We start from the raw sequence: 222904 nt of genomic DNA on the forward strand, positions 1-222904 counted from the left end.
ACCAGCGCCTGCGGCCATCCGCCGTGGCACAGCGCGCGAGCATCAGCGTCCCGAGGTCGATGATCACCTCGAGCACGGCGCCTGACCACGGATCCAGCCCGCGGGCGTCGGTCACCGACCATTCGCCGCCCGCCCAGTGCAGCATGCCCACATCGACGGAGCGAGCAGTGCGCAGTGCCAGCAACATGCCCGCTGCCGCCGCAGAAACGATCACCAGCGTTGCAGCATCGAAGGCACCGAAATGCAGACACCAGCCCAAGGCGCCCAGGCCACCTGCGCTGGCAATCCCCAAGTGCAAAGCGGCCGCGCGGCGGGAAGACCCGACCGGAAAACTCACCGCCGGGGCGTGATGCATGGGAGGTTCGGAAAGGCGGGTGGCGAACAGAACAACGGCCGGGAACGCGTCAGAGCCGCTTGAACACCAGCGTGCCGTTGGTGCCGCCGAAGCCGAAGTTGTTCTTCACGGCCACGTCGATCTTCATGTCGCGCGCCGTGTTGGCGCAGTAGTCCAGGTCGCATTCCGGATCCTGGTTGAAGATGTTGATGGTCGGCGGACTCTTCTGAGTGTGTACCGCCAGCACCGTGAACACCGATTCGATGCCGCCAGCGCCCCCGAGAAGGTGGCCCGTCATCGACTTGGTGGAGTTCACCACCATGTCCCGGGCGTGGTCACCGAAGGCCAGCTTGATGGCGTTCGTCTCGTTGAGGTCGCCCAGCGGGGTGGAGGTGCCGTGCGCATTCAGGTAGTCCACCTGATCGGCGTTGATGCCGGCGTTGCGCAGGGCAGCCTGCATGCTGCGGCGAGGACCATCCACGCTGGGCGCGGTCATGTGATACGCATCCGCGCTCATGCCGAAGCCGACGAGCTCGGCGTAGATCCTGGCGCCTCGGGCCTTGGCATGCTCGTATTCCTCGAGCACCAGCACGCCGGCGCCCTCACCCAGCACGAAGCCGTCGCGGTCCTTGTCCCACGGGCGCGAGGCGGTGGCTGGATCGTCGTTGCGCGTGGAAAGCGCCCGTGCTGCGGCGAAACCGCCGATGCCCAGAGGCGAGACGGTCGACTCGGCGCCGCCGGCCACCATTACGTCCGCATCGCCGGCCTGGATCAGGCGCGCCGACAGGCCGATGGCATGCAGGCCGGTGGTACAGGCCGTGACCACTGCGATGTTCGGGCCCGTGAAGCCGTACTTGATCGACAGGTGGCCCGAGATCATGTTGATGATCGAAGCCGGCACGAAGAAGGGCGAGATGCGCCGCGGACCCCGGTTGGTCAGCTCGGCATGCGTCTCTTCGATCATCGGCAGGCCACCGATGCCCGAGCCGATGTTGCAGCCGATGCGCTCAGCCAGTTCGGGCGATAGCGCCTCCCCGGTCGGCAGACCACTGTCTTCCACCGCCTGGATCGAGGCGGCCAGTCCGAGATGGATGAAGCGGTCCATGTGACGCGCTTCCTTCTCGGAGATGTATTGGGTGATGTCGAAGCCCTTGACCTGCCCCGCGAAGCGGCACGCCAGGTTGCTGGCATCAAAGCTGGTGACGGTGCTGATCCCCGACTGGCCCGCCACGAGATTGGCCCAGCTTTCGGCCACAGTGTTTCCGACGGGGGAGATGCAACCGAGCCCGGTGACGACGACGCGGCGTTGAGTCATGCCGGCGAACCTTTCTGCAATGGTGGGTCTCCCAGAGGTGAGGCGTGAGGCGCCTGGTGCGTCGCTGTCAGGACGGTTCCGGGAGGAAGTGAAGCCGAAGGCCCGCGAAACGGGAGAGGAGGGAGCCTCGCAAAGCGCCGGTCGTGCAGCGCAGCGGGCAAACGGCTTGGATCTTGGCCGATCAGGCCTTCTGGTTCTTGACGGCGTAGTCGATGGCGTTCTGCACCGTCGTGATCTTCTCGGCGTCTTCGTCCGGGATCTCGATGCCGAATTCGTCTTCCAGCGCCATCACGAGTTCGACCGTGTCCAGCGAGTCGGCGCCCAGATCGGCCACGAAAGCCTTTTCGTTGGTCACTTGCGACTCTTCCACGCCGAGTTGCTCGGCGATGATTTTCTTGACACGTGCTTCGATATCGCTCATTTAGGTTCCCTCTGAGGGTGGTAAAGAATCAAGGATTTTAGCCGGGCCGCTCCGGGCAAAGTCCCGGCAAGGGCCTACGGCCGCTCGGAGAAGCCACTGTCCAGCCCATCGCGCAGATTTGTCCGACAGGCGGCTGTGCGGCGGCGGGTGGATTACATGTACATGCCGCCGTTGACGTGCAGCTCCTGGCCCGTCACGTAGCCGGCCTGCGGCGACGCGAGATAGGCCACGGCATGGGCCACATCGGCCGGCTTGCCTAAATGGCCCAGCGGAATCTGCGACAGCAGCGCCTGCTGCTGGGCCTCAGGCAGGCTGGCGGTCATGTCGGTCTCGATGAAGCCGGGAGCGACGCAGTTGACCGTGATCGCGCGGCTGCCCAGTTCGCGGGCCAGTGCACGGGTCATGCCTGCCACGCCCGACTTGGCGGCCGCATAGTTGGCCTGTCCGGCGTTGCCGGAGGCGCCCACCACGCTGGTGATGCTGATGATGCGGCCGTAGCGCTGCTTCATCATCGGCCGGATCACTGCACGCGACATCCGGAAGACAGCCTTCAGATTGGTGTCGATGACGGCGTCCCAGTCCTCGTCCTTCAGACGCATGGCGAGCATGTCGCGGGTGATGCCGGCGTTGTTGACGAGCACGTGCAGGCCACCGTGGGCCTTCACGATGGCGTCGATCATGGCTTCCACGGCCGGGCCGTCGGTGACATTCAGCACCTGGCCTTCACCCCCGTGGGGCGACAGCGCTGCGCCGATCTTGGCGGCGCCGTCGGCGCTCGTGCCCGTGCCGATGACCTTGTAGCCGCGCTGGGCGAGTTCCAGCGCGATGGCTGCGCCGATGCCGCGCGTGGCGCCGGTGACGAGGGCCACCTGGCCCTGGATCGCGGGAGTGTTCATGCGTGTTTCCAGAAAAAGGGAGAAACGGCGTCAGGCGACCAGTTGCCGCGCTTCACCCAGCGAAGCCGGATCCTGGATGAAGCCGCTGGCCAGGCCAGGCGCAATGCGCTTGACCATGCCCGACAGGACCTTGCCGGGGCCGCATTCGACGACCGCCTCGACGCTGCGGGCCTGCAGGGCCTGCACGCTCTCGACCCAGCGAACCGGACCTGCCGCCTGGCGCACCAGCGCCTCACGGATGCGAGCCGGATCGGTTTCGACAGCGACGTCGATGTTGTTGAGCACCGGAATCTGCGGCGTCTTCAAATCGACCTCGGCCAGGCGTCGCGCAAGCGCCTCGGCCGCCGGCTTCATCAGGCTGGAGTGGAAGGGCGCCGAAACCGGCAACGGCAGCGCACGCTTGGCGCCCTGGCTCTTGAGCAGTTCGCAAGCGCGCTCGACGGCCGCCTTGCTGCCTGCGATCACCGTCTGCATCGGGTCGTTGAAGTTGACGGCCTCGACCACTTCGCCGGGGGTGCCCATGGCGGCCGTGGCCTCGGCGCAGCCGGCCTTCACCTGCTCTGCGGCCATGCCCAGGATGGCAGCCATGGCGCCCGTACCGACCGGCACGGCTTCCTGCATCGCCTGGGCACGGAATCGCACCAGCGGCGCGGCCTGCGCCAGCGTCAGAACGCCGGCGGCGACCAGCGCGGAGTACTCGCCGAGCGAGTGACCGGCCACCACCGACGGTTGGGCGCCGCCTTCGGCCAGCCAGGCGCGCCAAGCGGCGATGCCAGCCACCAGCATCACCGGCTGGGTGTTGGTGGTGAGGGCCAGGATTTCCTTCGGGCCTTCCTTGATCAGCAGGCCCACGTCCTGACCCAGCGCCTCGGACGCCTCGGCGAGCGTCTCGCGCACGGCAGGATGGTCGCCCCAGGCGTCGAGCATGCCCACGGACTGCGAGCCCTGCCCCGGAAAGACGAATGCGAAGTTCTTCATGGTGGTTGAGTCTCCATCTGCGCGCATCTCGTGATGACACGACGCCAGGCGAATCCCTGAGGAAGGGCGCGCCTTACAGGTTCAGCAGCACGGCGCCCCAGGTGAAGCCGCCGCCCACGCCTTCGAGCATGACCGTGTCGCCAGTGCGCACCTTGCCGTCGCGCACCGCGGAATCGAGCGCCAGCGGGATCGATGCGGCTGACGTGTTGCCGTGCTCGTGCACGGTCACGATCACCTTGTCCAGGCCAAGCTTCAGCTTCTTGGCGGTGCCATGCATGATGCGGATGTTGGCCTGATGCGGGATCAGCCAGTCGATGTCGGCCTCGGTCTTGCCGGCCTTGGCCAGCGTGGCGCGTGCCGCCTCTTCGAGCACGCGCACCGCCAGCTTGAAGACGGCCTGCCCATCCATGTGCAACAGCGGCGTGCCCAGCACCTGACCACCCGACACATGGCCGGGCACGCACAGGATGCCCACATGTGAGCCATCGGCATGCAGATCGCTGGCCAGGATGCCGGGCGTGTCGCTGGCCTCCAGCACCACGGCGCCGGCACCGTCGCCGAACAGCACGCAGGTGGTACGGTCGTTGAAGTCCAGGATGCGCGAGAACACCTCGGCGCCCACCACGAGTGCGCATTTGGCAGCGCCAGTGCGCACCATGGCATCGGCCACCGTCAGCGCATAGACGAAGCCGCTGCACACGGCCTGCACGTCGAAGGCTGGGCAGCCGGCGATGCCGAGCTTGTGCTGGAGGATGGCGGCCGACGAAGGAAACACCATGTCGGGCGTGGATGTGGCCACGATGATCAGGTCCACCTCGGCAGCGCTGCGGCCGGCGGCTTCCAGTGCATGCCGGCAGGCTTCCAGCGCCAGATCGCTGCTGTTGACACCGTCCGCCACGAAATGGCGGGCATGGATGCCGGTGCGCTCGACGATCCATTCGTTGGATGTCTCGATGCCGCGACCAGCCAGTTCCTGCGCCAGTTCGTCGTTGCTGACCCGGCGCGGCGGCAGGTAGCTGCCGGTACCGGTGATGCGGGAATAGAGCGTCATGAGGCTTGGAGTGCCGCGTTGTCGGTGGGCGCCGTCACCTCGGGCCGCGCCAGCAAGGGGGCGGCATGGGCGATGCGGGCGCGGACGCGGTCGAGCAGGTTGTTGCGGGCGGCATCATAAGCGCGATCCAGCGCGTGCCCGAAGGCCAGCTCGTCGGCCGACCCGTGGCTCTTGAACACGAGTCCACGCAGGCCCAGCAGCGCTGCGCCGTTGTAGCGGCGGTGGTCCAGCCGCTTCTTGAGTGCCTTCAGCACCGGGTAGGAGACCAGCGCCGCAACCTTGCTCATCAGGCCGCGCGAGTACTCCTGCTTGAGAAAGTCCACGATCATCGACGCCACGCCCTCGGTGGCCTTCAGCGCCACGTTGCCGACGAAGCCGTCGCACACCACGATGTCGGTGGTGCCCTTGAAGATGTCGTTGCCTTCCACGTTGCCGTGGAAGTTGAGGTCGCGCGACTCGGCCGCCTGGCGCAGCAGCACGCTGGCGCGCTTGATGACCTCGCTGCCCTTGATGACCTCTTCGCCCACGTTGAGCAGGCCCACCGTGGGCGAATCGTCGCCGCTCATCGACGACACCAGCGCCGAGCCCAGCACCGCGAACTGCAGCAGCGTCTCCGCATCGCAGTCCACGTTGGCACCCAGGTCGAGCATGGTGGTCGCCCCGCCCTTCATGTTGGGCAACTGCGTGGCGATGGCCGGCCGGTCGATGCCTTCCAGCGTCTTGAGCACGTAGCGGGCGATGGCCATCAGCGCGCCGGTGTTGCCAGCGGAGACGGCCGCATGCGCAGCGCCGTCCTTGACCTGCTGGATGGCCACGCGCATCGACGAATCCTTCTTGCGGCGCAGTGCCACCTCGACCGGATCGTCCATGCCCACCACCTCGGTGGCGACCACGTGTCGCGCCCGCTCGTGGCTGAAGCCGGCCACGGCCGATTCGACGCCGACCAGTATTAGGCGGGCATCAGGATGGTTGTCGAGAAAACGACGGCAAGCCGCGAGCGTGACGCGGGGGCCATGGTCGCCGCCCATGCAATCGACCGCGAGGGTGATCGCCGTGGCAGCAGGAGCGTGCGGATCGGTGCTGGACATCAAAACAAAGGCCCGACGCTACGGGTTCAGTAGCCTCGGGCCTTGGCCTTGAAGGGGCAATCAGGCTTCGTTTTTGGTCTTCAGGACCTTGCGACCACGGTAGAAGCCGTTGGGGCTGATGTGGTGGCGCAGATGCGTTTCGCCCGTGGTGGGCTCGACGGCGATGCCGGGCACGCCCAGCGCGTTGTGCGAACGGTGCATGCCGCGCTTGGAAGGCGACTTCTTGTTTTGCTGAACGGCCATGGTTGGCTCCTGCGAATCTGTTGGGGTGGCGGAAAGGCGCGAGACCCTGAGGCAGCGGCGCCAGCGGTCGAACCAGCCGGCTAACCGCGCTGCAACCCGCGAGTGCCCTGCCCAGACCAGTCGGAAGCAACCGACCAGAAAAGGCGCAGCACCGGGGGCGGCCCGGACATGCACGAAGCATTCGTGCATCGTCTGACAAGGCCTGCGGCATGCGCGCGAAGCCAGCGAGTATAGCCCAGCTGGACCACCCAGCGCCAGAGGCCGCGATGAACGCAATGTCAGTCCTTGTGAGATCCGGGCTTGCCCTTGCGCAGACCCTCGAGTACTGCGAAAGGATTTGGCTTGTCGGCACCCGCAGTGTCGAAGTCATCATCCACGGCCGAAAGGCGCGGCGGCTGCGGACAGACCTCGTGGCGTGGCGCCACCGGGATGTCCATCAGCAGTTCGTCCTCCACCAGCGCACGCAGGTCGAAGTCGGCCTCGAGGGCCAGCACGTCCTCCTCGGCCTCCTCGTCCTCGGCAGCAGCCGTGGCCTCGTCGGCGACGAAGCGGAACCAGCGGTCTACCGAAAGCGCCGTCGGCACAGGACCCAGGCATCGCTGGCAGACGAGCGGCAGTTCGGTGTCGGCCTCCACATGCAGCCAGGGCACGCCCGGACCGGCGGCGTTGCCGCGCATCTCGCCGTGGGCACGCCAGCGGACCTCAACCGGCGGGGCAACGGGGGTGGCCTGGGCCGCCTCTGCAGTGAGCCGCGGCCACTGCGCCAACGGCGTGGCCTCGGCCAGTGCGGCACCCGCCTGGGCGAAGGCCTTCACATCCAGGCGTGCGACATCGAATTCCTTTTTCATGGGATGAAGTCTACGTCGCACCTGTCCAGTGCACAGGCCATCGGCCGACCTCGGGGGCGCGGCGGCTCGTCGAGAATCTGACCATGCCACCCAACGTGATCCTGGGATCGACCTCCCGCTACCGCCGCGAACTGCTGTCGCGGCTGCACCTCCCCTTCGACGTCCAGGCCCCCGAGGTGGACGAGACCCCGCACCCCGGCGAGGCGCCCGCCGCGCTCGCCGTCCGCCTGGCCCTGGCCAAGGCGCAGGCCGTGGCCGAGCGCTTTCCAGAAGCCATCGTCATCGGATCCGACCAGGTGGCCGATCTGGATGGCGAGCCCTTGGGAAAGCCCGGTGACCATGCCCGGGCCACCGCGCAATTGCGTCGCATGCGTGGGCGCACCCTGATCTTCCAGACCGCTCTGGCGGTGGTGTGCAAGGCCACCGGCTTCGTACAGCAGGACCTGGCACCTGTGCGCGTGGTGTTCCGCAGGCTGGACGACGCGGCCATCGAGCACTACCTGCGCACCGAGCAGCCCTATGACTGCGCCGGAAGCGCCAAGAGCGAAGGTCTGGGCATCGCCCTTCTCGAGTCCATCGACAGCGACGACCCCACGGCACTGATCGGCCTCCCGCTGATCCGCACCTGCCGCCTGCTGCGCGCCGCGGGGGTGGACCTGCTGTGAGCCCCTCGGACATCGCCCCGCCTGTGGCCGGCCCGGGCACGCTCTACCTCGTCCCCGCCCCGCTGGACTTCGGCTGCGACATCCAGGTCCCGGTCGAGGACAGCCTGCCTGCCGCCACCCTTCGCGCCGCCGCGAGCCTTGGCCACTGGGTCTGCGAAAACGCCAAGAGCGCCCGCGCCCTCCTCAAGCGCATCGACGGCATGGTGCCGCTTGCCGTGCCGATCCAGCAGATGTCGATCCGGGAACTGCCCCGTGAAGTGCACAAGAAGGGCGACCATGGCGGCGGCTTCGATGCCCGTGGCCTGCTGGCCGACCTGCAGGCTGGCCATGACGTCGGATTGTTGAGCGAGGCCGGCATGCCGGCGGTCGCCGACCCCGGCTCGTCGGTGGTGCGTACCGCCCACGACCTGGGAGCATCCGTGGTGCCATTGGTGGGGCCCGTGTCTCTGCTGCTCGCGCTGGCGGCCAGCGGCCTGGGCGGCCAGGACTTCGCCTTCACTGGCTACCTGCCGCAGGACGCCGAGGCCCGCCGCCAGCGCATCCGCGATCTGGAAGGCCTGGCCCTCAAGCGCGGGCAGACGCAGATCGTCATCGAGACGCCCTACCGCAACGATGCCGTGCTGCAGGCCCTGGTGCAGACGCTGCAGCCGAATACGCGCCTGGCGGTCGCCTCCGGGCTCACGCTGCCGCAGGCGCAGATCAGCAGCCGCAGCGTGAAGGGCTGGCGCGCGCTGCCCGAGCGTGCCATGGGCAAGCTGCCTGCCGTCTTCGCGTTCGGCCGATGAGTGCGCGCCTGCCAGCCGCCCGCTGGGCCGCGCGCACGCAGTTCTTCTGCTCCGGGTTCATCTTTGCGACCTGGGGTGTGCACATCCCCACCGTCAAGGCGCACTACGGACTCGACGAGGCTGCGCTCGGCCTTGCGATGCTGGCTGCCGGCGTGGGCGCACTTCTGGGCCTGGCACGCGCCGGCCGCTGGATCGGCCGCCTGGGCGCGAATCGCGTCGCCGGTGCAGTGGGCTGCGGCTACGCACTGCTGCTCGTCCTGCTGCTGGCCATGCCGGGCTATGCCACCCTGCTCGCGCTGCTGGCCGTTTTCGGCCTACTCACCAGTGTCTTCGACGTGGCGATCAACACCGAGGCCGCAGCCATCGAGCTGACGGAAGGCGTGCCGCGCATGAGCGGCATGCATGGCATGTTCAGTCTGGGCGGCATGGCCGGTGCCAGCAGTGGCGCGGCGTTGCTGGCTGCAGGCTGGGCGCCCGTCATCCATCTGGGGGTCGTTGCCGCGGCGATGGCGCTCGCCATCGGCATCGCGGCGGCGCGCATGCTCCCGGCATCGCACACGGCCTCCGCGGGCGAGGACGCAGGTGGCGGCCTGCGCAACGCCCGGGGGCCGCTGCTGATCCTCGGGCTTCTGGCGGCCCTGGGCCTCGTGGCCGAAGGCGCGATGTACGACTGGAGCGTGCTGTACCTGCAGCAGGAACTCGGCAGTCCGCAGCAGCAGGCCGCCCTGGCCTACGCCAGCTTCTCGGCCGCCATGGCGGCCGCCCGCTTCGGGGGCGATGCCCTGCGGGCCCGGATTCCCTCGACCTGGCTGCTGGCGGGAAGCGCCCTCCTGGCAGCAGCCTCCATGACCGTCGGCCTGCTCACGCATTCGCCCTCGGTGGCGCTGGCCGCCTTCGCAGGCGTCGGGCTGGGCTTCGCGAACGTGGTGCCGCTGCTGTTTGCCGCGGCGGCGCGCGTGCCTGGCGTGGAGCCGGCACGGGGCATCGCCGCGGTCTCGGCTGCGGCCTATCTCGGCTTCATGGCCGGGCCGCCGGTCATCGGCTTGATCGCCGGCGCCAGCTCACTGACCCATGCCCTGTCGGTGGTTGTGATATTCGCGATGGCGCTGGCGGCCTCGGCGCCGCTGGCCTCACGCGGCAACACGCACTGACGCCTGTCGAGCAGGCCCGGGCGCGCTCAGCGCACCGACGGTGCAGCCCGCATCGTGGCATGCACCGCCACGTCGGCGAAGGCAGCGCCGAACTTCTTGGCCAGGCGCTCGGCCACGTTGTCGCGGCGGGTGTAGTCGACCACGTCCTCCGCCTGGATCACGTCGCGGGCCACGTAGTCGATGCTGCCGAGCTGGTCCGCCAGGCCCAGGTCCACGGCCTCCTGGCCGGTCCAGAACAGGCCGCTGAACAGTCCGGGCGTGTCCTGCTTCAGGCGCTCGCCCCGCCCCTTCTTGACCACGTCGATGAACTGCGCGTGGATCTGGTCGAGCATGCGCTGGGCGTGAGCGCGCTGGGCATCGTTCATCGGGCTGAAGGGATCGAGGAAGCCCTTGTTCTCGCCGGAGGTCAGAAGCCGGCGCTCGACGCCCAGCTTTTCCATCGTCCCGGTGAAGCCGAAGCCGTCCATCAGCACGCCGATGCTGCCGACCAGGCTGGCCTTGTCGACGTAGATCTTGTCGGTGGCGGCAGCGATGTAATAGGCAGCGGAAGCGCAGCTTTCCTCCACCACGGCATAGATCGGCTTGCCGTGCTTGGCCCGTAGGCGCTTGATCTCGTCATGGATGATGCCGGCCTGCACCGGACTGCCACCCGGCGAGTTGATCAGCAGGACGACCCCTTTGGAGCCCGGATCCTCGAGTGCGCTCTTGAGGGAGGCGATGACGAACTCCGCACTCGCGTCGGCACCGTCGGCGATCTCGCCGCGGATGCTCACCACGGCGGTATGCGCCGTGGTGGTGGCCGTGCTGGGCGCGCCGCGGCTCAGTGCCAGCCAGGCCAATGCCACGAAGAACACCAGCCAAGCCAAGCGCACGAAGGTCTTCCATCGCCGTGCGGCGCGCTGCTCCTTCAGCGATGCGAAAGCCAGCTTTTCGAGGGTGGCGCGTTCCCAGCCGGGCGCAGAGGTCGGATCGTTTTTCACGGAGGTGGGTGCAGAGGCTGCGGATTCGTTCAGGGGCGCGGGCGTCGGCTCAAAGGGCTCGAAGCCAGAGGGTTCCAGGCGGTCGGGAGGACTCATGATGCGGAAGGCCGTCGAGCCATGGTGATGCAGGGCGGCTCGGATTCAGAAGGTGAACGGGCGCAGGTTCCAGGCAGTATGCCAGTGCACCACCCCGTCGATTTCGCTGAGCTCGATGCGCACCAGCCCACCTCGGCAGGGCCCGCTGGCACAGGCGCCGGTGTCGGGCGCATACGCTGCGCCATGGGTGGCACACAGGAGCCAGCGGCCGGTGTCATCGAAGAAGCGACCTTCCTGGTAGTCCATTTCCATGGCGACATGGGTGCAACGGTTCAGGTAGGCATGCGGCCGACCTTGCCAGCGAATCGCGAAGGCCCGGCAGGTCTGGCCGCCATAGATGACATCGAATGGAACCGCCAGCCCACCGTCTGACAGGTCGGCGCTGCGGCAAAGGGGGAAAAGGGCGTCATCAGCCACGCGGGCAGCGTACCAAAGAACGCCGTGGCCGCCGTGTCAGGGGTTGCCGCGGCACCACACCGGCACGCGGCTTGCCGGCGACGACGGCGCCGCGAGAGGCAGCTCAACCGCGCTGCAAGAGCCACTCGGCCAGGTCGGGCACGGAATGCGCCACATGCAAAGGCGCCAATGCGTCGAAGCCTTCCGTCGAGTGCGCGCCATAGCCCACGCCCACGCTGGCGCAGCCGGCATTGCGCGCCAGCTGCAGGTCGTGCACCGTGTCCCCGATCATCAGCGTGCGTTCGGGCGTCACATCCAGCGCCTCCATCAGCTCCAGCAGCATGCGCGGATGGGGCTTGCCGAAGGTCTCATCGGCCGTGCGCGAGGCATCGAAGCGATGGCGCAGCGCGACGGAATGAAGTGCCTGGTCCAGTCCGCGCCGAGACTTGCCGGTCGCGACCGCCAACTTGTGGCCGCGCGCAGCCAGCGCGTCCAGCAGCGGTAATACGCCGTCGAAGAGCACCAGATCGTCCTGGTGGCGCAGGTAATGGAAGCGGTAGCGCTCGCCCAGCTCGCGGTACTTCTCAGGCGGCACGTCGGGTGCGGCGCGGGCCAGCGCCTCGGCCAGGCCCAGACCGATGACCCAGGCCGCATCATGGTCGCTGGGGCGACGGCCGCCCACGTCGACCACCGCTTCCTGGATGCAGCGCACGATGACGGCGGTGGAGTCGTACAGCGTGCCGTCCCAGTCGAAGGCAATCAGGTCGAAGCGGCGGCCAGCCGGAGAAGTGTCAATGTTCGTCATGGGAATCGGTGAGGGCGGCAAGCGCCTGCGGCGGCAGCAGTTGCGCCAGTTCGTCGGGAAGCGCCGCCTGCAGCGCCACGGGCGCCTCGGAGACAGGGTGCTGGAAGCGCAGCCGCCAGGCGTGCAGGAACATGCGGCGCAGGCCCAGCCGCGCCAGCGTGCGGCGACGCTCGAAGTCGCCGTACTTGTCGTCGCCAGCGATGGGATGACCTTCATGCGCCAGGTGCACACGGATCTGGTGGGTGCGGCCAGTCTTGATGGTCACGGCCAGCAGGCTCATTGGCGCATCGTCGCCGGGCAGCTGCAGGCGCGCCAGCATGCGCACCAGCGTGAGGGCGCGCATGGCATCGGGATGGTCCTTGCCCACCACCTTCACCCGGCGCTCGCCCTCCGCGGCGCCATCCTTGGGCGGCAGCAGGTAGCGGGCGAGCGACGCATCGAGCACCTTGCGGCGGGCCGGCCATTCGCCCTCGACCAGCGCCAGGTAGGTCTTGCCGGTCTCGCGGGTGCGGAACTGCGCCTGCAGCGCCGTGAGCGCGCTTCGCCGCTTGGCGACGAGCAGGATGCCGGAGGTCTCGCGGTCCAGCCGGTGCACGAGTTCGAGGAAGCGCGCCGTGGGACGGGCGGCGCGCAGCTGCTCGATCACGCCGAAGCTCACCCCGCTGCCGCCATGCACGGCCGTGCCGGCGGGCTTGTTGACGGCCAGCAGCACCTCGTCTTCCATCAACAGGTCGAAGTCGCGGGCAGGCGCTGCCGGGGCGGACGACGCCGCAGCCGCGGCCACCCGGACCGGTGGCAGGCGCACCACGTCGCCCTCTTCGACCCGGGAGTCGGCCTGCGCACGGCCTTTGTTCACCCGCACCTCACCCGCACGGATGATGCGGTAGACGTGGGTCTTGGGAACGCCCTTGAGGTGGCGGAAAAGAAAGTTGTCCAGCCGCTGGCCGGCGGATTCGGCATCGACCGTCACCAACCGGACTTCGGGGGCCGGGGCCCGCGCCGGACGCTCTTTGGGGCCGGGCTTAAGACCTATAATATTTGTCACCAGCGCGGCTCGGTCAGTGCTTATTCGAACGAGAAGTTTAGAGCACCCGCCGGAAGCGCTGGAGGTCGATGCCACTTGCGTGGTCCACCATCGCCGGCCCCAGGCCCACCAGGCCACGGGCGGCGCCGGATGCGCAAGGCGAGCCGACGCTGACGAAACCCCGAGACGGATTCCCCCCTTGCCGGCTGGCGGCCTGTTCTTTCAGAGACGGGCGCCGGACGGCGGATCGATGCGAGACCCCCTTGTGCTGCTGATGTGGCTGCTCCGTATGTGCCTGCGCTGGCTGATGCCGGTGGCAGCGCCCATGCATCCAGCGCCCGCCACCTCGGTGCCTGTCCAGCCACCCGACGTCCCCAAGATGTCCGGCCGGCGGCAGATCGGTCTCGCGCCCATCCTCGCGCCCCCTCCCCTGTCGCGTCCTGCGGGCTGATGCCCGGCCGGCGGCTGTCTGCCGCCTGCAATCGCGGAAAGGAGAACGGCGCTGTCCCGTCGTTTCGCCGCGTCGTCCGCGCATCGTGGGCCCCTTCCGGGCCAGTGAAGACACACACGAACAAGGACACGCACTCCCATGAAACGGATGCTGATCAACGCCACGCAGGCCGAAGAACGCCGCCTGGCGATCGTGGACGGGCAGAAGCTGCTCGACTACGAAATCGAGATCGAAGGGCGCGAACAGCGCAAGGGCAACATCTACAAGGCCGTCGTCACCCGCGTCGAGCCCAGCCTGGAGGCCTGCTTCGTCGACTACGGCGAAGACCGCCACGGCTTCCTGCCCTTCAAGGAAATCTCCAAGCAGTACTTCGCCGAAGGCGTCTCCGCCAGCCAGGCGCGCATCCAGGATGCGATCCGCGAGGGCCAGGAACTGCTGGTCCAGGTCGAGAAGGAAGAGCGCGGCAACAAGGGCGCCGCCCTCACCACCTTCGTCAGCCTGGCCGGCCGCTACGTGGTGCTGATGCCCAACAACCCGCGCGGCGGCGGCGTCAGCCGGCGCATCGAGGGCGAGGACCGGGCCGAGCTCAAGGAGGCGATGGACCAGCTCGAGTACCCCAAGGGCATGTCCATCATCGCGCGCACCGCCGGCATCGGCCGCACCGCGCCCGAGCTGCAGTGGGACCTGAACTACCTGCTCAAGCTGTGGACCGCCATCGACGGCGCCGCCAAGGGCGGCAAGGGCGCCTTCCTGATCTACCAGGAGTCGTCGCTCGTCATCCGCGCCATCCGTGACTACTTCAATCACGACATCGGCGACATCCTCATCGACACCGACGACATCTACGAGCAGGCGCAGCAGTTCATGGCGCACGTCATGCCCGAGCATGCCGCCCGCGTGAAGCGCTACCGCGACGATGCCGCGCTGTTCAGCCGCTTCCAGATCGAGCACCAGATCGAGTCGGCCTACGCCCGCACCGTGCAGCTGCCCTCGGGCGGCGCCATCGTGATCGACCACACCGAGGCGCTGGTGTCCATCGACGTCAACTCGGCCCGCGCCATCAAGGGCGGCGACATCGAGGAGACGGCCACCCGCACCAACCTCGAAGCGGCCGACGAAGTGGCCCGCCAGATGCGCCTGCGCGACCTGGGCGGCCTGATCGTCATCGACTTCATCGACATGGACGAGTCGAAGAACCGCCGCGAGGTCGAGAACCGCCTTCGCGACGCGCTGCGCCAGGACCGCGCCCGCGTGCAGTTCGGCACCATCAGCAAGTTCGGCCTGATGGAGATGAGCCGCCAGCGCCTGAAGCCCGCGCTGTCCGAAGGCTCGTCGATCCCCTGCCCGCGCTGCGGCGGCTCCGGCCACATCCGCGACACCGAGTCGAGCGCGCTGCAGATCCTGCGCATCATTCAGGAAGAGTCCATGAAGGACAACACCGCCGCCGTGCACGTGCAGGTGCCGGTGGAGGTCGCCTCCTTCCTGCTGAACGAGAAGCGCACCGAGATCGCCAAGATCGAGCTCAAGCAGCGCGTGAACGTGCTGATGATCCCGAACAAGACGCTGGAGACGCCCAACTACAAGCTGGAGCGGATGAAGCACGACGACCCGCGCCTGGATCAACTGCGTGCCAGCTACACCATGGCCGACGAGGTCGAGGACCCGACGCGCATCACGCGCCGCTCGCAGGAGCCGACCAACCGCCAGAGCCCCGTCATCAAGGGCGTGCTGCCGGATGCGCCGGCGCCCGTGGTGCCCGCGCGCGAGGAAAAGCCCGCGGCGCCGGCGCCTGTCGCCGCAGCCCCGGTGGTCGCGCCGGCACCGGCTGCGCCCGCACCCGCCGAACGCGGCTTCTTCGGCTGGCTCAAGGGTCTGTTCGGCGCTGCGCCGGCGCCGGCGCCTGTTGCCGCGCCGGTCCCCGCGCCGGCACCGGCTGTGGAAGAAACGGCCCGTCCAGGCGGCGGCAGTCGCCGCGGCGAGCGTGGCGGTCGCAGCGGTCGCGGTGAAGGCCGGGGCGGCGAAGGTCGCGGTGAAGGCCGCAGCAACCGCGAAGGCCGCGGTGACCGGGGCGATCGTGGTGAAGGTCGCGGCGAGCGCCGCGAGGCGCTCAACGGCGAAGGCCGCCGCGAGCCCCGCGAAGGCCGTGAGCCGCGTGAAGCCCGCAACGGCGACAACGCCGGCCGCGAAGGCCGCGCGCCCCGTGAAGGCGGCGAACGCGATCGCCGCAATGGCCGTGGCGAGCGCCGTGAGGCCGCGCCGGTCGAAGCCCTGCAGGCACCGCTCGACGGCGCCCTCGAGGGCGCAGAGGCACCCGCAGAGCGCCGTGAACGTGGCGAGCGTGGAGAGCGCAACGGCCGCCAGGGCGAGCGTCGCGAACGCGGTGAGCGCGGTGAGCGCGGTGAACGTCGTCGCGACGACGGCATGGCGCGCGAAAGCGCCTCTGCCGAGGGCGACGATGCTGTGCGTGGCGGTGAACAGGCGCCGCGCGAAGGCCGCCGCGAGCGTCGCCCGGTCGACGCCCTGCCGGCCGCGGTGACCGAGGCCGAGGCGCTGCACCAGACGCCGGCCGAGGCTGCGGCCGTGGCCGAGGCGGCCGACGCCGCGGTGGGCGACGACCCGGCGCCGCGTCGTGAAGGCGAAGAACGCCGCCGCTCGCGCGACCGCTATGGCCGCGACCGCCGGGACCGTGCTTCGCGCGAGCGTGACGCAGGCGAAGCGGGCCGCGACGAGGCTGTCCAGCCGGTCGACGCGCCGTTGGCACCCGCCAGCGAGCCCGAAGCGGTCGCTCCTGCACCCATGGTCGAACAGGCGACCGAACCGACGGCCTCCCCTGCTCCGGTGGCCGTGGCGCCCGTGCCTGCGCCGGCACCTGCCCCGGCGGCTTCGTCGGGCCGCGGCGCGCTGCCGCGCGTGACAGCGTTCGCACTGCCGGCCGAGGAGTTGGCGGCGGTCGCCCAGGGGGCCGGCCTCGAGTGGGTGAATTCCAACCCCGACCGCATCGCCGAAGTCCGCGCGGCCATCGCCGCCGAGCCGAAGGCGGTCCACGTGCCGCGCGAGCGTCCGCCGGTGGTGGTGCTGGACGAAGGCCCGCTGGTCCTGGTCGAGACCCGTCGCGACCTGAGCGCCATCACGCTGCCTTTCGAGAAGGCGGCAGACCTCGACAGCCAGCCGGCCGCGACCGCGTCCTGATCGAAAGGTCCATGCCGGATTCGCGAAGGCGGGTCCGGCAGCCCCAGCCGCCAGCCTGTCCTGCAGGGTGCGGCCAAGCAAAAAGGCCCGTGGTGCAGACCACGGGCCTTTTTGCTTGGCGCTCATCCGGTCAAGGGCGGGCGCAGGTCGCCCAACGCCGACAAGGCACCGTCAGCGCGCACTAAACCCTGCGCGTCGACACCTCGCGGATTCAACCGCCCTGCGCGGCCCGCTTCCAGGCCATCAGGGCCTGCTGCGCGTCTTCCCGCTGCTCCGCGAGCTGGGCGACGGCCACCCAGGCACGACGGTGCAGTTCCGCATCCTGCTGGGCCAGCCCGGCCTGCGTGAGCAACTGCTGGGCCTTGCCCCACAGCTGACGCTTCATGCAGGCCATGCCGGCCAGGTACTGCAGGTGCGCGTCGCGCGGCTGGGCGCGCTGGGCGCCTTCGATGCGGGCCAGCCATTCGGCGTCGACCGTGTCGAGCCCCGCCTCCAGCGCACGCACGAGCTTGGCACGCTGGCTGTCGCTGAGCGCATCGGGCTGCGCAAGGGAGCGCTCCCACAGCGGCAGCAGCCAGGCGCGCGCCATGGCGAGGTCGCCGCGCAGCACCACCATGCGCTGGGCGGCCTGGATGGCCACTTCAGGGATGGCGCGCTCGGACGGATCCAGCTCGTTCCAGGCACGCATCAGCTGGGCCGGATCGTGCGCCTGGCCAATAAGCTCCAGCGCCAGGCCGCGCAGGATGCTGCGGGCGCCGTCGTCCGAGAAAGCGCGGTGCTTGGCCAGCAGGCGGGCCGTGTCCAGTGCGTCCTGCGTGCGGCCGGAGAGGCGCGTGGCCTTCAGGCGCAGCCGCAGCGCCAGCGTACGGCGCTGCACGCCCTGCGGCAGCTCGGCCAGCCGGTCCAGCGCGGCCGTGGCGTTGCGGTCTTCCAGGGCCCAGCGGGCCGAGCGCAGCTGCACGCCGTCACGTGTCTCGGCAGACATGCCGCCCCGCTCGCGGCCTTCGTTCAACGCATGCTGGAGATGCGCGTCACGGGCCGAGCGATCCTGGAGGGCCTGGGCGCTCTCGGCGGCCATGAGGTGCGCGAGCACGCGCACCTGCTGCGCCTGGGGCAGTTGGGCCTCCAGGCCGGAGAGCACATGCTCCTGGGCCAGCGCGGCGAGTGCCGACTTGCGCGCACGGGTGAAGCGGCCGGCCAGCAACTGCACCACCGAGTCCAGCAGGGCCGCGTGCAGATTGCGCTCCTTCTGCTGCAGGCGCCACTGCCGCGCCTGCACGGGCAGCGAGAAAAGCGCCTGCAGTGCCCGCAGCGCACCGTAGAGCAGCATGAACACCAGGATCAGCAGCAGCAGCGCGAAGTTGAGCGACAGGTCCACTCGCGTCGGCGGCCAGAAGACGGTGACGATGCCCTGGTTGTTGCCCGCGAACAGCGCCACCGCGGCCGCGACCGCGAACAGCACCAGGAGCCAGACGGCCGCGCGCATGGCCTCAGCGCCCCGCGGACACGGCTGCCAGGGCCGTGAGGGTGTCGTCGAGGCGCGCCGGCTCGGCCGCGCGCACCAGCGCCTGCACCTGCTGCAGTTGCGTCGCGGCGGCCTGCACGCGGCGCGAGGCCGGATCGAAATAGCGGTTGAGCGAGGCCGTCACGCCGGCCAGCTCGGCCCGTGCCGGCGCCACCTGGCCAGCCAGCAGCGCGAGCCGGGCGCTCAACAGCTTGAGCTTGAGGTTCTCGCGCAGGAAGTAGGTCTGGTCGGGCGCGAGCAGCACCGACTCGGGTCGGTCGATGCGCGAGACGCGGATCAGCGAGCGCACTTCGTTTCGTACACCCAGCAGGATGCGCTGCCACCAGGGCGCGTCGGCGGGAATCGCCTCGTTCGCCCAGCCGTCGCTGCTGCTGCGGTTGTTGCCCCGCGGCGCCAGCGCATTCATCACAGGCATGTCATCCACGCCCTTGAGCAGGTCGTCCAGTCGCGCCAGTGCCTCGCCCCCGTCGCCGCTCGCGGTGGCGCGGATGCGGTCGGCGTCGCGCTGGATGGCGCGCTGGACCGGCTGCAGCCGAGGCTGCGAAGCGCGGGCGATGCGCTGGTCGCTGGCCTTGAGCGCGGCCAACAGGGGCTGCACATTGCCGGTGGCCTGGGCCTGCTCCAGCGCAAGGCGCAATGCCGCGTCGATGTCCACCAGCAGGCTTTCGTCCCGCGAGCGCGAAAGGCTCTGCAGCGCTTCCTCGACCTGAGCACGCTGCAGACTGACTTCGGCCAGGCGGGTTTCGAGCACCGCCACCCGGGCATCGGCGGAGCGCACGGTCTCCTGCGCCTCACGGGCCAGGGTGCGGGCCTCGGTCGCCTGACGGGTGGCGTCGGCACTCTGGCGCGCCAGCTGCTCCTGCATGCCGCCCACCTTCTGCCAGAGCATGGCGGCCATGACGATGGCGACGAGTGCCGCGAGCGTGATGGTGCCAAAGGCCAGCCGCACCGCCAGCACGGCGCCGGAGGGGGGCACGGGAGAAGGGGGGACGGGGGCCAGGGGTCGCGCGACGGGATCGGTGACGGTGTCGTCGGTCGCGGGGGGTGCGCTCATCGCGGGAATTCTATCGACGCGGCCACGGCGTCCAGGTCAGGCGCGACCACGCGGACCCCACCAAAGCCCGCGCCGCGTGCGGCCTGTGCGATGCGCTCGTGGGTGGCCAGTGCAAAGGCCTGCGACCAGTCGGCACGGGGAGCCAGCGCCAGCAGGTTGGCCACGGCCTCCGAACTGCTGAACAGCCAGGTCGCCCCGCTTGCGATGCCGGCCTGCACGACTCGCGTGCCCTCGACGCCAAGCCTGGGCACCAACCGTCGGTAGACCGGCACCTGCACGGGCACGCCGCCCGAAGCCTCGATCCGGCGGAACAGCCAGTCGCGGCCCGCGGCCCGTCCCTCGGCATCGGCGCCGCGTACCAGCCAGACACAGGCCCCAGGCTCGATCTGGTGATGCACGCGTGCCCATAATGATTCCGAATCGAAGGGCCCTTCGGCCGCTGGCTGGTCGATGCGTGCCGAATCCACGCCGGCCTCGGCCAGCGCGCGCGCCGTGCCGGAGCCCGTGGCCCAGCATCGACAGCCGTTGACGCTGGCCGGCGGGGCGCTGGAAAAGAAATGCCGCACGGCCGACGCGCTCACGAACATCAGGACATGGGGCGACTGCTCGACAGGCCAGGCAACCGCACCGGCGAGTGGCGCGATCTCGATCAACGGCAAGGCCTGGGCCCCAATGCCCCGCGCGCGCAGCGCCTCGGTCCAGCGCGTGGCCTCGGGCTCGGGCCGCGTGACGATCAGGGAAGGCGCCGCAGTCATGGCCGGGGCAGGAAAAAGCTCGGGCAGCGGGCGCAGTCGCTCAGCCGAGCCGGGCACCGCCGGCCTGCAGGCGCCGCGCAGCCTCGGCGCCCAAGGCCTCGGCCGCGGTCAGGTCGACAGCGGTGTCGCTCAGCTCGGCCCTCACCAGCACGCCGGCCTGCTCCGCGTCGCCCCAGGCCGCACGCACATGCAGGCGGCCATCCCCCAGATCCTGCACGAACGCCGCCAACGGCATGGAACAGCTGCCGCCCATGGCCCGGCTCACCGCACGCTCGGCCGCCACGCGGCGCCAGGTGGTCATGTCGACCAGCGGCGCCAGGGCTTCGCGCAGGTCGTGCCGGTCTGCGCGGATCTCGATGCCCAGCGCGCCCTGCCCCGCGGCGGGCAGCATCTGTTCGGGCTCGAAGACGGTGCGGATGCGCGACGCCAGCCCCAGCCGCATCAGCCCGGCGGCGGCCAGCACGATCGCGGCATAGTGCCCTTCGTCCAGCTTGCGCAGCCGGGTGTCGAGGTTGCCGCGCAAGGGCTCGATGCGCAGGTCGGGCCGCAGGGCGCGCAGCAGCACCGTGCGGCGCAGGCTGGAGGTGCCGACGACGGCGCCTTCGGGCAGGTCTTCCAGCCGCGCGTGGTTGGGGGAGACGAAGGCATCGCGCGCGTCCTCGCGCTCGAGCACGGCCGCCAGTTCGAAGCCGTCGGGCAGTTCCATCGGCACGTCCTTGAGCGAATGGACGGCGATGTCGGCGCGGCCTTCTTCGAGCGCCAGTTCCAGTTCCTTGACGAACAGGCCCTTGCCGCCGACCTTGCTGAGCGTGCGGTCCAGGATCTGGTCGCCGCGGGTGGTCATGCCCAGCAGCTCGACCGTGTGGCCCTGTTCTTGCAGCAGGTCTCGCACATGCTCGGCCTGCCAGAGGGCAAGGCGACTTTCGCGGGTGGCGATCACGATGTGGCTCACAGAGCGGTCTCCGCGTGGTGTGCTGGGCCGCGGATGCTAGCATGTTGCGCCGCAGCAACGACTGATGGCAAACACCACAACCACTGCGTAGAGGAGAGTCCTGCATGCCGCCCGCCACCCGGACGAAAAGCACGAAGAAGCCTGGCGAGAACGCCGCCCCGTCACCGCGCAAGGGCACCGACGACGCCCCGCTGATCGAGGACATCCGGCTGCTGGGCCGCATCCTCGGCGACGTCATCCGCGAGCAGGAAGGCAAGGACAGCTTCGATCTGGTCGAGAAGGTGCGCACGTTGTCGGTCGCCTTCCGGCGCGACGCCGACCAGTCGGCCGACCGCGCGCTCAAGCAGTTGCTCAAGGGCCTGTCGGCGGCGCAGACGGTGCAGGTGATCCGCGCCTTCACCTACTTCAGCCACCTGGCCAACCTGGCCGAGGACCGTCACCTCATCCGCCGCCGCACCGAGGCCGAACGCGCGGGCGAGGCCATCGACGGCAGCCTGGATGTGGCCCTGGCCCGCATCCGCAAGGCGGGCGTCTCGGCAGACGACGTGGTGGGGACGCTGGCTCACAGCTACCTGTCGCCGGTGCTCACCGCCCACCCGACCGAGGTGCAGCGCAAGTCCATCCTCGACGCCGAACGCGGCATCGCCCAGCTGCTGACGGCCCGCGACGAGATCCGGCAGCGCCAGACCCTCTTCGCCGCGCAGAAGGACACGCTCACGCCGCGCGAGCTGGAAGAGAACGAAGCCCTGCTACGCACCCGCGTCGTGCAGCTGTGGCAGACGCGGCTGCTGCGCTTCACCAAGCTCACGGTGGCCGACGAGATCGAGAACGCGCTCTCCTACTACGAAGCCACCTTCCTGCGCGAGATCCCTAAGGTCTATGCCACGCTGGAGAAGGCCCTGGGCGCGGAGCACATCGCTTCTTTCTTCCGCATGGGCCAGTGGATCGGCGGCGACCGTGACGGCAATCCCAACGTCACGGCCGAGACGCTCGAGTACGCCCTGCGCCGCCAGTGCGAGCTGGCGCTGCGCCACTACCTGACCGAAGTGCACTACCTGGGCGGCGAGCTGTCGATGTCCGCCACGCTGGTGGACGTGACGGTGGAGATGCAGGCCCTGGCCGAGGCCTCGCCCGATCCCAACGAGCACCGCCACGACGAGCCCTACCGCCGCGCGCTGACCGGCATCTATGCCCGCCTGGCCGCCACGCTGCGCGATCTGACCGGCGGCGTGGCCGCGCGCCATGCGGTGGCACCGCAGAACCCCTACAAGTCGGCCGAGGAGTTCCTGGCCGACCTGCGCACCATCGAGGAATCGCTCATCGACAAGCACGGCGGTGTGCTGCTCGACCAGCGCCTGCGCCCGCTGATGCGCGCAGTGGAAGTCTTCGGCTTCCACCTGGCCACGGTGGACCTGCGCCAGAGTTCCGACAAGCACGAGGCCGTGATCGCCGACCTGCTCAAGGTGGCCCGCATCGAACCGACCTATGCCGAGCTGGCTGAAGAAGACAAGCAGACGCTGCTGCTCAAGCTGCTCAACGACGCGCGGCCGTTGCGCGTGCCCGGCGCCAGCTACCAGCCGCTCACCGTGAGTGAAGTGGCGATCTTCCAGCAGGCGCTGGAGTCGCACCGCCGCTACGGCCGCGCCGCCATCCGCCACTACATCATCAGCCACACCGAGACCGTGAGCGACCTGCTCGAGGCCATGGTGCTGCAGAAGGAAGTGGGCCTGCTGCGCGGCACGCTGCAGGAGGATGCCGTGTGCGACCTGATCGTCGTGCCGCTGTTCGAGACCATCGCCGACCTGCGCAATGCCGCGCCCATCGTGCGGGCCGTCTACGAACTGCCCGGCGTGCGCGCCATGATCCAGCGCTCCGGCGGCGAGCAGGACATCATGCTGGGCTACAGCGACAGCAACAAGGACGGCGGCATCTTCACCAGCAACTGGGAGCTTTACCGCGCCGGCATGGCGCTGGTGAAGCTGTTCGACGAAATGAACGAGGGCCAGAAGGACGGCATCCGCCTGCGCATGTTCCATGGCCGCGGCGGCACCGTCGGCCGCGGCGGCGGCCCCAGCTACCAGGCCATCCTCGCGCAGCCGCCCGGCACCGTGCGCGGCCAGCTGCGGCTTACGGAACAAGGGGAGGTGATCGGCTCCAAGTACGCCAACCGCGAGATCGGCCGGCGCAACCTGGAGACGCTGGTCGCCGCCACGCTGGAAGCCACCTTCCTCGGCTCCACCAGGTCCGCGCCCACCGCCTTCATCAATGCCGCGTCGACCATCTCGCAGGCCAGCATGGACGCCTACCGCGCGCTGGTGTACGAGACGCCCGGCTTCGTCGACTACTTCTTCGGCTCCACGCCCATCCGGGAGATCGCCGAACTCAACATCGGTTCGCGCCCGGCCTCGCGCAATCCCAAACGCAACATCGAGGACCTGCGCGCCGTGCCCTGGAGCTTCAGCTGGGGCCAGTGCCGGCTCACCATCAACGGCTGGTACGGCTTCGGCAGCGCGATCCAGGCCTTCCTGGCCGAGGCCAAGGACGTGGCCGGCCGCAAGGAGCGCGAGGTGCTGCTGCAGAAGATGTACGCCCAGTGGCCCTTCTTCCGCACGCTGCTGTCCAACATGGACATGGTGCTGGCCAAGAGCGATCTGCAGCTGGCCGCGCGCTATGCCGAGCTGGTGGGCGAGCGCAAACTGCGCCAGAAGGTGTTCTCGATGATCGAGGCCGAATGGCGCCGCACCTCCGATGCGCTGACGCTCATCACTGGCGCCAAGCAGCGGCTGGAAGGCAACGCCGAGCTGCAGCGCTCGGTGCGCCACCGCTTCCCCTACATCGACCCGCTGCACCATCTGCAGGTCGAGCTGATGCGGCGCTTCCGCGGCGGCGATGAAAGCGAGCGGCTGCAGCGCGGCGTCCACCTGTCGATCAACGGCGTCGCCGCAGGGCTGCGCAACACGGGATGAGGCTTGTTGCCGCCTGCGGGCGGAACTAATATGGGTGCCCATACCCAACGATATGGGCACCCCTATGAAAACAACGATCGAACTCCCCGACCCGCTCTTCGCGCAGGCGCGGCGCTATGCCGATGCCCACAACATGAGCATGAAGGCCCTGATCGAACAGGGCCTGCGCACCGTCATGGCCGAGAAGAAGGCCGCCAAGCCTTTCAAGCTGTGCGACGGCAGCGTCGACGGCCAAGGCCTGTCGCCCGCCTGGCGCGACGCTGGGTGGGACCAGATGCGAGATGCGCTCTACGGCCCGGACGCAGGGCGGGGCGGATGATCGCCCTGGACACCAACCTGCTGGTGTACGCCCATCGCGTAGACAGCCCATTTCACGCAGCAGCCGCAGCCAAGGTGGCCGAACTGGCCGAAGGCAACGGCGCATGGGCCATCGCCTGGCCGTGCCTGCACGAGTTCTACGGCATCGCCACCCATCCGCGGGTGTATTCGCCGCCCAGCACACCGGCCCAGGCGCTGCGGCAGATCGACCTCTGGCTGGAGTCGCCGACGCTGCATCTGTTGTCCGAATCGCCCGACCATTGGCCGCGGCTGCGCGCACTCATCGCCGATGCGCGGCTACAGGGGCCGATGGTGCACGACGCGCGCATCGCCGCGCTCTGCCTTGCCCATGGCGTGCGCGAGCTGTGGAGCGCCGACCGCGACTTCAGCCGTTTTCCCAACCTGCGCGTGCGCAATCCGTTGATCGGCTGATCGGCCTTCGCGCGGCCCCACTGCTTCGCGCCCTCTCGCGCCATTCGCTGGCGGAATAGCGCTTATCGCCCGCCTGCGTCTTCTGCGTTCGCCCCGCCCTTCCTAGAGTGCGGTCCATCGAACGAGGAGACCACTCATGGCAAGAATGACTGCGGCCCAGGCCGCCGTGCTGGTGATGGAACGCGAGGGCATCACGCAGGCCTTCGGTGTGCCGGGCGCCGCCATCAACCCGCTGTACGCCGCGCTGCGCGCCCATGGCGGCATCGGTCACATCCTGGCGCGGCACGTGGAAGGCGCCTCGCACATGGCCGAGGGCTACACCCGGGCCGTGGCCGGGAACATCGGCGTGTGCATCGGCACCTCGGGCCCGGCGGGCACCGACATGATCACGGGGCTCTATTCGGCATCGGCCGACTCCATCCCCATCCTCTGCATCACGGGCCAGGCGCCACGGGCCCGGCTCTACAAGGAAGACTTCCAGGCCGTGGACATCGAGTCCATCGCCAAGCCCGTCACCAAGTGGGCCGTCACCGTGCGCGAGCCGGCGCAGGTGCCGCAGGTCTTCCAGCAGGCCTTCCACCTGATGCGCTCGGGCCGGCCCGGGCCGGTGCTCATCGACCTGCCCTTCGACGTGCAGATGGCCGAGATCGAATTCGACATCGACACCTATGCACCGCTGCCGGCCTACAAGCCCGCCGCCACGCGGGCGCAGATCGAGAAGGCGCTGGCCATGCTGAATGCGGCCGAGCGGCCGCTGATCGTGGCCGGCGGCGGCGTCATCAACGCCGACGCCAGCGCACTGCTGGTGCGCCTGGCCGAGCTGACCGGCACGCCGGTCATCCCGACGCTGATGGGCTGGGGCAGCATCCCGGACGACCATCCGCTGATGGCCGGCATGTGCGGCCTGCAGACCAGCCACCGCTACGGCAACGCCACGCTGCTGGCCAGTGACTTCGTGCTGGGCATCGGCAACCGCTGGGCCAATCGGCACACGGGCTCGGTCGACGTCTACACGCACGGCCGCACCTTCGTGCATGTGGACATCGAGCCCACGCAGATCGGCCGCGTGTTCATGCCCGACTTCGGCATCGTCTCGGACGCGGGTGCGGCGCTGGCCCTGTTCGTCGAGGTGGCCGAGGCCATGAAGGCCGAGGGCCGCCTGCCCGACCGCAGCACGTGGGCCGCCGAATGCCGCGAACGCAAGCGCACGATGCTGCGCAAGACCGACTTCGCCGACGTGCCGATGAAGCCGCAGCGCGTCTACCAGTGCATGAACCGGCACTTCGACCGCGAGACCTGCTACGTGAGCACCATCGGCCTGTCGCAGATCGCGGCCGCGCAGTTCCTGCATGTCTACCAGCCGCGGCACTGGATCAACTGCGGCCAGGCCGGCCCGCTGGGCTGGACGGTGCCGGCCGCCCTGGGCGTGTGCGCCGCCGACCCGTCGCGCCGCGTGGTGGCGCTGTCGGGCGACTACGACTTCCAGTTCATGGTCGAAGAGCTGGCGGTGGGCGCGCAGTTCAAGCTGCCGTACCTCCACATCGTGGTCAACAACAGCTACCTGGGCCTGATCCGCCAGGCGCAGCGCGGCTTCGACATGGACTACTGCGTGCAACTGGGCTTCGAGAACATCAATGCCGCGCCCGACGCCGGCATCGAGCGCCACTACGGCGTGGACCACAAGAAGGTGGTCGAGGGCCTGGGCTGCAAGGCCATCCGCGTGCAGCGGCCCGAGGAGATGCAACCCGCGCTGGACCAGGCCGAGGCCCTGATGGCCGAGCACCGCGTGCCGGTGGTGATCGAGGTGATGCTGGAGCGGGTGACCAACATCGCCATGGGCACCGAGATCGACGCCATCCGCGAGTTCGAGCCGCTGGCCGATGGCCTGGCCGATGCGCCCACGGCCATCGCTGCCGCCATGCTCGATTGAGAAGAGTGCGAGCGAATCCGCCATGGCCGCTGGGCTACGCCGGATTCATGCACGCCTTTTCTGAGCACCGTCCCATTCCGAAAACAGGAGCCCGCCATGCCCCGCTTCGCCGCCAACCTCACCATGCTGTTCACCGAGCTGCCCTTCCTGCAGCGCTTCGAGGCCGCCGCCCGCGCCGGCTTCGAAGGGGTGGAATACCTCTTCCCCTACGACTTCGAGGCCCGCGAACTGGCCGAGGCCTTGCGCGCACACGGCCTTGTGCAGGTGCTGCACAACCTGCCCGCCGGCGACTGGGCCGCGGGCGAGCGCGGCATTGCCTGCCATCCGGACCGCGTGGCCGAGTTCCGCGACGGCGTGGGCCGCGCCATCGGCTATGCGAAGACGCTGGGCTGCCCGCAACTGAACTGCCTGGTCGGCAAGCTGCCCGAGGGCGCTCTGCTTTCCGACGTGCAGCCGGTGCTGGTGGACAACCTGCGCTTCGCCGCGCGCGCGCTCGATGGCGCCGGGCTGCGGCTGCTGGTCGAGCCCATCAACCACTTCGACATTCCCGGCTTCGCCCTCACCCGCACCGACCAGGCGCTGGCCCTGCTCGACCAGGTGGGCGAGGCAAACCTGCGCATCCAGTACGACATCTATCACGCGCAGCGCATGGAAGGCGAACTGGCGGGCACCCTGAGCCGGCACCTGGCCCGCATCGGCCACATCCAGGTGGCCGACAACCCCGGCCGGGGCGAGCCGGGCACGGGCGAGATCCACTACCGCTGGCTGTTCCAGCACATCGATGCGCTGGGCTACGACGGCTGGATCGGGTGCGAATACAAGCCGCGCGCAAAGACAGAGGAAGGTCTGGGCTGGATGCGCGCCCTGGCCGCCTGAGCCGCACCACCAGCACGACCTTTCAAAGGAGACGACCGCCATGAACACCATCACCAACGACAAGACCGCCGCACCCCGCCGCATCGGCTTCATCGGTCTCGGCATCATGGGCACACCCATGGCCGGCCACCTCGCCGCTGCGGGCCACACGCTCTTCGTCCACACCCGCGGCCAGGTGCCGGCGGCCCTGGCTGGCCGGGCCGAGGTCTGCACCAGCGCCGCCGAGGTGACCCGCCATGCAGAAGTGGTCTTCCTCATGGTGCCGGACACGCCCGACGTCGAGAAGGTTCTGTTCGGCGAGCACGGCGTGGCCGGGGGCCTGGCCGACGCGCATGGCGGGGGCGCCGGCAAGACCGTGGTGGACTGCAGTTCCATCGACCCCATCGCCACGCAGGACTTCGCGCGACGCATCGCGGCCCTGGGCGCCGGCTACGTCGACGCACCCGTCTCCGGCGGCGAGGTCGGTGCCAAGGCCGCCAGCCTCACGATCATGTGCGGCGGCGACGAGGCGGTGTTCGAACGCGTGCGCCCGCTGCTGCACACGATGGGCCAGAACGTCACCCGCGTCGGCGAGGTGGGCGCCGGCCAGATCACCAAGGTCGCCAACCAGATCATCGTGGCGCTCAACATCGCGGCCGTCAGCGAGGCGCTGGTCTTCGCCAGCAAGGCCGGCGCCGACCCGGCCAAGGTGCGACAGGCGCTCATGGGCGGCTTCGCGGCCAGCCGCATCCTCGAAGTGCACGGCGAGCGCATGATCCAACGCAGCTTCGCGCCAGGCTTTCGCATCGCGCTGCACCAGAAGGACCTGAACCTCGCTATGCAGAGCGCCCGCAGCCTGGGCGTGGCCCTGCCGCAGACGGCGGGTGCGGCCCAGTTGATGAATGCCTGCGCGGCGCTGGGTCATGGCCAGTCGGACCATTCCGCGCTGGTGCGGGCGCTGGAGGCGATGGCCGGCCATCCTGTGGCGCCTGGCGGCGACTGACTCGTCGATAACCCCCTGGTCCGACAGCCTCGGACCGCGGCGGCTCATGCCGTTGCGCAAGCAAATCGATCCTTCTCCCCACTGCCCTAGAACGGCTGTCCTCTGCGCCGCGCCTCCCGCACCGGGTCGCGCGGCGCTCTGCATGGCGTGATTTCATGACAGATGGGCAGCCGCATGGCGCCATGCACGATCGGCATAAGGCGCCCGGTGCCAGACGCTCCGGTCATGCGGCCCAGGCACGCCGCGTGCGGTAGCCTCGGTCCCCTTTCCTCGATTCGACCGTTCCCCGTCCCCAAGGAGATTGCATGTCCAAGCCGCTGTCACCCGCAGAAGAAGCCCTGCGCGACGCCGCCCGTGAATACCACCGCGCCGGCGTGCGCGGCAAGATTTCGGTCACGCCCACCAAGCCGCTGGTCAACCAGCGCGACCTGTCGCTGGCCTATTCGCCGGGCGTGGCCTATCCCTGCCTGGACATCCAGGCCGACCCCTCCAAGGCGGCCGAATACACCGCGCGCGGCAATCTGGTGGGCGTGGTCACCAACGGCACCGCGGTGCTGGGCCTGGGCGACATCGGCCCACTGGCCGGCAAGCCGGTGATGGAAGGCAAGGGCTGCCTGTTCAAGAAGTTCGCCGGCATCGACGTGTTCGACATCGAGCTGGCCGAGCGCGACCCCGACAAGCTGGTGGACATCATCGCGGCGCTGGAGCCCACGCTGGGCGGCATCAACCTCGAGGACATCAAGGCGCCCGAGTGCTTCTACATCGAGAAGAAGCTGCGCGAGCGTATGAACATCCCCGTCTTCCACGACGACCAGCACGGCACGGCCATCATCTCGGCCGCCGCCCTGCTCAACGGCCTGGAGCTCGTGGGCAAGAAGATCGGCGACGTGAAGATCGCCGTCTCGGGCGCCGGCGCCGCGGCCATCGCCTGCCTGGACGTGATGGTGGGCCTGGGCGCCAAGACGGCCAACATCTTCGCCTGCGACTCCAAGGGCCTGATCTACACCGGCCGCGCCGGCGGCTTCGACGAGTCGAAGGCCCGCTATGCCCAGCCGGACACCGGCGCCCGCACCCTGGCCGACGTGGTGCAGCAGGCCGACGTGTTCCTGGGCTGCTCGGCTCCCGGCGTGCTGACGGCCGACATGGTCAAGACCATGGCGGACAAGCCCATCATCCTGGCCCTGGCCAATCCCGAGCCCGAGATCCGCCCCGAACTGGCCAAAGCCGTGCGTCCCGAGTGCATCATTGCCACCGGCCGCAGCGACTACCCGAACCAGGTCAACAACGTCCTGTGCTTCCCCTACATCTTCCGCGGCGCGCTGGACTGCGGCGCCACCAAGATCACGGAAGAGATGAAGCTCGCCTGCGTGCGCGAGATCGCCGACCTGACCAAGGCCGACATCAGCGAGGAAGTCGCCACCGCCTATGCGGGCGAGGAGCTGTCCTTCGGCCCCGACTACCTGATCCCCAAGCCCTTCGACTCGCGCCTGATCCTGCGCATCGCGCCGGCCGTGGCCAAGGCCGCCGCCGCGTCGGGCGTCGCCACCCGCCCCATCGAGGACCTGGACGCCTACCGCCAGCAGCTGTCGCGCTTCGTCTACCAGACCGGCATGGTCATGCGCCCCGTCTTCGCCGCCGCCAAGGTGGCCGAGAAGAAGCGTGTGGCCTACGCCGAGGGCGAGGACGAACGCGCCCTGCGCGCCGCCCAGATGGCCGTGGACGAGGGCATCGCCCGTCCGATCCTGATCGGCCGGCCGGACATCATCGCCATGCGCATCAAGAAGGCCGGCCTCAACCTGCGCCCCGGCATCGATGCCGAGGTGGTGGACCCCGAGAACGACCCGCGCTTCCGCCAGTACTGGGAGGCCTACCACCAGCTGATGGGCCGCCGCGGCATCAACCCGGAAGGCTCCAAGGCGATGGTGCGCCGCTCCAACACCACCATCGCCGCGCTGATGGTGCACCTGGGCGACGCCGACGCCATGCTGTGCGGCCTGGTCGGGCGCTTCGACAGCCACCTGAAGATCCTGGGCCAGCTGCTGGGCACCCAGCGCGGCGTGCCGGACTTCGCCACGCTGAACGCGCTGATGCTGGACAAGTACACGCTGTTCATCGCCGACACCAACGTGCACGAGGACCCGACGGCCGAGCAGCTGGCGCAGATCGCGCTGATGGCCGCCGAAGAGGTGCGCCGCTTCGGCCTGCCGCCCAAGGTCGCCTTCCTGTCGCATTCCAACTTCGGCACCTCCGAGCGCGCCTCGGCCCGCAAGATGCGCATCGCCCGCGACCTGTTCGCGCAAATGGCGCCCGACATCGAATGCGACGGCGAGATGCACGGCGACGCCGCGCTGTCGGAATCGGTGCGGCGCGAGTCGCTGCCCGGCTCCTCGCTGACCGGCGAGGCCAACCTGCTGATCTGCCCCAACCTGGACTCGGCCAACATCCTCTTCAACGTGCTGAAGATGACCGGCGCCAACGGCGTGACGGTGGGTCCGATCCTGCTGGGCTCGGCCAAGCCGGCCCATGTGCTCACCGCCAATGCCACCGTGCGCCGCGTCCTGAACATGACCGCACTGGCCGTGGCCAACGCGAACACGGCACGCTGAGCCCCAGCGCCTGACGACGCGCCACATTGGCGCATCGACGCCCCACGTGCGTGCACGCCGTGGGGCGTTTTTCGTTTCTCTCGGGGATGACCCGGGTGCACCGCTTTGGCGCAGGGCTGAGGATCGCACCCCAACGGTGCAGGCACCGTTATTGCTTTTTCCTGCCACAACCCTCAGCGAGAGTCTTCATGAACAAGCGACAAGTCCTGCAGTCCTTCCTGGCCGCCTCGGCCTTCGCCTTCGGCCTGGGCACGGCCCACGCCCAGGCCACCACGCCGATCAAGTTCCAGCTGGACTGGCGCTTCGAAGGCCCCGCCGCCCTGTTCCTGCATCCGGCCGCCAAGGGCTACTTCAAGCAGGCCGGCATCGACGTGACCATCGACGCCGGCAACGGCTCGGGCGGCACCGTCACCCGCGTGGCCTCGGGCGCCTACGACATGGGCTTCGCCGACCTGGCGGCGCTGATGGAGTTCCACGCCAACAACCCCGACAGCCCCAACAAGCCGGTCGCGGTCATGATGGTCTACAACAACACGCCGGCCTCGGCCATGGCGCTCAAGAAGAGCGGCATCACCAAGCCGGCCGACCTGTCGGGCAAGAAGCTGGGCGCCCCGGTGTTCGACGCCGGCCGCCGCGCCTTCCCCATCTTCGCCAAGGCCAACAACATCACCAACGTCACCTGGACGGCGATGGACCCGACGCTGCGCGAGACCATGCTGATGCGCGGCGACATCGACGCCATCACCGGCTTCACCTTCACCTCGCTGCTCAACCTCGAAGCCCGCGGCGCCAAGGCCAGCGACGTGGTGGTGCTGCCCTATCCCGACTACGGCGTGAAGCTCTACGGCAACGCCATCATCGTGTCGCCCAAGCTGCTGGCCGAGAAGCCGCAGGTGGTCAAGGCCTTCCTGTCGGCCTTCGCCAAGGGCGCCAAGGAAGTCATCGCCAGCCCGGCCGTGGCCATCGAGTCGGTCAAGGCACGCGACGGCATCATCGACACCAAGCTCGAGACGCGCCGCCTGCAGCTGGCCATCGACACCGTCATCAACAGCCCCGATGCCCGCGCCGAAGGCTTCGGCAACGTGGTGCCGGCGCGCCTGGCACTGATGGCCTCGCAGGTGTCCGACGCCTACGGCACCAAGACCCGCGTCAAGCCCGAAGCGATCTGGAACGGCACCGTGCTGCCGCCGGCCGCCGAGCTGGCCATCCTCAAGAAGTAAGCGGCGCCCGCGCCTTCTCTCCCTCGGCCTGTGGCCGGCCCGTTGCGGCCGGCGCAGGCCGGTTTCTTGTGCACCGCCCATGGACACGCAAAACGCCCCCCCCTTCGTCGACTTCCAGGACGTCTGGCTCGCCTACAACGAGCAGCTGCTGCGCGAGAACCACTTCGCCGTCGAGGCCATCGACCTCCAGGTGAAGAAGGGCGAGTTCATCGCCATCGTCGGGCCCTCGGGCTGCGGCAAGTCCACCTTCATGAAGCTCACCACCGGGCTGCGCATGCCGTCGATGGGCCGAATCCGCATCGACGGCCAGCCGGTGACCGGGCCGCTCAAGATCTCGGGCATGGCCTTCCAGGCGCCGTCGCTGCTGCCCTGGCGCACCACGGTCGACAACGTGCTGCTGCCGCTGGAGATCGTGGAGCCCTACCGATCCACCTTCAAGGCCAAGAAGAAGGAATACGAGGAGCGCGCCCGTCGCCTGCTGCAGAAGGTGGGCCTGGCCGGCTACGAGGACAAGTTCCCCTGGCAGCTGTCGGGCGGCATGCAGCAGCGCGCCAGCATCTGCCGCGCGCTGATCCACGAGCCCAAGATGCTGCTGCTGGACGAGCCCTTCGGCGCGCTCGATGCCTTCACCCGCGAAGAGCTTTGGTGCATCCTGCGCGACCTGTGGACCGAGCAGCGCTTCAACGTGATCCTGGTGACGCACGACCTGCGCGAGTCGGTCTTCCTGGCCGACACGGTGTACGTGATGAGCAAGTCGCCAGGCCGCTTCGTGGTCAAGCGCGAGATCGAGCTGCCGCGCCCGCGCGAGCTCGAAGTGACCTACACCAAGGAATTCAGCGACATCGTGCACGAGCTGCGCGGCCACATCGGCGCCATCCGCCAGGGCGCCGCCGCCGGTGCGCCCGCCGTGCCGCTGCCGCAGTAACCACGCTCAGGGAACCGTCCGCCCATGAACAACAAATTGCTCGAACGCTGGTCGCCGTGGCTGCTGCTGGTGGCCGTGATCCTGCTGTGGCAGATCATCTGCTCGGCCTTCGCCGTCTCGGAATTCATCTTCCCCAGCCCCTGGCGCATCTGGACCCAGTTCTGGGAATTCAAGGCCATCATCGCCGGCCATGCCTGGCGCACCTTCTGGGTGACGATGGCGGGCTTCGGCCTGGCCATCGTGGTGGGCGTGCTGCTGGGCTTCGTGATCGGCAGCTCGCGCCTGGCCTATGCCGCCATGTATCCGCTGATGACGGCCTTCAACGCCCTGCCCAAGGCGGCCTTCGTGCCCATCCTGGTGGTGTGGTTCGGCATCGGCGTCGGGCCGGCCATCCTCACCGCCTTCCTCATCAGCTTCTTCCCGATCATGGTCAACATCGCCACCGGCCTGGCCACGCTGGAGCCGGAGCTGGAGGACGTGCTGCGGGTGCTGGGCGCCAAGCGCTGGGACGTGCTGATGAAGATCGGCCTGCCGCGCTCCATGCCCTACTTCTATGCCTCGCTCAAGGTGGCGATCACGCTGGCCTTCGTGGGCACCACGGTGTCGGAGATGACCGCCGCCAACGAGGGCATCGGCTACCTGCTGATCTCGGCCGGCTCGGCCATGCAGATGGGCCTGGCCTTCGCCGGCCTGATGGTGGTGGGCGCCATGGCGATGGTCATGTACGAACTCTTCAGCGCGCTGGAAAAGCACACCACGGCCTGGGCGCACCGGGGCACGCAGGGCGGCTGAGCGCCGTCAGGCCCGGCGCGCCGCCCGGCTACTTCTGCCGGACGGCTCGCGGCGCCTTCTTGGCGGGTGCCGCGACAGTGGGGGCCGCGGGCGGCGCCAGAAGCGTGGCGAAGACCATCGCCACGAAGTCGTCGTAGGGCTGGTCGCCTCGCACCACCTTCGCGCGGATCAGCGTGCCCTGCCAGGCATTGAGCACGAAACGGGCGAGCACCGGCGCATCGGTGGCGGCGGCCACCGAGCCGTCGGCCTGGGCCTGACGGATGACCCCGGCGATGGCCACACTCCAATGGTGGAAGAGCCGCCCGAATTCGGCACGCGAAGTCTCGTGGCTGTCGGCGATCTCCGAACTCAGCGCGCCGAGGAAGCAGCCGCTACGGTAGCCGCGGTCCTTCACCGTCTTCCAGTTGGCGCGGAAGTGGCGCCTCAGCCGCTCCAGCGGGGCCAGCTTCTCGTCGTGCAGCACCTCGATGCCGTTGCGGGCGATGTAGGCCTGCAGCGCTTCCAGCGCCAGTTTCTCTTTGCTGTCGAAGTGGTTGTAGAACGAGCCCTTGGGCACCCCGGCCGCATCGGTCAGGTCCTGCACGCTCGCCCCGTTGAAGCCATGCACCTCGAACACATCGAGGGCGGCATCCACGAGCTTGTGCCGGACACTGGGTCTTCCCATGGCTGATCGTCCTTGCGCGGGAGGTTGAACAGGGCCCGCATTGTGCCAGCCGGTCCGCCCGTCCATAATATGACCGGTCGTCTTGAATGCGGTCCGTCCCGACTGTGGGCCAGACGTGACAAGGCCGAATGCCGCCTCGCGCATGCCGGCCCTCGCTTCAAGGAGATCACCGATGAACATTTTCGCTGGCGTGCGCTGGTGGTCGGCGTTGGCGAGCCTCGCGCTGCTGGTCAGCCTGCAGGGCTGCGTGGCGCTGACGCCGTCGCACAACACACCCGTCGCGGCGATGCCCGCGTCGCCGCAGGACTTTCTTTCGCGCGCCGCAGCACAACCCGGATTGGGGCCGCAGGAGTCGGCCTTCCGTCCGCTGGCACTGAGCGCCTATGCCCTCGATGCGCGCCTGGCCCTGATCGCCCGGGCCCAGCGCAGCATCGACGTGCAGTACTACCTTCTCCAGTCCGACGGCGTCGGGCGCCACTTCCTGAGGGCGCTACGCGATGCGGCGCTGCGCGGCGTGCGTGTGCGCGTGTTGGTCGACGACCTCTACACCACGGGCACGCAGGACCTGCTCGCCGACTTCGAAGCCACGCCGAACGTGGAAGTGCGGCTGTTCAATCCCTTCCCCGCGGGGCGGCGGCTCGACGCGACACGATGGGGGCTGGCGCTGTTCGACATCTCGCGCCTCAACCGGCGCATGCACAACAAGCTGCTGGTGGCGGACGGCGTGCTGGCCGTGGTCGGCGGGCGCAACATGGCGGACGAGTATTTCCTGCAGCACGCCAGTGGCAACTTCGCGGACTTCGACCTGTTGGTGACCGGCGCCGCGGTGCCCGCGTTGGCGGTAGGCTTCGACGCCTACTGGAACAGCTCGCGCGTCCATGCCCTGGCCCGCCTGCTGCCCTCCGACGAGCCGCCAGCCCTGCGGCAGGCCCGCTTCGACGCCGCAACCGCCCAGTCGCACGACACGCTGCCGCCGCTGCCTGCGGCCGCGCAGGACCTGCTGGGCTATGGCCCCGTCTCCGCGGCGCTGATGCATCCCCCCATGAAGATGCTGCGCGGCACCGTGCAGGTCCTCGTCGACGACCCCGAGAAGGCCGCCGGCCGGGCCGAGGACGGCGACGACCCGGACACCGTGACCCAGCAGACGCTGGCAGCCATCCTGCGCACGCAGCGTGAACTGCTGCTGGTCTCGCCCTACTTCGTGCCGGGCGAGCGCGGCATGGCCGCAATCCGCGAGGGCCGGCGCAAGGGCGTGGCCATCACGCTGGTGACCAACTCGCTCGCGGCCACCGACGAGTCCTTCGTGAGCGCCGCCTTCGCGCGCTATCGCCCCATGCTGCTGCGCGAAGGCGTGCAGGTGGTGGAGATCAGCCCCAAGGTGCTCGATCGGGAACCCGCCGCGCACCGGCGGGGTGGCTCCAGTGCGGGACGCATGCACGTCAAGGGCTTCGTCATCGATCGCCGCATCACCTTCGTGGGCTCGATGAACATGGACTTCCGCTCATCCCGCCTGAACACCGAGGTCGGCCTGCTGGTGGATTCGCCCGCACTGGCGGAGGACGTGATCCGGCTGATCGACACGCTGAGGCGCCTCGGCAGCTACCAGTTGCGGTTGTCGACCGACGATCAACATGTGCAGTGGGTCGAGACCAGCGATGGCCAGGCCCAGGTCTACGACGACGAACCGGGCGTGGATCTGGCTACCCGCCTGAAGATCTTCTTCTTTTCGCGGCTGATCAGCGAAAAGCTGCTGTAGGAGCAGTCACCGCCCGGCGCCATGTGCCGGACCGAGGCGTTCCGGTACCCAGCGCGGGGTGCCGGAACGCCGCGCTTCAGGCGATCGGGAACATCGCGTTGCCGGTCAGCGTCTGCGCAGCGGGCACCTCTTCCTGGATCACGTCCCAGTGCTCGACGAGTCGCCCGTCCTTCACGCGAAAGATGTCCACGCCGATCATGGTCTTGCCGCTCCAGTTGACGTACCGGCCGTGGATGGACACGAACTCGCCGTCGTCCAGCACCAGGCCGGGCTCGTAGCGGAAGTCCGCCGGCAGGCTGGGAATGACCTGCCGAAAAAAGGCCAGGCCATTGGGCATGCGCGGGTTGTGCTGCACATAGCCAGCGTCCCAGTAGGCGTCGAGGGCGCCAAGATCGCGTTGGCCGAACAGCCGCGTCATGGCGGCGAGGACCAGTTCCTTGTTGTTCATGGAGGCTCCGGATAAGAAGGAGTGGCCGCACAAAAGGCCACGGATACGGGACAGTGGTCGATTCAAGACGACCGGTCATATTCTGCCTGCACGTCCTGGCGGACACAATCGCTGTCTGGATACCACTGTGCTCTTGCGAGATGCCCGGCCAGTCAGCAGCGGCGCCCAACCAGGCCGTGTTGTTGCCCTGCGAGGTCTGCCCGATGCCTTTGGCGCGACCGGACGCGGCTAGCCACCACCTTGCCGGCGTGCGGTCAGCACGGCGCCCGATCCGATTGACATGCAGGCATTCACCTGCATAATCAACACACACCCGCACGAACGAATGGATGAAGACAAGGTTTTCAAGGCTCTGGCCGACCCAACGCGCAGGAAGCTGCTGGACCTGCTGTACGAGAACAACGGGCAGACGCTGGGCGAACTTTGCGAACACCTCGACATGGCGCGCCAGTCGACCACGCAGCACCTCGGCATCCTCGAGGCCGCACAGCTGGTGACGATCGTCTGGCGTGGCCGCGAGAAGCTGCACTTCATCAATCCGGTGCCGCTGCACGAGGTCTACGAGCGCTGGGTGCGGAAGTTCGAGCGCCACCGCCTCGGCCTGCTGCATGACCTGAAGAAGCAACTCGAAGGAGAGTGAGGATGAGCAAGACCTGTTTCGTCTATGTGACGTATATCCGCTCGACGCCGGAGAAGGTGTTCGAAGCGATCACCCGGCCAGAGATCGCACGGCGCTATTGGGGCCACGAGAACGTCTCCGACTGGCAGCCCGGGTCTGCCTGGCAGCACGTGCGCGCCAACGATGCGCGCACCGTCGAACTGGTGGGCGAGGTACTCGAAGTCACGCCGCCGACCCGGCTGGTCATCTCCTGGGCCAACGCCTCGCAGGCCAGCGATCCGGCAAGCCGCAGTCGCGTGAGCTTCGACATCGTCGAGTACCAGGGCATGGTGCGGCTGACCGTGACCCACGACGAGCTGGAGGCCGGCAGCGGCATGGCCAACGGCATCCAGAAGGGCTGGCCGATCGTGCTGTCCAGCCTCAAGTCCCTGCTCGAGACCGGCGAAGGCATCGACGTCTTCGCCCAACCCACGCAGGCCTGAACAGGCGGTCGCCATGAACGAGCCTTACACCAGCGGATGCGCATGCGGCGCGGTGCGTTTCAGCATGCCGCATGCGCCTGTGTTCCAGAACCACTGTCAGTGCCGGGACTGCCAGCGCCGCAGCGGTACAGGCCATGGCTCCTGGCTGACCTTCGCGTCGAGCGCCGAGCTGGCCTTGACCGGCGAAGTGCGGCACTGGGAGACAGTGGGCGACAGTGGAAACACCAAGATCCACGCCTTCTGCCCGGCGTGCGGCACATCGGTGGCCCTGCGCTTCACCGCCATGCCCGATCTGGTCGCCGTGCCTGCCGGCAGCCTGGACGAGCCGGCGCGCTTTGCGCCGCAGGTGGTGACCTACCGCGTGCGCGGCCCGACCTGGGACCGCGTGGATCCGTCGCTCACGGCCTTCGAGCGCATGCCGGGCTAGGGTTGGCGGCGCGATGAATGGGGGCCGCGCTGCTTCGCGACGGGACAGGAGCAGGCGCGGCGCAGCCGAAGGGAAACGGCCCTTTGCCCAAGGTCAGCCGGCCCTAGGCAGCCGAGCCGTCCGCCCAGCCTGTCTCGATCACGGTCTTTACTTCCGTCATGAGCTTGTGCACGGGGCATTTGCCGGCCACGCGCAGCAACTCGTCGCGCTGGGCATCGCTGAGCGCGCCGCCCACCTGCAGTCTGGCGGACAGACGGTAGGTGCCCTGCCGCTCCTGGCTGGCGTCGCGGTCGACGTCGACCTGGATGTCCTCGACCGGGATGTCGCGCCGCTGTGCGTACAGCAGCATCGTGATCGCCTTGCAGGCGGCCAGCGCGGCGTCGTAGAGGTCGTGCGGCTCGGGGCCGGCGTCGGTGCCGCCGCCGGCGATCGAAGCGTCGATGGTGATGGCGTGGCCGCGGATCTGCAGCGTGTGGGCAGTGCCGCTGCTGCCGTTGCGGCGAACGGTGACGGTCATTCGGGGCTCCTGGATTGGACGGAAGGAATGGAAGGGGTCGGCTGGACCGCGTGGGCCTCGGCCGGACTCCGCTGGACGACGACTGAGCACTGTCTTCGAAGTCAATGCTTCGCTCGAGCACGGGCCGATGTCTAGAAGGGACGATACAGGGGAACCAAGCCCCGGCTACGCGTAACGCCGAGGGGCACGTCGCCTGCGCCGCGCGCACCGAGGCATCCCGCATCCCGCATCCCGCATCCCGCATCCCGCGCCCCGCGCCCCGCGCCCCGCGCCCCGCGCCCCGCGCCCCGCGCAGCGTATGCTCGCGCGCCATGTCTCCATCGGCTCTCGCCGCGCCGCGATCCCGCTTGCGCACCTGGGCGCAGCCCTGTCTCGCCGCCGGCCTTGTGCTGATCGCCAGCCTGCCCTGCGCCGCCGCCAGCGACCCGGCAGCGGCATCGTCTCCACCTGAACGCTGCGCGGCCACGAGCGGCCAGCCTTCGCCGCCGCGCGCCCTCGCCATGGCCCGCATCGCGCAGGCCGAGCACGCCGCCTGGGGCGGCGCGGAGTTGGATGCCGAAGGCCGCCTGTTTCGCAGCGGCGCCGCGGAGGCCGAGGAGCGCGGTGCCTTCGCCCGGCCCGCGCCCTGGCAGCGCGTGATGCGCTACTGGTCCGCCGTCGACGACGCCGAACAGGCCCACTGGCCCTCGGCCGTGCGGTTCGGCGCCCTGCGCCCCGCGCAACGCGAACTGCTGGAAGAGGCGCTGCAGATGGCCTCTGCCGACCTGCTGCAGGGCCTGGGCGCCGGGACGGGCGTCGGGCTGCAGAGCGACGAGCGCCGCGCCATCGCCGTGGCGCTGGCGCGCGTGGCCGTCATCGACACGCCCTGGTCCGCCGCCTTCATCAGCTGGGTCGCGCGCGAGGCCGGCCTGCAACCGGGCGAGTTCGTCTTCTCCGAGGCCCATGCCGACTACGCGGCCGATGCCTGGCACACCCGCATGCAGGAAAGCGCCGGTAAGCAGTCAGCCGGTGCCATGCGTGCCTGCGACCTGCGCGCCACCGCGCCGCGCGTGGGCGACCTGGTCTGCCATGCCCGCGCCACCAGCCGCGACCTCGTGACGCTGGACGAGCTGGGCCAAGCGCTGGAGCGCCGCCGCACCACCGGCAGCGGCCTGCCCATGCATTGCGACGTGGTCGTGCAGGTGGACGACAACGGCTTCGACACCGTCGGCGGCAATGTGCTCGACGGCGTCACCGGCCGGCGCCTGGACTTCGCGCCCGGCACCCGACTTCTGGATGCGAGCTACCAGCCCGGCTGCAGCGCTTGCACCGACCGTCACCTGAGCACCGCACCCTGGGTGCTGCTGCTGCAATGGCGCTGATGGCGGCAGGGTCGGCGGTCGATGCGCGCGCGACGGGCTGCGCCAGAATCGCGCCCGTGACGCCCGACAAGCGCCTTTTTCTCTCGGCGATGCTCCTGCAGGGCCTGCTGCTGGCAGGCTGCGGCAGCGCGCCGTCGCGGCCGGATCGGTACCGCTACCCGCCCCTCACGCCCGAACAGGCGAGCGACATCGCCATCCATGCGCTCGGTCTGGTGGGCACGCCCTACCGCTATGGCGGCAACACGCCCGAAGGCGGCTTCGACTGCAGCGGCCTGATTGGCTACGTCTACCGCACCCGCGCCGGCCTCGTGCCGCCGCGCACCGTGGCCCAGCTCGACGAGTTCGGCGAGCCGGTGCGGGTCGATGCCTTGCGCACCGGCGACCTCGTGCTCTTCGGCCGTGGCCGGCCCACGCATGCCGGCATCTATGTGGGCGACGGCCGCTTCGTGCATGCGCCGTCGACCGGCGGCACGGTGCGGCTGGACCAGCTTGCCGGCGTGTACTGGTCGAAGCAGCCGGTGAGCGCGCGGCGGCCCTGACCCGTCGCGACCCACGGCAGCCCGGCCGCGCGCGGCATCGGCCTCAGTCGATGCGCACGCCCCGCGTCTTGATCACCTGGCCGTAGCGGACCTTGTCGGCATCGATCACCTGCTGCAGCTCGGCCGCGGTGCTGCCGCGTGGCGTGGCACCCTGCGCGACCAGCGCCTCCTTCACCTCGGGCATGCGGGCCACCTCCTGCACGGCCGTGGAGAGCCGCTCGACGATGGCCGACGGCGTGCCGGCCGGCGCCATCACCGCCGTCCACGAGCCGGACTCGGCATTCGGCACGCCCAGTTCGGCCAGCGTCGGCACGTCGGGCATGGCGGGCGAGCGCTGCGCGCTGGTCACGGCCAGCGCGCGCAGCTTGCCGGCCTTGACGTAGCCCGAGGTCTCCAGCACCGAGGCGAAGAGCATGTCCACATGGCCGGCGATCAGGTCCGCCATGGCCGGCCCGCCGCCCTTGTAGGGCACGTGCCGCAGCTCGATGCCCGTGGCCTGCTGGAAGATCTCGCCCGTGAGGTGCGGCGATCCGCCGTTGCCCGAACTGGCGAAGGTGTACTTGCCCGGCGCGGCCTTGGCCAGGGCCACCAGCTCCTTCGGCGTGCGCGCGGGCAGCGCGGTGTTGATGACGAAGGCGAAGGGCAGCTCGGCGAACAGCGACACCGGTGCGAAGGCCTTGTCCGGGTCGTAGGGCATCTTGTAGAGCCAGGGGTTGATGGACTGCGTGCCCACGTTGCCGAAGAAGAGCGTGTAGCCGTCGGGCTTGGCCTTGGCGACCAGGTCGGCGCCCACCAGGCCGCCGGCGCCGGCGCGGTTCTCCACCACCACCGACTGGCCCAGCTTGGCACCGAGCCGCGTGGCCAGCAGGCGCGCCGCGATGTCGGTGCCGCCGCCCGGCGAAAAAGGCACGATCAGCGTGACTGGCCGCACCGGCCAGGCTGGCTGCGCCAGCGCGCCCCATGGCATCAATACGGCCATGGCCGTGGCCGCCAGCAGGGCGCCGCGGCGCCGAAGGAAGGGTCTTGTCTCCATGGGATCTGCTCCTCGTTGGTCTGTGGAATCGTCGAAGGCTGCCTGAGTCAGGCCGAGCCCGGCACCGGCACGCGGACCCGGCCGGTGGCGAAGTAGCTGGCCAGGTTGTCCATCACGAGGTCGGCCATGGCCTGGCGGGTCTCGTGCGTGTTGCTGGCCACGTGCGGCAGCAGCACCACGTTGTCCATGGCGAACAGGGCCTCGGGCACCTGGGGCTCCTGCTCGAAGACGTCCAGCCCGGCACCCGCGATGCGGCCCTGCTGCAGGGCCTGCACCAGCGCCGCCTGGTCGACCACGGTGCCGCGCGACACATTGACCAAGAAGCCGTGCGGCCCCAGCGCATCGAGCACCGCGGCCGAGATCAGCCCGCGCGTGGCGGGCCCGCCGGCACTGGCCACGACCAGGAAGTCGGCCCAGCGCGCCAGGCCCTCCAGCGTGGGCTCGTAGCCGTAGGGCACGTCGTCCACCATCTGGCGGTTGTGGTAGCGCACGTCCATGTCGAAGCCGCTGGCCCGCCGCGCGATGACACGGCCGATGCGGCCCAGGCCCACGATGCCCAGGCGCTTGCCGCTGACGCGGTGGCTGAGCGGAAACTGCCCGCGCAGCCAGTCGCCCCGGCGGGTGAAGCGGTCGGCCGCGCTGAAGCGGCGGGCCACGTCCATCACCAGGCCGAAGGCCGTGTCGGCCACGCAGTCGTTGAGCACGTCGGGCGTGTAGCCCACCGCGATGCCGCGCTCGCGGGCCCGCTCGACATCGATGGTCTCGAAGCCCACGCCGAAGTTGGAGATCACGCGCAGCGAGGGCAGCGCGTCGATCAGCGCTCGCGGCGCACCGATGCGCGCCGTGCAGGCGATGCCGTCGAACTGCGCGCCCTCCGCCGCCAGGAAGGCCGCCGGGTCGGGCTGGGCCTGCAGCAGCGTGAGCCGGTAGGTGGCGGCCAGCGCCTGTTCGAGCTGCGGCAGCAGCGGGCCGTTCTGGAGGATGCGGGGTCGGGTGTCGAGGGTCATGGTTCTCGCAAAGTGCGCCCAGGCGACCGCCGCCGGGCTGCGTTCGTCAAGGGCGCGCTGGCGCTCACTCGGGCTGGATGCCGGCCTGACGGGCCACCTGCGCCCACTTGGCCATCTCGCTGGCGATGAAGGCGCCGAACTGCTGCGGCGTGCCGCCGCCAGCCTCCATGCCGGCGTTCTGGAAATGCTGGCGCACCTCGGGCAGCGCCAGGATGCGGTCGACCTCGGTGTTCAGCCGGCCGATGGCCGCCGCCGGCGTGCCGGCCGGCGCGAGCAGGCCGCCCCAGGTGCTGGTCTCGTAGCCGGGCAGGCCCGCCTCGGCCATGGTGGGCACGTCGGGCAGCATGGCCACGCGGCGCGGCGTGGTCACGGCCAGGGCGCGCAGCTTGCCGGCCTTGACCTGGGCATTGACCGCCGCCAGCGTGTCGAACATCAGCGCCACGCGGCCGCTCATCAGGTCGGGATGGGCCAGCGTGCTGCCCTTGTAGGGAATGTGCGTGAGGTCCAGCCCCGCCATGCTCTTGAACAGCTCGCCCGAAAAATGCGGCGCGCCGCCCGAGCCGCTGGAGGCGAAGGCCAGTTGGCCCGGCCGCGCCTTGGCATAGGCGACCAGCTCCTGCACGCTGCGCACCGGCAGGCTGGGCGCCACCACCAGCACCAGCGGCACCACATGGGTGAGCACCACGGGCTCGAAACTGCGCAGCGTGTCGAAGGGCAGCTTGCGCACCATGCTCGGGTTGATGGCATGGCTGCTGGCCACCAGCGCCAGCGTGTGGCCGTCGGGCGGGCTCTTGGCCACGAAGTCGGTGCCGATGATGCCGGTGGCCCCGGCGCGGTTGTCCACCACCACCGGCTGGCCCCAGGCCTCGGAGAGCTTCTGGCCGATCAGTCGGGCGGCCAGGTCGATGGCGCCGCCCGGCGAGGCGGGCACCACGATGGTCAGCGAGCGGCTGGGAAAGGCCGGCTGCGCCGCGGCCGGCAGGGTCCAGGCGGCGGCACTGGCACCCAGGGCGCCGAGCAGGTGTCTGCGTTGCATGGCGCGCGCCCTTTCAGTCGGCGGTCGCGCCGGACTTCTTCACCAGTTCGGCCCAGCGCGGGATCTCCTGCGCCATGAAGTCGCGCAGCTCCTCGGGCGAGCTCGCCACGATCTCCATCGCCAGCTGGCCTTCGAGCTTGTCCTTGACGTCGGGCTGGCGCAGAGCCTTCACGATCTCGGCATTGAGGCGCTGCACGATGGGCTTTGGCGTGCCCTTGGGCGCATACACGGCCTGCCAGGACGACATCTCGAAGCCGGGCAGGCCGGCCTCGATCATGGTGGGCAGTTGCGGCTGCAGCGCGATGCGCTTGGCGGTGGTCACGGCCAGCAGCTTGAGCTTGCCGCTCTGCACCAGCGGCAGGGCCGCCGTCACCTGGTCGAACATGAAGGGCACCAGGCCCGCGGCCACGTCGGTCATGGCCGGCGGCGTGCCCTTGTAGGGCACGTGGGTGAGCTTGACGCCAATGGCGTCCGCGAACATCTCACCCGCCAGGTGCGTGGAGGTGCCCGCGCCGGACGAGGCGAAGTTGCGCTTGGACGGGTCTTTCTTGAGCAGTGCCACCAGCTCGGCCACCGAGTTGACGCCCAGCTGCGTGTTGACGATCAGCACATTGGGCAGGCGGGCCGTGAGGCAGACCGGCTCGAAGTCCTTCACCGGGTCGTAGGGCAGCTTGCGGTACAGGCTGGCGTTGATGGCATGCGTGCTGATGGTGCCGCCGAACAGGGTGTAGCCGTCGGGCGCGGCCTTGGCCACGTAGGCGGCGCCGATGCCGCCGGCCTGCCCGGGGCGGTTGTCCACCACCACGGATTGCTTGAGGCCTTCGCCCAGCTTCTGCGCGAGGGTGCGGCCGACGATGTCGGTGGAGCCGCCCGGCGTGAAGGGCACCACATAGGTGATGGGCTTGGCGGTGGGCCATTCGCCCTGGGCCAGGGCCAGGCTGGGCAAGGTGAGGGCGATGCCGGCCTGCAGGGCCTGGCGGCGGTTGATGGTCATGGTGTGGTCTCCGTTGTTGTTCGATGGGTGCGGGCCTGCGGGGCTCAGCGGCCGCGCTCGGCGCGCCAGGCGGCGAAGTCGCTGCGGCTCTGCTCGTCCGTGGGCGGGTACAGGCCGAGGATGGAGCGGCCCTCCATCACCTTCTCCTGCACGAAGTCCTCGAAGGCCGTCATCTCGGTGGCCTCGGCCGCGATCTCGTCGGCCAGGTGGGCCGGGATGACGACCACGCCCTCGGCATCGCCCACCACCACGTCGCCCGGGAACACCGGGGCGTCGCCGCAGCCGATGGGGCCGTTGATCTCGATGGCCTCGTGCAGCGTCAGGTTGGTCGGGGCGCTGGGCCGCAGGTGGTAGGCCGGCATGTCGTAGCGCGCGATGTCGGGGCTGTCGCGAAAGCCGCCGTCGGTGACCACGCCGGCCACACCGCGCTTCATCAGCCGCGCGGCCAGGATGCCGCCGGCCGAGGCGGCGCGCGCATCCTTGCGGCTGTCGATCACCAGCACGGCGCCGGGCGGGCACTGCTCCACGGCCTGGCGCTGCGGATGGTTGCGGTCGAGGAAGACGTCGATGCGGTTGCGGTCCTCGCGCGCCGGCATGTAGCGCAGCGTGAAGGCCTCGCCCACCATGTTGGGCAGGCCGGGGTTGAGCGGACGCACGTCTTGGATCATCTGGTGGCGCAGCCCGCGCTTGAACAGCGCGGTGCACAGCGTGGCAGTGCTGACCTTCATCAGCAGCGCGCGGGTCTTGTCTTTCACGAAGGGCTCCTGTCGGAAGAAGAGGAAGTCGGTGCGGGTGGCACGGGCGCGCGAGGCGGGCGCGCCCGGCCGGGCTCAGAAGATGTCGGGCTCCGGCACGGGCTGGCCGAAGCTGGTCTCGAGGAAGTCGAAGTCGCAGCCCTCGTGGGCCTGCTTGATGTGGCGGCCGAACATCCAGCCATAGCCGCGCTCGTAGCGCGCCGGCGGCGGGGCCCAGGCGGCGCGGCGGCGGGCGAGTTCCTCATCGTCCACATGCAGGTGGATGCGGCGCGCGGGCACGTCCACGCTGATGCGGTCGCCGGTCTGCACCAGCGCCAGCGGACCACCGACGGCCGCCTCGGGCGAGCAGTGCAGCAGGCAGCCGCCGTAGCTGGTGCCGCTCATGCGCGCATCCGACAGCCGCAGCATGTCGCTCACGCCCTGGCGCAGCAGCTTGGTGGGGATGGGCAGCATGCCCCACTCGGGCATGCCGGCGCCGCGCGGGCCGGCATTGCGCAGCACCAGGATGTCTTCGGCGGTGACGTCCAGCGCCGGGTCTTCCACCGCCTTCTTGAGCGAGGGATAGTCGTCGAACACCAGCGCGCGGCCGGTGTGCTGCAGCAGGTGCGGCGCGCAGGCGCTGGGCTTGATGACCACGCCGTCGGGCGCCAGGTTGCCGCGCAGCACGGCCAGCGCGCCCTCGGCATAGATGGGGTTGTCCAGCGGCCGGATCACGTCCGCGTGGTGCACCTCGGCACCGGCAATGTTCTCGCCCAGCGTGCGGCCGTTGACGGTGAGCGCCTCGGTCTGCAGGTGGCCGCGGATCGCCTCCAGCAGGGCGCGCAGGCCACCGGCGTAATAGAAGTCCTCCATCAGGTAGGCGTCGCCGCTGGGCCGGATGTTGGCGATCACCGGCACACGGCGGCTGGCGGCGTCGAAGTCCTCCAGGCTGACCGGATGGCCGGCGCGGCGCGACATGGCGATCAGATGGATGATGGCGTTGGTCGAGCAGCCCATGGCCATGGCGCAGGCGATGCCGTTCTCGAAGCTGGCGCGGCTGAGCAGGCGCGCGGGCGTGAGGTCGTCCCACACCATCTCGACGATGCGGCGGCCGCAGTCGGCGCTCATGCGGATGTGGTTGGCATCGGCGGCCGGAATGCTGCTCGCGCCCGGCAGCGTGAGGCCCACGGCTTCGGCGATGCCCATCATGGTGGCGGCCGTGCCCATGGTCATGCAGGTGCCGTGGCTGCGGGCGATGCCGGCCTCCATCTCGCGCCAGGCGGTCTCGTCCAGGCGGCCGGCGCGGCGTTCGTCCCAGTACTTGAAGGCGTCGGAGCCGGAGCCCAGTACGCGGCCCTTCCAGTTGCCACGCAGCATGGGGCCGGCGGGCAGGTAGATGAAGGGCAGGCCCATGCTGGTGGCGCCCATCACCAGGCCGGGCGTGGTCTTGTCGCAGCCGCCCATGAGCACGGCGCCGTCCACCGGATGGCTGCGCAGCAGCTCCTCCGTCTCCATCGCCAGGAAGTTGCGGTAGAGCATGGAGGTGGGCTTGACCATGCTCTCCGACAGCGAGATGGCCGGCAGCTCCAAGGGCCAGCCACCGGCCTGCAGGATGCCGCGCTTGACGTCCTCCACCCGCTGCTTGAAGTGGCTGTGGCACTGGTTGGCATCGCTCCATGTGTTGACGATGGCGATGACGGGCTTGCCCATCCAGTCCTCGTAGCCATAGCCCATCTGCAGAACGCGGGAGCGGTGGCCGAAGGAGCGGAAGTCGTCGGGGGCGAACCAGCGCGCGCTGCGCAGGCTCTCGGGGGTGCGGCGGGTCATGAGGGGGCGTGTCTCCGATGCCGCCGGTGGTCGTCGATCCGGCGGTCGACATGCATTGAAACACTAATATATTAGTGCGTCAAATGCCAGAATCCAGGCGCTGATGGCTCCCCTGTCCAAGACCCGACTCGACCGCACGCGCCTGGCCGCGCCGCAGGTGCTCGAAACGCTGCGTAGCGCGATCCTCGCGCTCGACCTTCCCCCCGGCTCGGTGCTCGCGCGCCAGGAACTGGCCGACCATTTCGGCGTGAGCCAGACGCCGGTGCGCGAGGCCCTGCTGCGCCTGGCCGAGGAAGGGCTGGTGGATGTGTTTCCGCAGCACGCCACGCTGGTCAGCCGCATCGACATCGCGGCCGCGCGGCAGGCGCACTTCCTGCGCCGCTCGCTCGAGCTGGAGCTGGTGCACCAGCTGGCGACGAGCGCGCCGCCCGATCTGCTGGCGCGGCTGAAGGCCACGGTGACGCAGCAGTCGGCCCTGGCCAAGGCCCAGCGCTACGGCGACTTCGTGGACGCCGACCGCGACTTCCACCGCCTGATGTACGAGGCCGCCGAGGTGCCCGACCTGTGGACGCTGGTCAACAAGGCCTCGGGCCATGTGGACCGGCTGCGCCGGCTGCACCTGCCCACGGCGGGCAAGACCGAGTCGATCCTGCGCGACCACCGCGCCATCGTGCGCGCCATCGAAGCCGGCGACCCGGCCGCCGCGCAGCAGGCGCTGCGCACGCACCTGTCGGGCACGCTCAGCGCGGTGGACGAAATCTGTCGGCAGTACCCGGACTACGTGCTGGCCTGAGCGCCGTCCGACCTTCAGCCCCTGCCGATCCCTGAGTCAACGACCGTTCGGGCTGAGCTTGTCGAAGCCGGGGCATCGGTCTTCAAGGCCCTTCGACAAGCTCAGGGCGAACGGGTCGACTGACCCGCATCGGGCCCTCAGCCCGCACGGCGAGGCTCAGTACTTCTTGCCGAAGTTCGCCGCAATCCGCTGCTTGAGGTAGTCGCCCGCCGTGATGGACGGGTACTTGCCCGAAGGCGACTCGATCAGCGCGTCGCGGTTGGCCTGGCAGAAGAAGGCGATGCTGTAGCGCGGGCCCATGTACTCGCCCGGCAGCGGGTTGCGCACGCGGTGGAAGTTGCTGGGCAACTGGTCGTCGCTCCAGCGCATGAGCATGTCGCCGATGTTGCAGGTGATGACGTCCTCGTCGGGCGGGATGGAGGTCCACTCCTGCTTCTCGAACTCCTTGCCCGGGCACACCTGCAGGCCGCCCTGGCCCTGGCGCTGGTAGAGGATGGTCAGGCAGTCGAAATCGGTGTGGGCACCGGCGCGCCACAGGTCCAGGTTGGCCTGCGCCTCGGGCGGGATGGCGTAGTAGTGCAGCAGGCGCAGCGTGCTCTGGTACTCGGCGCTGGACTTGTCGTGCGCGCGGGTGAAGAACTCGGTATCGAAGCCCAGCTTGAGCGCGAAGCAGGACAGCACCTTCATGCCGATCTCCCAGCTCTTCTGCTCGAAGGCCAGCATGGCGGCCTTGAAGCCGGGCAGCTCCGCCTCGGTCGGAAAGAGCGGGGCCATCAGCGGCAGCGTGATCTGGTAGCTCTCCTTCTGGTCTGCCGTGCCGGTGGAAGGCCGCACCTGAGCCTTGCTCTCCCAGCCGGCATTGTTGGCCAGCGGGTACTGGGCCTTCACCGCATCGGGCAGCGCGAAGAAGCGCTCGGCCTCGGCGAAGGCGGCACGGATGTCGGCCAGGTCGACGCCATGGTCCACCAGCTGGAAGAAGCCGACGTCGACGGCGGCGTCCCACAACTGGTCGGCGATCTCGGCGCGGCGGGCATCGAAGTCGGCCAGGCTGATGCGGCGCACCTCGCGCGTGTTGGTCTCGGAACCCATCGCGCCCATGCGCGATTCCTTTTCAAGCTCGGCAAGGGCGAAGTCGGGGGCAGTGGTGGCGATGGCGGTCATGGTGGCGCTCTCCGTGAGTGGGTGGAAGGAAAGATGTCCGTCCGTCGGAGACCATGGGGGGCGGGCTTCGGGGCTGCTGTTGCATCCTGATCGCGCCGCGCCACGGTGCACGTGGGCAGGACGTCAAGAGCAATTCCCGGGCCGCTGACACCTGCCGGGACGGCAGGCGGGCGTTGCTGAACGCTTCTACTCTCTGGGCCGCGATTATGGGCGGCGCACCCCGGGACGCGGCAAGCGTTTTGTGCGCTTTCCGAGATCGACCAAGGGTCTCTTGCGCCAAGCCGGGGCGTGACCAACCAGGGCGGTGCGCCCGCCGCCATGGCCGCACCACACGCGAGCGCGGGTGGTGCACAAGCGCAGGCCGCGCGGGCACGCAGGCGTTGCGACGCGCGCGGCATGGATCGTGCTGAAACCCTTGCAGGAGTAGAAGCGTTCAGCGGCCCCGCCCGGAGCCGCCCGGAAATTGCTCTGGCATCCCCGCGCCCGGCCCACGGCCCGCGAGGCTTTCCAACGCATCCTTTCGAAGACCGCACCATGCTGCACCGCCGCTCCCTCCTGGCCGCCTCGGGCGCCGCCACCCTGCTCGCCGCCACGCCCTTCGTGCGGGCCCAGGGTTCCCTGCAGAAGTTCAAATTCAACCTGGGGTGGAAGGTCGAGGCCACCGCCGCCGGCTTCCTGCTGGCGCAGCAGCGCGGCTACTACAAGGATGCCGGGCTGGACGTCGCCATCGACACCGGCAACGGCTCGGCCGCCGCCATCAGCCTGGTGGGCAGCGGCGCCTACGACTGCGCCTCGGCCGACCTGGCCACCATGGTCGAGTTCGATGTCAACAACCCCACGGCCGGCCTCAAGGCCGTGGCCATCCAGTACGACCTCAACCCCAACGCCATCCTGGTGCGCAAGGACGGCCCCATCCAGAAGCCTGCCGACCTGGCGGGCAAGACGCTGCTGGGCCAGCCCTTCAATGCATCGCGCAAGCTGTTCCCGGCCTTCGCCAAGGCCCAGGGCTTCGATCCGGCCAGCGTCAAGTGGGAGAACGTGGCGCCCGACATCGGCGACACCCGCTTCGTCAAGGGCGACTTCGACGGCGCGGGCTACTTCTACTTCACCGGTCTGCTCAACCTCAAGCTGCGCGGCATGGGACCGGAGCAGGTGCGCGTGTTCCGCTTCTCCGACTACGGCATGAAGTCGTACGGCAACGGCCTGGTCGCCAACGCGAAGAGCATGGAGAACGCCGAGGCCATGAAGGCCTTCGTCCGGGCCACCACGCGCGGCTGGATCGAGGCCATGGCCGACACCAAGGCCGGTGCCGCCGCCATCAAGGCCCGCGAGCCGCTGGCCAACGAGGCCATCGAGCAAGAACGGCTGCAGCTGATCGTCGACGGCAGCATGAAGACGCCGGGCACCATGGCCCACGGCTGGGGTGCGGCGACACCCGAGCGCCTGCAGGCCACCATCGACGAAACCGTCGCCGCCTTCGGCCTGAAGAGCTCGCCCACGGTGGCCGACATCTGGAGCGACCGCTTCCTGCCCACGACCGCCGACCGCAAGCTCAAGGCCTGACAAGGCGTGAACGCGTACGAGGCCGCCGTGACCATCCCCGTCATCGACCTGGACGGCGCGCTCGCCCTGGGCGGGCCGCGCAGCGCCGAGGTGGCCGCGCAGATGCGCGCCGCCGCCATGGCCTCGGGCTTCTTCTACGTGCGCCACCATGGCGTGCCGGCCGAACAGGTGGGAGCCCAGTTCGCGCTGGCGCGCCGGCTGCTCGACGTGCCCATGGCCACTCGCGAGGCGCTGGAGATGCACAAGTCGCCCGCGATGCGCGGCTACGAGCTGATGGGCGCGCAGACGCTGGACGCGGCGGCGCGGCCCGACCTGAAGGAAAGCTTCTACTGCGGCATGGCCTACCCGGCCGACCATCCCTATGTGGTCGCCGGCTACCAGACCTACGGCCACAACCAGTGGCCCGCCGAAGTGCCCGAGGCGCCCGCCCGCTGCGAGGCCTACATCCAGGCCATGCTGGCCCTGTCGCGCCGGCTGATGCAGCTGATGGCGCTGTCGCTGCAGCTCCCCGAGACCTGGTTCGACGCCACCAGCGACAGCCCCATGGTCACGCTGCGCATGATCCGCTACCCCGCGCATCCCGAAGGCGCGGACGAGCGCACCTTCGGCGCCGGGGCCCACACCGACTGGGGCGCCATCACGATCCTGGCGCAGGACGGCCATGGCGGCCTGGAGGTGCAGATGCCCGGCGGCGACTGGCTGCCCGCCACCCCCGTCGAGGGCTGCTTCGTGGTCAACCTGGGCGACATGATTCCGCGCTGGACCAACGGCCTGTATCACTCCAACCCACATCGCGTTCGCAACCTGCATTCGGGCGGCGCGCCGCGCTACTCGATCCCCTTCTTCTACGAGCCCGACTACCTGGCCCGCATCGAGGCGGTGCCCGGCACCGTGCCCGTGGGCGAGACGCCGCGCTTCGCGCCCTGCACCGCTGGCGAGCATCTGGTGGAGATGTACCGGCGCACCTATGGCGGCCAGGCCGCAGCGGTGACCTGCCTTCAGCCTGACCGCGCGCCGGAGCCCCACCGCCACCCGGATGGAGTAGGCGCAGTCAGCGCGTGGCCTTGATGTACCGTCATACTCGACTGTGAAATAAATCACACAATGGCGTTTCGCACAGGAGGTGGCGATGTCGCTCGAATACCTGGCTCGCATCCAGAACGAACGCTTTCCGCTGGCCGTGCGCCAGACGGCCGAAGTGGACCACGTGCTGTTGTTGAAGGCGGCGCAGCTGATCACGGCCAGTGTTCCGGCCGCGGGCCCCTTCGGACCAGGATCGGCGCGCGAAGCGGTGGTCTTCGGCATCACCGAACTGGGGCTGCGCAGCCTGCGGCAGGCCACCTTGCCGCCCGAGCAGCCGCTGCACCGCCAGGAGCGCCTGTCCGACTTCGACGCCTGAGGGCGCCGTCCGCTGCGGCGCATTGGCTGCGCCCCTCGCATTTCGTCTTCGTGCCCTCGCGGCCTGCCGACCTCCACCGGGCCCGCGCACGGCTGGCATGCCTCCTGCAGAATCGCCCTCCCCGGCCGCTCCGCGCCGACCTTTCCTTCTGCGGCTGCTCCCACGCCGCCGCATTGCTCATGCCTTCCTCATCGCTGCTTCCTGCGGAAGTCGTGCTCGACGAGCGCGACGGACGCTACCTTCGCAAGGCCATCGGCTGGTCGCATGCCAGCCGCCGCCGCGGCAACCGTCCTTTCGGCGCCGTCATCGTCTCGGCGGACAACCGCGTGCTGAGCGAGGACTACTGCAACAGCGGCGAAACCGGCGACGTCACCGGCCACGCCGAGACCAACGCCATCCGCAAACTGGCGGGCCTGGGCCTTGGACGCGATCTGCTGGCCGAGGCCACGATCTATTCCTCGGCCGAGCCCTGCGTCATGTGCGCCGGTGCCATCTTCTGGTCGGGCATTGGCCGGGTGGTGTTCGGCATCGACGCCGAGCGGCTGCGCGACTTCCGCGGCGAGCGCGCCGATCAGCGGGATGCCGAGCTGTCCTGCAGGGACGTATTCCGCGCCTCTCCACATGCCATCGACTGCATCGGCCCGGCCCTGATCGACGAGGCCGGTGCGGCGCACGTCGGCGCATGGAAGGCGTGAGACACCGTATCCGATGCCCTGGCACGCAAGACTTTCCATCGACTACACGACGCGGGAGGGCCGCAGCGTGGCGCGCTTCCGCCATGACGGCCCCTTGCGCATCCTGCAGAGCCTGTATCCCGAAGGCGATGCGATCTGCCACAACGTGCTCGTACACCCCCCGGGCGGCCTCGTCGGCGGCGACACACTCGACATCCGCGTGACGGCCGCTGCCGGCAGCCACGGGCTGGTCACCACGCCCGGTGCCTCCCGCTTCTACCGCAGCGAAGGCGAGCCCGCAGTGCAGCAGACCCAGCTGCAGGTGCAGGCCGGGGCGCGGCTCGAATGGCTGCCCCTGGAAGCGCTGTGCTACAGCGGCTGCAATGCACACAACCGCCTGCAGCTCCAAGTGGCGCCCGGCGGGGAGCTGTTGGGCTGGGATGTGACCGCACTGGGCCTGCCCCATGCGAGCCAGCCCTTCGTGGCAGGGAGCCTGCAGCAGCACCTCGAAGTGCCTGGCGTGTGGCTGGAGCGTGGACGCATCGAGGCCTCGGACGCGCCGCTGCTGGATGGCGCCTTGGGCCTGGCAGGCCGACGCTGCCTTGCATCCCTGTTCTATGTGGCCGGATCCCCGATCGCCCGCGACCGGCGCGAAGCGTTGCTGGAGATCGCCCGTGCGCAACTCGACAGCCATGCCCTGAGCGAGACGGCGGGGGCCACAAGCCCCCAGCCTTCCGTCGTCGTGGTGCGGGTGCTTGCGCCCGTGGTCGAGCCCGCGATGCAGCTGTTGCGCGCGATCTGGACCGACTGGCGACGTGAGCTCTGGCGGCTTGACGCGCCGATGCCGCGCATCTGGTCGACCTGAGGGCGACCGGCGCAACCCCTGCACCCACGGCAGACGAGTGCGGTGCCGCCGCTGTCGCGGCTGCTCAGGCGGGAAAGGGCGCCGGTAGCGGCTCTGGCGAAGGAGAGGGTGGCAGGGGCGGCGCAGGCTCGGTGCCCGGCAAGCCAGGCTCCGTCAGCGGCGGCACGGGCGTCGGAGGTGGCGGCTCGACGATCGGCACCGGGTTGGCGGCCGTCACGCTCGGCTGCGGACTCATTGCCCCTCCTCCTGCTGCTGGCGGCGCTCGGCCCCCAGCTTCTCCATCATCTTTTCGCCCACGGGGTCCTTGCCGTCGAGCGGCACCGATTCCTCCTGCGTGACTTCAGGCTCGTCCTTGTAGGCGCCGCCCGGCGGCGCCTTGTCCTTGTGCGAGGTTTCGCCCTGCGACGACGAGCCAGGCGCCGCGGCTGGCGCGGCGGTGTGCTGGGAAGGATCTTGGGATTGGGTCATCGACGCGACGCTGCGGCCTGCCGGCCGCGCCCATCTACGTCCATTCGCCACATCGCCTGTCAGCGATGGCCGACGCCTTCGCGTGCCAGCCCGCGCTAGGGTGACCACAGATCGGAACGCCATGACGACCCTCGCCGCACCTGCCTCGTCTTCGCCGTCTGCCGGCGCCGACATCCCCGCCCGCCTCGACCGCCTGCCCTGGTCGCGCTGGCATTGGCGCGTCGTGATCGCGCTGGGCATCGCCTGGGTGCTCGACGGACTGGAGGTGACGATGGTCGGCTCCATCGGCGGCGTGCTCGAGCGGGGCGACACCCTGGGCCTCACGGCCGCGCAGGTGGGCCTGTCGGGCTCGCTCTACGTGGCTGGCGCGGTGACCGGTGCGCTGGTCTTCGGCCGCATGACCGACCGGCTCGGCCGCAAGAAGCTCTTCATGCTCACGCTTGCCGTCTATGCGGCGGCAACCTTCGCCACGGCCTTCTCGCCCACCTTCGCGATCTTCGCGGTCTGCCGCTTCTTCACCGGCCTGGGCATCGGTGGCGAATACGCGGCGATCAACTCCGCGATCGACGAGCTGGTGCCGGCGCGGGTGCGGGGGCGGGTCAACCTGGCGATCAATGGCAGCTTCTGGCTTGGCGCTGCACTGGGTGCGGGGCTGGCGCTGGTGGTGCTCGACCCGCGGGTGTTCGGGCCGGTGTGGGGCTGGCGGGTGGGCTTCGGGCTGGGCGCTGTGCTGGCGCTGGCCATCGTGCTGATCCGTCGCCATGTGCCCGAGAGCCCGCGCTGGCTGGCCGCCCACGGCCGCGCGGACGAGGCCGAGCGCATCCTGGCCGACATCGAGGCCCAGGTGGCCCGCGAACACGGCCCACTGCCGCCGCCCGCCATCCACCCGCCGGTGGGTCATCGTCCCAGCCCCACCCTGCGCGAGGTGGCGCGCGTGCTGCTGGTGCACTACCGCCAGCGCAGCGCGGTGGCGCTAGGGCTGATGCTGTCGCAGGCCTTCTTCTACAACGCGATCTTCTTCACCTATGCGCTGGTGCTGACGCGCTTCCATGGCGTGGATGCATCGCGGGTGGCCCTCTACATCTTCCCCTTCGCGCTGGGCAATGTGCTCGGGCCGCTGCTGCTGGGGCCGCTGTTCGACAGCGTGGGCCGGCGGCGGATGATCGCCCTCACCTATGCGGGCGCTGGGGTGGGCCTCGCGCTGACGGGCGTGGCCTTCATGGCGGGCTGGCTGGATGCGTTGACGCAGGCGCTGGCGTGGTCGGCGGTGTTCTTCCTGGCCTCTGCGGCGGCGAGTTCGGCCTACCTGACGGTGAGCGAGGTGTTTCCGCTGGAGATGCGGGCCATTGCCATTGCGCTCTTCTACGCGCTGGGCACGGGTGCGGGCGGCTTCGTGGCGCCCTGGCTCTTCGGGGCGCTGATCGAGACGGGCAGTCGCGGGGCGGTGGCCATCGGCTACGGCATCGGCGCGGCCTTGGTCATCGCTGCGGGACTGGCGGCGCTGCGCTGGGGCGTGGATGCGGAGCGCCGCACGCTGGAGGAGATCGCGCCGCCGATGGAAGGGGCACGGCGGGGGTCCTGAGCCGGTCGGATGGGTGGGGCAGTCCGGGTGTACTGTTGCCAGTCGTATGGACGATCTGAAGGCACGGGTTTCGCAAGTTGTCGCGGCGCTCTATAGGCCTGGGTCCGCAGGTCGTCGGGGCGCTCTGAAAGCATGGGTTCACAGGTCGTCGGGGCGGTAACCCGGCAGAGGGTGCCGGCATGCGCGCTCCCGGTGCACGCTCGCGCTGACCGGCTTGTTGCACAACGTGGGTGCCCGCTCTCCACCGACGCGCCTGCCGCACTGCACGGCGCCGCGAATGGCACCTCCGCACGCACACCGGCACCCTCCGCCTCGACGCTGCGCGCGAGCCCTCCCGTTTTTCGGGCCCTGGGTCTTTGGCGCCGTTGGGCCGTTGGGCCTTTGGGCCTTTGGGCCGTTGGGCCGTTGGGCCGTTGGCACGATTGGATCTTTGGCGTTGTTGGGTCTTCGGGTGTTCTGGACCCTTCGGGCGCAGGAGCTAATACCGGCCAGTCAATCCCAACCCGTTCGGGCTGAGCCTGTCGAAGCCCCTCCCCTAGCGGTTGCACGGAGGCGGCTCAGGAGCGCCGCTCATATACCCAGCGCGCCGCTCTGCCCTTCGACAGGCTCAGGGCGAACGGAGTAAGGACCCGTGCGGCCGAACCCGGCCGTTCGGGCGCAGCGTCCAGGCGGAGGGTGCCGGTGTGCGTGCGGAGGTGCCATTCGCGGCGCCGTGCAGTGCGGCAAGCACGTCGGTGGAGGGCGAGCACCCGTGTCGTGCAACAAGCCGGTCAGCGCGAGCGTGCACCGGGAGCACGCATGCCGGCGCCCTCCGCCGGTTAGCGGCCCCGCCACTCGTCAGCCAATCAGGTCTGCCAGACCAAGCCGCCAGCGTAAAGAAGCACCCGCCGAAGACTACGAACTCAAGCCAGCCGAGCCCCTCGCGACGTGCGACGCCCATCCGCCATGGCCGCCGCGAACAGCGCCAGTCCGGCCAGCGCCAGCAGTGCCCCCACCCAACCCGTGGAGGTCCATCCAAGCCCCGCGTCGATGGCCACGCCGCCCAGCCACGCGCCCAAGGCATTGGCCATGTTGAAGGCCGAATGGTTCAGGGCCGCGGCCAGGGTCTGGGCGTCGCCGGCGACGTCCATCAGCCGGATCTGCAGCGCCGGCCCGATGGCTACCAGCGTGCCCACCAGCAGGATGTTGATCGACGCCGCCACCGGGTGGTGGGCCGTGACCGAGAAGGCCGCCAGCACCACCGCCGCATAGGCCAGGATGCCGCCGATGGTCGGCATCAGCGCCCGGTCGGCCAGGCGCGAGCCGACCAGGTTGCCTGCCACCATGCCGACGCCGAACAGCGCCAGCACCAGCGGCACGCGGCCCACCGACAGGCCGGCCACCTCGGTCAGCGTGGGCTTGACGTAGCTGAAGACGCAGAACATGCCGCCGAAGCCGATGGCCGCGATGCCCAGGGTGAACCACACCTGCCGCCGGCGCAGCGCGCCCAGTTCGCGCATGGGGCTCGCCCCTTGCGCCGCCGCCATGTCGGGCACCCACAGGCGGATCATCAGCACCGCCGCGGCGGCGATGAGCCCCACGAAGACGAAGGCCGCGCGCCAGCCGAAATGCTGGCCCAGCCAGGCTGCGATGGGCACCCCCACCAGCGTGGCGCCGGTCAGGCCCAGCATCACCAGGCCCACGGCCCGCGCCCGCTGCCCGGGCGGTGCCAGGGCCGCCGCCACCAACGCCGCGACGCCGAAGTAGGTGCCGTGCGGCAGGCCGGTCAACAAGCGCAGGCCCAGCAGCGACAGGTAATCCGGCGCGAGGGCGCTGGCGATGTTGCCGATGGCATAGAAGGCCATCAGCGCCATCAGCAGCACGCGACGGCGCCAGCCGGCGGCCAGCGCCGCCAGCACCGGCGCGCCCACCACCACGCCCAGCGCATAGGCGCTGATCGCGTGGCCGGCCTGCGGAATGCTGGTGCCGATGTCGCGCGCCACCTCGGGCAGCAGGCCCATGATCACGAACTCGCCCGTGCCAATGGAGAAACCGCCCAGGCCCAGGGCGAGCACGGCCCGCAATAGCGTGCGTTCGGATTGGGCGTCGGCGAGGGAAGCGGCGGAAGTCATGGGCAGGGCGCGGGACGGAACAGGGCGCAGGACGCCGGCCGGCATTGCCGATCGGCAGGCGGAACCGGCGGTCGGCCAAGGATGAGGGAAAACCCGGAAAGCGCCGACCCTAACAGCCTCGGCGGACACGGCGGCGACAGAGGGGTGAATCCGGGTCGGCAGGCAGGGTCTTCCCGCGCGGCGGTTGCGAGCGGCCACGGACCGCCGTCCTGGGCCGAGCGGCGTTCAATGTCGGCACGCGCCGCGTGTCGTCCGCCCGCGCAACCACGGCGGCCCGCGGCGCCGTCAGCCCGCGACCGTGTGCACGCCCGGCGAGCCGTGCTCGACCACGAAGCGCGACAGCCGACTTACGCCGGAGTCGGCGCGCCGGATGTCGTCCACCGCGCGGAACTCCACCCGCGCCTCGGCCGGCGCCAGCGTGGCCAGCGCATAGCCACGCACGTCGCCACGGCCCCAGCGCAGTTGCGGGTTGTTGGCCTGCAGCGCCGCCACCGTGGCCATCGAGGGCCCCTGCGAGCTGATCGAGCCGCCCACGAACTCGGTGGCCAGCGGCGCCGCATCGCTGGCGCGCTGCAGGTCGGCAGCCCAGAAGCAGTGCACGTCGCCGCTGAGCACCAGCGCATTGCGCTCAGGCCGCGCCGCCAGCGCGCCGTACAGGCGCTCGCGGTTGGCGGCGTAGCCGTCCCAGCCGTCGACCCAGTAGCCGCGCTCCTCGCCACGGCTGCGCGGGGCGGTGGCCATCAGCGTCTGCTGGGCGATCAGCGTCCAGCGGCCCTGGGCGCGCGCCAGGCCCTGGTAGAGCCAGGCCTCCTGCTCGGCGCCCAGATAGCTGCGGCTTGCGGCGGGACGCTCGTCGCAGTCGACGAAGCCCTTGTTGCCGGTCACCGGCACGCAGGGATGAGCCGAGCGGTACTGCCGGCCGTCGAGCACGAAGAGCTCGGCCATGCCGCCCATCTGCCAGCGGCCATGGATGCGGGCCTGCGCGCCCTGCGGGCGCATCCAGGCCGGCACCGGCATGTGCTCGTACCAGGCCCGGTAGGCGGCTGCGCGCAAGGCCATGAACTGCGCGGGATCGGGCGTCTGCGGCGAGCGGTCGTTGGCATAGTCGTTCTGCACCTCGTGGTCGTCCCAGGTGACGAACCAGGGGAAGGCCGCATGCGCCGCCTGCAGGTCGGCGTCGCCCTTGTAGAGCGCGTAGCGGTTGCGGTAGCCGGCCAGGTCCTGCGGCAGGCCGGCCTCGTGGCGGCGCACATGGTTGCGGCCCCAGGAGGCCTCGTAGATGTAGTCGCCCAGGTGCACCACCGCATCCAGGTCCTGCGCGGCCATGTCGCGGTAGGCGCTGTAGAAGCCCTGCTCGTACTGCTGGCAGGAACCGAAGGCCAGCCGCAGCGGCTGCGCGTCCTGCAGCGCCCGCGCGGTGCGGGTGCGGCCGACGGGGCTGCGCATGCCCTGCGCCGTGAAGCGGTACCAGTAGTCGCGGCCGGGCGCCAGACCCGCCACCTCGACGTGCACCGAGTGCGCCAGATCGGCCACCGCGATGGCACGTCCGCGGGCGACGATGCGGGCGAAGCGGTCGTCTTCGGCCAGCTCCCACTCGACAGGCACCGGCGCCTCGCCCATGCCGCCGCCGGCCAGCGGCTCGGGGGCGAGGCGGGTCCACAGCACCACGCCCTCGGCCGTGGGGCAGCCCGAGGCCACGCCCAGCGTGAAGAGCGGCCGACTGTCGCCGCCCTGGGCATGCAAGCGGAGGAAGGGGGCGGCGAGCGCCGCACCCGCCGCGCCTTGCAGCAGGCGGCGGCGGGACAGGCGCGAGATGAGCGGAGCGAAGGAGGACATGCCCCCGATCATGCCCGCCTGCGCCTTGCCGCGAGCTGTCTGCGCACGGGGTGTCGCCCTGCGCCGCGATGCGCCCCCGATGCGCCGGGCGCAAGCACCCGTCGAGGTGCCGCGGGTCAGTGCCCCGAAGCGCCCGATGCGCCCAGCCCGGTCTCCGACCGCACCTGCTGCGCCGGGAAGGCCGCGCGTTCGGCGGCGGCCTGGCGGCTGCGGTCGAGCACGCTGAACAGCCAGATGCCTCCGAAGCCGATGGCCATCGAGAACAGCGCCGGCGAGGTGTAGGGGAACAGCGCCGAGCCCTTGGGATAGCCCAGCGTCGCCTCCCACACCGAGGGCGAGACGATGGTCAGCCCCACCGAGGCGGCCAGGCCCAGCGTGCCGCCGATCACCGCGCCGCGCGTGGTGCAGTCCTTCCACAGCACGCTCATGAACAGCACCGGGAAGTTGGCCGAGGCCGCGATGGCGAAGGCCAGCGACACCATGAAGGCGATGTTCTGCTTCTCGAAGGCGATGCCCAGCAGCACCGCGATCACGCCCAACGCCACGGTGGTGATGCGCGAGACGCGCAGCTCGTCGCGCGGCTCGGCGCGGCCCTGCTTGATCAGCGTGGCATACAGGTCGTGCGACACCGCCGAGGCACCCGACAGCGTCAGCCCCGCCACCACGGCCAGGATGGTCGCGAAGGCCACCGCCGAGATGAAGCCGAAGAACACGTTGCCGCCCACCGCCTTGGCCACCAGCACGGCCGCCATGTTGGTCGCGCCGGCACCGCCGTGGATCACGCCCGTGGCCACGTTGGCGAACTCGGGGTTTGTGAGCACCAGCGTGATGGCGCCGAAGCCGATGATGAAGATCAGCAGGTAGAAGTAGCCGATCCACACCGTGGCCCAGCCCACCGACTTGCGCGCCTCCTTGGCGTCGGGCACGGTGAAGAAGCGCATCAGGATGTGCGGCAGGCCGGCGGTGCCGAACATCAGCGCCATGCCGAAGCTGATGGCCGAGATCGGGTCCTTGACGAAGCCGCCCGGGCCCATGATGGCCAGGCCGATGCTGCGCGCCTCATCCGGCGACTTGCCGGCGTTGGCGGCGATCTGCGTGCGCACCTCCACCGACTTCGCGAACAGCGCCTCGGGGCTGAAGTGGAAGGCCGCCAGCACCATCACCGCCATGAAAGTGACGCCGGCCAGCAGCATCACGGCCTTGATGATCTGCACCCAGGTGGTGGCCGTCATGCCGCCGAAGAGCACGTAGACCATCATCAGCGCGCCCACGATCACCACCGCCACCCAGTAGTCCAGGCCGAACAGCAGCTTGATGAGCTGGCCCGCGCCCACCATCTGGGCGATCAGGTAGAAGGCCACCACCACCAGCGTACCGCTGGCCGCGAACGCGCGGATGGGGCCGGGCCGGAAGCGGTAGCCGGCCACGTCGGCGAAGGTGAACTTGCCCAGGTTGCGCAGCCGCTCGGCCATCAGGAAGGTGAGCACCGGCCAGCCCACCAGGAAGCCGATGGAATAGATGAGCCCGTCGTAGCCCGTGGCCATCACGGCCGCCGAGATGCCCAGGAAGGAGGCCGCCGACATGTAGTCGCCCGCGATGGCCAGCCCGTTCTGGAAGCCGGTGATGCCGCCGCCCGCGGTGTAGAAGTCGGCCGCCGAGCGCGTGCGCTTGGCCGCCCACTTGGTGATGTAGAGCGTGCCCGCCACGAACACCATGAACATGCCGATGGCGATCCAGTTGGTGGGCTGCTTGGCCGCCTGGCCGACGTCGCCGCCTGCGGCATGGGCCAGGCCGGCCAACAGCAGCAGCGCGGCCGGCGCAAGGCGGGCCGCCGTGGAACGGAAGGAAACGCGCTTCATTGGCCGGCCTCCTTCAGGATCTCGGCCGTGAGCCGGTCGAACTCGCCATTGGCGCGGCGGATGTAGGCCAGCGTGATGACGATGGTGAAGACGATCACGCCCAGGCCGATGGGAATGCCCAGCGTGGTCACGCCCTGGCCGATGGGCCGGGCGAGGAAGGGCTTGTCGAAGGCGATCAGCGCGACATAGCCGTAGTAGACGAGCAGCATCAGCGCGGTGAGCCAGCCGCCCAGGCGGTTGCGGCGCCGCCGCAGCTCAAGGTATTTGGGATGGGAGCGGATGCGCTCCGCGACCGGGTCTTTCATGGGGTTGTCTCCTGGCATCTGGAATGAGCCTGCGCTGCATTCTTCGATGCCGGTCCCGGCGCGCGGACCCGGCGCAATCATTCGTCACATTGCAATCCAAGTCGCGCAATGAGGCTTGCGCGAGGCTGACGGCGACTTCAGTCCCACTCCACGTTGGCCGCGAACAGGTAGCCCGCACCGTAGACTGTCTTGATGACCTGCGGCGCCTCGGTGTCGGCCTCGATCTTCTTGCGCAGGCGCGAGATGCGCACGTCGATGCTGCGGTCGGTGGGTAGCAGGTCGCGCGTGCCCAGCAGCTGCTCGCGCGTCAGGATCTGGTGCGGCCGCTCGATGAAGCTGCGCAGCACCTGCGCCTCGGCCGTGCCGAGCAGGTGCTCGGTGCCATCTGGCGCCGTGAGCACGTGCGAGGCCCAGTCGATGCACCAGCCGTTGAAGCGTGCCCGGCGGCGCGGGGTGGCCGCCGCAACGCCCGCCTGGCCGCGGCGCCGCAGGATGCTGCGCACGCGTGCCACCAGTTCCCGTGCCTCGAAGGGCTTGGTCACGTAGTCGTCGCCGCCCAGCTCCAGGCCCATCACGCGGTCGGCCGGATGGCCGCGGCCGGTGAGGATCAGCACGCCGGCGCTGCTGGCCGCCGTGATGCGCCGCATCAGGTCCAGCCCATCCATGTCGGGCAGGCCGAGGTCGATGATGCACAGGTCGGGCTTTTCCACCTGCAGCCGGCGCAGCGCTGCCGCCCCGCTGGCGAAGACCTCGCACGCGAAGCCGAAGTCGTGGAGCGTGGCGCGCACGATGCGCGCCACCTCGGGCTCGTCCTCGATCACATAGATGAGGTCGGAGGGGCCGCCCTCGTCATGGGCGCCGGCCCCGCGCCCTCCCGCCGCAGGGGGCATGCCGTGTCGTGTCGTGTTCATGGTGGTCTTCTCCCTTCCTCGATGGCCCGCGCGAGTTGCTCGGCGGTGAATGGCTTGGCGATCACGGGCACGCCGGCCGGCCGGGCGATGGCCTCGGGCGCGTGACCGCTCATCAGTACGACGGCCGGTGCCGGCCCGGTGTCCGACGCCGGCAGGGCGCAGGCGGCGGTGGCCACGGCGACGCCGTCGACCGGGCCATGCATCTGCACGTCCGACAGCACCAGCGCCAGACCCGGCATGTGGGCCAGCAGTTGCAGCGCCTCGGCACCGCTTTCGGCCTCCAGCACCGAGTAGCCCAGCTCCAGCAGACTGCGGCGGATCACGCGACGCACCTGCGCGTCGTCGTCGGCCAGCAGCGCCAGGCCCTGCGATGCTGGCGCTGCGGCCTGGCCCGGGGGCAGTTCGTCGGCTGCAGGCAGGGGCGCCTCCGCCGCGGGCAGCCACAGCGTGACGGTGGTGCCCTGCCCTGGCGCGCTGCGCAGGTCGATGGCGCCGCCCGACTGCCGGATGAAGCCATAGACCACCGCCATGCCCAGGCCCGTGCCGCTGCCCGGTGGCTTGGTGGTGAAGAAGGGCTCGAACACGCGGGCGAGCGTGTCGGCGTCCATGCCGCAGCCATCGTCCTGCACCTCGATGCACACGCAGTCGCCGGCCGACATCTGCAGTGGCGCGGCCCGGGCGGCGTCGAGCCGTGCCGCATGGGCGCGCAGCACGATGCGTCCGAGCGGCCCGGTGGCGTCGCGCGCGTTCAGGATCAGGTTGACCAGCGCCTGTTCGAGCAAGGTGGCGTCGATCCAGGTCCACAGCGCCGACCGGCCGGCATCCACCTCCAGCGCCAGCGTGTCGGGCAGCGCGCGCCTCACCAGACGGGCCACCGTCTCGATGAGCGCGCCCACATGCACCGACGCCGCCTGCAGCGGCTGCCTGCGCGCGAAGCTCAGCAGCGCGCGCACCAGCTCGGCCCCACGCCGGGCGGCGTCCAGGGCAGGCTGGGCGAATTCGCGCATCGCCTCGTCGGCGCCACGGCGCAGCATGGCGTCGAGGTTGCCGATCACCACCGTGAGGATGTTGTTGAAGTCGTGCGCCAGGCCGCCGGTGAGGTGGCCGAGCGATTCCAGCTTCTGCGCCCGCGCCACCAGTTCCTGCGCGCGGCGCTGCTCGGTGATGTCGAAGGTGAGCTCGAAGCAGCCCGCCACCCGGCCATCCGCCGCACGCTCGGGCGCGAGCGAGGTGCGCACGGTGCGGGTCTGGCCGTCCTGCGTGCGCAGGTCGTAGGCGAAGCTCTGCGGCTCACCGGCCAGGGCGCGCATGACATGCGGCCTGACATGCGCGTAGACCGCCTCGCCCAGGAAGCGGCGCGCGCTCACGCCCTCGGGCCGCGCGGTGTCGACGCCGAACCAGTCGGCATAGCCGCGGTTGAGGTAGCGGTAGACGCGACCGTCATCGAAGTACGCCACTAGCGCCGGGATGGAGTCCATCACCAGCCGCACGCGCTGCTCGCTGCGCTGCAGCTCGGCGGTGCGTGCGGCCACGCGGCTTTCGAGTTCGGCGTTCTGGCGCCGGATGGTGGCCTCCGCGCGGTGGCGCTCGGTCACGTCGGAATACAGCGTGACGAAGCCCAGGCCCGGCACCGGCTGGCCGCGGATGCGCAGCACGCGGCCGTCGGGCCGGACACGCTCGACGTCGTGCGGCTCGAAGCGCCGGGCCAGCGCCATGCGTTCTTCCACCAGCTGTCGGGGCTCGCCCGCGCCGTAGTCGCCGCGGCGGGCGTTGAACTCCATGAAGTCGCGGAAGGGCGCACCCAGCCATACCAGTTCGGGCGGAAAGTCCAGGAGGCGCAGGTAGGCCTTGTTCCACGCCACCAGCCGCAGCTCGGCATCGAAGATGGAGATGCCGTCGTCCAGCATGTCCAGGCCGGTCTGCAGCGTGACGTAGCGCTGCAGGGAGGCAGGGCCGCCGCCGTCGTCGGCTGCAGCAGGGCTGCAAACATTCGTCATATTCGGCGGCGTCTCCTGCAATCTTCGGGGTTCATGCTTGCGGCGGCGGAGTCTGCGGCACGTAGCTGACCCCAAGCCGACAACCGACCGCCGTCGAACGATGGCACGACTGCGCAGGAGACAAGCTTGACGCACATCAATCCTTACGACCTCGGCCTGGACCGCAACGCGGCCAATTTCGTGGCGCTGACGCCGCTGTCCTTCCTGGCGCGGGCCGCGCATGTGTTTCCGCAGCGCACCGCGCTCATCTATGGCGAGCTGCGCCAGAGCTGGGCCACCACCTACGAGCGCTGCCGGCGCCTGGCCAGCGCCCTCGCCCAGCGGGGCGTGGGCCCCGGCGACACGGTGGCCTGCATGCTGCCCAACGTGCCCGCCATGTACGAGGCCCACTTCGGCGTACCGATGACGGGCGCGGTGCTCAACACGCTCAACACCCGGCTCGACGCGCAGGCCATCGCCTTCATGCTCCAGCATGGCGAGGCCAAGGTGCTGCTGGTCGACCGCGAGTACGCCGGCGTGATGGCGCAGGCACTGAGCGCCCTGGGCCCGCACCGGCCGCTGGTGATCGAGGTGGAGGACGAGACGGCACCGCCCGGCGCCCGGCTGGGCGAGATCGGCTACGAGGCTTTGCTCGCCAACGGCGACCCCGCCTTCGACTGGCAGCCGCCTTCCGACGAATGGAACGCCATCGCCCTCAACTACACGAGCGGCACCACCGGCAATCCCAAGGGCGTGGTCACCCACCACCGCGGCGCCTACCTCAACGCCGCCAGCAACGCCCTGGCCTGGAACCTGCCCCAGGGCGCGGTGTACCTGTGGACCCTGCCGATGTTCCACTGCAACGGCTGGTGCTTTCCGTGGACCACGGCGCTGATGGCCTGCACCAGCGTGTGCCTGCGGCGCGTCGATCCGGCCGTGATCTACGGCCTGATCCGCGAGCACCGCATCACGCACCTGTGCGGCGCGCCCATCGTCTACAGCCTGCTGATCGCTGCGCCCGCCGCGCTGCGTGCGGGCATCGACCACCCGGTCCAGGGCCTGGTGGCCGGCGCGGCGCCGCCGGCCGCGGTGATCGAAGGCTGCGAGGCCGCCGGCATCGCCATCACCCATGTCTACGGCCTGACCGAGGTCTACGGCCCCTCGGCCGTGTGCGCGCAGAAGCCCGAGTGGGCGCAGCTGCCGCCGGTCGAGCGCGCGCGGCTCAACGGCCGCCAGGGCGTGCCCTATCCGCTGCAGGAGGCGGTGACGGTACTCGACCCCACGACGCTGCAGCCCGTGCCGGCCGACGGCGAGACGGTGGGCGAGATCTTCTTCCGCGGCAATGCGGTGATGAAGGGCTACCTCAAGAACCCACGCGCCACCGAGGAGGCCTTTGCCGGCGGCTGGTTCCACACCGGCGACCTGGGCGTGCTGCATCCCGACGGCTACGTGAAGATCACCGACCGCAGCAAGGACGTGATCATCTCGGGTGGCGAGAACATCTCCTCCATCGAGGTGGAGGACGCGCTGCACCACCACCCCGCCGTGCTGACCGCCGCCGTGGTGGCGATGCCCGATGCCAAGTGGGGCGAGGTGCCCTGCGCCTTCGTCGAGCTCAAGCCCGGCATGGCGGTGGACGAGGCCACGCTGCTGGCGTTTTGCCAGCCGCTGCTGGCCCGCTTCAAGATGCCCAAGCGGATCGTCTTCGGCGAGCTGCCCAAGACCTCCACCGGCAAGACCCAGAAGTTCGTGCTGCGCGAGCGGGTGCAGTCCGCCCGCGCCATCGAGTGATGCCCCTTCCTTCACGGAGACGACCATGAGCGACCAGCCCAACCTCTACCGCCCGCCCCTCGTCCTGGCCGCCAAGGCCCATGTGTCCGGCCGCGCGGCCTACGACCGCCTGGTCGCCGCAGCCGAGGCCGATCCCGAGGGCTACTGGGGCGGCCTCGCCCGCGAATACGTCGGCTGGAAGACGCCTTTCACCCGCGTGCTGAACGAGCGCCGCGCACCCTTCTACGAGTGGTTCAACGACGGCACGCTCAATGCCAGCTGGAACTGCCTGGATCGCAACATCGAGCGCGGCCTGGGCGCCAAGACGGCGCTGATCTTCGAAGCCGACGACGGCGCCGTCACGCACGTCAGCTACCGCCAGCTGCTGGTGCGGGTCAACCGCATCGCCAATGCACTGCGTGCCCTGGGCGTGAAGAAGGGCGACCGCGTCGTCATCTACATGGCCATGTCCATCGACGGCGTGGCCGCCATGCAGGCGTGCGCGCGCATCGGCGCCATCCATTCGGTGGTGTTCGGCGGCTTCTCGGCCCATGCCCTGCGCGACCGCATCGCCGACACCGGCGCCTGCCTGGTCATCACGGCCGACCAGCAGGTGCGCGGCGGCAAGCAGCTGCCGCTCAAGGCCATCGTGGACGAAGCCCTGGCCCAGGGTGGCTGCGCCAGCGTGCGGCATGTGCTGGTGGCACGGCGCACGGGGGCGGCCGTGCCCTTCCAGGCGCCGCGCGACCTGTGGCTGGACGAGCTGGTCGAGGGCCAGAGCGAGCATTGCGAGCCCGAATGGGTGGAGGCGGAGCATCCGCTCTTCCTGCTCTACACCTCGGGCTCGACGGGGACACCCAAGGGGGTGCAGCACGCCACCGGCGGCTATCTGCTGCATGCGGCCCTGACCTGTCACTGGACCTTCGACATGAAGGCCGACGACATCTTCTGGTGCACCGCCGACATCGGCTGGGTGACCGGCCACACCTACATCGCCTACGGCCCGCTGATGCTGGGCGCGACGCAGATCGTGTTCGAGGGTGTGCCCACGTACCCCGACGCCGGCCGCTTCTGGAAGATGATCGAAGCCCACCGGGCGACGATCTTCTACACGGCGCCGACGGCCATCCGCTCGCTCATCAAGGCGGCCGAGGCCAACGAGGCGGTGCATCCGGCACGCTACGACCTGTCGAGCCTGCGCATCCTGGGCTCGGTGGGCGAGCCCATCAACCCCGCGGCCTGGACCTGGTACCACGAGCATGTGGGCGGCGGGCGCTGCCCCATCGTCGACACCTTCTGGCAGACCGAGACGGGTGGCCACATGATCACGCCGCTGCCGGGCGCGACGGACCTGGTGCCGGGCTCCTGCACCCTGCCCTTCCCGGGCATTGCGGCGGCGGTGGTGGACGAGACCGGCAACGAGCTGCCCTGGGGCCAGGGCGGCATCCTGGTGATCAAGCGGCCGTGGCCGTCGATGATCCGCACGATCTGGGGCAACCCGGAGCGCTTCCGCAAGGGCTACTTCCCGGAAGAATTCCAGGGCCGCTACTACCTGGCGGGCGACGGCGCGATCCGCGATGCGAAGACGGGCTACTTCACGATCACGGGCCGCATCGACGATGTGCTGAACGTGTCGGGCCACCGCATGGGCACGATGGAGATCGAGTCGGCGCTGGTGGCCAAGACCGACCTGGTGGCCGAGGCCGCGGTGGTGGGGCGCCCGGACGACACGACGGGCGAGGCGATCTGCGCCTTCGTGGTGCTCAAGCGGCCGCGCCCGACGGGCGAGGAGGCGAAGGCCCTGGCGAGCGAGTTGCGCAACTGGGTGGCCAAGGAGATCGGGCCGATCGCCAAGCCCAAGGACATCCGCTTTGGCGACAACCTGCCCAAGACGCGCAGCGGCAAGATCATGCGCCGCCTGCTGCGCAGCATCGCCAAGGGCGAGGCGATCACGCAGGACACGTCGACGCTGGAAAACCCTGCGATCCTGGAGCAGTTGGCGCAGACGAACTGAGGGATGCGGGGTCCTGGGCATCGGTGGCTTGTCCCGGTGACGCATGCCTAGGGCGATTGCTTCGGTTGGATCACGGATCGCTCGGATCGCTCGGGTCGCTCGGGTCGCTCGGGTCGCTCGGGTCTTGTGGGGCGCCCGCGGATCACAGGTCGCACTGGCCGTCGGGACGGTAACCCGGCAGAGGACGCCGGCATGCGCGCTCCCGGTGCACGCTCGCGCTGACCGGCTTGCCTCACCAGATGCGTGCTCGCTCTCCACCGACGCGCCTTGCGCACTGCACGGCGCCGCGAATGGCACCTCCGCGCGCACACCGTCATCCTCCGCCTCGACGCTGCGCCTGAACTGCCGAGTTCGGCCGTCCAGGCCCTAACTCCGTTCGCCCTGAGCCTGTCGAAGGGCAGAGCGGCGCGCAGCGCAAAGGCGGGCCGTCCTCGCCCGCCTCAGTTCAACCTTGACGGGCGAGGCTTCGACAGGCTCAGCCCGAACGGTCTGGGGTTGATTGGCCCGCATTGCCGCATGACTCCATGACTCAAGGGCCCCACGGCCCCGCGAACTGAAAAGGGGAGGGCTCGAGCGCAGCGTACAGGCGGAGGATGCCGGTGTGCGTGCGGAGGTGCCATTCGCGGCGCCGTGCAGTGCGCAAGGCGCGTCGGTGGAGAGCGAGCACCCTTCATGCGCAACAAGCCGGTCAGCGCGAGCGTGCACCGGGAGCACGCATGCCGGTGTCCTCTGCCGGGTTACCGTTCCAGCCGCCAGTGCGACCTGTCACCGCAAACGCCCGATAAGACCGGTGTGCCCTCATAAGAGGCCACGGCAGTCACACCACATAGTCATCGCCGCGCCGGCACCACCGCCACCAACTGCTCGCGCAACCACCGATGGGCCGCGTCCTGCTGGTGCCGCAGGTGCCACACCATGTACATCGGCAACGGCGGACAGGCGACCGGCACCGCGACACTGGCGAACTCGCGCATCAGGCCCTCGCCCAGCAGCCCCGGCACCGTCGCCAGCAAGGGCGTGCCGCGCAGGAAGGCCGGCAGGCCCGCAAAGCCCGGCACCGTCACCACGAAATGCCGCTCGATGCCGCGCGCCGCCAGCGCCTCGTCCAGCGCCATGCGCCGCTGCGGCGGATAGACCACCGTGGCATGGTCGGCAGCGAGCCACTCGCGGCGCGTGGTCGGCGCCTCGCGCACGGCCGCGTCGTAGAACACACGCCAGCGGTCCTCGAACAGGCGCTTCTGCACGATGTCGCTGCCCTCCGGCGGACGCGGGCTGACCACCAGCTGGCACTGGCCGCTGCGCAGCATCTCGGCCGTGGGCACGTCCGAGGGCAGCACCCGCAGCACCAGCCCCGGCGCCTGCGCCCGCAACCGCGCGGCCAGCGGCACCAGCAGCACTTCGCGCTGGAAGTCGTTGGCCGCGATGGTGAGCACGCCGCGCCAGGCGGCCGGATCGAAGCGGGCATGCCGCGCAAAGGCCTGCAACTGCGCCAGCAGCTCACGGGCCTGCGGTGCCAGGGCCTGCGCATGGGCAGTGGGCACGATGCCGCGGCCCGACTTGACGAAGAGCGGGTCGCCCGTGATGGCGCGCAGCTTGTCCAGCAGGTGGCTCACGGCCGACTGGGTAACACCCAGACGCTGCGCCGCCCCGGTGATGGAGCCCGTCTCCACCACGGCCACCAGCAGGCGCAGCAGCCGCGCGTCCAGATCAGACCAATCGAAATCGCTCATGCAATGCATGATGATCCATCGGTTTATCTTTGGCAATGACGGGCGAATACTGGCGGCCTTCCACCACCACGGGATCGACGAGGAGACCGCATGACCAGCCCCACGCCAGCCACTCCCATCGAGGGCACCACCCTGTTCGACGGCGATCAGGCCCGCAAGGGCTATGCGCTCAATAAGATGTGCTTCTCCTTCAATGAGGAAGCCAACCGGCAGGCCTTCCTGGCCGACGAGGAGGCCTACATGCGCCGCTACGACCTCGATGCCGAGCAGGCGGCGGCCATCCGCGCGCGCGATGTGCTGCAGCTCATCGCGGCGGGCGGCAATGCCTACTACCTGGCCAAGTTCGCGGGCATCTTCAAGCTGGACATGCAGGACATCGGCGCCCAGCAGACGGGCCTGTCCAAGGACGAATTCAAGGCCCGGCTCGTCGCGGCCAACTTCCAGTAGCCCGACCCGGAGACACCCCATGGCCAAGATCATCGGCGGCATCGGCACCTCGCACATTCCCGCCATCGGCAAGGCGATCCATGAAGGCCTACAGGCCGAGCCGTACTGGAAGCCCTTCTTCGACGGCTATCCGCCCGTGCACGACTGGCTGGCGACGGCCCGGCCCGACGTGGTGGTCCTGTTCTACAACGACCACGGCCTCAACTTCTTCCTCGACAAGATGCCGACCTTTGCCGTGGGCGCGGCGGCACAGTACGCCTCGGCCGACGAAGGCTGGGGCATTCCGGCGCAGCCGCCGGTGGGCGGCGAGCCGGCGCTGTCGTGGCAGCTGATCGACACGCTGGTCGAGCGCGAGTTCGACATCGTCAGCTGCCAGGAAATGCTGGTGGACCATGCCTGCACGCTGCCGCTCAAGCTGCTGTGGCCGCAAGGCGACTGGCCGGTGACGATCGTGCCGGTGTGCATCAACACGGTGCAGTTCCCGCTGCCAAAGGCCAGCCGCGTCTATGCGCTGGGCAAGGCCGTCGGCGAAGCCGTGGCGGCCTGGGGCGAGGACCGGCGCGTGCTCTTCGTCGCCTCGGGCGGGCTGTCGCACCAGCTCGACGGCACGCGCGCCGGCCACATCAACAAGCGCTTCGACCTGCAGTTCATGGACAGCCTGCTCACCAACCCGGAGTGGGCCACGCAGTTCTCCGTGCACGAGATCGTCGAGAAAGCCGGCACCCAGGGGGTGGAACTGCTCATGTGGCTGGCCATGCGCGCGGCGCTCACCGCCGCGGGCCCGTCGGTGCGCAAGGTGCACGCCAACTATCACCTGCCGATCTCGAACACGGCGACAGCATTGATGGCGCTGGAGACTGCCTAAACACACGGCCCGGCGATGAGGGCTGAGAAGCTAGGCGCCCCATCAACAAAGGCCTGCGGGCATTCGCCTCGCAGGCCTTTTTTGTGTTCGGATCGGCAGCGCCTACTTGCTGGCGGTGCGGTGCAGCTCGGACTCGGGCACCGTCTTGAGCTCGCCGGGCAGCGAAGCGATGTACTGGGCCAGTTGCTTGAGTTCGGCGTTGCTGTAGGGCTTGACCTGGGTGCTCATCACCGCGTTGGAGCGGCCGACCATCGGATGGCTGGTCTTGTAGGCCTTGAGCGCCACGAAGAGGTAGTCGCCGTACTGGCCGGCCAGCTTGGGCACGGTGGCGTCGTTGGGGGAGTTGAAGTTGGCGCCGTGGCACTTGGTGCAGCTGTTCTCGGCGTTGCGGGCGATCAGGGCCTGGACCTTGTCGCTGGGTGCCTTGGCGGTGACGGGCGGGGCCGCACCGTCGTTCAGGCCCAGCGCCGAGTAATAGGCGGCCAGGTCGGCGATGTCCTGCTCGGTCAGGGTGTCTGCGATGGCGCGCATGGTGGGATGCTTGCGGTCGCCGCCCTTGTAGGCGGTGAGCGCCGCCGTGATGTAGCCGGCGCTCTGGCCCGCGATCTTGGGCACCTTGTGCACTTCGGGGAAGCTGGCCTGGTAGCCCACGATGCCGTGGCAGCCCACGCACATGGCCACCTTCTTGGCGCCGTTGTCGGCATTGCCCGTCACCTTTTGCGCAGAGGCCACGCTGGTCACGCAAGCGACAGCAAGGGCAAACATCGTGGTCAACAGCTTGTTCATTTTGCGCGCAAAATCTCGTGAGGACTTGGGGGATCGGCGGGCGATTATAGGAAGCCGACCCTTGCGCCGACCCGCTGGAAAGCCCTGATCGCACGTGCATCGGGCGCACCTCCCTCCCCGCTCTTCCCACTGCAAGCCATCCATGAAATTCAAGGGTTCCGACAACTACGTCGCCACGCAGGACCTGATGCTGGCGGTCAATGCCTCCATCACCCTCAAGCGCCCGCTGCTGGTCAAGGGCGAGCCGGGCACCGGCAAGACCATGCTGGCCGAAGAAGTCGCCAGCGCGCTGGGCCTGCCGCTGCTGCAGTGGCACATCAAGTCCACCACCAAGGCCCAGCAGGGCCTGTACGAGTACGACGCGGTGAGCCGCCTGCGCGATTCGCAGCTGGGCGACGAGCGGGTCAAGGACATCCACAACTACATCGTCAAGGGCGTGCTGTGGCAGGCCTTTACGGCCGACGAGCCGGTGGCACTGCTGATCGACGAGATTGACAAGGCCGACATCGAATTCCCCAACGACCTGCTGCGCGAGCTGGACCGGATGGAGTTCTACTGCTACGAGACGCGCCAGCTGATCAAGGCCAAGCACCGGCCAGTGGTGTTCATCACCTCGAACAACGAGAAGGAGCTGCCCGACGCCTTCCTGCGCCGCTGCTTCTTCCACTACATCAAGTTCCCCGACGCCGAGACCATGCGCCGCATCGTCGAGGTGCACTTCCCCGACCTCAAGCAGGAACTGCTGGCCGCGGCGATGAAGACCTTCTACGACGTGCGCGGCCTGCCCGGCCTCAAGAAGAAGCCGTCGACCTCGGAGCTGCTCGACTGGCTCAAGCTGCTGGTGGCCGAGGACATCCCGCTGCAGGCCCTGCAGAGCAAGGACGAGAAGGTGGCCGTGCCTCCTCTGGTGGGGGCTCTGCTCAAGAACGAGCAGGACGTGACGCTGTTCGAGAAGCTGGTCTTCATGCAGCGCAACAACCGCTGAGCCGTCGCCGCACGTCCACGCCCCTCCTGATCGCGCCAAGCTGCCATGGCCTTCGTCGAACCCGTTGAAATGAGCGAACGCGGCGTGCGCCTGGTGCCGCTCACGTCTGCCCACGAGGCGGGCTTGGCCGCGGCCGCCGCCGACGGACAACTGTGGAACATCCGCGTGACCTCGGTGCCGGAGCCGGAGAACACCGCCACCTACATCGCCCAGGCGCTGAAGATGCGTGAAGACGGCAACCGCCTGGCCTTCGCGGTGCTCGACGAGGCCAGCGGCACGGTGCTGGGCACCACCAGCTATCACGACATCGTGCCGGCCATCCGCCGGGTGGAGATCGGCTACACGTGGTACGCGCAGCGCGTGCAGCGCACGCACGTCAACACCACCTGCAAGCTGATGCTGCTGCGCCACGCCTTCGAGACGCTGCAGTGCCACGTGGTGGGCTGGCGCACCGACAACTTCAACTTCGCCAGCCAGCGCGCCATCGAGCGCCTGGGCGCGAAGAAGGACGGCACGATCCGCGGCCACGCCCTGCGACGTGACGGCACCATCCGCGACACCGTGATGTACAGCCTGCGCTCCGGCGAGTGGCCGGAGGTCAAGGCGCAGCTGCTGTATCTGCTGGACAAGCCGCGCGACTGATCGTGCAAGGACATCTCCCATGCTGATCGACTTCTTCTACACCCTGCGCGCGGCCAAACTGCCCGTGTCGGTCAAGGAATACCTCACGCTGCTGGAAGCCCTGCAGGCCGACGTGGTGGGCCCGAACTCGGACGATGCCTTCGGCATGGACGACTTCTACTACCTCAGCCGCACTGCCCTCGTGAAGGACGAGAAGCACTACGACAAGTTCGACCGTGCCTTCGCCGCCTACTTCAAGGGCGTGGAGATGCTCACCGACTTCACCAAGGAGGTGCCGCTCGACTGGCTGCGCCAGGTGCTGGAGAACGAGCTCACGCCCGAGCAGAAGGCGGCCATCGAGAAGATGGGCTGGGACGAGCTGATGGAGACGCTCAAGAAGCGTCTCGAAGAGCAGAAGGAGCGCCACGAGGGCGGCAACAAGTGGATCGGCACCGGCGGCACCTCACCCTTCGGCAATGGCGGCTACAACCCGCAGGGCATCCGTATCGGTGGCGCCGGCAAGAACAAGAGCGCCGTCAAGGTGTGGGAACAGCGCGCCTACAAGGACTACGACGACACCCAGGAACTGGGCACCCGCAACATCAAGATGGCGCTGCGCCGGTTGCGCCGCTTCGCGCGCGAGGGCCACGAGGACGAGCTGGACCTGGACCAGACCATCAGCCGCACCGCCGCCAACGCCGGCTACCTCGACATCAAGATGCGGCCCGAGCGCCACAACAACGTCAAGGTGCTGCTGCTGATGGATGTGGGCGGCACCATGGACGAGCACATCGCGCGCGTCGAAGAACTCTTCTCGGCCGTCAAGACCGAGTTCAAGCACCTGGAGTTCTATTACTTCCACAACTGCGTCTACGACTTCATGTGGAAGAACAACCGCCGCCGTTTCAGCGAGAAGTTCGCGACCTGGGACATCATCCGCAAGTACAACAAGGACTACAAGCTGGTGTTCGTGGGCGACGCGACCATGAGCCCCTACGAGATCCTGCAGCCCGGCGGCAGCGTCGAATACAACAACGAGGAGCCCGGCGCCGAATGGCTGCAGCGCCTGACGCACGCCTTCCCCAAGTTCGCCTGGATCAACCCCGAACCGCAGGGCGTGTGGCAGTACCGCCAGAGCATCTCGGTCATCCAGCAGCTGATGTCCCAGCGCATGTTCCCGCTCACCCTCAAGGGGCTGGAAGACGCGATGCGGCTGCTGTCCAAGTAGCACAGCGGCGGCTCTCACGCATCGGCAAGGCCCCGCAGAACGGGCGGCATTCCGACAAGCCGGATCGCGGGCCGATGCCAGAATGCCCGCCATGCCCAGGGTGGATTCCCGTCAACCGACGCCGGCACGCACGCCGGCGTTTCTTTTTGTGCTGTTGCTCCTCGGCGCCTTGCTGCTGCAGGGCTGCAGCCTGCTGCCCGGCCGCCACAAGGACGACAAGGCTGGGGCCGACGATGCGCCCTCGGCCCTCACCAGCAACAGCAACAGCACGGACACCGCAGGCGGCCGGCATGGCTTCAACGTGCGCGTCCAGGGCCCGGACGAGGCCCGTGAGCTGCTGGAGCAGCACCTGGAGCTTCAGCGCTACCGCCGCCTGGACGACCTGCAGTTGCCCGAGATCTCCCGCCTGATGGTGGCCGCCGATGCCAATGCCCGCGAACTGCTGGGCACGTTGGGCTATTTCACGCCCACGCTCAAGATGGAGCTGGTGGACCTGCCGGCCGATGCCGCCGTGCCCTACGAGGTCCGCATCCAGGTCGACCCGGGCCCGCGCACCAAGGTGACCGCGGCGCAGGTGGAGTTCGCCGGCCCCATCGCCACCGATGACAAGGCCGCCGCCCAGCTCAAGGTCATCCGCGACGGCTGGTCGCTGTCGCCGGGCCAGGACTTCACGCAATCGGCCTGGGATGGCGCCAAGAACACGGGCCTGCGCAAGCTGGTGGCGCAGCGCTTTCCCACCGGCAGCATCTCGCTCAGCCGCGCCGACATCGATGCCGACGCGGGCACGGCCCGCCTGTCGGTCACCTACCAGTCCGGCCCGGCCTACCGCTTCGGGCCGCTGGAGGTACGCGGCGCCCAGCGCTACAGCGTGGACGGCGCCCGGCGCATCGCCCGTGTGCCCTCCGGCCAGCCGTACGACCAGCAGGAACTGCTCGATGCCCAGGCCCGCATGGCCAGCAGCGGCTACTACGACTCGGTCTTCCTCACGCTGGACACCGAAGGCGACCCGCAGGCCGCCACCGTGGTCGCGCAGGTGCGCGAGGCCAAGCTGCAGAAGATCGTGCTCGGTGCGGGCTTCACTTCCGATTCCGGGCCACGGCTGTCGGCCGACCACATCCACAACCAGATGCCGCTGCTGGGCTGGCGCGCGGTGACCAAGCTCTCGGTGGACCGCAACACCCGCTCGCTCAACAGCGAATGGAGTGCCATCCCGGGCGACGACGGCTGGCGCTGGATCACGTCGGGCGAGCTCAAGCAGGACCTGTCGGGCGACTACGAGGTCGACAGCGGCCGGGCCCGCTTCGGCCGCAGCAAGTCCGACCCCAAGATCGACCGCGCCTACTACCTGCAGTACGACTACGCGCTCAACCGCGGCGTGGGCGCGCCGCCCTCAGCCTCTGCCGTGAGCGCCAACTGGTCTTGGACGGGCCGCTATTTCGACGATGCCGGCGCCCCGCGGCGCGGCTGGGGCCTGGGCCTGGAGTTGGGTGCGGGCTACACCCTGAGCGGTGCCCAGCGCCCGTTCACCCGGGCGGACGTGCGGTCGCTCTACATCCTGCCGCTGGGCAGCGTGGCCGAAGGCGATGCGCCAGGCCTCGCACGGCAGTCGCGCCTCGCGCTGCGGGCACAGCTCGGCGCCGTCACGGCGACGCAGGATGCGCAGATCCCCTCCACCCTGCTCTTCTTGACCGGCGGCGACACCAGCGTGCGCGGCTACGCCTACCGCTCCATCGGCACCACCAATGCCAGCGGCGCCACGGTGGCCGGCCGCTACCTGGCCGTGCTCAGCGCCGAATGGCAGAAGCCACTCGTCTTCGACAACAAGGTCTCGGCATGGGAGAGCGTGGTCTTCGTCGATGCCGGCAGCGTGGCCGACCAGGTGAGCCAGCTCAACAAGCCGCAGGTCGGCGTGGGCGTGGGTGCGCGCTGGCGCAGCCCGGTGGGGCCGGTGCAGGCCGACCTGGGCTATGGCGTGGAGACGCGCAAGCTCCGGCTGCACCTGCGCCTGGGTTTCAGCTTCTGAAGACACTGTGAGCATCGATACCCCGCCGCCCCCGACGCCGCAGCGCCCGACGACGACGCCCGCGGCGCCGAAGCGCCGCTCCCGCACGCGTCGCGTGCTGCGCGGCCTGGCCTGGACCGTCGCTGGCCTCCTGGCGCTCGTACTGGTGCTGCTGGGCGGCGCCTGGTGGTGGGCGGGCAGCGACAGCTCGCTCGCCACCGTGCTGGCCCGCGCCGCCCGCTACCTGCCCGCGGGCCAGACGCTGGAGACGCAGCAGGTCACCGGATCGCTGCGCAAGGGTGGCCGCATCGGCCTGCTGCGCTATCGCACGCCCGATCTCACCGTCGAGGTGCACCAGGCCGAAATCGGCTGGCAGCTTCGCCCCCTGTTCGACCGCCGCGTGCAGTTGGGCGAAGTGCGCGCCGCACGGGTCCTGATCGAGGCCAAGCCTGCGCCGCAGGACGCCCCCAAGAAGCCGTTGCAGCCGCTGGAGCGCCTCGTGCTGCCGGTGGAGGTGGATGTGCCCTTCCGCATCGGCGAGGTCCGCTGGGCCGGCCCGCCGCCGGTGGTGGCCCAGCAGCTGGCGGGCCGCTACCGCTATCAGAAGGCCGAGCACCGGCTGGACCTGGACGGCGTCGACATCGAAGGCGGCCACTACAGCGGTCAGGTGCGGTTGCAGGCCGACGGGCCAATGGCGCTGAATGCCGCGCTCCAGGGTCGCCTGCAGGCACCGCTGGGTGACGGCCGGACCATCCCCGTGCAGGCCACGGCCACGGCCAAGGGCAAGCTCGCAGGTGCCGATGCCCGGCTGACCGTGCAGGCCGAGGCCCGCGCCGAACAGGCCGACGAGAAGGCCGGCGCGCTGTATGCCAAGGTCGATGCCCACCTCGCGCCCTGGGCACCGCAGCCCGTGATCGACGCGCTGGCCACGCTGCGCGACGTGAACGTCGCCACCTTCTGGCAGGCCGGCCCGCTGACGCGCCTGAGCGGCGAGGTGGCCGTACAGCCCGATCCGCAGACCGGCGAGCAGGCCTGGCGCCTGCGCGCAGACCTGCGCAATGCCCTGCCCGGCCCCTGGGACCAGAAGCGCCTGCCGGTGGAGCGCCTGCGCGCCCGCCTGGGCTACGCCGGACCGGCCGACGGCACCTGGACAGTGGACGAAGCCCACGTCGAGGCAGGCCATGGCCGCATCGATGCCCAGGGGAGCTGGAAGCCCGCGCCCGCACCCTGGCAGGTGCAGGCCCGCATCGAGGGCGTGCGGCCCGGCGAGCTGCACACTGCGCTGGAAGGCGGCGCCATCAGCGGCCCGGTGACGGCGCGGCAGGAAGGCGACGTGCTGCGCTTCGACACCGACCTGCGCGCCCAGGGCGGCCGCGCCAGCGCCCAGGGCCTGCAGGGACTCGGCCTGGAGCGCCTGCTGGCCAAGGGCCAGTACAACCTGCGCACGCAGGTGGCCGAGCTGCCTCAGCTGCGCATCGAGGCCGAGGGTGCCAGCGTCGAGGGTCAGGTGCGCGCCCGCGTGGGCGAGCAGGCCGGCAGCGGCGATCTGCGCGTGGTGCTGCCCGGGGCCAACGCACGGCTGCAGGCCGACATGGCGCCCACCCGCGGCAACGGCCAGGCGGAGGTGGTGTTGCAGGACGCTGCCCGCCTGCAGGCCTGGCTGCAGAAGCTGCCCGGCCTGGCCAACATCAACAAGGCGATGACGGCCGAAGGCGGCGCGCGGCTGGACGCCCGCTGGAACGGGGGTTGGCGCAGCTTCCAGGAGCGCCTGGCCAAGCCGACCGCTGCCCTGCCTCGCGGCAGTGCCGAACCCACTCTCAACGCCAAGCTGAGCACGCCGCAACTGCTGCTCAAGCCTGGACCGGCCGCCGACGGTACGCGGCCGGCGCCGATCCAGCTGAGCGGCCTTTCGGCGACCCTCGACGGCAGCCTGGCCCGTGCCAACCTGGCCCTCACCGGTGCGCTGCGCCAGGGCGAGCGCCGCGCCCGGCTCGACACCGCGGCCAGCGGCGGCCTCGAAGCCGCAGGCCAGTGGCGGCTGGCGCTGGCGCGTCTGCGTGCCGACGTGGACGACGGCGGCCGCGGCGACCACCCCTGGGTGCTGGAGCTGGCCCAGGGCTTCGAGACCCGCGTGCGCCAGGCAGGCGACAGTCTGCAGGTGGAGACCACTGCCGGCGGCGCCAGCGTGCGCGGCCCGGTGCCCGGCACCGTGCGCCTGTCGTGGGAGCCGATCCGTCTTTCGACCGGCAATGGCGCCGTGCAGCTGCAGACCAAGGGCCGGCTGCAGGGCCTGCCCATGATCTGGAGCCGTGCCTTCGGTGGCGACACCAGCCTGCGCGAACTGGGCATCAGCGGCGACCTGATCTTCGATGGCGACTGGGACATCGCCGCGCTCGACCAGCTGCGCGCCCGCGTGCGACTGGGTCGTGCCAGCGGCGACCTGCGCGTGCAGGCCGGCGAGGCGGCCCTCGTGCGCAAGCTCGAAAGCCACGGCACTGGCGCGCCCGGCGAGGTGAAGACCGATTCCAGCGACAGCGCGCCTTCCACGCCTGCCGGCCTGCGCCAGGCCGAACTGCGGCTGGATGCCGACGGCGACACCGTGCGCGCCAGCCTCGACTGGGACAGCCAGCGCGCCGGCCGCATCCAGGCCAATGCGTCCACGCGCCTCCAACGCCAGGGCGAGGGCTGGCAGTGGCCGACCGACGCACCGCTGGCGGGCCGGCTGCAGGCCAGCCTGCCGCAGCTGGGCGTGTGGTCCATGCTCGCACCCCCGGGCTGGCGCATCGCCGGCACGCTGGAGGCCGACGCCACGCTCGGCGGCCAACGCAACGACCCCCGCTGGAATGGCACCGTCCGGGCCGACCAGCTGGCACTGAAAGCCGCCGTCGAGGGACTGGACCTGCGCGACGGACGCCTGCGCGCCACCCTCGCCGGCAACCGCGTCGTCATCGACGAGTTCCGCCTGCAGGGTGGCCCGGGCAGCCGCGTGCGCATCCCCGGCCGCAGCGGCAACCTGAGCACCGTCGCCAGCCAGGCCGCACAGGATGGCGGCAGTCTGTCCATGTCCGGCGAACTGGGCTGGGGTCCGGCCAGTGCCGAACGGTCGGGCCTGTCGATGTCCATGCGCGGCGAGATCCGCAGCCTGCGTGCGCTGGTGCGCTCCGACCGGCAGCTGACACTGTCCGGACAGCTGCAGGCCGGCCTGCAGGAAGGGCAGATCCGCCTGCGCGGCGACCTCACGGCCGACCGTGCCGTGATCATCCTGCCCGACGAAAGCGCCCCCGGACTGGGCAGCGACGTGGTCGTGCATTCTGCCGCCCGCGACGCGCAGGAACGCAAGAAGGCCGAGGCCGCAGAGGTCTCGCCACAGCAGCCCGCCACGGCCAAGCCGCCAGACATCCAGGTGAGCTTCGACCTGGGCCGCGACTTCGCGGTGCAGGGCCGCGGCATCACCACACGGCTGGAAGGCAAGCTGGACATCCGCGCCACCAGCACCACCGCGCCCCCGCGCGTGACCGGCGAGATCCGAACCGTGCAGGGCCAGTACCGCGCCTACGGCCAGGCGCTGGACGTGGAAAGCGGCATCGTCCGGTTCAACGGCCCCGTGGACAACCCGCAGCTGGACATCCTGGCCCTGCGGCCCAACATCAGCCAGCGTGCGGGCGTGCAGATCACCGGCTCGGCGCAGGCGCCGCGGGTCAAGCTGTACTCCGACCCGCCGCTGTCGGACGCCGAGGTGCTGTCGTGGGTGGTGCTGGGCCGGGCGTCGGCCGCCAGCGGCGGCGAGGCGCAGCTGATGCAGCAGGCCGCGCTGGCGCTGCTGGGCCGCCTGGGCGCCGGCGGCGACAGCGGCAGCCTGGCCAGCCGCTTCGGCCTGGACGAGATCGGCTTCAAGGGCGGCGGCAACGGCGACGTGGCGGGCTCGGCCATCACGCTGGGCAAGCGGCTTTCCGACGACTTTTACGTCACCTACGAGCGCAGCCTGGCGGGCACGCTGGGCACGATCTACTTCTTCTACGACCTCACGCGCAACCTCACGCTGCGCGGGCAGGCCGGGATCCAGAGCGGGATCGATCTAATCTACACGGTGCAGTATGACTAGCACCCCCCATGCCGCTTCGCGGCTCCCCCCTCTCTAGCGCCTTCGGCTTGGAGGGGGGCGCACCCAGCGGCCTGGCAAAGCCAGTTCCGCGGGTGCACTGGCATGGCCTGCTCCGCGGCCATTCGATCTTTGCTGGCGCGCTCGCTCGGGCTCTCTCGCGCCTTCTGCTTGGAGGGGGCGCACCCAGTGGCCTGGCAGAGCCCGTTCCGCGGGTGCTTTGGCACGGCCTGCTCCGCGGCCCTCTGATCCTTTGAGCATGGTGTTTTGCAGGCGCGTTCGCTCGATGGGCACATCCAACGAGCGGCGCGTGCCGTAGAAGCGCCATGGCTGCCAAAGCGCCCGATCCTTCTTCGCGTCCCGACGCCGTCGGGCGTGCCGTCGCCCCGCTGCCGCCGCGCCGGCTGCTGTGGGCAAACTTCGCCTGGACGCAGGTCGCCTGGTTCGCCGCCGTGCTGGGGGCGGCGCACGGCTGGCCGGTGCTGGGCTGCCTGCCGCTGGCCGCAGGCCTGGCCTGGCACCTGTCCACCGTCCGGCGCGCGCAGCCGGAGGCGCGGCTGGTGCTCTATGCCGTGCTGCTGGGCACGCTGGCCGACGCCGGCCCGGTGCTGCTGGGTGCCGTCGCCTACCCCAGCGGCCAGTGGACGGCGGTGCTGCCGCCCTTCTGGCTCAGCGGGCTGTGGGCGGCCTTCGCGACCTCGATCAACCTCACGCTGCGCTGGCTGCACGGGCGGCCGCTGCTGGCGGCGCTGCTGGGTGCGGTGGCGGGGCCGCTCGCCTTCTCGTCGGGCGTGCGACTGGGCGGTGCGCAGTTCGTCGATGCACCGCTGGCCCTGGGCTGGCTGGCGCTCGAATGGGCACTCATGCTGCCGCTTCTGTGCTGGCTGGGACAGCGTCATGACGGCGCCGCCGGCCCCGCCGCGGCCGTGCCGCTGCGCGAGGGCGTCTGACAGCCTGGCGCCGACGGCGGCATCCGGGCGTCGTCTCGGGCGGTCGGTCCGCCGCGTGCCGACCGGCTAGAGCGGCCGGACCATGAAGCGCGCGGCTGCGTCGTAGGTGGCCAGCTTGGCCGCCAGCGCAGGCACGTTGCGCGCGTCGAAACCCTGCCGCGCCCAGAAGCCGGCCGAGTCATTGACGGCCACCAGCGCCAGCTCGCGGCAGCCGGCGGCCACGGCCTGCGTGGCCAGTAGCGGCATGGCGCGCCCGGCCGCACCCACGCCACGGGCTTCGGGCAGCAGGGCCATGTCGTGCAGGTAGAAGGCAGGCGCCGACACGGGCACGCGCTGCAGCAGCGTGTCCAGCGCCGGCGGCGCATCGGCATGCCAGGGATGGCTCAGTACATAACCGGCGACGCGGTCGTCGTGCAACGCGAGGCACAGGCACCCACCCGGGTAGAGGGCGAGCCGCTCGGCAAAGACGTCCTCGTGCTCTGGATAGTGGGGATGGACCACGGCGGCGATGTGCAGCACGGTGGGCAGGTCCTTCGCCTGCATTGGCCGCCAATGGGCGACCGGCCACGGCTTCGATGGAACGGATGCATCGGGCATGCACCGAGCATAGAGCGCCCTCGGCGCATCGCATGCAGCATGCCCGACGCTCCCACACCCCCCCAGGCGCTAGCATCGCCGGTTGCTCCCACGCCTTTCATGCATCTCCACGACCTGCGCCTTCGCCTGCGCGCCGCCGGCGCCGGCCCCAGCCACGAACACCGCATCCTGCGCACCTGGTCGCAGGCGCTGCCGCGCGATGGCGGCAAGCGGCCCACTGCCAACTACTTCCCCGCCGGGCTGCTGGCGCAGCTTCCCGCCATCGATGCCGAGCTGGCGGCGCTGGCCCGCGTGCAGACGGTGCACCCCGGCGCGGATGGGTCCGAACGCCTGCTGGTGGGCCTGGCCGACGGCCAGACGGTGGAAAGCGTGCTGCTGCCGCGTGGCGGCGTGTGCGTGTCCTCGCAGGTGGGCTGCGCGGTGGGCTGCCAGTTCTGCATGACCGGCCAGGCCGGCCTGCTGCGCCAGGTGCGCAGCGCCGAGATCGTGGCGCAGGTGGCCCTGGCCCGCGCCCGGCGGCCGGTGAGCCGCGTGGTGTTCATGGGCATGGGCGAGCCTTCGCACAACCTCGACGGCGTGCTGGAGGCCATCGACTTCCTGGGCACGGTGGGCAACGTGGGCCACAAGAACCTGGTCTTCTCGACGGTGGGCGATCCGCGTGCCTTCGAGCGGCTGCACCGGCAGACCGTGCGACCGGCACTGGCCCTGTCGCTGCACACCACCGACGCCGCGCTGCGCCGGCGCCTGCTGCCGCGCGCCCCCGACCTCACGCCGGAGCAGCTGGTGGAGGCGGCCGATGCGTACGCCCGGGCCAGCGGCTACCCGGTGCAGTACCAATGGACGCTGCTGGAGGGCATCAATGACCGGCCCGAGGACATCGACGGCCTGGTGCGCCTGCTTCGCGGCCGGTGGGGCGTACTCAACCTGATTCCTTTCAACAGCGTGGAAGGCAGCGGCTTCACGCGGCCCGCGCTGGACCAGTGCGAGCGCATGGCGCGCACGCTGCACGAGCGCGGCATCCTCACCAAGCTGCGGCACTCGGCCGGGCAGGACGTGGATGGCGGCTGTGGCCAGCTTCGGGCCCGGGCCCTCCAGGGCGACGCCACGGGCCACGTGATCGCGATGCCACCGCGACGCGCCCGGAATCCGGTCGGTGCGGGCGTGCGCGGCGACGGGACGATCACCGCCTCTACTTGACCAGCGGCCGGATGGTGGTGAAGCCACCGTCGACCGCGATCACCTGGCCGGTGATGCGCGACGCCTGCTCCCCCAGAAGCCAGACCATCACGTCAGCGACTTCGCCAGCCGTCTGCACACCGCCCAACGGGTACTGCTTGCCCGCGGCCGTGCGCATCAGTTCCTGGCGCAGCATGGACGCGGTCATCGGGGTGTCGGTCATGCCCGGGGCCACGGCATTGATGCGAAGACCGGCCGCCGCATAGGTGGCCGCTGCGCTGCGCACCAGTGCCTCGATCCCGCCTTTGGCGGCAGCGATCACCTCATGGTTGGCGACGCCGATGCGCGAGACCACGCTGGACGCCAGCACGGCGGCGCCCTGCATCTCTTGCGCCCGCATCGCCTCGATCCAGGCCTTGAGCGTGAACACGGCGCTGTCGAGGTTGGCCCGCATCACCTCGCGGATCTGGGTCTCGGTGCTGCGATGCAGCGGCGCGATCAGGGTGCTGCCGACGCAATGCGCCAGACAGGCGGGCGGCCCGCCCAGCGATTCGACACAGCGTTGGATCGCCCCCTGCGCACCCTCGGGCTCGCTGGTGTCGGCCACGATGCGGGCATCGGCCTCGACGGCCTCCAGCCGCTGCGCCGTGCGCCCCACGGCGGCAACCCGCCACCCCCGCTGACGCAGCCGCTGCACGACCTCGCGCCCGATGCCGCCGGCTGCGCCGGTGACCAGGGCGATGGGAGACGGGCTGGCGTTGTTGTCCATGGCAAAACCTTTCTTCGGGGTGACGGCCGGAGCGGGAGGGTTCTCAATCGGCCCCACGAGCGGCACGGAATTGGTATCGAACAGCTTTAATCTACTCAAAACAAATATTATTCGAGCCGTTGACGCTTTATTTGCCTGGAAATCGCCTGGTCATAGCTGTTCAATACCTTTTCACCGCTGTCATGCTCGACGACCAGCCTGCCCAATACCGGATCGGCGCCATCTCCCGGCTGAGTGGCGTTCCGATCTCCACGCTGCGCGTGTGGGAGCGACGCTACGGCGCCTTCGCACCCGACAAATCGGCCGGTCGGCACCGGCTCTACCGTGGCGCCGACGTGGAGCGGGCGGCGCTGCTGCGCACCCTCACCGACCTGGGCTATGGCATCGGCACGTTGGTTGGCCAGAGCACCGCGGCGTTGCAGGCGCTGACGCAGCACGACGCCACGCGCCGGGGCGCATCGGGACCCGCGGCGCGCTCGTTGATGCTGGTCGGCAGCGGTCTGAGAAGTCGCCTCGCCGCGATGCGGCACCGCTTCGGCCATGTGCTCGAAGGCGTCACCGTGATCAAGGCACAGCCGCGATCCGACACCGCCATCGACCAGATCGACGCGCAGTCCGATGCCTGCCTGATCGCCCTGCCCTCATTGCAGGGCGAGAGTCTGGAGATGCTCCGACGGCTGCGCGAGCGCACCGGCGCACGCCGGGTGGGCGTGCTCTATGCCTTTGCGCAGGACCGGGTGGTGACGGCACTCAAACGTGACGGCTTCTCGGTCCAGCGCGAGCCGCTTTCCATCGCGGGCTTCGCGGACTGGCTGCGCGAGCTGCTGCAGCCGCAGACGCCCCCCGTGGCGCCTGCCGCAAGCCTGCCTGGGGCGGCCGTACCGGCGCGGCGCTACAGCGACGAGATGCTCCACCGGTTCGTCGCGCAGGTGGACACGATCCGCTGCGAATGCCCCCGGCACCTGGCCGAACTGGTGATGCTGCTGTCGAACTTCGAGCAGTACAGCCAGGATTGCATGAACCGCGACGACCGGGATGCGCAACTCCACACCCAACTCGGCCGCGTTGCGGGCTCCGCGCGCGCCATGCTCGAAGACGCCCTGACGCGCGTGGCCGAGCACGAAGGCGTCGAACTGGACGCCGCAGATCGGACCAGGCCATGGGCCCCCAACGACCAACCCCGTGAGGAAGACGAAGGAAGTCAGCCATGAACCCCTCCAGCCCCACTGCCCAGCCCCTGCGCAGGCAATTCCGCAACATCAACGTGGTCACGGATCTGAAGGGCTACCGGCTGCCGCCGGCGGGCATCGTGTCGATCCTGCACCGTGTCAGCGGGGTGCTGATGTTCCTGCTGATGCCCTTCATCATCTGGATGTTCGACACCTCCGTGTCTTCGGAGATCTCCTATGCGCGCTTCCAGGCGGTGTTCGCTGAAGGCGCGGGCTTGCTGCCCGGCTGGCTGCTCAAGCTGGTGGCCCTGGCGCTGATCTGGGCCTACCTGCACCACTTCTGCGCGGGCCTGCGCCACCTGTGGATGGACGTGAGCCACGAGGCCGTCACCAAGGAATTCGGCCGGACCTCGGCCCTGGTCGTGCTGGCCATCAGCGTCGTGCTCACGCTCGCGCTGGCCGGCAAGCTCTTCGGCGTCTACTGATCCGCCTGCCCGCTCTCTCCTTTCTCCCCCACGACAACCCCACAACACCATGGCAGTGAATTACGGCTCCAAGCGCACCGTCGTCGGCGCGCACTATGGCCTGCGCGACTGGCTCTCCCAACGCGTCACCGGCGCCCTCATGGCGGTCTTCACCATCGTCGTGCTCGCGCAGGTGCTGCTCACCCGCGGCCCCGTCGGCTACGACCGCTGGGCAGGCATCTTCGCGCCGCAGTGGATGAAGGTGCTGACCTTCTCGGTGATCGCCGCCCTGCTCTGGCATGTCTGGGTCGGCATGCGCGACGTCTGGATGGACTACGTGCAGCCCGTGGGCATCCGCCTGTTCATGCAAATCTTCACCATCGTCTGGCTCGTGGGTTGTGCCGGCTGGGCGATTCAAGTGCTCTGGAGGATCTGAGCCCATGTCGTACACCAAAGCAAAAATCGCGACGCGCAAGTTCGACGTCGTCATCGTGGGCGCCGGCGGCTCCGGCATGCGCGCTGCGCTCGAGCTCTCGCGCGCGGGCCTGAACGTCGCCTCCCTGTCCAAGGTCTTCCCCACCCGCTCGCACACCGTGGCGGCGCAAGGCGGCGTGTCGGCCTCGCTGGGCAACATGTCCGAGGACAACTGGCACTACCACTTCTACGACACCATCAAGGGCTCGGACTGGCTGGGCGATCAGGACGCCATCGAGTTCATGTGCCGCGAGGCGCCGAAGGTCGTGATCGAGCTGGAGCACTTCGGCATGCCCTTCGACCGCAACCCGGACGGCACGATCTACCAGCGCCCCTTCGGCGGCCACACCGCCAACTATGGCGAGAAGCCCGTGCAGCGCGCCTGCGCCGCGGCTGACCGCACCGGCCACGCCATGCTGCACACGCTGTACCAGCAGAACGTAAAGGCCAAGACGAACTTCTTCGTCGAGTGGATGGCCCTGGACCTGATCCGCGACGCCGACGGCGACGTGGTGGGCGTCACGGCCATCGAGCTGGAGACCGGCGACCTGCACGTGCTGCAGGCTAAGGCCGTGCTGCTGGCCACCGGCGGCGCAGGCCGCATCTTCGCGGCCTCGACCAACGCCTTCATCAACACCGGCGACGGCCTGGGCATGGCCGCGCGCGCCGGCATCCCGCTGCAGGACATGGAGTTCTGGCAGTTCCACCCCACCGGCGTGGCCGGCGCGGGCGTGCTGCTGACCGAAGGCTGCCGCGGCGAAGGCGCCATCCTGCTCAACAGCAATGGCGAGCGCTTCATGGAGCGCTATGCGCCCACCCTCAAGGATCTGGCCCCGCGCGACTTCGTCTCGCGCTCGATGGACCAGGAGATCAAGGAAGGTCGCGGCTGCGGTCCCAACAAGGACTACATCCTCATGAAGCTGGACCACCTGGGCGCCGACACCATCCGCAAGCGCCTGCCCTCGGTGGAGGAGATCGGCCACAACTTCGCCAACGTGGACATCACCAAGGAGCCGATCCCGGTGGTGCCCACCATCCACTACCAGATGGGCGGCATCCCCACCAACATCAACGGCCAGGTGGTGGTGCAGAACGGCGACGTGCACAACCAGGTCGTGGGCGGCCTGTACGCCGTGGGCGAGTGCTCGTGCGTGTCGGTGCACGGCGCCAACCGCTTGGGTACCAACTCGCTGCTGGACCTGCTGGTGTTCGGCAAGTCGGCCGGGCGCCACATCGTGGACTTCGTCAAGGGCAGTGGCGAGCACAAGCCGCTGCCGGCCGACGGCGCCGACCGCACCCTGGCGCGCCTGAACCAGCTTCAGGATTCGAATGACGGCATCTACGCGCAGGACATCGCCAACGACATCCGCGCCACCATGCAGCAGCACGCGGGCGTGTTCCGCACCCAGGCGAGCATGGACGAGGGCGTGGTCAAGGTGGCCGATCTGCGCAGCCGCGTGCCGGCCGTGACGCTCAAGGACAAGTCCATGGTGTGGAACACCGCACGCATGGAAGCGCTCGAAGTGGACAACCTGATCGAGGTGGCGCAGGCCACCATGGTCTCGGCAGCCGCCCGAAAGGAGTGCCGCGGCGCCCACACGGTGGACGACTACGAGCACCCGGCCGACCACCCCGAATTCCCGCTGGGCCGCAACGACAAGGAGTGGATGAAGCACACGCTGTGGCACAGCGCGGGCAACAACCTCACCTACAAGCCGGTCAACCTCAAGCCGCTGACGGTGGACAGCGTGCCGCCGAAGGTCCGCACGTTCTGACATCGCCGCAACCCCACGAGAGCCCGACATGAAGCGCACATTCCAGATCTACCGCTACGACCCGGACAAGGACGCCAAGCCCTACATGCAGACCGTCGAGATCGAGCTCGACGGCCACGAGCGCATGCTGCTGGACGCCCTGGTCAAGCTCAAGGCCCAGGATCCGAGCATCGCGTTCCGCCGCTCCTGCCGCGAAGGCGTGTGCGGCTCGGATGCGATGAACATCAACGGCAAGAACGGCCTGGCGTGTCTGACCAACATGAACACGCTCAAGGGCACCATCGTGCTCAAGCCGCTGCCGGGCCTGCCCGTGATCCGCGACCTGATCGTGGACATGACCCAGTTCTTCAAGCAGTACCACTCGATCAAGCCCTACCTGATCACCGAGGGCCTCGCGCCCGAGCGCGAGCGCCTGCAGTCGCCCGAGGAGCGCGAAGAACTCAACGGCCTGTACGAGTGCATCCTGTGCGCGAGCTGCTCGACCAGCTGCCCGAGCTTCTGGTGGAACCCCGACAAGTTCGTCGGCCCCGCCGGCCTGCTGCAGGCCTACCGCTTCATCGCCGACAGCCGCGACGAGGCCACCGGCGAGCGGCTCGACAACCTGGAAGATCCGTACCGCCTGTTCCGATGCCACACCATCATGAACTGCGTCGACGTCTGCCCCAAGCACCTCAACCCCACCAAGGCCATCGGCAAGATCAAGGAGCTGATGGTGCGACGCGCCATCTGAGGAGCGGAGCAAAGGTCGGGGTCGGCGGCCCGCTACGGGTGAGGCGGGCCATGGCGCCTTTGTCGAGCGGCGTGCGAAGGGTTGGTGCCCCCAGCAGGAATCGAACCTGCATCTGCCCCTTAGGAGGGGGCCGTTCTATCCATTGAACTATGGAGACCCGGGCACTGGCCGCGGGCCATGGGAGGCCGGCGGCAGGCCCGCGACTTTAACCCAAGCGCGAGGCCTCGCTGCGCAGGGCAAGCACGTCGGCATGCAGGCTCTGGGCCCAGCCGCGGCGGTCGCGGCCGTCGGCACTCTGAGGCTCGCCGAACTGCACCACGGCCACCAGCGGCGGCGCGCACAGGGTGCGCCACAGCGAACTGATCAGGGTGTCGTCGTCGATGTAGATCGGCGCGAAGCTCACCTCGCCGGTGGCCGCATCCAGAAAGCGCAGCGCGACCGGCTGCACGGGTGCATCGGCCGAGATGGCCGCCTGCAGCAGATTGGCATGGAAGGGCAGGAGCCCACGGCCATCGCTGGTGGTGCCCTCGGGAAAGACCGCGATGCGGTCGCCCGCACGCAGGGCCTCGGCCATGTGGTGCGCCACGCGCAGCGCGTCGCGGCGCTTCTCGCGTTCGATGTAGAGCGTGCCGGCGCCCGTGGCCAGCGTGCCGATCATGGGCCAGTGCCGCACGGCCGACTTGGAGACGAAGCGCACGTGCCGCGCGGCATGCAGCGTCAGGATGTCCAGCCACGAGACATGGTTGGCCACCATCAGCACGGGGCCGGAAGCCGGCGCATGGCCGCGCACCACCAGCCGGATGCCCAGCACCTGCAGCGCCTGCTGCGCCCAGCGCTCCACCTGGGCCGCTTGCGCCGGCTCGTCCAGGGCTTCGAAGCGGCGGCGGATGATCCACCAGCCACGCGCGGCATGCACCAGCAGCCGGACCAGGCGGACGAGCGCGATCAGGGATCGTTGCATGGCAGGGAACGACGCGGGTGCCGAAAGCGCGATGCCGCTCAGGCGGCCTCGTGCACCAGCTGCCCGCCGACGAAGGTGGCACGCACCGCGCCCACCAGCGCATGGCCGGCAAAGGGCGTGTGCTTGCCCTGGCTGCGCAGGGCCTCCGGCAGCACCTGCCATTCACGGCGCGGATCGGCCACCACCACGTCGGCGGGGCCGCCCACGGCCAGGCGACCGAGCTGCGCGCCGGTCTCGCCGAGCAACCGCGCAGGCGCCTGGGTGATGGCCTGCACCGCCCGCGCCAGGCCGGCGCCGCTGCGCTCGGCCCACGACAGCGCGAGAGGCAGCAGCAGTTCGAGCCCAGTGGCGCCCGGCTCGCTTTCGGCGAAGGGCAGCGTCTTGGCATCGGCCTCGACCGGCGTGTGGTCGGAGACCAGCGCGTCGATGGTGCCGTCGGCCAATGCAGCCGAGAGCGCATCGCGGTCGCGCTGCTGGCGCAGCGGCGGCGTGAGGCGCGCGCGGCTGTCGAAGAAGCCGATGTCGGTGTCGGCCAGGTGCAGCGAGTTGATGCTGACGTCGCAGCTCACCGGCAGGCCGGCGGCCTTGGCCTCGCGCACCAGTTGCACGCCGGCCGCGCTCGACAGGCGGCACAGGTGCACGCGGGCGCCGGTGGTCTTCATCATCTCGAAGATGGTGAACAGGGCGATGGTCTCGGCAGCCACGGGCACGCCCGACAGGCCCATGCGCGTGGCCAGTGCGCCGCTGGCGGCGACGCCCTTGCCCAGGTCGCGGTCCTGCGGACGCAGCCACACGGTGTAGCCGAAGGTGCTGGCGTACTGCAGCGAGCGCTGGAGCACCACGTTGCCCGACAGCGGCACCTCGGCCTGGCCGAAGCCGATGCAGCCGGCCTCGGTCAGCTCGGCCATCTCGGTCAGCACCTCGCTCTTGAGGCCGCGGGTCAGCGCGCCCTGCGGAAAGAGGCGGGCCTTCTGCAGCTTCTCGGCGCGGAACTTGAGCATCTCGACCAGGCCGGGCTCGTCGAGCACCGGGTCGGTGTCGGGCGGGCAGACCAGGCTGGTCACGCCGCCGGCGACGGCCGCGGCCATTTCGCTTTCGAGCATGCCTTCGTGCTCGTAGCCGGGCTCACGCAGCCGCGCGGCCAGGTCGACCAGGCCAGGCAGCACCAGGCAGCCACTCGCGTCGATGGTGCGCTCGGCCGCGAAGCCAGCCGGCACGTCGCCGATGGCGGCGATGCGGCCGTCCGCGATGGCCACCGTGGCCACCCCATCGAAGCCGGAGGCGGGGTCGATCACCCGACCGTGTTGGATCAACGTATTCATGCTTCGTTACCTGCCACGATGCTCATGACGGCCATGCGGACCGCGATGCCGAAGGTCACCTGCGGCAGGATCACGCTCTGCTTGCCATCCACCACTTCCGAGGCGATCTCCACGCCGCGGTTGATGGGGCCGGGGTGCATCACGATGGCGTCGGGCTTGGCGAGCTGCAGCTTCTCGGGCGTCAGGCCGTAGGTCTTGAAATACTCCTGGCTCGACGGCAGCAGCGCACCGCTCATGCGCTCGTTCTGCAGGCGCAGCATGATGACCACGTCGCAGTCCTTGATGCCTTCCTCCATCTTGTGGAAGACCTTCACGCCCATGGGCGCCAGATCGGCCGGAACCAGGGTGCGCGGGCCCACCACGCGCACCTCGGCGGCGCCCAGCGTGGTCAGCGCGTGGATGTCGGAGCGGGCCACGCGCGAATGCAGCACGTCGCCCACGATGGCCACCGTGAGGTTGGAGAAGTCCTTCTTGTAGTGGCGGATGGTGTACATGTCGAGCAGCCCTTGCGTGGGGTGCGCATGCCGGCCGTCGCCCGCGTTGATGACGTGCACATGCGGCGCCACATGCTGCGCGATCAGGTAGGGTGCGCCCGATTCGCTGTGCCGCACCACGAACAGGTCGGCCGCCATCGCGCTCAGGTTGGCGATGGTGTCCAGCAGCGTCTCGCCCTTGGCGGTGGAGCTGCGGGCGATGTCGAGGTTGATGACGTCGGCCGACAGCCGCTTGGCCGCGATCTCGAAGGTGGTGCGGGTGCGTGTGCTGTTCTCGAAGAAGAGGTTGAACACGCTCTTGCCACGCAGGAGCGGAACCTTCTTGACCTCGCGGTCGCTCACGCTGACGAAGTTGGCGGCCGTGTCCAGGATCTGCGTGACGATGGCCTTGGGCAGGCCTTCGATGGACAGCAGGTGGATCAGCTCGCCGTTCTTGTTGAGCTGGGGGTTGCGTTTGTAGAGCATCAGGCCTGCTCCTCGACGTGAAAGCGCAGGCTGCCGTCGTCGCCCCGGGCCAGCGCCAGCAGCTGCGTGTCGGGCAGCGTGAGATGCGCGGCCGCGAAGTCCGCCGCCACGGGCAGCTCGCGCCCGCCACGGTCCACCATCACGGCGAGCCGCACGCAGGCCGGGCGACCGAAGTCGAACAGCTCGTTGAGCACCGCGCGGATGGTGCGGCCGGTGTAGAGCACGTCGTCCAGCAGCAGCACGTCGCTGCCGTCCACGTCGAAGGGCAGCTGCGTCTGCGCGCTGGCGGCCATGCCGCGGCGGGCGAAGTCGTCGCGGTGCATGGCCGAGGAGATGACGCCGGGCGTGCCAGGCAGGCCCAGGTCTTTCTGCAGGCGCTCGACCAGCCAGGCACCGCCGGAGGTCACGCCCACCAGGCGGGTGTCGTCGCGCATCAGCGGCTTCACGCCGGCCAGCAGCGTCTGGTAGAGCCCCTCGGCATCGGGCAATGCGTTCACGGAAGGTTCCTCAGGAATTGTTCAAGGATGATGCAGGCGCTGGCGGCGTCGGCGTCGCGCGCGCCGGAGGCGATGGCCTCGGTGGTGCTGTAGCGCTCGTCTACCTGGTAGACCGTCAGGCCGAAGCGGCCATGCAACTGGCGGGCGAAGCGCTGGGCGGCCCGGGTGTTGTCGTGCGGCGCGCCGTCGGGGTGGTAGGGCACGCCCACCACCAGCGCGTCGGGCTGCCATTCGCGGATGCGGGCCTGGATCTGCGCAAAGCGGGCGTCTCCCTCGGCCTTGATGGTGGCCTGCGGCGTGGCGTTGCGCAGCAGCCGGTTGCCGCTGGCCACCCCGGTGCGCTTGAGGCCGAAATCGAAGGCGAGGAAGGTCTGGAAGTGCGCGGGGACGTCGGCGTTCTCAGGCATGGCCGGCTTCCGGCGACAGGGTCCAGGCGGCCAGGCCCAGCAGCGACAGCGCCTTGTCATAGCGCTGCTCCACCGGCGTGTCGAAGATGACGGCGGGGTCGGCGTCCACGGTGAGCCAAGCGTTCTCGGCGATCTCGGATTCGAGCTGGCCCTGCTCCCAGGCCGAATAGCCCAGGGTGACGAGCACCTTGCGGGGGCCGGCGCCGGTGGCCATGGCCTCCAGCACGTCCTTGGAGGTGGTCATCTCCAGGCCACCAGGGATGGTCATGGTGGAGGCGTAGACCGAAGCGTGGGGCTTGTCGTCCTCGTCGGCGGGGGCCGGGTCGCCGATGGTGTCCTCGCCCACCACGGGCTCATGAAGCACGAAGCCGCGCTCGGTCTGCACCGGACCGCCCTGGAAGACGGGGGCGCCGTCGAGGTCGGGGCGTTCGAGCCGCAGTTCGATCTTCTGGAACAGGCCCTTGAGGTCGATGTCGCTGGGCTTGTTGATGATCAGCCCCAGCGCGCCGCGCTCGCCGTGTTCGCACAGGTAGACGACGCTGCGGCTGAAGGCCTGGTCCTGCATGCCCGGCATCGCGATGAGGAAGTGATGCGTGAGATTGGTCAGGGCAGAATCGACGGACATATGCCTCCAATTTTAGTGGCCGTCGACAAGCCCTTCGCCCGAGGGCTCATGTGGTTCCGGCGTGACCTGCGGGTGCAGGACAACGCGGCGCTCTACCACGCGCTGCGCAGCTGCCGCGAGGTGGTCTGCGTCTTCGTGTTCGACCGGGCGATCCTCGACGCCCTGCCCCGGCGCGACCGGCGCGTCGAGTTCATCCACGAATCGGTGCAGCAATTGCAGGCTGCCTTGCGCGCCATGGGCGGCGACCTGGTGGTGCGCCATGCCGTGGCCCAGGAAGAGATCGCGCCCCTCGCCCGACAGCTGGAGGTGCAGGCCGTCTTCGCCAACCGCGACGACGAACCCGCCGCCCTGGACCGCGATGCCCAGGTGCTGGGCGCGCTGGCCAATGCCGGCGTGAGCTTCCAGACCTTCAAGGACCATGTGGTGTTCGAGCGCGATGAGGTGCTGACCCAGGCCGGCGGCGTCTACTCGGTGTTCACGCCCTACAAGCGCGCGTGGCTGGCCAAGGCCGAAGACGCCTTCTACCTCAGCCCCTACCCCGTCGAGCGCTACACCGACGCCCTCATCCCCACGCCGGCCGAGCACCGCACCGAGGTGCCGGCGCTGGCCGACCTGGGTTTCGAGCCCACCAATCTGCACGAGCTGGGCCTGGGCGGCGGCATGGCCGGCGCGCGGCAGCTCTTCGACGAATTCGTCGGCCGCATCGACCGCTACGACAGCACGCGCGACTTCCCGGCCGTGCGCGGCCCCAGCTACCTTGGCGTGCACCTGCGCTTCGGCACGCTGTCCATCCGCGAGGCGGCGGCCACGGCCCATGCGCTGGCGGGCAACGGCAGCCGTGGGGCCGCCACCTGGCTGGGCGAGCTGATCTGGCGCGACTTCTATGCGCAGGTCATGGCGCACCGGCCCGACCTGGCCGAGGGCAAGAGCTACAAGCCCGAATACGACCGCATCCGCTGGCACCATGGCAAGCATGCCGACCAGCTCTTCACCGCCTGGTGCGAGGGCCGCACCGGCTATCCGCTGGTGGACGCCGGCATGCGCCAGCTGGTGCAGTCGGGCTACATGCACAACCGGCTGCGCATGGTGACGGCCAGCTTCCTGTGCAAGGACCTGGGACTGGACTGGCGCCGCGGCGAGGCCTTCTTCGCCGAGCACCTGAACGACTTCGAGTTCGCGTCCAATAACGGCGGCTGGCAGTGGGCCAGTTCGAGCGGCTGCGATGCGCAACCCTACTTCCGCATCTTCAACCCGGTGACGCAGAGCGAGCGCTTCGATCCCGAGGGCAAGTTCATCCGCCGCTATGTGCCCGAGCTCGCCAAGCTGTCGAACAAGATGATCCATGCGCCGTGGCTCGCCAAGCCGGTGGAACTCGAAGCCGCCGGGCTGCGCATCGGCCACGACTATCCGGCCCCGGTGGTCGACCATGGCGAGGCGCGCCAGCAGACGCTGGATCGCTATGCAGTGGCGCGGGAGAGCGCGGAGCGCGCGGCCTGAGAGGAAGCCTCATGGCGCTCGCGTTGGGCGATGTGCCCAGCGCGCGACCCGCCCCGCGTTCAGCCGGCCGCCGTGCGCCGCTGCAGCAGTTGCGCCGCCACCGCGACGGCGATCACCTCCGGCTCCTTGCCCGTCACGCCCGGCACGCCGATGGGGCAGGTGATGCGCGCCATCTCGGCCTCGCCGAAGCCGCGGGCCTCCAGCCGGTGCCGGAAGGTGGCCCACTTGGTCTTGCTGCCGATCAGGCCGACATAAGGCAGGTCGTCGCGCTCGCGCAGCCGCCGGAGGCAGGCGATGACGATGTCCAGGTCTTCCGCATGGCTGAAGCTCATGATGAGCACATGCGTGCCGGGTGGCAGCGTGGCGACGGCGTCCTGCACCGGCTCGCTGTGCTCGGTCTGCACCTGGGCCGGCAAGGCATCGGGAAAGACGCCGTCGCGGCTGTCGATCCAGCGTACGGCGTAGGGCAGCGTGGCCAGCAGCCGCGCCAGCGCCAGGCCCACATGGCCGCCGCCGAAGATGGCGACGGGCGCCATGTGCTCGGTCAGCTGGCGCCGCAGGTCGGCGGCATCGGCCGCCCCCACACGACGCATCGACAGGTGCACCACGCCGCCGCAGCACTGGCCCAGGCTCGGGCCGAGCGGGTAGCGCTTGCGCAGCGGCTCGCCGGCCGGCGCCTTCAGCAGGGCGCGCGCTTCTTCGATGGCCTGGTACTCGAGCTGGCCGCCGCCGATGGTGGCCGTGAGGGCCCGGGCCCACACCAGCATCCAGGTGCCGGCCTCGCGTGGGGCCGAGCCCTCGGTGGCCTCCACGCGCACCAGCACGCCGTCCTCGTGGGCCAGGCGGGCCAGGCCGTCATCCAGGGCGCCGATGCTCATGGGGCACGTCCGTTGCGTCGCGGCGGCACAGGCGCATCACAAGACGCCCTCACCGCCGGCCTTGTCATCGCTGGAAACACGACTGCACCGTGGCGCAGGTATAAAGCCGCGCCATGATCAAGAACATCTTCTCGCGCCTGGGCCTGATGGCCGCCTGCACCGTCGCCGCCGTGTGGCTGGCCGGCTGCGGCAGCACCAGCTCCACGGTGCCGGGCCAGATCTCCGACGCCACCGCGCCGCGCGAAGCGGTGGCTGCCGCGGAGCCGGCAGGCAGTTCCCGCGCCCGAACGCCACGCGAGTACCGGCAGGATGCCGCCCGCCATGTCTATGCGCGCAACGCGGATCGCATCTACGCCGGCAAGCTGCCACCCATGCTCTACGCCATCGGCGTGCTGGAAGTGAAGCTCGACGCCCGCGGCCAGGTGGCCGGCATGCACTGGCTCAGGGCGCCAAAGCACGCGCCGGATGCCATCGCTGGCATCGAGCGCACCGTCCTGGCCGCAGCGCCTTACCCGGTCGCGACGCGGCTCGGCTCCGTCGTGTGGACCGACACATGGCTGTGGGACCGGAGCGGCCGCTTCCAGCTGGACACGCTGAGCGAAGGCCAGCTGCAGCAGTAGGCTCGGCCCTGTTCCCTCTCCCCTCGCGGGTGAGGACCGGGGGCAGGTGGCGGCGGCCTGTGCGGCCTCAATGCGTCCTGCGCGCGCACACCCCTCTCCCCAACCCCTCTCCCGCAAGGGGAGAGGAGCTCCAGCCCCCCATCGACGCAGGGGGCAAGGCATTCAGGAACCCCGGTACGTGGAGTAGCTCCACGGGCTCACCAGCAGCGGCACGTGGTAGTGCTGGTCGGTGTGGGCCACGCCGAAGTCCAGCGCCACGCGGTTGAGGAAGTTGGGCTGCGGCAGTTCGACACCGCGCGCCGCGAAGTAGCCCGCCACATCGAACACCAGGCGATAGGTGCCGACCTTGAGGCTGCTGTTGTCATACAGCGGCCCGTCGCTGCGGCCGTCGTGGTTGAGCGTGAAGCGCCGCACCAGCGTGGCCGCCTCACCGTCCGTCGTGTAGAGCGCCACTTCCATGCCGGCAGCGGGGCAGCCGTGCATCGTGTCCAGTACGTGGGTGCTCAGGCCCATGGGGCATCTCCTTGCGAGTCGTTGAAATGGACGGCGAAGCGGTCCGTTCGGATCCGTCCACAAAAGTGTATACACATTTCTGTCGTGAAGCTATCATGCCCGCCACCATGGAGCCGACCACGACACGCGCGATCGTCGATGCCCTGACCAGGGCCATCGTCGAGCACCGGCTGCAGCCGGGCAGCAAGCTGGCCGAGCAGAAGCTGGCTGACCATTTCGGCGTCTCGCGCACGCTGGTGAGGCAAGCTTTGTTCCAGCTCTCGCAGAACCGGCTGATCCGCCTGGAGCCAGCGCGCGGCGCCTTCGTGGCCGCGCCCTCGGCCGACGAGGCGCGCCAGGTGTTCGGCGTGCGCCGCATGCTGGAGGCCGAGATGGCGCGCGAGTTCGCACGCCAGGCCACCACCGCGCAGGTTAAGGCCCTGAAGGAACACGTTGCACAAGAAAAGGCCGCCGTTGCCGGGGAGGACGTGGAAGGTCGCACCGAGCTGCTCGGCGACTTCCACGTGCGCATGGCGGAGCTGATGGGCAATCAGGTGTTGGCGCAGATCCTGAGCGATCTGATCTCGCGCTGCGCCCTGATCACGCTCATGTACCAGAGCGCCGCCGAGGCTGCGCATTCCAACGACGAGCATGCCGACATCGTCCGTGCGCTGGCCGCGCGCGATGGCGACAAGGCCGCCCGGCTGATGACCGAGCACCTGCAGCACGTCGAGGACAACCTCACCCTGGACCGCAAGGTTCCCACCAGCGACATCACGCTGGCGCTTTCCTGACACCTTCCATGCCCACCGTCTACGACGCCACCCTTCCCTATCCGCGCGACCTCGTCGGCTACGGCCGCGACGTGCCGCATGCCCGCTGGCCGGGCGGTGCCCGCATCGCGGTGCAGTTCGTCCTCAACTACGAAGAGGGCGGCGAGAACAACGTGCTGCACGGCGATCCGGGCTCGGAGCAGTTCCTGTCCGAGATGTTCAACCCGGCGAGCTATCCCGACCGGCACATGAGCATGGACGGCATCTACGAATACGGCTCGCGCGCCGGCGTCTGGCGCATCCTGCGCGAGTTCGAGCAGCGCGGCTTGCCGCTCACCGTCTTCGGCGTGGGCATGGCGCTGCAGCGCTACCCCGAGTTGGCGGTCGCCTTGAAGGAGCTGGGCCACGAGATCGCCTGCCACGGCTGGCGCTGGATCCACTACCAGAGCGCCGACGAATCGCTGGAGCGCGAGCACATGCGCCTTGGGATGGAAGCCATCGAGAAGCTCACCGGCGAGCGCCCGGTCGGCTGGTACACCGGGCGCGACAGCCCGCGCACCCACCGCCTGGTGGCCGACGACGGCGGCTTCGAATACGACAGCGACTACTACGGCGACGACCTGCCCTTCTGGATGAAGGTGCAGAAGACCGACGGCAGCGTGGTGCCGCAGCTGATCGTGCCCTACACGCTGGACTGCAACGACATGCGCTTCGCGCTGCCGCAGGGCTATTCGCATGCCGACCCCTTCTTCCAGTACATGAAGGACAGCTTCGACGCGCTCTATGCCGAAGGCGACCCGGCCGGCCTGGACCGGCCCAAGATGCTGAGCATCGGCATGCATTGCCGCCTGCTCGGCCGCCCGGGCCGCATCACGGCGCTGCAGCGCTTCCTGGACCACATCGGCCGCCACGACAAGGTGTGGGTGTGCCGCCGGGTGGACATCGCGCGCCACTGGCGCCAGACGCATCCCTTCGTCGACGCGGCCTGAGGAGAGACGACCATGGCCCTGACCATCGAACAACTCAACGCCGCCTCCGCCGCCGAGGCCGTCGCGCTGCTGGAAGGCACCTACGAGCATTCGCCCTGGGTGGCCGAAGGCGCGCTGGCCGAGCGGCCCTTCCGCTCGCTGCAGCACCTCAAGGCGGCCCTGGCCCAGTCGGTGACGCGTGCGTCGGCCGATCAGCAGCTGTCGCTGATCCGCATGCACCCGGAGCTGGCCGGCAAGGCGATGGAGAGCAACGCGCTCACCGCCGAATCGACCAATGAGCAGAGCAAGGCGGGCCTCACCGCCTGCACGCCGGAAGAGCTGGCGCGCATCCGCGAGCTCAATGCGGCCTACGGCCAGAAGTTCGGCTTTCCCTTCATCCTGGCCGTGCGCGGCCCGCGCGGCACCGGCCTGCCCAAGGCCGAAATCCTCGCCACCTTCGCACGGCGGCTGAACAACCACCCGGACTATGAACGGGCCGAGGCGCTGCGCAACATCCACCGCATCGCCGAGATCCGCCTCAACGACAAGTTCGGCGTCTCGCCCGAGCTGGGCAACCAGGTGTGGGACTGGCAGGAGCAACTCGCCCTGCACAGCGACCCCGGCTTTGCAGAACAGGGCCAGCTCACCGTCACCTACCTCACCCAGGCGCACCGTGCCTGCGCGCTGCAGATCAGCACGTGGATGCACGAGGTGGGCTTCGACTCGGTGGAGATCGATGCCGTGGGCAACGTCATCGGGCGCTACGAGGCCGAGGGCTTCGTCACCAGCGGCGGTGCGGTACCCGGCGCGCCCACGCTGCTGACCGGCTCGCACTACGACACGGTGCGCAACGGCGGCAAGTACGACGGCCGGCTGGGCATCTTCGTGCCCATGGCCTGCGTCAAGGAACTGGCCCGCCAGGGCCGCCGCCTGCCCTTCGCCTTCGAGGTGGTGGGCTTCGCGGAAGAGGAAGGCCAGCGCTACAAGGCCACCTTCATCGGCTCGGGCGCGCTCACCGGCCACTTCAACCCCACCTGGCTGGACCAGGCCGATGCCGACGGCATCACCATGCGCGAGGCCATGCAGCAGGCGGGCCTGAAGATCGAGGACATCCCGAAGATCCAGCGCGACCCGGCCAAATACCTGGGCTTCATCGAGGTGCACATCGAGCAGGGCCCGGTGCTCAACGAGCTGAACCTGCCGCTGGGCATCGTCACCTCCATCAACGGTGGCGTGCGCTATGTGGGCGAGATCCATGGCATGGCCAGCCATGCCGGCACCACGCCCATGGACCGTCGCCGCGACGCGGCCTGTGCCGTGGCCGAGCTGATCCTCGCGGCCGAGAAGCGCGCCCGCCAGGACGCAGACTCGGTGGCCACCGTGGGCATGCTGAATGTGCCGGGCGGCTCGATCAACGTGGTGCCCGGCCTGGCCAAGTTCAGCCTGGACATCCGCGCGCCGCGCGACGACCAGCGCAATGCCGTCATCGCCGACGTGCTGGCCGCGCTGGAGGAGATCTGCAGCCGCCGCGGCCTGCGCTACACGCTCGAAGAGGCCATGCGCGCGGCCGCCGCGCCCAGCCATCCCGACTGGCAGGCCCGCTGGGAGGCCGCCGTGGACTCGCTCGGCGTGCCGCTCTTTCGCATGCCCAGCGGCGCCGGCCACGACGCCATGAAGCTGCACGAGATCATGCCGCAGGCCATGCTCTTCGTTCGCGGCCTCAATGGGGGCATCAGCCACAACCCGCTCGAATCCACCACCAGCGACGACATGCAACTGGCCGTGCTCGCCACGCAGAAGCTGCTGGACAACCTCGCGAAAGAACAACGATGACCGACTACGCCCAGCTCGACGCCTGGATCGACGCCCATTTCGACGAGGAGGTGAAGTTCCTCCAGGAGATGGTGCGCGTGCCCACCGACACGCCGCCGGGCAACAACGCACCGCATGCCGAGCGCACCGCCGAGCTGATCGCCGGCTTCGGCTTCGAGGCCGAGAAGCACGCCGTGCCCGCGCAGGAGGTGAAGGACTACGGCCTGGAATCGATCACCAACCTGATCGTGCGCCGCCGCTATGGCGACGGTGGCCGCACCGTGGCGCTCAATGCCCATGGCGACGTGGTGCCCCCCGGCGAAGGCTGGACGCACGACCCGTATGGCGGCGAGATCGTGGACGGCAAGCTCTACGCCCGCGCCGCGGCCGTGAGCAAGAGCGACTTCGCGAGCTTCACATTCGCCGTGCGCGCGCTGGAGGCCGTGGCCAAGCCAGCCAAGGGCGGCGTCGAGCTGCACTTCACCTACGACGAGGAATTCGGCGGCATCCTGGGCCCCGGCTGGCTGCTGAAGAAGGGCCTCACGAAGCCCGACCTGATGATCGCGGCCGGCTTCAGCTACGAGGTGGTCACGGCCCACAACGGCTGCCTGCAGATGGAAGTGACGGTGCACGGCAAGATGGCCCATGCGGCCATTCCCACCACGGGCGTGGACGCGCTGCAGGGCGCGGTGCACATCCTCAATGCGCTCTATGCGCAGAACACCCTGTACCAGCAGGTCACGTCGAAGGTCGAGGGCATCAGCCACCCGTACCTCAACGTGGGCCGCATCGAGGGCGGCACCAACACCAACGTGGTGCCCGGCAAGGTGGTGTTCAAGCTGGACCGCCGGATGATCCCGGAGGAGAACCCGGCCGAGGTCGAGGCATCCATCCGCGAGGTGATCGCCAAGGCCGCGGCCGAGTTCAAGACGGTGGCCGGCGGCATCGAGGTGGAGGTCAAGCGCCTGCTGCTGGCCAATTCGATGAAGCCGCTGCCGGGCAACCAGCCGCTGGTCGAGGCCATCCAGAAGCACGGCGAGCAGCTCTTCGGGCAGCCGATCCCGGCCATGGGTACGCCGCTCTACACCGACGTGCGGCTGTACGGTGAGGCGGGCATTCCCGGCGTGATCTACGGTGCCGGGCCGCGCACGGTGCTGGAGTCCCACGCCAAGCGCGCCGACGAGCGCCTGGAGCTGGAAGACCTGCGCCGCGCCACCAAGGTGATCGCGCGCACGCTGGCGGATCTGCTGGCCTGAGCGCGCTCAGCCGCGCAATGGCAGCAGGATGCCGATGGCGGCGAACAGTGCGCCGCACGCGCGGTTGAAGCTGCGTCCCACCCGCGCCAGCCAGCCCGTGATGCGCTGGGCCAGGCTGGCCAGCACCAGCTCGGTCAGGAACTCGATCACCAGGAAGGTGCCCGCCATCACCGCGAACTGCACGGCCACGTTGCGGGCCGGGTCCACGAACTGCGGCAGGAAGGCGGCGAAGAACAGGATGCCCTTGGGATTGGTCGCTGCCGCGAGGAAGCCCTGGCGGAACAGCGTGGCGCCCCGCGCCTGGGCCGCGCCCGCCGACCGCGCCACCTGGATGGGCGGCGCGCGCCACACCTGCACGCCCAGCCACACCAGGTAGGCGCCGCCCACCCACTTGAGCACCGTCAGCCACATCAGCGAGGCCTTCAGCAGCGCACCGATGCCGAACATCGACAGCGCGATGACCAGCAGGAAGCCCAGGCTGCCGCCGAACAGCGTGTAGAGCGTGCGGCGCCGGCCATGCAGCGCGCCGTGCGTCAGCGCCAGCAGGCTGTTGGGGCCAGGCGAAAGCGACAGGCCGAGGGCCGCGAGGGTGTAGACGAGCCAGACGTGCAGGGCCATGGGGCAGCGGGGAACAGGAGGTGGGGCGAGCATAGCCTTGCAGGTTGGCGGCGGTGAGCCCGATGCCAGAGCGATCCGCGCGGGCCTGATGCCCCCACACCCGTTCGCGCTGAGCCTGTCGAAGCGCCGGCCCCGGGGCCTCTACGCGCTCAGCCCGAACGGTTGGATGAGATCGAAACTCGCGCCGACGCCGCCCGCCGCGCCCGGCCCAGCTTGCGCCGCCCGACCGCCTGGATGGCCTGCGCGAGGTGCGTGGCGAAGGCACGCACCGGCTCGGTGGGCGTGCGTCCCGGCAACGACAGCAGCCGCAGCCGCCGCTGCTGCAGGGGCGCCTCGGCGAAGGGCCGCGCCACCACGGTGCCGTCGGCGATCAGGTGCGCCACCGTCAGATGACCCGACAGCACGATGCCCGGCACACGCAGCAGGGGCAGGAGCACCGACGAGAAGTTGCTTTCGAACGCCGCGGTGTAGCGCAGCCCCTGCAGGCTGCACGCCTGGTCGAACAGCTGGCGCGTGGTCATGCCGCGGCTGCCCAGGTAGAGCGGAAAGGCCACCACCTGCGCCACCTCCACCGCCGTTTGGCGCGCCAGCGGGTGCTCGGGCGCCATCACTGCATAAACGGGCGCGGGCGCCTCGTATTCCACATGCAGTTCCGCTTCGGGCGCCACGCTGTACTTGAGGCCGAGGTCCGCCTCACCGCGCGCCAGCCAGCGAGCCACCTCGTCGGGCGAGCCGACGCGCAGTTCCAGCCGCGCCTCGCCATGCACGTCGCGGAAGGCCTGCATCACGCCCGGCATGAACTGCGTCGCAAAGCCCTCGGTGCATGCCACGCACACACGCTGCGCCTGCACGCGGCCCAGGGCGCTGGCCTGCTCCAGCGCCTGCAGGCCGTCGGCCACCGCATGGCGCAGGTAGGCGGCGAGGCGCTCGCCGGCGGCGGTGGGCGCCATGCCGCGGGTGCGGCGCTCGAAGAGCGGCGTGCCCATCTCGTCCTCCAGCCGGGCGATCTGCCGGCTCACGGCCGAGGGCGCCACATGCAGGCGCGCGGCGGCCTGGTTGACCGAGCCGGTCTGCGCCACCTCCAGGAAGTGGCGCATCGGGATGCTGAGCAGTTGGGGAGCACGGGCCATGGCGCCCGATTCTGCCCCCGCCACCATTGCCTGCCAGGCAATACGACCGCGACAAAACGATAGGCCAGGCAACGGGTTTCCGGCCTTCCCCTTGCATGCATCGCCGGCACAGGATCACCCATGCACCGAAACGATGCCCTCACCCTGGCCCAGTCGGCCCTCGACAGTGGCCGCCTTTTCGCCGACCTGCGCCGCCGGGTCGCCTTGCGCACCGAAAGCGATGGCGGCACCGTGCCGCTCGCCCTCGCCGCCTACCTGACGGACGAGCTGCGCCCCAGCCTCGAAGCTTTGGGCTTCGACTGTCGGCTCTGCCCCAACCCCGACCCGAGGGGCGGCCCTTTCCTCATCGCCCGCCGCATCGAGGACCCGGCCCTGCCTACGCTGCTGAGCTATGGCCACGGCGACGTGGTGAGCGGACAGGACGCGCAATGGCGCGAGGGCCTCGCGCCCTGGACGCTGGTGGCCGAGGGCGAGCGCTGGTACGGCCGCGGCACCTCCGACAACAAGGGCCAGCACAGCATCGCGCTGGCCGCGCTGGAGGCCGTGCTGCAGGCCCGCGGCGGCCGACTCGGCTTCAACATGACCTGGCTGTTCGAGACCGGCGAGGAAGCCGCCTCGCCCGGCCTGGCCGCCGTGTGCGAGGCCGAACGCGCCGCGCTGGCCGCCGACCTTTTCATCGCCAGCGACGGGCCGCGCGTGGGCACGCGCCAGCCCACGCTCTTCCTCGGCTCGCGCGGGGCCGTCAACTTCACGCTGCGCATCCGCAGCGGCCGCACCCGCGGCTACCACTCGGGCAACTGGGGCGGCGTGCTGGCCAATCCGGCCACCCGCATCGCCCATGCGGTGGCCACGCTGGCCGACGCACGCGGACGCCTCCTGGTGGAGGCGCTGCGGCCGCCGCCCGTGGACGATGCGGTGCGCCGCGCGCTGGCCGACATCCCCATCGGGGCCGAGCCGGACGATCCCGCGCTGGACGCCGGCTGGGGTGAGCCTGGCCTGACGCCCGCCGAGCGGCTGGTGGCCTGGAACACCTTCGAGGTGCTGGCCCTGGAAGCCGGCAACCCGCAGCGGCCCATCAACGCCATTCCGCACCAGGCCGCGGCGCACTGCCAGCTGCGCTTCGTGGTGGGCACCGACTGGGAGCGCACCGCAGAGCATGTGCAGGCGCATCTGGCGGCGCACGGCTTCGACGATGTGGAGGTCCAGGTCACGCTGGCCGGCGCGGCCACGCGGCTCGACCTGCGCAACCCCTGGGTGGGATGGGCCGTCGGCTCGATCGCCCGCAGCGCCGGCGACGCACCCCACCTGCTGGCCAACCTGGCCGGCTCGCTGCCCAACGACATCTTCGCCACCCAGCTCGGCCTGCCGACGCTGTGGGTGCCCCACGGCCACGCCGGATGCGCCCAGCATGCGCCCAACGAGCACCTGCTGGTGCCATTGATTCGCCAGGGACTGGCCGTGATGGCCGGCCTCTACTGGGACCTGGGCGAGCCGGGCGCGGCCCCCTGGCCGGATCGCGCCATGGGCTGAACCGATGCCGGCTTGGCCGGTCCTGCGCCCGTCGAAGGGTTGAGGGCCTGCGTCACGCTTCGACAAGCCCAGCCCGAACGGACTTTGACTGGCTCAGACCGAACCGACTTTCGTTTGCCGACCGGCATTGGCCTCGGGCTCCGCTTTTTTTCTTCGCTTTTCGGACTTCCTGCAAGGACCTTCCATGAACAAACGCCATTTCCTCGGCACCGGTGCCGCCCTCGCCCTCGGCGCCGCCCTGCCTTCCCTCGCCTTCGGGCAGGAGCCCTGGCCCAGCCGCAGCGTGCGCCTGGTGGTGCCCTTCCCGCCGGGCGGCGGCACCGACATCGTGGCCCGTGCCCTTGGGCAGAAGCTGGCCGAGCGGCTGGGCCAGCCGGTGGTGATCGACAACAAGCCCGGCGCCTCCACCATCATCGGCACCGACGCCGTGGCCAAGGCCGCACCGGACGGCTACACGCTGCTGCTGTCGGGCTCCACCAGCTACAGCGTCAATGCCGCGCTGCGGGCCAAACTGCCCTACGACCCGGTTCGAGACCTGGCGCCCATCGGCATCGTGGCGCGCACGCCGCTGGTGCTGGTGGTGGCGGCCAGCGCGCCGTGGCGCACCGTCGACGAACTGGTGCGCGCCGCCAAGGCCAAACCCCAGTCCATCCGCTACGCCACCTTCGGCAGCGGATCGGGCCCACATCTGGCCGGCGAACTCTTCGCCCTGGCCTGCGGCGCCAAGCTGCAGGACGTGCCGTACAAGGGCAGCGCCCAGGCCACCATCGCCGTGATGGGCGGCGAGATCGAGATGGGCATCGACACCGTCGCCGCCGTGGCGCCGCATGTGCGCGCCGGCAAGCTGCGCGCCCTGGGCATCGTGGGTGCCACGCGGGCCAGCCTGCTGCCCGAGGTCAAGACCCTTGCCGAGCTGGGCCTGCCCGACGCCACCTTCGACGCCTGGTACGGCCTGGCCGCGCCGGCCCGCAGCCCGGCCGTCGCGCTCGACCGCCTGGCCAGGGAAGCGCGCGCCCTGCTCGCGGACCCTGCACTGCAGGCGACGCTCAAGGCCCAGGGCATGGAGCCGGTGTGGATCGACGCCGCGGCCTTCCGCAGCCAGATGGAAGGCGAGATCTCGCGCTACCGCGCCCTGGCCCACCGGGCCAACATCCCGATGGAATGAGACGCCCGGCCGCTTCGTGAAGAAGCGCACACCGCCCATGGCTGCGGCGGCATGCCCTCCGACAGCTTGCGGTCATGGGGGGCGGCTACATTCGCTGCCACCATGAATTCCCCTCAGCTGCAACGCGGCTTCTTCCTGTTCCTGCTGGCGGCGGTCACCGTCGGCTTCGTCTGGATCCTGATGCCCTTCTTCGGGGCCGTGCTGTGGGGGGTGGCCCTGGCCATCCTGTTCACGCCGCTCTACAAGCGGCTGCTGCGCAAGTTCGGCAACAAGCGGCGCACCCCGGCCGCCCTGGCGACCCTGGCCATCGTGCTGTTCATCGTGATCATTCCGCTGTCGATGATCGCGGTGACGCTGGTCCAGGACATCGTGCTGGTCACCCAGCGGTTGCGCTCGGGCGAGCTCAATTTCGTCAACTACTTCCAGCAGATCGTCGGCGCACTCCCGGGCTGGGCGACGAATCTGCTGGACCGTTTCGGCCTGGGCAATTTCGAGGCGATCCTCGAAAAACTCAGCGCCGGCGCCGCGCAAGGCAGCCAGATGCTGGCCTCGCAGGCGTTGAGCATCGGGCAGAACACCTTCGACTTCCTGGTGAGCTTCTTCGTGATGCTCTACCTGCTGTTCTTCCTGCTGCGCGACGGCGCCGACCTGTCCAAGACCATCCGTGAAGCCGTGCCGCTGGCCCGGCCGCACACGCACTACCTTCTCAACAAGTTCACCACCGTCATCCGCGCCACCGTCAAGGGCAACGTGGTGGTGGCGGCGGTGCAGGGCACCATCGGCGGCCTGGCCTTCTGGGCGCTGGGCGTGCAGGGCGCGCTGCTGTGGGGCGTGGTGATGGCCTTCCTGTCGCTGCTGCCGGCGGTGGGGGCGGCGCTGATCTGGGCGCCGGTGGCCATCTACTTCCTGGCATCGGGTGCGATCGTGAAGGGGCTGGTGCTGATCTTCGTGGGCGTCTTCGTGATCGGGCTGGTGGACAACCTGCTGCGCCCCATCCTGGTGGGCAAGGACACGCAGATGCCCGACTACATCGTGCTGATCTCCACCATCGGCGGCATGGCGCTGTTCGGCATCAGCGGCTTCGTGATCGGGCCGGTGGTGGCGGCGCTGTTCATGGCGGCGTGGGGGCTTTTCATGGCCTCGAACGAAGAGGACGGCAACGCGCCGCGCAGCTGAGCGTTCCCACCGCGGGCCTCAGCCGCCGCGCCACCACTCCTCGCCGAAGCGACCCTGCAGGAAGGCGGTGAACGCCGCCACCTTGGCGGGCACCAGTCGGGGCGAGGGAAAGACGGCATGGATCTCCTGCTCCTGCAGCTGGTGGTCCGCCAGCACCGGCTGCAGCCGGCCCTGCGCCAGTGATTCCTCCGCCACGTAGCGCGGCATGAGGGCGATGCCCAGCCCCTCCCGCGCCGCCGCCAGCACCGCCGACAGGTTGTTGGAGCGCAGCCGCCCGGCCACCGGCACCGTCAGCGCCTCGCCACCGGGCCCGTGCAGTCGCCACACGTCGTCACCCACCACGCTGCTGTAGATCAGCGCCTGGTGTGCGGACAGCTCCGCCGCCAAAACGGGTGTGCCGTGCGCCTGCAGATAGGCGGGCGAGGCTGCCATTACCCACGGATTGCTGCCCAGGTAGCGGGCGCCGAGGGTGGAATCAGCGAGCTTGCCCATGCGGATGGCCACGTCGATGCCCTGGGCGACCAGGTCCACGTAGCGGTCGTCGAAGCTCAGGTCGACCTGCACCTGTGGATGGGCGCGCATGAACTCCAGCGCCAGCGGCACCACCACCCGCCGGCCGAAGGCGACCGACGTGCCGATGCGCAGCAGGCCCTGCGCCTCGCTGCGGGCCTGCCGCGCGATGTCGTCGGCGGCCTGCACCTCGCGCACGATGGACTTGCACTTCTCGTAATAGAGCGCGCCCGCCTCGGTCAGGCTCACGCCGCGGGTGTTGCGGTTGAGCAGCCGCACGCCCAGGCGCTGCTCGGTGGCGGCGACCTGCTTGGTCACGGTGGGCTGGGTGGTGCGGAATTCGCGCGCGGCCTGAGAAAAGCTGCCGCTCTCGGCGACGCGCACGAACATTTCCATGGCCTGCAGTCGGTCCATCGGGGGTTGTCTCCTTCGCCTGCCCTTGTACAGCACCCGGCGGGGCGGCCGGGAAACACTGCGGCGCCCGTCGGTACGCGCCCTCCACCTACGGGAATCTCCCAACCTCGCAGGCTGGCACAGCCCTTGCGATCCAATTTTTGTATACAAATAATGCACCCAATCCGTGCAACCTCGCGTGGCGCATGCGGCGCCGCCTCCCTCCAACGACCCGATCAGGAGCCCCCATGAACACGGCCACCACCACCCCGCTCGCCGCCTCGGCCGCAGCCGAGCCCCTCGGCCACGGCAACGCGGCATCGCACGCGCTCATCAAGCCCGGCTACGACCCGGCCCTCACCAATGAGGACCTGGCACCGCTCAAGCAGCAGACCTGGGGGCAATACAACATCTTTGCCTTCTGGATGTCCGACGTGCACAGCGTCGGCGGCTACATCACCGCGGGCAGCCTGTTCGCGCTGGGCCTGTCGAGCTGGCAGGTGCTGGTGGCGCTGCTGGTGGGCATCGTGATCGTGCAGTTCTTCTGCAACCTGGTGGCCAAGCCCAGCCAGGTGACCGGCACGCCCTACCCGGTCATCTGCCGGGCCTCATTTGGCGTCAAGGGCGCCAACATCCCGGCCATCATCCGCGGGCTGATCGCCGTGGCCTGGTACGGCATCCAGACCTATCTGGCCTCGGCCGCGTTCATGGTGCTGGCGTTGCACCTGTTCCCGGGGTTGGCGCCCTATGCCGACGTCGCCCTGCACGGCTTCGCCGGCCTCTCCACGCTGGGCTGGGTCGCCTTCATGGTGATGTGGGTGCTGCAGGCCTTCGTCTTCTGGCATGGCATGGAGGCCATCCGCAAGTTCATCGACTGGGCCGGCCCGGGCGTGTACGTGGTCATGGCCATCCTGTGCGGCTGGCTGGTCTGGAAGGCCGGCTGGAAGAACATCGACCTGAACCTGGGCGGCGTCAAGTTCGAGGGCTGGGACGCGCTGCCGGTCATGCTGTCGGCCATCGCGCTGGTGGTGAGCTACTTCAGCGGCCCGATGCTCAACTTCGGCGACTTCTCGCGTTATGGCAAGAGCTTCGACGCCGTGAAGAAAGGCAACTTCTGGGGCCTGCCGGTCAACTTCGTGTTCTTTTCGCTGCTGACCGTGATCACCACCGCCGCCACGCTGCCGGTGTTCGGCGAGCTGATCACCGATCCAGTGCACACCGTGGGCAAGATCGACTCCACCACCGCCGTGGTGCTGGGCGCGCTGACCTTCATGATCGCCACCATCGGCATCAACATCGTGGCCAACTTCGTCTCGCCGGCCTTCGACTTCTCCAACGTGGCGCCGCAGCACATCAGCTGGCGCACCGGCGGCATGATCGCCGCGGTGGGCTCGATCTTCATCACACCCTGGAACCTCTACAACAACCCCGAGGTGATCCACTACACGCTGGACATCCTGGGCTCGTTCATCGGGCCGCTGTTCGGCATCCTGATCGCCGACTTCTACCTGGTGCGCCGCCAGCACGTGGTGGTGGACGATCTCTACACCATGAAGCCCACCGGCAGCTACTGGTACAGCAATGGCTACAACATGAAGGCCGTCGCCACGATGGTGCCCTCGGCCCTGATCCCGATCCTGTGCGTGCTGGTGCCGGCATGGCGCGGCGCCGCCAACTACGCCTGGTTCATCGGCATGGGGCTGGGCTTCGTCATCTACGCTGTGCTGTCCCGCCGTTCCTGATTCCGAAGAAAACGCCCTGTCCCATGCGCATCAAGGTCATCAACCCCAACACCACCCAGAGCATGACCGACAAGATCGGTGCCTGCGCCCGCGCGGCGGCGCGGCCGGGCACCGAGGTCATCGCCGTCAGCCCGGCGATGGGGCCGGTCTCCATCGAAAGCCACTACGACGAGGCCCTGGCCACGCCCGGCCTGCTGGCCGAGATCGCGGCCGGCGAGGCCGCGGGCGTGGACGGCTACCTGATCGCCTGCTTCGGCGACCCGGGCCTGAAGGCCGCCCGCGAGCTGGCGCGCGGCCCGGTGCTGGGCATCGCCGAGGCGGCGATGCATGCGGCCAGCTTCATCGGCAGCCGCTTCACGGTGGTCACCACGCTGGCGCGCACCATGGGCCAGGCGCACCACCTGGCGGAGGCCTACGGCATGGCCCGCTTCTGCGCCCGCGTGCGGGCCTGCGAGCTGCCGGTGCTGGAGCTGGAAGACCCGCGCTCCAACGCCCGCGCGCGCATCGTCGACGAATGCCGCCGCGCACTGGACGACGACGGCTGCGACGTGCTGGTGCTGGGCTGCGCCGGCATGGCCGACCTGTGCCGCTCGCTGTCGGAAGAACTGGGCGTGCCGGTGATCGACGGCGTATCGGCCGGCGTCACGCTGCTGGAGTCGCTGGTGTCGCTGGGCCTGAAGACCAGCAAGCGCGGCGAGCTGGCGCATCCGCCACCCAAGCCCATGACCGGGCTGATGCAGCCCTTCGCGCTGGGTTCGGGCGCACGCTGAGCCATCGGGTGGGCGCGGCGCTTTGCGGCGCCCCCTGCCCGGACGGCCGCTGAGGCCGACGACTGCCGGCTCAGTCGCCCAGCAGCTCGCCCACCGGCCGCAGGTCGTCCACCCGGTCGCAGACCGACTTGATGACCATCATGATCGGCATGCCCAGCAGCAGGCCCCAGATGCCCCAGATCCAGGCCCAGAAGATCACGCCCACGAACACCGCCACGGGGTTCATGCGCGAACTGCGGCTGGTGAGCCAGGGCACCAGCAGGTTGCCCACCAGCGTGTGGATCAACAGCGAGGTGCCCGCCACCAGCACCGCCATGCCGATGGTGCCGAACTGCAGAAAGGCCACCAGCCCCGCGGCGCCCATCACCAGCACCGAGCCGATGTACGGGATGAGGTTGGTGACGCCCGCGATGATGCCCCACACGGCCGCGTTCTCCAGCCCCAACGCCCAGAAGGCCAGCCCCGTGGCCAGCCCGACCAGCGCGCTGCTCAGGATCTGCACCAGCAGGTAGCGCTGGATGTGGCCGTTGATGTCGTCCAGCACGTGCACCGTCACCTTCTTCTTGTGCAGGCTGGGACCCGCCATCTTCACCAGCTTGCGCCGGAAGGTGTCGCCCGAACACAGTGCGAAGAAGGTGAGAAACAGCACCAGCGTGGCCTGGCCGGCGCCCTCCATCAGTCCAACCGTGCCGCTCCAGAGGTAGTCGCGCACGTTGAAGGGCGGCCGCTCGACGATCACGCGCTGGACGCCCCGCCGGAAGGTGGTGGGCGAGCCCTCGTTCGCAGCCCGCTCCAGGTGCTCGGCGGCCTGCTGCACCGTGTCCAGCGGGCTGGCCTTGACCGACTTGGTGCGGATGGCGTTGCGCAGCTTCTGCGCCGCGGCGGGCAATGCGTCCACCAGCTGACCGGCGCTGCCGGCTAGCGAATAGCCTGTCCACGCGGTGCCGCCGGTCAGGGCCAACAGCAACACCGCGGCCCCGGCCCAGCGCGGCAGGCGCCAGCGCTCCAGCCGGTCGACGACGGGCGAAAGCGCATAGACCAGCATCAGGCTCAGGGCCAGCGGAATGAGCACCGCCGCGGCCCAACGCAGCGTGTAGATGGAGGCGAGCACGCCCAGGATCACGAGCGAAGCGCTGCGGACGTCCACCGGCATGTGCAGAAGGAGCCGCGGCGGATCGCCGCTGCCGGGTTCCGGCACCGCGCCGCGGGCGCGCTCCGCCTCGGCCTCGCGGATGGCCCGGTCGGTGGCTGACTCGGCCAAAGACTGCGTGGCAGCCGATGGATCGAGCGCCACCACCTGGGGGCCTTGCGCTTCGGAACCCCGCGGGGGAGCCGGCGTGCTCACGCCACCCGCCCGTGCAGGCCGTCCCGGGCCACCCGGGGCCCGTCCCCCGTGCGCGTGGCACGCCACGGGCGTGCGTTCGATGTCTGCCGGCGTCGCGCCGTGTGGGGAGGCAGCAGGGTCATGGATCCGTTCTCTTCATCGCCAACGCGCCTGCTGGGGCGCGTCGATAAAATCCGCGGGTTTCGCAAGGCTGGCGCCGCCGGAAGGGCGGCCGATTATGTCTGCCGCCTCGCACGCCACACCCGCACTGCCGCAGGCCTGCGGCGCTCCCCAGCTTCTTCTCGCTCATTCGCTCATCCTTCGCCCGTCGCGGCTCCGACCCATGACCCAGAACCAATTCGACAAGAAATCCGAAGCGTGGTCCGCGCTGTTCTCCGAGCCGATGAGCGAACTCGTGCAGCGCTACACCTCCAGCGTGTTCTTCGACAAGCGGCTTGCGCAGGCGGATATCGAAGGCTCGCTGGCTCATGCAGAGATGCTCGCTGCCCAGGGCATCATCGGTTCGCAGGACCTCGCCGACATTCAGCGTGGGATGGGTCAGATCCGAGGCGAGATCGAATCCGGCAGCTTCGAATGGAAGCTGGCCCTGGAAGACGTGCACCTGAACATCGAGGCCCGCCTGACCCAGCTGGTGGGCGATGCCGGCAAGCGCCTGCATACAGGCCGCAGCCGCAACGACCAGGTCGCCACCGACGTGCGCCTGTGGCTGCGCGGCGAGATCGACCTGATCGACGGCCTGCTGATCGACCTGCAGAAGGCCCTGGTCAAGATCGCCGCCGAGAACGTCGACGCCATCCTGCCCGGCTTCACCCACCTGCAGGTGGCGCAGCCGGTGAGCTTCGGCCACCACATGCTGGCCTACGTGGAGATGTTCGCCCGCGACGCCGAGCGCCTGGCCGACCTGCGCCGCCGCGTCAACCGACTGCCGCTGGGCGCCGCCGCCCTGGCCGGCACCAGCTACCCGCTGGACCGCGAGCGCGTGGCCCGCACGCTGGGCATGGAAGGCGTCTGCCAGAACAGCCTGGACGCCGTGAGCGACCGCGACTTCGCCATCGAGTTCACCGCCTTCGCCAGCCTGGCGATGGTGCACGTGAGCCGCTTCAGCGAGGAGCTGATCCTGTGGATGAGCCAGAACTTCGGCTTCATCCAGATCGCCGACCGGTTCACCACCGGCTCGTCGATCATGCCGCAGAAGAAGAACCCCGACGTGCCCGAGCTGGCGCGCGGCAAGACCGGCCGCGTGGTCGGCCACCTGATGGGTCTGATCACCCTGATGAAGGGCCAGCCCCTGGCCTACAACAAGGACAACCAGGAAGACAAGGAGCCGCTGTTCGACACCGTCGACACGCTCAAGGACACGCTGCGCATCTTTGCCGAGATGGTGGGCGGCATCACCGTGCGCCGCGAGGCCATGGAGGCCGCCGCCCTGCGTGGCTATGCCACCGCCACCGACCTGGCCGACTACCTGGTGAAGAAGGGCCTGCCCTTCCGCGACGCGCACGAGACGGTGGCCCATGCCGTCAAGACCGCCATCGCCGAAGGCGTGGACCTGTCGCAGCTGCCGCTGGCCACGCTGCAGCAGTTCAACCCGGCGATCCAGGACGACGTGTTCGGCGTCCTGAACCTGCGCGGCTCGCTGGAGGCCCGCAACACGCTCGGCGGCACGGCGCCGGTGCAGGTGACGGCGCAGATCGCGCGCCACCGGGCGCGGCTGGGGGACTGAGCGCGGCTTCTCTGCCGCCAGGAAGGGCGCCGCGGGGCGCCCTTTTCGTTGATGCCGGCGCCGCGCCGGATCAGCCCCCCGTTTCCGCCGCCACCGCCTTGAGCAACTCCAGCGCCGCGGCCTGCGTGCGCGTCACCGGCCGCTGCGCGCTCACGGCCACATGCGCCTGCACCTGCAGCCGCGGCGGGCCGATGGGCCGCACGCTGAAGGCCGAGGGCCGGATCGAGGTCTGCACTGCCCGCCGCGCCAGGATGGCGCAGCCGGCACCGTCGGCCACCAGGTCCAGGATCGCGGGCACGCCGTCGATCTCCAGCGCGATCTGCGGCTCGCAGCCCAGGGCCGCCATCTCCGACTCCACATGCATGCGCACGGCATTGGGCCGGCTCGGAATGATCAGCGGCAGCTTCGCCACCTCGGCCAGCGCAATGGGCGGCGGCGGCGGGTCTTCCGCCAGCCCGGGCGGGCGGGCCTGCACCAGCATCAGTTCCTCGGTCATCAGCGGCGAGATGTCCAGGCCGGCGATGGGCTTGGCCTGGTAGAGCACCGCGATGTCCAACCGGCCGGCGGACAGGGCCTCGTGCATGGAGATCGACAGCCCCTCGCTGATCGACAACCGCGCCTCGGGCAGTTCACGGCGAAAGCGCCGGGTCAGCGGCACGGCCAGCGCGCGCGCCACCGTGGGCGGCAGGCCCAGCGCCACCCGTCCGGCAAGGCCGCCGCGCACCCGCGCCAGTTCCTCCTGCGCCCGCTGCACCTGGTGCAGGATGCCACGGCCGTGCTCCAGCAGCAGCGCGCCGGCTTCGGTGGGCGTGACGCCGCGGCCGTTTCGCACCAGCAGGTTCTGGCGCAGTTCCACCTCCAGCGTGCGCACCTGGCGGCTGAGGGCGGGCTGGGCGATGTCGAGCGCCAGCGCGGCGCGGGTGAAGCTGCCCAGCTCCACGACGCGGACGAAGTACTCCAGCTGTTTCAGATCCATGACGTCAGACGCATATCGACACGCATGCTATAGCAGTTTGTTCTAGCTGCTAGTCGATCTGCCCCCTGGAGGCGGACGGGGGCCCCGGCACAGAATGGGCGCTGCCTTCCAGACCCACGGCCGGTTGTCCGGCCCGCCCCCGCCCTTCCCAGGAGACGCCATGCCGAAATCCAACGGTCAGCCGCTGATCATCGACTGCCACGGCCACTACACCACCGCCCCCAAGGCCCTCGAGAACTGGCGCAATGCCCAGATCGCCGGCATCAAGGACCCGTCGGCCAAGCCCAACCCGGCCGACCTGAAGATCAGCGACGACGAACTGCGCGAATCCATCGAGCAGAACCAGCTGCGCCTGATGAAGGAACGCGGCAGCGACCTGACCATCTTCAGCCCGCGCGCCAGCTTCATGGCCCACCACATCGGCGACTTCGAGGTCTCCAGCACCTGGGCCGCCATCTGCAACGAGCTGTGCTACCGCGTGAGCGAGCTCTTCCCGGACAACTTCATCGGCGCGGCCATGCTGCCGCAGTCGCCGGGCGTGGACCCGAAGACCTGCATCCCCGAGCTGGAGAAGTGCGTCAAGGAATACGGCTTCGTCGGCATCAACCTGAACCCCGACCCCTCGGGCGGCCACTGGACCAGCCCGCCGCTGACCGACCGCCACTGGTACCCCATCTACGAAAAGATGGTGGAGTACGACATTCCGGCCATGGTGCACGTGAGCACCAGCTGCAACGCCTGCTTCCACACCACCGGCGCGCACTACCTCAACGCCGACACCACGGCCGTGATGCAGTGCATCCAGGGCGACCTGTTCAAGGACTTTCCGACGCTGAAGTTCGTGATTCCCCACGGCGGCGGCGCGGTGCCCTACCACTGGGGTCGCTTCCGCGGCCTGGCGCAGGAGATGAAGAAGCCGCTGCTCGAAGAGCACCTGCTCAACAACATCTTCTTCGACACCTGCGTGTACCACCAGCCGGGCATCGACCTGCTGACCAAGGTGATCCCGGTCAAGAACATCCTGTTCGCCTCCGAAATGATCGGCGCCGTGCGCGGCATCGACCCGCAGACCGGCCACTACTACGACGACACCAAGCGCTATGTGAGCGCCACCGCCAACCTGAGCGACGACGAGCGCTTCCAGGTCTTCGAAGGCAATGCGCGCCGGGTCTTCCCGCGCCTGGATGCGGCCCTCAAGGCCAAGGCCCTGTAAACCATTCTGGAGAGACAACCATGTACGAGTTAGGCGTCGTCTACCGCAACATCCAGCGCACCGACCGCGAGACCGCGGACGGCCTGGCCGCCCTGGGCTCAGCCACCGTCCACGAGGCCATGGGCCGCGTGGGCCTGCTCAAGCCCTACATGCGTCCGATCTATCCGGGCCAGCAGGTGTCCGGCACGGCCGTCACCGTGCTGCTGCACCCGGGCGACAACTGGATGCTGCACGTCGCGGCCGAGCAGATCCAGCCGGGCGACATCGTGGTGGCGGCCATCACCGCCGAATGCACCGACGGCTACTTCGGCGACCTGCTGGCCACCAGCTTCCAGGCCCGCGGCGCCCGCGCCCTGGTGATCGACGCCGGCGTGCGCGACGTCAAGACGCTGCAGGGGATGAACTTCCCCGTGTGGAGCAAGTGCATCAGCAGCAAGGGCTGCATCAAGGCGACCATCGGCTCGGTCAACATCCCCGTGGTGTGCGCCGGCATGCTGGTGACGCCCGGCGACGTGATCGTGGCCGACGACGACGGCGTGGTCTGCGTGCCACGCGCCATCGCCGCCAAGACGCTGGAAGCCGCGCGCAAGCGCGAGTCCTTCGAGGGCGAGAAGCGCGCCAAGCTGGCCAGCGGCGTGCTGGGCCTGGACATGTACAAGATGCGCGAGCCGCTGGCGGCCGCGGGCCTCAAGTACATCGACTGAGCGCGTTGCCGGCGCGCGCCGGCATCCGCTGCCCGCAGAGAAGAACACGGAGACGACCATGACCCTTTCCCGCCGCCAGCTGATCGCCGCCGGCCCCCTGGCCGCCGCATCGGCCTGGCTCGCGCCCACGCTGGCCGCTTCGCAGACCGGCTACCCGACCAAGCCCGTGCGCGTGCTGGTCGGCTACTCGGCCGGGGGCGCCGTGGACGCCGTCGCCCGCAGCGTGGGCCAAGCCCTGGCCGCGAGCATGGGCCAGCCCTTCGTGATCGACAACCGGCCAGGCGCCGGCAGCAACATCGCGGTCAAGGCCACCATCGACGCGCCCGCCGACGGCTACACGCTGATGGTGGCCGCCAATGCGCTGGCCGCCAACATGGCGCTGTACCAGCCCATGCCCTTCGATGCCGAGCGCGAGCTGGTGCCGGTGTCGCTGATCGGCCGCGTGCCGGTGGTGATCGCCGCCAATGCCGGCGCGCCCTTCAGCACCATCCAGCAGCTGATCGCGGCGGCCAAGGCCAGGCCCGATGGCCTCTCCTTCGCGTCGCCGGGCAACGGCTCGACGCCGCACATGGCAGTGGAGTTCTTCGAGCGCGCCGCCGGCATCCGCCTGCAGCATGTGCCCTACCGCGGCGGCGCCCAGGCGCTGACCGACGTGATCGGCGGCCAGCTGCCGCTGGTGGCCATCAATGCGCTGGAGGCCCAGCCGCACGTGAAGAGCGGCAAGCTCAAGGTGCTGGCAGCGCTGAGCCCCAATCGCAGCGCCGTCTTCCCCGACGTGCCGACCATCGCCGAATCCGGCTTCCCCGGCTTCGAGGCCTCGGTGTGGTACGGCATCGTCGCCCCGGCGGCCACCCCGCGTCCCATCGTCACCCAGCTGCATGCCGAGGTGCAGAAGGCGCTGCAGACGCCGGCCGTGCGCGAGCGCATGGCCCAGGTCGGCGGCGAGCTGCTGCCCGGCAGCATCGAGCAGTTCGCCCAGCTCATCCACTCGGAGCGCCTGCGCTACGAGAAGCTGGTGCGCGAAGCCGGCATCAAGCCCGACTGACCCCGGTCGGCCCCCTCACTCCCCAGGAGCAACGCTCATGAGCAAACCCACCACAGGCCCCTTCGAGAAAGCCGCCGGCTGGCTGGACTGGTACACCGGTCCCAGCAAGCCGAAGTTCCAGGTGCCGGCCGGCAGCGTCGATGCGCACTGCCACGTCTTCGGTCCGGGCGCGGAATTTCCCTACGCGCCCGAGCGCAAGTACACGCCCTGCGACGCCAGCAAGGCGCAACTCTTCGCGCTGCGCGACCACCTGGGCTTTGCGCGCAACGTGATCGTGCAGGCCACCTGCCACGGCGCGGACAACCGCGCGCTGGTCGATGCGCTGCAGTCCTCGGACGGCAAGGCGCGCGGCGTGGCCACGGTCAAGCGCAGCGTGACGGACGAGGAGCTGCAGGCCCTGCATGCCGCCGGCGTGCGCGGCGTGCGATTCAACTTCGTCAAGCGCCTGGTGGACTTCACGCCCAAGGACGAGCTGATGGAGATCGCCGGCCGCATCGCCAAGCTGGGCTGGCATGTGGTCATCTACTTCGAGGCGGTGGACCTGCCCGAGCTGTGGGACTTCTTCACCGCGCTGCCCACCACGGTGGTGGTGGACCACATGGGCCGCCCCGATGTGACCAAGCCGGTGGACGGCCCCGAGTTCGCGCTGTTCGAGAAGTTCATGCGCGAACACAGCAATGTGTGGAGCAAGGTGAGCTGCCCCGAGCGCCTGTCGGTGGCCGGCCCCAAGGCGCTGGACGGCGAGCAGAACGCCTACCGCGACGTGGTGCCCTTCGCCCGCCGCATCGTCGAGCAGTTCCCCGACCGCGTGCTGTGGGGCACCGACTGGCCGCACCCCAACCTGAAGGACCACATGCCCGACGACGGCCTGCTGGTGGACTTCATCCCGCACATCGCGACGACGCCGGAACTCCAGAAGAAGCTCCTGGTCGACAACCCCATGAAGCTCTATTGGCCGGAGGAAGTCTGACATGGCCCTCGACAAACCCTACCTGGACGTGCCCGGCACGATCATCTTCGACGCCGAGCAGAGCCGCAAAGGCTACTGGCTCAACCAGTTCTGCATGAGCCTGATGAAGGCCGAGAACCGCGAGCGCTTCAAGGCCGACGAACGTGCCTACCTCGACGAATGGCCGATGACCGAGGAGCAGAAGCAGGCCGTGCTGGCCCGCGACCTCAACTGGTGCATGCGCACGGGCGGCAACATCTACTTCCTCGCCAAGATCGGGGCCACCGACGGCAAGAGCTTCCAGCAGATGGCGGGCTCGATGACCGGCATGACCGAAGAGGAATACCGCAACATGATGATCAACGGCGGCCGCCGCGTGGACGGCAACCGCTACGTGGGCGAGGACGGCGATGCGCAAGCCCATCGCCAGCCGCAAGGCGCCCACCATCCGACGAAAGCGAACTGACATGGCCCGCATCACCGCATCCGTCTACACCTCGCACGTGCCCGCCATCGGCGCGGCACTGGACCTGGGCAAGACGAAGGAAGACTACTGGAAGCCGCTGTTCGCGGGCTACGACTTCTCCAAGCAATGGATGAAGGACAACAAGCCCGACGTCGTCATCCTGGTCTTCAACGACCATGCCACGGCCTTCAGCCTGGACATGATCCCCACCTTCGCCATCGGCACGGCGGCCGAGTACCAGCCGGCCGACGAGGGCTGGGGCCCGCGCCCGGTGCCCAAGGTCGTGGGCCACCCGGCCCTCGCAAGCCACATCGCGCAGAGCGTGATCCAGCAGGACTTCGACCTCACCATCGTCAACAAGATGGACGTGGATCACGGCCTGACGGTGCCCCTGTCGCTGATGTGCGGCGAGCAGGATCCGAAGAACGGCGCCTGGCCCTGCCCGGTGATCCCCTTCGCGGTCAACGTGGTGCAGTACCCGGTGCCGAGCGGCCAGCGCTGCTTCAACCTGGGCCGCGCAATCCGCCGTGCCGTCGAGAGCTTCGACGAGGACCTCAACGTGCACATCTGGGGCACGGGCGGCATGAGCCACCAGCTGCAGGGCGCGCGCGCGGGCCTCATCAACGCCGACTGGGACAACAAGTTCCTGGACCGCCTGATCGCCGAACCCACCGAGCTGGCCAAGGTGCCGCACATCGAATACGTGCGCGAGGCCGGCAGCGAGGGCATCGAGCTGGTGATGTGGCTGATCGCCCGCGGGGCGATGGGCGACATCGCCGGCGGCCCGGCGCCCAAGCTGGCGCACCGCTTCTTCCACGTGCCGGCGTCCAACACCGCCGTGGGCCACCTGATCCTGGAAGACCAGGCCTGACGACCAACTCCTTCAGAAAGCCAACACCGACATGACCATCAAAGTCGCACTCGCCGGCGCCGGCGCCTTCGGCATCAAGCACCTGGACGGCATCAAGAACATCCCGGACGTAGAAGTGATCTCCCTCATCAGCCGCGACCTGGCCAAGACCCGGGAAGTGGCCGACAAGTACGGCATCCAGCACGTCACCACCGACCTGGCCGACAGCCTGGCCATCCAGGAGCTGGACGCCGTCATCCTGTGCACGCCCACGCAGATGCACGCCGCCCAGACCAAGGCCTGCCTGCAGGCCGGCAAGCACGTGCAGGTGGAAATTCCCCTGTGCGACGTGCTCAAGGAAGGCGAGGAAGTGCTGGCCCTGCAGAAGCAGGCCGGCAAGGTGGCCATGGTGGGCCACACCCGCCGCTTCAACCCCAGCCACCAGTACGTGCACAAGAAGATCCAGGCCGGCGAATTCAACATCCAGCAGATGGATGTGCAGACCTATTTCTTCCGCCGCACCAACATGAATGCGCTGGGCCAGCCCCGCAGCTGGACCGACCACCTGCTGTGGCACCACGCCGCCCACACCGTGGACCTGTTCGCCTACCAGGCCGGCAGCCCCATCGTGAAGGCCAACGCCGTGCAGGGCCCCATCCACAAGGACCTGGGCATCGCCATGGACATGAGCATCCAGCTGCAGGCCGCCAACGGCGCCATCTGCACGCTGTCGCTCTCGTTCAACAACGACGGCCCGCTGGGCACCTTCTTCCGCTACATCGGCGACACCGCGACCTACATCGCGCGCTACGACGACCTGGTGCAGTCGCACAGCAAGGGCGCCGAAGAGCCGGTGGACGTGAGCAAGGTCGACGTGTCGATGAACGGCATCGAGCTGCAGGACCGCGAGTTCTTTGCCGCCATCCGCGAAGGCCGCGAGCCCAACAGCAGCGTGGCCCAGGTGCTGCCCTGCTACCAGGTGCTGCACCAGCTGGAGCAGCAGCTCGCCGGCTGAGGCACGGCCCAGGGGCCGGATCGCTTGATCCGGCCAAAATAACCCGGGTAAAATTGCGGGCAGGTGCTGAGGGGCGCCTGCCCGCACAAGAGGCTCTCACCCTCCCGACTCGTTTCTTCTTCTTCCGTGGACAGACCGCGGTCTTCGTTCGAGCCCCATGCGGGACCGGCTCGCCGACGAGGACCTGGAGCACTGCCATGACCCCTTCCCTTTCCCTGCAGGCCCGTCGCGAGCTGACGCGCCAGTACAAGCAGGCCTTTCCCGCCATGGGCATCTATGCCCTGCGCTGCGAGGCCGCCGGGCTGCTGCGCGTGGGCAGCAGCCGCCATCTGGACGGAATCTTCAACCGCCTGCGCTTCGAACTCATGCGTGGCGCCCATCGCGACCGAACCTTGCAATCGGCCTGGAACACCCACGGCGCCGAGGCCTTCCGCTTCGAGGTCGTCGACCGCGTGAAGGAGCGCGACGATCCCGCCTTCGACTACGACGCCGAACTGGCGACGCTGCTGGCGCTGTGGGAGGCCGAGTTGCCGTCACCCGCGGCCGAGGGCGGCGCACGACAAGGAGGCGGCGTATGAGCCGGCCAACCGACGCCCAGGCCATGCGGCTCGGCCTCGCGCTGGCCCGGGCCCATGCGCGCCAGCAGCAGCGCCTGGACGAACGTCTGGGCATGTGGCACGGCCTCGACGCCAAGGACTTCCTGCTGCTCGATGTGCTGACGCAGGCATCGCATGGACGTCTGCCCACGCTGCAGCTCGCGCAGGCCCTGCACATCGCGCCCTCGGCGCTCGTCCGGCAACTGATGCCACTGGAGAAGACCGGCCTCGTCGCACGCGAGGCCGGCGCCGTGCTGCTGCGGCCCGCCGGCCGGCAACTGCATGCCGAAGCCGCGCAGACCGTGAGCGCGGTGTGCGCCAAGGCCTGGGCCGGCGTCGGGCTGGATCGGTGCGGCCCGGACGCACTGCAGTCGCAGCTCGATGCCGTGGCAAGCAGCGCCGTCATCCCGACACCGTCCGCGGCGCCCGTGCCATGAGCCAGCGGCCGCTCGGGCAGAAGCCCACCCGTGACGACGTCCCGACAGGAAGCGTCAAGGTCCCGGCGGAGGAACTCAAGGTGCGTGCCCGCGTGCGCCTGAACCGCGCCCACCGCGAGGGCCGCAGCGATGACCGCACCCTGGGCGACCATCTGCAGGCTGCGGCGCGCGAACTCGGCTTCCTGCACTGGGACCATGCCCGCCGTGTGCTGGGCGGCCTGGCCGCGCCGGGCGATGACATGGGCGACTTCTGGCATGCGCCGCGCACGGGCCTGCTGCTGCACCTCTGGTTCGCGCGCCATGACGAGGCAGCGCCGGTGCTCGCGACGCAGCCGGGCGGCTTCCTGCTGCCCTATCGCCGCCAGTGCTTCATCGTGCAGGCACCCTTCATCGAGGCCCTGGGCCTCGACGCGGCCGACCCTGCATGGCAAGCCATCGGCCATGACCTGGTGGCCGGCTACGGCACGGCGGCCTGGCAGCACCTAGCCTGGCAAAGAGTCCGTGCACCGCTTTCAACCTTCCAACCCCGACTAAGCTCTGCCCATGCACACACGACGTATCGCGAACTTTGAGGTCTCGGCCATCGGCCTGGGCTGCATGAACCTGAGCCATGCCTATGGCGTGCCCCCCTCGCCCGAGCAGGGCGAGCGCGTGCTGCTGGCAGCGCTGGATGCCGGCGTGACGCTCTTCGACACGGCCGCACTCTATGGCTTCGGCGCCAACGAAGAACTGGTGGGCCGCGTGCTGAAGAAGCACCGCCATCAGCTCACGCTGTGCAGCAAGGGCGGCATGGCCGGCGCCAGGGGCGAGGACGGCGTGATGCGCCGCGTGATCGACGGTCGCCCCGCCACGCTGCGCCGCAACTGCGAGGACAGCCTGCGCCGCCTGAACACCGACGTCATCGACCTGTACTACCTGCACCGGTGGGACAAGAAGGTGCCCATCGAGGATTCGGTGGGCGAGATGTCGCGCCTGATCGAGGAAGGCAAGGTGCGCGCGCTGGGCCTGTCGGAAGTCTCGGCAGGCACGCTGCGCAAGGCCGCCGCCGTGCATCCCATCGCCGCCGTGCAGACCGAGTATTCGCTGTGGACGCGCAATCCCGAGATCGCCGTGCTGGCCGCCTGCCGCGAATTGGGCACCGCCTTCGTGGCCTTCAGCCCGCTGGCCCGCGCCTACCTGACGGGCCGCCTCACGGACGTGGCCGCGCTGGACGCCAAGGACATCCGCCGGCCCATGCCGCGCTTCTCGGCCGAGCACTATCCGCGCAACCTGTCGCTGCTTTCCGGCTTCGAGGCCCTGGCGCAGGAAGCCGGCTGCACGCCCGCCCAACTGGCACTGGCCTGGCTGCTGGCCCAAGGCGAGGACATCCTCCCCATCCCCGGCACCACCAGCCTGGACCATCTGCACGAGGACTTGGCCGCGGCCGACCTCCGACTGCCCGCCGACGTGATCGCGCGCGCTGGCGAGCTCATCAACCAGCACACCGTGAGCGGTCCGCGCTACCCGGCGCAGGCGACGCAGGAAGTGGACACGGAGGAGTTCGCCGGCTGAACCGCGGTCGGTGTGCCGGGTGGCGGGCGTGGCGGCGCATCGGCCTTGAAGCGAACGCCGCTGTCCTCAGCGGCCCGCCAGCGCACGCACCGTGCCGGTCAGCACCGCGGTCATCGCGTCGCCCACGGCACGCAGCGGCCGGCTGTCGGCGTCCGACTTGCGGCACACCAGGGACATCTGCACCGCCGGTGCCGCACGGCCCAGCCGCACGAAGCGCACCGGGTAGGACTGGCAGAAGCCGCTGTCGACCAGGTGGACGAGCGCGATGCCCAGCCCTGCGCTGACCATCGCCACGATGGCCGGCACGCTGTCGAACTCCAGCGTGCCGCGCGCGGCCGGAACCTGGCTGGCCACGTAGCGGGCCGCCAGCTGGCCGGAAATGGTCTGGCGGTCGTAGCGGATCCACTCGTACTGTTTGAACAGCGCCGGAACCGAGGTCTCGCGCGCGTCGGGCGGCGCGATGAGCTGCATCTCGCGGCGCATCAGCGATCGCCAATGCAGGCGCACGGAGCCGCCTCCCTCCGGTTCGGCGACGACGGCGGCGTCGAGCTCGCCACGCTTGACCGCATCGGTCAGGCCGGCGCTGCGGCCACGCGTCGGCCGCACCTCCAGACGCGGGTACCGCTCACGCAGCGCCGAAAGGGTTCCCGGCAGCAGCGTGGGCATCAGCGACTCGATGATGCCGAAGCGAACCACACCCTCGATCGCCGTCACATCGCGCCGCCGCAATGACTGCAGCTGCTGCAGACCGGGCCGCAGCGCTGCCGCCACGTCATGGGCCAGCGCGGTCGCCCGGATCGCGTGGCCCGAGCGGTCGAAGAGAGGCTGCCCCAGATAGGCCTCGAGCTGTCGCATCTGCATGCTCACCGCACTGGCCGTCAGGTTCATTTCGGTGGCGGCCGCCGCCAGCGAGCCACCGCGCAAGACGGCATCCAGGGTGTCGAACATCTCGATCTTCATCAGATTTCCTTGCTTTGGAGCGCAAATTTATTCGCTTTTTCTTGGCAAGAGGCGTTTCTAGACTGCGTCCACCGATTCACTTCAGTCAAAAGAGACGCCCCATGAACACCGCCAAACCCCAAGGCTGGACCACCGAAGACGCCCGGCTCGACACCTCCTGGATCCAGCGTCTGAGCAGCGCCGAAGTCGCGGGCTTCGACCGCGCACTGGCGCATGCCAAGGCCTGCGGCAAGTCCTGGCTGGCGATGACCGCCGCGGACTTCCCGCTCGACGATGCCGCCCGCACGGCGCTGCAACGTGCCTTCGCCACCACGCAGGGCCGCTGGGGCATGTGCCTGCTCAAGGGATTTCCCGTCGACCGCTGGAGCGAGGAGGACACCAAGCTCGCCTACTGGGGCATGGGCCTGCACGTGGGCGTCGCGCGCACACAGAACCCGGCCAGCCAGTACATGAACGACGTGCGCGACGAGGGCGCTGCCTACAAGGCCGCCAACGGCCGCAGTCGCGGCTACAACACCAAGGCCGGGCTGGACTTCCACATGGACTCGGCGGACGTGGTGGCGCTGCTGTGCCGGCGCACCGCGAAGACCGGCGGCGAGAGCCTGGTGGCCAGCACGATCGCGGTGGCCGCCGAACTGGCGCGCCGGCGGCCGGACTTGCTGGAAGTACTGAAGCAGCCCTACTACCACCACTACCAGGGCTCGCAGGACCCCGAGCAACCGCCCTACTACGCCTGCCCCATCATCGGCAGCGACCCCGAGCACTTCACGATGCGGGTCAACCGCAAGAACATCGTGGCCGCCGAACGCGACTTCCCCGAGCTGCCCCGCGTGACGCCGCAACAGTGGGAAGCCCTCGACCTGCTCGAAGAGATCATGGCCGACCCGCGCTGGTGCTTCCGCATGCAGTTGGAGCAGGGCGACGTCCAATTGGTCAACAACTACGTGATCGTGCATTCGCGCACGCCCTTCGAGGACTTCGAGGAGCCCGACCGCAAGCGTCACCTGCTGCGCCTGTGGTTGGCCGTTCCGGGCTCGCAGCCGCTGCCTGCCGATTGGGCCGAGTACTTCATCGACACGCGGCCCGGCTCGGTGCGTGGCGGGTTGCGGGGGTCGCAGTCGACGGACGAGTTCGCCGCCTACGAGCAGCGGCAGGCCGCGGCATTGGGCATGGCCTGGCGACCCTGGGCGCCCGTGCGTCGACGCGAAGCGGCGGTTGCGGCCTGAAGTGCCCACGCTGCATGCGCAGCCGTCGTCCGTGCAGGTGCCGCCGCCGCGGCGGCACCGAATTCAGTCCGCGCCGACCTCACCCCGAATGGCGTCGTCGTGCTGGCCCAGCGTCGGGGCGGCAAAGGGCGCGGGCCCCGGCGTGCGCCCATAGACCCAGGGCTGGGCGAATGCGCGATAGCTGCCCAGCGTGGGATGCGGCAACGTCGTGATCATGGCCTCGGCCTGGACCTGGGGATCGTCGAACATGTCCGCGACGCTGCGGGCCGCGGCGCAGGGCACGCTGTCGCCGAACACCGTCTCCCACTCGCGTGCCGTCCGCGCCGCGAGGGCTTCTCGCAGGCGGGGCACGATCTCGTCGCGGTGCTGTGCCCGCTTCTTCACGGTGTCGTAGCGCGGGTCGTCGTGCAGGGCCATCAGCCCGGTCCGCTCGCACAGCGCGCGCCAGAAGTGCGGTGTGTTGGCCGACAGGTACAGGTGGCCCTCGCGCGTCGGGTGCAGACCGGTGAGGCCGCCCGAGCGCATGTCACGGCCCACGTCCCGCGGCTCGTCCTCGGCCCAGACGAGGCGGGCCGACTGCATCGTCAATGCCGCGCGCAACAGCGACACGCCGACCTGCTGGCCACGCCCGCTCTTCTCCCGCTCATAGAGCGCCGAGGCGATGCCCCCGGCCACCAGGGACGAGGCGAAGTAGTCCACCACCGAGCCGTAGAGGATCTCCGGCGGCCCGCCGCGTGGCCCCTGTTCGTCGCACATGCCGCTGTAGGTCTGCAGGACCTGGTCGTAGCCCGCCTTGTCCTTGAGCGGTCCGGTCCCGCCGAAGCCGGTGATGTCGCAGTAGATCAGCCGGTCGTTCAGCGGCTGGAGCTGCGCATAGCCGATGCCCAGTCGCTCGGCCACGCCCGGCCGGAAGTTGTGTACCAGCACGTCGGCCTCGGCCACCAGGCGCAGCAGCATCGCGAGGTCGGCAGGCTGCTTGAGGTCGAGCACGACACCACGCTTGCTGCGATTCACGCCGACGAAGGCGCGGCTTTCGTGGGCCAGGGTCGAGGGATAGTGGCGCAGGTTGTCGCCGCCGGGCGGCTCGATCTTCAGCACCTCGGCGCCCTGGTCGGCCAGTAGCGTGCAGCCGTAGGGTCCGGCGATGTAGGCACTGAGGTCGAGTACGCGCACGCCGGCCAGCGGGCCGCCTGTGGCGGCAGAAGAAGAGGGTGTCGTCATTCGGGCAGGATGTTCTGTTGCTGGGCCAGCTTGCGCCAGCGCGGGATGTCGGCGGCGATGACGGCCGCGAACTGCGCCGGCGTCATCGGGGCGGCCAGGGCGCCTTCCTTCAGGAGGAATTCCTTGAACTCGGGCGTGGCGAGCACCTTGTTCACCTCGGCGTTGAGCTTCGCGACCACGTCGGGCGGGGTGCCTGCGGGTGCCAGCAGGCCCCACCAGGCCTCGAAGTCGTAGCCCGGCGCCGCCGTGGCCATGGGCGGCAGTTCAGGGGCGATCGGGCTCGGCTGCGCACTGGTGACGGCAATGGCGCGGATGCGTCCGCTTCGCACGTGGGGCATGATCGACGGCCCGCTCGAGATCAGCAGCTGGACCTGGTTGCCGATCAGGTCGGTCACCGCGGGGCCGATGCCGCGGTACGGCACGTGCAGCACGTAGGTGCCGGTCAGCGCCTTCAACTGTTCGGTGGCGAACTGGTTCGTGCTGGCGATGCCCGAACTGGCATAGCCGTACTTGCCTGGCGCTGCCTTCAGGGCGGCCACGAGTTCCTTCGGGGTCTGGGCCGGGAACGTGTTGTTCACGGCGACGATGAACGGGCCCTTGGCCATCATGGCCACCGGCGCCAGGTCTTTGGCCGCGTCGAAGGGCAGCCGTGTCTGGATCGCCGCATTCGTAACCAGGCTGGACGACACGGCCACCAGCGTGTAGCCGTCGGCCGGTGCCTTGGCGACGAAGGCCGTGCCGGTGTTGCCACTGGCGCCAGGCTTGTTTTCCACCACCACCGGCTGCTTTAGGGCCATCGACAGGCCACGCGCCATGAAGCGCGCGAAGCTGTCGTTGGAGCCACCGGCCGCATACGGCACGACGATGGTGATCGGCTTGACCGGATAGTTGTCCTGGGCGTGGACGGACGGGATGCCCAGGGCGCACAGCGACGCGAGGGCGATGGCCGCGCGGCGATGCCGCTGGAAGGCGATGGACATGATTTCGAAGTCTCCTGTTGTTGGTGATGGACTGGCGCGGCCCGCGTTGCCAGGCCGCCCATGGGTTCAAGCCGGGCCTTGTCCGAGGCCCAGTCGCCGGGCGGCGGCGAGCGTCGCGCGGGCACGCAGCACGAATGGCGCGTCCACCATCTCGCCATCGACGGTGTAGGCACCGACGCCCCGGGCCTGCGCCTGGTCGGCGGCCGCCACGACGCGCTGCGCCCGGGCGATCTCCTCGTCGCTGGGGCGGAAGATGTCATTCGCATGGGCCACCTGGCTCGGATGGATGCAGCTCTTGCCCAGGAAGCCGAGACGCCGGGCCTCGCCCGCTTCGGCACGGAAGCCCTCGACGTCCTGGAATTTCGCGTAGGCGGCGTCATAGGCAAAGACGCCGGCCTCACCCGCCGCCAGCCGCAGCTGGAGCATCACCGCATGCACCGTTGCCGGGTCATGGCGGTCGATCTGCAGGGGCTCGAACAGGTCGCCCAGCCCGAGCTGCAGCCCGGCCACGCGCGGATGGGCCGCGGCCAGCGCATGCGCGAGTCGCAGGCCCCGCGCACTCTCGATGTTGAGCAGCAGGCCGACCGGTTCGGCGACGCCATTGGCCGCTTCGGCGGCATCGAGCGCTGCGGCGGCGGCAAGCACCTCGTCGGCCGATTCGACCTTGGGCAGATTGAGCAGCGCCAGGCCGGGGCGGACCACGGCGCGGACATCGGCCGCGAAGTGCGCCGACTGGCACGGGTTGACGCGCGCGATCAGCGTCTTGCCCGATGCACGGGGCGCCTCGGCACTGAGCAGCGTCTGCAAGGCCTGCCGGGCCTCGGCCTTCCGGTCGGGGCTGACCGAGTCTTCCAGGTCGAACGAGAGGGCATCGGCGTCGCTGCGAAGCGCCTTGTCGAAAAGCTCTGGCCGTGATCCCGGAACGAAGAGTTTGCTGCGCATGTCCGGCAGTGTGGCGATGCCCGGCACGAAGAAAAAGCACGTCGATCTTCAATCAGATCAAACAAAATCTATCTTCATGGAGACCAACTACCTGCGCACGTTCATGGCGGTCCTGGACGCGGGATCGATGTCGGAGGCGGCGCGGCGCCTGGATCTGACGGCTGCCGCGGTGGCGCAGCAGATGCGCGTCCTCGAACGCGAGTTCGGCGTTCCCCTGCTGCGCCGCTCGGGCCGCACCGTGACCCCGACCGAAGGCGGCCACCGCCTTGCCGGCCGCGCCAGCGCGCTGCTGGCCGAACTGGCGGGCATGCGCGCGACCGTCGGCAATGTCGACGGTGTGCTGGAGCTGACCGTGGGCGCCACCAACACGATGCTCAACGGGCCGCTGCCGGTGGTGCTGGACGCGCTCGCGCAGGAGCACCCGGCGGCGCGCATCGTCGTGCGCATGGGACTGTCGGCCGAGCTGTACGCCGAAGTGCTGGCAGGCCGGCTCGACGCAGCCCTGTGCCTGCATCCGGATTTCACGCTGCCCAAGTCCCTGAACTGGCTGCTGCTGCGCGAAGAGCCCCTGGTGGTGCTGGCGCCACACGCGTGGGCGCATCGGGACCCGCATGCGTTGCTGCGGGAAGAGGCCCTGATCCGCTATGACCGCCGCCTGGGCGGGGGTCAGGCCGCCGAGCGCTACCTGCGCCGGGCAGGCATCGTGCCGAGGGAGCGCTTCGAGATCAGCTCGCTCGCCGCTATCGCGGCCCTGGTCGGACGGGGTACGGGTGTATCGATCGCGCCCGACGTGGCCACCGGCTGGTCGAGTGCGCCGCCAGTCGCGCGGCTGCCGCTGCCGCGCCCCGCCGAATCACGGCGATTCGGCATGGTGTGGTTGCGCAACTCCCCGCGCACGCGCGCCATCGAGGTGCTGGTGGACCATGCGCGGCGCGTCGTGGCCCAGGGGCACGGCTAGGGTTGGGCGTCAGATCGCCACGAGCTGGCGTACCCCCTGCGCCTCCATGTCCTTGCCCAGCCCGCGCGCGATGACCTCGCCGCGCTCCATCACAAGGTAGTGGTCGGCCAGTTCCTCGGCGAAGTCGTAGTACTGCTCGCACAGCACGATCGCCATCTTCTGGCCCTTCCATCCTTCGTCGGCCAGGCGGCGGATGGCGCGGCCGATGTCCTTGATGATGCTGGGCTGGATGCCTTCGGTGGGCTCGTCCAGGATCAGCATCTTCGGGCCCGGCGCCAGCGCGCGGGCGATGGCCAGCTGCTGCTGCTGGCCACCCGACAGGTCGCCGCCGCGCCGATGCAGCATCTGCTTGAGCACCGGGAACAGCTCGTAGAGCTCGGGCGCGATGGGCGTCGATGCACTGCGGTAGGCCAGGCCCATGCGCAGGTTCTCTTCGACCGTCAGCCGCGCGAAGATCTCGCGGCCCTGCGGCACGAAGCCCATGCCGGCGCGGGCGCGCTCGTAGGGCGTCTTCTTGTGCACCGGCTGGCCGTCGAACTCGATGCTGCCGTTCTTGATCGGCACCAGGCCCATCAGCGACTTCAGCAGCGTGGTCTTGCCCACACCATTGCGGCCCAGCAGCACGGTGACCTGGCCCAGCGGCGCCTCGAAGCTGACGTCCCGCAGGATGTGCGAGCCGCCGTAGTACTGGTGGATGTTCTTGACCTTCAGCATGGCTCAACGTCCTAGATAAACCTCGATCACCCGCTCGTCGGACTGCACTTCGTCGAGCGTGCCCTGCGCCAGCACCGAGCCGTCGCACAGCACGGTGACGATCTCGGAAATGGTGCGGATGAAGCTCATGTCGTGCTCCACCACCATCAGCGAATGCTTGCCCTTGAGCGTGAGGAAGAGCTCGGCGGTGCGCGCCGTCTCCTCGTCGGTCATGCCGGCCACGGGCTCGTCGAGCAGCAGCAGCTTCGGGTCCTGCATGAGCAGCATGCCGATCTCCAGCCACTGCTTCTGGCCGTGGCTCAGCGTGCCGGCCATGCGGTTGACGCTGTCGGCCAGATGGATGGTCTGCAGGATCTCGGCCAGCCGATCGGCCTGGGCCGAATCGAGCCTGAAGAACATCGAGGGCTTCACGCGCTTGTCGGTCTTGAGCGCCAGCTCCAGGTTCTCGAACACGGTCAGGTGCTCGAAGACGGTGGGCTTCTGGAACTTGCGGCCGATGCCCAGCTGCGCGATCTCGGCCTCGCGGTGACGCAGCAGGTCGATGGTGCTGCCGAAGTACACGGTGCCTTCGTCGGGCCGCGTCTTGCCGGTGATGATGTCCATCATCGTGGTCTTGCCTGCACCGTTGGGGCCGATGATGCAGCGCAGTTCGCCAGGCGCGATGTCCAGACTCAGCTTGTTGATGGCCTTGAAGCCGTCGAAGCTCACGCTCACGTCTTCCAGGTACAGGATGCGGCCGTGGGTCACGTCCACCTCGCCGGCCACCGCAGGCCGGCCATAGCCGGCGGTGCGGCCGCCGGACTCGGTCGATGCGCCGGCAGGCAGGCCCTGGGCGCGGGCATGGCGCTCGGCGCCGGCTTCCATCAGGTCGGGCGTCATGCCTGGGCTCCCTTGGGTTCGACATGCACGGTGGGCAGCACGGCGGGCTCCACGCCCTCCTCCCTGGCCAATGCGCGCTGGGCTTCCTCGCGGCCGGTGGGGGCCACGGGCTCGGCGCCGGCCTCGGCCTTGCCGCGGTTCATCAGCCGGCGCACCAGGCCCACGATGCCGTCGGGCAGGAACAGCGTGACGGCGATGAAGAGCGCGCCCAGAAAGTACAGCCAGTATTCCGGCGCCACCACCGTGAGCCAGCTCTTGGCGCCGTTGACCAGGAAGGCACCCACGATGGGCCCCACCAGCGTGGCCCGGCCACCGACGGCCGTCCAGATGGCGATCTCGATGGAGTTGGCGGCACTCATCTCGCCCGGATTGATGATGCCCACCTGCGGCACGTACAGCGCGCCGGCCACGCCGCACATCATGGCCGAGATGACCCAGATGCTGAGCTTGTAGGGCAGCGGGTTGTAGCCGCAGAACATGGTGCGCGACTCGGCATCGCGGATGGCCTGCAGCACGCGGCCGTACTTGCTGCCGATCAGCCACTTGGCGAACAGGAAGAAGCCCAGCAGCACCGCGCCGGTGAGCGCGAAGAGCGTCATGCGCATTTCCTGCGTGGCCAGCGGAATGCCCAGGATGCGCTTGAAGTCGGTGAAGCCGTTGTTGCCGCCGAAGCCCGTCTCGTTGCGGAAGAACAGCAGCATGGCCGCGAAGGTCATGGCCTGCGTGATGATCGAGAAGTACACGCCCTTGATGCGCGAGCGGAAGGCGAAGTAGCCGAAGACCAGCGCCAGCAGGCCGGGCACCGCCACCACCATGAGCATCTGGAAGACGAAGCTGTCGCTGAAGGTCCAGTGCCATGGGAGCGTCTTCCAGTCGAGGAAGACCATGAAGTCCGGCAGGTCGCTCTTGTAGTTGCCGTCGCGGCCGATCTGGCGCATGAGGTACATGCCCATCATGTAGCCGCCCAGCGCGAAGAACAGGCCGTGGCCCAGCGACAGGATGCCGGTGTAGCCCCAGATCAGGTCCATGGCCAGCGCGCAGATGGCGTAGCACATGATCTTGCCGAGCAGCGCCACCGCATAGTCGCTGAGATGGAAGGCACTGCCTTCGGGCACCCACAGGTTGAGCACCGGCGCCAGGCCGCAGGCCACGATCAGCGCGATGAAGAAGGCGGTCCAGCCTTTGCCGCTGAGCAGCGGCGCCTTGGAGGGAAGTTGAACGGATGTCGTCATGGCTTCAGGCCTCGGCACTGCGGCCCTTGATCGCGAAGATGCCCTGCGGCCGCTTCTGGATGAACACGATGATGAAGACCAGGATGGCGATCTTGGCCAGCACGGCGCCCGCCCAGCCTTCGATGAACTTGTTGAGCACGCCCAGGCCCAGGGCCGCGTAGACGGTGCCGGCCAGTTGGCCCACGCCGCCCATCACCACCACCATGAAGCTGTCAACGATGTAGCTCTGGCCCAGGTCGGGGCCCACGTTGCCGATCTGGCTGAGCGCACAGCCCGCCAGGCCGGCAATGCCAGAACCCAGTGCGAAGGCGTAGGTGTCGACGCGGGCCGTGTTCACGCCCATGCACGAGGCGATGGGCCGGTTCTGCGTCACGCCGCGCACGAAGAGGCCCAGGCGCGTGCGGCTGATAAGCCAAGCCATCGATGCGAGCACGAGGCCGGCAAAGATGATGATGCCGATGCGGTTCCAGGGCAGCACCAGGTTGGAAAGCACCTCCAGCCCGCCGCTCATCCAGCCGGGGTTCTCCACGCCCACGTTCTGCGCACCGAAGATCGTGCGCACCAGTTGCTGCAGCATGAGGCTGATGCCCCAGGTGGCCAGCAGCGTCTCCAGCGGCCGGCCGTACAGGAAGCGGATCACGCCCCGCTCCAGCACCGCGCCTACCAGGGCCGAGGCCATGAACGAGACCGGGATGGCCGCCACCAGGTACCAGCCGAACAGAGACTCGGGCAGGAAGCGCTGGAACACGCCCTGCATCACGTAGGTGGCATAGGCGCCGATCATCATCAGCTCGCCGTGGGCCATGTTGATCACGCCCATCAGGCCGTAGGTGATGGCCAGGCCCAGGGCCGCCAGCAGCAGCACCGAGCCCAGGCTGATGCCGCTGAAGATCACGCCCAGCCGGTCGCCCCACACCAGCGCGCCATCGATGGACGCGATGCTGGCCTGGATGGCGGCCTTGACCTGCGGGTCGGTCTCATCGGCCAGGCGCTGGTTGAGCAGCAGCTTGGTGTCGGGGTTCTTGTTGTCGCCCAGCGCCTTGGCGGCGGCCAGGCGCTTGGCGGCATCTGTGCTCGACAGCATGGAGGCGTCGCGCACCAGCATCAGCTTGGCCTTGACCTTGGCGCTCTGCTCGGCGGCCAGGGCCTTCTCGACCAGCGGAACGCGCGACTCGTCGGGCTCCTTGAACAGGGCGTCGGCGGCTTCGAGCCGCACGGCCTCGTCGGGGCTGGTGAGTTTGAGCGCGGACTGCGCGGCATCCAGGGCGCCGCGCATCAGGTTGTTGTTGACCACGTCCTCGGCCTCGGCCGGCACCTTCACCTCGGTGCCGGTGACCGGGTCGAAGCCCTTGTCGTCCTTCATGACGAAGGCCTGCTTGTCGGTGAACTTCACCGCCTCGTCCACCAGCGCCTGCAGGAAGGCCTTGGTCTTCTCGTCGGCCACGGCGACGGCCTTGTTGATGGCGGCGATGCGGCTTTCGGCATCGCCCGAGGCCATGGCCAGGGCCTCGTCGGCCGTCAGCGCCCTGGCCGGCCCGGCCAGCATCAGCAGGGCGAGGCACGCCAGCTGCATGAACAAGCGGAGAGGTGTTTTCATGTCGTCCTCGACATCCAAAGAAAAGGCCCGATCCCGACAAGCAAGATCGAGCCTGTGCGCCCATGAGCTCAGGGCAAGCGAAGCGAAGCCCGTTCGCACGCACCCGCGGAACCGGCTTTGCCGGGCCGCCGGGGTGGTCTTGCAGACCGCGCTGCGCCAGTGGCGCAGCTCTTCGCCAGTCGGGCGAGGTCCACCGGACCTTGCCCGTACAGGCTCAGCCCCTTAAGAGGGATTCGGCTACACGAAGTGAGCAAGAAACGGGGTGGTCGTCACACCTTCGATTTGCCGTCGGGCTCGTCCTTCTTCTTGTCGTTGCCTTCGATGTACGGGCTCCAGGGCTTGGCCTTGACCGGCTCCTTGGTCTTCCACACCACCTTGAACTGACCGTCGGCCTGGATCTCGCCGATGAACACCGACTTGTGCAGGTGGTGGTTCTTCTCGTCCATCTTGCTCACGATGCCCGAGGGTGCGTTGAAGGTCTGGCCAGCCATGGCGGCGATGACCTTGTCGGTGTCGGTGGACTTGGCCTTCTCGACGGCCTGCTTCCACATGTTGATGCCGATGTAGGTGGCTTCCATCGGGTCGTTGGTCAGCGGCTTGTCCTTGTGGCCGGGGATGTTCTTGGCCTTGGCGTAGGCGGACCACTTCTTGATGAACTCGGTGTTGGCCGGGCTCTTGATGCTCATGAAGTAGTTCCAGGCGGCCAGGTGGCCCACCAGCGGCTTGGTGTCGACGCCGCGCAGCTCTTCTTCGCCCACCGAGAAGGCGACGACCGGCACGTCCTTGGCCTTCAGGCCGGCGTTGCCCAGTTCCTTGTAGAAGGGCACGTTGGAGTCGCCGTTGATGGTGGACACCACGGCCGTCTTGCCGCCCTGGCTGAACTTCTTGATGTCGGCGACGATGGTCTGGTAGTCGCTGTGGCCGAAGGGGGTGTACTTCTCGTCGATGTCGCTGTCCTTCACGCCCTTGCTCTTGAGGTAGGCGCGCAGGATCTTGTTGGTGGTGCGGGGGTACACGTAGTCGGTGCCCAGCAGCACCCAGCGCTTGGCGGCGCCGCCTTCCTTGCTCATCAGGTAGTCGACGGCGGGAATGGCCTGCTGGTTGGGCGCGGCGCCGGTGTAGAACACGTTCTTGGACAGCTCTTCACCCTCGTACTGCACGGGGTAGAACAGCAGGCCGTTCATCTCTTCGACGACCGGCAGCACCGACTTGCGCGACACCGAGGTCCAGCAGCCGAAGATGACCGAGACCTTGTCCTGACCCAGCAGCTGCTTGGTCTTCTCGGCGAACAGGGGCCAGTTGGAAGCCGGGTCGACGATCACGGGCTCGAGCTTCTTGCCCAGCACGCCGCCCTTGGCGTTGATCTCGTCGATGGCCATCAGCACCGTGTCCTTGAGCACGGTCTCGGAGATGGCCATGGTGCCGGACAGCGAGTGCAGCACGCCGACCTTGATGGTCTCTTGCGAGAAGGCGGCAGGCGCGGCGCCGAGGGTGGCGAGGGCGACGCTGGCGGTCAGCGCCTTGAGGGTGAAGCGACGTTGCATGGCTGCTCTTCTCCTGGGGGTTCGGTTGGCAAGGGATGAAAGGAACGGGATGGAGTCTCCTTGCCAGGCCCCGGGCGGGCTATACGCCGGGTGGCGTACATGCCGCGAAGGCGCGGCGCGCGAAGTCCCAGAACAGGCGGCCCGCGTCCGGCCCGGCAGGGTCTGCATAGCTGCCGCGGGCGCTCCCGCCGCTCCAGGCATGGCCGAGCGCCTCGATCTCAACCAATCGCACCTCCAGCACGCGGCCGCGGCGGTAGTCCGTGACCTGCATGGGAAGGCGTTTGCCGCGTTGCTGGATCACGGGCTCCGTGGCCTCCGCGCCGACGGCCCGCGCCCAGACCTCGGCCGCGAGGCGGCCGGCCGCGGGTCGCACCACCATGTCACGCCCGCCCTGCACCACCAGCAACCGCGGCAGCATGGCGGCGCCGTCTGCCGCCAGGTCGAGCGCAGGCGCGCGCCGTCCTGCCATGGCGCCCAGCGCCTGGCGCGCCGAGGTCGCGGCACCGGGCGCCACGCCCGAATGCATCATCACGGCCTGCAGTCGCTCTGGCGCGCGCATTGCGAGGCGCGACGCCAGCCCCGCCCCGGCCGACAGTCCGGCCACGGCGATGCGCGAGGCGTCGGCACCGTAGAGCAGGCAGGCCTGGTCGATCGCCGCCAGCACCAGGGCCGCCTCGGCGTCGGCCCGCTGCTCGGAGAACCAGTTCCAGCAGCCTTCGGGATTGGCCAGTGCCGACTGCTGTGGATAGAGCACCAGGAAGCCTTCCCGCCGCGCCAGCGCGTTCATGCGCGAGCCGATGGCGAAATCCCGCGCCGTCTGCCGGCAACCGTGCAGCATCACCACCATTGGCATGCCACGCACCGGGCGCCCCGGCACCGGAGGCGGCACGAACAGGTGATAACGGCAGGCCCCGCCCGCCGCGAAGGCCATGCCGGTCAGCCAGTCGCCGGGCCCCGGTGGCGGACGGCTGCTCTCGGCCGCTGCGTCGCGCACGCGCTTGGCCGCCACCAGGCCGGCGCGCGACATCGCGCCCGTCACCGCCTTCAACTGCCGTTGATAGGCCTTCGCGAAGGTACGGCCGAGAGAGGGAGGACGACGGGGCATGGGACAGCCTTGGAGAAGCAAAGCGCTGAATGCTTCGCCACCGCGGGCTGCCCGTCAATCAGCAGACTGCCCTGAGCCGCGCCGGCCATCGCAGAGGCTCCGCGCGGCCTGGGCAGCCTAATAGACCTCTGGAACGATCATGCTCTGGGGCACCGGCTGGCGGAAATAGTCGTCGTGCCGCTCCCGTTCGGGCAGCGCGATGGCGGCCCGCTCCACCTCGCGGTAGGGCATCTGGCCCAGCAGGTGCGAGATGCAGTTCAGGCGTGCCTTCTTCTTGTCCACCGCCTGCACCACCCACCACGGCGCCTCGGGGATGTGGGTGCGCTCCAGCATCGCCTCCTTGGCCTTGGTGTAGTCCTCCCAGCGCCGGCGGCTTTCCAGGTCCATGGGGCTGAGCTTCCACTGCTTGAGCGGATCGTGGATGCGGCCCAGGAAGCGCAGATGCTGCTCCTCGTCGGTGATGGAGAACCAGTACTTGATCAGACGGATGCCCGAACGCACCAGCATCTTCTCGAACTCGGGCACCGTGCGGAAGAACTCCTCCAGCTCGTCGTCGGTGCAGAAGCCCATCACCTTCTCGACGCCAGCGCGGTTGTACCAGCTGCGGTCGAACAGCACCATCTCGCCCGCCGCCGGCAGGTGCGATACGTAGCGCTGGAAGTACCACTGCGTGCGCTCCCGGTCGTTGGGTGCGGGCAGGGCCGCCACCCGCGCCACCCGGGGATTCAGGCGCTGGGTGATGCGCTTGATCACCCCGCCCTTGCCTGCTGCGTCGCGGCCCTCGAACAGGATCACCACCTTCTGCCCGCTGTGCTGCACCCAGTCCTGCAGCTTGACCAGTTCGCCCTGCAGGCGAAAGAGGGCCTCGAAGTAGGTGCGGCGCGGCACACCGCCTTCCTCGTGCCGCAGCACGCCGTCGGCGCCGACCACGCGGTCTTCCAGCTCCAGCTCGATCTCCTCGTCGTAGCCGTCGATCAGGTCGTCGGCGATGCGGCGCATCAGTGCGTCATGGTCGGTGGGCGTGAAATCGGAAGAAGGCATGGCGAGGCACCGGCAAGTGGACACGGGAAGGCCGCACATGCTCGTGCAGGCCCATGACGCGACCGTGACACTGTCGCCGCGCCCCGTCATCGGAATGACATGCCGACGTCACATCATCCCAGACCTACTTTCCCTCCTGCGCCGTGCCCTCGCCCCTGCCGCCTCCTGCTCCCCTCGCCGCTGGCGCCCATGGCGCGGACGCAGCCGGATTGATCTGCGGCTACCTCTTCGATGGCAGGCCGTGCTCGCCTGCCCGTCCGCTGGATCTGGACGAGGCGGCGTTGTGGCAGCAGGGGTTCACCGACACGCGCGCCGACGCCGACGCCACGGCCCCGCCGCAGCCGGACACCGCCCCGCCCTATGCCTGGCTGCACTTCAACCTGAACCATGCGCAGGCCCAGCGCTGGCTGGAACGGCACGCCGGCCTGCCCGACAGCTTCTACGAAGCCCTGCGCGACGGCGCGCACTCCACCCGCATCGAGCGCGACGACGACGCCCTGGTGGCGATCATCAACGACCTGCATTTCGACTTCGGGTTCGAGCCCTCCGACATCGCCACGCTGTGGATCGGCGTCGGGCCGCGCCTCGTGGTGACCGCGCGCACGCGGCCGCTGCGCTCAGTCGACGACCTGCGCCTGGCCGTGCGCACGGGCGAGGCACCGCGTTCCACCACCGAGCTCCTGGAGCGGCTGATGCGCACCCAGGCGGACGTGCTGGTGGGCGTGGTGCGCACCGTCACCGGCCGTATCGACGCCATCGAAGACTCCCTGCTCGCGCGACGCCCCGACGCGCAGCGCGCGAGGCTGGGCGAACTGCGGCGCGTCCTTGTGCGGCTTCAGCGCCTGCTGGCACCCGAGCCGGCGGCCCTCTTTCGCCTGCTGCAGCGGCCGCCCGCCTGGATGGCCGAGGCCGACGCCCAGGGGCTGCGCGATGCATCGGAAGAGTTCTCGGTGGTGCTGCGCGACATGCACGGTCTGCAGGAGCGGGTGAAGCTGCTGCAGGAGGAGATCGCCGCCAGCGTGCAGGAGGACAACAACCGCAGCCTCTTCGTGCTGACGGTGGTGACCGTGCTGGCCCTGCCCATCAACATCCTGGCCGGCCTGTTCGGCATGAATGTGGGCGGCATCCCGCTGGCCGAGAACCCGCACGGGTTCTGGCACCTGGTGGCCATCGTGGCCACCTTCACCGCCGTGGCGGCCTGGCTGGCTTTCAGGAAGAAGAAGTAGCGTCCGCGGGCGCCGTTGCACCAGCGGGCGCTTCGGGCGACTCGTGGACCTGCATCGACAGGTCGAACAGCTTGGCCTTGCCCGCGTAGTAGCGGTCCAGCCGCCAGTCGCGCAGCACCTCGATGGCCAGGTCGAAGCTCTTGTAGTCCAGCGCGTAGAGCGAGGAAAGCTCGAAGCCGCGGTCGGTCTCCAGCGCCAGGACCAGGGCCGCCAGCGTACGTGCCGCGGGATCCTCCGGCGGACGGCGTTCGATGTATCGGCGGGCTTCCTTGATGGCGTTCATGCGAGGTAAAAATGACGGACGGGCGGCGATTCTGCGCTGGCCCCGGCGCCAGAAATATGACAACTCCGAGCGGGTCCAAGGGTTGTTCCCAGCTCGCGCAGGCGCTCGCATGCCTCGGCCCCTTCACCATGAGGGCAAAGCGAAGTCCTTAGAATCGCACGAGTGTTCGATAACGACCTCAACGCCGACCTGCATTGCCACTCCGTGGTCTCGGACGGCACGTTGACGCCCGAAGACCTTGCGGCCCGTGCCGCCGCCAACGGCGTGCAGCTGTGGGCCCTGACGGACCATGACGAGGTCGGCGGACTGGATCGCGCGGCCGAGGCGGCCCGGGCCAACGGACTGCGATTCCTCACCGGGGTCGAGATCTCTGTCACCTTCTGCAATGAGACCGTCCACATCGTGGGCCTGGGCTTCGATGCCGGGGACGCGGCCGTGCGGCAGGGCCTGTACGACACCCGCAATGGTCGCGGCCCACGTGCGCGCGAGATCGCCGACCAACTCGCCCGCGTGGGCATCAAGGGCGCCTACGAGGGCGCGCTGCGCTTCGTCGGCAATCCCGAACTCATCTCGCGCACCCACTTCGCCCGCTTCCTGGTCGAGCAGGGCCACTGCCGGGACACCTCCGAGGTGTTCCGCAAGTACCTGACCGAAGGCAAGCCGGGTTACGTGCCCCACCGCTGGGCCAACCTGGGCGACGCCATCCGCTGGATCCGCGATGCGGGCGGCGTGGCGGTCATCGCCCACCCGGGCCGCTACAAGTTCAGCGCCAACGAGGAATATGCCCTTTTCACCGAATTCAAGGGCCACGGCGGCCAGGCGGTGGAAGTGGTCACCGGCAGTCATACCTCGGCCGAATACGTCGAATATGCCGAGAAGGCGCTCGAATTCGGCTTTGCCGCGTCGCGCGGCAGCGACTTCCACAGCCCCGAAGAGAGCCATTGCGATCTGGGGCGACTGCCCCTCCTTTCGCCCAGCCTGCAGCCCGTCTGGTCCCTGCTGGCGGACCGCGTGCAGTGACCGGCGTGGCCTGCGCCACGCAGGGAGCCGTCCCCTCGCGCGACACGCTGCGGACGCTGGCCGGCATGGCGCTGCTGCTGCTGGCCGTCGGGTGCTTCGCGGTGCTCGACACCACCACCAAGGTGGCCTCGGCTACGGTGCCCGTCTTCATGGCCGTGTGGTTCCGCTATGCCTTCCAGGCCGTGGCCACCACCGCCATCCTGCTTCCCCTTCACGGCACCGCGCTGCTGCGCACGCTGCACCCGCGCTTCCAGGTGCTGCGTGGAGCGCTGCTGCTGGGCAGCAGCCTGCTGGCCTATCTGAGCCTGGGCCACATGCCCATGGCCGAATTCACTGCCATCGTCCTGGTCGTGCCACTGGCCGTCACGCTGATGGCGGCCACCGCCCTGGGCGAGCGGGTCTCGGCCCTGCGCTGGGCATTGGTCGCAGGCGGCTTCGTGGGCACGCTGCTGATCCTGCGCCCGGGCGGTGAGGGCTTCGGCTGGGCGGTGCTGATGCCCGTGGGACTGGTGGTGTGCAACGCCTGGTTCCAGGTGCTGACCAGCCGCCTTGCCCGCACCGAGAAGCCGCTCACGCTGCACTTCTACACCGGTTGGGTGGGCACGCTGATCGCCGCGCTGTTCCTGCCCCTCGCCTGGCAGGCGCTGCCTGGCTGGCAGGACTGGGCGCTGCTGGCGCTCATGGGGCTGATGGGCACGGTGGGCCACTTCCTGCTGATCCTGGCCTACCAACGCGCGAATGCCTCGACGCTCACGCCTTTTCTCTACGCGCAGATCGGCTTCGCCATGCTGGGTGGTTGGCTGGTGTTCGACCAGTTGCCCGACCGCATGTCGTTCGCGGGCATCGGCTTGATTGCCATCTGCGGCGCAGGCGGCGCCTGGCTCACGGTGCGGGAACGGCGCCAGCCCAACGAGCCCGTCGAGGGCTGAATTTCGGCAGAAAGACAAGACCATGGCCCAGTATTTCGAGGTGCATCCCGACAATCCCCAGCCGCGCCTGCTCAAGCAGGCGGCGGCGCTGCTCGCCAAGGGCGAGGTAATCGCGGTGCCCACCGACTCCAGCTATGCGCTGGCCTGCCAGCTGGACGACAAGAACGCGGTCGACAAGCTGCGCCGCATCCGGCAGATCGACGAGAAGCGGCTGCTCACGCTGCTGTGCCGCGACTTGAGCGAACTGGCCAACTACGCCCGGGTCGACAACCGCCAGTACCGCCTGCTCAAGACCTGCACGCCCGGCCCCTACACCTTCGTCCTGGAAGCCACCAAGGAAGTCCCGCGCCGCGTGAGCCATCCGCAGCGCAAGACCATCGGCCTGCGCGTGCCCGAGCACCCGGTGCTGGCCGAACTGCTGGCGCTGCACGGCACGCCCCTCTTGGCCAGCACGCTGATCCCGCCCGGGGAGACCGAGCCGATGAACGATCCGCAGGAGATCCGCGACCGCTTCGAGAAGCTGATCGGTGCCGTGATCGACGCCGGCGCATGCACCTCCGAGCCCACCACGGTGGTCGACCTCACGCCCATGGACGCAGGCGGCGAACCGGCCCTCATCCGCCAGGGCCGCGGCCCGCTCGGCCCGCTGGGCCTGTGAAACCCGTCTGAGACAATCCCGCGGTGGAAGCCTCCAACCTCATCCAGACCGTCCTCATCTACGCCCTGCCGGTGATCTTCGCGATCACGGTGCATGAGGCGGCCCATGGCTACGTGGCCCGCCATTTCGGCGACAACACGGCACAGATGATGGGGCGGCTCACGCTCAACCCGCTCAAGCACATCGATCCGATCGGCACCATCGCGATGCCGATCCTGCTGTACTTCGCCACCTCGGGCGCCTTCCTGTTCGGCTACGCCAAGCCCGTTCCGGTCAACTTCGGCCACCTGCGCAACCCCAAGCGCGACATGATCTGGGTGGCGCTGGCGGGTCCGGCCTCCAACTTCATCCAGGCCATCCTCTGGACGCTGTTCCTCGTCGGCATCACCGTGGCCGGCGTGCAGGAGCGCTTCTTCGTCGGCATGGCCAATGCCGGCATCCTGACCAACCTGGTGATGTGGGCCTTCAACCTGTTCCCGCTGCCGCCGCTCGACGGGGGCCGCATCCTGGCCGGCCTGCTGCCGCGCGGCCGGGCCCAGTACTGGCTGGCCCGCGTCGAGCCCTTCGGTTTCTTCATCGTGATGGGCCTGGTGGTGCTGGGCGTGGTCGGCTCGCTGTGGCTGCGGCCGCTGATGGGCCTGGGCTATGCCTTCCTGAACCTGCTGATCTCGCCCATTGCCGCGCTGCTGCGCTGATCCCCTTTCGCTGTCGTCCGCCACGCCATGTCCTCCGCCTCCGCTCCGACCCGCTTCCTGACCGGCATCACCACCACCGGCACGCCGCACCTGGGCAACTACGTCGGCTCGATCCGCCATTCGGTGCGATTCAGCCAGCGCCCGGATGTGCAGAGCTACTACTTCCTGGCTGACTACCACGCGCTCATCAAGTGCGACGAGCCGGCGCGCATCCAGCGCTCCACGCTGGAGATCGCGGCCTCCTGGCTGGCCTGCGGCCTGGACCCCGAGCGCGTCACCTTCTACCGCCAGTCCGACATTCCCGAGATCCCGGAGCTGACCTGGTTCCTGAGTTGCGTGACCGGCAAGGGCGTGCTCAACCGCGCCCATGCCTACAAGGCCGCGGTGGACCGCAACACTGCCGCCGGCACCGACCCGGATGCAGACGTCAGCATCGGCCTGTTCATGTACCCGGCCCTGATGGCGGCGGACATCCTGATGTTCAACGCCCACAAGGTGCCGGTGGGCCGCGACCAGGTGCAGCACATCGAGATGGCGCGCGACATGGCGCAGCGCTTCAACCACCTCTACGGCGAGCACTTCACCCTGCCCGAGGCCGAGATCGACGACGCCGTCGCCCTGCTGCCGGGTCTGGACGGCCGCAAGATGAGCAAGAGCTATGGCAACACCATCCCGCTGTTCTCCTCGCGCGCGCAGCTGCAGAAGCTGATCGCCGGCATCGTGACCGACTCGCGCGCTCCCGGCGAACCCAAGGACACCGAGGGCTCGGCCCTGTTCCAGATCTACCAGGCCTTCGCCACCGCCGAGGAAACCGCGGCACTGCGCAAGGCCTATGCCGAAGGCATCGCCTGGGGCGACGCCAAGCAGGTGCTGGTCGAGCGCATCGATCTCGAGGTGGCCCCGCTGCGCGAGCGCTACGAGGCGCTGATGGCCGAGCCCCAGCGCATCGAGGACACGCTGCGCGCCGGCGGCGAGAAGGCGCGCATCCTGTCGCGCGCACTCACCGCACGGCTGCGCGAGGCCGTGGGCCTGCGCAACCTCGGGCAGCTCGGCGCGGCCGCCAGCGGCACGCCGAAGGCCGCCAAGGCCGCACGACCCAGCTTCAAGCAGTACCGCGAGCGCGACGGCCAGTTCCATTTCAAGCTGCAGGACGCCCGCGGCACGGTGCTCCTGCAGAGCCGGGGCTTCGCCTCGCCGCAGGAGGCGGGCCGCGCCATCGCGCAGCTGCAGACGGGCGGCGAGCCCGCCCTCAACGCGCTGGCTTCGCAGCTCGAGCCGCTGGACAATGCGGGCCTCGCAGCCGTTCTGGCAGCACTGGCCGTGCTGGCGGAGTCGGCGGCCGAATCCGCCCGCGCGTCCTGAACCCGCCCCTGCCCCGACGGACGCCGCCTTCCGGCCCTCTCCCGACACGCACACCATGAGCATCTACGTCATCGACGACCACCCCCTGATGCGCGAGGCCATCGTCATGGTCCTGCGCCGCCTCCGGCCTTCCGAGAACGTGGTCGAACTCGACCGCCTCGACAAGCTGGCCAATGCCGTGGAGCACCACGGCATGCCCAAGCTCTTCTGCTTGGACCTGAAGCTGCCCGATGTCACCGGCGTCTCGGGCGTGCTCGCGGTCAAGGAGTCGTATCCCGACATCCCGGTCGCCGTGTATTCGGCCTCGCCCGCCGCCGACATGGAAGAGGCCTGCATCGAGGCCGGCGCCGACATCTACATCGAGAAGTCCAGCGGCTCGGCCGAGCTTACGGCCGCCCTGCGCGGGCTGCTGCTGGCCGACGACGGCGACCTGGAGCCGCCGGCGCCCACCGGCAAGCTCTCGCGCCGGCAGACGCAGCTGATCGCCATGCTGGACCAGGGCCTGTCCAACCGGGACATCGCCACCCAGCTGGAGATCAGCGAGCACACCGTCAAGGTGCACCTGTGGCGGCTGTTCCGCCGCCTGGGCGTCAAGAGCCGCACGCAGGCGCTGCACCATGCCCGCAGCCACGGGCTGCTGTCGAATCTTCGCTGACCCCCAGGCTGCGCGCTTCGCGCTCCGCCTCCCCCCTTGCAGGGGGCGCACTCGGCGGCCCGGCGAAGCCGGTTCCGCGGGGCTTCGCCAACCCCCAGGCTGCGCGCTTCGCGCTCCGCCTACCCCCTTGCAGGGGGCGCACCCGGCGGCCCGGCGAAGCCGGTTCCGCGGGGCTTCGCTAACCCCCAGGCTGCGCGCTTCGCGCTCCGCCTCCCCCCTTGCAGGGGGCGCACCCGGCGGCCCGGCGAAGCCGGTTCCGCGGGTGCCCCGGCTTGGCCTGCTCCGCGGCCATTGGATCAGGGGTGATGCCGGAGCCTGCCGGCGATGGACGCGTGAGCTGCGCTCGATGCGCCACGCCACCGTGACGGCTCTGCACTGAGGGACTTGCCGCGGCCTGGTGGAGGCCGTCCGGCAAGCGCAAGTCAGCCCACGGCGTCCGACATGCGGGCCTGGGCCTCGGTCTCGTCGGCGTCGGTGAGGAGGACTCGGAAGACGCTGCCGACGCCGACGCGGGAGCGCACGCTCACCGGATGGCCCAGCGCATGCGAGAGGCGGGCCACGATGGCCAGGCCCAGGCCGAAGCCATCGGAGGTGCCGGCGTCGTGGTCGGCCACCTTGTAGAACTCCAGGAAGACGTCGCGCAGGTGCTCGCGCGGGATGCCGATGCCGGTGTCCCACACCTCCACCCGCAGCCCTTCGCGGGTCTGGCGCGCGGCCAGCAGCACCCCGCCCTCGTGCGTGTACTTGATGGCGTTGGACAGCAGGTTGCCCAGCATGCGCCGCACCCGCACCGGGTCGGTCAGCACCGTGCCGGGCACGATGTGCACCCGGAAGCGCAGCCCCTTGGCCTCGGCCACCGGACGGTACTGCAGCTCGAGGTCGCGCAGCAGCTGGACCACGTCCACCCGCTCGATGTGCAGTCGCACCTGGCCCGAGTCGATGCGCGCCAGGTCGAATAGGGAGTCGAACAGCACGTTCACGGCCTGGGTGGCGCCCGAGATCTTGGGCGCGATCTCGTGCACCAGCTCCGGCTCGTTGCGCAGCCAGTCGGCGTACAACGACAGCGCCAGCACCGGCTGGCGCATGTCGTGGGCGGCGCTCGCCAGGAAGCGGTTCTTCATCGCCACCGCCGAGACGGCCGCCTGCCGCTGCTGGGTGAGCGAGGCGATCAGGATCTTGTTGTGGAAGAGCAGCTCGAAGCTGTTGCGCGCCGTCTCGTAGATGCGCCGGCCGGCATGCAGCAGCAGCCACCAGTGCAGCGCGGGCAGCAGCGTAAACGGCAGGCCGAACTGCAACCCGCCGATACCGACCTCGGCGATGCGTACGCCCATCACCAGCAGCATGGTGCTGAACAGCGCCCCCAGGTAACGGCGCAGCACCGGCGGATGCAGCGCGATGCTCACCACCGGGAAGGTGGCGGCACCCGCCACGATGAACCAGCAGATGAACTGGTTGACCAGGGGCACGCGCTCGAAGAAGAGGTACGCCGACATGCCCCACACCACGCCGCTGGCGCCCCAGAGGTGCCGGTAGCGGTGGATGAAGTGCTCCTGCGCGTCGGCGTCGCGGCCTTCGAAGCGCTGGCGGTACACGTACTCGAAATGCACCCGCGCGACGGACACGCAGATCACGCAGAAGACCCAGAACAGCGCGAGCCACCAGGGCACATCGCGCCAGCTGAGCGACACGATGATCGGCGTGAGCACCGCCGCCAGGATGTAGTTGCCCCGCGCCGCCCGCATGAGCGACCGAACCAGTTCGCCGCGGACCCAGCGGTCCGCCTCGTCGCCGGAAACGGGCGAGGGCGTCATTCCCACGAGGGACGAATGGCGCCATCCGCCTAACGACGTCACCGGAGCATCCATGTGCTGCTGTTGGGCCAGAAAGAAAAAAGCCCCGTCGAGGGGCCCCGAAGGCACCGCCGGACCAGGCGTTGACCGCCCGGCAGGTACCTCCCACATCGCCGTGCGAGGGTCGCTCGGCGCGGGCGCTAATGTAGCACCGCCCCCGACGGCTGGCTCACCCGGATGCCGCCGCATCGGCCAGGTCCTGCATCAGCACGGTGCCCAGCTGGCCCAGCGGCAGGACCCGCGCCGCCGCGCCCAGCGCGATCGCCTCGCGCGGCATGCCGAAGACGACACAGCTGGCCTCGTCCTGGGCATACGTCGCCGCCCCCGCGCGGCGCAGGGCCAGCAGGCCCGCTGCACCGTCGCGCCCCATGCCGGTCATCAGCACGCCGCTGGCGCGGCGGCCGATGAGGCCTGCCGCGCTGTCGAAGAGCACGTCGACCGAGGGGCGGTGCCGGTTCACCGGCGCCGTCTCCAGCAGGATGGCCTCGAGCCGGCCCTGGGCGCCGCGCCGAACCGCCAGATGGTGGCTGCCGGGCGCGATCAGCACCTGGCCGGGCAGCAGCGTCTGGCCGTCCTGCGCCTCGCTGACCTGCAGGGGCAGGTGGCGGTCCAGCCGGTCGGCGAAGCTTCGGGTGAAGCCAGCCGGCATGTGCTGCACCGCCATCACGGGCGGGCAGTCGGGCGGCAGCTGGGCCAGGAAATGCAGCAGCGCCTCGGTACCGCCGGTGGAGGCACCCGCGACGATCAGGCGCTCGCCGCGCCAGCCCCGCCCGCCGGTCGCGGCGGCGGCCGCCGTGCGCGCGGACAGCGGTGCCCTGCCGGTCACAGGCCCAGACGCTGCAGGCGCCACCGCCGGCGGTCCGGCGTCGGCACGCACCCGCCCGGCGGCCTGCACCGCCTGCCGCAGTGCCTGGCAGATCGCCTCGCCCTCGTCCTGCAGGCCCTGCGCCACGCCCAGCCGCGGCTTGGGCAGCACGCCGCAGGCGCCCAGCGCTCGGGCCTGCTGCACCACCTGCGCCTGGGCCTCGGTGGGCGTGGCCACGATCAGCACCGGCAGCGGCGGGCCGCCGGCCAGCTCGCGCAGGAAATCCAGGCCGTTCATGCCCGGCAGCTGGATGTCGAGCGTCAGCGCGTCGGGGGCCAGCGCGGCGATGCGGGACCGCGCCGCGGCGGCGTCGCCGGCCGTGCCCACGGCCTGCATGTCGGGCTGGGCGTCGATGATGGCGCACAGCACCTGGCGCACCAGCGCCGAGTCGTCCACCACGAGGACGCGCAATGGCCGGGTCGGCATCAGTCGAACAGCTCGATGGCACCCGCCACCGGCGTGCGGGCCAGACTGGCCTGGTAGAACTTCTCGTGGCTGGCCACGTTGGCGGGCAACGCGTCGTTGAGCCGCTTGACGCGGGCCTCGCCCGTGCGCGGAAAGTACGCGACCTTGCGCGGGCAGGTGTCCGCCAGGTCCTGGGCACGCACCACGATCCGCTCGGTGGCCAGGAAGTCGAGCACGAAGCGGGCATTGCGGTGGCCGATGTTGACCTGGTTCATGCCCGGGATGACGTTGGCGCCACCGAAGACCTTGGCCTCCAGCCGATGGCGCCGGGCGCCGAGCTTGACCAGCTGGTTGATCAGCACCTCCATGGCGTAGGTGCCGTAGCGCGCCGGCGCCGAATCGGCGCTGCCGGTGGCGGGGCCGGCGTCGGGCAGCATGAAGTGGTTCATGCCCCCCACGCCGCGCTCGGCGTCGCGGATGCACGCGGCCACGCAGGAGCCCAGCACGGTCACCAGCACGATGTCCTCGGCGGTGGCGTGGAACTCGCCAGGCAGCACGCGCACGCCGCGCCGGCCGAAGACGGTCTCGTAGTGCAGCGTACCGCTGCCGGCGGGATGCAGGTCCAGGCTCATGGACGGGCTCCGGTTTCGCGCGGGCTGTCCGTGCTCATGCGGCGGCCTTCACGCGCTCGTACACCGTCTGCGCGCGCAGGCGGAACAGGTCCGAGGCGGACATCAGGCTTTCGGAATGGCCGACGAAGAGCAGACCGTCGGGCTCCAGCACCCGGGCGAGCTTGCGCAGGACCTGGTGCTGCGTCGGCTTGTCGAAATAGATCATCACGTTGCGGCAGAAGATGGCGTCGAAGGTGGGCAGCGCCGGCCAGTCGGGCGCCAGCAGGTTCAGCGGCTCGAAGCGGAGCAGCGCGCGCAGCTCGGGCCGCACCCGCGCCTTGCCGGCGTTGGGGCCCGTGCCGCGCAGGAAGTAGCGCTGCAGCTGCTCGGTATCGAGCCGGTCCAGCCGCTCCTGGTCGTAGATGCCGGCCTCGGCCGTGGCCAGCACGCGCGTGTCCAGGTCCGTCGCCAGGATCTCCAGCGGCGGGCTCAGGCTGGCCCAGGCCTGCGCCGTGGCCATGGCGATGGAGTACGGCTCCTCGCCGGTCGAGGCAGCGCAGCTCCAGACCCGCAGCGGCCGGTTGCGCCGCAGGCCCCGCAGGTGGCGCACCAGCACCGGGAAATGGTGCGGCTCGCGGAAGAAGGAGGTGAGGTTGGTGGTCAGCGCATTGATGAACTGCTCCCACTCCGGCTGGCCGGCGTCCGCCTCCAGCGTGTCCAGATAGTCGCGGAAGCGCTCGATGCCGCAGGCGCGAAGCCGGCGGGACAGCCGGCTGTAGACCATCGCCTCCTTGCTCTCGGCCAGGGCGATGCCGGCGCGGGCATGGATCATCCGCCGCACGCGCGCGAAATCGGCCGGGCCGTAGTCGAACTCTCGGGGGGAGGACGCGGTCGCCGCCGGGGGCGACGCCAGGCTGCTGCGGCTCACTTCGCCACGTGCGCCAGCAGCGCCTCCAGGTCGAGCAGCATGACCATGCGGTCCTGCAGCGTCGCCAGGCCGGTGATGCACGACAGGTCCACCGCCGCCATGTCGGGCCGCGGCTGGATCTGCTCCGCGGCCAGCGTCACCACTTCCGAGACGCCGTCCACCACCATGCCGATCACCTTCGCGCCGACGTTGACGATGATGACCGCGGTGAAGCGGTCGCAATCGGCCAGCGGCAGTCCGAATCGCAGCCGCAGGTCCACGATGGGCACGATGGCACCGCGCAGGTTGATCACGCCGCGCACCGCCGGATCGGCCTGCGGGATGCGGGTGACCGGCTCGTAGCTGCGGATCTCCTGCACCTTCAGGATGTCGATGCCGTAGTGCTCGGTGTCGAGCCGGAAGGTCAGGATGCCGGTCTGCGCCATCTGGATGGCAAGTTCGGCGGCGGGGGAAGCAGGTTCGGCAACGCGCATGTCGGGCCTCAGGCAGGAGCGGTTTCGGAGAGGGAGGACGCGGCCTCCGGCAGCGGTGCGAAGCGGCCGGCCGAAGCCGCCAGCCGGCCCAGCCCCGCCGCATCGAGGATGAGGGCGACGCGGCCGTCGCCCATGATGGTGGCGCCCGAGATGCCGTCCACCTTGCGGTAGTTGGCCTCCAGGCTCTTGATGACGACCTGGTGCTGGCCCAGGAGCGCGTCCACGAAGAGCGCCACGCGCTGGCCGTCGGTCTCCAGCACGATGAAGATGCCGTCGGGCCCCGGGGCCTTGCTGCCCGGCAGGCCCAGCACCTCGTGCAGGGCCACCACGGGCAGGTAGCGCCCCCGGATGCCCAGAACCCGGCCCGCACCGGCCACGGTGCGCACGGCGTCGCCTTCGACCCGCAGCGATTCGACGATGAAGGCCAGCGGCACGATGAACACCTCGCCGCCGCAGGCCACCGACAGGCCGTCCAGGATGGCCAGCGTGAGCGGCAGCCGCACGGCGATGCGCGTGCCGCGGCCCTTCTCGCTGTGCACGTCCACCCGGCCGCCCAGGGCCTGGATGTTGCGGCGGACCACGTCCATGCCCACGCCGCGTCCCGACACGTCGGTCACGGCGGCGGCAGTGGAGAAGCCGGCCTCGAAGATCAGCGACCACACCTGCGCGTCGGTAGGCTGCTCGGGCACGGCCATGCCGCGCTCGCGCGCCTTGGCGAGGATGCGCTCGCGGTCCAGACCGCGGCCGTCGTCCGCCACCTCGATCACGATGCTGCCGCCTTCGTGGCGGGCGCTCAGCGTGATCGCGCCCGCGGCCGGCTTGCCGGCCGCCACGCGGTCGGCGGGCAACTCCAGTCCATGGTCCAGGCTGTTGCGCACGAGGTGGGTGAGCGGGTCCACGATGCGCTCGATCAGGCCCTTGTCCAGCTCGGTGCCCTCGCCTTCGAGCCGGATCTCGACTTCCTTGCCCAGGCGCTGCGCCAGATCGCGCGCCAGGCGCGGGAAGCGGTTGAACACGGCGGAGATCGGCATCATGCGGATGGCCATGGCGGCCTCCTGCAGACCCCGGGTGTTGCGGTCCAGCAGGTCCAGGCCCGAACGCAGGCGCTCGACCTGCTGCGGCGTCTCGCTCTGCGCGTGCTGGGCCAGCATGGACTGGATGATGACCAGCTCGCCCACCAGGTTGATGATCTGGTCGACCTTGTCGACGCTGACGCGGATGGAGCTCGATTCGTGCAGCGCCGCGGCCGGCGAGGCCGGGGCACCCGCTGCCATGGCAGGCAGGACGGGCGCGGCCGCCGGCGCGTTCGCCTCCGGCGGCGGCGGCGGCGGCGGTGGCGGCAGGAGGGGCGCCGGATCGGCCGCAGGCGCCGCCGCCTCGCGTTCGGCTCCCCCGCCCGGCTCGTCGTCGAAGAAGCCGAAATCGACACCTTCGCCTTTGATCTCTCCGGCCTGGGCCGAGGCCGCGTCCACGGCGGTCGGTGCCGAAGCAGGTGCCGGTGCCGGTGCGCACGCCTCGGGCGTCATCGGCGGCGTCCCGGCGGTGTCCGCCAGCGCCGCCAGCCGCGCGCGCACGGCCTCCACGTCCGCGGCCGGCACGGGCGGCTGGCCTTCGAAGGCCGCGATCTGCGCCCGCATCACGTCATCGGCCACCAGCAGCGCATCCACGATCTCGGGCGTCAGCGCCACCCGGCGATCGCGCACGCGATCGAGCAGCGATTCGGCCACATGCGCCAGGCGCGTCACCTCGTCCAGGCCGAAGGTGGCGGCGCCGCCCTTGATGGAATGCGCCGCGCGGAACAGGGCATTGAGCGTCTCGCCGTCCACCTGCTGCGGGTCCAGGGCCAGCAGCAGCGACTCCATCACGTCCAGGTGCTCGCGGGCCTCTTCCACGAAGATGCCGACGAATTCGCCGAGGTCCACTTTCATCGCCGTGCCCTTCCGCCGGCGCAGTTCACGCCAGCACCTTGCCGATCACCGCGATCAGCGTCTGCGGATCGAAGGGCTTGACCATCCAGCCCGTCAGGCCGGCTGCGCGGCCGGCCGCCTTCATCTCGGCGCTGGACTCGGTGGTCAGCATCAGGATGGGCGTGCGCGCATGGGCGGCCTGCCCGCGCAGCCGGCGGGTGAAGGTCAGGCCGTCCACGTTCGGCATGTTCTGGTCGGTCACGATGGCATCGACGTGCACACCGCCGGCCAGCTTGTCCAGCGCCTCGGCGCCATCGGCGGCCTCCACCACGGCGTAGCCGCCCATGCGCAGCGTCATGGCCACCATCTGGCGGATCGAGGGGGAGTCGTCCACGGTCATCACGGTCTTGTTCATGGCGTGTGTCGCTCCCGGCCTCAGAAGGATTCCCAACCGGCGTCCGCGCCGGCCGCGGCCAGCGCGGGCGTGGGGGCGGAAAGGCGCCGAGCCGGCGCTGCCTTGGCCCGCACGGGCGAGGCGCTGGCGGCGACCTTTGCCGCAGCCGCACGTGGCTTGCGCGTGGGCGCGGCCACCGGCACCACGGCATCGGCACCGAGGCGGAACACCGCCACGCTGCGCACCAGGTGCTCGGCCTGCTCCTTGAGCACGGCGGCCGCGGCCGACAGTTCCTCCACCACCGCCGCGTTCTGCTGGGTGGCCTGGTCCATCTGCACCACGGCCTGGCCCACCTGGGCGACGCCCAGGCTCTGCTCGCGGCTGGCCGCACTGATCTCGCCGGCCACCTGGGCCACGCCGCGGATGGCGCCGACCACCTGGTCCATGGTGCTGCCGGCCTGATCGGCCAGGGCCGAGCCGTGGGCCACCGTGTCCACACTGGCGGTGATCAGCGACTTGATCTCCTTGGCGGCCTCGGCGCTGCGCTGGGCCAGCGCGCGCACCTCGCTGGCCACCACCGCGAAGCCGCGGCCCTGCTCGCCGGCGCGGGCGGCTTCGACGGCGGCGTTGAGCGCCAGGATGTTGGTCTGGAAGGCGATGCCGTCGATCACGCTGATGATTTCGGAGATGCGCCCCGCGCTGTCGGCGATGCCACGCATGGTCTGCACCACCTGCGCCACGACGGCGCCGCCCTCGGCGGCCACCTCGGAAGCGCGGGTGGCCAGGTCGCTGGCGCGCTGCGCATGCTCCGAGTTCTGGCGCACGGTGGTGTTGAGCTGTTCCATGGAGGCCGCCGTCTCCTCCAGCGCCGAGGCCTGCTGCTCGGTGCGTGCCGACAGGTCGCTGCTGCCGGAGGCGATCTCCCGGCTGGCCGAGGCCAGCCCGTCGGCATTGCGGCGCACCTCGCTGACCACGGCCGCGAGCTTGCCGCGCATGGCCTCCAGGCTGTGCAGCAGGCGCGCGGTCTCGTCGCGGCCCTGGACCTCGACGCGCACGGTCAGATCGCCCGCGGCCACCGACTCGGCCACCCCCGAGGCGCCGGCGATGGGCCGCGTGATCGAGCGAGTGACCAGCACCGAGCACAGCCCGCCGAGCAGCACCGCGACGATGCCGCCCGCGACGATCATCCACTCGCTGCGCTGCAGGCTTTCCAGCGTGAATGCGCGGTGGCGGCTGCCCGTGTCGCGGATGTCCTCGGTCACGCGATCGAGCGCGGCCAGGTAGGCCTCGCCATGCGCGATGAGCGAGCGTTCCTCCTCCATCGTCATGACGCGTCCTCCCGCCTGGGCGGTGAACAGCTGCTCGCGCATCCGGGTGTAGGTCCCGCGGTCGGCCACCACGCGGGCGATGTGCTGGCGGGCCTCCTCGTCGTCGGCCATGTCGGCCACCCGTCGCGCCGTCTCGCCGATGCGCTTCGAGGTCGCCTCCGTCTCGCGGGAGAGCGTCTGCACATAGGCCGCGTCGCGGCTGTGCAGGATGGCCAGTGCCCGCACCATGTTCAGGCGGATGTCGGCCGCCCACTGCTGCGCGAGGACCTCGCGCTCATGGATCACCGTCGCCTGGTAGTCGATGGCCTGGCGCAGGGCCTTGAGCCGTGACACGGCCAGGGTCGCCACCAGGCCGGTGACGATCAGCACGAGGAGGAAGGCGACGGCGAGCCGGCTGCCGGTCTTGAAATTGGTGAGGCGCATCGCAACGCTTTCGGTTCAGAAGAATTCGTGGGAGCCGGCACGGCCCTTGCCGTGTGCCGGAAGAGAAGCCCCGTGCGCGTCGCCCCAGGCCATGGCCGCAGGCCACACGGCGCAGGAACGGTCCGCACCGGGGCCGGCGTCCGCGACGAGGCGCATGGCCCGCGCGAGCTGCGCATGCCGCCGCTCGGCGGCCTGCAGCAGCTGGCCGAGCGTGTCTTCGGCCTGCAGCGCGACCATGACCTGCTGCAGGGCGTCGCGCGCAAGGGCTTCGGGGCCGGGACGCAGGCCGGCCACCTGCACGAAGCCCGCGCGCAGATCGCCCATGGCCTGCGCCAGCATCGCGCTGGCCAGGGCGAGTTCACGGGCACCGGCCTCCAGCTGCAGCGCCATCGCCTCGGCAGTGGGCGGGCCGCCCGCGGTGCCGGGAGACGAAGCGTCGCCGGCAGCGGGCAGCCCCAGGGCCACGGGCAGGGGCGTGCTCATGCCACGCCCCAGAGCCCGAGCAGGCCTTCGCCGTAGCCGTCGATCTCGACCTGGAAGAGCGCCCGGCGCATGCGGGCACCGGCCGGCGGAAGCAGCGCGGCAGCAGCGTCCCCGAAGCCGGTCTGCAGCAGGGTGAGGCGGCCGGCGTCGTCACGCACCATCAACCGGGCCCCGACGTTCAGCACCTCGGCGAAGTTCTCGCACAGGGTCTGGTCCAGCGAGCCGGCACGCACGCGGTCGTCGGCCGCATCCGCCGGCACCAGCGACAGGGCGGCCGCCATGTGGGCAGCCAGCGGCAGGTCGGCCGCCATCCAGGCCAGCGGCGTCTTGTCGCCGCCGTGGTAGCTGCCGGCCGCCGCGAAGCGGCAGCGCGTGGCCACGGGCTGCGTGGACACGTCCACGCCGCGGCGCAGCAGCAGGGACAGCGAGCGCTCCAGCTGGGCCGTTGTGGGCAGGGTCAGCATCATGGCGTGCCTTCACTCCAGGATGTCGACCAGCGCCACCCGGAAGTCCTCGGCGCTGAAGGGCTTGCCGATCAGGAAGGCGGCACCGGCGTCGAAGGCCTGCTGCTGCATCTCGGTGCTCACCTCGGTGGTGACGAAGCCGAAGGGCGTGGTCGACTCCTCGCTTCGCAGCGCCTGCAGCAGCTCGATGCCGTTCATGGTCGGCATGTTCCAGTCCGAGATGATCAGCTCGGGCGATTCGGCATGGGCAGCCTGCAGGGCCTGCTGACCATCGGCCGCCTCGACGATGTGGTGGCCGCGGAAGCCGGCTTCGCGCAGCATGTGGGCAATGACCTGCCGCATGGCACGGCTGTCGTCGGCAATCAGGATCTTCATGGCAGTTCCTTTGGGAATGGGGTTCAGGCACGCGCCAGCAGGCCGGCCGGGAGGTCGGAGGCGAACTCGCCGCCGTCGTCGGCACTCGCGTCGTCGGCACTCGCGGCGTGCGCGAGGGCGGAAGAGCGCTGGCCGGCGCCCCCGCCGCGGAAGACGCTCACCGCCTGGCCCAGGTGCTGGGCCTTTTCTTCCAGCGCGGCGGAGGCGGCAGCCACCTCCTCCACCAGCGCCGCGTTCTGTTGCGTGACCTGGTCGAGCTGGATCACCGTCTGGTTGATCTGCTGGATGCCGGCCGTCTGCTCGGCGCTGGCGGCGGCGATCTCGCCGATGAAGTCGGTGACCCGCTTGACGCTGCCCACCACCTCGCCCATGGTGCTGCCGGCCTCGCCCACCAGCCGGGTGCCGGTGTCCACCTGGGCCACCGCGTCGTCGATCAGCGTCTTGATCTCGCGCGCGGCCTGGGCCGAGCGCTGCGCGAGTTGCCGCACCTCGGCCGCCACCACGGCGAAGCCGCGGCCCTGCTCACCGGCACGGGCCGCCTCCACCGCCGCATTGAGCGCCAGGATGTTGGTCTGGAAGGCGATGCCGTCGATCACGTCGATGATCTCGACCACGCGCTTGGACGAGCGATGGATCGAGTCCATGGTCTGCACGACCTGCGCCACCACGCTGCCGCCGCGTGCGGCGACCTCGGACGCCGACACCGCCAGCTCGTTGGCCTGGCGTGCGTTCTCGGCGTTCTGGCCCACGGTGCTGGTGAGCTCCTCCATCGAGGCGGCGGCCTCTTCCAGTGCGCTGGCCTGCTCCTCGGTGCGCGCGGACAGGTTGAGGTTGCCCTGCGCGATCTCGGTCGATGCCGTGCTCACGCCCGACACGCCGCTGCCGACGTCGGCGATCACCGCCACGAAGTTGGCGCTCATCTGGTTGAGGGCACTCACCAGGGCCCGCGTCTCGTCGCCCCGGCGCAACACGAAGCGGCGCGGATCGGCGCTGGCGATGGCGCGCGCGGTGCGCACCGCACTGTCGAGCGGGCCGAGCACGGTGCGCTCGAGCATGAGTCCCAGCACCGTCCAGGCCAGCGCCGAGACGGCGGACAGGCCGGCAAGCAGGCCCGTGGCCGGCCCGGCTGCGCCGCTCCACGCCAGCCAGGCGCCGACCGCGGCGCTGGCCACGGCCAGCGTGCCCGTGGCCCAGGCCATGCGCCGCCGCAGCGGCAGCCGCCGAAGCGCGGCCATGGGATCGGCCCAGGCCGGCCCCACCGGCTCGCCCTGGCGCACCCGCAGGCGGCTGCTGCCCTTGCGCAGCCGCTCGTAGAGCTGCTCGGCGGCGCGCACCTCCTCGGGCGAGGGCTTGTTGCGCACCGACATGTAGCCTTCGATCCGGCCATTGGCGCAGATCGGGCTGGCGTTGGCGCGCACCCAGTAGAAGTCGCCGTTCTTGCAGCGGTTCTTCACCGTGCCGGTCCAGGGCAGGCCCTGCGCCAGCGTGGCCCACATGTCGGCGAACACCTCCGGAGGCATGTCCGGGTGGCGAATGATGTTGTGCGCCCGGCCCAGCAGTTCCGCCTCGGCGAAGCCGCTGATGTCCACGAAGGTGCCGTTCACATACGTGATGCGGCCCTTGAGGTCGGTGCGCGAGACCATGAAGCCGTTGTCCGGCAGCTGGCGCTCTTGGGTGGTGATCGGCAGGTTGATGCGCATCGCAGGTCCTTGTCTGGTGACTTGCCGGGCATCGGCCAGGCATGTCATGGAAAGGATTGGAGCCAACAACTCGTGACAAATCGTTTCTTATCTGTGTCTTTGGCGGCTGGGCCCAGGTCTGTGGTTTTTTCTTGATCCAGATCAAACAGCCGGTCGCCGAACTATTCGAGGTGTCGCCGAGAGCCCACTCCTGGTGGTGAGAAGCGGGAGGATGAAACCCACTGCCGCGCTGGGATGTTCAGCTTCGGGACAGAACGTCTTGTTACCGTTTGATGACCGATGTGTCAGCACTCTGTTACAGATGGCGGCACGAAATGAGACAGAACTCCATAGTCATGCCTTCCACCACCTCTTTGCCCCTCCGGGTCCTCGTCGTCGACAGCGATGCCGCGGCCCGGGCAGCGCTGTGCGCGCGCCTTCAGGGCATGGGGCTTCGGGTGCGGCCCGCCGCCGGCATCGGCGAGGCGGCCGCCTGGGCGGGCTCGGGCGTTCCCATCGACGCCCTGATGTGGGCGCCCTCGCCGGCCGACGGCGACGCCGGGCGCGCGTGCGCCCGCCTGAGGGCCGCGGACGCATACCTGCCGATCGTGGTGGTGCTCGACGCGCAGGACGATGCCCAGGCCCTGGCCGTCTTCGCGGCGGGCGCGGACGACCTCGTGCAGGGCGAGCTGGACGATGCGCTGCTCGGCGCACGCCTGGCGCGCCACGCCCAGCGCGCGGCCATGCTCGGCGCCTGCCGGCGGCAACTGGAGCGCCAGCGCGGAATCCAGGACAACATCGCCGACCCGGTGATCACCGTCGACGACCACGGCACCGTGCTGGACCTGAACACGGCGGCCATGCGCCGCTTCGCCGCCCCCGGAGCGGCGGCGCTGGCCGGGCAGCCGCTGGAGGCCGTCATCGGCGCCGCACCTCGCCAGCTGGCCACCGGAGAGCGCGTCTGGCTGCGCGGCGTCGAGGGGGCAGGCTTCTGGGCCCAGGCCAGTGCCAGCCGGTGGGGCGAAGACGGCAGCGCCCGCACCACCTGGGTCCTGCGGGACCTGACCGAGACGATGCGCAACGAGCGCATGCACGACGAATTCCTCGCCAGCGTCAGCCATGAGCTGCGCACGCCGCTGACCTCCATCCTGGGAGCGGTGGGACTGTTGGCCTCGGGGGTGGCCGGTCGCCTGCCGCCCACGGCCGCGCCGCTGGTGGCGGCCGCCCAGCGCAACGGCGAGCGCCTGAGCAAGCTGATCGACGACGTGCTGGACCTGGCCAAGCTGGAAGGCGACCGCATGACGCTGCAGTGCCGGACCCAGGCCCTGGCGCCGCTGGCGGGCGAGGCGGTGAGCGCGGCGCAGGCCTATGCCGCGCGCGCCGGCGTCCACCTGCGCCTGCGCTGCCCCGCCAGCACCCCGTGCACCGGGCGCGGCGTCAGCGTGGACGCGGACCGCCTGCTGCAGGTGCTGGCCAACCTGATCTCCAACGCCATCAAGCATTCGGCACCCGGGCAGACGGTGGTGATCGAACTCAGCGACGCCGGCGATGGCCAGCGCATTGCGGTCACCGACGAAGGCAAGGGGGTGCCGAAGGACTTCCGCCCCCAGCTGTTCGAGAAGTTCGCCCAGGCGGGCGAGGGAGACCAGCGCGGCGCCGGCGGCACGGGCCTGGGGCTGCACCTGGCCCGGGTCCTGGTGCAACGCATGGGCGGGCGCATCGGCTATGCGCCCGGTCCCGGCGAGGTCGGCTCCACCTTCGACGTGTGGTTCCCGGCCGTCGCGGCCTCCAGGCCGGCCCGCGCCAGGGTGGCCCCGTGAATCCCGGCCCCGACGCCGAGGCCGCGCTGCGCCGCGTGATGTGCGTGGAGGACGACGAGGACATCCGCTACATCCTCGACTTCAGCCTGCGCCAGATCGGCGGCTACGAGGTGTGCGCCGTGGGCAGCGGCGCGGAAGCCCTGGCGACCGCCCCCGGCTTCCGGCCCGACCTCGTGCTGCTCGACGTCATGATGCCGCAGCTGTCCGGGCCGCAGACGCTGGAGCAGTTGCGCCAGCAGCCCGGCATGGCCGGCGTGCCGGTGGTCTTCCTCACCGCCAAGGCGATGCCGGAGCAACTGGAGGACCTGCTGTGCCACGGGGCCACCGGCGTGATCGTCAAACCCTTCGACCCGGTACGGCTGCCGCAGGACATCCGCATGTACTGGGAGCACGGCCGTGGAAACCGAGCCTGAGCGCGCAGGCGCGGCGTATGCGGCGCTGCGCGGCCGTTTCCTGGATGGCCTCGGCGCGCGCCGGGCCGCGATCGTCGAGGCGGCCGACGAGGCCAGCCGCCTCGACGCCCTGCACCGCCTGGCCGGCGCTGCCGGCAGCTACGGCTTTGCGGCACTGGGCGAGCTGGCACGGCGGGCCGAGGCCGCCCGCACCCCCGGCGATATGCACAGCGCCCTCGCGTCGCTGACCTGCGCCATCGACGCACTGACAGGCGCCGCCCCCCAAGGAGACAACACGTCATGGAAATCAGCAGCCGGGACGCCGGATCCGACGTCGTCGTGATCGCCCTGCGCGAGGCCAACCTCGACGCCAGCAACGTGCGCGAATTCAAGGAGGCGGTGCAGGCCCTCGTCGGCCCGGCGGCCACCCGCGTCGTGTTCGACCTCGAGGGCGTCAAGTTCATCGACAGCTCCGGCCTGGGCGCGCTCATCTCCTGCCTGCGCCAGCTCAATGCGCGACGCGGCGACCTGCGGCTGTGCAGCCTCACGCCCACCGTCCAGGCGCTGCTCGCATTGATGCGCATGAACCGCGTGTTCCAGATCCACGCGGACCCGCAGGATGCCGTGGCGTCGTTCGACTGAGCCCGATCCCGCGGCGCCCGAGGCCGCGCTGGAGCGGGCGCTGCGCCGTCGCGAGCAGCAGCTGCGCTGGGTCGGCTGGCTGGTGGCCGTGGCGGTGCTGCTCACGCTCGCCGCGCGCATGGTCCAGGCCTGGCACGGCCTGCGCGACGAGGCGCAGGAGCACGTGCGGCTCCATGCCCGGGCGCTGACGCGGCTGGTGGCGGCGAGCGTGGAGCCGGCACGTGCGGCCACGCAGGCCCTGGCGGCCGACACGCAGCAAGCCTCCACCCCCGTGCCGGATGCCGCGGCAGGCGGCGCGGCCATGCCGATGGTCTTCGCCCTCGACCCGCAGGGCCGGCTGCTGGCCGACCCGGCCGCGGCACCGCTGCCCCTGCCCGGACTGGCGCTGCCGGACGCGACCGCCTGCGATCCCTGCCTGGCCGGCCGGATCGCGCCCGACCGGCTTGCGCCGGCCATGGCCGCCCGCGCGCCCGGCGACGCGATGGCGCTGATGCAGCCGCTGCGGGAGGGCCGGGGCTGGGCCGTCGCCTTGCTGCCGGCGCGCCCCCTGGATCTGTTGATCGATGCCTTGGCCGAGGAGCGCGGCGACTGGGCCGTGCTGCTCGGCGCCCAGGGCCAGGTGCTCGCCGCGAGCGCGGCGGCACCATGGAGCGCCGGGGCGACCGCGGGGCCGCTGGCCGATGACGACCTCTTCGCCGACGAAGCGCTGCCGACGCTGGGCGTCGTGGTGCGCGTCGTGCAGCCCCATGCGCCGTTGATTCGCCGGCTGCCCGGGCAGCTGCGGGTGGGCGCGGCCCTGACCCTGATCACGCTCGCGATCGTGCTGGTGGCCCTGCGTGCCCTGCGCAGCAGCATCGCCAGCCAGCGCAGGGCCCGCGCAGCGCTGGCGCGCCTGCATGCCCAGGGCGAGCAGCGCACCCAGCGTTGGCGCCGCGCCCTGGCCGCCTCGGGCGACGCCTTGTGGGAATGGCGTCTGCCCCACGGCCGGGTGGACCTCAGCGAGCGCTGGGCCGCGATGCGCGGCGAGGCGGCCGCAGAGAGGCGCTACGACAGCGACGAATGGCTCGCGCTGCTGCATCCCGACGACCGCCGCACGCTGCAGGCGCAGCTCGAGCGCCACCTGCGCCGCGAACTGGCCAGCCTGCATTGCGAGGCGCGGGTGCGCTGCACCGACGGCCGCTGGAAATGGCTGCTGCTGCGCGGCGTGGCGCTGACGGTGGTGCGCGGCGACCAGGAAGCCATGCATGTGCTGGGCTTCGTCACCGACATCGCCGACCAGCGCGCCAACGAGGCCGCCCTCAGCGATGCCCAGGCGCGGCACCAGGCCGTGCTGGACAGCGCGCTGGACGCCGTCATCACGGCGGACGCACGCGGGCGGGTGGTGGACTTCAACCCGGCCGCCGAGCGCATGTTCGACCTGCGCCGTGAACAGGCGTTGCACCATCCCATCCACCGGCTGCTGGCCCCCGGTGAAGCGCGGAAGGCGATGCGCCGCCGCGTGATGCATGTCCTGCGCGGCGCCGGCGCCGGTGTGCATGCGGGCGGGCGCATCGACGTGATGGCGGTGCGCACCGGCGGCGAGCATTTCCCGGTCGAGGCGACCGTGGTCGCGGTGCGCGCCGGCACGCAGACGCTGTTCACCGCCACCATGCGCGACATCTCTGAGCAGCGGCGGGTGGAGCACGCGCTGCGCGACAGCGAGGTACGGGCACGGGCCACCTTCGAGCAGGCGGCCGTGGGCATCTTCCTGCTCGACGAGCGGCAGCGGCTGGTGCGGGTCAACCAGACCCTGTGCCGCCTGCTCGGGCGCAATGCCTCGACCCTGCTGGGCCTGCCGCTGCGCAGCCTGCTGCACCCCATGGACGCTCCGGACGTGATGCAGGGCACGACGAGCCTGTTCACCGGCACCCGGCCGAGCCTGCGGCTGGAGGCGCGACTCACCCGGGCCACCGGTCGGCCCCTGTGGGTGCGCCTCACGGCCTCGCTGGCGCATGACGACCGGGGCGGCGTGCTCTACATGATCGGCATCGTGGAGGACATCGAGGAGCAGCGCCAGCACCGCGAGGATCTGCGCGCCGCACGGCAGTTGGAGGTGATGATCAGCGCGCGCATCCAGGCCTCGCTGCTGGTGGCCGCCCCGGCGGTCGAGCTGCCGGGCCTCTGGCTGAGCAGCTTCAACCATGCCTCGCAGGACATCGACGGCGACTTCTTCGAGGTGATGCGTCCGGGGCCGCGCTGCGTCGACCTGATCGCGGGCGACGTGATGGGCAAGGGCGTGAACGCGGCCCTGCTGGGCGCCGCCGTGAAGATGCAGTTCAGCCGCTCGCTGGTCGAACTGATGATGCAGCCGGCCGCGCGGCATGCCACGCCCGAGCCGGCGGCCATCCTCGACGCGGTGCATGCGGCGATGACGCCACACCTGCAGGCGCTGGAGACCTTCGTCACCCTCGCCTACGTGCGCATCGACCTGGACCGCGGGCTGCTGACCTGGTGCGGCTGCGGCCATGAGGAGGTGATGCATGTGGGCCCCGCGGGCACCGTCGCGCTGCTGCGCAACCAGCATCCGCCGCTGGGCGTCCTGGCCGACACGCGCTTCACCCAGGAAAGCCGTCCCGTGGCGCCCGGCGATGCGCTGCTGCTGCATTCGGACGGGCTGTGCGATGCGCGCCGGCGCGACGGCGAGCGTGTGGGCGTGGACGAGGTGCATGCCGCCTTCCGCCGGCTGGCCTGGTGCCACGACACGCCCGCCGCCATGCTGCACCGCATGCGCCAGCAGCTGCTCACGGGCACCGTGCTGACCGACGACGTCACGCTGGCCACGGTGCGGGTGTTCGACGCGCAGCAGGACGTGCACCGCATCGAGCTGCCGGCCGAGCCGCAGGCCCTGGGCGCCCTGCGCGCCCTGGTGGACCGCGGCCTGGCCGAAGCGGGCCAGACCGGCGCCGCCAGCGGCCTGTTCACGGTGGCCGTGGTCGAGGCCTTCACCAACATCGTGCGCCACAGCCGTGGCGCGTTGCCGCAGGCGCCGGTCGAGGCGGTGCTGCGCCGCCTGCCTGCCGCCCTGGAGGTGGACCTGATCCACATCGGCGAGCCCTACGCCCCGCCCGAGGACGAGGCGCTGACGAACTTCGACGAATACCCCGAAGGTGGCTTCGGCCTGACCATCATCCGCAAGGCCTGCGACCGTGTGGACTACCTGCACAGCGACGGCGTGAGCACCGTGCGCCTGAGCCGTTGGCTCGACACCCCGCCCGCCGACGCGAGTTTGCAATCCAGTCACGATCTGGCCATGCCTGGAGCCGTCCAATCCGGGGATCCCTCCGCGCTACACATCCTGCCCGCATGAACATCGCCCTCCTCGAAGACGACCCCGACCAGCGGGACCTGGCCGCGCTGTGGCTGAGTCACGGCGGCCACCAGGTGACCAGCTTCGCCAGCACCGGCGAGCTCATCCGCGAGCTTGGGGCGCGCCGCTATGACCTGCTGGTGCTGGACTGGATGCTTCCGGACGGCACCGGCGGCGACGTGCTGAGCTGGCTGCGCAACCGCCCGGGCGTGCAGCCGCCGGCCATCGTGCTGACCTCGCGCGACGAAGAGGCGCAGGTGGTCGAAGGCCTGAACTGCGGCGCCGACGACTACCTGGTCAAGCCCGCCCGGCCGGCGGAACTGCTGGCCCGCATCAGCGCGCTGGCGCGGCGCACCCGCACCCGCGGACCGCAGGTGCTGGAGCTCGGCGGCTACCGGGTCGACCTGGTTCAGCACCGCATCAGCATCGACGGCACCCCCGCCGAGCTGACGCAGAAGGAATTCGACCTGGCCGTGTACCTGTTCCAGAACCCAGGCGTGCTGCTGTCCCGCGAGCATCTGCTGAACCGGGTGTGGGGCAAGACGGCGGACGTCACCACCCGCACCGTGGACACCCACGTGAGCCGGCTTCGGCGCAAGCTGCGGCTGGACGGACAGCGCCCGCTGCGTCTCACGCCGGTGTACGGGCAGGGCTACCGGCTCGACGCCCTCGAGACCGCGGCCCCGGCGCAGGCCGATGGCCCCGCTCGCGCAGGCACGCCCGGCGTGACCACCGAGGTTGCGGACGTGGACTGCCCGGACGAGTGCCTGCCGGCGACGCTGCAGGCCGAGGAAGGTGCGGGCTCCGACGACGTGCCGCCCCCCGGCCTCGACTGCTGCGCGCTTGCCGAGACCGACGGCGGTCCGGTCGAGCCGCGCGAAGTGCTCGACCACCTGGCCCGCGCCGCACGCTTTCGCGACGGCGAAACCGCCGCGCACATGGTGCGGGTGGGCTTCCTCGCCTGGGCGCTGGCGCTGGCCGCCGGCTGCAGCCCCGAGGCCGCCCTGCTGCTGCGGCAGGCCGCGCCGATGCACGACGTCGGCAAGATCGGCGTGGCCGACGCGCTGCTCAAGTACCCGGGTCGCTTCTCGTCGGACCAGCACCGGCAGATGGAGGCGCACACCCTCATCGGCGCCGAGATCCTGGGCGGCTCGGAGCTGCCGCTGCTGCGCCTGGCGGCGGAGATCGCGCTGACGCACCACGAGCGCTGGGACGGCACCGGCTACCCCCGCGGGCTGCAGGGCAGCGCCATCCCGCTGCCGGGCCGCATCACGGCGCTGGTGGACTTCTATGACGCCCTGGCCAGCGAGCGCCGCTACCGCGCCCGCATGCGCCCGGCCGAGGTGCTGAAGCTGCTGCAGGATCAGAGCGGTGCCGCCTTCGACCCGGCGCTGGTGGACCTGTTCGTGCGCCACGGCGCGCAGATGGTCCAGCTCAGCGACCAGGTGATGATGCACGGCCTGGGTTTCGAATCGCTGTCCGATCCGGCGGTGATGGCCTTCGTCCCGCTGCCTGCACCTCACTGAAGCCCAGGCCGACGGCCGATACAGCCGGTCGCCCGCCGAGGAAACGCAAGCAAAAGAGGCGTCGGCTGACAGGGGCGTTGTCAACGTTTTCCTACAATTTTTGACGCTCCCATCTTCGATTCCAACAACCGGGAGCGTCTTATCGAGGGCCCCTCCATGAACCAGCAGATCGCGGCCCTTGTCCGTGTCCTGCGCGACGATCCGACCGCCGTGGTCGAGGATTGGTTGCGCGCATTGCAGGCCACGCAGGGTGTGCTCCACGCCAGTGCCAAGGCCGAGGCGGCCGCCATCGTCGACGACCTGCGCGCCGGCCTGGAGACCGGCGCCGATGCCGAATCCCTGCAGGGTGCGGGCTGGCAGCGGTTGCGCAGCACGCTCGAGCAGCTGTCGGCCAGCCGCGCCGCGAAGGGCGACTCGGCCGGCTCGACCAGCGTCTTCGTGCTCGCGCTCAAGAAGCCGCTGTTCGACCGGCTCCAGCTGGCGCTGGCGCAGGACCCGGCCGCCCTGGGCGGCGCGCTGTGGGCGCTGTCCGCGCTGGTCGACCGCCTGGCGCAGCACACGGCCGACACCTTCCAACAATCGCGCGAGGAAGTCATCCGCCGCCAGCAGGAGGACCTGCTCGAACTCTCCACCCCCGTGGTCAAGCTGTGGGACGGCGTCCTGGCCGTGCCCATGATCGGCACCCTGGACAGCAACCGCACCCAGGTCGTCATGGAGACGCTGCTGCAGACCGTGGTGGACACCGGCTCGTCGCTGGCCATCATCGACATCACGGGCGTGCCCACCGTGGACACGCTGGTGGCCCGCCACCTGCTCAAGACCGTCACGGCCATCCGCCTGATGGGCGCGGACTGCATCATCAGCGGCATCCGCCCGCAGATCGCACAGACCATCGTGCACCTGGGCATCGATCTGCAGGGCATCGTCACCAAGGCCACGCTGGCCGACGCCCTGGCACAGGCCCTCAAGACCAGCGGCTGGCGCATCAGCCGCGAGGCCTGAACCCCTATGGACCGCATCCCGATCCTGCGCATGGGCCAGACCCTGCTGGTCACCATCCAGATCGACCTGCAGGACCAGACCGCCATGGCACTGCAGGACGACCTGGCCAACCGCATCGCGGCCACCGGCGCCACCGGCGTGCTGATCGACATCTCGGCACTGGAGGTGGTCGATTCCTTCATCGGCCGCATGCTCAGCACCATCTCCGGCACGGCCGCCATCCTCTCGGCCACCGCGGTGGTGGTGGGCATGCAGCCGGCCGTGGCCATCACCCTCGTCGAGCTGGGCCTGTCGCTCGACGGCGTGCGCACCGCGCTGGACGTGGAGCGCGGCATGGCCCTGCTCGACCGGCTGCGCGCCCAGCAGGGAGTCCGCCTTGGCGCCTGACCCCACTGGCACCCTGCCGCTGGCCAGCGAGCAGCACATCGTCGCCAGCCGGCAGACAGTGCGCGCCCTGTGCCAGGAACTGCGCTTTTCGCTGGTGGAGCAGACCAAGATGGTCACGGCCGCCAGCGAGCTGTCGCGCAACACGCTGATCCACGGGGGCGGCGGCCGCATGCACTGGGCCGTGCTGCAGGAAGGCGTGCGCCGCGGCCTGCAGCTGCGCTTCGAGGACGAAGGGCCCGGCATCGCCAACATCGACCTCGCCATGTCCGACGGCTACACCTCCGGCGCCGGCATGGGCCTGGGCCTGCCGGGCAGCAAGCGTCTGGTCCACGAGTTCGACATCCGCTCCACGCCCGGCCAGGGCACCTGCGTGAGCATCGTGAAGTGGAAGTGATCCGCGGCTGGACGCACCGCGCGTTCCCCATCGAAGACCTGAGCTTCGTCGGCGAGGCCCGGCGCCATGTGGCGCGCCTGACCGCCGAGCGCGGCTGGCCAGAGCACGACGCCGCCCGCGCCGCCCTGGTGGCCACCGAGCTGGGCACCAACCTGGCCAAGCATGCGCAGGCCGGCCAGCTGCTGGTGGCCGCGCGCGACGCGCCGGGCGACATCGAACTGATCGCCGTCGACCGCGGGCCGGGCATGCCCGACCTGGCACGCTCGCTGCGCGACGGCTTCTCCACCACCGCCACCGCCGGCACCGGCCTGGGCGCCATCGCCCGGCAGAGCGAGCTGTTCGACCTCCATTCGGCGCCCGGCCTGGGCACCGTCTGCCTGGCCCGCGTGCGGCCCCGCACGGCCGAGGCCGCCACCCTCGTGACGGACGCCTTCGACTGGGGCGCCGTGTGCGTGCCGGTGCGCGGCGAGACCGCCTGCGGCGACGCCTGGATGCTGGCTTTCGAGGGCCATCGCGCCGCGGCCGTGCTGGCCGACGGACTGGGCCATGGGCCCGACGCGCAGGTCGCCGCCCAGGCGGCGCTGGAAGGCTTTGCCAGCCGGCCTTTCGACGATGGCGCGGCCACGATGCAGCGCATGCACGAGCGGCTGCGCACCACCCGCGGGGCAGCCGTCTTCGGCCTGTGGATGGACGGGGAGGAGGCATTGCGCTACACGGGGGCCGGCAACGTGGCCGGCCGGCTCATCTCGGGCACGGCCGACCAGTCCCTGGCCACCGCCCACGGCACGCTGGGCCTGCAGGTGCGTCGCTTCGACCTCGCCGCCGCCAAGCGGCCGCCGCACGCCCTCGCGCTGCTGCACAGCGACGGCGTGCAGACCCGCTGGCCCGGCAATGCCCTGGCACCGCTGCTCGCGCGCGACCCCACCCTGCTGGCGGCGCGCATCTTCTGCGACTACGCACGCGGACGCGACGATGCCTGCATCGTGGTGCTGCGACCCGGAGAGCGCCCATGAGCGGCAGCAACGATCCCATGGCGCCCAACACGCTGCAGCAGCGCCTGCAGGCCGCCGAGGCCGAAGTGGCCCAGCTGCGCGCCGAGCTGGAGGAGACCAACCGCGGTGTCGTGGCGCTCTATGCCGAGCTGGACGAGCAGGCCATCGCCCTGAAACGGGCCACCGAACTCAAGAGCCGCTTCCTGGCGTACATGAGCCACGAATTCCGCACGCCCGTCAACGCCATCCGCAGCATCGCGCGGCTGATGAGCGACGAGGTGGACGGACCGCTCACCGAGGAGCAGCGCCGGCAGGTGCAGTTCATCCAGACCTCGGCGCGCGAATTCGCCGAAATGGTCGACGACCTGCTGGACCTTGCCAAGATCGAGGCCGGTCGGGTGGACATCTCGCCGGCCTGGTTCGAGATGGTCGACCTGTTCTCGGCGCTGCGCGGCATGTTCCGGCCCATGCTCGAGAACCAGGAGGTCACCCTGGCCTTCGAGGAGCCCGCCGACCTGCCGCGGCTGTACACCGACGACCGCAAGCTCTCGCAGATCCTGCGCAACTACGTGTCCAACGCCCTCAAGTTCACTCCCAGGGGCGAAGTGCGGGTGGCCGCGTGCCGCATCGGTGAGGACCGGGTGCGCTTCTCCGTCAGCGACACCGGCATCGGCATCGCGCGCGAGCACCAGGCGGCCGTGTTCGACGACTTCGCGCAGGTGGATTCGCCGGTGCAGAAGCGCCTGCGCGGCACCGGCCTGGGCCTGGCGCTGTGCCGGCAGCTGGCTGGCCTGCTCGGCGGCGAGGTGGGGGTGGACAGCGAACTCGGCCGTGGCTCCACGTTCTGGCTCACGCTGCCGGTCCAGCTGCCCGGTGCCCGCGTCAGCGATGCCGCACGGGAGGCCGGATGGAAGGCGCCGGCGTGATCCAGAGCACCATCGACCGCGGCGCCCACCGCATCCTGGTGGTGGACGACCATCCGACCACGCGCTATTCGACCGCGCGCACGCTGCGCGCCGCCGGCTTCGCCACGGAAGAGGCCGGCACCGGCGGGCAGGCGCTCGAGCTTGCCACCGAGGGCATGTCGGCGCTGGTGCTGGACGTGCACTTGCCCGATGTGGATGGCTTCGAGGTGTGCCGGCGCCTGCGCGAGGACCCGCGCACCGCCAGCCTGCCGGTGATCCACCTGTCGGCCACCTTCGTGCACGACCGGGACAAGGTCGCCGGACTGAATGCGGGCGCCGATGCCTACCTCGTGCACCCGGCCGAGCCGGCGGTGCTGGTGGCCACGCTGCAGGCGCTGATCCGCGCCCGCAGTGCCGAGGACCGTCTGCGCCAGAGCGAGAGCCGCTTCCGCGCCATCTACAACCAGGTGCCCGACGGCATGGCGCTGCTCGATGCGACCGGCCGGCTGGACGATGTGAATCCGGCCCTCGCCACGCTGCTCGGGCGGGCACCCGACACCCTGCCCGGAATGCAGCTCGACGCCCTGGCGCCCGCGGACACCGCGGCCCAGGTGCGCGCATTCATCGCCCAGGCCGCAGTCGGTCATGGCGGTCAGGCGGGCAGCGTCTGGCGGGCCGAATTCCCGCTGCTGCACGCCCACGGCCACGAAGTGCCGCTGGCCTGGAGCCTCTCGCCGCATGGCCCCACCGGCCTGCTGGTGGCGGTGGCCGTCGACATCTCCGAACGGCTGGCGCTGGAGCGGGCACGCCAGGAACTGCTGGAGCGCGAGCAGGCCGCGCGGGCCATGGCCGAGCGTCACAGCCGCACCAAGGACGACTTCGTCGCCGTGCTCTCGCACGAGCTGCGCACGCCGCTCAATGCCATCAGCGGCTGGGTGCACATCCTGCAGAAGCATGGGGGGCGGCCCGACCTGATGGGCAAGGCGCTGGACGCCATCGGCCGCAGCGTCAAGGCCCAGAGCCGGATCATCTCGGACATCCTGGACGTCTCGCGCGTGAATGCCGGCAAGCTGCGGCTGCACCGCGAATGGACCGACCCGGTGGAGCTCACCCATGCGGCCATCGACGCGCTGAAGGAGGACGTCGCGGCCCGCTCGCTGCGCGTGCTGCCGCATGCCGACGAGGACGCCCACCGCAGTGCCTGGCTCGATCCGACCCGCTTCCAGCAGATCGTGTGGAACCTGCTGAACAACGCGATCAAGTTCTCGGCCAACGGTGGCCGCATCGATGTGACGCTGCGGCGCGAGGCCCACCACCTGACGCTGGAGGTGCAGGACCAGGGCAAGGGCATCGCGCCGGACTTCCTGCCCCACCTGTTCGACCGCTTCGCGCAGAGCGACGGGCCCGACAACCGCCAGCACGGCGGCCTGGGCCTGGGCCTGTCGATCGTCAAGCGCCTGGCCGAACTGCATGGAGGCGCCGTGCAGGCCTTCAGCGAGGGCGAAGGCCGTGGAGCCCGGCTGGTGGTGCAACTGGACGTGGCCCCCGAAGAGGGCGCCGACGCCAGCGCCGAGCGGCCCTTGCCCGAGGTGACTGCGGCGGCCGGCCGCGACCAGCCGCTGCTGGGCCTGCAGGTGCTGGCGGTGGAGGACAACCCCGACGCCGCCGAGATGCTGCAGGTGGTGCTGCACGAGGCCGGCGCCCAGGTGCGCGTGGTGCACGACCACGACAGCGCCCTCGCCGCCCTGCGTGCGCAATGGCCCGACCTGATGGTCAGCGACGTCGGCCTGCCCGGCCGCGATGGCTACGAGCTGGTGCGCGCGCTGCGCCGCACCGAGGCCGCCGAAGGCCGGGCCCGCACCCGCTGCGTGGCGCTCACCGCCTTCTCGCGCCCGCAGGACCGCGAGAAGGCGCTCGAGGCCGGCTTCGACGCGCATGTGTCGAAGCCGCTGGACACGCACACGCTGCTGGCGGCGTTGCGAGCAGGCGGCTGAGGGGTCTTCCGCCTGCCGGTGCCCGACGCGCGCCGCCTCCTTTAGACTGCGCAGAATTCTGCAATCTCAAGGAGCCGGCCATGGGCTTTTCAGCCAGCGACGTCGTGCCTTTCACCCAGGCACGCGCCAACCTCTCGGAGCTGGCCGACCAGGCCAAGGCCGGTGCCGAGAAGATCATCACCAAGAATGGTGAAAGCTACGTCGCACTCATCGACGCCGACCGACTGGACTACTACCACCGCCTGGAGCGCGAGCGCATCCACCTGCTGCTGATCGACGATGCCCGACGCGGCATCGCCGACATCGAGGCCGGCCGCACCTACGGTGCTGACGCGGCCATCGCACAGCTTCAGCAGCGCCGTGGGGCCGCCCCCATTGGCAAGGTTGCCAAGAGACGTGGCTGAGGATCTGTACCAGGTCGAACTGACCGCGAGCTTCCTTGAGCGGCTGGACGCCATCGAGGCCTTTCTGGCCGAAGCCGATGCGGCATTCGCCTTCGATGATCTGCTGGCCGGGCTGCGTTCGACGGTCATCCCCAATCTAGCCCGGTTCCCGCGCATCGGCAGGCGCTACGTGGACAACCCGCCGCAGTCTGCCGAAGCACTGGCCCAACTCGCAGCGCTGCCGGCCGGCGCAGCCAGCGCTCTGCGCGAGTACCTGCATGGCGATTACTTGATGCTCTATACCGCGATGGAGGTCAGTGCGACGGTCCATCTTCTGTCCATTCGACACCACCGCCAGCTTTCATTCGACTTCGCCCGCCTGTGGCCGGGCGCCAACCCGCAGGAGCGGCGCTGAGCGCCTATATCCGCTCTCTACCAAGTCCTGTCACACCATTTAAACGAGCAACCCCATGGCTGAGATCACCCGCCGCCGTACCGGCGAATTTCTACGTGAGCTGTTCAGCATCCTCATGGCCGCACCGGAGGGCATGCGCGCGAGTGACGCCCTCCAGCAACTTGCTAGCCGCGTCACCTTGTCGGCCTACGAGGCAGACAGCTATCCATCCGGCGGGCGCCGCTTCGAGAAGATCGTCCGCTTCGCCACGGTCGACTGCGTCAAGGCTGGCTGGTTGGTCAAGGACAAGGGCATCTGGACCCTCACCGAGGCAGGCCAGGCGGCGCATGCAGAACTGCCGGACCCCGAGGCCTTCTACAAGCGCGCCTGCAAGTTGTACGCGGAATGGAAAGCTGCGCAGCCCGAGGCGGAAGGCAACGCTGCCGAGGTGGCGGCGGCCGTGAGCGCAGTGGACGATGTGGACAACAACGCCAAGGCGGCGAGCGTCACCTTCGACGAGGCCGAAGAGCAGGCTTGGGCGGAGGTGTCGCAGTACCTGCGCGCAATGAATCCCTACGACTTCCAGGAACTGGTGGCCGATCTGTTGCGTGCCATGTCGTACCACGTCGCCTGGGTGTCGCCGCCCGGCAAGGATGGTGGTGTGGACATCCTGGCCTGGCCTGATGCGCTGGGCACGCGCCCGCCACGCATCAAGGTTCAGGTGAAGAGGCAACTGCAGGCGGTCAGCGTCGAAGGCTTGAGGTCTTTCATGGCCGTGTTGGGTGATGACGACGTTGGCCTGTTCGTCTGTACCGGCGGTTTCACAAAGGACGCCGAAGCCGAGGCGCGCACGCAGGAGAAGCGACGCATCACCTTGATCAGTCTTGAAAAGCTGTTCGATCTGTGGGACGAGCACTACGACAAGCTGACCGACAGGGCCCGACGCCGGCTGCCCCTGCGCTCGATCCGGTTTCTGGCCCCGGGCGGTTGAGCCGACAGGGGAGCATGCATGAAGAACACCGTCCCTTTCGTTCCTGGCGAGTTCCTGCTCTACGAGACCGAAGACGGTCGTACACGGGTGGAATGCCGGTTTGTCGATGACACCTTGTGGCTGTCGCAGGCGGGCATGGCCGATCTGTTCCAGACGAGCAAGCAAAACATCGCCAAGCACCTCAAGGCCATCTTTGCCGAGGGGGAACTGGCTGCCGATTCAGTTGTCAACCGCTGGTTGACAACTGCGGCCGATGGCAAAGCCTACCGGGTGGCGCACTACAACCTCGACGCGATCCTGGCTGTGGGCTACCGGGTGCGCTCTCAGCGCGGCACGCAGTTCCGCCGCTGGGCAACCGAGCGCCTGAGCGAGTACCTGGTGAAGGGCTTTGTGCTCGATGACGAGCGCCTGAAGAACCCGCCTGTGGGCAGCTCAGCTGTGCCGGACCGCTTCGACGAGTTGCTTGAGCGCATCCGTGACATCCGGGCCAGTGAGCGCCGCATGTACCTGCGGGTGCGCGAGATTTTTGCCATGGCGGCCGATTACTCGCCGTCGCTGCCCGAAACCACCCAGTTCTTCCAGTCCATCCAGAACAAGCTGCACTTCGCCGTCACGGGCAAGACGGCGGCTGAGTTGATCGCGCAGCGTGCCGACAGCCACGCCCCGAACATGGGGCTCACTACCTGGAAGTCGGGCAGCGTGCAGAAGTCCGATGTGAAGGTGGCCAAGAACTACCTGCAGGAAGCTGAAGTCGGCGAACTGAACCGCGTTGTGACGATGTGGCTGGACTTCGCTGAAGACCAGGCGCGCCGACGCAAGGAGGTCTTCCTGAAGGACTGGGCGGAAAAGCTGGACGCGTTCCTCAAGTTCAACGAGCGTGACGTGTTGGACGGGCCGGGACGGGTGTCGAAGAAGCAAGCCGACGCCCACGCGGAAGCGCAATACGAAGCCTTTGCGGCCCAGCGCCGCGCCTTGCTTGAAGCCGAGGGCGCCGACGCCAACGTGCGCGCCCTGGAAGCGGCAGCCAAGGCACTGCCCAGGCCTGGCAAAAGGTGAACGCAATGCGCTTGGCGGGTTTCCTGCAGGTCGACCCGCCTCACTCCACCCGCAGCCGCGCCGTCCTCGCCAGCGCCTGCCAGCTGTCCATGTCGCGCCAGACCGTCGCGCTGAATTCCTCGGCCGACTTCAGCGGGGGCCGCGGCATGTTCTGCGCCGCGAACTTCTGCACCACCTCGGGCGTTGCCAAGATGCGGTTGATCTCGCGGTTGAGCCGCTGCACCACCGCGGGCGACGTGCCCGCGGGCACGAAAACGCCGTACCAGCCATCGACGTCGAAGCGGTAGCCCTGCTCGGTCAGCGTGGGCACCTCGGGCAGGGCCGGGCCGCGGGCGGAGCCGGTGCAGCCCAGGGCCACCAGCTTGCCGGCGCGGATGTGCGGCACCGGCGACGCGATGTCGACGAAGCCCACGCCGATGGTGTTGGCCAGCAGGTCGGCCACCAGCGGCGACACGCCCTTGTACGGCACATGCGGCATGACCAGCCCGTATTCGGCCTTGATGCCTTCCATCACCAGGTGGCCCGTGGAGCCACTGCCCCAGGAGCCGTAGACGATGCGGTCCGGCTGCGCACGCACGGCGCGCACCAGGTCGGCCAGCGAGCGCAGTCCGGTGGCGGGGTTCGCCACCAGCAGCACGCCGGCCGATCCCACCTGTGCCACGGGCTGCAGGTCCTTGCGAGCGTCGTAGGGCATGCGCGGCTGGATCACCGGGTTGATGGCGATGGCGGACGACGGCGACAGCAGCAGTGTGTAGCCGTCGGCCGCGGCGCGCGCCACGGCTTCGTTGCCGATCAGCCCGTTGGCGCCAGCCCGGTTGTCGACCACCACCGGCTGGCCCAGGGCCTCCTGCAGGTTCACGGCCAGCAGCCGGGCGAAGATGTCGGAGCCGGCACCGGGCGGGCCGGGCACCACCAGCTTGAGCGGCCGTTGCGGCCAAGCGCCGGACTGGGCGCCGGCCATCAAGGGATGCAGGCCCAGCAGCGCCGCGGCGCCCAGAAGGCGCCGGCGGCTGGAAAGCAGGGGGTTCATGGTCATGTCTCCTCAGGGTGGATCGTTGTCGTCGCTGCGGCGGCCGCACGCAGCCATTGGCCGGTGAGGAAGCGTGAGCGCGGGCTCGCGACGAAGGCCAGCAGTGCCTGTACGCCTCCGCCCACAGCGGGCCCGTCGATGGCCAGGGCGTTGATGCGAAGGCCCTGGCTGCCCCATTCGGCGGCCAGCGTGTGCAGCAGCATGCGGGCGGCCGCCGGATCGCCCGCCTGCGCCCAGGGCAGCGCGGGCAACGCGGCCGGCACGAGCAGCGTGAGGCTGGCCTGGGCCGTGTGCGCGCGCCGGAAGCGCCGTGCGGCGGCCTGCAAGGTCTCCAGCCACTGCCCTGGCGCGGCCGTCATCAGGCTCGCATCGAGCACGGCCGGATAGCCGCCCGCGCCGGGGGACGTGCCGGCGTCGTGCGGGGTGCAGGCCATGTCCAGTGGCGGCAGCGGTGCCTGGGCGGGCGGCAGCGGCTGGCTGCCGCCAGACACCGACGAGCCGCCATCCAGGACCAGCAGCTGGCCCGACAGCGGCCGGGCGCCCTCCCCTGCCAGGAAGCACAGCGCCTCGGCCATGTCCTCGGGCTCGGCCATGTGGCCCCGCGGGATCTTGGCCGTGGCCTGCGCGGGCACCAGTCGGCCGCTGTCGATCAGCTGCTGCACCAGCTCGGTCCGCACGAAGCCCGGAGCCAGCGCGGTGACCGTCCAGTCCGGGCGCGCCTGCGCCAGGGCCGCAGTCTGGGCGATGAGGCCGGCCTTGCTGGGGCTGTAGAGCCCGCGCCAGGGAATGGCGCGCAGGCCCGCACCGGAGGCCACGTTGACCACGCGTGCGCCGGGCCGCAGGCGGTCGGCGCAGGCTTGCACCAGCCGCGCAGGCGCATCGAGGTTGAGGGCCAGCAGCCGCTCGCTGCCGGCGTCGAGCGCATCGCGGCCGCCGGCCGACATGCCGGCGTTGTTGATCAACGCATCCAGCGCTGGCAGGTGGGCACCGAGCGCCGCGACCTGCGCGGCGTCGCACAGGTCGACGGGGTGGATGCGCGGCGACGGCGCATCGGTGGGCCAGTCGGCGGCGAGTTGGGCGAGGCGCGAGGTGTCGGCATCGACCAGCACGCAGTGCCAGCCGTCGCGCGCGAGCCGCAGGGCGGTGGCGCGGCCGATGCCGGCAGCGGCGCCGGTGACGAGCACATGCCGCGGCGCTGCGCCGCTGAAGGGTCCGCTGGCCGCACTGGCGAAGCCGCTTCCGGCGTCCTCTCGGCCGGGCCCGCTGTTCGGCGCGCTCGCGTGCACGCGGGTCGTCATCGGCGCGCCGGCGCGTGCAGCGCCGCCAGCAGCGCATAGACCGGATCGGCGGGCGCCATCGCCGCCGTCGGCTGCCGCACGCCGAAGAGCTGCGCATCGCCCCGCGCCAGCTCGGGCCGCGCGCGCTCCTCGATCCAGTCGTACACGACCGTGCGGTCGGCGACGCGCCATTCGCCCTGGCGGCGTTCGAAGCGGTCGACGTAGCGACCGCAGAGGAAAGTCTCGTGCCCGGGCTGTGCCGCCGTCGACTGCAATGCGAGAAAGCTGCTCTCGACCGCCGCCGTGTCGCCCGCGAGTTCGATCAGGATGTTGCTGATCTGGTGCACCCGCCGGCCGCCCTTGCGCAGCTTCGTCAGCGCCTGGTCGATGAAGCCGGTGGCGCTGCCCTTCCAGGCGCCGTGGCAGTCCGTGGCATCGGGCCAGTAGGCCGAGCGCAGGGCCGCCTCGTCGCAGCGGTCGATGCCGCGGCAATAGCGGTACAGGCAGTCGCGGATGGCCTCGCGGTCCAGCAGGGCCTGCCATGCGTCCGCGCCGGCCAGGGTGCCGCTCACGACCGTGCCTTGGCGTCCGCCGGAGGCGAGCGCCGGAAGAGCTGCACCACATGCCCCTCGGGATCGCGCAGCGACAGCACCGCGCCATGCGGGCCCATGTCGCGCAGGCCCAGCACTTGGCCGCCGGCCGCCGCGATGCGCTCGGCGGCGCCATCGAAGTCCGCCACCTCGAACACCATCACCGCGCCCGAGGTGGCGGGCGCCGCCTCCTCGCGGCAGGCGAGCGAGACATTGCCGCCGCCCACGCCGTACTGGTACCAGCGCTCGCCATCAGCGAACTTGAGCGACAGGCCCAGGGCCTCGCTGTAGAAGGCATGCAGCGCGGCCGGTTGCTCGGCCACCAGGTAGACATTCTGCAACCGCGTGGGCGCGAAGGCCCTGGCCGGGGCGCTCACAGCGAGGTCTCCGAGGCACCGCCGTCCAGCCGCAGCACCTCTGCATTGAGAAAGCGCGCCTCGTCGCTGGCGAGGAAGACGATGGCATCCGCGATGTCCTGCACCGTGCCCAGCCGGCCCAGTGGCGTGCGGGCGATGCGCCTGGCATCCAGCTCGGCATTGCGGTTGCGCACCGTGCCTTCGGTGGGCACGGCGCCGGGTGCCACCGCATTGACGCGGATGCGGCGTGCACCGAGGTCGGCCGCGGCGGCGCGGGTGATGCCCAGCACGCCGGCCTTGATGCCGCTGTAGACCACCGAGCGCATCGGCGACTTGAAGGCCGCGACGGAGGCCACATTGATGATGGCGCCGCCCCGTTCGGCATCCATGGCCTCGGCCGCGGCCTGGATGCCCCAGATCACCGACTTGAAGCCGATCTCCACCATGCGGTCCATCACCTCGGGCGTGATCTCCGCCACCGTCTGGTAGCGCACCCAGGCGGCGTTGTTGACCATCACGTCGAGCCGGCCGGCGTCGGAGGCGAAACGCTGCACCGCCTCGCGCATGCCGTCGCGGGTGGAGACGTCGCAGGGCAGGCCGATGGCCTGGCCGCCCGCGGCGCGCACCGCTGCCACGGCGTCTTCCACGAACTCGGGCTTGAGGTCATTGATGCCGACGACGGCGCCGCGCGCCGCCAGGGCCAGCGCCGTGGCACGGCCGATGCCGTGGCCGGCGCCGCTGATGAAGGCCGTGCGGCCCGTCAGTGGGGAAAGGGTGGCGGTCATGCGTGAACGTCCTTCTCGGTCTTGGAGGTGGGCACCAGCAGCGCATCGAGCGCAAAGGCACCCTGGCCGGCGTCGAGCACCACCAGCGGGTTGATGTCGATCTCGGCCACGTCGTCGGCATGCCGGGCGGCAAAGCGCGACAGCGCGGCGATGGCCTGGGCGGCGGCGGCCACGTCCGCCTTGGGGCGGCCGCGCGCGCCGTCCAGCAGCGCGAAGGATTGGAGCGAACGCAGCATGGCCTCGGCACCGGCCGCATCGACGGGTGCGGGGCGCAGGGCCACGTCCTTCCAGATCTCGGCATGGATGCCGCCCAGGCCGACCATGACCATGGGCCCGAAGACGGGATCGGTCTTGGTGCCCAGGATCAGCTCGCAGCCGGCCGGCGCCATCTGCGCCACCAGCACGCCGTCGATGCGGGCATGGGGCGCCTTGTCGGCGACGCGGGCCCGCATGGTGTCGTGCGCGTCGATGAGCTGGCCCTCGCTGCGCACGTCCACCACCACGCCCCCCACCTCGGTCTTGTGGGCGATGTCGGGCGAGACGATCTTCAGCACCACCGGGAAGCCGATGGCGCGTGCCGCGGCCACCGCCTCGTCGCGCGTGGTGGCGACCACCTCGCGCAGCACCGGCAGGCCGGCGGCGGCCAGGGCCGCCTTGGCGCTGGCCTCGGTGGCGAAGGCTTCGGCCGCAAGGGGCGCGCGTGGCATCGTTTCGACGGTCGGTTGTTGCGCGGACTGCGTGCCCAGCGTCGCCAAAGCCGCCACGGTGGCGCAGGCGGCGTCGATGCCCTCGATGGCCGGGATGCCCAGCGCGTCCAGTTGCCGCCGCACCTCCGCAGGCGCCCGCGCGCACAGCACGATGAGCCGCTGCGGATGCCGCTCGCGCATCTGCGTGAGCGCGGCCAGGAAGACGTCGCGCAGCCGCGGCACATGGAAGGCATTGGCCGACTGAAGCAGCAGCGTGTCGCAGACCGGATCGGCAGCCACAGCGTCCAGCACCTGGGCCAGCACTTCGGGCCGGCTGGAGACCTGGGCCGTCATGTCCACCGGATTGGCCGGTGCCGCGAAGGCCACCGCCTGCAGGATGCGCTGCTGGGTGGCCTCGGCCAGGCGCGGCAGCGTCAGGCCTTGCGCACTGGCCGCATCGGCCAGCAGCACGCCGAAGCCGCCCGAGGCCGTGAGCACCGCGATGCGCCGGCCCTTGGGCAGACGGCCTTCGCCGAGCACGGCCAGCGCATGGCCCACGTCCAGCAGCTGCTCGATGCTGGGCACGCGCAGGGCGCCGCCCTCGCGCAGCACGGCGTCGAACACCGCATCGGAGCCGGCCAGTGCGCCGGTGTGCGAGGCCGCTGCGGCGCTGCCGGCTTCGGAGACGCCGACCTTCAGCACCACCAGGGGCTTCCCCGCGGCGCGGGCCAGGGCCATCGCGCGGCGCAGCTTGTCGCCGTCGCGGCAGGTTTCCATGCAGCAGAGGATGACGCGGGTGCCCGGGTCGGCCGCGGCCGAGGCGATGGCATCGGCGATGTCCACGTCACACTCGTTGCCGGTGGTCAGCATGCGGCTGATGCCCAGGCCTCGCTCGGACGCGAGGCGCAGCGTGTAGCTGCCCAGGTTGCCGCTTTGCGAGACGATGCCCACGGGCCCCGGCGCAGGAAAGGCGGACTCCAGCGCCACCGAGAAGGTGGCGATGCTCTTCGCCGGCACGCCGATGGCGCCCAAACAGTTGGGACCCACCACGCGCAGGCCGGTGTCGCGGGCGATGCGGCCGATCTCGGCCTGCAGCCGCGCCCCGGCCTCGCCCATCTCGGAGAAGCCTGCGGAGAGCACCACGGCCGCCTTCACGCCGCGGGCGGCGCAGTCGCGCACGGCCTGCGGCACGCTCTCGGGCGGCACGGCGATGACGGCCAGCTCGGGCGCCTCGGGCAGCGCAGCCACATCGGGGTAGGCGCGCAGCGACTGCACCTCGGCCGCCTTGCGGTTGACCGGGTAGATCGCGCCCGCGAAGCCGTACTTGCGCAGGAACTGCAGCGGCCGGCCGCCGATCTTGGTCACGTCGTCGGACGCGCCCACGATGGCGATGGAACGCGGCGCGAACAGCGCCTCCAGGCCGTGGCCGACGTCGATGTCGGGGCGCATGCTCATCGTCCCTTGTAGACCGGTGGGCGCTTTTCAAGGAAGGCCTGGCGGGCCTCCTTGGCGTCCTCGGTGCGCGACAGCGCCATGGTGAAGTTCTGCTCCACGCGGTAGCCGTCGCGCTGGGGCATCAGGTCCATCATGTTGGCGGCCTGCTTGGCATAGGCCACGGCCAGCGGCGCCTTGGACGCGATGTCCTGCGCGATCTCCATGGCCAGCGGCATCAGCTGATCGGCCGGCACCACCTCGTCGAGCACGCCGCGGCGGTACAGCTCGGCGGCCGACACCTTCATGCCGGTGAAGAACATGCGCCGCGTGAACGAGCGGCCCACCAGCGTGCGCAGCATCGAGACGCCGCCGGCCAGGCCGACGTTGATCTCGGGCATGGCGAAGGTGGCGTCCTCGCTGGCCAGGAAGATGTCGCAGGCCGCCATCAGGCCGAAGCCCGCGCCCAGCGCCGGGCCGTTGATGGCCGCGATCACCGGCTTGGCGCATTCGCGGATGGCATTGCCCGTCTCGCGGGTCCAGCGGTTGTGGTCGAGGAAGTCGCCCGCCTTGTCGGCGTTCGGCCGGTCCTTGAGGTCGGCACCGGCGCAGAAGGCCTTGCCGGTGCCGGTGAGGATGGCCACGCGCACGTCGCTGCGTTCGGAGATCTCGTCGAAGGCGGCGATGAGGTCGCGGCGCGAGGCGCGGTCGAGGGCGTTGACGGGCGGCTTGTCCAGCCGCACGACGGCGATGTATTCGGAGACTTCGAGGTGGATGCTCATCGCGCGCTCCCAGGGAGGGTGTTGGCAGAAGAAGGGGTGGAGGAAGCGGGGGCCGCATGCAGCAGCACGGCGAGCTGGGTCAGCCGGTCGCCGTAGCGGAACTCCGAGGCGATCAGCCGCTGGGCCAGGCGGGTGGCCAGCACCTCCTCGCTCAGGCCCATGCCGCCGTGCATCTGGATGGCCGCCTCGGCCGCGGCGCGCGCCGTCTCGGCGATGGAGAGCTTGGCCAGCTGCAGCGTGCGGCGCAGCTGGGGCGCGGCCGACTCCTGCGCCTGGAAGGCATGCACCACCAGGCCCTGGGCGCACTGCGCCTTGACGTACATGTCGGCCACGCGGTGGCGCAGCACCTGGAAGGTGGCGAGCGCCACGCCGAACTGCCGGCGTTCCTGCAGGTGCGTGATCGTGTGGCGGATCAGCGCGGCCTGCGCCGCGACGGTGTCGACCAGCGTGAGCAGCAGGGCCGCGTCGCCCGCGTCGGCCAGCGCGGCGCGCAGCGGCTCGCCCTGCATCAGCAGGGCGGTGGCGGGCACCGAGACACCGGTCAGCACGAAGTCCGCGCCTTGCCGGCCTTCCATGGTGCGGTAGCGGGCGGCGGGGGCGCCGATGCGCTCCGCATCGACGAGGAAGAGCGCCGGCGCGCCGTCCAGCGTGGCGGCGGCCAGCCAGTGGCTGGCGGGCAGCGTGGCGTCCACGCCGTCCACGCGGCCGTCGAGCACGAAGCCGCTTTCGCTGCGGACCGCACGCAGGGTGCCGTCTTCGGGCAGATGCGACAGCGCGGCCAGCGGCGCGATCTGCACCTCGGACTCGGCCACGGCCTGCAGCCAGGGCCCGGCCACCTCGGCCGGCGCGGCACGCAGCAGCAGCGGCACCACGGCGCAGGTCTCGATCACGGGCAGTTGCAGGCCCTGGGCGGCCAGGCCCTCGACCACGCTGGCGAGGTCGGCCAGCGTGCCGCCGACGCCGCCGTCGGCCTCGGGCACGAGCGTGGCAGTCCAGCCCAGTTCGCGCACGGGGTCGCCGGGCAGGGTGGCGCTGTGCTGATGGTCCTGCGCAAAGCGGTCGGCCGCGTCGAAGAGCATGCCGGGGAAGAGCGGGGAGAAGTGGTTCGACATGGGCTCAGGCTCCCAGCAGCGCGTTGGCGATCACGTTGCGCTGCACCTCGGAGGTGCCACCGGCGATGGTGCGGGCGCGGGTGAACATGTAGTTCTGGATCCAGGTGGCGGCGGGCAGCTCCTCGCCGCCGGCCTCGGCCAGGAAGCGGTGCGCGGCCTCGGGGCCGACCGCGTCGAGGGCGATGGTGGTCAGGCGCTGCGCCACGTCGGCGCAGGTCATCTTGATGGCCGAGGGCTGCACGCCCAGTGGCCGCTGGTGGATCAGGTCGTCGGTGGCGCTGGCCATCATCACGCGCGCCCCCTGCAGCTCGGCCTCGCACAGCAGCAGCTTGTGCTGCAGCACGCCGAAGTCGCGCCGGCTGCCGGCCGCCTGCGCGGCCTGCTGCAGCAGCGCCGAGACCTGGCGGTGCATCAGTGCCAGCCGGGCCACGTTGGCCGGGGGCAGGCGCTCGCGTTCCAGCAGGAACTTGGCGCAGGTCCAGCCCTTGCCTTCCTCGCCGATGAGGTTGTCGGCACGCACGCGCACCTCGTCGAAGAAGACCTCGTTGAGGTGGTGCCAGCCGTCGATGGTGCGGATGGGCCGCACGGTGATGCCGGGCGTGTCCATGGGCACCAGCAGCAGCGAGATGCCCTCCTGCTTCTTCGCCTCTTTCGAGGTGCGCACCAGCATGTAGATCATGCTGGCCTCGTGCGCGTGGGAGGTCCAGATCTTCTGGCCATTGACCACCCAGTGCTCGCCATCGCGGCGGGCGCTGGTCTGCAGCGAGGCCAGGTCGGAGCCCGAACCGGGCTCCGAATAGCCCTGGCACCACCAGTCCGCGCCATCCAGGATGCGCGGCAGGAAGCGCGCCTTCTGCTCGGGCGTGCCGAAGCGGATGATGACCGGGCCGATGTGGCCCAGGCCATGGTGGTACAGCGGCGGGCAGTCGTTCTCGGCCATCACCTCTTCGAAGATCAGGCGCTGGCGGATGTCCCAGCCGGTGCCGCCGACTTCCACCGGCCAGCTGGGTGCGCCCCAGCCGCGGTCGTTCAGGATCTTCTGCCAGGCCTGGTACTCGCGCTTGGTGATCTTCTGGCCGGCGGCCACCACGGCCCGGATCTCCGGCGGGCAGGCCTCGCGGGCGAAGGCCTCCAGTTCACGCCGGAACGCGGCGTAGTCGATGGACATCGTGTCTCCTCGTCTCTCTCATTCGGACCGCCCCAGGCGCACGGGCCACGGGGCGGAAGGAGCGGCGCTCAGCCGCGGCGCAGCTGGTCGATCAGCGCATCGAGCGCGGCGGCAGCGCCTTCGGCATCGCGGGCGCGCAGGTGGCGCACCACGGCGCGCCGCAGCGGGTACAGGTCGGGCCGCGCGCGCACCGACAGCACATGGGTCATGCGCTCGCGCAGCACCGTGGTCATGGTCTGGGCCATGAGCATCAGCGCGTCGTTGTGGCCAGCAGCGGCGATGGCGCCGAAGAAGGCGCTGGCCGAGTCGATGCGGGCCTTGAGCGGTGCATCCTCGGGATGGGCCTCGATCAGCGCGGCGGCCGCCTCGATGGCGTCGATCTCGTCCTCGCTCGCGCGTTCGCACGCCAGGCGCAGCAGCCGGCCGTAGAGCGTGCGGTAGGCCTCGTCCACGTCGGCATCGCCCATGCCGCCCTGCACCACGCGCTGACGCAGCGACTCGGCCAGGCGCATGTAGGCGCCCTTGTAGAACACCAGCGCCTGCTCGCCGGTGCCGGCGCCCAGGTGGTGAACCTCGCCGATGAAGATGACATGGTCGCCCGCGTCATGGGCGGCGAACAGGCGGCATTCGAAGCTGGCCAGGCAGTCGTCCAGCAGCGGCATGCCCAGCTCGCCCTCGCGCCAGGCCACGCCCTCGAACTTGTGCTCGATCCTGCTGGAGGCGAAGCGGCCCGACAGCGCGTCCTGGTGCTCGCCCAGGATGTGGATGGCGAAGCCCTCGGCCTGCTGGAAGGTTTCCAGCAGGCGGCTGGCCTTGCGCAGGCTGAACAGCACCAGCGGCGGCTCCAGCGAGACCGAGCTGAAGCTGTTGCAGGTCAGCCCCGCGGGCTGGCCGTCGGCCGTGCGCGTGGTGACGATGGCCACGCCGGTCGGGAAGCAGCCCAGGTGCTGGCGCAGCAACGTGGGCTCGATGGCGGGCCGGGTGCGTTCGGCGGTGGCAAGCGCGGTCATGGCAGGCCTCGGCGTGCGGCTCAGGCGGTGGCCAGCTCGGGCTGGGCGGCCGCGGCGCGGTGCGGCGGATCGTTGGCGATCTCCTGCTGCACGGTCGGGATGATGACCTCGGCCCAGGTGCGCAGCTGGCGCAGCATGGTCGGGTGGTCGAAGTCGCCCATCTGCGTCTGGAAGCAGTAGTGCACCGGCTTGAGCGTGCGGATCTCGTTGACCACGCGCTCGATCACCGTGTCGATGCTGCCCACGGGCAGCAGGGCGCGCATTTCGTCCAGCGTCGGCTCGCCCTCGACGATGCCTTCCTCGACCTGGTAGTCGTCGGCGATCTGCGCCGTGCGCCGCTTGAGGCTGACGGCGATGCGGCGCTGGTAGCGGGCGCAGTCCAGGTACTTCTCGACCTCGTCCTTGTCGTTGCTGGCGTAGGCGGCGCGCAGCAGGCCCACGGGCACGGCGGCAGGGTCCTTGCCCTCCTGCGTGGCCACGCGGTCGATGAGGGCGCGGGTGCCGGCCAGCTTCTCCAGGCCGCCATCGCCGCCGGAGACGAACACATGGTGATTGCCGCGCACCGCGCGGGCGACGAAGCTCGGATCGACGCTCGTGATCCACATCGGCGGGCCGGGCTGCTGCACGGCGCGCTGGCTGATGGCGCTCATCGGCTGCTGGTAGTACTGGCCGTCGTAGCTGAACTTGGGCTGCTTGAGGCCCATTTCCAGCATGTCGAGCATCTCGAAGGTGCGGGCCTTGGCCGTGTCCAGCGCGACGCCGAAGCGCTCGAATTCGAAGTGCTGGTAGCCCGAGCCGATGCCCAGGTTGAGCCGGCCGTTGGACAGCTGGTCCACCATCGCCACGTCGGCGATCAGGCGGGCCGGCGTGTACAGCGGCGCCACCACGATGCCCGTGCCCAGGCGGATGCGGCGCGTGGCGGCCGCGCAATGCGCGATCATCGTCAGCGGCGACGAGCACATGCCGTAGTTGCTGAAATGGTGCTCGGCATACCATGCCGCGCCGAAGCCCAGCTCGTCCGCCAGACGCGTCTGTTCGACGGCGTCCCGCAGGATCTCGTGCGAGGTCTTATGTTTGTTTCGCTGCTGCATCAGAATGAAGATTCCGAAGTCCATGGCCGTTGCTCCTGATCGTTGGTTCGTGACGTGGATCAATGCTAGGAACGCCCCGGCCTGCCAGCGCACCGTCATGCGCACACCTTCTTTGCGTCTTTCGAAATGAAGGCCCTCGACTCGCTGCGCATCTTCGTCACCACCCAACGCAAGGGCAGCCTCTCGGCCGCGGCCCGCAGCCTGAGCCTGTCGCCGGCCACCATCTCGCGGCGCATCAGCGCGCTGGAGGAGGAGCTGGGCGTGCAGCTGGTGGATCGCACCAGCCGCAACCTCAAGATGACCGAGGCCGGCCAGGCCTTCCTCTCGCGCGCCGAGGGCGTGCTGGAGGCCATGGCCGATGCCGAGCAGGCCGCGCGCAGCGCCCGCCAGCGGCCCGAAGGCCGGCTGCGGGTGCATTCGCGCACCCACATCGGCCTGCGCGTGGTGGCGCCGCTGCTGCCGCGCTTCGCCCAGCGCTATCCGGACATCCAGGTGCAGATCGAGCTGTCGGAGCATCCGGTCAACCTGGTCGAGCACGACTTCGACGTGGACATCCGCACCGGCGAATCCAACGACTCGGGCTTCGTCATCAAGCGGCTGCTCTCCAGCGACGAGGTGCTGGTGGCCAGCCCGGCCTACCTCAAGACCAATTCGCGCATCAGGCACCCGAACGACCTGCCGCAGGCCCGGTGCCTCACCTACCGGCGCGAGCACGAGGCCACGAGCTGGAAGTACGTGGACGAACAGGGCGTGCAGCAGGAGCTGGCGATCCAGGGCGTGCTGAGCGCCAACAACGGCGAGATGCTGCGGCTGGCCGCGCTGGGCGGCATGGGCGTGGCGCTGCTGTCCGAGCCCACGGTGCGCAGCAACCTGCAGGACGGCACGCTGGTGCGCCTGCTGCCCGAGTACCGCTTCGCGGTGCGGGCTTTCTCCAACGGCATCTTCGCGGTGTTCCGCCAGAACCGCGCCCTGCCGCTGAAGGTGCGGGCCTTCGTGGACTTCGTGGCCGAGGCGCTGCAGGACGACGCGCCGGCCGATCTCTGAGGCGGGTGCCTACGCGCCGGCGCTGCCGTTGAGCTGCAGCGCCAGGCTGTCGACGAAGGCGCGCACGCGCGCCGAGTGCTGGTGCCGCTGCGGATAGACCGCATAGATGTCGGCGTCGGGCGTGTCGAACTGCGGCAGCACCTGCACCAGCCGGCCGCTGTCCAGGTAGCGGCGGATGTCCCATTCGGCCCGCATCAGGATGCCGTGGCCCGCCAGCGCCCAGGCCACGGCGATCTCGCCGTCGTTGGTCGTGAGGTTGCCGCGGATCTTGACCGACTCGGCGGCCTTGCCCCGCGTGCGATGGCTGGCGAGCCGCCACACGCCATACGCCTCCTCGCCCTGCCGGATGCCGATGCAGTTGTGCCGCACCAGGTCGGCCGGATTGCGCGGGTGGCCGTGCCGGGCCAGGTAGGCCGGCGCCGCGCACAGCAGCCGCCGGTTGGCCGCCACATGCCGGGCGATCACGCGGGCCTCGGGCGGCGCGCCGAAGCGCACGCAGACGTCGTAGGCGTCGTCGGTCAGCGGCGGTGGATTGACAGACAGCTGCAGCTGCACCTCCACGTCGGGGTACTGGCGGACGAAGCGGGAGATGACGGGCGCCACATGGCTGCGGCCGAAGCCCAGCGTGGCATTGACCCGCAGCAGCCCCTGTGGCTGCGCCTGCGTGCCCGAGAGCAGCTCGTCCAGCGAATCGATCTCGGCCAGCACCCGGCGGGCGCCCGCCAGCAGCGTCTCGCCCTCGGGCGTGAGGCTCATGCGGCGGGTGGTGCGGTTGACCAGCGCGACCTGCAGGCGCGCCTCCATCTGGGCCAGGTGCTTGCTCACGGCGGGCGTGGTGATGCCGAGTTCCCGGGCCGCCGCGCTCAGGCTGCCCGAACGCGCCAGCGCCGAGAAGAAGCCGATGTCGCCCGGAAGAATCCTGCCGCTCATGCCACCATCCTTGACCCCAGGTTAAAAGCGGGTTGACTGTAGCGGCGTTCGCCGAGGCGTGCAGTGCCTACAGTGACCCCATCGCAATCCATCACTGCAGCGGAGACAGCATGAAGGTCTACAAGATCGCAACCATTCCCGGAGACGGCATCGGCAAGGAGGTCGTGCCCGCGGGGCGGCAGGTGCTGGAGGCGCTGGCCGAGGGCAGCGCGGCCTTCCGCTTCGAGTTCGAGGACTTCGGCTGGGGCGGCGACTACTTCCGCGAGCACGGCGTGATGATGCCGGAGGACGGCCTGTCGGCGCTGCGCGGCAAGGACGCCATCCTCTTCGGTTCGGCCGGCGATCCGCACATCCCCGACCATGTGACGCTCTGGGGCCTGCGCCTGAAGATCTGCCAGGGCTTCGACCAGTACGCCAACGTGCGTCCCACGCGCATCCTGCCGGGCATCGACGCGCCGCTCAAGCGCTGCGGGCCGCAGGACCTGAACTGGGTCATCGTGCGCGAGAACTCCGAGGGCGAGTACTCGGGCGTGGGCGGCCGCGTGCACCAGGGGCATCCCATCGAGGCGGCCACCGACGTGTCCATCATGACCCGCGTGGGCGTGGAGCGCATCCTGCGCTTCGCCTTCCGCCTGGCCCAGTCGCGGCCGCGCAAGCTGCTGACGGTGGTCACCAAGAGCAACGCGCAGCGCCATGCCATGGTGATGTGGGACCAGATCGCCGCGGAGGTGGCGGACGAGTTTCCAGACGTCACCTGGGACAAGGAACTGGTGGACGCCATGACGGCGCGCATGGTCAACAAGCCGGCCACGCTCGACACCATCGTCGCCACGAACCTGCATGCCGACATCCTGAGCGACCTGGCCGCCGCGCTGGCCGGCAGCCTGGGCATCGCGCCCACCGGCAACATCGACCCGGAGCGCCGCTATCCCTCGATGTTCGAGCCCATCCACGGCTCGGCCTTCGACATCATGGGCCAGGGGCTGGCCAACCCGGTGGGCACCTTCTGGTCGGTGGTGATGCTGCTGGAGCACCTCGGCGAGCACGAGGCCGCCGCCCGCGTCATGCAGGCCGTCGAGCAGGTCACGGCGGACGTGCGCCTGCACACCCGCGACCTGGGCGGCAGCGCCACCACGGCCCAGGTGACGGAGGCCGTCTGCCGCCAGCTGGCCGGCTCGCCTGCGCGCATGGCGGCCTGATGAGCCCACCGTCCGCGGCCCTGCGCTGCGCGCGGCGCCGCGGCGCCTGAGGCCCGCCTCCTGCGCTGCCACACGGCAGCGCGGCGGGCCCTCCCCTTCACTTCGCCAAGGAATTGCCATGCAGTTTGCGCTGCAGGATCCGCTGCGCCTGCTGCGCGGCATGTTCGACGCCGCCGTCGCCGCCGCCCAGCCGGCGCTGTGCCTGCCGGCGCTGCTGCCGTCGCCGCCCGCCGGCAGGACCGTGGTGATCGGCTTCGGCAAGGCCGCGGCGGCCATGGCGCAGGTGGTCGACGACCGCTGGGCCGGCGAGCTCTCGGGCGTGGTCGTCACGCGCTACGGCCATGGCGCCCCCTGCGGCCGCATCCGCGTGATGGAGGCGGCTCATCCCGTGCCGGACGACGCCGGCCTGGCCGCCAGCGCGGCCCTGCTGGCGGCCGTGCGGGGCCTGGGGCCTGAGGACCTGGTGCTGTGCCTGGTCTCCGGCGGCGGCTCCGCCCTGCTGCCCTGGCCGCTGCCGGGGCTGACCCTGGCCCACGAACAGGCCATCGCCCGCCAGCTGCTGGCCAGCGGCGCATCCATCGCCGAGATGAACTGCGTGCGGCGGCACCTGTCCGGCATCAAGGGCGGCCGCCTGGCGCTGGCCTGCCGGCCCGCGCGGGTGGTCAACCTGCTGCTGTCGGACGTGCCGGGCGACGACCCGGCGGACATCGCGTCCGGCCCCACGGTGCCCGATCCAAGCGACTGTGCGCAGGCACTGGAGATCCTCCACCGGCGCCGCATCGCCGTGCCCGAGGCCGCCATGGCGCTGCTGCGCACCGGCGAGGCCGAGACACCGAAGCCGCACGATCCCCGCCTGCCCCTCATCGAGAACCGCATGGCGGTCACGCCGCAGCGGGCGCTCGAAGCCGCGGCGCAGGTGGCCGAGCGCGCGGGCATCGCCGTGCACATCCTCGGCGATGCCATCGAGGGCGAGTCGCGCGACGTGGCCAAGGTCATGGCCGGCATGGCGCTGCAGGTGGCACGCCGCAACCAGCCTTTCGTGGCTCCCTGCGTGCTGCTCTCGGGCGGTGAGACCACGGTGAGCCTGCGCGGCCACGGGCGGGGCGGGCGCAACGTGGAGTTCCTGCTCGCGCTGGCCCTGGCGCTGCAGGGGCATCCGCGCATCCATGCGCTGGCGGCCGACACCGACGGCGTGGATGGCATCGAGGAGACCGCCGGCGCCGTGATCGGCCCGCAGACGCTGGCCCGCGCCCATGCGGCCGGCCTGCGCCCGCGCGAGCGGCTCGACGACAACGACGCCCACGCCTTCTTCGAGGCGCTGGGCGATGCCGTGGTCACGGGCCCGACCCGCACCAACGTGAATGACTTCCGGGCCGTGCTGGTGCTGCCCCCGCACGGCGAGTCCAACGACGCGGCCCGTCCGCACGCCCGCCCATGAGACGACACCGACAGGCCAAGATCGTGGCCACGCTGGGCCCCGCCAGCGACCATCCCGAGCGCATCCGCGCGCTCTTCGACGCAGGTGCGGATGTGTTCCGCCTGAACTTCAGCCATGGCACCGCGCAGGACCACCAGCGGCGCTTGGCGGCCATCCGCGAGATCGAGCGCCAGACCGGGCGCCCCATCGGCGTGCTGATGGACCTGCAGGGCCCCAAGCTGCGCATCGGTACCTTCGCTGCCGGCCCGGTGACGCTGGCCGACGGCGCGCGCTTCGACCTGATGCTGGACGCCGACACGGCGGGCGATGCCACGCAGGTCGCCCTGCCCCATCCGGAGATCTTCGAGGCGCTCGGTGCCGGCACCGAACTGCTGCTCGACGACGGGCGCATCCGGCTGCGCGTGGAAGCCTGCGGGCCGGGCTTCGCACACACGCGGGTCGTGACGGGCGGGCGCCTGTCCGACCGCAAGGGCGTGAACGTGCCCGGGGTGGTGCTGCCGCTGTCCGCACTCACGGCCAAGGACCGCGCCGACCTCGCCGTCGGGCTGCAGCTGGGCGTGGACTGGGTCGCCCTGTCCTTCGTGCAACGGCCCGAGGACATCGTGGAACTGCGCGCCCTGGTGGGCGGACAGGCCGGCATCGTGGCCAAGCTGGAGAAGCCCGCAGCCATCGCCAGCCTGGAGGCCATCGTGGCCGAGGCCGATGCCGTGATGGTGGCGCGTGGCGACCTCGGCGTGGAACTGCCGGCCGAACAGGTGCCCGCCCTGCAGAAGCGCATCGTGCGGGCCTGCCGCGACGCCGGCAAGCCGGTGATCGTGGCCACGCAGATGCTCGAATCGATGGTGGCCGCCCCCGTGCCCACGCGCGCCGAGGCGTCGGACGTGGCCACCGCCATCTACGAAGGCGCCGATGCGGTGATGCTGTCGGCCGAATCGGCCAGCGGCAACCATCCGGTCGAGGCCGTGCGCATGATGGACCGCATCGTCCACCACACCGAACGCGATGCTGCGTACCGGCCGGGCATCGACGCCTCGCGCGCCCTGCCCCAGGCCCGCGTGGCCGATGCGATCGGCGCGGCCCTGCGCGACGTGGCCGGCCTGCTGCGGGCGGCGGCGGCCGTCGCCTATACCAGCTCCGGCCACTCGGCACTGCGCATGGCGCGCGAACGGCCCGACGCACCCATCATCGGCATGACGCCCCGCACCGCCACCGCACGCCGGCTGGCCCTGGCCTGGGGTGTCCATGCCGTGCTCTGCCATGAAGTGCAGAGCGTGTCGGAGATGACCGAGGTGGCGGTGGACACCGCGCTGCGCGGCGGCTTCGGCACGACAGGCCAGTTCCTCGTGATCGCGGCGGGCATGCCCTTCGCCACGCCGGGCACCACCAACCTGCTGCGAGTGGCACCGCTGTGAGCGCGCCACTGTTGAACAGCGGTTAAGAAAGCCTTCACTGCACAGGCATGTCGTGATGGGACGGCCTGCCTACCCTTGAGTCCACAACCGAAACGGAGACAACATGAGCAAGAGCCGCATCCTTTGCAAGGCGGGAATCGCCACGGCCCTGACCCTGGCCGCAACGCTGGCCGGTGCACAGAACTGGCCTTCACGGCCCATCAGCCTGATCGTGCCCTTCCCACCCGGCGGCAGCTCGGACGTGCTGGCACGCTCGCTCACCGACAAGCTGTCGCAGACCCTGGGGCAGCCTGTGCTGGTCGAAAGCCGGCCCGGCGCGGGGGCCACGGTGGGCGCCGACTTCGTGGCCAAGGCCAAGCCCGACGGCTACACGCTGCTGATGGGGGCCGTTCACCACACCATCGCGACGAGCGTCTACCGCAAGCTTCCCTACGACTTCGAGAAGAGCTTCGAGCCCGTGACCACCATCGCGTTGGTGCCCAACGTGCTGGTCGTCAACGCCAAGAACAGCGCCACCGACGTGAAGGCCCTGGTGGCCCAGGCCAAGGCTGCTCCGGGCCGCCTGTCCTATGGCTCCAACGGCAATGGCACCGTGCAGCATCTGATCGGCACGCAGTTCGCGAGCCAGACCGGCGTCGAGCTGCTGCATGTGCCGTACAAGGGCAGCGCGCCGCTGACCACCGACCTGCTGGGCGGCCAGGTCGACATGTCCTTCGACACCATCACGCCGGTCATCCAGCACATCCGTGCCGGCAAGCTGCGGCCCCTGGCCGTGACCACCGCGAAGCGCTCCAGCGCGCTGCCCGACGTGCCCACGCTGGCGGAGTCCGGCCTGAAGGACTTCGACCAGGGCACCTGGTTCGGCGTGCTGGCACCCAAGGGCACGCCACGCGACATCGTGGTCAGGCTCAACGCCGAGATGGGGAAGATCATCCAGTCGCCCGACTTCCGCAAGCGCATGGAAGAGATCGGCGCCGAGCCCGTGGGCAACACGCCCGAGCAGATGGCCGCGCAGATCCGCGGCGACACCGCCAAGTACGCGCAGCTCGTCAAGGACGCCAAGGTGTCCGTCGACTGAGTGCCAGAGGCCGCCAGCGCCGGCCTCCCGCGGAACCTGCGGCACCTGCGGCACCTGCGTGCCGCCCTTCACCTTGCACCCGCCGTTCGCCGACCCACGCGGCGAGGACGGCCTGCGTGCGCCCCCAGCACCAAGAGGAGACATCATGGACAAAAACAGCACGAAGAGAACCGTGCGCGGCGCGGCCGTCGCCGCACTCGTCGGCGGACTGGCCATCGCGGCCTGCGGCGGTGGCGGTGGCGACAGCGGCTTCAACCCCGCACTGCTGGCACTGGGCGCCACGCCTGCCCCGGCGCCAGCCCCCGCCCCCGCCCCCGCACCGGCGGCGCCCCCTGCCGAACCCGGCCTGCCCGCCGTGCAGCAGACCGAGTTCGAACGGCATATGGAGGCCTCGCGCCTGAACACGGGCGGCGATCCGCAGATGGCCTATCCGTGGCGCGCCTTCTACTGCAACCTGTCCGACGACAACAACGCCATCGTGCTCGCCGAACGCGCCAAGAACAGCATCCGGGTGCCGTTGACGCAGCTCTTCGACGACGTCTGGTACATCGGCACCGAGTATGTCGGCCAGTACATCCTGCGCGACGCCAACGGCTTTGTCATGATCGACGCGGGCAACAACGCCCAGGAGATGCGTGACTACGACCTGCCGGCGCTGCGCCAGCTCGGCCTGTCGCCCACCCTGCCACTTCATGGCGTGCTGGTCACCCACGGGCATTTCGATCACGACGGCGGCGCCCTGGAGCTGAAGACCGCCACTGGCGCACCGATCTACCTCGGCTCAGCCGACGCGATCAACAAGGCGTACGACCCGGTCAAGCTGGACTCGATGGTGCAGGACCCCTACGACATCGTGGTGGGCGGCCGCACGGTCACGGTGCTGTCCACCCCGGGGCACACGGCGGGCACCACCGGCTTCGTGGTGCGCGCCAAGGACGGTGGCAAGGACGTGAAGCTCTTCGTCTCGGGCGGCTCGTCGCTGGTGACCGACAACGTGGCCCTGATCCAGGCGTACCTGCACTCGATGGAGCGCACCTATGCGCTCATCAAGACGCTGAAGGTCGACACGGCCTCCAATCCCCACATCTACTGGGACGGCTCTCGCGCGCTGATCTACAAGATCCGCGAGCAGGGCCTGAAGTCGCCCAGCCAGTTCGTGATCGGCAACGAGAAGCTGCTGCGGGCCATGGCCATCGGTTACTCCTGCACCGCTGCCTGGCTCGCCAAGAAGTCCCCTGAAGCGGCCGTGCCCGTGTGGCGCGTGAGCGCGCTCGACTTCATCGCCGGCAGCCCGAGTCCCAATCGCATTGCGGCCCGCCTCGTCAACGGCTGGGGGCCGGTGGCCGGAAAAACGGTGAGCTTCGCCACGGCCAGTGGCGAGGCCGTCTGCCAAGCCACCACCGATGCCAAAGGCCTCGCAAGCTGCGCCACGCCCACACCCGCGCTGGCTGTGGGGACCGACCAGCTGGTCGCGCGCTTCGCAGGCACGAGCACGCAGCAGACGGTCGATCTGGGCAGCGAAGCCACGGCATCCTTCGAGGATCTCAAGTCTTCACTGTGTCGCGACCTGGGCCAGGCCAGGCAGGCGAGCGGATCGCGTGTGGGCGACAGCACCTACAAGGCACGACTGGACGCCGATGGCGATGGTGTGATCGGCGTGGGCGACGTTCAGCAGATGACGGCGCTGCTGCCAAATGGGAGCGCCTGCCCGTGATTCGGAAATGGGCACAGATGCTCATAAAGACAACTCCCGCTAGGGTTTTCACGTGATTCATCGCTGCCTCATCAGTTCTACATTGGTTATGCAACTGAACTATTTTGAGGAGAGACAGATATGTCATTCACGTCCCTTGCGAGGTTGACCGCACCGCTCGCTGCGGCTGCCCTGGCGGCAGCGTGCGGTGGCGGTGGTTCGTCGTCGCTGGCCTTCGTGCCCAACACCGCGGCGCCTGCACCCGCTCCCGCACCCGCCGGTGCCCCCGCGACGGCACCGGCCACGCCATCCGATCCGCCGCTGCCTCAGCTGGCCGCTGCGGTGGGCGCTGCGTTGCAGGGCGACTGCACCTCGCTATCCGGCTTCAGCTTTGCCAACACCACCATCATCAGCGTGACGACCGCCGCAGCTGGCGCGCTCAAGGTCGCCGGCAAGGACATCGGCGCGCATTGCGTCGTCACCGGCAAGATGTTCGAGCGCGTCAGCCCCGTCGATGGCCAGACCTACTCTGTCGGCTTCCAGATGCGCTTGCCCGTGGCCTGGAACGGACGTTACCTGTACCAGGGCAACGGCGGCACGGACGGCGTGGTCTCCAACGCCACCGGCGCCGTCGGCAGCGGCGGACCGCTGACCAATGCGCTCTACAACGGATTTGCCGTGATCTCCTCGGACGCGGGGCACAGCAGCGCACAGAACCCGTTGTTCGGCCTCGACCCCGAGGCGCGCATCGACTACGGCTACGGTGCGGTGCGCAAGCTCACGCCCATGGCCAAGGCACTGATCAAGGCCGCCTACGGCAAGGGTCCGGACCGCTCCTACGTGGGTGGCACGTCCAACGGCGGCCGCCATGCCATGGTCACGGCCTCGCGCCTGCCCGCCGAGTACGACGGCGTGCTGGCCAACTCGCCCGGCTTCAGCCTGCCCAAGGCGGCAGCCGCGCAGCTCTACAGCGCCCAGCAGTTCCGCAAGGTGGCCACCGACGAGACCGACCTGTCGACGGCCTTCACCGTCGCCGAACGCAACCTGGTGGCACAGAAGATCAACGACCGCTGCGACGCGCTGGACGGTGTCAAGGACGGACTGGTGCAAGACGTGGAAGCTTGCCGCACCGCCTTCAATCTGTTCCGCGACGTGCCGACCTGCGTCGGTGCCCGCGATGGCACCTGCCTGACCGGCGCCCAGAAGAGCGCCATCGACGCGATGTACTACGGCCCGGTCAACAGCCGCGGCGAGCAGCTCTATGCCACGCAACCGTACGACCCGGGTCTGGCAGGCAGCGGCTGGGCCGGCTGGAAGTTCGTCAACTCGGTGGGTGCAGCGCGCGATCCGGTGGCCGTGGGCATCATCTTCCAGGTGCCGCCGGACGCAAGCATCGTGAGCAACACCCGGGCCTTCGCGTTCAACTACAACTTCGACCTGGACTATCCCAAGCTCTTCGCGACCAACACGCTCTACACCGAAAGCGCCTGGTCCTTCATGACGCCGCCCAACCCGACAAAGCTGGACACGCTGCGCGACCGCGGCGCCAAGATGATCGTGGTGCAGGGCGTGTCGGACGGCGTGTTCTCGATCGACGACACGAAGCGCTGGTATGACGAGCTCAACGCCGACAACAAGGGCAAGGCCGCACGCTTTGTCCGCTTCTTCCGCGTGCCGGGCATGAACCACAGCAGCGGCGGCATCGCGACCGACCAGTACGACGCGCTGGATGCGCTGGTGAAATGGGTGGAGCAGGGCGTGGCCCCGGACCGCATCGTCGCCACGGCGCGCGGCACGGGCAATGCGGGCGGCGTGAACGCCGAGCTGCCTTCCGGTTGGACCGCCGACCGCACGCGCCCCTTGTGCCCCTATCCGCTGGTGGCCCGCTACAACGGTACAGGCGACAGCGAGAAGGCCGAGAACTTCAGCTGCAAGTGAGCACCTGGGCCCCGCCCTTCAGCGTTCACCCCCCGAAACGCTGCGTCGGCAGGCCCACCGCCGGCAGACCCTCGACGACGAACAGCCCCCCGTCCTGCGGCAGCCGGCCTTCCAGCCGGGTGCTGCGCGAGATGCTGGTCACGTAGAGCTGCGCGTACCCAGGCCCGCCGAAGCACAGGCTGGTCGGGTAGGTGAGTGGCAGCGGCACGAGCCGCTCCAGTTCACCCGTGGGCGAGAAGCGCGCCAGCTGCGCCGCGCGCACCAGCACGCTCCAGACGAAACCCTCGGCGTCGACCGTGGCGCCATCGGGCCCCGAGTCGAAGCCATCGGTCTGCACGAAGCAGCGCTTGCCCGACAGCGGGCCATCGGGGTCGTAGTCGTAGGCCCAGATCACGCGCGCCAGGCTGTCGGCCAGGTACAGCGTGCGGCCGTCGGGACTGAAGCACGGGCCGTTGGCAAAACCGATGTCGTCGGCCAACTGCTCCACGCGGCCCTGAGGCCGCAGGCGGTACAGCCCGCCGCGCACCGGGGTGCCCTCGGGCCGGTTCATGTGCATGGTGCCGGCGACGAAGTTGCCCGCGGCGTCGCACTTGCCGTCGTTGAGCCGCACATCGGCGTCCGAGAGGCCGATGTCGCCGAGCAGGGTCAGTTCCCGCGTGCCGAAGTCGTAACGGCCGAAGCCATGGCGCAGGGCCACCACCACCGCATCACCCTGCGCCGGCGCAATGGCGCCCAGTGGCGCCGGCAGCGGGTGCGATGACAGCGCCCCCGTGGCAGGCGCCCGGCGGTGCACTGTGCCGACCAGCGCATCGATCCAGCACAGGGCCTGGGCCTCGGCGTCCCAGCAGGGGCTTTCGCCCAACTGGTCGCGCGTGGCGCCCACGCGGCGGATGTCGATTCGGGAAGAAGGCATCGGCGCAGTGTGCGCATCGGCGACGGCCGCCCATGTGCAGGAGTCGGAAAGCATCTTTTCATTGATCGGCGTCAAGGTCCGTGGACGCCCCCCTAGACTGGTCGCCATGCCCGAGACAGGGCCAAGGACTAGGAGACACACCATGAGCCAACGCCGCCATTTCCTGGCGGGCCTGCTGCTCGGCGCCTGCGCGCTGAGCCCGGCCCTCGCCCAGCAGAACGTCACCCGCATCGTGGTGCCCTTCGCCGCCGGAGGCGGCACCGACCAGTACTGCCGCATCCTGGCCCAGGAGCTGAACAAGCACGGCATGAACGTCATCATCGAGAACAAGCCGGGCGCCAGCGGCATCCTCGCGGCCGACTACGTGGCCCGCTCCAAGCCGGACGGCCAGACGGTGCTGGTCTCGTCGCTGGGCACGCTGGCCAACAACATCGCGCTGTACGACAAGCTGCCCTACGACCCGGCCAAGGACTTCGCCTCGGTCACGCAGATCGCCTACCAGCCCTCGGTGATCGTGGGCCGCACCGACCTGCCCTACAAGAACATCAAGGAGATGGTGGCCTATGCCAAGGCCAACCCCGGCAAGATCAACCGCGGCTCGCCGGGCGCCTCCATCCTGACCAACCTGGCGCCCATCGCCTTCGAGCGCGCCCAGGGCTTCAGCACCACGCACATCCCCTTCAACGGCGACGCGCCGGCGCTGCAGGCACTGCTGGGTGGGCAGATCGACATCCACGGCACGTCCATCACCGGCTCGCTGCCCTACATCAAGGCCGGCAAGCTGCGCGTGCTGGGCGTGATGGACGACCAGCGCCTGCCGCAGGTGCCCGATGCGCCCACCTTCAAGGAGATGGGCTACGACATGGTGGCCACGCTCTGGTATTCGTTCTCGGTGCCGTCCGGCACGCCGCGTGCGGCCATCGACAAGCTGAACAAGGCCGTCAACCAGGTGATCGCCGACCCCGAGTTCGTGGCCCGCGCCCGAGCCATCGGCATGGAGCCGCGCGGCAGCACGCCGGAGGAGCTGGACCGCTTCGTCAAGACCGAGTCGGACCGCTGGCTGCCGCTGCTGCAGAGCCTGAACATCCCCAAGCAAGGCACCTGAGGCTCCGCCTGTCATGACGTCCTTCTCTCCCGCCCCGCTCGCCGGCCTGCGTGTGCTGGACCTGTCCCGCGTGATGGCGGGGCCGCTGTGCGCGCAGGCGCTGGCGGACCTGGGCGCGGAGGTGATCAAGGTCGAGCATCCGGAACGCGGCGACGACACGCGCGACTGGGGCCTGCGCATCGGCCGGCACAACACCACCTACTTCAACAGCTGCAACCGCAACAAGCGCTCGGTGGCCATCGACCTGCAGACGCCCGAGGGCCGCGACATGGCGCGGCAGCTGGCGGCGAAGAGCGACGTGCTGATCCAGAACTTCAAGCATGGCGGCGCCGAGAAGATGGGGCTGGGCTACGAGGACCTGAAGGCGCTCAACCCTGGCCTCATCTACTGCTCGATCGCCGGCTATTCGGCCCTGGGCCCGGAGCGTGCGCGGCCGGGCTACGACCTGGTGATCCAGGGCGAGACCGGCCTGATGGCGATGAACGGCGAGGAGGGCCAGGGCCCGCTCAAGTTCGGCATCGCGGCGGTGGACATGTTCACCGGCATGTATGCGGGGCAGGCGATCCTGGCCGTGCTGCACGAGCGCCACCGCACGGGGCGCGGTCGTCACATCCAGATGTCGCTGTACGACGGCGGGATGATGATCACGTCCTACTACGGCCTCACGGCCTGGATGCAGCAGGCCGACCCGCCCAAGTTCGGCAACTCGCATCCGTCGATCGTGCCGTACGGTGTGTTCGAAGCGGCCGATGGACCGGTGGTGATCGCGGTGGGCAACAACGGCCAGTTCCGCAAGTTCTGCGAGGCCGTGATCGACCGGCCCGACCTGCCGCAGGACCCGCGCTTCGCGCAGAACACCGAGCGCTCGAAACACCGTGCAGTGCTGCTGCCGATCCTGCTGGCCGAGATCGCCAAGCATCCGCGGGCGCAGCTGATCGCGCGCATGGACGCGGCGGGCATTCCCTGCGGCGAGGTGCTGGGGCTGTACGAGGCGCTCGGTTCGGCCCGCACCCGCGAGGTGGGTCTGTGGCACAGCTTCGAGGACAGCGAAGCCGGCACGCAGGGCGTGCATGCGCCGCCCTATGTCTTCGATGGCCAGCGCGCGTCCGTTCACCAGCCGCCACCGCATCTGGGCGAGCACACGGCCGAGGTACTGGGCGAATTGCTGGGGTTGCAGGGCAGCGACCTCGAAGGTCTGCGGGCGCGGCAGGTGATCCGGTAGCGCTGGTTCCTCCCGGGATGCACTCACGCCCGGGATGCACTCACGCCCGGGGTTCTAACCGGCAGAGGACGCCGGCATGCGCGCTCCCGGTGCACGCTCGCGCTGACCGGCTTGTTGCACGAGAGGGGTGCTCGCTCTCCACCGACGCGCCTTGGGCACTGCACGGCGCCGCGAATGGCACCTCCGCACGCACACCGTCATCCTCCGCCTCGACGTTGCGCGCGAGCCCTCCGCTTTTCAGGTCGTGGGGACTTGAGGCCATCAGGGCCGTGGAGTCCTTGAGTCCTTGAGTCCTTGAGTCCTTGAGTCCTGGGGTCCCCGGGTCCTGGTCCTGGACCTGGTCCTGGTTCATAGGGTCCTGGCGTTTCGAGACAAGGCGGACCAGTCAACCCCAGACCGTTCGGGCTGAGCCTGTCGAAGCCCCGTCCCTATGGGCAGCAAGCAGACGGCTCAAGCACCGCCGGGCATATGCGCCGCGCGCCGCTGTGCCCTTCGACAGGCTCAGGGCGAACGGGGGGTGAGGACCTGGGCGGCCGAACCCGGCCGTTCGGGCGCAGCGTCGAGGCGGAGGGTGCCGGTGTGCGTGCGGAGGTGCCATTCGCGGCGCCGTGCAGTGCCCAAGGCGCGTCGGTGGAAAGCGAGCACCCGTGTGGTGAGGCAAGCCGGTCAGCGCGAGCGTGCACCGGGAGCGCGCATGCCGGCGCCCTCTGCCGGCTTAGCCTCGCGGCACTCGCACCTCGACCCTTCGTGCACCCCACAGAAACACTGAGCACCCAGCACCCAGCACCCAGCACCCGACGACGCAGACCAACGCCCTCAATCCCCCAGTCGATACCCCGCCGCCGCAATCGTCCGCTTGGCGATGTTGAGCTGGTGGATCTGGCTCGTCCCCTCGTACAGACGGAACAGCCGCACATCGCGGTAGAAGCGCTCGATCGGGTGGCCCTGGATGAAGCCCGTGCCGCCCAGCATCTGCACGCACCGGTCGGCCACGCGGCCGCACATCTCGGAGGCGAAGTACTTGCAGATCGACGCCTGCAGCGTCACGTCCTGCCCGGCATCACGCTCGCGCGCCGTCTGCAGGATCAGCGCCCGCGCTGCCTGGATCTCGGTCTGGCAGTCGGCGATCAACGCCTGCACCAGCTGGAAGGCCGCCACCGGCTGACCGAACTGACGGCGCTGCGCCGTCCAGGCGATGGCCTCGTCCAGCATGCGGATCGCGGGGCCCGTGCACAACGCCGCCAGATGGATGCGCTGCTTGTTCAGCACCTTCATCGCGGTCTTGAAACCCGTGCCCTCCGTCGCACCGATGAGATGGCTGGCCGGCACGCGGCAGTCCTGCAGGTGCACCTCCGACACCGGCGAGCCGGCCTGGCCCATCTTGCGGTAGGGTGCCGCCGTCGACAGCCCCGGCATGTCCCGCTCCACCAGGAAGGCGCTGATGCCGCGCGCGCTCGCGTCCTGCGGGTCGGTGCGCGCCATCACCGTGAACAGGCCGGCGATGGGCGCGTTGGTGATGAAGCACTTGGTGCCATTCAACACATAGTGGTCGCCGTCGCGCACGGCCGTCGTCTTCAGCGCCGTGGCGTCGGAACCCGCCTCGGGCTCGGTCAGCGCAAAGGCGCCCGTCAACTGGCCGCTGGCGAGCAGCGGCAGGTAGCGGTCCTTCTGCGCGGGCGTGCCGTCCGCCACCAGCGCCTCGGAGCCGATGCCGGTGTTGGTGCCCACGCGCGCGCGGAAGGCCACCGAGGCCTGCGACAGTTCCATCGCCGCCAGCACCAGCTCTTCGGTGGTCATGCCCATGCCGCCCCAGGCCGCGGGGATGGACCAGCCGAAGAAGCCCAGGCGCGCCATGTCCTCCACCAGGTCGGCCGGCACCTCGTCGCGGGCCTCGACCTCGGCCTCGCGCGGGATCAGGCGCTCGCGCACATAGCGGCGCAGGGATTGCAGCGTTTCGTCGAAGGCGGCGGTGTCGCGGATCATGGTCGTGTCGGGGGCAGAAGAAAGTAGGGAAAGAAGAAGGGGCGCCAGCGCTTCACAGCGCACCGGCCGCGCGCAGCCCGCGCAGGTCCTCGGCCGTGAGGCCCAGCGCGCCGAAGACCTCGGCGTTGTGCTCGCCCACCGCCGGGCCGGTTCGCGGGGGCTGCGGCGCATGGCCGCCGAAGCGCGGCACCACGGCCGGTGCGGGCACCGAGCCCAGGTCCGCGTCGGGCAGCCGCACGATGGCGCCGCGCGCGGCGAAGTGCGGGTCGGCCAGCACGTCGTCGATGTCGTAGACCTTGCAAAAGGGCACCGCGTGCGCATCCAGCGCGGCCCGCAGCTCGTCATGGCTGTGCGCGGCGCACCAGGCGGCCACGCGGCCGTCCAGCGCATCCAGGTGGCGCACCCGCAGCGGGTTGGTGGCGAAGCGCGGATCGGCCGCCATGTCGGGCGCCTGCATGGCCGCGCACAGACGCCGGAAGATGGCGTCGGACGAGCCCACCAGCGTGATCCAGTCGCCGTCCTTCGTGCGGTAGATGTTGGACGGCGCGGTGTAGGTGGCGCGGGCGCCGCTGCGCTGGCGCGCCTGGCCGCTGCGCTCGCGCTCCACGGCCAGCGGCTCCAGCACGCGCAGCAGGGCTTCGGTGGCCGACAGGTCGATCTCGCGGCCGGGCGCATCGGGGCAGCGTGCCCGCTCGGCCGCCGCGGCCGCGATGGCGAAGGCGCCGAAGAGGCCGGCCATCGAATCGCCCAGCGGAAAGTTGACATGCTGCGGCGGGCCGTCCGCCTCGCCGGTCAGGTGGGCCAACCCACCCATGGCCTCGAAGATGCGCGCGAAGCCGGGCCGGCCGGCATAGGGCCCCGTCTGGCCGAAGCCGGTGAGCCGCAGCACGATGAGCCGCGGGTTGGCCCGGTGCAGCGTCGCCAGGTCCAGGCCCCAGCGGTCCAGCGTGCCGGGACGGAAGTTCTCGACCAGCACGTCCATGCCGGCCACCAGGCGCAGGAACAGCGCGCGACCGGAATCGGTGCGCACGTCCAGCGTGATGCCGCGCTTGCCGCGGTTGAGCACCTTCCAGTACAGGGCGTGGCCCGGCTCGACTGGCGCGAGCGAGCGCAGGGCGTCGCTGCCGTCGGGCAGCTCCAGCTTGGTCACCTCGGCGCCCAAGTCGGCGCAGAGCGTGGCGGCGAAGGGCGCAGCCACCACCGTGGCCATGTCCAGGATGCGCAGACCGTGCAGCGGGCCCTGCTTCGGATCGAAGGTGTCGGCCATGCCTCAATCCACCCGTGCGCCGGTGGACTTGACCAGCGCCGCCCAGCTGCGGCTGTCCTTGGCGATGAGCGCGCCGAAGTCCTCGGGACTGCCGCCGCCGGGCTCGGCACCCAGGTCCACCAGACGCTTGCGGATCTCCGGCTTGGCCACCGCCGCCACGGCCACCTCGTTGAGCTTCGCGACGATGGGCTTGGGCGTGCCGGCCGGCGCCATCAGGCCCTTCCACGCCGTGACGTTGAAACCCGGAAGGCCGGATTCGGCCACGGTGGGAATGTCCGGCGCGCCGCTCGCGCGCGAGGGGCTGGCCACGCCCAGGGCCCGCAGGCGTCCTGCCTGCACCTGGGGCAGCAGCGCCGGCATGTTGTCGATCATCACGGTGATCTGGCCCGAGATCAGGTCGTTCATGGCCGGGGCGCTGCCCTTGTAGGGCACATGGACCATCTGCGTGCCCGCCATCTGGTTGAACAGCTCGCCTCCCAGGTGCGCCGGCGTGCCGTTGCCCGGCGAGCCGAAGGACACCTTGCCCGGGTTGGCCTTGGCATAGGCGATGAACTCGCGCACATCGCGCGCCGGCACCGAGGGCGTGACGGCCATTAGCTGATGGTCGCGCGCCAGCAGGGCCACCGGCGCCAGGTCGGTGGCCGGGTTGTAGGGCATGCGGCCATACAGGCTGGGGTTGATGGCGATGGGGCCGGCCGCCGCCAGCAGCAGCGTGTAGCCGTCAGCGGGTGCCTTGGCCACCATGTCGCCGGCGATGTTGCCGCCGGCGCCGGGGCGGTTGTCCACCACCACCGGCTGGCCGAGGCCGGCGCGCAGTTCCTCCGCGATGAGGCGGCCCACCACGTCGGCCGAGCCGCCGGGCGCAAAGGGCACGACCAGCCGGATCGGCTTGGTGGGATAGGCGGCCTGCGCCGCGGCGAGGGGCGCAGCCAGCGCCAGGCCGGCCGCCAGCGTGGCGGCCATCAGTTGCTTGAGCATGTCGTTGTCTCCGTGGTTGTCGGCACCTGCGGGTGCGGCAGGTCCCGAAGACTAGAGAGGCTCCGGTCCAGCGCCAAACGCTGTTTCGCTATATTGGACAAACACCGCCCCGCATCCAGGCCGCTCTTTCCTCCAATGCCGATCACCGACCCCCGCTTCGCCACCACGCTGGCAAACGGCCTGGACGTGCTGGAGGCCTTCGCTGGCGCGCCCGCCGTGCTGGGCAATGCGGCCCTCGCCGGGCGAACCGGCCTCGCCCGCGCCACCATCACCCGGCTCACCACCACCCTGGCCAGCCGCGGGCTCGTCGTGCCGGCCGGCGAAGGCCGTGGCCACCGGTTGGGCAGTGGCGCGCTGACGCTGGGCTATCCGCTGCTGGCGCAACTGGGCCTGCGGCGCATCGCCCGGCTGCCCATGAAGCAGCTGGCCGATGCGCTGGGGGCCTCGGTGTCGCTGGGCGTGCGCGACCGGCACCGCATGGTCTACGTGGAGACCTGGCGCAACAACGATCCCCTCACCTTCCAGCCCGACCTGGGGGCGCCCCTGCCCCTGCTGGACACGGCCATCGGCCGCGCGTGGCTGGCCACGGCGACGCCCGCAGAACGCGAAGCCGCCCGCGCGGCACTTGCGGCGGCAGACACCGCACAGGCCCTGCGATTCGACGACGTGCTGCGCGAAGCCCAGCGGCAGTGGGCCGCGCAGGGCTTCTGCCATTCCGAAGGCGACTGGCTGGCCGATGTGCATGCCGTGGCCGTGCCGCTGCGCATCGCGCAACAGGGCGAGCCCCTGCTGCTCAACGCCGGTCTGCCCGCGCGACGGCTGGCACCGCGCCAGCTGCAGCGCGAGATCGGCCCGCGGCTCGCGCAACTGGCGCGCACCATCGAGGCCGACTGGCAGCGCGCCCTGCTGCGCGAGGGCGCAGGCCAGCCACCGGCCGTGCCGCCTGCGCCCGCCTGGCTGGTGGGCCACGGACCGGCTGCCGCGCAGGACGATCCGCGCGATGGCAGCTTCGCCCGCACGCTGGCCCATGGCATCGATCTGCTGCGCAGCTTTGCGCCCGGCGAGCCGGCGCTGGGCATCCGGACGCTGGCGCGGCGGCTGGGGCTCGCGCCCAACACCGTGCAGCGGCTGGTTCACACACTCGTGGCGCGGGGCTATCTGCGGCGCGACGAGGCCTCCGCTGGCTACCGCCTGGCCCCCGCCGTGCTGGCCGCCGCCTATCCCATGCTGTCGGGCCTGCCACTGCGACGGCGCGCACGGCCGGCCATGCTGGCACTGGCCGCGCGCACGGGCGGTGCCGTCTCGCTGGGCCTGCCGCACGAGACCAGCATGGTCTATGTCGAGACCGCCTGGCAGACCGACGCACGCCTGCTGCCGCCCGACACCGGCGCCCCCATGCCCATGCTGCACACCGCCATGGGCCGGGCCTGGCTGGCCAGCGTGGACCGCCCGGAGCGCGAGGCCCTGCTGCACCGTCTGCGCCTGGCCCAGCCCGAGGCCTTCGCGCGGCTGTGGCCCGCCGCCAGTGCCGCCATGGCCGACTGCCGGCGCCAGGGCTGGTGCAGCTCCGCCGACTTCCGGCCCGAGATCGTGGCGGTGGCCGTGCCCTTCGGCCGGCCCGTGGAGGGCCTGCGCTACGTGGTGAACTGCGGCGTGCTGCGCGCGCAGGCCGACGACCCGCGCCGGCTGGTGCAGATCGGCGGCTGGCTGCGGGAGACGGTGGCCACGCTGGAACGCGCCGAGGCCGCCGACTGACGCGGATGGCGGCGCGCGCCTTCAGGCGCTCAGCCCCACTGCAGCCCCACGGCCTCCACGCCCGCGATGCAGATCAGCTCGTCCTCGTCACCGGTGCCGCCGCTCGCGCCCACGGCGCCGATGACCGCGCCGGACGCGTCCTTGATAACCACGGCGCCGGTCTGCGGCAGGAAGCGGCCCTGCGCCGTCGCCGACAGCGAGACGAAGAAGTTGGGGTTGTCGCGGGCCCGCTCCGCCAGCGCGCGGCTGGCCACGCCCATGCCCACCGCGCCCCAGGCCTTGGCCCGCGCGACATCGAAGCGGAACATGCTGGCGCCGTCCTCGCTGGCGAAGGCCTTGAGATGGCCGGCGCCGTCGAGCACGGCCACGGCCATGGGCTTGAAGCCGCGTTCGCGCGAACGCGCAAGGGCAGCGGCCAGCAGGCGCTGCGCCTGGTCGAGGGTGAGGGAAGCGGTCATGGCGTGTCCAGGAAAGTGAAGAGGAAGGCGATCAGGCCGAGGGCGCCGCAGGCAGCCGCGTGAGCGCCTCGAAGCCGTACTGGTTCATGCTGCCGAACATCGGCCCCGCCGGATGCGGCAGGAAGTCGGTGCGGCAGTCCAGCACCGCCGGCAGGCCGCTGGCCCAGGCGCGCTCCATGGCCGGGCGCACGTCCTGCGGCGCAAGCACGCGCTCGCCATGGCAGCCGAAGCCGCGCGCGATGGCGGCGTAGTCGGTTTCGGCCAGGTCGGTGCCCAGCTCGAAGTCCAGCGCCTTGCGCTGGCCGGCGCGGATGATGCCCCAGGCCTCGTTGTTGTGGATAACCACCAGCACGGGAAGCCGCTGCCGCCGCGCCGTGTCCAGCTCGTTGAGGGTGAAGCCGAAGGAGCCGTCGCCGGTGATCAGCACCACCGGCCGGCCCGGATGCACCGCCTGCAGCGCCAGCGCATAGGGCAGGCCGAAGCCCAGGTGGCTCATGCCCGGCTCATGGAAGCGGGTGCGCGGGACCATCGCCGGCGTCAGGTCGTTGGACCAGAAGCTGGTGTGGCCGCCATCGAACACGGCCAGCGCATCGGCCGGCAGGGCCGCGCCCACTTCGCGTGCCAGCGCTGCGGGATGCATGGCAGCGCCCTCCCCGCGCGGCGCATCGGCCGCTGCGTGCAAGGCGGCCTCGTAGCGCTGGCGACCTTCCTTCATGCGCGGCAGCCAGCCGGCCTCCACCGCCAGCTCGCCGTCCTGCAGTGCGGCGCAGAGATCGTCGAGCGCGGCACGGGCATCGGCCTGCATCGCCACCTCGTGCAACGCGGGATGGCCCAGCGCCGCAGGGTCGAGGTTGATGGCGATGGTGCGGTGACTGCGGCGGGCGAGCGGGCCTTGCGCGTCCCACATCCAAGACGACCAGCGGCAGCCCACGGCGACGATCACGTCCGCCTCGGCAAAGGCCGCCTGCACCGGCGCACCGGCGATCAGCCCGCCATGGCCGATGAAATGCGGGCTCCCCGAGGGCACCGTGCCCAGTCCCATCTGCGTGGGCACCACCGGGCAGCCCAGGCGCGCGGCCAGGGCCTGCACCTGCGCCGCTGCTTCGCTGGCCACCGCGCCGCCGCCGGCCACGATCAACGGGCGGCGCGCCGTACGCAGCAGCGCGGCGGCCTGCGCCAGCGCCTGGGCGTCCGGCCGCGGCCGGCCGATGGCGCGGTAGCGGTGCGGCGGCAGGTCGAACTCGTCGTCGGCGAAGGCGCAGCGCTGGGCCAGCACGTCCTGTGGAATGTCCAGGTGCACGGGGCCGGGCCGGCCGCCCAGCGCCTCGCGCAGCGCGCGGCGTACCAGCTCGGGCAGGCGCCGGGCGTCGTGGACCACGGCGTTCCACTTCGTGATGGCGCGGCTCACCGCCACCGCATCCAGATCCATGAACATGCCGCTGTGCGGATAGGCGGCGGCCCGGTGCTGGTTGGTGGTGATGGCCAGCAGCGGCAGCTGATTGGCGAAGGCCACGCCCAGGCCCGAGATCAGGTTGAGCCCACCCGGTCCCATCTCGCCGATGGCCACGGCCAGCCGGCCGGTGCTGGCGAAGGTGGCGGCGGCCATCATGGGTGCTGCGGCTTCATGCCGGGTGCCGATGAAGCGCAGCCCCGGCTGCCCTGCGATGGCATGCAGCAACGGCGCCAGCTTGCCGCCCACGATGCCGTAGACCTGGCCCACGCCCTCCACGGCCAGCAGCCGCACCAGCGCCTGCGCGCCCGTCAGTTCGATCGCCATCGGCTTCAGTCCTCCGCGGTGAAGCCAGAGGCCTTGACGATGGGCGCCCACCGCGCCAGATCGCTGCGCACCAGCTGCGCGAATTCCTCGGGCGGCTGGTGGTAGGGCTGCAGGCCGTTCTTCGCCAGGCTGTCGATCAGGCCCGGATCGCGCAGGCCCTCACCCACCAGCGTGCTGAGCTGCTGCACGCGCTCGCGCGGTGCGCGCGCCGGCATGAACCAGCCCAGCCATTCCTGCACCACCACGTCGTTCATGCCCTGCTCCGCGAAGGTCGGCACGTCGGGCAGGAAGGGCGAACGCTGTGCACTCGACACGGCCAGCCCGCGCAGCCGGCCGCTGCGGATATGGGGCATGACCTCGCCGAGCACGCTGACGCTCACCGGCACCTGGCCGCCCAGCACGTCGTTGAGCAGCGGCGCGCCGCCCTTGTAGGGCACGGCGGTGAGCTTGCGGCCGCTGTGCCGCTCCAGCAGCATGCCGACGAAGTGCAGGGCCGACCCGGCCGCCGGCACGCCATAGCTGGCCGCCTGCGGATTGGCCTGCACCCACTTGAGGTAGTCGGCCACCGTCCGCACCTCGCCCGGCACGCCCGGCCCGGCGGTGAGCACGAAGGCATAGTTGACCGTGCTGCACACCGGCGTGAAGTCGATGAGCGGGTCGTAGCTCAGCTTGCGGTAGGTGTTGGGGTACAGCGTCATCGGCGAACTGGGGATCTGCAGGATGGCCATGCCGTCCGGCGCGGCCCGCCGCACATGGTCCACCGCGATGCGGCCACCGGCACCCACCTTGGCGTCGACCAGCACGTTCGCGGCATAGCGGCCGCGCAGCTTCTCGGCGAGCGGGCGGGCCACCTGGTCGCCCATGCCGCCGGCCGGAAAGCCCGAGATGATGAAGGCGCTGCGCTCGGCCGTCGCCTGGGCGAAGGCGGGCGCGAGCGCACCGGCCAGGGCGCCGGCCCCGGCCTGGCGGATGAAGTCGCGTCGTTGCATGTCGCTTCTCGCCGTTCGGCTCACTCGGGCTGCAGGCCGATGGCCTTCACGGCGACGGCCCAGCGTTCGCGCTCGGACTTCATGAAGCCCGCGAGCTCGGCCGGGCTCATGGGCCCTTCGGCCATGGTGCCCAGGCTGGCCAGGCGCTGCGCCATCTCGGGCTGGGCCATGACCTTGTCCAGGTCGGCATTGATGCGGGCCACCACCGCAGCCGGCGTGCCGGTCGGCGCGAAGATGCCGTTCCAGCCGGTGAACTCGAAGCCCGGCAGCGTCTCCGCCATGGTCGCGACCTGCGGCCACTGCGGCAGCCGCTTGGCCGTGCTCACGGCCAGCGCACGCACCTGGCCGCCCTGCAGGTAGGCGGTGAGGGCCGCCTCGGGCAGGCACACCAGCTGCAGCCGGCCGCCCAGCAGGTCCTGCAGCGCCTCGGGCGCCTTGGTGTAGGGCACCTGGTTGAGCTTGATGCCGGCCGTGGCGGCCATGCTGTCGAGCACCATGCCCGAGAAGGTCTTGGGCCCTTCGGTGCCGGCCGCCAGCAGGCCGGGCTGGGCCTTGGCGCGGGCGATGAGGTCGGGCAGGTCCTTGGCCGGAAAGCTGGCCGCCGCGGCCAGCACGAAGGGGCTGCGGCCCGCCAGCCGCACCGGCACGAAGTCGCGCGCCGGGTCGTAGGGCAGCGACTTGAAGGTGAACACGTTGGTCACCATGGCCGCGGTCGTCGCGTAGTAGAGCGTGTAGCCGTCGGGCGCGGCGCGGGCCGCCACCTGGGCGCCGATCACGTTCTGGCCACCCGGTCGGTTGTCGATGATCACGGCCTGCTGCCACAGGCGCGAGAGCTGGTCGCCGATCTGGCGCGCCAGGATGTCGGGCCCCGAGCCCGCGGGCTGCGAGAGCACGAAGCGCACGGGCTTGTCGGGCCAGGACTGGGCCCGCGCCGCGGGTGCGGCAAAAGGCAGGGCCAGGGCGGCCAGGGCCTGCTGGAATTGGCGTCGGTTCATGGTGCGTCGTCTCCGTCTGTGGTTCTTTTGGTCGTCGTCGAATCGTCAGCCTGCCCGTGGCATTGCGGCAGGGCGCGCTCAGGCAGCGCAGGCCGTGGCCAGGCCGAGGCGCGTGGCGGCCTCGTCCAGCAGGGCGCCGATGTCCTCGGCCCGCGCCGCGGTGCCGAACACGTAATGGTCGGGCCGCACCAGCGCGGCCACCGTGCCATGGCGCGCGAACCAGTCGCGCACCACGCCTTCGGTTTCGGGCTGGTCGGCCAGGCTCAGGCCGCGCAGGCCGTCGAAGCCGCCTTCCGGCAACGGCACGCCGGCCGCCAGCACCAGGCGCCAGCCGTGGCCCAGAAGCGCGTCCATGCGGCGCGGCCCCTGCGAGGTGCGCAGCCAGGGTTGGGGAAACAGGCTGCCGCGTCCGCCGGCGGACTGCTGCGCCAGCAGGCCCGTCTCGAGCCCGGGCAGGATGTCCTGCCGCGGGGTATCACGCACCTGCCCGCCGGCCTCGGCCAGCAGGCGACGATCGCGCTCGCGGGCCCGGTCCGTGTCGCGTTCGCATATCACGGCGCCCACATGCTTGATGCGGCTGGTGAGTTCACGCACATGGGCGCGGCGCTCGTGGCCGTAGCTGTCCAGCAGCGCCTCGGCCGCGGGGCCCTGCACCTCGCCGGCCAGCACCGCGCCCAGCTTCCAGGCCAGGTTGGCCGCATCGCGGATGCCCTGGCACATGCCCTGGCCCAGGAAGGGCGGCTGCATATGGGCGGCGTCGCCGGCCAGGAAGACGCGGCCGCGGCGCCAGTCGGCCGCCACCAGCGCATGGAAGCGATAGCTGGCCTGCCGCCACAGCTCGCCATGCTCGGGGCCGATCCAGCGCGACAGCAGCCGCCAGGTGGCCTCGGGCGTGGCCATCTCGCGCGGATCCTCGCCGGCCTTGAGCGAGATCTCCCACCGTCGGTGGTTGCCCGGGCCGAGCACCAGCGTGCAGGGCCGCTCGGGCTCGCAGTACTGCACGCTCACGGCGGGCAGGCGGGCCATGCCGGCCTCGTTGAGCAGCACGTCGACCACCAGCCAGGGTTCGTCGAAGTCCAGGTCCTCCAGCGGCAGGCCCAGCTGCGTGCGCACGCCGCTGCTGCCGCCGTCGCAGGCGATGGCATGGCGGGCCTGCACGGTGTGGCTGCGGCCGTCGCGCTGCAGCGTGAGCTGCACGCCCTGCCCGTCCTGCGCGATGGCGGTCATCTCGACGCCCAGTTCCACCGTCACGTCGGGCAGGCGGGCCACGCGCTCGCGCAGCGCCCGCTCCACCGGCGGCTGGGTGAACACCAGCGAGGGCGTGTAGCCCTGCGGATAGGGCGGCGGCAGCATGGTCATGCGCCGGATGAGCTGCCCGTCCACGCCGAAGTACTCCGAGTTGGAGAAGGGCTCGGTGAAGGGCGCGATGGCCTCCACCACGCCCAGCTGCTGGAAGACGCGCATGATCTCGTGGTCCAGCGCGATGGCGCGGGGGATCTGGTAGACCTCCGTCAGCCGGTCGCAGACGTGGACCTTGAAGCCCTGCTGCCCCAGCAGCCCGGCCGCCACCTGTCCCACCGGGCCGTAGCCGACGATGGCGACGTCGTAGACGGGCGGGGTCGTCATGCCTGCGCTTCCGCGACGATGGGGTTGGCCAGCAGGCCCACGCGCTCGATCTCCACCTCGTAGGTGTCGCCGGGCTTCATCCACACCGGCGGCGTGCGGGCCTGGCCCACGCCGGCGGGCGTGCCCATCACGATCACGTCCCCCGGCTCCAGCGTGAGCACCTCGGCCAGCAGGGCGATGGTCTCGGCCACGCCGAAGATCATGTCGGTGGTGTTGGCGTCCTGCATGACCTCGCCGTTGAGGCGGCCCTGGATGCGCAGGCCCACGGCGCCGGGCGGCAGTTCGTCGGCCGTGACCAGCACCGGGCCGAAGCCACCGGTGGCGTCGAAGTTCTTGCCGATGGTCCACTGCGGCGTGCGCTTCTGGTAGTCGCGCACGCTCATATCGTTGAAGCAGCTGTAGCCGAATACGTACTGCAGCGCATCCGCCTCCTTCACATGCCGCGGCACGCGCTGGCCGATGACGACGGCCAGCTCGGCCTCGTAGTCGAAGCGGGCCGACACGCGCGGCACCACGCCGGCATCGCCATGGGCGATCAGCGAGCTGGCGCCGCGGAAGAAGAACCAGGGGTAGTCCGGCTTCTCGCGCCCGCCTTCCTTGGCATGGTCGAAGTAATTGAGGCCCAGGCAGACCGTCTTGCCCGGCTCGGGCACCAGCGGCGCCAGGCGAACGCCGGCCATCGGCACGCGGGCGGCGCCGGACTTGGCGCAGGCGGCGGCCAGGGCCGGCAGGTCGATGCCGGCGGCCAGGGCGGCGCGCAGGTCGGACGGAATGCGGCCGTCGGCATCGTTCAGGTCGATGAGCATATCGCCCTCGACGAGGGCCAGGCGGGGTGCGCCATCGCGCAAATAGGTGGTGAACTTCATGGAACGCCGTGCAGAGGGAAGAGGGATAGGGAAAGAGAAGAAGGCGCAGGTGCCGCTCAGGCCCTCAGGCCGGCGCGAACATCACCTGCCGCTGCGCCGCCTTGAGCTCGGGGCCGGGCATGGGCGCGATGCCCCACTGGTCGATGCGGCCGGGCGGCCACTTCCAGTGCTCGGGCCCGCGCGAGACATAGCTGTCGTCCACCTGCTCCACCTCGGCCGTGTATTCGATGACCACGCCGAAGGGGTCGATGAAGTAGTTGAAGAGGTTGTTGCCGGGGCCATGGCGGCCGGGGCCCCACTGGATCGGGTGGCCCGCGTCCTTCATGCGGCCGCCGCCGCGCATCACCGACTCGAAGTCCGGCATCAGGAAGGCGATGTGGTTGAGCGCGTCGTTGTCGGTGATGCCGATGGCCAGGGTGTGGTGGTCCCGGTTGCAGTTCATGAAGGCCATGATTCCGGTGCGGTCCGCCAGCCGGAAACCCATCGCCTGCTCGAAGAAGGCCTTGGTGTCGTCCACCGCGTGGCTGTTGAGCACGGCGTGGGTGAGGCGGATGGGCATGTCGGCCTGGGGCGCATCGGCCTCGCGCCGCGCGTCGCCGTGCACCACCTGGAAGACGCGGCCGTGCGGGTCCTTGAACTTCATGCCGATGCCGCCGGCCGGGTCCTTGGTCAGCGCATGCGGCTCAGCGAGCAGCGTGCCGCCGGCCGCCACGGCCGTCTCGCACAGGGTGTCGAGCGCCTCGCGGCTGCGGGCGCGCAGCGTCACCTGCCGCACCTGGGGCGCATCGCCGCCCTGGTGCAGGGCCAGCAGGTAGGCGTCGTCGCCGGTGCCACGCAGGTAGAGCACACCCTCGCCGCGGTGGGCCACGGCCAGGTGCCAGGTCTGGGTGTAGAAGGCCTCGGCACGGGCGAGGTCGGGCACGAACAGGGCCACGCTGCGCAGGCCCTCGATCCAGGGGGAACTCATCGTCTTGTCTCCATCGCGCGGCCGCCGTTTGCGGAACGGGCAGCCAGCGTCGTTGCTGTTGCGGCGGATCGTAGGAAGCGGCCCCGATCCTGTACAGACGATCCGACCGATTCCTAAAATCGGTTTCATGGATATCCGTTCGGTCGACCTCAACCTGCTCGTGCTGTTCGACACCCTCATGCAGACGCGCAGCGTCAACCGCGCGGCCGAGGCCATGGGCCTGAGCCAGTCGGCCACCAGCGGTGCACTCGCCCGCCTGCGGGGCGTGTTCGACGATGCCCTGTTCGTGCGCACTGCCTCGCAGATGGAGCCCACCCCGCGGGCGCAGCAACTGGCGCCCGTGGTGCGGCGGGTGGTGCAGACCATCCAGCAGGAGATCCTGCAGTCGCCCCACTTCGAGCCCGCGCAGGCGCAGCGCAGCTTCACCGTGCTCACGCCCGACATCGGCGAGGTGGCCTTCCTGCCCGGCGTGCTGCGGCGGCTGCAGCACGAGGCGCCGGGGGTGCGGCTGCATGCGGTCTCGCGGGCGCGGGCAGCGGCGGCCGAAGCGCTGGAGAAGGGCGAGGCGGACCTCGCCATCGGCTTCTTTCCGGACCTGCAGAAGGCAGGCTACTTCCAGCAGTCGCTGTTCACCACCACCTACGAATGCATCACCAGCGCCGCCAACGCGGCGCTGGGCGAGCGGCTCACGCTCAAGCAGTACCTGGCGGCGCGGCATGTGGTGGTGCGCCCCGACGGCCGCGAGCACCTGCTGGAGCGCTTCCTCGATGCCAAGGGCTGGCAGCGGCAGGTGACGCTGGAGCTGTCGCATTTCATGAGCCTGCTGGCGCTCCTGCCCGGCACCGAGTTGGTGGCGACCGTGCCGCAGGACATCGCCACGGCCGTGGGCCGGCACATCCCGCTGCGCACCCTGGCCCTGCCCTTCAAGCCGCCGCCGCTGCAGGTGCAGCAGTTCTGGCACCGGCGCATGCAGAACGACCCGGCCAACCGCTGGCTGCGCGGGCTGTTCCACGAGGTCAACCGGCGCGAGGCCGGGGCGCGGCTGCCGGCCTGAAAAGGCTGGACGAATCCGTCAGGTCCGCGCGTCCTGCCGAAGCACGTCCACCCAGCGCTGGCCGGCGCCGCGGGGCCATTCAGGTTGAGGCAGGGCCGGACGCCTATGCTGGGCGGCCTCGCACAGGCGGCCTCCCCGCGCCCGCACCTCCCTTTGTTCTCTCGCATGACCCAACGACCCGCCCCCTCCTTCCTTCCACTGGCCCTGGACGCAGCGGCCACCCGTCGCCACGCCCTGCGCGCGGGCGCCGCGCTGCTCGCAGTCGCGCTGCTGCCCGCGGCCGGTGCCGCGGAGGCCGAGCTTGCCGTGGGCAGCGCCCTGCCGCCACTCTCGGTCAACGACCAGTTCGACCGCCCCGTGGTGGTGGACGCCGGCACCCGGCTGGTGCTCTTCGCCGCCGACAAGGCGGCCGGCGATGTCGCCACCGAGGCCCTGAAGGCCAAGCCGGAGGTGCTGGCCCAGCAGCGGCTGGTGTACCTGGCCGACATCAGCGGCATGCCCGCCGTCATCACCCGCATGTTCGCGCTGCCGAAGATGCGCGACCTGCCCTTCTCCGTCGGCCTGGTGCGCGACGCCCAGCTCACGGCCGCACTGCCGCGCAAGGCCGGAGCACTGACGCTGCTCGTGCTCGATCAGGGGACGGTGCGCGGCATCGAGTACCTGCCCGATGCGGCAGCGGTGCGCCAGCGACTGGGCATCGCCAGCTGACGCGCCGACCTCTGTGCGCCGGGGCGGGGCAGGCGCAAGCGCCGGAGTGCCGACGTCTGGGCTCGTCCAGGATCGCATGATCGCGTAGGACCGGGACGCCAGACGCCGGCTCCCACTGCCGTCCTACATGCATCTCGCCGATGTCCGCGGGACGATGCCGCCCGAATGCAATCTGCGGAGGCCTCTCCTGTGAACCGTACCCCCGAAAAGCCCCCTTTCAATGACGACCGCCAGCCCGTGCGGGCCGAGGGCGGCCCGCGCGAGGTGCAGGACCACAAGGACGACATCTTCTTCGCCGCCATCGAGATGACCCGCATGCCCATGCTGGTCACGGACCCGCGGCAGCCCGACAACCCCATCGTCTTCGCCAACCGCGCCTTCCTGTCGATGACCGGCTATGCGCCGGAAGAGATCCTGGGCACCAATTGCCGCTTCCTGCAGGGGCCGGGCACCGACCGCGCCTCGGTGGCGGTCATCCGTGAAGCCATCGAAACGCGCACCGAGGTCCAGATCGAGCTGCTCAACTACCGCAAGGACGGCAGCACCTTCTGGAATGCGCTGTTCGTCTCGCCGGTGTTCAACCCCGCGGGCGAACTCGTGTACTTCTTCGCCTCGCAGCTGGACGTGAGCCGGCGCCGCGATGCCGAGGACGGGCTGGCACAGGCCCAGAAGATGGAGGCGCTGGGCCAGCTCACCGGCGGCATCTCGCACGACTTCAACAACCTGCTGCAGGTGATGTCGGGCCATCTCGACCTGCTGGAGCTGCGCGGCCGCATGAACAAACTCGACCCGGAGCATGTGCGCCGCGGCGTGGAGAACATCCGCGAGGCGGTGAGCAAGGCCTCCAAGCTCACCAGCCAGTTGCTGGCCTTCTCGCGCAAGCAGAGCCTGCGGGGGCGCGTGATCAACCTCAATGCCGTGACCAAGGACATGACCGACCTGGCGGTGCGCACGCTGGGCGAGCAGATCCGCGTCGAGTTCAAGCTGGAAGAGAACATCGGCAACTGCCAGCTCGACCCGACCCAGCTCGAGGTGGCGCTGCTGAACGTGCTGGTCAACGCGCGCGACGCCATGCCCGAGGGCGGCACGCTGACCCTGCAGACCGCCAGCGTGGAGGTGGGCGAGGACGACGCCACGGCCTTCGCCGGCCTGCCGCCCGGCCGTTATGCCACGCTGTCGGTCACCGACACCGGCCATGGCATCGACAAGGCGCTGCTGGCCCGCGTGATGGACCCCTTCTTCACCACCAAGGAAGAGGGCAAGGGCACGGGCCTGGGCCTGTCGATGGTGTATGGCTTCGTCAAGCAGTCCGGCGGGACGGTGACGCTGTATTCCGAGGTGGGCATGGGCACGACGGTGCGCATGTACTTTCCCACGGTCGAGGCGCGGCCGACCGTGTCGGTGCGGGGCGCACAGGCCCACTACCGGGGGGGCGACGAGCGCATCCTGCTGGTGGAGGATCGCGAGGAAGTGGGCCAGCTCGCCCGGGAGATGCTCGAAGGCCTGGGCTACACGGTGAGCATGGCCACCTCGGCGCAGGAAGCCCTCACGCTGTTCCGCAGCCTGGCGCCCTTCGAGCAGCCGGACCTGCTCTTCTCGGACGTGGTGATGCCCGGCGGCATGAACGGCTACACGCTGGCGCGCGAGATCCAGAAGCTGCGCCCCTCGGCCCGCGTGCTGCTGACCACCGGCTTCGACCGCGATCTGGGCAGCCTGGACGCCGTGGCACCCGCGGAGTTCGAGATCATCAAGAAGCCCTACCGGCTGGTGGACCTGGCGCGCAAGGTGCGCGAGGTGCTGGACGGGCCGACGGGGTCGCACACGGTCGGGGGCTGACCGGCGCGGGCCGGCCACTCCCAGGTGTTCACACCTGCTCAGTGCGCGAGCCGGTTCATGCGCTCGGTGAGCAGCGCGCGCTGAACTTCGTTGTCCGTGAGTTCGGCGGCCCGCCGATAGGCGTCTCGCGCCTCGGACACACGGCCCAGGCGCTCCAGCACATCGGCCCGCGCGCCGGCCAGGTAGGGGTAGCGCTGCAGCTGCGCATCGGCGGCAAGCGCGTCCAGCAGGGGCAGCGCCGCCGCCGGCCCGTCGGCAAAGCTCAGGGCCACGGCCCGGTTGAGCGCGACCACCGGCGAGGGATGGCAAGCCAGCAGGCGGTCGTAGCCGGCCACGATGGCCCGCCAGTCGGTGTCCTCGGCGCGGGCCGCGCGCGCATGGCAGGCGGCGATGGCGGCCTGCAGCGTGTAGGGGCCGTCGGGGTCCAGCGCCTGCGCCGTGGCCAGCGCGCCCAGGCCACGCTGGATCAGCAGCCGGTCCCAGCGCCGGCGGTCCTGGTCGGGCAGCAGCACCGGGCGGCCCTGCGCATCGAGTCGCGCCGGCAGGCGGCTGGCCTGGATCTCCAGCAACGCCGCCAGGCCATGCACATCGGCCTCCTGCGGCAACAGGTGCTGCAGCTGCCGCACCATTCGAAGCGCCTCGTCGCACAGCGCCGGCCGCAGCAGGCTGGCCCCGCCGCCGGCACTGTGGCCTTCGTTGAAGATCAGGTAGACCACGGCCAGCACGGCACCCAGGCGTTGGGCGCGCTCGCCCGCATCGGGCAGCTCGTAGGGCTGGCCCTTGAGCGCCTTCTTGGCCCGCACGATGCGCTGGGCCACCGTGGCCTCGGGCAGCAGGAAGGCGCGCGCGATCTCCGCCGTCTCGAGCCCGCCCAGCAGGCGCAGCGTGAGCGCCACCTGCGATTCGCGCGGCAGCACCGGATGGCAGGCGATGAAGATCAGCCGCAGCTGCTCGTCGCCGATCTCGGCCTGGTCGCGCACGGCGTCGAGCTGGTCGGCGAAGTCGGGCACCACCTGGGTGCCCAGTGCCTCGTCGTCGACCGCCAGTTGCGCATGCTCGCGCTCCTGCATCGTGCGGCGGCGCAGCCGGTCCAGGGCCTTGTGGCGCGTGGCGGTCATGAGCCAGGCGGCCGGGTTGGCAGGTTGCCCATCGCGCGGCCAGGTGTCCAGGGCGGCGAGCAGCGCGTCCTGCGCGCAGTCCTCGGCCTCGTCCAGGTCGCGCAGCAGCCTGGCGGCGGCGCCCACCAGGCGGCCGCGCTCGATGCGCCAGGTGGCAGCTGCGGTGTCGGCATGGCGCGGGGGCATCGGTGAGGCGTCAGGTGCCGTCGTAGGCACGCTGCAGGGCGGCGAGGTCGATCTTGTGCATGCCCCACACCGCCTGGAACACGCGCTGCACGCGGGCTGCATCGGGGTCGTTGACCATGCGGAACCAGGCCTTGGGAATGATCTGCCACGACAGGCCCCAGGCATCGCGCACCCAGCCGCACGACAGCGGCGTGCCGCCGCCCGCGGGGAGTTGCTCCCAGAGGTGGTCGATCTCCGCCTGGTCCTCGCAGGCCACGGTGAGCGAGAAGGCCTCGTTGAGCTTGAAATGCGGCCCGCCGTTGAAGGCCGTCATCTGCATGCCGAGCAGCTCGACGTGCTGCAGCATGACGGTGCCGGCGGGCCCCGGCGCGTTCTCGCCCCAGTGCTGCGTGTGCAGCACGCGGCCACTGCCGGGGCCGAACACGCGCAGGTAGTGGGCCACCGCATCCTCGGCGCCCCGCTCGTACCAGATGAAGGGCGTGAGCTTGTTCTGCAGTTCCATGGCGATCCCCTTTCGCTCAAGGCGCGGGCGGCATGCCGCTCATGTACGCCAGTTCCCAGATGTGGCCATCCAGGTCTTCGAAACCGTGGCCGTACATGAAGCCATGGTCCACCGGCGGACGCGGCACCGCGGCACCGGCGGCACGTGCCTTGGCGACCAGGCTGTCCACCTCCTCGCGGCTCTCGCACGACAGGCACACCAGCACCTCGGTGGCGGCCCTGGCATCCACCAGCGGCTTGGCGGTGAAGCCGCGCGCGAAGTCCTCGGTCAGCAGCATGGCGAAGAGGTTCTCGCCCAGCACCAGGCAGGCGCCATGCTCGTTGGTGAACTGCGGGTTGAAGCGGTAGCCCAGCGCCTCGAAGAAGGCCTTGCTGGCCGGCAGGCTCTTGCAGGGCAGGTTGATGAAGATCTGCTTGTGCATACGGATTCCTTTCAGGGGGTGGGCAGCGACTCGGCCAGAGCCTTGAGCCGCTGCAGGGCCTTCGGCCACATGCCCTCGAGCATGGCTGCGTGTTCGTCGCTCCAGCCTTCCAGCCGCACCTGCAGGCGGGTGCCGCCCCCGGAAAGCGGGGCGAGGGTGTAGCGCTCGTGCATTGGCGCAGCGTCGGGCAGGGGCGGCGTCATCGGCTGGCCCTCGCGCAGCTCGCCCAGGATGCGCAGGCTCAGATGGGTGGGCGGCCGGCGCTGCTCGACGACGGCCTCCATGCCGTTGCAGTCGGGGTCGAGGAAGCGCATGCGGCTGCCTTCGGACCAGTCGCCCTCGCAGTGCGCCCCTTCGCAGAAGGCGCTGGCCCAGTCGCGGAAGGCGACGGCATCGAACAGGCAGGCCCAGACCCGCTCGGCCGTGGCGTCGATGTCGATGCTGTGCTGCTGGTCGGTCATGCCCTGGCCTCCGCGATCTGCCGCAGGTTCCGCAGGCCGTCCTCGAAGTCGCGGCCGACCATGCGGTCCATGTCGATGAAGAGGCCCATGACGCGGCCGATCAGGTTGGCCGGGCCGTGCATGCGCCAATGCACGGTCGTGCCGCCGCCCGGCGCAGGCTCGAGCACGAATTCGCCCTGGTTGTGGGCCTCGAAAGGCTTGAGGAAATCCAGCTGCAGCTGTACCGCGCGGCCGGGCTGCTGGCCGGTGAGCGTCATGCTGCCGGTGCCGACCTTGCTGCTTTCCCAGTCGTAGCGCGAGCCCACGCCCGTCGGCGGTCCACTGTAGTGGCTGCGCATCTGCGGGTCCTTGCGGGCGTAGGGGTTCCAGCGGTTGAAGCCCTGCAGCTCGCCCACCAGCGGCCAGAGTTGTTCGGGGCTGGCCTCGATGCGCAGCTGGCGCTCGACCGAGAAGATGGCGGGGCGGGTGGCGGCATAGGCCAGAACGGCCAGGACCAGCACGACCAGGCCGATCAGTACGAAGGCAACGATTCTCATGGCGGGGGTGTCCGTTGCGGGCCGGCCTCAGCGGCCGATCTCCATGTCGCCGCCGGGTCCGAAGTCGGCCTCTTCGTACAGGCGCCGCACCTCGATCTCACAGGTGATGCCGATGAAGGGCGCCGGGAAGCGGCTGGCCCAGGCGCGGGCCTCGTCTTCGGAGCGCACCTGGATCAGCGTGTAGCCGGCGATCAGCTCCTTGGTCTCGGCGAAGGGACCGTCGATGACCTCGCGCCGGCCATCGGCGTGATAGCGCTGGCGCCAGCCCTGGCGGCTCGGGCGCAGGCCGGCGCCATCGAGCAGCACGCCGGCGCGGGCCATCTCCTCGTGGAAGGCGCCCATGTCCTCGAAGAGTTGGGCGAACTCGGGGCCGGGCTTGTCGCCGCGCTCGCTGGTGTCCGTCGCGCGGACCTGGATCATGAATCGCATGGCAGGCTTTTCTCCTGGTGAGGTGGCAGCGCCTTTCGCTGCCTTCATGCCTACGACGATCCGGCCGGTCCGGAATCGACAGGGACCGGGAAACTACCTAGCCATCCGCCCGGGAGCCGCCGGGCGGCGGCTCAGGCGTAGCACGGCCCCACGCCTCGGATCTCTACCGTGGCCCATTCCGCGGCCGGGCAGCGCCCGGCCCAATGCAGCGCCACGGCCGCGTCCTCGGTGTCCAGCAGGAAGAAGCCGCCCACCATCTCCTTGGCCTCGGCGAAGGGGCCGTCCAGCACCTGCACGTCGTCGGCACGGCGGGTGAGGCGCCGTGCGGCGGTGCCCAGCGATTCGCGGGCGATCAGCAGGCCGGCCTCCTGCAGCTCGGCACCGAAGTCCAGCATGCGCTGATAGGCGGCCTCGCCCTCGGGACGGCTGCGGGCCGCACGTTGGCCCAGCGGTTCGACGATGAGGAGCATGTGCGGCATGGCGGTCTTGCGGAACGGTTGGGGCGCCCATTCTGAGGCCGGTGCCGGGTCAGCTGGCGGTCGGTGGCCTGTCCATCCCGGCTGACGACCGGAGGGCCGGTACGCCGAAGCCGCGTCGTGCCCCTGCCTTCCAGACTGACGGGCCCTCCACGTTGCGTTCTCCGGCCCATGGCCCATCCCCATTACGACCTCATCGTCATCGGCAGCGGCCCGGGCGGCGCCAGCCTGGCGCACCGGCTGGCCGCCACCGGCAAACGCATCCTGATCCTCGAACGTGGCCAGTACCTGCGGCGGGAGGAAGCCAACTGGAGCCCGCAGGCGGTGTTCGTCGACGGCCGCTACCAGGCGCGCGAATCGTGGGTGGACCGCGATGGGCATCGCTTCGCGCCGCAGCTGCACTACTGCGTGGGCGGCAATTCGAAGGTCTACGGCGCCGCCCTGCTGCGGCTGCGCGAGCGCGACTTCGGCGAGGTGCGGCACCACGGCGGCCTGTCGCCTGCCTGGCCTCTGGCCCACGCGGACTTCGCACGCTGGTACGACGAGGCAGAGGCCCTCTTCCACGTGCATGGCCTGCGCGGCGACGACCCGCTGGACCCCGGCACGACGCCGTACCCGTTCGCGCCGGTTCGACACGAGCCCAAGATCGCGGAGTTGAATGAGCGGCTGCGCGGCCTGGGCCTGAACCCTTTCCACCTGCCGCTGGGCATCCTGCTCGACCAGCAGGCCGACGGCTTCGCCACGCCCACCAGCACCTGCATGCGCTGCTCGTATTTCGACGGCTTTCCCTGCCTGCTCAACGGCAAGGCCGATGCGCAGGTGATGTGCATCGACCCCATGCTGCGCGACCATGCCAACGTCACGCTGCTCACCGGCGCCTATGCCGAGCGGCTGGAGACCGATGCCACCGGCCGCCGCGTGACCGGGGTGGTGGTGCGGCGCAATGGCGTCGAAGAGCGCCTGACCGCCGGCACGGTGGTGGTGGCCTGTGGCGCCCTCTCCTCGGCCCTGCTGCTGCTGCGCTCGGCCAACGACCGCCATCCGCGCGGCCTGGCCAACGGCTCCGACCACGTGGGCCGCAACTACATGCGCCACGAGATGTCGGTGGTCATGGCGGTCATGAAGGAGGTCAACGACACCGTCTTCCAGAAGACGCTCGCCCTCGGCGACTTCTACTTCGGCAGCGACGACTGGGACCATCCCCTGGGCCTGATCCAGATGTGCGCCACCAGCCATGCCGACCAGATCAAAGGCGAGGCGCCACTGCCCGGCCTGATGAAGCACCTGCCCGAGATGCCCTTCGAGGAACTGGCCCGCCACTCCATGGACTTCTGGCTGCAGGCCGAAGACCTGCCCGACCCCGACAACCGCGTCTACTACCGCGACGGCGAGGTGCATTTGGACGTGCGTCCCACCAACGCCGAGGCCCTGCGCCGCCTGAAGGCCAAGCTGGAGCAGGTGCTGTCGGCCATCGGCTGGCCGGCGGTGCTGGTGGAGCGCTCCCTGTACCTGGGCAAGGACATCCCGCTGTCGGGCACCGCCCACCAGGCCGGCACCTGCCGTTTCGGCACCGACCCGGCCACCTCGGTGCTGGACCTGGACTGCCGCGCGCACGAAGTGGACAACCTGTACGTCACCGACGCCAGCTTCTTCCCCAGCATCGGTGCGGTGAACCCGACGCTCACCATCATCGCCAACGCCCTGCGGGTGGCGGACCGGCTGAAGGACCGGCTGTGACGGCGGCGGACTGGGCCACGCTGGGCGCCCGGTGCGCGATGGTGATGCTCTTCCTGCCCTTCAGCGCACTCGACAAGCTGCTGGGTTTCGGTCATGCCGTCCGGCAGGCGCAGCAGGTGTTCCGTCCGCCCTGGCTGGCCCGCGCAGCCATCGCCGCGGGCCTGGTGGTCGAGGTGGTGTGCAGCCTCGGTGTGGTGAGCGGCGTGGCGGACCGCGCCGCCGCCCTGATGCTCGC

At 70.1% G+C, this 222904-nt stretch carries 213 protein-coding genes and 1 tRNA gene (2 of these 214 cut by a window edge); 107 read left to right on the forward strand and 107 right to left on the reverse strand.

The annotated features are described in order from the left end of the window. The 9 genes from BXA03_RS12395 to BXA03_RS12435 all read right to left on the reverse strand — a co-directional run. On the reverse strand, positions 1-355 hold the 5' portion of the coding sequence (locus BXA03_RS12395; protein WP_143476296.1) for a hypothetical protein. 107 nt of this gene lie to the left of the window's left edge; the window shows 355 of its 462 coding nt (coding positions 1-355); the start codon lies at positions 353-355; the stop codon falls past the left edge of the window. Positions 356-404: 49 nt separating this feature from the next. Continuing rightward, a complete protein-coding gene (gene fabF / locus BXA03_RS12400) occupies positions 405-1649 on the reverse strand; it encodes a beta-ketoacyl-ACP synthase II (protein WP_076508003.1) in 1245 nt (414 codons plus the stop codon). 181 nt (positions 1650-1830) lie between these two features. Beyond that, entirely contained in the window at positions 1831-2070 is a 240-nt protein-coding gene (acpP, locus tag BXA03_RS12405; protein ID WP_017758944.1) for an acyl carrier protein, read from the reverse strand. A gap of 152 nt (positions 2071-2222) precedes the next feature. Next, positions 2223-2966 (reverse strand): 3-oxoacyl-ACP reductase FabG, encoded by a 744-nt coding sequence (gene fabG, locus BXA03_RS12410; RefSeq protein WP_076508006.1) that lies wholly within the window; start codon positions 2964-2966, stop codon positions 2223-2225. A gap of 30 nt (positions 2967-2996) precedes the next feature. Further along, entirely contained in the window at positions 2997-3944 is a 948-nt protein-coding gene (fabD, locus tag BXA03_RS12415; protein ID WP_076508009.1) for an ACP S-malonyltransferase, read from the reverse strand. Positions 3945-4017: 73 nt separating this feature from the next. Then, positions 4018-4995 (reverse strand): beta-ketoacyl-ACP synthase III, encoded by a 978-nt coding sequence (locus BXA03_RS12420; RefSeq protein WP_076508013.1) that lies wholly within the window; start codon positions 4993-4995, stop codon positions 4018-4020. Next, complete coding sequence (plsX, locus tag BXA03_RS12425) at positions 4992-6083, reverse strand: phosphate acyltransferase PlsX (protein WP_076508015.1); 1092 nt, start codon at positions 6081-6083, stop codon at positions 4992-4994. Before plsX ends, BXA03_RS12420 begins: the two co-directional genes overlap by 4 nt. Positions 6084-6143: 60 nt before the next feature. Beyond that, positions 6144-6326, reverse strand: coding sequence for a 50S ribosomal protein L32 (gene rpmF, locus BXA03_RS12430; RefSeq protein WP_017760020.1), 183 nt, complete (start codon positions 6324-6326; stop codon positions 6144-6146). A 278-nt stretch (positions 6327-6604) separates the two neighbouring features. Beyond that, the gene (locus BXA03_RS12435; RefSeq protein WP_076508018.1) at positions 6605-7174 is read right to left on the reverse strand and encodes a YceD family protein; all 570 of its coding nucleotides are present in this window, start codon (positions 7172-7174) and stop codon (positions 6605-6607) included. An 83-nt stretch (positions 7175-7257) separates the two neighbouring features. Between BXA03_RS12435 and BXA03_RS12440 the strand changes: the two genes are divergently transcribed. The 3 genes from BXA03_RS12440 to BXA03_RS12450 are packed head-to-tail and all read left to right on the forward strand — an operon-like array spanning position 7258 to position 9775. Further along, positions 7258-7839 (forward strand): Maf family nucleotide pyrophosphatase, encoded by a 582-nt coding sequence (locus tag BXA03_RS12440; protein WP_076508021.1) that lies wholly within the window; start codon positions 7258-7260, stop codon positions 7837-7839. Next, the gene (locus BXA03_RS12445) at positions 7836-8624 is read left to right on the forward strand and encodes an SAM-dependent methyltransferase (RefSeq protein WP_234983668.1); all 789 of its coding nucleotides are present in this window, start codon (positions 7836-7838) and stop codon (positions 8622-8624) included. The genes BXA03_RS12440 and BXA03_RS12445 overlap by 4 nt, the downstream gene beginning before the upstream one ends. Then, on the forward strand, positions 8621-9775 hold the full coding sequence (locus BXA03_RS12450) for an MFS transporter (protein WP_076508024.1): 1155 nt from the start codon (positions 8621-8623) through the stop codon (positions 9773-9775). The genes BXA03_RS12445 and BXA03_RS12450 overlap by 4 nt, the downstream gene beginning before the upstream one ends. A gap of 26 nt (positions 9776-9801) precedes the next feature. Here the strand turns inward: BXA03_RS12450 and BXA03_RS12455 are convergent, their stop codons facing one another. The 4 genes from BXA03_RS12455 to BXA03_RS12470 form a co-directional block, all read right to left on the reverse strand. After that, complete coding sequence (locus BXA03_RS12455) at positions 9802-10851, reverse strand: S49 family peptidase (RefSeq protein ID WP_076508026.1); 1050 nt, start codon at positions 10849-10851, stop codon at positions 9802-9804. Between the two features lie 45 nt (positions 10852-10896). Continuing rightward, entirely contained in the window at positions 10897-11268 is a 372-nt protein-coding gene (locus BXA03_RS12460; protein WP_076508029.1) for a Rieske (2Fe-2S) protein, read from the reverse strand. Positions 11269-11371: 103 nt separating this feature from the next. Continuing rightward, entirely contained in the window at positions 11372-12052 is a 681-nt protein-coding gene (locus tag BXA03_RS12465) for an HAD-IIIA family hydrolase (RefSeq protein WP_076508032.1), read from the reverse strand. Continuing rightward, complete coding sequence (locus tag BXA03_RS12470; RefSeq protein ID WP_076508035.1) at positions 12039-13097, reverse strand: RluA family pseudouridine synthase; 1059 nt, start codon at positions 13095-13097, stop codon at positions 12039-12041. Before BXA03_RS12470 ends, BXA03_RS12465 begins: the two co-directional genes overlap by 14 nt. Positions 13098-13326: 229 nt before the next feature. Here BXA03_RS12470 and BXA03_RS12475 point away from each other — a divergent pair, with 229 nt between their 5' ends. Together BXA03_RS12475 and BXA03_RS12480 are read left to right on the forward strand one after the other, a co-directional pair. After that, positions 13327-13527 (forward strand): hypothetical protein, encoded by a 201-nt coding sequence (locus BXA03_RS12475; RefSeq protein WP_143476297.1) that lies wholly within the window; start codon positions 13327-13329, stop codon positions 13525-13527. A 138-nt stretch (positions 13528-13665) separates the two neighbouring features. After that, entirely contained in the window at positions 13666-16716 is a 3051-nt protein-coding gene (locus tag BXA03_RS12480) for an Rne/Rng family ribonuclease (protein ID WP_076508041.1), read from the forward strand. 211 nt (positions 16717-16927) lie between these two features. Here the strand turns inward: BXA03_RS12480 and BXA03_RS12485 are convergent, their stop codons facing one another. From BXA03_RS12485 to hemC, 4 genes are read right to left on the reverse strand one after another with little or no spacing between them, the layout of a single operon-like run. Next, on the reverse strand, positions 16928-18202 hold the full coding sequence (locus BXA03_RS12485; protein ID WP_076508044.1) for a heme biosynthesis protein HemY: 1275 nt from the start codon (positions 18200-18202) through the stop codon (positions 16928-16930). A gap of 4 nt (positions 18203-18206) precedes the next feature. Next, entirely contained in the window at positions 18207-19295 is a 1089-nt protein-coding gene (locus BXA03_RS12490) for a uroporphyrinogen-III C-methyltransferase (protein WP_076508047.1), read from the reverse strand. After that, positions 19292-20050, reverse strand: a complete 759-nt coding sequence (locus BXA03_RS12495) for a uroporphyrinogen-III synthase (RefSeq protein ID WP_076508521.1) — start codon at positions 20048-20050, stop codon at positions 19292-19294. The genes BXA03_RS12490 and BXA03_RS12495 overlap by 4 nt, the downstream gene beginning before the upstream one ends. A 40-nt stretch (positions 20051-20090) precedes the next feature. Continuing rightward, entirely contained in the window at positions 20091-21002 is a 912-nt protein-coding gene (gene hemC, locus BXA03_RS12500; RefSeq protein ID WP_076508050.1) for a hydroxymethylbilane synthase, read from the reverse strand. Positions 21003-21106: 104 nt separating this feature from the next. Here hemC and ppc point away from each other — a divergent pair, with 104 nt between their 5' ends. The 10 genes from ppc to BXA03_RS12550 all read left to right on the forward strand — a co-directional run bounded on the left by ppc (position 21107) and on the right by BXA03_RS12550 (position 34049). Next, positions 21107-23968 (forward strand): phosphoenolpyruvate carboxylase, encoded by a 2862-nt coding sequence (gene ppc, locus BXA03_RS12505; RefSeq protein ID WP_076508053.1) that lies wholly within the window; start codon positions 21107-21109, stop codon positions 23966-23968. Between the two features lie 64 nt (positions 23969-24032). After that, positions 24033-24287, forward strand: coding sequence for a hypothetical protein (locus BXA03_RS12510; RefSeq protein WP_083716046.1), 255 nt, complete (start codon positions 24033-24035; stop codon positions 24285-24287). Beyond that, positions 24284-24718 (forward strand): type II toxin-antitoxin system VapC family toxin, encoded by a 435-nt coding sequence (locus BXA03_RS12515; RefSeq protein ID WP_076508059.1) that lies wholly within the window; start codon positions 24284-24286, stop codon positions 24716-24718. Before BXA03_RS12510 ends, BXA03_RS12515 begins: the two co-directional genes overlap by 4 nt. Positions 24719-24854: 136 nt before the next feature. Beyond that, a complete protein-coding gene (gcl, locus tag BXA03_RS12520) occupies positions 24855-26648 on the forward strand; it encodes a glyoxylate carboligase (RefSeq protein ID WP_076508062.1) in 1794 nt (597 codons plus the stop codon). Positions 26649-26744: 96 nt separating this feature from the next. After that, complete coding sequence (gene hyi, locus BXA03_RS12525) at positions 26745-27524, forward strand: hydroxypyruvate isomerase (protein ID WP_076508065.1); 780 nt, start codon at positions 26745-26747, stop codon at positions 27522-27524. Positions 27525-27564: 40 nt separating this feature from the next. After that, on the forward strand, positions 27565-28506 hold the full coding sequence (locus tag BXA03_RS12530) for a 2-hydroxy-3-oxopropionate reductase (RefSeq protein WP_076508067.1): 942 nt from the start codon (positions 27565-27567) through the stop codon (positions 28504-28506). A 305-nt stretch (positions 28507-28811) separates the two neighbouring features. Continuing rightward, positions 28812-31112, forward strand: coding sequence for an NADP-dependent malic enzyme (locus tag BXA03_RS12535; RefSeq protein ID WP_076508070.1), 2301 nt, complete (start codon positions 28812-28814; stop codon positions 31110-31112). A 188-nt stretch (positions 31113-31300) separates the two neighbouring features. Then, positions 31301-32332 carry an ABC transporter substrate-binding protein gene (locus BXA03_RS12540; RefSeq protein WP_076508072.1) on the forward strand — a complete coding sequence of 344 codons (1032 nt, stop codon included), beginning with the start codon at positions 31301-31303 and terminating at the stop codon, positions 32330-32332. Positions 32333-32411: 79 nt separating this feature from the next. Continuing rightward, positions 32412-33257 (forward strand): ABC transporter ATP-binding protein, encoded by an 846-nt coding sequence (locus BXA03_RS12545; RefSeq protein ID WP_076508075.1) that lies wholly within the window; start codon positions 32412-32414, stop codon positions 33255-33257. A gap of 24 nt (positions 33258-33281) precedes the next feature. Next, on the forward strand, positions 33282-34049 hold the full coding sequence (locus tag BXA03_RS12550) for an ABC transporter permease (protein WP_076508078.1): 768 nt from the start codon (positions 33282-33284) through the stop codon (positions 34047-34049). A gap of 28 nt (positions 34050-34077) precedes the next feature. Here the strand turns inward: BXA03_RS12550 and BXA03_RS12555 are convergent, their stop codons facing one another. Continuing rightward, positions 34078-34713: a TetR/AcrR family transcriptional regulator gene (locus BXA03_RS12555; RefSeq protein ID WP_076508080.1), complete on the reverse strand. Its 636-nt coding sequence runs from the start codon at positions 34711-34713 to the stop codon at positions 34078-34080. Positions 34714-34885: 172 nt separating this feature from the next. Between BXA03_RS12555 and BXA03_RS12560 the strand changes: the two genes are divergently transcribed. Next, the gene (locus BXA03_RS12560; RefSeq protein ID WP_076508083.1) at positions 34886-36469 is read left to right on the forward strand and encodes a phospholipase D-like domain-containing protein; all 1584 of its coding nucleotides are present in this window, start codon (positions 34886-34888) and stop codon (positions 36467-36469) included. 76 nt (positions 36470-36545) lie between these two features. Here the strand turns inward: BXA03_RS12560 and BXA03_RS12565 are convergent, their stop codons facing one another. Then, the gene (locus tag BXA03_RS12565) at positions 36546-36917 is read right to left on the reverse strand and encodes a nuclear transport factor 2 family protein (RefSeq protein ID WP_076508086.1); all 372 of its coding nucleotides are present in this window, start codon (positions 36915-36917) and stop codon (positions 36546-36548) included. Positions 36918-37197: 280 nt separating this feature from the next. On the opposite strand from BXA03_RS12565, the gene BXA03_RS12570 reads away from it, so the two are divergent. From BXA03_RS12570 to BXA03_RS12580, 3 genes are read left to right on the forward strand one after another with little or no spacing between them, the layout of a single operon-like run. Further along, a complete protein-coding gene (locus BXA03_RS12570) occupies positions 37198-37557 on the forward strand; it encodes an ArsR/SmtB family transcription factor (RefSeq protein ID WP_234983669.1) in 360 nt (119 codons plus the stop codon). Between the two features lie 2 nt (positions 37558-37559). Then, positions 37560-38018 (forward strand): SRPBCC family protein, encoded by a 459-nt coding sequence (locus tag BXA03_RS12575; RefSeq protein WP_076508091.1) that lies wholly within the window; start codon positions 37560-37562, stop codon positions 38016-38018. A gap of 13 nt (positions 38019-38031) precedes the next feature. Further along, the gene (locus BXA03_RS12580) at positions 38032-38445 is read left to right on the forward strand and encodes a GFA family protein (protein WP_076508094.1); all 414 of its coding nucleotides are present in this window, start codon (positions 38032-38034) and stop codon (positions 38443-38445) included. Between the two features lie 103 nt (positions 38446-38548). On the opposite strand, the gene BXA03_RS12585 is transcribed toward BXA03_RS12580, so the two are convergent. Then, positions 38549-38962: an OsmC family protein gene (locus BXA03_RS12585; protein WP_076508096.1), complete on the reverse strand. Its 414-nt coding sequence runs from the start codon at positions 38960-38962 to the stop codon at positions 38549-38551. 500 nt (positions 38963-39462) lie between these two features. Between BXA03_RS12585 and BXA03_RS12590 the strand changes: the two genes are divergently transcribed. Together BXA03_RS12590 and BXA03_RS12595 are read left to right on the forward strand one after the other, a co-directional pair. Then, positions 39463-40323 (forward strand): DUF2272 domain-containing protein, encoded by an 861-nt coding sequence (locus BXA03_RS12590; RefSeq protein WP_143476299.1) that lies wholly within the window; start codon positions 39463-39465, stop codon positions 40321-40323. A gap of 89 nt (positions 40324-40412) precedes the next feature. Continuing rightward, positions 40413-40862 carry a C40 family peptidase gene (locus tag BXA03_RS12595; RefSeq protein WP_076508524.1) on the forward strand — a complete coding sequence of 150 codons (450 nt, stop codon included), beginning with the start codon at positions 40413-40415 and terminating at the stop codon, positions 40860-40862. Between the two features lie 43 nt (positions 40863-40905). On the opposite strand, the gene BXA03_RS12600 is transcribed toward BXA03_RS12595, so the two are convergent. The 6 genes from BXA03_RS12600 to araD form a co-directional block, all read right to left on the reverse strand. Beyond that, positions 40906-41895 carry a Bug family tripartite tricarboxylate transporter substrate binding protein gene (locus BXA03_RS12600; RefSeq protein WP_076508102.1) on the reverse strand — a complete coding sequence of 330 codons (990 nt, stop codon included), beginning with the start codon at positions 41893-41895 and terminating at the stop codon, positions 40906-40908. A gap of 47 nt (positions 41896-41942) precedes the next feature. Continuing rightward, entirely contained in the window at positions 41943-42902 is a 960-nt protein-coding gene (locus BXA03_RS12605; RefSeq protein ID WP_076508104.1) for a 2-hydroxyacid dehydrogenase, read from the reverse strand. Positions 42903-42966: 64 nt separating this feature from the next. Further along, positions 42967-43938 carry a tripartite tricarboxylate transporter substrate binding protein gene (locus BXA03_RS12610; RefSeq protein WP_076508107.1) on the reverse strand — a complete coding sequence of 324 codons (972 nt, stop codon included), beginning with the start codon at positions 43936-43938 and terminating at the stop codon, positions 42967-42969. Positions 43939-43951: 13 nt separating this feature from the next. Continuing rightward, positions 43952-44932, reverse strand: a complete 981-nt coding sequence (locus tag BXA03_RS12615) for a Bug family tripartite tricarboxylate transporter substrate binding protein (protein WP_076508110.1) — start codon at positions 44930-44932, stop codon at positions 43952-43954. A gap of 44 nt (positions 44933-44976) precedes the next feature. Further along, a complete protein-coding gene (locus BXA03_RS12620) occupies positions 44977-45687 on the reverse strand; it encodes a ribonuclease activity regulator RraA (protein ID WP_076508112.1) in 711 nt (236 codons plus the stop codon). Between the two features lie 75 nt (positions 45688-45762). Then, the gene (araD, locus tag BXA03_RS12625; protein ID WP_076508115.1) at positions 45763-47493 is read right to left on the reverse strand and encodes an L-arabinonate dehydratase; all 1731 of its coding nucleotides are present in this window, start codon (positions 47491-47493) and stop codon (positions 45763-45765) included. 103 nt (positions 47494-47596) lie between these two features. Between araD and BXA03_RS12630 the strand changes: the two genes are divergently transcribed. After that, positions 47597-48286: a GntR family transcriptional regulator gene (locus BXA03_RS12630; RefSeq protein ID WP_076508118.1), complete on the forward strand. Its 690-nt coding sequence runs from the start codon at positions 47597-47599 to the stop codon at positions 48284-48286. A gap of 156 nt (positions 48287-48442) precedes the next feature. Here the strand turns inward: BXA03_RS12630 and BXA03_RS12635 are convergent, their stop codons facing one another. Further along, complete coding sequence (locus BXA03_RS12635) at positions 48443-49447, reverse strand: isopenicillin N synthase family dioxygenase (RefSeq protein WP_076508120.1); 1005 nt, start codon at positions 49445-49447, stop codon at positions 48443-48445. A 534-nt stretch (positions 49448-49981) separates the two neighbouring features. Here BXA03_RS12635 and BXA03_RS12640 point away from each other — a divergent pair. The 5 genes from BXA03_RS12640 (at position 49982) to BXA03_RS12660 (ending at position 53948) form a co-directional block, all read left to right on the forward strand. Continuing rightward, on the forward strand, positions 49982-51010 hold the full coding sequence (locus BXA03_RS12640) for an ABC transporter substrate-binding protein (RefSeq protein WP_234983670.1): 1029 nt from the start codon (positions 49982-49984) through the stop codon (positions 51008-51010). 6 nt (positions 51011-51016) lie between these two features. Further along, complete coding sequence (locus BXA03_RS12645) at positions 51017-52078, forward strand: isopenicillin N synthase family dioxygenase (RefSeq protein ID WP_234983671.1); 1062 nt, start codon at positions 51017-51019, stop codon at positions 52076-52078. A 61-nt stretch (positions 52079-52139) separates the two neighbouring features. Further along, complete coding sequence (locus tag BXA03_RS12650; RefSeq protein ID WP_076508123.1) at positions 52140-52409, forward strand: hypothetical protein; 270 nt, start codon at positions 52140-52142, stop codon at positions 52407-52409. A gap of 179 nt (positions 52410-52588) precedes the next feature. Next, positions 52589-53104 carry a nucleoside deaminase gene (locus BXA03_RS12655; protein WP_076508126.1) on the forward strand — a complete coding sequence of 172 codons (516 nt, stop codon included), beginning with the start codon at positions 52589-52591 and terminating at the stop codon, positions 53102-53104. Between the two features lie 13 nt (positions 53105-53117). After that, complete coding sequence (locus BXA03_RS12660) at positions 53118-53948, forward strand: urease accessory protein UreD (protein WP_076508129.1); 831 nt, start codon at positions 53118-53120, stop codon at positions 53946-53948. Positions 53949-54012: 64 nt separating this feature from the next. Here the strand turns inward: BXA03_RS12660 and BXA03_RS26865 are convergent, their stop codons facing one another. After that, complete coding sequence (locus BXA03_RS26865) at positions 54013-54183, reverse strand: hypothetical protein (protein ID WP_159444717.1); 171 nt, start codon at positions 54181-54183, stop codon at positions 54013-54015. Next, entirely contained in the window at positions 54180-54416 is a 237-nt protein-coding gene (locus tag BXA03_RS12665; RefSeq protein WP_076508132.1) for a hypothetical protein, read from the reverse strand. Before BXA03_RS12665 ends, BXA03_RS26865 begins: the two co-directional genes overlap by 4 nt. A 121-nt stretch (positions 54417-54537) precedes the next feature. Between BXA03_RS12665 and BXA03_RS12670 the strand changes: the two genes are divergently transcribed. After that, complete coding sequence (locus BXA03_RS12670) at positions 54538-55998, forward strand: MFS transporter (RefSeq protein WP_076508135.1); 1461 nt, start codon at positions 54538-54540, stop codon at positions 55996-55998. Positions 55999-56900: 902 nt separating this feature from the next. On the opposite strand, the gene BXA03_RS12675 is transcribed toward BXA03_RS12670, so the two are convergent. The 6 genes from BXA03_RS12675 to BXA03_RS12700 all read right to left on the reverse strand — a co-directional run bounded on the left by BXA03_RS12675 (position 56901) and on the right by BXA03_RS12700 (position 65017). Then, positions 56901-58109, reverse strand: coding sequence for an MFS transporter (locus BXA03_RS12675; protein ID WP_076508137.1), 1209 nt, complete (start codon positions 58107-58109; stop codon positions 56901-56903). Positions 58110-58394: 285 nt separating this feature from the next. Then, complete coding sequence (locus BXA03_RS12680; protein WP_083716069.1) at positions 58395-59945, reverse strand: alkaline phosphatase D family protein; 1551 nt, start codon at positions 59943-59945, stop codon at positions 58395-58397. A gap of 116 nt (positions 59946-60061) precedes the next feature. Next, positions 60062-61804, reverse strand: coding sequence for a cation acetate symporter (locus BXA03_RS12685; RefSeq protein ID WP_076508143.1), 1743 nt, complete (start codon positions 61802-61804; stop codon positions 60062-60064). Further along, positions 61801-62109 carry a DUF485 domain-containing protein gene (locus tag BXA03_RS12690; protein ID WP_076508146.1) on the reverse strand — a complete coding sequence of 103 codons (309 nt, stop codon included), beginning with the start codon at positions 62107-62109 and terminating at the stop codon, positions 61801-61803. Before BXA03_RS12690 ends, BXA03_RS12685 begins: the two co-directional genes overlap by 4 nt. A gap of 137 nt (positions 62110-62246) precedes the next feature. Further along, positions 62247-63020 carry a response regulator transcription factor gene (locus BXA03_RS12695; RefSeq protein WP_234983672.1) on the reverse strand — a complete coding sequence of 258 codons (774 nt, stop codon included), beginning with the start codon at positions 63018-63020 and terminating at the stop codon, positions 62247-62249. Further along, a complete protein-coding gene (locus BXA03_RS12700; protein WP_076508151.1) occupies positions 63017-65017 on the reverse strand; it encodes a hybrid sensor histidine kinase/response regulator in 2001 nt (666 codons plus the stop codon). Before BXA03_RS12700 ends, BXA03_RS12695 begins: the two co-directional genes overlap by 4 nt. Positions 65018-65143: 126 nt before the next feature. Between BXA03_RS12700 and BXA03_RS12705 the strand changes: the two genes are divergently transcribed. Then, positions 65144-66787, forward strand: coding sequence for an acyl-CoA synthetase (locus BXA03_RS12705; protein ID WP_083716050.1), 1644 nt, complete (start codon positions 65144-65146; stop codon positions 66785-66787). A gap of 25 nt (positions 66788-66812) precedes the next feature. Further along, positions 66813-68780, forward strand: a complete 1968-nt coding sequence (gene acs, locus BXA03_RS12710; protein ID WP_076508153.1) for an acetate--CoA ligase — start codon at positions 66813-66815, stop codon at positions 68778-68780. 830 nt (positions 68781-69610) lie between these two features. On the opposite strand, the gene BXA03_RS12715 is transcribed toward acs, so the two are convergent. Beyond that, a complete protein-coding gene (locus BXA03_RS12715) occupies positions 69611-70519 on the reverse strand; it encodes a LysR family transcriptional regulator (RefSeq protein ID WP_083716051.1) in 909 nt (302 codons plus the stop codon). An 81-nt stretch (positions 70520-70600) separates the two neighbouring features. On the opposite strand from BXA03_RS12715, the gene BXA03_RS12720 reads away from it, so the two are divergent. Both BXA03_RS12720 and BXA03_RS12725 read left to right on the forward strand, forming a co-directional pair. Continuing rightward, positions 70601-70957: a protocatechuate 4,5-dioxygenase subunit alpha gene (locus BXA03_RS12720; RefSeq protein WP_076508157.1), complete on the forward strand. Its 357-nt coding sequence runs from the start codon at positions 70601-70603 to the stop codon at positions 70955-70957. Positions 70958-70976: 19 nt separating this feature from the next. Next, positions 70977-71822, forward strand: a complete 846-nt coding sequence (locus tag BXA03_RS12725; protein WP_076508159.1) for a class III extradiol dioxygenase family protein — start codon at positions 70977-70979, stop codon at positions 71820-71822. Between the two features lie 102 nt (positions 71823-71924). Here the strand turns inward: BXA03_RS12725 and BXA03_RS12730 are convergent, their stop codons facing one another. Beyond that, on the reverse strand, positions 71925-72608 hold the full coding sequence (locus BXA03_RS12730; protein ID WP_076508162.1) for a c-type cytochrome: 684 nt from the start codon (positions 72606-72608) through the stop codon (positions 71925-71927). Between the two features lie 142 nt (positions 72609-72750). Between BXA03_RS12730 and BXA03_RS12735 the strand changes: the two genes are divergently transcribed. From BXA03_RS12735 to BXA03_RS12760, 6 genes are all read left to right on the forward strand, one after another. After that, positions 72751-73593: an AAA family ATPase gene (locus BXA03_RS12735; protein WP_017759645.1), complete on the forward strand. Its 843-nt coding sequence runs from the start codon at positions 72751-72753 to the stop codon at positions 73591-73593. A 45-nt stretch (positions 73594-73638) separates the two neighbouring features. Further along, entirely contained in the window at positions 73639-74235 is a 597-nt protein-coding gene (locus BXA03_RS12740) for a GNAT family N-acetyltransferase (protein WP_076508164.1), read from the forward strand. 19 nt (positions 74236-74254) lie between these two features. Further along, positions 74255-75442, forward strand: coding sequence for a vWA domain-containing protein (locus tag BXA03_RS12745; protein WP_076508167.1), 1188 nt, complete (start codon positions 74255-74257; stop codon positions 75440-75442). 82 nt (positions 75443-75524) lie between these two features. Continuing rightward, entirely contained in the window at positions 75525-77465 is a 1941-nt protein-coding gene (locus tag BXA03_RS12750) for an autotransporter assembly complex protein TamA (protein ID WP_083716052.1), read from the forward strand. A gap of 7 nt (positions 77466-77472) precedes the next feature. Then, positions 77473-81546: a translocation/assembly module TamB domain-containing protein gene (locus tag BXA03_RS12755; protein ID WP_234983673.1), complete on the forward strand. Its 4074-nt coding sequence runs from the start codon at positions 77473-77475 to the stop codon at positions 81544-81546. 323 nt (positions 81547-81869) lie between these two features. After that, on the forward strand, positions 81870-82493 hold the full coding sequence (locus BXA03_RS12760; RefSeq protein WP_083716054.1) for a DUF2878 domain-containing protein: 624 nt from the start codon (positions 81870-81872) through the stop codon (positions 82491-82493). Between the two features lie 66 nt (positions 82494-82559). Here BXA03_RS12760 and BXA03_RS12765 read toward each other — a convergent pair whose 3' ends face one another. Next, positions 82560-83036 carry a GNAT family N-acetyltransferase gene (locus BXA03_RS12765; RefSeq protein ID WP_143476300.1) on the reverse strand — a complete coding sequence of 159 codons (477 nt, stop codon included), beginning with the start codon at positions 83034-83036 and terminating at the stop codon, positions 82560-82562. A gap of 153 nt (positions 83037-83189) precedes the next feature. Here BXA03_RS12765 and BXA03_RS12770 point away from each other — a divergent pair, with 153 nt between their 5' ends. Further along, entirely contained in the window at positions 83190-84287 is a 1098-nt protein-coding gene (locus BXA03_RS12770) for an RNA methyltransferase (protein ID WP_076508175.1), read from the forward strand. Here the strand turns inward: BXA03_RS12770 and BXA03_RS12775 are convergent. Beyond that, on the reverse strand, positions 84280-85035 hold the full coding sequence (locus tag BXA03_RS12775; protein ID WP_076508178.1) for an SDR family NAD(P)-dependent oxidoreductase: 756 nt from the start codon (positions 85033-85035) through the stop codon (positions 84280-84282). The genes BXA03_RS12770 and BXA03_RS12775 overlap by 8 nt on opposite strands. 182 nt (positions 85036-85217) lie before the next feature. On the opposite strand from BXA03_RS12775, the gene BXA03_RS12780 reads away from it, so the two are divergent. From BXA03_RS12780 to BXA03_RS12800, 5 genes are read left to right on the forward strand one after another with little or no spacing between them, the layout of a single operon-like run. Beyond that, positions 85218-86246 (forward strand): MerR family transcriptional regulator, encoded by a 1029-nt coding sequence (locus BXA03_RS12780; RefSeq protein WP_076508181.1) that lies wholly within the window; start codon positions 85218-85220, stop codon positions 86244-86246. Further along, positions 86243-86689, forward strand: a complete 447-nt coding sequence (gene sdhC / locus BXA03_RS12785) for a succinate dehydrogenase, cytochrome b556 subunit (protein ID WP_076508184.1) — start codon at positions 86243-86245, stop codon at positions 86687-86689. Before BXA03_RS12780 ends, sdhC begins: the two co-directional genes overlap by 4 nt. A gap of 49 nt (positions 86690-86738) precedes the next feature. Continuing rightward, the gene (gene sdhD, locus BXA03_RS12790; RefSeq protein ID WP_076507914.1) at positions 86739-87104 is read left to right on the forward strand and encodes a succinate dehydrogenase, hydrophobic membrane anchor protein; all 366 of its coding nucleotides are present in this window, start codon (positions 86739-86741) and stop codon (positions 87102-87104) included. Positions 87105-87108: 4 nt separating this feature from the next. After that, a complete protein-coding gene (sdhA, locus tag BXA03_RS12795; protein WP_076507916.1) occupies positions 87109-88917 on the forward strand; it encodes a succinate dehydrogenase flavoprotein subunit in 1809 nt (602 codons plus the stop codon). 28 nt (positions 88918-88945) lie between these two features. Continuing rightward, positions 88946-89647, forward strand: coding sequence for a succinate dehydrogenase iron-sulfur subunit (locus tag BXA03_RS12800; protein WP_017761520.1), 702 nt, complete (start codon positions 88946-88948; stop codon positions 89645-89647). 82 nt (positions 89648-89729) lie between these two features. On the opposite strand, the gene BXA03_RS12805 is transcribed toward BXA03_RS12800, so the two are convergent. The 7 genes from BXA03_RS12805 to BXA03_RS12835 form a co-directional block, all read right to left on the reverse strand. Beyond that, a tRNA-Arg gene (locus BXA03_RS12805) sits at positions 89730-89804 on the reverse strand. A 48-nt stretch (positions 89805-89852) separates the two neighbouring features. Further along, entirely contained in the window at positions 89853-90608 is a 756-nt protein-coding gene (locus BXA03_RS12810) for a lysophospholipid acyltransferase family protein (RefSeq protein ID WP_076508187.1), read from the reverse strand. 38 nt (positions 90609-90646) lie between these two features. Further along, positions 90647-91930 carry a dihydroorotase gene (locus tag BXA03_RS12815; protein ID WP_076508190.1) on the reverse strand — a complete coding sequence of 428 codons (1284 nt, stop codon included), beginning with the start codon at positions 91928-91930 and terminating at the stop codon, positions 90647-90649. Beyond that, entirely contained in the window at positions 91927-92889 is a 963-nt protein-coding gene (locus tag BXA03_RS12820; RefSeq protein ID WP_076508193.1) for an aspartate carbamoyltransferase catalytic subunit, read from the reverse strand. The genes BXA03_RS12815 and BXA03_RS12820 overlap by 4 nt, the downstream gene beginning before the upstream one ends. Further along, positions 92889-93386: a bifunctional pyr operon transcriptional regulator/uracil phosphoribosyltransferase PyrR gene (pyrR, locus tag BXA03_RS12825; RefSeq protein ID WP_076508196.1), complete on the reverse strand. Its 498-nt coding sequence runs from the start codon at positions 93384-93386 to the stop codon at positions 92889-92891. Before pyrR ends, BXA03_RS12820 begins: the two co-directional genes overlap by 1 nt. After that, positions 93383-93793: a Holliday junction resolvase RuvX gene (ruvX, locus tag BXA03_RS12830; RefSeq protein ID WP_076508199.1), complete on the reverse strand. Its 411-nt coding sequence runs from the start codon at positions 93791-93793 to the stop codon at positions 93383-93385. Before ruvX ends, pyrR begins: the two co-directional genes overlap by 4 nt. Continuing rightward, positions 93786-94418 carry a YqgE/AlgH family protein gene (locus BXA03_RS12835; RefSeq protein ID WP_076508202.1) on the reverse strand — a complete coding sequence of 211 codons (633 nt, stop codon included), beginning with the start codon at positions 94416-94418 and terminating at the stop codon, positions 93786-93788. The genes ruvX and BXA03_RS12835 overlap by 8 nt, the downstream gene beginning before the upstream one ends. Between BXA03_RS12835 and BXA03_RS12840 the strand changes: the two genes are divergently transcribed. Continuing rightward, positions 94419-95915: a cryptochrome/photolyase family protein gene (locus BXA03_RS12840; protein ID WP_076508205.1), complete on the forward strand. Its 1497-nt coding sequence runs from the start codon at positions 94419-94421 to the stop codon at positions 95913-95915. Positions 95916-95974: 59 nt separating this feature from the next. Here BXA03_RS12840 and xdhC read toward each other — a convergent pair whose 3' ends face one another. After that, entirely contained in the window at positions 95975-96793 is an 819-nt protein-coding gene (gene xdhC, locus BXA03_RS12845; protein WP_076508207.1) for a xanthine dehydrogenase accessory protein XdhC, read from the reverse strand. A 113-nt stretch (positions 96794-96906) separates the two neighbouring features. Here xdhC and BXA03_RS12850 point away from each other — a divergent pair, with 113 nt between their 5' ends. Beyond that, positions 96907-97413: a hypothetical protein gene (locus tag BXA03_RS12850; protein ID WP_076508210.1), complete on the forward strand. Its 507-nt coding sequence runs from the start codon at positions 96907-96909 to the stop codon at positions 97411-97413. Between the two features lie 162 nt (positions 97414-97575). On the opposite strand, the gene uraH is transcribed toward BXA03_RS12850, so the two are convergent. Further along, positions 97576-97926 (reverse strand): hydroxyisourate hydrolase, encoded by a 351-nt coding sequence (gene uraH / locus BXA03_RS12855; protein ID WP_076508213.1) that lies wholly within the window; start codon positions 97924-97926, stop codon positions 97576-97578. A 107-nt stretch (positions 97927-98033) separates the two neighbouring features. Between uraH and BXA03_RS12860 the strand changes: the two genes are divergently transcribed. From BXA03_RS12860 to BXA03_RS12875, 4 genes are read left to right on the forward strand one after another with little or no spacing between them, the layout of a single operon-like run. Beyond that, complete coding sequence (locus tag BXA03_RS12860) at positions 98034-98699, forward strand: GntR family transcriptional regulator (protein WP_076508535.1); 666 nt, start codon at positions 98034-98036, stop codon at positions 98697-98699. Between the two features lie 8 nt (positions 98700-98707). Next, positions 98708-99667, forward strand: a complete 960-nt coding sequence (gene puuE, locus BXA03_RS12865) for an allantoinase PuuE (protein ID WP_076508216.1) — start codon at positions 98708-98710, stop codon at positions 99665-99667. A 12-nt stretch (positions 99668-99679) separates the two neighbouring features. Then, positions 99680-101479 carry a 2-oxo-4-hydroxy-4-carboxy-5-ureidoimidazoline decarboxylase gene (gene uraD, locus BXA03_RS12870; protein WP_076508219.1) on the forward strand — a complete coding sequence of 600 codons (1800 nt, stop codon included), beginning with the start codon at positions 99680-99682 and terminating at the stop codon, positions 101477-101479. Then, positions 101476-102714 (forward strand): M20 family metallopeptidase, encoded by a 1239-nt coding sequence (locus tag BXA03_RS12875; RefSeq protein WP_076508222.1) that lies wholly within the window; start codon positions 101476-101478, stop codon positions 102712-102714. The genes uraD and BXA03_RS12875 overlap by 4 nt, the downstream gene beginning before the upstream one ends. A 6-nt stretch (positions 102715-102720) precedes the next feature. On the opposite strand, the gene BXA03_RS12880 is transcribed toward BXA03_RS12875, so the two are convergent. Both BXA03_RS12880 and BXA03_RS12885 read right to left on the reverse strand, forming a co-directional pair. Continuing rightward, entirely contained in the window at positions 102721-103332 is a 612-nt protein-coding gene (locus tag BXA03_RS12880; protein WP_076508225.1) for a LysE family transporter, read from the reverse strand. A 149-nt stretch (positions 103333-103481) separates the two neighbouring features. Beyond that, positions 103482-104462, reverse strand: coding sequence for a LysR family transcriptional regulator (locus BXA03_RS12885; protein WP_076508537.1), 981 nt, complete (start codon positions 104460-104462; stop codon positions 103482-103484). A gap of 120 nt (positions 104463-104582) precedes the next feature. Here BXA03_RS12885 and BXA03_RS12890 point away from each other — a divergent pair, with 120 nt between their 5' ends. From BXA03_RS12890 to BXA03_RS12900, 3 genes are all read left to right on the forward strand, one after another. Then, positions 104583-105992, forward strand: coding sequence for a M20 family metallopeptidase (locus tag BXA03_RS12890; protein WP_076508227.1), 1410 nt, complete (start codon positions 104583-104585; stop codon positions 105990-105992). 184 nt (positions 105993-106176) lie between these two features. Continuing rightward, complete coding sequence (locus BXA03_RS12895) at positions 106177-107157, forward strand: tripartite tricarboxylate transporter substrate binding protein (protein ID WP_076508230.1); 981 nt, start codon at positions 106177-106179, stop codon at positions 107155-107157. A gap of 102 nt (positions 107158-107259) precedes the next feature. Further along, positions 107260-108333, forward strand: a complete 1074-nt coding sequence (locus BXA03_RS12900; RefSeq protein WP_076508233.1) for an AI-2E family transporter — start codon at positions 107260-107262, stop codon at positions 108331-108333. An 18-nt stretch (positions 108334-108351) separates the two neighbouring features. Here BXA03_RS12900 and BXA03_RS12905 read toward each other — a convergent pair whose 3' ends face one another. Further along, complete coding sequence (locus BXA03_RS12905) at positions 108352-109257, reverse strand: LysR family transcriptional regulator (RefSeq protein ID WP_076508236.1); 906 nt, start codon at positions 109255-109257, stop codon at positions 108352-108354. Between the two features lie 227 nt (positions 109258-109484). On the opposite strand from BXA03_RS12905, the gene BXA03_RS12910 reads away from it, so the two are divergent. Next, the gene (locus tag BXA03_RS12910) at positions 109485-110978 is read left to right on the forward strand and encodes an NCS1 family nucleobase:cation symporter-1 (protein ID WP_076508238.1); all 1494 of its coding nucleotides are present in this window, start codon (positions 109485-109487) and stop codon (positions 110976-110978) included. A 23-nt stretch (positions 110979-111001) separates the two neighbouring features. Next, a complete protein-coding gene (locus BXA03_RS12915; protein WP_076508241.1) occupies positions 111002-111748 on the forward strand; it encodes an aspartate/glutamate racemase family protein in 747 nt (248 codons plus the stop codon). 70 nt (positions 111749-111818) lie between these two features. Here BXA03_RS12915 and BXA03_RS12920 read toward each other — a convergent pair whose 3' ends face one another. Then, on the reverse strand, positions 111819-113009 hold the full coding sequence (locus BXA03_RS12920) for an AI-2E family transporter (RefSeq protein ID WP_369822422.1): 1191 nt from the start codon (positions 113007-113009) through the stop codon (positions 111819-111821). Positions 113010-113415: 406 nt separating this feature from the next. On the opposite strand from BXA03_RS12920, the gene argH reads away from it, so the two are divergent. Then, on the forward strand, positions 113416-114816 hold the full coding sequence (argH, locus tag BXA03_RS12925; protein WP_076508246.1) for an argininosuccinate lyase: 1401 nt from the start codon (positions 113416-113418) through the stop codon (positions 114814-114816). Positions 114817-114886: 70 nt separating this feature from the next. Here the strand turns inward: argH and BXA03_RS12930 are convergent, their stop codons facing one another. Beyond that, positions 114887-115792 carry a LysR substrate-binding domain-containing protein gene (locus BXA03_RS12930; protein ID WP_076508249.1) on the reverse strand — a complete coding sequence of 302 codons (906 nt, stop codon included), beginning with the start codon at positions 115790-115792 and terminating at the stop codon, positions 114887-114889. A gap of 184 nt (positions 115793-115976) precedes the next feature. On the opposite strand from BXA03_RS12930, the gene BXA03_RS12935 reads away from it, so the two are divergent. From BXA03_RS12935 to BXA03_RS12985, 11 genes are all read left to right on the forward strand, one after another. Further along, positions 115977-117005, forward strand: coding sequence for an amidohydrolase family protein (locus BXA03_RS12935; protein WP_076508539.1), 1029 nt, complete (start codon positions 115977-115979; stop codon positions 117003-117005). A 20-nt stretch (positions 117006-117025) separates the two neighbouring features. After that, positions 117026-117709: a 4-carboxy-4-hydroxy-2-oxoadipate aldolase/oxaloacetate decarboxylase gene (gene ligK / locus BXA03_RS12940; protein WP_076508252.1), complete on the forward strand. Its 684-nt coding sequence runs from the start codon at positions 117026-117028 to the stop codon at positions 117707-117709. 58 nt (positions 117710-117767) lie between these two features. Continuing rightward, a complete protein-coding gene (locus tag BXA03_RS12945; protein WP_076508255.1) occupies positions 117768-118754 on the forward strand; it encodes a tripartite tricarboxylate transporter substrate binding protein in 987 nt (328 codons plus the stop codon). A 37-nt stretch (positions 118755-118791) separates the two neighbouring features. Next, a complete protein-coding gene (locus BXA03_RS12950) occupies positions 118792-119724 on the forward strand; it encodes an amidohydrolase family protein (protein ID WP_076508258.1) in 933 nt (310 codons plus the stop codon). A gap of 1 nt (position 119725) precedes the next feature. Then, positions 119726-120169 (forward strand): protocatechuate 4,5-dioxygenase subunit alpha, encoded by a 444-nt coding sequence (gene ligA, locus BXA03_RS12955; RefSeq protein WP_017761586.1) that lies wholly within the window; start codon positions 119726-119728, stop codon positions 120167-120169. Between the two features lies 1 nt (position 120170). After that, positions 120171-121040 (forward strand): class III extradiol dioxygenase subunit beta, encoded by an 870-nt coding sequence (locus tag BXA03_RS12960; RefSeq protein WP_076508261.1) that lies wholly within the window; start codon positions 120171-120173, stop codon positions 121038-121040. A 31-nt stretch (positions 121041-121071) separates the two neighbouring features. Beyond that, the gene (locus BXA03_RS12965; RefSeq protein ID WP_076508263.1) at positions 121072-122034 is read left to right on the forward strand and encodes a Gfo/Idh/MocA family oxidoreductase; all 963 of its coding nucleotides are present in this window, start codon (positions 121072-121074) and stop codon (positions 122032-122034) included. 197 nt (positions 122035-122231) lie between these two features. Next, entirely contained in the window at positions 122232-122612 is a 381-nt protein-coding gene (locus BXA03_RS12970; protein ID WP_076508266.1) for a GIY-YIG nuclease family protein, read from the forward strand. Then, the gene (locus tag BXA03_RS12975) at positions 122609-123067 is read left to right on the forward strand and encodes a MarR family winged helix-turn-helix transcriptional regulator (RefSeq protein WP_083716056.1); all 459 of its coding nucleotides are present in this window, start codon (positions 122609-122611) and stop codon (positions 123065-123067) included. Before BXA03_RS12970 ends, BXA03_RS12975 begins: the two co-directional genes overlap by 4 nt. After that, positions 123064-123639 (forward strand): hypothetical protein, encoded by a 576-nt coding sequence (locus BXA03_RS12980; protein ID WP_200803378.1) that lies wholly within the window; start codon positions 123064-123066, stop codon positions 123637-123639. Before BXA03_RS12975 ends, BXA03_RS12980 begins: the two co-directional genes overlap by 4 nt. Next, on the forward strand, positions 123611-124618 hold the full coding sequence (locus tag BXA03_RS12985) for an aldo/keto reductase (RefSeq protein ID WP_076508268.1): 1008 nt from the start codon (positions 123611-123613) through the stop codon (positions 124616-124618). The genes BXA03_RS12980 and BXA03_RS12985 overlap by 29 nt, the downstream gene beginning before the upstream one ends. Positions 124619-124684: 66 nt before the next feature. Here BXA03_RS12985 and BXA03_RS12990 read toward each other — a convergent pair whose 3' ends face one another. Beyond that, on the reverse strand, positions 124685-125578 hold the full coding sequence (locus BXA03_RS12990; RefSeq protein WP_076508270.1) for a LysR family transcriptional regulator: 894 nt from the start codon (positions 125576-125578) through the stop codon (positions 124685-124687). Between the two features lie 101 nt (positions 125579-125679). Between BXA03_RS12990 and BXA03_RS12995 the strand changes: the two genes are divergently transcribed. Further along, the gene (locus BXA03_RS12995; protein ID WP_076508272.1) at positions 125680-126804 is read left to right on the forward strand and encodes a TauD/TfdA family dioxygenase; all 1125 of its coding nucleotides are present in this window, start codon (positions 125680-125682) and stop codon (positions 126802-126804) included. Between the two features lie 63 nt (positions 126805-126867). On the opposite strand, the gene BXA03_RS13000 is transcribed toward BXA03_RS12995, so the two are convergent. From BXA03_RS13000 to BXA03_RS13010, 3 genes are all read right to left on the reverse strand, one after another. Further along, a complete protein-coding gene (locus BXA03_RS13000) occupies positions 126868-128025 on the reverse strand; it encodes a CaiB/BaiF CoA transferase family protein (RefSeq protein ID WP_076508275.1) in 1158 nt (385 codons plus the stop codon). Beyond that, entirely contained in the window at positions 128022-129005 is a 984-nt protein-coding gene (locus BXA03_RS13005) for a tripartite tricarboxylate transporter substrate binding protein (protein ID WP_076508277.1), read from the reverse strand. Before BXA03_RS13005 ends, BXA03_RS13000 begins: the two co-directional genes overlap by 4 nt. A gap of 66 nt (positions 129006-129071) precedes the next feature. Further along, positions 129072-129947 (reverse strand): HpcH/HpaI aldolase/citrate lyase family protein, encoded by an 876-nt coding sequence (locus BXA03_RS13010; protein ID WP_076508543.1) that lies wholly within the window; start codon positions 129945-129947, stop codon positions 129072-129074. A gap of 76 nt (positions 129948-130023) precedes the next feature. On the opposite strand from BXA03_RS13010, the gene BXA03_RS13015 reads away from it, so the two are divergent. Beyond that, complete coding sequence (locus BXA03_RS13015; protein WP_076508280.1) at positions 130024-130905, forward strand: LysR family transcriptional regulator; 882 nt, start codon at positions 130024-130026, stop codon at positions 130903-130905. 9 nt (positions 130906-130914) lie between these two features. Here BXA03_RS13015 and urtE read toward each other — a convergent pair whose 3' ends face one another. The 7 genes from urtE to ppk2 all read right to left on the reverse strand — a co-directional run bounded on the left by urtE (position 130915) and on the right by ppk2 (position 139017). Further along, positions 130915-131619, reverse strand: coding sequence for an urea ABC transporter ATP-binding subunit UrtE (urtE, locus tag BXA03_RS13020; RefSeq protein ID WP_076508282.1), 705 nt, complete (start codon positions 131617-131619; stop codon positions 130915-130917). A gap of 3 nt (positions 131620-131622) precedes the next feature. Continuing rightward, positions 131623-132498, reverse strand: coding sequence for an urea ABC transporter ATP-binding protein UrtD (gene urtD / locus BXA03_RS13025; protein WP_076508285.1), 876 nt, complete (start codon positions 132496-132498; stop codon positions 131623-131625). Beyond that, positions 132495-133730, reverse strand: coding sequence for an urea ABC transporter permease subunit UrtC (gene urtC, locus BXA03_RS13030; protein WP_076508287.1), 1236 nt, complete (start codon positions 133728-133730; stop codon positions 132495-132497). The genes urtD and urtC overlap by 4 nt, the downstream gene beginning before the upstream one ends. 4 nt (positions 133731-133734) lie before the next feature. After that, positions 133735-135303 (reverse strand): urea ABC transporter permease subunit UrtB, encoded by a 1569-nt coding sequence (gene urtB, locus BXA03_RS13035; RefSeq protein WP_234983684.1) that lies wholly within the window; start codon positions 135301-135303, stop codon positions 133735-133737. A gap of 293 nt (positions 135304-135596) precedes the next feature. Next, on the reverse strand, positions 135597-136871 hold the full coding sequence (urtA, locus tag BXA03_RS13040) for an urea ABC transporter substrate-binding protein (RefSeq protein WP_076508289.1): 1275 nt from the start codon (positions 136869-136871) through the stop codon (positions 135597-135599). 79 nt (positions 136872-136950) lie between these two features. Beyond that, positions 136951-137976 carry an extracellular catalytic domain type 1 short-chain-length polyhydroxyalkanoate depolymerase gene (locus tag BXA03_RS13045; protein WP_076508292.1) on the reverse strand — a complete coding sequence of 342 codons (1026 nt, stop codon included), beginning with the start codon at positions 137974-137976 and terminating at the stop codon, positions 136951-136953. Positions 137977-138093: 117 nt separating this feature from the next. Continuing rightward, positions 138094-139017 carry a polyphosphate kinase 2 gene (gene ppk2, locus BXA03_RS13050; protein WP_076508295.1) on the reverse strand — a complete coding sequence of 308 codons (924 nt, stop codon included), beginning with the start codon at positions 139015-139017 and terminating at the stop codon, positions 138094-138096. A 143-nt stretch (positions 139018-139160) separates the two neighbouring features. Between ppk2 and BXA03_RS13055 the strand changes: the two genes are divergently transcribed. Then, entirely contained in the window at positions 139161-140243 is a 1083-nt protein-coding gene (locus BXA03_RS13055) for a transporter (RefSeq protein ID WP_083716057.1), read from the forward strand. Here BXA03_RS13055 and BXA03_RS13060 read toward each other — a convergent pair. Further along, the gene (locus BXA03_RS13060; protein WP_076508298.1) at positions 140227-140526 is read right to left on the reverse strand and encodes a hypothetical protein; all 300 of its coding nucleotides are present in this window, start codon (positions 140524-140526) and stop codon (positions 140227-140229) included. The two genes, BXA03_RS13055 and BXA03_RS13060, sit on opposite strands and share 17 nt — an antisense overlap. A gap of 162 nt (positions 140527-140688) precedes the next feature. Between BXA03_RS13060 and BXA03_RS13065 the strand changes: the two genes are divergently transcribed. The 6 genes from BXA03_RS13065 (at position 140689) to BXA03_RS13090 (ending at position 145845) form a co-directional block, all read left to right on the forward strand. Further along, on the forward strand, positions 140689-141546 hold the full coding sequence (locus BXA03_RS13065; RefSeq protein WP_076508301.1) for a 3',5'-nucleoside bisphosphate phosphatase: 858 nt from the start codon (positions 140689-140691) through the stop codon (positions 141544-141546). Between the two features lie 65 nt (positions 141547-141611). Then, positions 141612-142475 carry a DMT family transporter gene (locus tag BXA03_RS13070; RefSeq protein ID WP_083716071.1) on the forward strand — a complete coding sequence of 288 codons (864 nt, stop codon included), beginning with the start codon at positions 141612-141614 and terminating at the stop codon, positions 142473-142475. A gap of 22 nt (positions 142476-142497) precedes the next feature. Then, complete coding sequence (locus tag BXA03_RS13075) at positions 142498-143133, forward strand: L-threonylcarbamoyladenylate synthase (RefSeq protein ID WP_076508307.1); 636 nt, start codon at positions 142498-142500, stop codon at positions 143131-143133. 23 nt (positions 143134-143156) lie between these two features. Beyond that, on the forward strand, positions 143157-143828 hold the full coding sequence (locus BXA03_RS13080) for a site-2 protease family protein (protein WP_076508310.1): 672 nt from the start codon (positions 143157-143159) through the stop codon (positions 143826-143828). A gap of 27 nt (positions 143829-143855) precedes the next feature. Further along, positions 143856-145190, forward strand: coding sequence for a tryptophan--tRNA ligase (locus tag BXA03_RS13085; protein ID WP_076508312.1), 1335 nt, complete (start codon positions 143856-143858; stop codon positions 145188-145190). A 55-nt stretch (positions 145191-145245) separates the two neighbouring features. Beyond that, positions 145246-145845 (forward strand): response regulator transcription factor, encoded by a 600-nt coding sequence (locus BXA03_RS13090; RefSeq protein ID WP_076508315.1) that lies wholly within the window; start codon positions 145246-145248, stop codon positions 145843-145845. Positions 145846-146267: 422 nt separating this feature from the next. Here the strand turns inward: BXA03_RS13090 and BXA03_RS13095 are convergent, their stop codons facing one another. The 12 genes from BXA03_RS13095 to BXA03_RS27500 all read right to left on the reverse strand — a co-directional run bounded on the left by BXA03_RS13095 (position 146268) and on the right by BXA03_RS27500 (position 158051). Then, complete coding sequence (locus tag BXA03_RS13095; protein WP_234983674.1) at positions 146268-147656, reverse strand: sensor histidine kinase; 1389 nt, start codon at positions 147654-147656, stop codon at positions 146268-146270. Between the two features lie 208 nt (positions 147657-147864). After that, positions 147865-148986: a chemotaxis-specific protein-glutamate methyltransferase CheB gene (cheB, locus tag BXA03_RS13100; RefSeq protein WP_076508321.1), complete on the reverse strand. Its 1122-nt coding sequence runs from the start codon at positions 148984-148986 to the stop codon at positions 147865-147867. After that, a complete protein-coding gene (gene cheD, locus BXA03_RS13105; protein ID WP_076508324.1) occupies positions 148986-149597 on the reverse strand; it encodes a chemoreceptor glutamine deamidase CheD in 612 nt (203 codons plus the stop codon). The genes cheB and cheD overlap by 1 nt, the downstream gene beginning before the upstream one ends. A 34-nt stretch (positions 149598-149631) precedes the next feature. Next, positions 149632-150504: a CheR family methyltransferase gene (locus BXA03_RS27180; RefSeq protein ID WP_234983675.1), complete on the reverse strand. Its 873-nt coding sequence runs from the start codon at positions 150502-150504 to the stop codon at positions 149632-149634. Next, positions 150501-150929: a chemotaxis protein CheW gene (locus BXA03_RS27185; protein WP_076508550.1), complete on the reverse strand. Its 429-nt coding sequence runs from the start codon at positions 150927-150929 to the stop codon at positions 150501-150503. Before BXA03_RS27185 ends, BXA03_RS27180 begins: the two co-directional genes overlap by 4 nt. 56 nt (positions 150930-150985) lie before the next feature. After that, positions 150986-152905 (reverse strand): chemotaxis protein CheA, encoded by a 1920-nt coding sequence (locus BXA03_RS13120; protein ID WP_076508327.1) that lies wholly within the window; start codon positions 152903-152905, stop codon positions 150986-150988. Positions 152906-152930: 25 nt separating this feature from the next. Continuing rightward, positions 152931-153299 carry a response regulator gene (locus tag BXA03_RS13125; protein ID WP_076508330.1) on the reverse strand — a complete coding sequence of 123 codons (369 nt, stop codon included), beginning with the start codon at positions 153297-153299 and terminating at the stop codon, positions 152931-152933. 20 nt (positions 153300-153319) lie between these two features. Then, positions 153320-155029 carry a methyl-accepting chemotaxis protein gene (locus BXA03_RS27495; protein WP_076508333.1) on the reverse strand — a complete coding sequence of 570 codons (1710 nt, stop codon included), beginning with the start codon at positions 155027-155029 and terminating at the stop codon, positions 153320-153322. A gap of 15 nt (positions 155030-155044) precedes the next feature. Next, entirely contained in the window at positions 155045-155512 is a 468-nt protein-coding gene (locus BXA03_RS13135) for a hypothetical protein (RefSeq protein ID WP_076508336.1), read from the reverse strand. Next, positions 155509-155979 carry a hypothetical protein gene (locus BXA03_RS13140; protein WP_076508338.1) on the reverse strand — a complete coding sequence of 157 codons (471 nt, stop codon included), beginning with the start codon at positions 155977-155979 and terminating at the stop codon, positions 155509-155511. Before BXA03_RS13140 ends, BXA03_RS13135 begins: the two co-directional genes overlap by 4 nt. Positions 155980-155988: 9 nt before the next feature. Further along, positions 155989-156351, reverse strand: coding sequence for a response regulator (locus tag BXA03_RS13145; protein ID WP_076508341.1), 363 nt, complete (start codon positions 156349-156351; stop codon positions 155989-155991). A gap of 23 nt (positions 156352-156374) precedes the next feature. Beyond that, positions 156375-158051, reverse strand: coding sequence for a methyl-accepting chemotaxis protein (locus tag BXA03_RS27500; protein ID WP_076508344.1), 1677 nt, complete (start codon positions 158049-158051; stop codon positions 156375-156377). Positions 158052-158386: 335 nt separating this feature from the next. Between BXA03_RS27500 and BXA03_RS13155 the strand changes: the two genes are divergently transcribed. From BXA03_RS13155 to BXA03_RS13230, 16 genes are all read left to right on the forward strand, one after another. Beyond that, on the forward strand, positions 158387-159850 hold the full coding sequence (locus BXA03_RS13155; RefSeq protein ID WP_076508347.1) for an ATP-binding protein: 1464 nt from the start codon (positions 158387-158389) through the stop codon (positions 159848-159850). After that, a complete protein-coding gene (locus tag BXA03_RS13160; RefSeq protein WP_234983676.1) occupies positions 159847-160263 on the forward strand; it encodes a response regulator in 417 nt (138 codons plus the stop codon). Before BXA03_RS13155 ends, BXA03_RS13160 begins: the two co-directional genes overlap by 4 nt. Then, positions 160247-160585 (forward strand): Hpt domain-containing protein, encoded by a 339-nt coding sequence (locus BXA03_RS13165; RefSeq protein WP_076508350.1) that lies wholly within the window; start codon positions 160247-160249, stop codon positions 160583-160585. Before BXA03_RS13160 ends, BXA03_RS13165 begins: the two co-directional genes overlap by 17 nt. Further along, positions 160543-160884 carry an STAS domain-containing protein gene (locus BXA03_RS13170; protein ID WP_076508353.1) on the forward strand — a complete coding sequence of 114 codons (342 nt, stop codon included), beginning with the start codon at positions 160543-160545 and terminating at the stop codon, positions 160882-160884. Before BXA03_RS13165 ends, BXA03_RS13170 begins: the two co-directional genes overlap by 43 nt. Beyond that, entirely contained in the window at positions 160862-164230 is a 3369-nt protein-coding gene (locus tag BXA03_RS13175) for a SpoIIE family protein phosphatase (protein WP_076508356.1), read from the forward strand. Before BXA03_RS13170 ends, BXA03_RS13175 begins: the two co-directional genes overlap by 23 nt. Continuing rightward, complete coding sequence (locus tag BXA03_RS13180) at positions 164227-165756, forward strand: HD domain-containing phosphohydrolase (RefSeq protein ID WP_076508359.1); 1530 nt, start codon at positions 164227-164229, stop codon at positions 165754-165756. The genes BXA03_RS13175 and BXA03_RS13180 overlap by 4 nt, the downstream gene beginning before the upstream one ends. Before the next feature lie 156 nt (positions 165757-165912). Then, positions 165913-166758: an STAS domain-containing protein gene (locus tag BXA03_RS13185; protein ID WP_076508361.1), complete on the forward strand. Its 846-nt coding sequence runs from the start codon at positions 165913-165915 to the stop codon at positions 166756-166758. A gap of 6 nt (positions 166759-166764) precedes the next feature. Further along, positions 166765-167145: an STAS domain-containing protein gene (locus BXA03_RS13190; RefSeq protein ID WP_076508364.1), complete on the forward strand. Its 381-nt coding sequence runs from the start codon at positions 166765-166767 to the stop codon at positions 167143-167145. Then, positions 167135-167539 carry an anti-sigma regulatory factor gene (locus tag BXA03_RS13195; protein ID WP_076508367.1) on the forward strand — a complete coding sequence of 135 codons (405 nt, stop codon included), beginning with the start codon at positions 167135-167137 and terminating at the stop codon, positions 167537-167539. Before BXA03_RS13190 ends, BXA03_RS13195 begins: the two co-directional genes overlap by 11 nt. After that, positions 167530-168552: an ATP-binding SpoIIE family protein phosphatase gene (locus BXA03_RS13200; RefSeq protein ID WP_076508369.1), complete on the forward strand. Its 1023-nt coding sequence runs from the start codon at positions 167530-167532 to the stop codon at positions 168550-168552. The genes BXA03_RS13195 and BXA03_RS13200 overlap by 10 nt, the downstream gene beginning before the upstream one ends. A gap of 17 nt (positions 168553-168569) precedes the next feature. Then, the gene (locus BXA03_RS13205) at positions 168570-169457 is read left to right on the forward strand and encodes a sensor histidine kinase (protein WP_076508558.1); all 888 of its coding nucleotides are present in this window, start codon (positions 168570-168572) and stop codon (positions 169455-169457) included. After that, a complete protein-coding gene (locus tag BXA03_RS13210) occupies positions 169454-171430 on the forward strand; it encodes a hybrid sensor histidine kinase/response regulator (protein WP_369822423.1) in 1977 nt (658 codons plus the stop codon). The genes BXA03_RS13205 and BXA03_RS13210 overlap by 4 nt, the downstream gene beginning before the upstream one ends. Before the next feature lie 80 nt (positions 171431-171510). Further along, on the forward strand, positions 171511-171834 hold the full coding sequence (locus BXA03_RS13215; RefSeq protein WP_076508375.1) for a type II toxin-antitoxin system Phd/YefM family antitoxin: 324 nt from the start codon (positions 171511-171513) through the stop codon (positions 171832-171834). Then, positions 171827-172228, forward strand: a complete 402-nt coding sequence (locus tag BXA03_RS13220; protein WP_076508378.1) for a type II toxin-antitoxin system RelE/ParE family toxin — start codon at positions 171827-171829, stop codon at positions 172226-172228. The genes BXA03_RS13215 and BXA03_RS13220 overlap by 8 nt, the downstream gene beginning before the upstream one ends. A 55-nt stretch (positions 172229-172283) precedes the next feature. Further along, complete coding sequence (locus tag BXA03_RS13225) at positions 172284-173198, forward strand: restriction endonuclease (RefSeq protein WP_076508381.1); 915 nt, start codon at positions 172284-172286, stop codon at positions 173196-173198. An 18-nt stretch (positions 173199-173216) separates the two neighbouring features. Beyond that, on the forward strand, positions 173217-174254 hold the full coding sequence (locus BXA03_RS13230; RefSeq protein WP_076508383.1) for a virulence RhuM family protein: 1038 nt from the start codon (positions 173217-173219) through the stop codon (positions 174252-174254). Between the two features lie 40 nt (positions 174255-174294). Here the strand turns inward: BXA03_RS13230 and BXA03_RS13235 are convergent, their stop codons facing one another. The 11 genes from BXA03_RS13235 to BXA03_RS13285 form a co-directional block, all read right to left on the reverse strand. Beyond that, complete coding sequence (locus BXA03_RS13235; RefSeq protein ID WP_076508386.1) at positions 174295-175284, reverse strand: Bug family tripartite tricarboxylate transporter substrate binding protein; 990 nt, start codon at positions 175282-175284, stop codon at positions 174295-174297. Between the two features lie 2 nt (positions 175285-175286). Further along, a complete protein-coding gene (locus BXA03_RS13240; RefSeq protein ID WP_083716059.1) occupies positions 175287-176582 on the reverse strand; it encodes an SDR family NAD(P)-dependent oxidoreductase in 1296 nt (431 codons plus the stop codon). Beyond that, positions 176579-177133, reverse strand: a complete 555-nt coding sequence (locus BXA03_RS13245; RefSeq protein WP_076508389.1) for a nuclear transport factor 2 family protein — start codon at positions 177131-177133, stop codon at positions 176579-176581. Before BXA03_RS13245 ends, BXA03_RS13240 begins: the two co-directional genes overlap by 4 nt. Then, the gene (locus BXA03_RS13250; protein ID WP_076508392.1) at positions 177130-177528 is read right to left on the reverse strand and encodes a VOC family protein; all 399 of its coding nucleotides are present in this window, start codon (positions 177526-177528) and stop codon (positions 177130-177132) included. Before BXA03_RS13250 ends, BXA03_RS13245 begins: the two co-directional genes overlap by 4 nt. Then, positions 177525-178292: an SDR family NAD(P)-dependent oxidoreductase gene (locus BXA03_RS13255; protein ID WP_076508395.1), complete on the reverse strand. Its 768-nt coding sequence runs from the start codon at positions 178290-178292 to the stop codon at positions 177525-177527. Before BXA03_RS13255 ends, BXA03_RS13250 begins: the two co-directional genes overlap by 4 nt. After that, entirely contained in the window at positions 178289-180433 is a 2145-nt protein-coding gene (locus BXA03_RS13260) for an acetate--CoA ligase family protein (RefSeq protein ID WP_076508398.1), read from the reverse strand. Before BXA03_RS13260 ends, BXA03_RS13255 begins: the two co-directional genes overlap by 4 nt. Next, positions 180430-181191, reverse strand: coding sequence for an enoyl-CoA hydratase/isomerase family protein (locus BXA03_RS13265; RefSeq protein WP_076508401.1), 762 nt, complete (start codon positions 181189-181191; stop codon positions 180430-180432). Before BXA03_RS13265 ends, BXA03_RS13260 begins: the two co-directional genes overlap by 4 nt. After that, entirely contained in the window at positions 181188-182303 is a 1116-nt protein-coding gene (locus BXA03_RS13270; protein WP_076508403.1) for an acyl-CoA dehydrogenase family protein, read from the reverse strand. The genes BXA03_RS13265 and BXA03_RS13270 overlap by 4 nt, the downstream gene beginning before the upstream one ends. A gap of 4 nt (positions 182304-182307) precedes the next feature. Next, on the reverse strand, positions 182308-183471 hold the full coding sequence (locus tag BXA03_RS13275) for an acyl-CoA dehydrogenase family protein (protein WP_076508406.1): 1164 nt from the start codon (positions 183469-183471) through the stop codon (positions 182308-182310). A gap of 68 nt (positions 183472-183539) precedes the next feature. Beyond that, positions 183540-184481 (reverse strand): flavin reductase family protein, encoded by a 942-nt coding sequence (locus BXA03_RS13280; protein ID WP_076508408.1) that lies wholly within the window; start codon positions 184479-184481, stop codon positions 183540-183542. Positions 184482-184501: 20 nt separating this feature from the next. After that, entirely contained in the window at positions 184502-185596 is a 1095-nt protein-coding gene (locus BXA03_RS13285; RefSeq protein WP_076508410.1) for an LLM class flavin-dependent oxidoreductase, read from the reverse strand. 102 nt (positions 185597-185698) lie between these two features. Here BXA03_RS13285 and BXA03_RS13290 point away from each other — a divergent pair, with 102 nt between their 5' ends. Then, positions 185699-186616, forward strand: coding sequence for a LysR family transcriptional regulator (locus tag BXA03_RS13290; RefSeq protein WP_076508412.1), 918 nt, complete (start codon positions 185699-185701; stop codon positions 186614-186616). Between the two features lie 9 nt (positions 186617-186625). Here BXA03_RS13290 and BXA03_RS13295 read toward each other — a convergent pair whose 3' ends face one another. Continuing rightward, positions 186626-187546: a LysR family transcriptional regulator gene (locus BXA03_RS13295; RefSeq protein ID WP_076508414.1), complete on the reverse strand. Its 921-nt coding sequence runs from the start codon at positions 187544-187546 to the stop codon at positions 186626-186628. 110 nt (positions 187547-187656) lie between these two features. Here BXA03_RS13295 and BXA03_RS13300 point away from each other — a divergent pair, with 110 nt between their 5' ends. The 6 genes from BXA03_RS13300 (at position 187657) to BXA03_RS13325 (ending at position 196304) form a co-directional block, all read left to right on the forward strand. After that, on the forward strand, positions 187657-188745 hold the full coding sequence (locus tag BXA03_RS13300) for a tartrate dehydrogenase (protein ID WP_076508417.1): 1089 nt from the start codon (positions 187657-187659) through the stop codon (positions 188743-188745). 118 nt (positions 188746-188863) lie between these two features. Beyond that, positions 188864-190183, forward strand: a complete 1320-nt coding sequence (locus BXA03_RS13305) for a glycerate kinase type-2 family protein (RefSeq protein ID WP_076508420.1) — start codon at positions 188864-188866, stop codon at positions 190181-190183. After that, positions 190180-191595 carry a pyruvate kinase gene (gene pyk, locus BXA03_RS13310; RefSeq protein WP_076508423.1) on the forward strand — a complete coding sequence of 472 codons (1416 nt, stop codon included), beginning with the start codon at positions 190180-190182 and terminating at the stop codon, positions 191593-191595. The genes BXA03_RS13305 and pyk overlap by 4 nt, the downstream gene beginning before the upstream one ends. A gap of 103 nt (positions 191596-191698) precedes the next feature. Beyond that, positions 191699-192673 (forward strand): Bug family tripartite tricarboxylate transporter substrate binding protein, encoded by a 975-nt coding sequence (locus BXA03_RS13315; protein ID WP_076508426.1) that lies wholly within the window; start codon positions 191699-191701, stop codon positions 192671-192673. 145 nt (positions 192674-192818) lie between these two features. Next, positions 192819-194387: an MBL fold metallo-hydrolase gene (locus BXA03_RS13320; RefSeq protein WP_076508429.1), complete on the forward strand. Its 1569-nt coding sequence runs from the start codon at positions 192819-192821 to the stop codon at positions 194385-194387. A 120-nt stretch (positions 194388-194507) separates the two neighbouring features. Then, positions 194508-196304, forward strand: a complete 1797-nt coding sequence (locus BXA03_RS13325; protein WP_083716061.1) for a tannase/feruloyl esterase family alpha/beta hydrolase — start codon at positions 194508-194510, stop codon at positions 196302-196304. 25 nt (positions 196305-196329) lie between these two features. Here the strand turns inward: BXA03_RS13325 and BXA03_RS13330 are convergent, their stop codons facing one another. After that, complete coding sequence (locus BXA03_RS13330) at positions 196330-197217, reverse strand: SMP-30/gluconolactonase/LRE family protein (protein ID WP_083716072.1); 888 nt, start codon at positions 197215-197217, stop codon at positions 196330-196332. A 142-nt stretch (positions 197218-197359) separates the two neighbouring features. Between BXA03_RS13330 and BXA03_RS13335 the strand changes: the two genes are divergently transcribed. Together BXA03_RS13335 and BXA03_RS13340 are read left to right on the forward strand one after the other, a co-directional pair. Further along, positions 197360-198322, forward strand: coding sequence for a Bug family tripartite tricarboxylate transporter substrate binding protein (locus tag BXA03_RS13335; protein WP_076508432.1), 963 nt, complete (start codon positions 197360-197362; stop codon positions 198320-198322). A 13-nt stretch (positions 198323-198335) separates the two neighbouring features. Further along, a complete protein-coding gene (locus BXA03_RS13340) occupies positions 198336-199544 on the forward strand; it encodes a CaiB/BaiF CoA transferase family protein (protein ID WP_076508435.1) in 1209 nt (402 codons plus the stop codon). 816 nt (positions 199545-200360) lie between these two features. Here BXA03_RS13340 and BXA03_RS13345 read toward each other — a convergent pair. Genes BXA03_RS13345 through BXA03_RS13355 form a run of 3 tightly spaced genes read right to left on the reverse strand, consistent with a single transcriptional unit; the run spans position 200361 to position 203772 of the window. Next, the gene (locus BXA03_RS13345; RefSeq protein WP_076508438.1) at positions 200361-201527 is read right to left on the reverse strand and encodes an acyl-CoA dehydrogenase family protein; all 1167 of its coding nucleotides are present in this window, start codon (positions 201525-201527) and stop codon (positions 200361-200363) included. Between the two features lie 52 nt (positions 201528-201579). Further along, entirely contained in the window at positions 201580-202794 is a 1215-nt protein-coding gene (locus tag BXA03_RS13350; protein ID WP_076508441.1) for a CaiB/BaiF CoA transferase family protein, read from the reverse strand. Between the two features lie 3 nt (positions 202795-202797). Next, a complete protein-coding gene (locus BXA03_RS13355) occupies positions 202798-203772 on the reverse strand; it encodes a Bug family tripartite tricarboxylate transporter substrate binding protein (protein ID WP_076508444.1) in 975 nt (324 codons plus the stop codon). 135 nt (positions 203773-203907) lie between these two features. Here BXA03_RS13355 and BXA03_RS27540 point away from each other — a divergent pair, with 135 nt between their 5' ends. Further along, positions 203908-205527: an IclR family transcriptional regulator gene (locus BXA03_RS27540; protein ID WP_083716062.1), complete on the forward strand. Its 1620-nt coding sequence runs from the start codon at positions 203908-203910 to the stop codon at positions 205525-205527. A 29-nt stretch (positions 205528-205556) separates the two neighbouring features. Here the strand turns inward: BXA03_RS27540 and BXA03_RS13375 are convergent, their stop codons facing one another. The 7 genes from BXA03_RS13375 to BXA03_RS13405 all read right to left on the reverse strand — a co-directional run bounded on the left by BXA03_RS13375 (position 205557) and on the right by BXA03_RS13405 (position 213205). Beyond that, entirely contained in the window at positions 205557-205985 is a 429-nt protein-coding gene (locus BXA03_RS13375) for a GlcG/HbpS family heme-binding protein (RefSeq protein WP_076508447.1), read from the reverse strand. Positions 205986-206016: 31 nt separating this feature from the next. Next, positions 206017-207762, reverse strand: coding sequence for a thiamine pyrophosphate-binding protein (locus BXA03_RS13380; protein WP_076508450.1), 1746 nt, complete (start codon positions 207760-207762; stop codon positions 206017-206019). Positions 207763-207767: 5 nt separating this feature from the next. After that, on the reverse strand, positions 207768-208751 hold the full coding sequence (locus tag BXA03_RS13385) for a tripartite tricarboxylate transporter substrate-binding protein (protein ID WP_076508453.1): 984 nt from the start codon (positions 208749-208751) through the stop codon (positions 207768-207770). Positions 208752-208771: 20 nt separating this feature from the next. Then, entirely contained in the window at positions 208772-209746 is a 975-nt protein-coding gene (locus tag BXA03_RS13390; RefSeq protein ID WP_076508455.1) for a Bug family tripartite tricarboxylate transporter substrate binding protein, read from the reverse strand. 78 nt (positions 209747-209824) lie between these two features. Next, positions 209825-211372: a bifunctional 3-(3-hydroxy-phenyl)propionate/3-hydroxycinnamic acid hydroxylase gene (locus BXA03_RS13395; protein ID WP_076508458.1), complete on the reverse strand. Its 1548-nt coding sequence runs from the start codon at positions 211370-211372 to the stop codon at positions 209825-209827. Continuing rightward, the gene (locus tag BXA03_RS13400; protein ID WP_076508460.1) at positions 211369-212238 is read right to left on the reverse strand and encodes a fumarylacetoacetate hydrolase family protein; all 870 of its coding nucleotides are present in this window, start codon (positions 212236-212238) and stop codon (positions 211369-211371) included. Before BXA03_RS13400 ends, BXA03_RS13395 begins: the two co-directional genes overlap by 4 nt. 64 nt (positions 212239-212302) lie before the next feature. Further along, positions 212303-213205 carry a VOC family protein gene (locus tag BXA03_RS13405; protein WP_076508463.1) on the reverse strand — a complete coding sequence of 301 codons (903 nt, stop codon included), beginning with the start codon at positions 213203-213205 and terminating at the stop codon, positions 212303-212305. A gap of 127 nt (positions 213206-213332) precedes the next feature. On the opposite strand from BXA03_RS13405, the gene BXA03_RS13410 reads away from it, so the two are divergent. The 3 genes from BXA03_RS13410 (at position 213333) to BXA03_RS13420 (ending at position 216803) form a co-directional block, all read left to right on the forward strand. Next, entirely contained in the window at positions 213333-214259 is a 927-nt protein-coding gene (locus BXA03_RS13410; RefSeq protein WP_076508465.1) for a LysR substrate-binding domain-containing protein, read from the forward strand. Between the two features lie 165 nt (positions 214260-214424). Continuing rightward, positions 214425-214967, forward strand: a complete 543-nt coding sequence (locus tag BXA03_RS13415) for a hypothetical protein (protein ID WP_083716063.1) — start codon at positions 214425-214427, stop codon at positions 214965-214967. A gap of 189 nt (positions 214968-215156) precedes the next feature. After that, the gene (locus tag BXA03_RS13420; RefSeq protein ID WP_234983677.1) at positions 215157-216803 is read left to right on the forward strand and encodes a histidine kinase famiy protein; all 1647 of its coding nucleotides are present in this window, start codon (positions 215157-215159) and stop codon (positions 216801-216803) included. 38 nt (positions 216804-216841) lie between these two features. Here the strand turns inward: BXA03_RS13420 and BXA03_RS13425 are convergent, their stop codons facing one another. The 7 genes from BXA03_RS13425 to BXA03_RS13455 all read right to left on the reverse strand — a co-directional run bounded on the left by BXA03_RS13425 (position 216842) and on the right by BXA03_RS13455 (position 220935). Continuing rightward, positions 216842-218107 (reverse strand): RNA polymerase sigma factor, encoded by a 1266-nt coding sequence (locus tag BXA03_RS13425; protein ID WP_076508468.1) that lies wholly within the window; start codon positions 218105-218107, stop codon positions 216842-216844. Positions 218108-218117: 10 nt separating this feature from the next. Further along, positions 218118-218609 carry a VOC family protein gene (locus BXA03_RS13430; protein ID WP_076508471.1) on the reverse strand — a complete coding sequence of 164 codons (492 nt, stop codon included), beginning with the start codon at positions 218607-218609 and terminating at the stop codon, positions 218118-218120. 16 nt (positions 218610-218625) lie between these two features. After that, positions 218626-219030: a VOC family protein gene (locus tag BXA03_RS13435; protein WP_076508474.1), complete on the reverse strand. Its 405-nt coding sequence runs from the start codon at positions 219028-219030 to the stop codon at positions 218626-218628. An 11-nt stretch (positions 219031-219041) separates the two neighbouring features. Beyond that, positions 219042-219491, reverse strand: coding sequence for an SRPBCC family protein (locus tag BXA03_RS13440; RefSeq protein ID WP_076508477.1), 450 nt, complete (start codon positions 219489-219491; stop codon positions 219042-219044). Beyond that, complete coding sequence (locus BXA03_RS13445; protein WP_076508480.1) at positions 219488-220027, reverse strand: SRPBCC family protein; 540 nt, start codon at positions 220025-220027, stop codon at positions 219488-219490. The genes BXA03_RS13440 and BXA03_RS13445 overlap by 4 nt, the downstream gene beginning before the upstream one ends. 27 nt (positions 220028-220054) lie before the next feature. Next, entirely contained in the window at positions 220055-220456 is a 402-nt protein-coding gene (locus BXA03_RS13450) for a YciI family protein (RefSeq protein ID WP_076508483.1), read from the reverse strand. 131 nt (positions 220457-220587) lie between these two features. Next, the gene (locus BXA03_RS13455; RefSeq protein ID WP_076508485.1) at positions 220588-220935 is read right to left on the reverse strand and encodes a YciI family protein; all 348 of its coding nucleotides are present in this window, start codon (positions 220933-220935) and stop codon (positions 220588-220590) included. Positions 220936-221103: 168 nt separating this feature from the next. On the opposite strand from BXA03_RS13455, the gene BXA03_RS13460 reads away from it, so the two are divergent. Next, on the forward strand, positions 221104-222669 hold the full coding sequence (locus tag BXA03_RS13460) for a GMC oxidoreductase (protein ID WP_076508488.1): 1566 nt from the start codon (positions 221104-221106) through the stop codon (positions 222667-222669). Then, on the forward strand, positions 222666-222904 hold the start of the coding sequence (locus BXA03_RS13465; RefSeq protein ID WP_234983678.1) for a DoxX family protein. 244 nt of this gene lie beyond the right edge of the window; only the first 239 of its 483 coding nucleotides appear in the window; it begins with the start codon at positions 222666-222668; the stop codon falls past the right edge of the window. Before BXA03_RS13460 ends, BXA03_RS13465 begins: the two co-directional genes overlap by 4 nt.

The sequence above is a fragment of the Pseudacidovorax sp. RU35E genome (genome assembly GCF_900156165.1).
In the GTDB taxonomy this organism is placed as follows: Bacteria; Pseudomonadota; Gammaproteobacteria; order Burkholderiales; family Burkholderiaceae_C; genus Xenophilus.

Bases quoted from the DNA above. Each gene is read 5' to 3' on its own strand.
- fabF (WP_076508003.1), bottom strand. From the start codon at position 1,649: ATGACTCAACGCCGCGTCGTCGTCACCGGGCTCGGTTGCATCTCCCCC.
- acpP (WP_017758944.1), bottom strand. From the start codon at position 2,070: ATGAGCGATATCGAAGCACGTGTCAAGAAAATCATCGCCGAGCAACTC.
- fabG (WP_076508006.1), bottom strand. From the start codon at position 2,966: ATGAACACTCCCGCGATCCAGGGCCAGGTGGCCCTCGTCACCGGCGCC.
- fabD (WP_076508009.1), bottom strand. From the start codon at position 3,944: ATGAAGAACTTCGCATTCGTCTTTCCGGGGCAGGGCTCGCAGTCCGTG.
- BXA03_RS12420 (WP_076508013.1), bottom strand. From the start codon at position 4,995: ATGACGCTCTATTCCCGCATCACCGGTACCGGCAGCTACCTGCCGCCG.
- plsX (WP_076508015.1), bottom strand. From the start codon at position 6,083: ATGTCCAGCACCGATCCGCACGCTCCTGCTGCCACGGCGATCACCCTC.
- rpmF (WP_017760020.1), bottom strand. From the start codon at position 6,326: ATGGCCGTTCAGCAAAACAAGAAGTCGCCTTCCAAGCGCGGCATGCAC.
- BXA03_RS12435 (WP_076508018.1), bottom strand. From the start codon at position 7,174: ATGAAAAAGGAATTCGATGTCGCACGCCTGGATGTGAAGGCCTTCGCC.
- BXA03_RS12440 (WP_076508021.1), top strand. From the start codon at position 7,258: ATGCCACCCAACGTGATCCTGGGATCGACCTCCCGCTACCGCCGCGAA.
- BXA03_RS12450 (WP_076508024.1), top strand. From the start codon at position 8,621: ATGAGTGCGCGCCTGCCAGCCGCCCGCTGGGCCGCGCGCACGCAGTTC.
- BXA03_RS12455 (WP_076508026.1), bottom strand. From the start codon at position 10,851: ATGAGTCCTCCCGACCGCCTGGAACCCTCTGGCTTCGAGCCCTTTGAG.
- BXA03_RS12465 (WP_076508032.1), bottom strand. From the start codon at position 12,052: ATGACGAACATTGACACTTCTCCGGCTGGCCGCCGCTTCGACCTGATT.
- BXA03_RS12475 (WP_143476297.1), top strand. From the start codon at position 13,327: ATGCGAGACCCCCTTGTGCTGCTGATGTGGCTGCTCCGTATGTGCCTG.
- BXA03_RS12480 (WP_076508041.1), top strand. From the start codon at position 13,666: ATGAAACGGATGCTGATCAACGCCACGCAGGCCGAAGAACGCCGCCTG.
- BXA03_RS12485 (WP_076508044.1), bottom strand. From the start codon at position 18,202: ATGCGCGCGGCCGTCTGGCTCCTGGTGCTGTTCGCGGTCGCGGCCGCG.
- BXA03_RS12490 (WP_076508047.1), bottom strand. From the start codon at position 19,295: ATGAGCGCACCCCCCGCGACCGACGACACCGTCACCGATCCCGTCGCG.
- BXA03_RS12495 (WP_076508521.1), bottom strand. From the start codon at position 20,050: ATGACTGCGGCGCCTTCCCTGATCGTCACGCGGCCCGAGCCCGAGGCC.
- ppc (WP_076508053.1), top strand. From the start codon at position 21,107: ATGCCGCCCGCCACCCGGACGAAAAGCACGAAGAAGCCTGGCGAGAAC.
- BXA03_RS12510 (WP_083716046.1), top strand. From the start codon at position 24,033: ATGAAAACAACGATCGAACTCCCCGACCCGCTCTTCGCGCAGGCGCGG.
- BXA03_RS12515 (WP_076508059.1), top strand. From the start codon at position 24,284: ATGATCGCCCTGGACACCAACCTGCTGGTGTACGCCCATCGCGTAGAC.
- gcl (WP_076508062.1), top strand. From the start codon at position 24,855: ATGGCAAGAATGACTGCGGCCCAGGCCGCCGTGCTGGTGATGGAACGC.
- hyi (WP_076508065.1), top strand. From the start codon at position 26,745: ATGCCCCGCTTCGCCGCCAACCTCACCATGCTGTTCACCGAGCTGCCC.
- BXA03_RS12530 (WP_076508067.1), top strand. From the start codon at position 27,565: ATGAACACCATCACCAACGACAAGACCGCCGCACCCCGCCGCATCGGC.
- BXA03_RS12535 (WP_076508070.1), top strand. From the start codon at position 28,812: ATGTCCAAGCCGCTGTCACCCGCAGAAGAAGCCCTGCGCGACGCCGCC.
- BXA03_RS12540 (WP_076508072.1), top strand. From the start codon at position 31,301: ATGAACAAGCGACAAGTCCTGCAGTCCTTCCTGGCCGCCTCGGCCTTC.
- BXA03_RS12545 (WP_076508075.1), top strand. From the start codon at position 32,412: ATGGACACGCAAAACGCCCCCCCCTTCGTCGACTTCCAGGACGTCTGG.
- BXA03_RS12550 (WP_076508078.1), top strand. From the start codon at position 33,282: ATGAACAACAAATTGCTCGAACGCTGGTCGCCGTGGCTGCTGCTGGTG.
- BXA03_RS12555 (WP_076508080.1), bottom strand. From the start codon at position 34,713: ATGGGAAGACCCAGTGTCCGGCACAAGCTCGTGGATGCCGCCCTCGAT.
- BXA03_RS12560 (WP_076508083.1), top strand. From the start codon at position 34,886: ATGAACATTTTCGCTGGCGTGCGCTGGTGGTCGGCGTTGGCGAGCCTC.
- BXA03_RS12565 (WP_076508086.1), bottom strand. From the start codon at position 36,917: ATGAACAACAAGGAACTGGTCCTCGCCGCCATGACGCGGCTGTTCGGC.
- BXA03_RS12570 (WP_234983669.1), top strand. From the start codon at position 37,198: ATGCAGGCATTCACCTGCATAATCAACACACACCCGCACGAACGAATG.
- BXA03_RS12575 (WP_076508091.1), top strand. From the start codon at position 37,560: ATGAGCAAGACCTGTTTCGTCTATGTGACGTATATCCGCTCGACGCCG.
- BXA03_RS12580 (WP_076508094.1), top strand. From the start codon at position 38,032: ATGAACGAGCCTTACACCAGCGGATGCGCATGCGGCGCGGTGCGTTTC.
- BXA03_RS12585 (WP_076508096.1), bottom strand. From the start codon at position 38,962: ATGACCGTCACCGTTCGCCGCAACGGCAGCAGCGGCACTGCCCACACG.
- BXA03_RS12590 (WP_143476299.1), top strand. From the start codon at position 39,463: ATGGCCCGCATCGCGCAGGCCGAGCACGCCGCCTGGGGCGGCGCGGAG.
- BXA03_RS12595 (WP_076508524.1), top strand. From the start codon at position 40,413: ATGCTCCTGCAGGGCCTGCTGCTGGCAGGCTGCGGCAGCGCGCCGTCG.
- BXA03_RS12600 (WP_076508102.1), bottom strand. From the start codon at position 41,895: ATGGAGACAAGACCCTTCCTTCGGCGCCGCGGCGCCCTGCTGGCGGCC.
- BXA03_RS12605 (WP_076508104.1), bottom strand. From the start codon at position 42,902: ATGACCCTCGACACCCGACCCCGCATCCTCCAGAACGGCCCGCTGCTG.
- BXA03_RS12610 (WP_076508107.1), bottom strand. From the start codon at position 43,938: ATGCAACGCAGACACCTGCTCGGCGCCCTGGGTGCCAGTGCCGCCGCC.
- BXA03_RS12615 (WP_076508110.1), bottom strand. From the start codon at position 44,932: ATGACCATCAACCGCCGCCAGGCCCTGCAGGCCGGCATCGCCCTCACC.
- araD (WP_076508115.1), bottom strand. From the start codon at position 47,493: ATGACCCGCCGCACCCCCGAGAGCCTGCGCAGCGCGCGCTGGTTCGCC.
- BXA03_RS12630 (WP_076508118.1), top strand. From the start codon at position 47,597: ATGGCTCCCCTGTCCAAGACCCGACTCGACCGCACGCGCCTGGCCGCG.
- BXA03_RS12635 (WP_076508120.1), bottom strand. From the start codon at position 49,447: ATGACCGCCATCGCCACCACTGCCCCCGACTTCGCCCTTGCCGAGCTT.
- BXA03_RS12640 (WP_234983670.1), top strand. From the start codon at position 49,982: ATGCTGCACCGCCGCTCCCTCCTGGCCGCCTCGGGCGCCGCCACCCTG.
- BXA03_RS12650 (WP_076508123.1), top strand. From the start codon at position 52,140: ATGTCGCTCGAATACCTGGCTCGCATCCAGAACGAACGCTTTCCGCTG.
- BXA03_RS12655 (WP_076508126.1), top strand. From the start codon at position 52,589: ATGCCTTCCTCATCGCTGCTTCCTGCGGAAGTCGTGCTCGACGAGCGC.
- BXA03_RS12660 (WP_076508129.1), top strand. From the start codon at position 53,118: ATGCCCTGGCACGCAAGACTTTCCATCGACTACACGACGCGGGAGGGC.
- BXA03_RS26865 (WP_159444717.1), bottom strand. From the start codon at position 54,183: ATGAGTCCGCAGCCGAGCGTGACGGCCGCCAACCCGGTGCCGATCGTC.
- BXA03_RS12665 (WP_076508132.1), bottom strand. From the start codon at position 54,416: ATGACCCAATCCCAAGATCCTTCCCAGCACACCGCCGCGCCAGCCGCG.
- BXA03_RS12670 (WP_076508135.1), top strand. From the start codon at position 54,538: ATGACGACCCTCGCCGCACCTGCCTCGTCTTCGCCGTCTGCCGGCGCC.
- BXA03_RS12675 (WP_076508137.1), bottom strand. From the start codon at position 58,109: ATGACTTCCGCCGCTTCCCTCGCCGACGCCCAATCCGAACGCACGCTA.
- BXA03_RS12680 (WP_083716069.1), bottom strand. From the start codon at position 59,945: ATGTCCTCCTTCGCTCCGCTCATCTCGCGCCTGTCCCGCCGCCGCCTG.
- BXA03_RS12685 (WP_076508143.1), bottom strand. From the start codon at position 61,804: ATGAAGCGCGTTTCCTTCCGTTCCACGGCGGCCCGCCTTGCGCCGGCC.
- BXA03_RS12690 (WP_076508146.1), bottom strand. From the start codon at position 62,109: ATGAAAGACCCGGTCGCGGAGCGCATCCGCTCCCATCCCAAATACCTT.
- BXA03_RS12695 (WP_234983672.1), bottom strand. From the start codon at position 63,020: ATGAACACGACACGACACGGCATGCCCCCTGCGGCGGGAGGGCGCGGG.
- BXA03_RS12700 (WP_076508151.1), bottom strand. From the start codon at position 65,017: ATGACGAATGTTTGCAGCCCTGCTGCAGCCGACGACGGCGGCGGCCCT.
- acs (WP_076508153.1), top strand. From the start codon at position 66,813: ATGAGCGACCAGCCCAACCTCTACCGCCCGCCCCTCGTCCTGGCCGCC.
- BXA03_RS12715 (WP_083716051.1), bottom strand. From the start codon at position 70,519: ATGCATTGCATGAGCGATTTCGATTGGTCTGATCTGGACGCGCGGCTG.
- BXA03_RS12720 (WP_076508157.1), top strand. From the start codon at position 70,601: ATGACCAGCCCCACGCCAGCCACTCCCATCGAGGGCACCACCCTGTTC.
- BXA03_RS12725 (WP_076508159.1), top strand. From the start codon at position 70,977: ATGGCCAAGATCATCGGCGGCATCGGCACCTCGCACATTCCCGCCATC.
- BXA03_RS12730 (WP_076508162.1), bottom strand. From the start codon at position 72,608: ATGAACAAGCTGTTGACCACGATGTTTGCCCTTGCTGTCGCTTGCGTG.
- BXA03_RS12735 (WP_017759645.1), top strand. From the start codon at position 72,751: ATGAAATTCAAGGGTTCCGACAACTACGTCGCCACGCAGGACCTGATG.
- BXA03_RS12740 (WP_076508164.1), top strand. From the start codon at position 73,639: ATGGCCTTCGTCGAACCCGTTGAAATGAGCGAACGCGGCGTGCGCCTG.
- BXA03_RS12745 (WP_076508167.1), top strand. From the start codon at position 74,255: ATGCTGATCGACTTCTTCTACACCCTGCGCGCGGCCAAACTGCCCGTG.
- BXA03_RS12750 (WP_083716052.1), top strand. From the start codon at position 75,525: ATGCCCGCCATGCCCAGGGTGGATTCCCGTCAACCGACGCCGGCACGC.
- BXA03_RS12760 (WP_083716054.1), top strand. From the start codon at position 81,870: ATGGCTGCCAAAGCGCCCGATCCTTCTTCGCGTCCCGACGCCGTCGGG.
- BXA03_RS12765 (WP_143476300.1), bottom strand. From the start codon at position 83,036: ATGCAGGCGAAGGACCTGCCCACCGTGCTGCACATCGCCGCCGTGGTC.
- BXA03_RS12770 (WP_076508175.1), top strand. From the start codon at position 83,190: ATGCATCTCCACGACCTGCGCCTTCGCCTGCGCGCCGCCGGCGCCGGC.
- BXA03_RS12775 (WP_076508178.1), bottom strand. From the start codon at position 85,035: ATGGACAACAACGCCAGCCCGTCTCCCATCGCCCTGGTCACCGGCGCA.
- BXA03_RS12780 (WP_076508181.1), top strand. From the start codon at position 85,218: ATGCTCGACGACCAGCCTGCCCAATACCGGATCGGCGCCATCTCCCGG.
- sdhC (WP_076508184.1), top strand. From the start codon at position 86,243: ATGAACCCCTCCAGCCCCACTGCCCAGCCCCTGCGCAGGCAATTCCGC.
- sdhD (WP_076507914.1), top strand. From the start codon at position 86,739: ATGGCAGTGAATTACGGCTCCAAGCGCACCGTCGTCGGCGCGCACTAT.
- sdhA (WP_076507916.1), top strand. From the start codon at position 87,109: ATGTCGTACACCAAAGCAAAAATCGCGACGCGCAAGTTCGACGTCGTC.
- BXA03_RS12800 (WP_017761520.1), top strand. From the start codon at position 88,946: ATGAAGCGCACATTCCAGATCTACCGCTACGACCCGGACAAGGACGCC.
- BXA03_RS12810 (WP_076508187.1), bottom strand. From the start codon at position 90,608: ATGCAACGATCCCTGATCGCGCTCGTCCGCCTGGTCCGGCTGCTGGTG.
- BXA03_RS12815 (WP_076508190.1), bottom strand. From the start codon at position 91,930: ATGAATACGTTGATCCAACACGGTCGGGTGATCGACCCCGCCTCCGGC.
- BXA03_RS12820 (WP_076508193.1), bottom strand. From the start codon at position 92,889: ATGCTCTACAAACGCAACCCCCAGCTCAACAAGAACGGCGAGCTGATC.
- ruvX (WP_076508199.1), bottom strand. From the start codon at position 93,793: ATGCCTGAGAACGCCGACGTCCCCGCGCACTTCCAGACCTTCCTCGCC.
- BXA03_RS12835 (WP_076508202.1), bottom strand. From the start codon at position 94,418: ATGTCCGTCGATTCTGCCCTGACCAATCTCACGCATCACTTCCTCATC.
- BXA03_RS12840 (WP_076508205.1), top strand. From the start codon at position 94,419: ATGCCTCCAATTTTAGTGGCCGTCGACAAGCCCTTCGCCCGAGGGCTC.
- xdhC (WP_076508207.1), bottom strand. From the start codon at position 96,793: ATGAGCATCGGCGCCCTGGATGACGGCCTGGCCCGCCTGGCCCACGAG.
- BXA03_RS12850 (WP_076508210.1), top strand. From the start codon at position 96,907: ATGATCAAGAACATCTTCTCGCGCCTGGGCCTGATGGCCGCCTGCACC.
- uraH (WP_076508213.1), bottom strand. From the start codon at position 97,926: ATGGGCCTGAGCACCCACGTACTGGACACGATGCACGGCTGCCCCGCT.
- BXA03_RS12860 (WP_076508535.1), top strand. From the start codon at position 98,034: ATGGAGCCGACCACGACACGCGCGATCGTCGATGCCCTGACCAGGGCC.
- puuE (WP_076508216.1), top strand. From the start codon at position 98,708: ATGCCCACCGTCTACGACGCCACCCTTCCCTATCCGCGCGACCTCGTC.
- uraD (WP_076508219.1), top strand. From the start codon at position 99,680: ATGGCCCTGACCATCGAACAACTCAACGCCGCCTCCGCCGCCGAGGCC.
- BXA03_RS12875 (WP_076508222.1), top strand. From the start codon at position 101,476: ATGACCGACTACGCCCAGCTCGACGCCTGGATCGACGCCCATTTCGAC.
- BXA03_RS12880 (WP_076508225.1), bottom strand. From the start codon at position 103,332: ATGGCCCTGCACGTCTGGCTCGTCTACACCCTCGCGGCCCTCGGCCTG.
- BXA03_RS12885 (WP_076508537.1), bottom strand. From the start codon at position 104,462: ATGGCCCGTGCTCCCCAACTGCTCAGCATCCCGATGCGCCACTTCCTG.
- BXA03_RS12890 (WP_076508227.1), top strand. From the start codon at position 104,583: ATGCACCGAAACGATGCCCTCACCCTGGCCCAGTCGGCCCTCGACAGT.
- BXA03_RS12895 (WP_076508230.1), top strand. From the start codon at position 106,177: ATGAACAAACGCCATTTCCTCGGCACCGGTGCCGCCCTCGCCCTCGGC.
- BXA03_RS12900 (WP_076508233.1), top strand. From the start codon at position 107,260: ATGAATTCCCCTCAGCTGCAACGCGGCTTCTTCCTGTTCCTGCTGGCG.
- BXA03_RS12905 (WP_076508236.1), bottom strand. From the start codon at position 109,257: ATGGACCGACTGCAGGCCATGGAAATGTTCGTGCGCGTCGCCGAGAGC.
- BXA03_RS12910 (WP_076508238.1), top strand. From the start codon at position 109,485: ATGAACACGGCCACCACCACCCCGCTCGCCGCCTCGGCCGCAGCCGAG.
- BXA03_RS12915 (WP_076508241.1), top strand. From the start codon at position 111,002: ATGCGCATCAAGGTCATCAACCCCAACACCACCCAGAGCATGACCGAC.
- argH (WP_076508246.1), top strand. From the start codon at position 113,416: ATGACCCAGAACCAATTCGACAAGAAATCCGAAGCGTGGTCCGCGCTG.
- BXA03_RS12930 (WP_076508249.1), bottom strand. From the start codon at position 115,792: ATGGATCTGAAACAGCTGGAGTACTTCGTCCGCGTCGTGGAGCTGGGC.
- ligK (WP_076508252.1), top strand. From the start codon at position 117,026: ATGTACGAGTTAGGCGTCGTCTACCGCAACATCCAGCGCACCGACCGC.
- BXA03_RS12945 (WP_076508255.1), top strand. From the start codon at position 117,768: ATGACCCTTTCCCGCCGCCAGCTGATCGCCGCCGGCCCCCTGGCCGCC.
- BXA03_RS12950 (WP_076508258.1), top strand. From the start codon at position 118,792: ATGAGCAAACCCACCACAGGCCCCTTCGAGAAAGCCGCCGGCTGGCTG.
- ligA (WP_017761586.1), top strand. From the start codon at position 119,726: ATGGCCCTCGACAAACCCTACCTGGACGTGCCCGGCACGATCATCTTC.
- BXA03_RS12960 (WP_076508261.1), top strand. From the start codon at position 120,171: ATGGCCCGCATCACCGCATCCGTCTACACCTCGCACGTGCCCGCCATC.
- BXA03_RS12965 (WP_076508263.1), top strand. From the start codon at position 121,072: ATGACCATCAAAGTCGCACTCGCCGGCGCCGGCGCCTTCGGCATCAAG.
- BXA03_RS12970 (WP_076508266.1), top strand. From the start codon at position 122,232: ATGACCCCTTCCCTTTCCCTGCAGGCCCGTCGCGAGCTGACGCGCCAG.
- BXA03_RS12975 (WP_083716056.1), top strand. From the start codon at position 122,609: ATGAGCCGGCCAACCGACGCCCAGGCCATGCGGCTCGGCCTCGCGCTG.
- BXA03_RS12980 (WP_200803378.1), top strand. From the start codon at position 123,064: ATGAGCCAGCGGCCGCTCGGGCAGAAGCCCACCCGTGACGACGTCCCG.
- BXA03_RS12985 (WP_076508268.1), top strand. From the start codon at position 123,611: ATGCACACACGACGTATCGCGAACTTTGAGGTCTCGGCCATCGGCCTG.
- BXA03_RS12990 (WP_076508270.1), bottom strand. From the start codon at position 125,578: ATGAAGATCGAGATGTTCGACACCCTGGATGCCGTCTTGCGCGGTGGC.
- BXA03_RS12995 (WP_076508272.1), top strand. From the start codon at position 125,680: ATGAACACCGCCAAACCCCAAGGCTGGACCACCGAAGACGCCCGGCTC.
- BXA03_RS13000 (WP_076508275.1), bottom strand. From the start codon at position 128,025: ATGACGACACCCTCTTCTTCTGCCGCCACAGGCGGCCCGCTGGCCGGC.
- BXA03_RS13005 (WP_076508277.1), bottom strand. From the start codon at position 129,005: ATGTCCATCGCCTTCCAGCGGCATCGCCGCGCGGCCATCGCCCTCGCG.
- BXA03_RS13010 (WP_076508543.1), bottom strand. From the start codon at position 129,947: ATGCGCAGCAAACTCTTCGTTCCGGGATCACGGCCAGAGCTTTTCGAC.
- BXA03_RS13015 (WP_076508280.1), top strand. From the start codon at position 130,024: ATGGAGACCAACTACCTGCGCACGTTCATGGCGGTCCTGGACGCGGGA.
- urtE (WP_076508282.1), bottom strand. From the start codon at position 131,619: ATGCTGAAGGTCAAGAACATCCACCAGTACTACGGCGGCTCGCACATC.
- urtD (WP_076508285.1), bottom strand. From the start codon at position 132,498: ATGACGCCCGACCTGATGGAAGCCGGCGCCGAGCGCCATGCCCGCGCC.
- urtC (WP_076508287.1), bottom strand. From the start codon at position 133,730: ATGACGACATCCGTTCAACTTCCCTCCAAGGCGCCGCTGCTCAGCGGC.
- urtB (WP_234983684.1), bottom strand. From the start codon at position 135,303: ATGCAGCTGGCGTGCCTCGCCCTGCTGATGCTGGCCGGGCCGGCCAGG.
- urtA (WP_076508289.1), bottom strand. From the start codon at position 136,871: ATGCAACGTCGCTTCACCCTCAAGGCGCTGACCGCCAGCGTCGCCCTC.
- BXA03_RS13045 (WP_076508292.1), bottom strand. From the start codon at position 137,976: ATGCCCCGTCGTCCTCCCTCTCTCGGCCGTACCTTCGCGAAGGCCTAT.
- ppk2 (WP_076508295.1), bottom strand. From the start codon at position 139,017: ATGCCTTCTTCCGATTTCACGCCCACCGACCATGACGCACTGATGCGC.
- BXA03_RS13060 (WP_076508298.1), bottom strand. From the start codon at position 140,526: ATGAACGCCATCAAGGAAGCCCGCCGATACATCGAACGCCGTCCGCCG.
- BXA03_RS13070 (WP_083716071.1), top strand. From the start codon at position 141,612: ATGGCGCTGCTGCTGCTGGCCGTCGGGTGCTTCGCGGTGCTCGACACC.
- BXA03_RS13075 (WP_076508307.1), top strand. From the start codon at position 142,498: ATGGCCCAGTATTTCGAGGTGCATCCCGACAATCCCCAGCCGCGCCTG.
- BXA03_RS13085 (WP_076508312.1), top strand. From the start codon at position 143,856: ATGTCCTCCGCCTCCGCTCCGACCCGCTTCCTGACCGGCATCACCACC.
- BXA03_RS13090 (WP_076508315.1), top strand. From the start codon at position 145,246: ATGAGCATCTACGTCATCGACGACCACCCCCTGATGCGCGAGGCCATC.
- BXA03_RS13095 (WP_234983674.1), bottom strand. From the start codon at position 147,656: ATGACGCCCTCGCCCGTTTCCGGCGACGAGGCGGACCGCTGGGTCCGC.
- cheB (WP_076508321.1), bottom strand. From the start codon at position 148,986: ATGCCGACCCGGCCATTGCGCGTCCTCGTGGTGGACGACTCGGCGCTG.
- cheD (WP_076508324.1), bottom strand. From the start codon at position 149,597: ATGAGCCTGGACCTGCATCCCGCCGGCAGCGGTACGCTGCACTACGAG.
- BXA03_RS27185 (WP_076508550.1), bottom strand. From the start codon at position 150,929: ATGGCGCAGACCGGCATCCTGACCTTCCGGCTCGACACCGAGCACTAC.
- BXA03_RS13120 (WP_076508327.1), bottom strand. From the start codon at position 152,905: ATGAAAGTGGACCTCGGCGAATTCGTCGGCATCTTCGTGGAAGAGGCC.
- BXA03_RS13125 (WP_076508330.1), bottom strand. From the start codon at position 153,299: ATGAACAAGACCGTGATGACCGTGGACGACTCCCCCTCGATCCGCCAG.
- BXA03_RS27495 (WP_076508333.1), bottom strand. From the start codon at position 155,029: ATGCGCCTCACCAATTTCAAGACCGGCAGCCGGCTCGCCGTCGCCTTC.
- BXA03_RS13135 (WP_076508336.1), bottom strand. From the start codon at position 155,512: ATGAGCACGCCCCTGCCCGTGGCCCTGGGGCTGCCCGCTGCCGGCGAC.
- BXA03_RS13140 (WP_076508338.1), bottom strand. From the start codon at position 155,979: ATGATGCTGACCCTGCCCACAACGGCCCAGCTGGAGCGCTCGCTGTCC.
- BXA03_RS13145 (WP_076508341.1), bottom strand. From the start codon at position 156,351: ATGAAGATCCTGATTGCCGACGACAGCCGTGCCATGCGGCAGGTCATT.
- BXA03_RS27500 (WP_076508344.1), bottom strand. From the start codon at position 158,051: ATGCGCATCAACCTGCCGATCACCACCCAAGAGCGCCAGCTGCCGGAC.
- BXA03_RS13155 (WP_076508347.1), top strand. From the start codon at position 158,387: ATGCCTTCCACCACCTCTTTGCCCCTCCGGGTCCTCGTCGTCGACAGC.
- BXA03_RS13170 (WP_076508353.1), top strand. From the start codon at position 160,543: ATGGAAATCAGCAGCCGGGACGCCGGATCCGACGTCGTCGTGATCGCC.
- BXA03_RS13175 (WP_076508356.1), top strand. From the start codon at position 160,862: ATGCCGTGGCGTCGTTCGACTGAGCCCGATCCCGCGGCGCCCGAGGCC.
- BXA03_RS13180 (WP_076508359.1), top strand. From the start codon at position 164,227: ATGAACATCGCCCTCCTCGAAGACGACCCCGACCAGCGGGACCTGGCC.
- BXA03_RS13185 (WP_076508361.1), top strand. From the start codon at position 165,913: ATGAACCAGCAGATCGCGGCCCTTGTCCGTGTCCTGCGCGACGATCCG.
- BXA03_RS13190 (WP_076508364.1), top strand. From the start codon at position 166,765: ATGGACCGCATCCCGATCCTGCGCATGGGCCAGACCCTGCTGGTCACC.
- BXA03_RS13205 (WP_076508558.1), top strand. From the start codon at position 168,570: ATGGCGCCCAACACGCTGCAGCAGCGCCTGCAGGCCGCCGAGGCCGAA.
- BXA03_RS13215 (WP_076508375.1), top strand. From the start codon at position 171,511: ATGGGCTTTTCAGCCAGCGACGTCGTGCCTTTCACCCAGGCACGCGCC.
- BXA03_RS13225 (WP_076508381.1), top strand. From the start codon at position 172,284: ATGGCTGAGATCACCCGCCGCCGTACCGGCGAATTTCTACGTGAGCTG.
- BXA03_RS13230 (WP_076508383.1), top strand. From the start codon at position 173,217: ATGAAGAACACCGTCCCTTTCGTTCCTGGCGAGTTCCTGCTCTACGAG.
- BXA03_RS13235 (WP_076508386.1), bottom strand. From the start codon at position 175,284: ATGAACCCCCTGCTTTCCAGCCGCCGGCGCCTTCTGGGCGCCGCGGCG.
- BXA03_RS13240 (WP_083716059.1), bottom strand. From the start codon at position 176,582: ATGACGACCCGCGTGCACGCGAGCGCGCCGAACAGCGGGCCCGGCCGA.
- BXA03_RS13255 (WP_076508395.1), bottom strand. From the start codon at position 178,292: ATGACCGCCACCCTTTCCCCACTGACGGGCCGCACGGCCTTCATCAGC.
- BXA03_RS13260 (WP_076508398.1), bottom strand. From the start codon at position 180,433: ATGAGCATGCGCCCCGACATCGACGTCGGCCACGGCCTGGAGGCGCTG.
- BXA03_RS13265 (WP_076508401.1), bottom strand. From the start codon at position 181,191: ATGAGCATCCACCTCGAAGTCTCCGAATACATCGCCGTCGTGCGGCTG.
- BXA03_RS13270 (WP_076508403.1), bottom strand. From the start codon at position 182,303: ATGTCGAACCACTTCTCCCCGCTCTTCCCCGGCATGCTCTTCGACGCG.
- BXA03_RS13275 (WP_076508406.1), bottom strand. From the start codon at position 183,471: ATGTCCATCGACTACGCCGCGTTCCGGCGTGAACTGGAGGCCTTCGCC.
- BXA03_RS13280 (WP_076508408.1), bottom strand. From the start codon at position 184,481: ATGACCGCGCTTGCCACCGCCGAACGCACCCGGCCCGCCATCGAGCCC.
- BXA03_RS13285 (WP_076508410.1), bottom strand. From the start codon at position 185,596: ATGGACTTCGGAATCTTCATTCTGATGCAGCAGCGAAACAAACATAAG.
- BXA03_RS13290 (WP_076508412.1), top strand. From the start codon at position 185,699: ATGAAGGCCCTCGACTCGCTGCGCATCTTCGTCACCACCCAACGCAAG.
- BXA03_RS13295 (WP_076508414.1), bottom strand. From the start codon at position 187,546: ATGAGCGGCAGGATTCTTCCGGGCGACATCGGCTTCTTCTCGGCGCTG.
- BXA03_RS13300 (WP_076508417.1), top strand. From the start codon at position 187,657: ATGAAGGTCTACAAGATCGCAACCATTCCCGGAGACGGCATCGGCAAG.
- BXA03_RS13305 (WP_076508420.1), top strand. From the start codon at position 188,864: ATGCAGTTTGCGCTGCAGGATCCGCTGCGCCTGCTGCGCGGCATGTTC.
- pyk (WP_076508423.1), top strand. From the start codon at position 190,180: ATGAGACGACACCGACAGGCCAAGATCGTGGCCACGCTGGGCCCCGCC.
- BXA03_RS13315 (WP_076508426.1), top strand. From the start codon at position 191,699: ATGAGCAAGAGCCGCATCCTTTGCAAGGCGGGAATCGCCACGGCCCTG.
- BXA03_RS13320 (WP_076508429.1), top strand. From the start codon at position 192,819: ATGGACAAAAACAGCACGAAGAGAACCGTGCGCGGCGCGGCCGTCGCC.
- BXA03_RS13325 (WP_083716061.1), top strand. From the start codon at position 194,508: ATGTCATTCACGTCCCTTGCGAGGTTGACCGCACCGCTCGCTGCGGCT.
- BXA03_RS13330 (WP_083716072.1), bottom strand. From the start codon at position 197,217: ATGCCTTCTTCCCGAATCGACATCCGCCGCGTGGGCGCCACGCGCGAC.
- BXA03_RS13335 (WP_076508432.1), top strand. From the start codon at position 197,360: ATGAGCCAACGCCGCCATTTCCTGGCGGGCCTGCTGCTCGGCGCCTGC.
- BXA03_RS13340 (WP_076508435.1), top strand. From the start codon at position 198,336: ATGACGTCCTTCTCTCCCGCCCCGCTCGCCGGCCTGCGTGTGCTGGAC.
- BXA03_RS13345 (WP_076508438.1), bottom strand. From the start codon at position 201,527: ATGATCCGCGACACCGCCGCCTTCGACGAAACGCTGCAATCCCTGCGC.
- BXA03_RS13350 (WP_076508441.1), bottom strand. From the start codon at position 202,794: ATGGCCGACACCTTCGATCCGAAGCAGGGCCCGCTGCACGGTCTGCGC.
- BXA03_RS13355 (WP_076508444.1), bottom strand. From the start codon at position 203,772: ATGCTCAAGCAACTGATGGCCGCCACGCTGGCGGCCGGCCTGGCGCTG.
- BXA03_RS27540 (WP_083716062.1), top strand. From the start codon at position 203,908: ATGCCGATCACCGACCCCCGCTTCGCCACCACGCTGGCAAACGGCCTG.
- BXA03_RS13375 (WP_076508447.1), bottom strand. From the start codon at position 205,985: ATGACCGCTTCCCTCACCCTCGACCAGGCGCAGCGCCTGCTGGCCGCT.
- BXA03_RS13380 (WP_076508450.1), bottom strand. From the start codon at position 207,762: ATGGCGATCGAACTGACGGGCGCGCAGGCGCTGGTGCGGCTGCTGGCC.
- BXA03_RS13385 (WP_076508453.1), bottom strand. From the start codon at position 208,751: ATGCAACGACGCGACTTCATCCGCCAGGCCGGGGCCGGCGCCCTGGCC.
- BXA03_RS13390 (WP_076508455.1), bottom strand. From the start codon at position 209,746: ATGAACCGACGCCAATTCCAGCAGGCCCTGGCCGCCCTGGCCCTGCCT.
- BXA03_RS13395 (WP_076508458.1), bottom strand. From the start codon at position 211,372: ATGACGACCCCGCCCGTCTACGACGTCGCCATCGTCGGCTACGGCCCG.
- BXA03_RS13400 (WP_076508460.1), bottom strand. From the start codon at position 212,238: ATGAAGTTCACCACCTATTTGCGCGATGGCGCACCCCGCCTGGCCCTC.
- BXA03_RS13405 (WP_076508463.1), bottom strand. From the start codon at position 213,205: ATGAGTTCCCCCTGGATCGAGGGCCTGCGCAGCGTGGCCCTGTTCGTG.
- BXA03_RS13410 (WP_076508465.1), top strand. From the start codon at position 213,333: ATGGATATCCGTTCGGTCGACCTCAACCTGCTCGTGCTGTTCGACACC.
- BXA03_RS13415 (WP_083716063.1), top strand. From the start codon at position 214,425: ATGACCCAACGACCCGCCCCCTCCTTCCTTCCACTGGCCCTGGACGCA.
- BXA03_RS13425 (WP_076508468.1), bottom strand. From the start codon at position 218,107: ATGCCCCCGCGCCATGCCGACACCGCAGCTGCCACCTGGCGCATCGAG.
- BXA03_RS13430 (WP_076508471.1), bottom strand. From the start codon at position 218,609: ATGGAACTGCAGAACAAGCTCACGCCCTTCATCTGGTACGAGCGGGGC.
- BXA03_RS13435 (WP_076508474.1), bottom strand. From the start codon at position 219,030: ATGCACAAGCAGATCTTCATCAACCTGCCCTGCAAGAGCCTGCCGGCC.
- BXA03_RS13440 (WP_076508477.1), bottom strand. From the start codon at position 219,491: ATGACCGACCAGCAGCACAGCATCGACATCGACGCCACGGCCGAGCGG.
- BXA03_RS13445 (WP_076508480.1), bottom strand. From the start codon at position 220,027: ATGAGAATCGTTGCCTTCGTACTGATCGGCCTGGTCGTGCTGGTCCTG.
- BXA03_RS13450 (WP_076508483.1), bottom strand. From the start codon at position 220,456: ATGCGATTCATGATCCAGGTCCGCGCGACGGACACCAGCGAGCGCGGC.
- BXA03_RS13455 (WP_076508485.1), bottom strand. From the start codon at position 220,935: ATGCCGCACATGCTCCTCATCGTCGAACCGCTGGGCCAACGTGCGGCC.
- BXA03_RS13460 (WP_076508488.1), top strand. From the start codon at position 221,104: ATGGCCCATCCCCATTACGACCTCATCGTCATCGGCAGCGGCCCGGGC.